Source organism: Photorhabdus akhurstii (genome assembly GCF_018448925.1).
GTDB classification, from domain to species: domain Bacteria; phylum Pseudomonadota; class Gammaproteobacteria; order Enterobacterales; family Enterobacteriaceae; genus Photorhabdus; species Photorhabdus akhurstii.
This window is the reverse complement of record NZ_RCWE01000002.1, coordinates 1-230,686: the sequence shown is the minus strand read 5'-3', so window position 1 is coordinate 230,686 and position 230,686 is coordinate 1. Positions and strand designations below refer to the sequence as shown.

The 230,686-nt window shown below is 42.0% G+C and carries 213 protein-coding genes and 7 pseudogenes (1 of these 220 cut by a window edge); 107 read left to right on the top strand and 113 right to left on the bottom strand.

Annotated elements, in window-relative coordinates:
- The 6 genes in view from EAE93_RS03680 to EAE93_RS03655 are tightly spaced (at most 42 nt apart) and all read right to left on the bottom strand, a layout consistent with a single transcriptional unit that may run on beyond the window.
- Positions 1 to 2,028, bottom strand: the beginning of a protein-coding gene (locus EAE93_RS03680) for a non-ribosomal peptide synthetase/type I polyketide synthase (RefSeq protein ID WP_214039096.1). The gene continues 9,687 nt to the left of window position 1, outside the view; 2,028 of the gene's 11,715 nt are visible here — the first part of the coding sequence; it begins with the start codon at positions 2,026 to 2,028; its stop codon lies off the left edge, out of view.
- Complete coding sequence (locus tag EAE93_RS03675; RefSeq protein ID WP_214039095.1) at positions 2,028 to 8,147, bottom strand: non-ribosomal peptide synthetase; 6,120 nt, start codon at positions 8,145 to 8,147, stop codon at positions 2,028 to 2,030. The genes EAE93_RS03680 and EAE93_RS03675 overlap by 1 nt, the downstream gene beginning before the upstream one ends.
- Positions 8,148 to 8,189: 42 nt before the next feature.
- A complete protein-coding gene (locus tag EAE93_RS03670; RefSeq protein ID WP_228999271.1) occupies positions 8,190 to 10,037 on the bottom strand; it encodes an ABC transporter ATP-binding protein in 1,848 nt (615 codons plus the stop codon).
- Positions 9,937 to 11,736 carry an ABC transporter ATP-binding protein gene (locus EAE93_RS03665; protein WP_250150867.1) on the bottom strand — a complete coding sequence of 600 codons (1,800 nt, stop codon included), beginning with the start codon at positions 11,734 to 11,736 and terminating at the stop codon, positions 9,937 to 9,939. Before EAE93_RS03665 ends, EAE93_RS03670 begins: the two co-directional genes overlap by 101 nt.
- The gene (locus tag EAE93_RS03660) at positions 11,729 to 12,976 is read right to left on the bottom strand and encodes an MFS transporter (protein ID WP_040152513.1); all 1,248 of its coding nucleotides are present in this window, start codon (positions 12,974 to 12,976) and stop codon (positions 11,729 to 11,731) included. The genes EAE93_RS03665 and EAE93_RS03660 overlap by 8 nt, the downstream gene beginning before the upstream one ends.
- Positions 12,973 to 14,979, bottom strand: coding sequence for a TonB-dependent receptor (locus tag EAE93_RS03655; protein ID WP_214039094.1), 2,007 nt, complete (start codon positions 14,977 to 14,979; stop codon positions 12,973 to 12,975). The genes EAE93_RS03660 and EAE93_RS03655 overlap by 4 nt, the downstream gene beginning before the upstream one ends.
- A gap of 297 nt (positions 14,980 to 15,276) precedes the next feature.
- Here EAE93_RS03655 and EAE93_RS03650 point away from each other — a divergent pair, with 297 nt between their 5' ends.
- On the top strand, positions 15,277 to 16,254 hold the full coding sequence (locus EAE93_RS03650) for a helix-turn-helix transcriptional regulator (RefSeq protein ID WP_036776099.1): 978 nt from the start codon (positions 15,277 to 15,279) through the stop codon (positions 16,252 to 16,254).
- 79 nt (positions 16,255 to 16,333) lie between these two features.
- On the opposite strand, the gene EAE93_RS03645 is transcribed toward EAE93_RS03650, so the two are convergent.
- Positions 16,334 to 18,187, bottom strand: coding sequence for a polyurethane esterase (locus tag EAE93_RS03645; protein WP_214039093.1), 1,854 nt, complete (start codon positions 18,185 to 18,187; stop codon positions 16,334 to 16,336).
- A gap of 1,013 nt (positions 18,188 to 19,200) precedes the next feature.
- Between EAE93_RS03645 and bla the strand changes: the two genes are divergently transcribed.
- Positions 19,201 to 20,085, top strand: coding sequence for a class A beta-lactamase (bla, locus tag EAE93_RS03640; protein WP_214039092.1), 885 nt, complete (start codon positions 19,201 to 19,203; stop codon positions 20,083 to 20,085).
- Between the two features lie 149 nt (positions 20,086 to 20,234).
- Here bla and EAE93_RS03635 read toward each other — a convergent pair whose 3' ends face one another.
- Complete coding sequence (locus tag EAE93_RS03635; protein WP_110086921.1) at positions 20,235 to 20,525, bottom strand: type II toxin-antitoxin system RelE/ParE family toxin; 291 nt, start codon at positions 20,523 to 20,525, stop codon at positions 20,235 to 20,237.
- Positions 20,513 to 20,686: a transcriptional regulator gene (locus EAE93_RS03630; protein ID WP_088776108.1), complete on the bottom strand. Its 174-nt coding sequence runs from the start codon at positions 20,684 to 20,686 to the stop codon at positions 20,513 to 20,515. The genes EAE93_RS03635 and EAE93_RS03630 overlap by 13 nt, the downstream gene beginning before the upstream one ends.
- Positions 20,687 to 20,970: 284 nt before the next feature.
- Between EAE93_RS03630 and EAE93_RS03625 the strand changes: the two genes are divergently transcribed.
- The 5 genes from EAE93_RS03625 to EAE93_RS03605 all read left to right on the top strand — a co-directional run bounded on the left by EAE93_RS03625 (position 20,971) and on the right by EAE93_RS03605 (position 25,800).
- Positions 20,971 to 21,225: a type II toxin-antitoxin system prevent-host-death family antitoxin gene (locus EAE93_RS03625; RefSeq protein ID WP_036776095.1), complete on the top strand. Its 255-nt coding sequence runs from the start codon at positions 20,971 to 20,973 to the stop codon at positions 21,223 to 21,225.
- Positions 21,225 to 21,641, top strand: a complete 417-nt coding sequence (locus tag EAE93_RS03620; protein WP_214039183.1) for a type II toxin-antitoxin system VapC family toxin — start codon at positions 21,225 to 21,227, stop codon at positions 21,639 to 21,641. Before EAE93_RS03625 ends, EAE93_RS03620 begins: the two co-directional genes overlap by 1 nt.
- A 324-nt stretch (positions 21,642 to 21,965) precedes the next feature.
- Positions 21,966 to 22,973: a phage tail protein gene (locus EAE93_RS03615; protein WP_214039091.1), complete on the top strand. Its 1,008-nt coding sequence runs from the start codon at positions 21,966 to 21,968 to the stop codon at positions 22,971 to 22,973.
- Between the two features lie 169 nt (positions 22,974 to 23,142).
- Positions 23,143 to 25,428, top strand: coding sequence for an amidase (locus EAE93_RS03610; RefSeq protein WP_214039090.1), 2,286 nt, complete (start codon positions 23,143 to 23,145; stop codon positions 25,426 to 25,428).
- A gap of 33 nt (positions 25,429 to 25,461) precedes the next feature.
- Positions 25,462 to 25,800 (top strand): hypothetical protein, encoded by a 339-nt coding sequence (locus tag EAE93_RS03605; RefSeq protein ID WP_321192522.1) that lies wholly within the window; start codon positions 25,462 to 25,464, stop codon positions 25,798 to 25,800.
- A 262-nt stretch (positions 25,801 to 26,062) separates the two neighbouring features.
- Here EAE93_RS03605 and EAE93_RS03600 read toward each other — a convergent pair whose 3' ends face one another.
- Positions 26,063 to 26,317 carry a hypothetical protein gene (locus tag EAE93_RS03600; RefSeq protein WP_036806027.1) on the bottom strand — a complete coding sequence of 85 codons (255 nt, stop codon included), beginning with the start codon at positions 26,315 to 26,317 and terminating at the stop codon, positions 26,063 to 26,065.
- The gene (locus EAE93_RS03595; protein ID WP_214039089.1) at positions 26,310 to 26,738 is read right to left on the bottom strand and encodes a putative toxin-antitoxin system toxin component, PIN family; all 429 of its coding nucleotides are present in this window, start codon (positions 26,736 to 26,738) and stop codon (positions 26,310 to 26,312) included. The genes EAE93_RS03600 and EAE93_RS03595 overlap by 8 nt, the downstream gene beginning before the upstream one ends.
- 694 nt (positions 26,739 to 27,432) lie before the next feature.
- Here EAE93_RS03595 and tssB point away from each other — a divergent pair.
- The 19 genes from tssB to EAE93_RS03500 all read left to right on the top strand — a co-directional run bounded on the left by tssB (position 27,433) and on the right by EAE93_RS03500 (position 52,040).
- Positions 27,433 to 27,957 carry a type VI secretion system contractile sheath small subunit gene (gene tssB, locus EAE93_RS03590; protein ID WP_036806030.1) on the top strand — a complete coding sequence of 175 codons (525 nt, stop codon included), beginning with the start codon at positions 27,433 to 27,435 and terminating at the stop codon, positions 27,955 to 27,957.
- 7 nt (positions 27,958 to 27,964) lie between these two features.
- A complete protein-coding gene (tssC, locus tag EAE93_RS03585; protein ID WP_214039088.1) occupies positions 27,965 to 29,446 on the top strand; it encodes a type VI secretion system contractile sheath large subunit in 1,482 nt (493 codons plus the stop codon).
- Positions 29,447 to 29,502: 56 nt separating this feature from the next.
- A complete protein-coding gene (locus tag EAE93_RS03580) occupies positions 29,503 to 29,997 on the top strand; it encodes an Hcp family type VI secretion system effector (RefSeq protein WP_110086914.1) in 495 nt (164 codons plus the stop codon).
- Positions 29,998 to 30,048: 51 nt separating this feature from the next.
- The gene (gene tssE, locus EAE93_RS03575) at positions 30,049 to 30,492 is read left to right on the top strand and encodes a type VI secretion system baseplate subunit TssE (protein WP_036806036.1); all 444 of its coding nucleotides are present in this window, start codon (positions 30,049 to 30,051) and stop codon (positions 30,490 to 30,492) included.
- 4 nt (positions 30,493 to 30,496) lie between these two features.
- Complete coding sequence (gene tssF, locus EAE93_RS03570; RefSeq protein WP_214039087.1) at positions 30,497 to 32,308, top strand: type VI secretion system baseplate subunit TssF; 1,812 nt, start codon at positions 30,497 to 30,499, stop codon at positions 32,306 to 32,308.
- Complete coding sequence (gene tssG, locus EAE93_RS03565; protein WP_214039086.1) at positions 32,299 to 33,273, top strand: type VI secretion system baseplate subunit TssG; 975 nt, start codon at positions 32,299 to 32,301, stop codon at positions 33,271 to 33,273. The genes tssF and tssG overlap by 10 nt, the downstream gene beginning before the upstream one ends.
- A 24-nt stretch (positions 33,274 to 33,297) precedes the next feature.
- On the top strand, positions 33,298 to 35,304 hold the full coding sequence (locus EAE93_RS03560) for a type VI secretion system Vgr family protein (RefSeq protein ID WP_214039085.1): 2,007 nt from the start codon (positions 33,298 to 33,300) through the stop codon (positions 35,302 to 35,304).
- A gap of 34 nt (positions 35,305 to 35,338) precedes the next feature.
- Positions 35,339 to 35,935 carry a DUF6931 family protein gene (locus tag EAE93_RS03555; RefSeq protein ID WP_214039084.1) on the top strand — a complete coding sequence of 199 codons (597 nt, stop codon included), beginning with the start codon at positions 35,339 to 35,341 and terminating at the stop codon, positions 35,933 to 35,935.
- Positions 35,935 to 36,234, top strand: a complete 300-nt coding sequence (locus EAE93_RS03550; protein WP_173362525.1) for a PAAR domain-containing protein — start codon at positions 35,935 to 35,937, stop codon at positions 36,232 to 36,234. Before EAE93_RS03555 ends, EAE93_RS03550 begins: the two co-directional genes overlap by 1 nt.
- A 16-nt stretch (positions 36,235 to 36,250) precedes the next feature.
- Positions 36,251 to 37,330: a type VI secretion system protein TssA gene (tssA, locus tag EAE93_RS03545; protein ID WP_214039083.1), complete on the top strand. Its 1,080-nt coding sequence runs from the start codon at positions 36,251 to 36,253 to the stop codon at positions 37,328 to 37,330.
- A 16-nt stretch (positions 37,331 to 37,346) separates the two neighbouring features.
- Positions 37,347 to 38,015, top strand: a complete 669-nt coding sequence (locus EAE93_RS03540; protein WP_214039082.1) for a type VI secretion lipoprotein TssJ — start codon at positions 37,347 to 37,349, stop codon at positions 38,013 to 38,015.
- Between the two features lie 3 nt (positions 38,016 to 38,018).
- Positions 38,019 to 39,416, top strand: a complete 1,398-nt coding sequence (tssK, locus tag EAE93_RS03535; protein ID WP_214039081.1) for a type VI secretion system baseplate subunit TssK — start codon at positions 38,019 to 38,021, stop codon at positions 39,414 to 39,416.
- The gene (locus tag EAE93_RS03530; RefSeq protein WP_235319355.1) at positions 39,413 to 40,036 is read left to right on the top strand and encodes a DotU family type IV/VI secretion system protein; all 624 of its coding nucleotides are present in this window, start codon (positions 39,413 to 39,415) and stop codon (positions 40,034 to 40,036) included. The genes tssK and EAE93_RS03530 overlap by 4 nt, the downstream gene beginning before the upstream one ends.
- Before the next feature lie 15 nt (positions 40,037 to 40,051).
- Complete coding sequence (locus EAE93_RS03525) at positions 40,052 to 43,570, top strand: type VI secretion protein IcmF/TssM N-terminal domain-containing protein (RefSeq protein ID WP_214039080.1); 3,519 nt, start codon at positions 40,052 to 40,054, stop codon at positions 43,568 to 43,570.
- Complete coding sequence (tssH, locus tag EAE93_RS03520) at positions 43,563 to 46,145, top strand: type VI secretion system ATPase TssH (protein ID WP_214039079.1); 2,583 nt, start codon at positions 43,563 to 43,565, stop codon at positions 46,143 to 46,145. The genes EAE93_RS03525 and tssH overlap by 8 nt, the downstream gene beginning before the upstream one ends.
- A 77-nt stretch (positions 46,146 to 46,222) precedes the next feature.
- Positions 46,223 to 47,464, top strand: coding sequence for a hypothetical protein (locus EAE93_RS03515; RefSeq protein ID WP_250150865.1), 1,242 nt, complete (start codon positions 46,223 to 46,225; stop codon positions 47,462 to 47,464).
- A gap of 16 nt (positions 47,465 to 47,480) precedes the next feature.
- Positions 47,481 to 48,107, top strand: coding sequence for a response regulator (locus EAE93_RS03510; protein WP_065391896.1), 627 nt, complete (start codon positions 47,481 to 47,483; stop codon positions 48,105 to 48,107).
- Positions 48,108 to 48,110: 3 nt separating this feature from the next.
- Positions 48,111 to 51,722 carry a transporter substrate-binding domain-containing protein gene (locus EAE93_RS03505; RefSeq protein WP_214039077.1) on the top strand — a complete coding sequence of 1,204 codons (3,612 nt, stop codon included), beginning with the start codon at positions 48,111 to 48,113 and terminating at the stop codon, positions 51,720 to 51,722.
- Positions 51,723 to 51,851: 129 nt separating this feature from the next.
- Entirely contained in the window at positions 51,852 to 52,040 is a 189-nt protein-coding gene (locus EAE93_RS03500) for a hypothetical protein (RefSeq protein WP_036806074.1), read from the top strand.
- Between the two features lies 1 nt (position 52,041).
- Here EAE93_RS03500 and EAE93_RS24310 read toward each other — a convergent pair.
- Positions 52,042 to 52,134, bottom strand: a pseudogene (locus EAE93_RS24310) (CcdB family protein); the annotation flags it as partial.
- Position 52,135: 1 nt separating this feature from the next.
- Positions 52,136 to 52,375: a type II toxin-antitoxin system CcdA family antitoxin gene (locus EAE93_RS03495; protein ID WP_040150771.1), complete on the bottom strand. Its 240-nt coding sequence runs from the start codon at positions 52,373 to 52,375 to the stop codon at positions 52,136 to 52,138.
- A gap of 247 nt (positions 52,376 to 52,622) precedes the next feature.
- Here EAE93_RS03495 and EAE93_RS03490 point away from each other — a divergent pair, with 247 nt between their 5' ends.
- Positions 52,623 to 53,036: an Exc2 family lipoprotein gene (locus EAE93_RS03490; protein WP_052105690.1), complete on the top strand. Its 414-nt coding sequence runs from the start codon at positions 52,623 to 52,625 to the stop codon at positions 53,034 to 53,036.
- 130 nt (positions 53,037 to 53,166) lie between these two features.
- On the opposite strand, the gene EAE93_RS03485 is transcribed toward EAE93_RS03490, so the two are convergent.
- The gene (locus EAE93_RS03485; RefSeq protein ID WP_036806082.1) at positions 53,167 to 53,460 is read right to left on the bottom strand and encodes a hypothetical protein; all 294 of its coding nucleotides are present in this window, start codon (positions 53,458 to 53,460) and stop codon (positions 53,167 to 53,169) included.
- Positions 53,461 to 53,630: 170 nt separating this feature from the next.
- On the opposite strand from EAE93_RS03485, the gene EAE93_RS03480 reads away from it, so the two are divergent.
- Positions 53,631 to 53,885 carry a type II toxin-antitoxin system Phd/YefM family antitoxin gene (locus tag EAE93_RS03480; RefSeq protein ID WP_036806085.1) on the top strand — a complete coding sequence of 85 codons (255 nt, stop codon included), beginning with the start codon at positions 53,631 to 53,633 and terminating at the stop codon, positions 53,883 to 53,885.
- Positions 53,882 to 54,136, top strand: coding sequence for a Txe/YoeB family addiction module toxin (locus tag EAE93_RS03475; RefSeq protein WP_036806088.1), 255 nt, complete (start codon positions 53,882 to 53,884; stop codon positions 54,134 to 54,136). The genes EAE93_RS03480 and EAE93_RS03475 overlap by 4 nt, the downstream gene beginning before the upstream one ends.
- A 141-nt stretch (positions 54,137 to 54,277) precedes the next feature.
- Here EAE93_RS03475 and EAE93_RS03470 read toward each other — a convergent pair whose 3' ends face one another.
- The 3 genes from EAE93_RS03470 to xylA form a co-directional block, all read right to left on the bottom strand.
- On the bottom strand, positions 54,278 to 54,652 hold the full coding sequence (locus tag EAE93_RS03470; RefSeq protein WP_250150864.1) for a VOC family protein: 375 nt from the start codon (positions 54,650 to 54,652) through the stop codon (positions 54,278 to 54,280).
- A gap of 220 nt (positions 54,653 to 54,872) precedes the next feature.
- A complete protein-coding gene (locus EAE93_RS03465) occupies positions 54,873 to 55,421 on the bottom strand; it encodes a hypothetical protein (protein ID WP_250150863.1) in 549 nt (182 codons plus the stop codon).
- Between the two features lie 429 nt (positions 55,422 to 55,850).
- Entirely contained in the window at positions 55,851 to 57,170 is a 1,320-nt protein-coding gene (gene xylA, locus EAE93_RS03460) for a xylose isomerase (protein ID WP_214039076.1), read from the bottom strand.
- Between the two features lie 321 nt (positions 57,171 to 57,491).
- Between xylA and EAE93_RS03455 the strand changes: the two genes are divergently transcribed.
- Positions 57,492 to 58,676 carry a XylR family transcriptional regulator gene (locus EAE93_RS03455; protein WP_214039075.1) on the top strand — a complete coding sequence of 395 codons (1,185 nt, stop codon included), beginning with the start codon at positions 57,492 to 57,494 and terminating at the stop codon, positions 58,674 to 58,676.
- A gap of 54 nt (positions 58,677 to 58,730) precedes the next feature.
- On the opposite strand, the gene EAE93_RS03450 is transcribed toward EAE93_RS03455, so the two are convergent.
- Both EAE93_RS03450 and EAE93_RS03445 read right to left on the bottom strand, forming a co-directional pair.
- Positions 58,731 to 60,173, bottom strand: coding sequence for a 6-phospho-beta-glucosidase (locus EAE93_RS03450; protein WP_110086864.1), 1,443 nt, complete (start codon positions 60,171 to 60,173; stop codon positions 58,731 to 58,733).
- 26 nt (positions 60,174 to 60,199) lie between these two features.
- Positions 60,200 to 61,513, bottom strand: a complete 1,314-nt coding sequence (locus tag EAE93_RS03445) for a glycoside hydrolase family 30 protein (protein WP_214039074.1) — start codon at positions 61,511 to 61,513, stop codon at positions 60,200 to 60,202.
- A gap of 288 nt (positions 61,514 to 61,801) precedes the next feature.
- On the opposite strand from EAE93_RS03445, the gene EAE93_RS03440 reads away from it, so the two are divergent.
- Both EAE93_RS03440 and EAE93_RS03435 read left to right on the top strand, forming a co-directional pair.
- A complete protein-coding gene (locus EAE93_RS03440; protein WP_110086862.1) occupies positions 61,802 to 62,710 on the top strand; it encodes a PhzF family phenazine biosynthesis protein in 909 nt (302 codons plus the stop codon).
- A 159-nt stretch (positions 62,711 to 62,869) separates the two neighbouring features.
- Entirely contained in the window at positions 62,870 to 63,166 is a 297-nt protein-coding gene (locus tag EAE93_RS03435) for an antitoxin of toxin-antitoxin stability system (RefSeq protein ID WP_250150862.1), read from the top strand.
- 141 nt (positions 63,167 to 63,307) lie between these two features.
- Here the strand turns inward: EAE93_RS03435 and EAE93_RS03430 are convergent, their stop codons facing one another.
- Positions 63,308 to 63,769: a helix-turn-helix domain-containing protein gene (locus tag EAE93_RS03430; RefSeq protein WP_214039073.1), complete on the bottom strand. Its 462-nt coding sequence runs from the start codon at positions 63,767 to 63,769 to the stop codon at positions 63,308 to 63,310.
- Between the two features lie 143 nt (positions 63,770 to 63,912).
- Here EAE93_RS03430 and EAE93_RS03425 point away from each other — a divergent pair, with 143 nt between their 5' ends.
- Complete coding sequence (locus EAE93_RS03425; RefSeq protein ID WP_214039072.1) at positions 63,913 to 64,821, top strand: LysR family transcriptional regulator; 909 nt, start codon at positions 63,913 to 63,915, stop codon at positions 64,819 to 64,821.
- A 57-nt stretch (positions 64,822 to 64,878) separates the two neighbouring features.
- Here the strand turns inward: EAE93_RS03425 and nemA are convergent, their stop codons facing one another.
- Positions 64,879 to 65,991 (bottom strand): alkene reductase, encoded by a 1,113-nt coding sequence (gene nemA / locus EAE93_RS03420; RefSeq protein WP_040150818.1) that lies wholly within the window; start codon positions 65,989 to 65,991, stop codon positions 64,879 to 64,881.
- A gap of 540 nt (positions 65,992 to 66,531) precedes the next feature.
- Positions 66,532 to 67,380, bottom strand: a complete 849-nt coding sequence (locus EAE93_RS03415; protein ID WP_250150861.1) for an alpha/beta hydrolase — start codon at positions 67,378 to 67,380, stop codon at positions 66,532 to 66,534.
- A gap of 166 nt (positions 67,381 to 67,546) precedes the next feature.
- On the opposite strand from EAE93_RS03415, the gene EAE93_RS03410 reads away from it, so the two are divergent.
- The 9 genes from EAE93_RS03410 (at position 67,547) to EAE93_RS03370 (ending at position 78,665) form a co-directional block, all read left to right on the top strand.
- Positions 67,547 to 67,792 (top strand): type II toxin-antitoxin system Phd/YefM family antitoxin, encoded by a 246-nt coding sequence (locus EAE93_RS03410; protein WP_036806127.1) that lies wholly within the window; start codon positions 67,547 to 67,549, stop codon positions 67,790 to 67,792.
- 228 nt (positions 67,793 to 68,020) lie between these two features.
- Positions 68,021 to 68,929 (top strand): glycoside hydrolase family 18 protein, encoded by a 909-nt coding sequence (locus EAE93_RS03405; protein WP_214039071.1) that lies wholly within the window; start codon positions 68,021 to 68,023, stop codon positions 68,927 to 68,929.
- 191 nt (positions 68,930 to 69,120) lie between these two features.
- Entirely contained in the window at positions 69,121 to 72,567 is a 3,447-nt protein-coding gene (locus EAE93_RS03400) for a molybdopterin-dependent oxidoreductase (RefSeq protein ID WP_214039070.1), read from the top strand.
- A 631-nt stretch (positions 72,568 to 73,198) separates the two neighbouring features.
- Positions 73,199 to 73,834: a hypothetical protein gene (locus tag EAE93_RS03395; RefSeq protein ID WP_036806133.1), complete on the top strand. Its 636-nt coding sequence runs from the start codon at positions 73,199 to 73,201 to the stop codon at positions 73,832 to 73,834.
- 101 nt (positions 73,835 to 73,935) lie between these two features.
- A complete protein-coding gene (locus EAE93_RS03390; protein WP_036806136.1) occupies positions 73,936 to 74,277 on the top strand; it encodes a hypothetical protein in 342 nt (113 codons plus the stop codon).
- A 224-nt stretch (positions 74,278 to 74,501) separates the two neighbouring features.
- Complete coding sequence (aptA, locus tag EAE93_RS03385) at positions 74,502 to 75,833, top strand: omega-aminotransferase AptA (protein ID WP_214039069.1); 1,332 nt, start codon at positions 74,502 to 74,504, stop codon at positions 75,831 to 75,833.
- Between the two features lie 189 nt (positions 75,834 to 76,022).
- A complete protein-coding gene (locus EAE93_RS03380) occupies positions 76,023 to 76,475 on the top strand; it encodes a cytidine deaminase (RefSeq protein ID WP_214039068.1) in 453 nt (150 codons plus the stop codon).
- A 122-nt stretch (positions 76,476 to 76,597) separates the two neighbouring features.
- The gene (locus EAE93_RS03375) at positions 76,598 to 77,791 is read left to right on the top strand and encodes a DmpA family aminopeptidase (RefSeq protein ID WP_214039067.1); all 1,194 of its coding nucleotides are present in this window, start codon (positions 76,598 to 76,600) and stop codon (positions 77,789 to 77,791) included.
- A 19-nt stretch (positions 77,792 to 77,810) separates the two neighbouring features.
- Positions 77,811 to 78,665, top strand: a complete 855-nt coding sequence (locus EAE93_RS03370) for a DUF4184 family protein (RefSeq protein ID WP_250150860.1) — start codon at positions 77,811 to 77,813, stop codon at positions 78,663 to 78,665.
- A 182-nt stretch (positions 78,666 to 78,847) separates the two neighbouring features.
- Here the strand turns inward: EAE93_RS03370 and EAE93_RS03365 are convergent, their stop codons facing one another.
- The 6 genes from EAE93_RS03365 to EAE93_RS03340 form a co-directional block, all read right to left on the bottom strand.
- On the bottom strand, positions 78,848 to 79,108 hold the full coding sequence (locus EAE93_RS03365) for a hypothetical protein (protein WP_214039066.1): 261 nt from the start codon (positions 79,106 to 79,108) through the stop codon (positions 78,848 to 78,850).
- Between the two features lie 606 nt (positions 79,109 to 79,714).
- Positions 79,715 to 79,972, bottom strand: a complete 258-nt coding sequence (locus EAE93_RS03360) for an LCI fold-containing protein (protein WP_214039065.1) — start codon at positions 79,970 to 79,972, stop codon at positions 79,715 to 79,717.
- Between the two features lie 841 nt (positions 79,973 to 80,813).
- Positions 80,814 to 81,356, bottom strand: coding sequence for an MltR family transcriptional regulator (locus EAE93_RS03355; protein WP_036806153.1), 543 nt, complete (start codon positions 81,354 to 81,356; stop codon positions 80,814 to 80,816).
- Positions 81,357 to 81,446: 90 nt separating this feature from the next.
- Positions 81,447 to 82,610, bottom strand: coding sequence for a mannitol-1-phosphate 5-dehydrogenase (locus EAE93_RS03350; protein ID WP_036806156.1), 1,164 nt, complete (start codon positions 82,608 to 82,610; stop codon positions 81,447 to 81,449).
- Positions 82,607 to 84,580 carry a PTS mannitol transporter subunit IICBA gene (locus tag EAE93_RS03345; RefSeq protein WP_110087318.1) on the bottom strand — a complete coding sequence of 658 codons (1,974 nt, stop codon included), beginning with the start codon at positions 84,578 to 84,580 and terminating at the stop codon, positions 82,607 to 82,609. Before EAE93_RS03345 ends, EAE93_RS03350 begins: the two co-directional genes overlap by 4 nt.
- Positions 84,581 to 85,085: 505 nt before the next feature.
- The gene (locus EAE93_RS03340) at positions 85,086 to 86,105 is read right to left on the bottom strand and encodes an alpha/beta hydrolase (protein WP_046394423.1); all 1,020 of its coding nucleotides are present in this window, start codon (positions 86,103 to 86,105) and stop codon (positions 85,086 to 85,088) included.
- A 160-nt stretch (positions 86,106 to 86,265) separates the two neighbouring features.
- Between EAE93_RS03340 and EAE93_RS03335 the strand changes: the two genes are divergently transcribed.
- Positions 86,266 to 86,688 carry a MarR family winged helix-turn-helix transcriptional regulator gene (locus EAE93_RS03335; protein WP_036806164.1) on the top strand — a complete coding sequence of 141 codons (423 nt, stop codon included), beginning with the start codon at positions 86,266 to 86,268 and terminating at the stop codon, positions 86,686 to 86,688.
- Positions 86,689 to 86,798: 110 nt separating this feature from the next.
- Complete coding sequence (locus EAE93_RS03330) at positions 86,799 to 86,945, top strand: hypothetical protein (protein ID WP_214039064.1); 147 nt, start codon at positions 86,799 to 86,801, stop codon at positions 86,943 to 86,945.
- Between the two features lie 34 nt (positions 86,946 to 86,979).
- Here EAE93_RS03330 and EAE93_RS03325 read toward each other — a convergent pair whose 3' ends face one another.
- The 4 genes from EAE93_RS03325 to EAE93_RS03310 all read right to left on the bottom strand — a co-directional run bounded on the left by EAE93_RS03325 (position 86,980) and on the right by EAE93_RS03310 (position 88,782).
- Entirely contained in the window at positions 86,980 to 87,201 is a 222-nt protein-coding gene (locus tag EAE93_RS03325; RefSeq protein WP_036780625.1) for a type II toxin-antitoxin system Phd/YefM family antitoxin, read from the bottom strand.
- Positions 87,202 to 87,622: 421 nt separating this feature from the next.
- Complete coding sequence (locus EAE93_RS03320) at positions 87,623 to 87,916, bottom strand: type II toxin-antitoxin system RelE/ParE family toxin (RefSeq protein WP_040150717.1); 294 nt, start codon at positions 87,914 to 87,916, stop codon at positions 87,623 to 87,625.
- Positions 87,909 to 88,151, bottom strand: a complete 243-nt coding sequence (locus EAE93_RS03315; protein ID WP_011146500.1) for a type II toxin-antitoxin system ParD family antitoxin — start codon at positions 88,149 to 88,151, stop codon at positions 87,909 to 87,911. Before EAE93_RS03315 ends, EAE93_RS03320 begins: the two co-directional genes overlap by 8 nt.
- 190 nt (positions 88,152 to 88,341) lie before the next feature.
- Positions 88,342 to 88,782, bottom strand: a complete 441-nt coding sequence (locus EAE93_RS03310) for a cupin domain-containing protein (RefSeq protein ID WP_214039063.1) — start codon at positions 88,780 to 88,782, stop codon at positions 88,342 to 88,344.
- Positions 88,783 to 89,063: 281 nt separating this feature from the next.
- Between EAE93_RS03310 and EAE93_RS03305 the strand changes: the two genes are divergently transcribed.
- Positions 89,064 to 89,645: a beta-class carbonic anhydrase gene (locus EAE93_RS03305; protein WP_036806181.1), complete on the top strand. Its 582-nt coding sequence runs from the start codon at positions 89,064 to 89,066 to the stop codon at positions 89,643 to 89,645.
- Positions 89,646 to 89,820: 175 nt separating this feature from the next.
- Here EAE93_RS03305 and EAE93_RS03300 read toward each other — a convergent pair whose 3' ends face one another.
- The 4 genes from EAE93_RS03300 to EAE93_RS03285 all read right to left on the bottom strand — a co-directional run bounded on the left by EAE93_RS03300 (position 89,821) and on the right by EAE93_RS03285 (position 95,186).
- A complete protein-coding gene (locus EAE93_RS03300; RefSeq protein ID WP_214039062.1) occupies positions 89,821 to 91,422 on the bottom strand; it encodes an APC family permease in 1,602 nt (533 codons plus the stop codon).
- 60 nt (positions 91,423 to 91,482) lie between these two features.
- On the bottom strand, positions 91,483 to 93,066 hold the full coding sequence (locus EAE93_RS03295; protein ID WP_214039061.1) for an aldehyde dehydrogenase (NADP(+)): 1,584 nt from the start codon (positions 93,064 to 93,066) through the stop codon (positions 91,483 to 91,485).
- A gap of 41 nt (positions 93,067 to 93,107) precedes the next feature.
- Positions 93,108 to 94,028: a dihydrodipicolinate synthase family protein gene (locus EAE93_RS03290; protein WP_214039060.1), complete on the bottom strand. Its 921-nt coding sequence runs from the start codon at positions 94,026 to 94,028 to the stop codon at positions 93,108 to 93,110.
- A 321-nt stretch (positions 94,029 to 94,349) separates the two neighbouring features.
- On the bottom strand, positions 94,350 to 95,186 hold the full coding sequence (locus tag EAE93_RS03285) for an AraC family transcriptional regulator (RefSeq protein WP_214039059.1): 837 nt from the start codon (positions 95,184 to 95,186) through the stop codon (positions 94,350 to 94,352).
- A gap of 403 nt (positions 95,187 to 95,589) precedes the next feature.
- On the opposite strand from EAE93_RS03285, the gene EAE93_RS03280 reads away from it, so the two are divergent.
- From EAE93_RS03280 to attM, 8 genes are all read left to right on the top strand, one after another.
- Positions 95,590 to 96,540, top strand: coding sequence for a 4-hydroxyproline epimerase (locus EAE93_RS03280; protein WP_214039058.1), 951 nt, complete (start codon positions 95,590 to 95,592; stop codon positions 96,538 to 96,540).
- Positions 96,537 to 97,664, top strand: coding sequence for an NAD(P)/FAD-dependent oxidoreductase (locus EAE93_RS03275; protein ID WP_040150707.1), 1,128 nt, complete (start codon positions 96,537 to 96,539; stop codon positions 97,662 to 97,664). Before EAE93_RS03280 ends, EAE93_RS03275 begins: the two co-directional genes overlap by 4 nt.
- Positions 97,661 to 97,915, top strand: coding sequence for a (2Fe-2S)-binding protein (locus EAE93_RS03270; protein ID WP_105399295.1), 255 nt, complete (start codon positions 97,661 to 97,663; stop codon positions 97,913 to 97,915). The genes EAE93_RS03275 and EAE93_RS03270 overlap by 4 nt, the downstream gene beginning before the upstream one ends.
- Positions 97,916 to 97,917: 2 nt before the next feature.
- Positions 97,918 to 99,234: an FAD-dependent oxidoreductase gene (locus EAE93_RS03265; RefSeq protein WP_214039057.1), complete on the top strand. Its 1,317-nt coding sequence runs from the start codon at positions 97,918 to 97,920 to the stop codon at positions 99,232 to 99,234.
- Between the two features lie 95 nt (positions 99,235 to 99,329).
- On the top strand, positions 99,330 to 100,301 hold the full coding sequence (locus tag EAE93_RS03260; protein WP_110091917.1) for a P1 family peptidase: 972 nt from the start codon (positions 99,330 to 99,332) through the stop codon (positions 100,299 to 100,301).
- A gap of 14 nt (positions 100,302 to 100,315) precedes the next feature.
- A complete protein-coding gene (locus tag EAE93_RS25005; RefSeq protein ID WP_265183071.1) occupies positions 100,316 to 100,438 on the top strand; it encodes a hypothetical protein in 123 nt (40 codons plus the stop codon).
- A 69-nt stretch (positions 100,439 to 100,507) separates the two neighbouring features.
- Positions 100,508 to 101,236, top strand: a complete 729-nt coding sequence (locus tag EAE93_RS03255) for a hypothetical protein (protein ID WP_036806198.1) — start codon at positions 100,508 to 100,510, stop codon at positions 101,234 to 101,236.
- A 259-nt stretch (positions 101,237 to 101,495) separates the two neighbouring features.
- Entirely contained in the window at positions 101,496 to 102,287 is a 792-nt protein-coding gene (gene attM / locus EAE93_RS03250) for an AttM family quorum-quenching N-acyl homoserine lactonase (protein ID WP_200883247.1), read from the top strand.
- A 112-nt stretch (positions 102,288 to 102,399) separates the two neighbouring features.
- Here the strand turns inward: attM and EAE93_RS03245 are convergent, their stop codons facing one another.
- Positions 102,400 to 103,371, bottom strand: coding sequence for a class I SAM-dependent methyltransferase (locus EAE93_RS03245; RefSeq protein ID WP_250150859.1), 972 nt, complete (start codon positions 103,369 to 103,371; stop codon positions 102,400 to 102,402).
- 640 nt (positions 103,372 to 104,011) lie between these two features.
- Here EAE93_RS03245 and EAE93_RS03240 point away from each other — a divergent pair.
- On the top strand, positions 104,012 to 105,250 hold the full coding sequence (locus EAE93_RS03240; protein ID WP_040150696.1) for a stiblene epoxidase: 1,239 nt from the start codon (positions 104,012 to 104,014) through the stop codon (positions 105,248 to 105,250).
- Between the two features lie 148 nt (positions 105,251 to 105,398).
- On the opposite strand, the gene EAE93_RS03235 is transcribed toward EAE93_RS03240, so the two are convergent.
- Entirely contained in the window at positions 105,399 to 107,102 is a 1,704-nt protein-coding gene (locus EAE93_RS03235) for a glycosyl hydrolase family 18 protein (protein WP_040150693.1), read from the bottom strand.
- 402 nt (positions 107,103 to 107,504) lie between these two features.
- Between EAE93_RS03235 and stlA the strand changes: the two genes are divergently transcribed.
- The 5 genes from stlA to EAE93_RS03210 all read left to right on the top strand — a co-directional run bounded on the left by stlA (position 107,505) and on the right by EAE93_RS03210 (position 112,472).
- Entirely contained in the window at positions 107,505 to 109,103 is a 1,599-nt protein-coding gene (gene stlA, locus EAE93_RS03230) for a phenylalanine ammonia-lyase StlA (RefSeq protein WP_214039056.1), read from the top strand.
- Positions 109,104 to 109,201: 98 nt separating this feature from the next.
- Complete coding sequence (gene ydfG / locus EAE93_RS03225) at positions 109,202 to 109,951, top strand: bifunctional NADP-dependent 3-hydroxy acid dehydrogenase/3-hydroxypropionate dehydrogenase YdfG (protein WP_036806211.1); 750 nt, start codon at positions 109,202 to 109,204, stop codon at positions 109,949 to 109,951.
- A 124-nt stretch (positions 109,952 to 110,075) separates the two neighbouring features.
- The gene (locus EAE93_RS03220; RefSeq protein WP_036775704.1) at positions 110,076 to 110,438 is read left to right on the top strand and encodes a DUF1283 family protein; all 363 of its coding nucleotides are present in this window, start codon (positions 110,076 to 110,078) and stop codon (positions 110,436 to 110,438) included.
- A 22-nt stretch (positions 110,439 to 110,460) separates the two neighbouring features.
- The gene (locus EAE93_RS03215) at positions 110,461 to 110,733 is read left to right on the top strand and encodes a DUF1161 domain-containing protein (protein WP_036775719.1); all 273 of its coding nucleotides are present in this window, start codon (positions 110,461 to 110,463) and stop codon (positions 110,731 to 110,733) included.
- A gap of 341 nt (positions 110,734 to 111,074) precedes the next feature.
- Complete coding sequence (locus EAE93_RS03210) at positions 111,075 to 112,472, top strand: metallophosphoesterase (protein ID WP_214039055.1); 1,398 nt, start codon at positions 111,075 to 111,077, stop codon at positions 112,470 to 112,472.
- A gap of 102 nt (positions 112,473 to 112,574) precedes the next feature.
- On the opposite strand, the pseudogene EAE93_RS03205 reads toward EAE93_RS03210, so the two are convergent.
- Positions 112,575 to 112,871: pseudogene (locus tag EAE93_RS03205) on the bottom strand (transposase); the annotation flags it as partial.
- Between the two features lie 372 nt (positions 112,872 to 113,243).
- On the opposite strand from EAE93_RS03205, the gene EAE93_RS03200 reads away from it, so the two are divergent.
- Positions 113,244 to 113,636: a hypothetical protein gene (locus EAE93_RS03200; protein WP_040150683.1), complete on the top strand. Its 393-nt coding sequence runs from the start codon at positions 113,244 to 113,246 to the stop codon at positions 113,634 to 113,636.
- A 507-nt stretch (positions 113,637 to 114,143) separates the two neighbouring features.
- On the opposite strand, the gene bioD is transcribed toward EAE93_RS03200, so the two are convergent.
- The 3 genes from bioD to EAE93_RS03185 form a co-directional block, all read right to left on the bottom strand.
- Positions 114,144 to 114,851, bottom strand: coding sequence for a dethiobiotin synthase (gene bioD / locus EAE93_RS03195; protein ID WP_214039054.1), 708 nt, complete (start codon positions 114,849 to 114,851; stop codon positions 114,144 to 114,146).
- A 173-nt stretch (positions 114,852 to 115,024) separates the two neighbouring features.
- Positions 115,025 to 116,236 carry a sugar metabolism global transcriptional regulator Mlc gene (gene mlc, locus EAE93_RS03190; RefSeq protein WP_214039053.1) on the bottom strand — a complete coding sequence of 404 codons (1,212 nt, stop codon included), beginning with the start codon at positions 116,234 to 116,236 and terminating at the stop codon, positions 115,025 to 115,027.
- A 130-nt stretch (positions 116,237 to 116,366) separates the two neighbouring features.
- Positions 116,367 to 117,281 (bottom strand): LysR family transcriptional regulator, encoded by a 915-nt coding sequence (locus tag EAE93_RS03185; RefSeq protein ID WP_214039052.1) that lies wholly within the window; start codon positions 117,279 to 117,281, stop codon positions 116,367 to 116,369.
- A gap of 144 nt (positions 117,282 to 117,425) precedes the next feature.
- On the opposite strand from EAE93_RS03185, the gene EAE93_RS03180 reads away from it, so the two are divergent.
- The gene (locus EAE93_RS03180) at positions 117,426 to 118,667 is read left to right on the top strand and encodes an MFS transporter (protein WP_258165490.1); all 1,242 of its coding nucleotides are present in this window, start codon (positions 117,426 to 117,428) and stop codon (positions 118,665 to 118,667) included.
- A gap of 125 nt (positions 118,668 to 118,792) precedes the next feature.
- Here EAE93_RS03180 and EAE93_RS03175 read toward each other — a convergent pair whose 3' ends face one another.
- Positions 118,793 to 119,329 (bottom strand): hypothetical protein, encoded by a 537-nt coding sequence (locus EAE93_RS03175; protein ID WP_040150675.1) that lies wholly within the window; start codon positions 119,327 to 119,329, stop codon positions 118,793 to 118,795.
- 462 nt (positions 119,330 to 119,791) lie between these two features.
- Here EAE93_RS03175 and EAE93_RS03170 point away from each other — a divergent pair, with 462 nt between their 5' ends.
- Complete coding sequence (locus tag EAE93_RS03170; protein ID WP_214039051.1) at positions 119,792 to 120,025, top strand: antitoxin MazE family protein; 234 nt, start codon at positions 119,792 to 119,794, stop codon at positions 120,023 to 120,025.
- A 180-nt stretch (positions 120,026 to 120,205) separates the two neighbouring features.
- Here EAE93_RS03170 and EAE93_RS03165 read toward each other — a convergent pair whose 3' ends face one another.
- The 6 genes from EAE93_RS03165 to EAE93_RS25725 form a co-directional block, all read right to left on the bottom strand.
- On the bottom strand, positions 120,206 to 125,083 hold the full coding sequence (locus tag EAE93_RS03165; protein ID WP_214039050.1) for an RHS repeat domain-containing protein: 4,878 nt from the start codon (positions 125,081 to 125,083) through the stop codon (positions 120,206 to 120,208).
- Positions 125,084 to 125,225: 142 nt separating this feature from the next.
- Positions 125,226 to 126,233, bottom strand: coding sequence for a hypothetical protein (locus EAE93_RS03160; RefSeq protein WP_214039049.1), 1,008 nt, complete (start codon positions 126,231 to 126,233; stop codon positions 125,226 to 125,228).
- 21 nt (positions 126,234 to 126,254) lie between these two features.
- Entirely contained in the window at positions 126,255 to 126,815 is a 561-nt protein-coding gene (locus EAE93_RS03155) for a hypothetical protein (protein ID WP_110086780.1), read from the bottom strand.
- 92 nt (positions 126,816 to 126,907) lie between these two features.
- The gene (locus EAE93_RS03150; protein ID WP_110086779.1) at positions 126,908 to 127,153 is read right to left on the bottom strand and encodes an acyl carrier protein; all 246 of its coding nucleotides are present in this window, start codon (positions 127,151 to 127,153) and stop codon (positions 126,908 to 126,910) included.
- Positions 127,154 to 127,165: 12 nt separating this feature from the next.
- Entirely contained in the window at positions 127,166 to 127,942 is a 777-nt protein-coding gene (locus EAE93_RS03145; protein WP_214039048.1) for a hypothetical protein, read from the bottom strand.
- Between the two features lie 5 nt (positions 127,943 to 127,947).
- The gene (locus EAE93_RS25725; RefSeq protein WP_250150858.1) at positions 127,948 to 129,201 is read right to left on the bottom strand and encodes a beta-ketoacyl-[acyl-carrier-protein] synthase family protein; all 1,254 of its coding nucleotides are present in this window, start codon (positions 129,199 to 129,201) and stop codon (positions 127,948 to 127,950) included.
- Positions 129,202 to 129,931: 730 nt separating this feature from the next.
- Between EAE93_RS25725 and EAE93_RS25000 the strand changes: the two genes are divergently transcribed.
- Positions 129,932 to 130,558: an RES family NAD+ phosphorylase gene (locus EAE93_RS25000; protein ID WP_040150661.1), complete on the top strand. Its 627-nt coding sequence runs from the start codon at positions 129,932 to 129,934 to the stop codon at positions 130,556 to 130,558.
- A 57-nt stretch (positions 130,559 to 130,615) separates the two neighbouring features.
- Here the strand turns inward: EAE93_RS25000 and EAE93_RS03130 are convergent, their stop codons facing one another.
- The 5 genes from EAE93_RS03130 to EAE93_RS03110 all read right to left on the bottom strand — a co-directional run bounded on the left by EAE93_RS03130 (position 130,616) and on the right by EAE93_RS03110 (position 134,975).
- Positions 130,616 to 131,305 carry a hypothetical protein gene (locus EAE93_RS03130; RefSeq protein WP_036806258.1) on the bottom strand — a complete coding sequence of 230 codons (690 nt, stop codon included), beginning with the start codon at positions 131,303 to 131,305 and terminating at the stop codon, positions 130,616 to 130,618.
- A gap of 352 nt (positions 131,306 to 131,657) precedes the next feature.
- Positions 131,658 to 133,037, bottom strand: coding sequence for an ATP-binding cassette domain-containing protein (locus EAE93_RS03125; protein WP_036806261.1), 1,380 nt, complete (start codon positions 133,035 to 133,037; stop codon positions 131,658 to 131,660).
- Positions 133,028 to 133,906, bottom strand: coding sequence for an SAM-dependent methyltransferase (locus tag EAE93_RS03120; protein ID WP_036806264.1), 879 nt, complete (start codon positions 133,904 to 133,906; stop codon positions 133,028 to 133,030). The genes EAE93_RS03125 and EAE93_RS03120 overlap by 10 nt, the downstream gene beginning before the upstream one ends.
- Entirely contained in the window at positions 133,906 to 134,778 is an 873-nt protein-coding gene (locus EAE93_RS03115) for an aKG-HExxH-type peptide beta-hydroxylase (protein ID WP_052105696.1), read from the bottom strand. Before EAE93_RS03115 ends, EAE93_RS03120 begins: the two co-directional genes overlap by 1 nt.
- A gap of 59 nt (positions 134,779 to 134,837) precedes the next feature.
- Complete coding sequence (locus EAE93_RS03110; RefSeq protein ID WP_011146464.1) at positions 134,838 to 134,975, bottom strand: hypothetical protein; 138 nt, start codon at positions 134,973 to 134,975, stop codon at positions 134,838 to 134,840.
- A gap of 353 nt (positions 134,976 to 135,328) precedes the next feature.
- Here EAE93_RS03110 and EAE93_RS03105 point away from each other — a divergent pair, with 353 nt between their 5' ends.
- Entirely contained in the window at positions 135,329 to 136,939 is a 1,611-nt protein-coding gene (locus tag EAE93_RS03105) for an ABC transporter substrate-binding protein (protein ID WP_214039045.1), read from the top strand.
- 156 nt (positions 136,940 to 137,095) lie between these two features.
- Here EAE93_RS03105 and hcaD read toward each other — a convergent pair whose 3' ends face one another.
- The 6 genes from hcaD to hcaE are packed head-to-tail and all read right to left on the bottom strand — an operon-like array spanning position 137,096 to position 142,269.
- Positions 137,096 to 138,265: a phenylpropionate dioxygenase ferredoxin reductase subunit gene (hcaD, locus tag EAE93_RS03100; protein ID WP_214039044.1), complete on the bottom strand. Its 1,170-nt coding sequence runs from the start codon at positions 138,263 to 138,265 to the stop codon at positions 137,096 to 137,098.
- A gap of 1 nt (position 138,266) precedes the next feature.
- Complete coding sequence (locus tag EAE93_RS03095) at positions 138,267 to 139,220, bottom strand: 3-carboxyethylcatechol 2,3-dioxygenase (protein WP_214039043.1); 954 nt, start codon at positions 139,218 to 139,220, stop codon at positions 138,267 to 138,269.
- Positions 139,210 to 140,052: a 3-phenylpropionate-dihydrodiol/cinnamic acid-dihydrodiol dehydrogenase gene (gene hcaB, locus EAE93_RS03090; RefSeq protein WP_214039042.1), complete on the bottom strand. Its 843-nt coding sequence runs from the start codon at positions 140,050 to 140,052 to the stop codon at positions 139,210 to 139,212. Before hcaB ends, EAE93_RS03095 begins: the two co-directional genes overlap by 11 nt.
- A complete protein-coding gene (hcaC, locus tag EAE93_RS03085; protein WP_036806280.1) occupies positions 140,052 to 140,369 on the bottom strand; it encodes a 3-phenylpropionate/cinnamic acid dioxygenase ferredoxin subunit in 318 nt (105 codons plus the stop codon). The genes hcaB and hcaC overlap by 1 nt, the downstream gene beginning before the upstream one ends.
- On the bottom strand, positions 140,369 to 140,911 hold the full coding sequence (hcaF, locus tag EAE93_RS03080; protein ID WP_036806283.1) for a 3-phenylpropionate/cinnamic acid dioxygenase subunit beta: 543 nt from the start codon (positions 140,909 to 140,911) through the stop codon (positions 140,369 to 140,371). Before hcaF ends, hcaC begins: the two co-directional genes overlap by 1 nt.
- Complete coding sequence (gene hcaE, locus EAE93_RS03075) at positions 140,908 to 142,269, bottom strand: 3-phenylpropionate/cinnamic acid dioxygenase subunit alpha (RefSeq protein WP_036806286.1); 1,362 nt, start codon at positions 142,267 to 142,269, stop codon at positions 140,908 to 140,910. The genes hcaF and hcaE overlap by 4 nt, the downstream gene beginning before the upstream one ends.
- 136 nt (positions 142,270 to 142,405) lie before the next feature.
- On the opposite strand from hcaE, the gene hcaR reads away from it, so the two are divergent.
- The 3 genes from hcaR to EAE93_RS03060 all read left to right on the top strand — a co-directional run bounded on the left by hcaR (position 142,406) and on the right by EAE93_RS03060 (position 145,158).
- On the top strand, positions 142,406 to 143,284 hold the full coding sequence (gene hcaR, locus EAE93_RS03070; RefSeq protein WP_214039041.1) for a DNA-binding transcriptional regulator HcaR: 879 nt from the start codon (positions 142,406 to 142,408) through the stop codon (positions 143,282 to 143,284).
- A gap of 119 nt (positions 143,285 to 143,403) precedes the next feature.
- Positions 143,404 to 144,306, top strand: coding sequence for an alpha/beta fold hydrolase (locus EAE93_RS03065; protein WP_250150857.1), 903 nt, complete (start codon positions 143,404 to 143,406; stop codon positions 144,304 to 144,306).
- A gap of 69 nt (positions 144,307 to 144,375) precedes the next feature.
- A complete protein-coding gene (locus tag EAE93_RS03060) occupies positions 144,376 to 145,158 on the top strand; it encodes a fumarylacetoacetate hydrolase family protein (RefSeq protein ID WP_036806292.1) in 783 nt (260 codons plus the stop codon).
- A gap of 234 nt (positions 145,159 to 145,392) precedes the next feature.
- On the opposite strand, the gene EAE93_RS25475 is transcribed toward EAE93_RS03060, so the two are convergent.
- A complete protein-coding gene (locus EAE93_RS25475) occupies positions 145,393 to 145,638 on the bottom strand; it encodes a pseudouridine-5'-phosphate glycosidase (RefSeq protein ID WP_265340069.1) in 246 nt (81 codons plus the stop codon).
- A gap of 318 nt (positions 145,639 to 145,956) precedes the next feature.
- Positions 145,957 to 146,153 (bottom strand): annotated as a pseudogene (locus EAE93_RS25470) (DMT family transporter); the annotation flags it as partial.
- Between the two features lie 469 nt (positions 146,154 to 146,622).
- Here EAE93_RS25470 and EAE93_RS03040 point away from each other — a divergent pair.
- Together EAE93_RS03040 and uspE are read left to right on the top strand one after the other, a co-directional pair.
- The gene (locus EAE93_RS03040) at positions 146,623 to 147,378 is read left to right on the top strand and encodes an FNR family transcription factor (protein WP_036775662.1); all 756 of its coding nucleotides are present in this window, start codon (positions 146,623 to 146,625) and stop codon (positions 147,376 to 147,378) included.
- Positions 147,379 to 147,513: 135 nt separating this feature from the next.
- A complete protein-coding gene (gene uspE / locus EAE93_RS03035) occupies positions 147,514 to 148,458 on the top strand; it encodes a universal stress protein UspE (RefSeq protein ID WP_214039040.1) in 945 nt (314 codons plus the stop codon).
- 71 nt (positions 148,459 to 148,529) lie between these two features.
- Here the strand turns inward: uspE and EAE93_RS03030 are convergent, their stop codons facing one another.
- From EAE93_RS03030 to EAE93_RS03000, 7 genes are all read right to left on the bottom strand, one after another.
- Positions 148,530 to 149,495 carry an urease accessory protein UreD gene (locus EAE93_RS03030; protein ID WP_040150562.1) on the bottom strand — a complete coding sequence of 322 codons (966 nt, stop codon included), beginning with the start codon at positions 149,493 to 149,495 and terminating at the stop codon, positions 148,530 to 148,532.
- Entirely contained in the window at positions 149,492 to 150,127 is a 636-nt protein-coding gene (gene ureG / locus EAE93_RS03025) for an urease accessory protein UreG (protein WP_011146430.1), read from the bottom strand. Before ureG ends, EAE93_RS03030 begins: the two co-directional genes overlap by 4 nt.
- Positions 150,128 to 150,179: 52 nt before the next feature.
- Positions 150,180 to 150,866, bottom strand: a complete 687-nt coding sequence (locus EAE93_RS03020; protein WP_214039039.1) for an urease accessory protein UreF — start codon at positions 150,864 to 150,866, stop codon at positions 150,180 to 150,182.
- Entirely contained in the window at positions 150,863 to 151,459 is a 597-nt protein-coding gene (locus EAE93_RS03015; protein WP_036775655.1) for an urease accessory protein UreE, read from the bottom strand. Before EAE93_RS03015 ends, EAE93_RS03020 begins: the two co-directional genes overlap by 4 nt.
- Before the next feature lie 75 nt (positions 151,460 to 151,534).
- Entirely contained in the window at positions 151,535 to 153,250 is a 1,716-nt protein-coding gene (locus tag EAE93_RS03010) for an urease subunit alpha (protein WP_214039038.1), read from the bottom strand.
- Between the two features lie 67 nt (positions 153,251 to 153,317).
- On the bottom strand, positions 153,318 to 153,707 hold the full coding sequence (locus tag EAE93_RS03005) for an urease subunit beta (protein WP_036775652.1): 390 nt from the start codon (positions 153,705 to 153,707) through the stop codon (positions 153,318 to 153,320).
- 91 nt (positions 153,708 to 153,798) lie between these two features.
- Positions 153,799 to 154,101 (bottom strand): urease subunit gamma, encoded by a 303-nt coding sequence (locus EAE93_RS03000; RefSeq protein WP_011146425.1) that lies wholly within the window; start codon positions 154,099 to 154,101, stop codon positions 153,799 to 153,801.
- 391 nt (positions 154,102 to 154,492) lie between these two features.
- On the opposite strand from EAE93_RS03000, the gene EAE93_RS02995 reads away from it, so the two are divergent.
- The 3 genes from EAE93_RS02995 to EAE93_RS02985 all read left to right on the top strand — a co-directional run bounded on the left by EAE93_RS02995 (position 154,493) and on the right by EAE93_RS02985 (position 156,206).
- On the top strand, positions 154,493 to 155,518 hold the full coding sequence (locus EAE93_RS02995; protein WP_036806308.1) for a HoxN/HupN/NixA family nickel/cobalt transporter: 1,026 nt from the start codon (positions 154,493 to 154,495) through the stop codon (positions 155,516 to 155,518).
- 113 nt (positions 155,519 to 155,631) lie between these two features.
- On the top strand, positions 155,632 to 155,922 hold the full coding sequence (locus EAE93_RS02990; RefSeq protein ID WP_036806311.1) for a CopG family ribbon-helix-helix protein: 291 nt from the start codon (positions 155,632 to 155,634) through the stop codon (positions 155,920 to 155,922).
- Positions 155,910 to 156,206 carry a type II toxin-antitoxin system RelE/ParE family toxin gene (locus tag EAE93_RS02985; protein ID WP_011146423.1) on the top strand — a complete coding sequence of 99 codons (297 nt, stop codon included), beginning with the start codon at positions 155,910 to 155,912 and terminating at the stop codon, positions 156,204 to 156,206. Before EAE93_RS02990 ends, EAE93_RS02985 begins: the two co-directional genes overlap by 13 nt.
- A 127-nt stretch (positions 156,207 to 156,333) precedes the next feature.
- Here the strand turns inward: EAE93_RS02985 and pntB are convergent, their stop codons facing one another.
- Positions 156,334 to 157,722 carry a Re/Si-specific NAD(P)(+) transhydrogenase subunit beta gene (gene pntB / locus EAE93_RS02980; protein ID WP_040150553.1) on the bottom strand — a complete coding sequence of 463 codons (1,389 nt, stop codon included), beginning with the start codon at positions 157,720 to 157,722 and terminating at the stop codon, positions 156,334 to 156,336.
- A gap of 10 nt (positions 157,723 to 157,732) precedes the next feature.
- The gene (pntA, locus tag EAE93_RS02975; RefSeq protein WP_036806317.1) at positions 157,733 to 159,262 is read right to left on the bottom strand and encodes a Re/Si-specific NAD(P)(+) transhydrogenase subunit alpha; all 1,530 of its coding nucleotides are present in this window, start codon (positions 159,260 to 159,262) and stop codon (positions 157,733 to 157,735) included.
- Positions 159,263 to 159,679: 417 nt separating this feature from the next.
- Here pntA and ydgH point away from each other — a divergent pair, with 417 nt between their 5' ends.
- Positions 159,680 to 160,633, top strand: a complete 954-nt coding sequence (ydgH, locus tag EAE93_RS02970; protein ID WP_214039037.1) for a DUF1471 family protein YdgH — start codon at positions 159,680 to 159,682, stop codon at positions 160,631 to 160,633.
- Positions 160,634 to 160,717: 84 nt separating this feature from the next.
- On the opposite strand, the gene stlE is transcribed toward ydgH, so the two are convergent.
- The 3 genes from stlE to stlC form a co-directional block, all read right to left on the bottom strand.
- On the bottom strand, positions 160,718 to 160,960 hold the full coding sequence (gene stlE / locus EAE93_RS02965; RefSeq protein ID WP_036775642.1) for a stilbene biosynthesis acyl carrier protein StlE: 243 nt from the start codon (positions 160,958 to 160,960) through the stop codon (positions 160,718 to 160,720).
- Positions 160,961 to 161,039: 79 nt separating this feature from the next.
- Positions 161,040 to 162,188, bottom strand: a complete 1,149-nt coding sequence (gene stlD / locus EAE93_RS02960) for a beta-ketosynthase StlD (RefSeq protein WP_036775639.1) — start codon at positions 162,186 to 162,188, stop codon at positions 161,040 to 161,042.
- Positions 162,189 to 163,136 (bottom strand): stilbene biosynthesis aromatase StlC, encoded by a 948-nt coding sequence (gene stlC / locus EAE93_RS02955; RefSeq protein WP_110087428.1) that lies wholly within the window; start codon positions 163,134 to 163,136, stop codon positions 162,189 to 162,191.
- Between the two features lie 944 nt (positions 163,137 to 164,080).
- Here stlC and EAE93_RS02950 point away from each other — a divergent pair.
- Complete coding sequence (locus tag EAE93_RS02950) at positions 164,081 to 165,472, top strand: amino acid permease (protein ID WP_036775635.1); 1,392 nt, start codon at positions 164,081 to 164,083, stop codon at positions 165,470 to 165,472.
- Between the two features lie 376 nt (positions 165,473 to 165,848).
- On the opposite strand, the gene EAE93_RS02945 is transcribed toward EAE93_RS02950, so the two are convergent.
- Positions 165,849 to 166,691, bottom strand: coding sequence for an alpha/beta fold hydrolase (locus EAE93_RS02945; protein WP_036806322.1), 843 nt, complete (start codon positions 166,689 to 166,691; stop codon positions 165,849 to 165,851).
- A 593-nt stretch (positions 166,692 to 167,284) separates the two neighbouring features.
- On the opposite strand from EAE93_RS02945, the gene EAE93_RS02940 reads away from it, so the two are divergent.
- From EAE93_RS02940 to tssD, 7 genes are all read left to right on the top strand, one after another.
- Positions 167,285 to 167,815, top strand: coding sequence for a fimbrial protein (locus EAE93_RS02940; RefSeq protein WP_036806324.1), 531 nt, complete (start codon positions 167,285 to 167,287; stop codon positions 167,813 to 167,815).
- 114 nt (positions 167,816 to 167,929) lie between these two features.
- Positions 167,930 to 168,604 (top strand): fimbrial biogenesis chaperone, encoded by a 675-nt coding sequence (locus EAE93_RS02935; RefSeq protein ID WP_036806327.1) that lies wholly within the window; start codon positions 167,930 to 167,932, stop codon positions 168,602 to 168,604.
- Positions 168,605 to 168,641: 37 nt separating this feature from the next.
- On the top strand, positions 168,642 to 171,182 hold the full coding sequence (locus EAE93_RS02930; RefSeq protein ID WP_214039036.1) for a fimbria/pilus outer membrane usher protein: 2,541 nt from the start codon (positions 168,642 to 168,644) through the stop codon (positions 171,180 to 171,182).
- Positions 171,183 to 171,201: 19 nt separating this feature from the next.
- Positions 171,202 to 172,194, top strand: coding sequence for a fimbrial protein (locus EAE93_RS02925; protein ID WP_040150538.1), 993 nt, complete (start codon positions 171,202 to 171,204; stop codon positions 172,192 to 172,194).
- A 365-nt stretch (positions 172,195 to 172,559) separates the two neighbouring features.
- Positions 172,560 to 172,922, top strand: coding sequence for a tlde1 domain-containing protein (locus EAE93_RS02920; protein WP_214039035.1), 363 nt, complete (start codon positions 172,560 to 172,562; stop codon positions 172,920 to 172,922).
- On the top strand, positions 172,919 to 173,446 hold the full coding sequence (locus tag EAE93_RS02915; RefSeq protein ID WP_036775622.1) for a hypothetical protein: 528 nt from the start codon (positions 172,919 to 172,921) through the stop codon (positions 173,444 to 173,446). The genes EAE93_RS02920 and EAE93_RS02915 overlap by 4 nt, the downstream gene beginning before the upstream one ends.
- A 2-nt stretch (positions 173,447 to 173,448) precedes the next feature.
- On the top strand, positions 173,449 to 173,934 hold the full coding sequence (gene tssD / locus EAE93_RS02910) for a type VI secretion system tube protein TssD (protein WP_214039034.1): 486 nt from the start codon (positions 173,449 to 173,451) through the stop codon (positions 173,932 to 173,934).
- A gap of 221 nt (positions 173,935 to 174,155) precedes the next feature.
- On the opposite strand, the gene EAE93_RS02905 is transcribed toward tssD, so the two are convergent.
- Positions 174,156 to 174,878 (bottom strand): hypothetical protein, encoded by a 723-nt coding sequence (locus tag EAE93_RS02905; protein ID WP_036806343.1) that lies wholly within the window; start codon positions 174,876 to 174,878, stop codon positions 174,156 to 174,158.
- 17 nt (positions 174,879 to 174,895) lie between these two features.
- Positions 174,896 to 175,246 (bottom strand): hypothetical protein, encoded by a 351-nt coding sequence (locus EAE93_RS02900; RefSeq protein ID WP_036775615.1) that lies wholly within the window; start codon positions 175,244 to 175,246, stop codon positions 174,896 to 174,898.
- 403 nt (positions 175,247 to 175,649) lie between these two features.
- Here EAE93_RS02900 and EAE93_RS24295 point away from each other — a divergent pair.
- A pseudogene (locus EAE93_RS24295) lies at positions 175,650 to 175,733 on the top strand (type VI secretion system tube protein Hcp); the annotation flags it as partial.
- A 94-nt stretch (positions 175,734 to 175,827) separates the two neighbouring features.
- On the opposite strand, the gene EAE93_RS02895 reads toward EAE93_RS24295, so the two are convergent.
- Positions 175,828 to 176,550: a hypothetical protein gene (locus tag EAE93_RS02895; RefSeq protein WP_214039033.1), complete on the bottom strand. Its 723-nt coding sequence runs from the start codon at positions 176,548 to 176,550 to the stop codon at positions 175,828 to 175,830.
- A gap of 11 nt (positions 176,551 to 176,561) precedes the next feature.
- Positions 176,562 to 176,912 carry a hypothetical protein gene (locus EAE93_RS02890; RefSeq protein ID WP_214039032.1) on the bottom strand — a complete coding sequence of 117 codons (351 nt, stop codon included), beginning with the start codon at positions 176,910 to 176,912 and terminating at the stop codon, positions 176,562 to 176,564.
- A 620-nt stretch (positions 176,913 to 177,532) separates the two neighbouring features.
- Here EAE93_RS02890 and EAE93_RS02885 point away from each other — a divergent pair.
- Positions 177,533 to 178,066: a hypothetical protein gene (locus EAE93_RS02885; protein WP_214039031.1), complete on the top strand. Its 534-nt coding sequence runs from the start codon at positions 177,533 to 177,535 to the stop codon at positions 178,064 to 178,066.
- A gap of 228 nt (positions 178,067 to 178,294) precedes the next feature.
- Here EAE93_RS02885 and hrpA read toward each other — a convergent pair.
- Positions 178,295 to 182,041, bottom strand: a pseudogene (gene hrpA, locus EAE93_RS02880) (ATP-dependent RNA helicase HrpA); the annotation flags it as partial.
- A gap of 285 nt (positions 182,042 to 182,326) precedes the next feature.
- Between hrpA and EAE93_RS02875 the strand changes: the two are divergent.
- Positions 182,327 to 182,929 (top strand): FMN-dependent NADH-azoreductase, encoded by a 603-nt coding sequence (locus EAE93_RS02875; RefSeq protein ID WP_214039029.1) that lies wholly within the window; start codon positions 182,327 to 182,329, stop codon positions 182,927 to 182,929.
- Positions 182,930 to 183,005: 76 nt separating this feature from the next.
- Here EAE93_RS02875 and EAE93_RS02870 read toward each other — a convergent pair whose 3' ends face one another.
- The 3 genes from EAE93_RS02870 to EAE93_RS02860 are packed head-to-tail and all read right to left on the bottom strand — an operon-like array spanning position 183,006 to position 186,167.
- Complete coding sequence (locus EAE93_RS02870) at positions 183,006 to 183,332, bottom strand: YdbL family probable chaperone protein (RefSeq protein WP_214039028.1); 327 nt, start codon at positions 183,330 to 183,332, stop codon at positions 183,006 to 183,008.
- 13 nt (positions 183,333 to 183,345) lie between these two features.
- A complete protein-coding gene (locus tag EAE93_RS02865) occupies positions 183,346 to 183,543 on the bottom strand; it encodes a YnbE family lipoprotein (protein ID WP_036775603.1) in 198 nt (65 codons plus the stop codon).
- Positions 183,540 to 186,167 (bottom strand): YdbH family protein, encoded by a 2,628-nt coding sequence (locus EAE93_RS02860; RefSeq protein ID WP_214039027.1) that lies wholly within the window; start codon positions 186,165 to 186,167, stop codon positions 183,540 to 183,542. The genes EAE93_RS02865 and EAE93_RS02860 overlap by 4 nt, the downstream gene beginning before the upstream one ends.
- A gap of 241 nt (positions 186,168 to 186,408) precedes the next feature.
- Between EAE93_RS02860 and EAE93_RS02855 the strand changes: the two genes are divergently transcribed.
- The 3 genes from EAE93_RS02855 (at position 186,409) to EAE93_RS02845 (ending at position 188,798) form a co-directional block, all read left to right on the top strand.
- Positions 186,409 to 187,413, top strand: a complete 1,005-nt coding sequence (locus EAE93_RS02855; protein ID WP_036806359.1) for a 2-hydroxyacid dehydrogenase — start codon at positions 186,409 to 186,411, stop codon at positions 187,411 to 187,413.
- Between the two features lie 21 nt (positions 187,414 to 187,434).
- Positions 187,435 to 187,851 carry a heat shock protein HslJ gene (gene hslJ, locus EAE93_RS02850; RefSeq protein ID WP_036806361.1) on the top strand — a complete coding sequence of 139 codons (417 nt, stop codon included), beginning with the start codon at positions 187,435 to 187,437 and terminating at the stop codon, positions 187,849 to 187,851.
- 326 nt (positions 187,852 to 188,177) lie between these two features.
- Positions 188,178 to 188,798, top strand: a complete 621-nt coding sequence (locus EAE93_RS02845) for a hypothetical protein (protein ID WP_036775596.1) — start codon at positions 188,178 to 188,180, stop codon at positions 188,796 to 188,798.
- Positions 188,799 to 188,866: 68 nt separating this feature from the next.
- Here EAE93_RS02845 and EAE93_RS02840 read toward each other — a convergent pair whose 3' ends face one another.
- The 4 genes from EAE93_RS02840 to EAE93_RS02825 form a co-directional block, all read right to left on the bottom strand.
- Entirely contained in the window at positions 188,867 to 189,508 is a 642-nt protein-coding gene (locus tag EAE93_RS02840; RefSeq protein ID WP_036775594.1) for a hypothetical protein, read from the bottom strand.
- Positions 189,509 to 189,696: 188 nt separating this feature from the next.
- Positions 189,697 to 190,128, bottom strand: coding sequence for a YcgN family cysteine cluster protein (locus EAE93_RS02835; RefSeq protein WP_036775592.1), 432 nt, complete (start codon positions 190,126 to 190,128; stop codon positions 189,697 to 189,699).
- Between the two features lie 24 nt (positions 190,129 to 190,152).
- Positions 190,153 to 190,809 carry a fumarylacetoacetate hydrolase family protein gene (locus EAE93_RS02830; protein ID WP_110087514.1) on the bottom strand — a complete coding sequence of 219 codons (657 nt, stop codon included), beginning with the start codon at positions 190,807 to 190,809 and terminating at the stop codon, positions 190,153 to 190,155.
- 264 nt (positions 190,810 to 191,073) lie between these two features.
- Positions 191,074 to 191,346, bottom strand: coding sequence for a YcgL domain-containing protein (locus EAE93_RS02825; protein WP_036775587.1), 273 nt, complete (start codon positions 191,344 to 191,346; stop codon positions 191,074 to 191,076).
- Positions 191,347 to 191,486: 140 nt separating this feature from the next.
- Here EAE93_RS02825 and minC point away from each other — a divergent pair, with 140 nt between their 5' ends.
- From minC to minE, 3 genes are read left to right on the top strand one after another with little or no spacing between them, the layout of a single operon-like run.
- On the top strand, positions 191,487 to 192,170 hold the full coding sequence (gene minC, locus EAE93_RS02820; RefSeq protein WP_036806368.1) for a septum site-determining protein MinC: 684 nt from the start codon (positions 191,487 to 191,489) through the stop codon (positions 192,168 to 192,170).
- Between the two features lie 23 nt (positions 192,171 to 192,193).
- The gene (gene minD, locus EAE93_RS02815) at positions 192,194 to 193,006 is read left to right on the top strand and encodes a septum site-determining protein MinD (RefSeq protein WP_036806371.1); all 813 of its coding nucleotides are present in this window, start codon (positions 192,194 to 192,196) and stop codon (positions 193,004 to 193,006) included.
- A gap of 3 nt (positions 193,007 to 193,009) precedes the next feature.
- Positions 193,010 to 193,279: a cell division topological specificity factor MinE gene (minE, locus tag EAE93_RS02810; RefSeq protein WP_036806374.1), complete on the top strand. Its 270-nt coding sequence runs from the start codon at positions 193,010 to 193,012 to the stop codon at positions 193,277 to 193,279.
- 143 nt (positions 193,280 to 193,422) lie between these two features.
- Here the strand turns inward: minE and rnd are convergent, their stop codons facing one another.
- Together rnd and fadD are read right to left on the bottom strand one after the other, a co-directional pair.
- Positions 193,423 to 194,550, bottom strand: a complete 1,128-nt coding sequence (gene rnd / locus EAE93_RS02805; protein ID WP_214039026.1) for a ribonuclease D — start codon at positions 194,548 to 194,550, stop codon at positions 193,423 to 193,425.
- A gap of 90 nt (positions 194,551 to 194,640) precedes the next feature.
- On the bottom strand, positions 194,641 to 196,329 hold the full coding sequence (fadD, locus tag EAE93_RS02800; RefSeq protein ID WP_214039025.1) for a long-chain-fatty-acid--CoA ligase FadD: 1,689 nt from the start codon (positions 196,327 to 196,329) through the stop codon (positions 194,641 to 194,643).
- A gap of 353 nt (positions 196,330 to 196,682) precedes the next feature.
- Between fadD and EAE93_RS02795 the strand changes: the two genes are divergently transcribed.
- Positions 196,683 to 197,216: a GNAT family N-acetyltransferase gene (locus tag EAE93_RS02795; protein ID WP_214039024.1), complete on the top strand. Its 534-nt coding sequence runs from the start codon at positions 196,683 to 196,685 to the stop codon at positions 197,214 to 197,216.
- 97 nt (positions 197,217 to 197,313) lie between these two features.
- On the opposite strand, the gene EAE93_RS02790 is transcribed toward EAE93_RS02795, so the two are convergent.
- The 5 genes from EAE93_RS02790 to EAE93_RS02770 form a co-directional block, all read right to left on the bottom strand.
- A complete protein-coding gene (locus tag EAE93_RS02790; RefSeq protein ID WP_040150520.1) occupies positions 197,314 to 197,895 on the bottom strand; it encodes a Slp family lipoprotein in 582 nt (193 codons plus the stop codon).
- 95 nt (positions 197,896 to 197,990) lie between these two features.
- Entirely contained in the window at positions 197,991 to 198,686 is a 696-nt protein-coding gene (tsaB, locus tag EAE93_RS02785) for a tRNA (adenosine(37)-N6)-threonylcarbamoyltransferase complex dimerization subunit type 1 TsaB (protein WP_214039023.1), read from the bottom strand.
- Positions 198,687 to 198,916: 230 nt separating this feature from the next.
- Positions 198,917 to 199,234, bottom strand: a complete 318-nt coding sequence (locus EAE93_RS02780; RefSeq protein ID WP_214039022.1) for a helix-turn-helix domain-containing protein — start codon at positions 199,232 to 199,234, stop codon at positions 198,917 to 198,919.
- Complete coding sequence (locus EAE93_RS02775; protein WP_235319362.1) at positions 199,227 to 199,412, bottom strand: type II toxin-antitoxin system RelE/ParE family toxin; 186 nt, start codon at positions 199,410 to 199,412, stop codon at positions 199,227 to 199,229. Before EAE93_RS02775 ends, EAE93_RS02780 begins: the two co-directional genes overlap by 8 nt.
- Positions 199,413 to 199,414: 2 nt before the next feature.
- Complete coding sequence (locus tag EAE93_RS02770; RefSeq protein WP_214039021.1) at positions 199,415 to 201,346, bottom strand: ATP-dependent DNA helicase; 1,932 nt, start codon at positions 201,344 to 201,346, stop codon at positions 199,415 to 199,417.
- A gap of 100 nt (positions 201,347 to 201,446) precedes the next feature.
- Between EAE93_RS02770 and EAE93_RS02765 the strand changes: the two genes are divergently transcribed.
- The 5 genes from EAE93_RS02765 (at position 201,447) to EAE93_RS02750 (ending at position 204,263) form a co-directional block, all read left to right on the top strand.
- Positions 201,447 to 201,791, top strand: coding sequence for a RidA family protein (locus EAE93_RS02765; protein ID WP_040150513.1), 345 nt, complete (start codon positions 201,447 to 201,449; stop codon positions 201,789 to 201,791).
- A gap of 363 nt (positions 201,792 to 202,154) precedes the next feature.
- Entirely contained in the window at positions 202,155 to 202,487 is a 333-nt protein-coding gene (locus tag EAE93_RS02760; protein ID WP_214039020.1) for a helix-turn-helix transcriptional regulator, read from the top strand.
- A complete protein-coding gene (locus tag EAE93_RS25270; RefSeq protein ID WP_332008073.1) occupies positions 202,477 to 202,950 on the top strand; it encodes a HipA N-terminal domain-containing protein in 474 nt (157 codons plus the stop codon). The genes EAE93_RS02760 and EAE93_RS25270 overlap by 11 nt, the downstream gene beginning before the upstream one ends.
- Positions 202,863 to 203,660 carry a HipA domain-containing protein gene (locus EAE93_RS02755; RefSeq protein WP_332008256.1) on the top strand — a complete coding sequence of 266 codons (798 nt, stop codon included), beginning with the start codon at positions 202,863 to 202,865 and terminating at the stop codon, positions 203,658 to 203,660. Before EAE93_RS25270 ends, EAE93_RS02755 begins: the two co-directional genes overlap by 88 nt.
- A gap of 366 nt (positions 203,661 to 204,026) precedes the next feature.
- The gene (locus EAE93_RS02750) at positions 204,027 to 204,263 is read left to right on the top strand and encodes a hypothetical protein (protein WP_036775565.1); all 237 of its coding nucleotides are present in this window, start codon (positions 204,027 to 204,029) and stop codon (positions 204,261 to 204,263) included.
- Between the two features lie 240 nt (positions 204,264 to 204,503).
- Here the strand turns inward: EAE93_RS02750 and mdtI are convergent, their stop codons facing one another.
- The 3 genes from mdtI to zwf form a co-directional block, all read right to left on the bottom strand.
- Entirely contained in the window at positions 204,504 to 204,836 is a 333-nt protein-coding gene (mdtI, locus tag EAE93_RS02745; protein WP_036806393.1) for a multidrug/spermidine efflux SMR transporter subunit MdtI, read from the bottom strand.
- 1 nt (position 204,837) lies between these two features.
- Positions 204,838 to 205,254, bottom strand: coding sequence for a multidrug/spermidine efflux SMR transporter subunit MdtJ (gene mdtJ / locus EAE93_RS02740; RefSeq protein WP_036806396.1), 417 nt, complete (start codon positions 205,252 to 205,254; stop codon positions 204,838 to 204,840).
- Between the two features lie 496 nt (positions 205,255 to 205,750).
- Positions 205,751 to 207,226 (bottom strand): glucose-6-phosphate dehydrogenase, encoded by a 1,476-nt coding sequence (gene zwf, locus EAE93_RS02735; protein WP_036775560.1) that lies wholly within the window; start codon positions 207,224 to 207,226, stop codon positions 205,751 to 205,753.
- Positions 207,227 to 207,569: 343 nt separating this feature from the next.
- Between zwf and EAE93_RS02730 the strand changes: the two genes are divergently transcribed.
- From EAE93_RS02730 to pyk, 4 genes are all read left to right on the top strand, one after another.
- The gene (locus tag EAE93_RS02730; protein WP_036775559.1) at positions 207,570 to 208,430 is read left to right on the top strand and encodes a MurR/RpiR family transcriptional regulator; all 861 of its coding nucleotides are present in this window, start codon (positions 207,570 to 207,572) and stop codon (positions 208,428 to 208,430) included.
- Positions 208,431 to 208,897: 467 nt separating this feature from the next.
- Entirely contained in the window at positions 208,898 to 209,800 is a 903-nt protein-coding gene (locus EAE93_RS02725) for a tail fiber protein (RefSeq protein ID WP_036806399.1), read from the top strand.
- A 269-nt stretch (positions 209,801 to 210,069) separates the two neighbouring features.
- Positions 210,070 to 211,083, top strand: a complete 1,014-nt coding sequence (locus EAE93_RS02720) for a tail fiber protein (protein ID WP_105398265.1) — start codon at positions 210,070 to 210,072, stop codon at positions 211,081 to 211,083.
- A 559-nt stretch (positions 211,084 to 211,642) separates the two neighbouring features.
- A complete protein-coding gene (gene pyk, locus EAE93_RS02715; RefSeq protein WP_036806405.1) occupies positions 211,643 to 213,085 on the top strand; it encodes a pyruvate kinase in 1,443 nt (480 codons plus the stop codon).
- A 281-nt stretch (positions 213,086 to 213,366) separates the two neighbouring features.
- On the opposite strand, the gene lpxM is transcribed toward pyk, so the two are convergent.
- The 3 genes from lpxM to znuA form a co-directional block, all read right to left on the bottom strand.
- Positions 213,367 to 214,335: a lauroyl-Kdo(2)-lipid IV(A) myristoyltransferase gene (gene lpxM, locus EAE93_RS02710; RefSeq protein WP_036775552.1), complete on the bottom strand. Its 969-nt coding sequence runs from the start codon at positions 214,333 to 214,335 to the stop codon at positions 213,367 to 213,369.
- Positions 214,336 to 214,492: 157 nt separating this feature from the next.
- Entirely contained in the window at positions 214,493 to 215,800 is a 1,308-nt protein-coding gene (gene mepM, locus EAE93_RS02705) for a murein DD-endopeptidase MepM (protein ID WP_040150506.1), read from the bottom strand.
- A 20-nt stretch (positions 215,801 to 215,820) separates the two neighbouring features.
- A complete protein-coding gene (gene znuA, locus EAE93_RS02700; RefSeq protein ID WP_105398261.1) occupies positions 215,821 to 216,768 on the bottom strand; it encodes a zinc ABC transporter substrate-binding protein ZnuA in 948 nt (315 codons plus the stop codon).
- Positions 216,769 to 216,844: 76 nt separating this feature from the next.
- On the opposite strand from znuA, the gene znuC reads away from it, so the two are divergent.
- Together znuC and znuB are read left to right on the top strand one after the other, a co-directional pair.
- Positions 216,845 to 217,603 (top strand): zinc ABC transporter ATP-binding protein ZnuC, encoded by a 759-nt coding sequence (znuC, locus tag EAE93_RS02695; RefSeq protein WP_036775548.1) that lies wholly within the window; start codon positions 216,845 to 216,847, stop codon positions 217,601 to 217,603.
- On the top strand, positions 217,600 to 218,385 hold the full coding sequence (gene znuB / locus EAE93_RS02690; protein ID WP_040150504.1) for a zinc ABC transporter permease subunit ZnuB: 786 nt from the start codon (positions 217,600 to 217,602) through the stop codon (positions 218,383 to 218,385). The genes znuC and znuB overlap by 4 nt, the downstream gene beginning before the upstream one ends.
- Before the next feature lie 90 nt (positions 218,386 to 218,475).
- On the opposite strand, the gene ruvB is transcribed toward znuB, so the two are convergent.
- The 6 genes from ruvB to aspS all read right to left on the bottom strand — a co-directional run bounded on the left by ruvB (position 218,476) and on the right by aspS (position 223,813).
- Entirely contained in the window at positions 218,476 to 219,483 is a 1,008-nt protein-coding gene (gene ruvB / locus EAE93_RS02685) for a Holliday junction branch migration DNA helicase RuvB (protein ID WP_040150502.1), read from the bottom strand.
- A 16-nt stretch (positions 219,484 to 219,499) separates the two neighbouring features.
- On the bottom strand, positions 219,500 to 220,117 hold the full coding sequence (gene ruvA / locus EAE93_RS02680; RefSeq protein WP_036775544.1) for a Holliday junction branch migration protein RuvA: 618 nt from the start codon (positions 220,115 to 220,117) through the stop codon (positions 219,500 to 219,502).
- Positions 220,118 to 220,197: 80 nt separating this feature from the next.
- Entirely contained in the window at positions 220,198 to 220,719 is a 522-nt protein-coding gene (gene ruvC / locus EAE93_RS02675; protein WP_036806423.1) for a crossover junction endodeoxyribonuclease RuvC, read from the bottom strand.
- A gap of 111 nt (positions 220,720 to 220,830) precedes the next feature.
- Positions 220,831 to 221,574, bottom strand: coding sequence for a YebC/PmpR family DNA-binding transcriptional regulator (locus EAE93_RS02670; RefSeq protein WP_162120258.1), 744 nt, complete (start codon positions 221,572 to 221,574; stop codon positions 220,831 to 220,833).
- Between the two features lie 29 nt (positions 221,575 to 221,603).
- The gene (gene nudB, locus EAE93_RS02665) at positions 221,604 to 222,041 is read right to left on the bottom strand and encodes a dihydroneopterin triphosphate diphosphatase (protein ID WP_214039019.1); all 438 of its coding nucleotides are present in this window, start codon (positions 222,039 to 222,041) and stop codon (positions 221,604 to 221,606) included.
- Positions 222,041 to 223,813, bottom strand: a complete 1,773-nt coding sequence (gene aspS, locus EAE93_RS02660; protein WP_036806431.1) for an aspartate--tRNA ligase — start codon at positions 223,811 to 223,813, stop codon at positions 222,041 to 222,043. The genes nudB and aspS overlap by 1 nt, the downstream gene beginning before the upstream one ends.
- Before the next feature lie 231 nt (positions 223,814 to 224,044).
- Between aspS and EAE93_RS02655 the strand changes: the two genes are divergently transcribed.
- Positions 224,045 to 224,440 carry an MAPEG family protein gene (locus EAE93_RS02655; protein ID WP_110090642.1) on the top strand — a complete coding sequence of 132 codons (396 nt, stop codon included), beginning with the start codon at positions 224,045 to 224,047 and terminating at the stop codon, positions 224,438 to 224,440.
- Between the two features lie 130 nt (positions 224,441 to 224,570).
- Here the strand turns inward: EAE93_RS02655 and EAE93_RS02650 are convergent, their stop codons facing one another.
- Together EAE93_RS02650 and EAE93_RS02645 are read right to left on the bottom strand one after the other, a co-directional pair.
- Positions 224,571 to 224,852 (bottom strand): type II toxin-antitoxin system RelE family toxin, encoded by a 282-nt coding sequence (locus tag EAE93_RS02650; RefSeq protein ID WP_110090641.1) that lies wholly within the window; start codon positions 224,850 to 224,852, stop codon positions 224,571 to 224,573.
- Entirely contained in the window at positions 224,842 to 225,093 is a 252-nt protein-coding gene (locus tag EAE93_RS02645) for a type II toxin-antitoxin system Phd/YefM family antitoxin (protein WP_036775536.1), read from the bottom strand. The genes EAE93_RS02650 and EAE93_RS02645 overlap by 11 nt, the downstream gene beginning before the upstream one ends.
- Before the next feature lie 278 nt (positions 225,094 to 225,371).
- Here EAE93_RS02645 and cmoA point away from each other — a divergent pair, with 278 nt between their 5' ends.
- Together cmoA and cmoB are read left to right on the top strand one after the other, a co-directional pair.
- Positions 225,372 to 226,130 carry a carboxy-S-adenosyl-L-methionine synthase CmoA gene (gene cmoA / locus EAE93_RS02640; RefSeq protein WP_040150576.1) on the top strand — a complete coding sequence of 253 codons (759 nt, stop codon included), beginning with the start codon at positions 225,372 to 225,374 and terminating at the stop codon, positions 226,128 to 226,130.
- The gene (cmoB, locus tag EAE93_RS02635; protein ID WP_040150496.1) at positions 226,127 to 227,098 is read left to right on the top strand and encodes a tRNA 5-methoxyuridine(34)/uridine 5-oxyacetic acid(34) synthase CmoB; all 972 of its coding nucleotides are present in this window, start codon (positions 226,127 to 226,129) and stop codon (positions 227,096 to 227,098) included. Before cmoA ends, cmoB begins: the two co-directional genes overlap by 4 nt.
- Positions 227,099 to 227,138: 40 nt before the next feature.
- Here the strand turns inward: cmoB and cutC are convergent, their stop codons facing one another.
- Positions 227,139 to 227,885 (bottom strand): copper homeostasis protein CutC, encoded by a 747-nt coding sequence (gene cutC / locus EAE93_RS02630; protein ID WP_036806442.1) that lies wholly within the window; start codon positions 227,883 to 227,885, stop codon positions 227,139 to 227,141.
- A 167-nt stretch (positions 227,886 to 228,052) separates the two neighbouring features.
- Positions 228,053 to 228,181: pseudogene (locus tag EAE93_RS02625) on the bottom strand (VOC family protein); the annotation flags it as partial.
- Between the two features lie 53 nt (positions 228,182 to 228,234).
- On the opposite strand from EAE93_RS02625, the gene EAE93_RS02620 reads away from it, so the two are divergent.
- Positions 228,235 to 228,570 (top strand): hypothetical protein, encoded by a 336-nt coding sequence (locus EAE93_RS02620; protein ID WP_036806445.1) that lies wholly within the window; start codon positions 228,235 to 228,237, stop codon positions 228,568 to 228,570.
- Positions 228,571 to 228,885, top strand: a complete 315-nt coding sequence (locus EAE93_RS02615) for a helix-turn-helix domain-containing protein (protein ID WP_036806448.1) — start codon at positions 228,571 to 228,573, stop codon at positions 228,883 to 228,885.
- 15 nt (positions 228,886 to 228,900) lie between these two features.
- On the opposite strand, the gene EAE93_RS02610 is transcribed toward EAE93_RS02615, so the two are convergent.
- The 3 genes and pseudogenes from EAE93_RS02610 to EAE93_RS02600 all read right to left on the bottom strand — a co-directional run.
- Positions 228,901 to 229,464 (bottom strand): VOC family protein, encoded by a 564-nt coding sequence (locus tag EAE93_RS02610; protein WP_214039018.1) that lies wholly within the window; start codon positions 229,462 to 229,464, stop codon positions 228,901 to 228,903.
- A gap of 181 nt (positions 229,465 to 229,645) precedes the next feature.
- A complete protein-coding gene (locus EAE93_RS02605) occupies positions 229,646 to 230,425 on the bottom strand; it encodes a DUF4123 domain-containing protein (protein ID WP_036806454.1) in 780 nt (259 codons plus the stop codon).
- Positions 230,422 to 230,686 (bottom strand): annotated as a pseudogene (locus EAE93_RS02600) (type VI secretion system tip protein VgrG); the annotation flags it as partial. The pseudogene EAE93_RS02600 and the gene EAE93_RS02605, both read right to left, overlap by 4 nt.

Genomic DNA, 230,686 nt, shown 5'->3' with positions numbered 1-230,686 from the left:
CGGAAGCACATCTTCTTCATTGGCAAAAACCGCCAACATCGCCCCCCCTTGGGAGCAACTTTGCATCAGTTTGCCTCGTACCGCTACTAACGGCATCACCTGTTCAGGTGTGAAAATCCCAGCAACAACGGCAGCGGCAAACTCGCCAACCGAGTGCCCCAGAACATAATCCGGCTTCAATCCAAAAGCCAGCCAATGTGCCGCCAGTGCAATTTGATGCGCCACAATTGCCGGTTGTGCGTATTCGGTAGTGGCTAATGCGGCATCATGTTCTCCGAACATGACTGCTTTTAATGGCAGTGCCAACTCTGATGCACAGGCTGCGCAGCAACGATCCAACATAGCGGAAAAAACAGGAGAACTGGCATACATGGCTTTCCCCATTCCAGACCATTGACAACCCTGACCACTAAATTGCCAAAGTTGCTTACCTTCGCTATTGACTTGGCCACTGAAAATATTTTGTGTTGGATTTTTGTTGGCAAAAGCGGATAAATTTTCAGCACCTTGTGGCGTTAGCGTCAACGCTAAACGCCAGGGTAATGAGAGATCACGCCCCTGTAACGCGGTCCAGGCCAGATCTGCATGATGCTCTGGTGCATCATTGAGGGCAGTCGCATAACGTTGTGCCAATTGACGTAATGAAGATTCAGAAACAGCAGAGAGCAATAAAGGCGAGGTCTGCGCATGATAGGTGCGATGACGACGTAATTCTTCCGGCAATGATTGCACTACAACATGACAGTTGGTACCGCCAATACCGAACGAAGAGACGCCTGCGGTTCGCAATGTTTGTGTCCAGTCCTGTCCTTGCGTTGCCAACCTGAACGGACTTTGTTCCAACCGTAACGCCGGGTTGGGTTGCTGAACATTGATCGTCGGTGGAATATAGCCATGCCAAACAGACAGGACTGCTTTAATTAGGCTGGCAATACCAGCAGCCGTATCAAGATGGCCCATATTGCTTTTCACTGAGCCAAGATAACAAGGCGGCACCGCTACACTACGGTCAGAAAATACGCTACGCAACGCGTCAACTTCTATCGGATCGCCAAGCGGTGTGCCTGTACCATGTGCCTCAATCATGCCAACATCATCAATGCTGACATCAGCCAGTTGGAGAGCTTCGGTAATAACGCTGCGCTGACCGTTAACCGAAGGGGCAGTAAAGCCAACTTTCTCATTGCCATCATTATTAATTGCACTGCCACGCAACACAGCCATGATGGGATCGCCATCGCGCAGCGCGTCACTCAAGCGTTTCAATGTGACCACGCCAACACCGTTGCCACCATAGGTACCATTTGCCTGACTATCAAAGGGGCGGCAATGTCCATCAGGCGAGAAGATCATTCCCGGCTGATACAAGTAACCACTTTCTTGAGGGAAAGAAACCGCCACACCACCAGCTAACGCCATATCACACTCACCGGCACGCAGGTTTTCACAAGCCATATGCACGGCAACCAGTGAACTTGAACATGCTGTTTGTACCGTCAGTGCCGGACCTTTCAGGTTTAATTTATAAGCGGTACGTGTCGCAAGATAATCTTTATCGTTGCTGATTAACGCTTGAAGTCCTTTAACTTTGCCGACATCGGTCATGGAAAATTGTGACCATGAAGGCCAAGTACTGACCCGGCTACTACCAAAAACACCGGTTTTCAGAGGTACATGACGGGGCGCATAACCGGCATGTTCAAGGGCATGCCAGGCGGTCTGGAGAAAAAGACGCTGTTGAGGATCAAGCATCTCCGCTTCCTGACGTGAATAACCAAACAGAGAGGCGTCAAATTGTTCCGCCTTCTCTAATATCGCTGCCCGATTGACAAGATTTTCACTCTCAATGACTTCAGGAGGAATACCTGCATCTAATAATGTTTGACGGGCGAGTGGCACAGTACACTCAACTCCGTGTTGCAGGTTATACCAGAAAGCATCGCTATCTGGCGCCTGCGGAAAGCGGCAGGCAAGGCCAATCACTGCGATAGGATCGCAATTATCGTAGTGAGGCGTTAAATCAGTCATTATGCAGCTCCTTTATGACGTTTTTCCCGTTGTTGCAGACGCTTTTGTTGTTGACGCTGACGAGGAGTGATCGACAAGCGATTTCCATCGTGAGAATCCTTCCGGCAGCGTAAACTGAGCGTCTCTGGTGTTGGATAAGCAAATAAATCAGTCACGGCAAGATGATGAAAACCCGCATGTTGTAATCTGCTATGCAATTGAATGAGTTGTAGCGAGCTGGCTCCTGCCTCAAAAAAGTTTTGTTGTACGTTAATAGGATGATTTGTTATGGATAAAAATAGATGTTGAATTTCGCTGCATATTTGTGGGTCATATCCCTCTGAACGCAGTGATGGCGCAATAGCAACAGAACTATTGTCAACCATCACGGATTGTCGGCGCGGCATCAGTTGTTCCATTACTGCATGCCAACTTTCTGGCTGTGCTGCAAGGGTGCGTAATAGCGTCATGTAGCTATTGAACATGTTTTGCAACTGACACGGTTCAAATAATTCTTCAACAGCATCCCAATTCAGACAAAGTTCATTGTCAGATTCATAAACCTGATGATCCAACCAGATTTGTGGTGTTTGGGAAATACCCCAAACGGGTTTCATCCACGATGAATGCGACAGGAATTGCCCTTGATGTGTTCCTAATGCACTGGTGAAAACGACCGGCATAATGGCGGCATCAGGGCCGCGGCTCTGCGCCAGTTCACGCATCACTCTGATTGCTGAAATGTGACGATGATCCAAATCTTGCCAGAGCTGTTGTTGCAATCCACGGGCGCTTGATAACCAATTTTTCTCCGGGCGCCATGCCAGTAATGACAGCGAAGTGAAATCACCCAGAATGTGATTAATATCTTCATGCCAATGCGGACGATCGAAAAGGGTAAGGTTGAGCGTTAGCTCCGGTTTAGTACTGAACGCAGACAAGACCGCTGCATAAGCCGCAATTAATAACGCGGAAGGAGTTATCTGATAAGGAGCAGCATGTTGTTTTAACTGACTCCATTCATGTGCAGACAATCGATCGCTATAGCGCACAAAACGGGGGGATTGAACACTTTCTGGGGCAATACGCAGAGGCAATTGTGGCGCCAGTGGTAATGTTTTCACTTGCTCCTGCCAATATTGCAGCGAACTCTGATGTGTTGGCGCCTGTTGCTGACGTAGTACACAATCCCGGAATGTCACTTTCAATGGTAGCAATTCGTGTTGTTCGTCAAGATAGAGCTGTTCTAATTCAGCCAGCAATATCTGCATGCTCAACCCGTCTAATAGCAGATTATCCAGACTGACAAATAGCCGGGAGACCATCCCATCGTCTTGCGCAAGTTGGAAATCGAACACCGGCCAGTTACCGGCATCTAATACCTGATGTGAAAGCTGTTCACGTAATGTATCTGCCTGCGTAATGTCGGTAAATTGATGCTGTTTGACAGAAAACTGCGGAACATTTTTTAATACCTGTTGCTGACCATTGACAACCACGGTTCTGAGCATTGGATGACGCTGGATCAGACGATTTAACACCCGATTTAAACGTTGAACATCTAACTGTTCTATCCGGTATTCAATAAAGAAATGTGCCCCAACACCACTTAAAGCGAAACCCGGATGGCGTCCGACCAAATAAGCCTGTTGAACTTCCGTGAGTGGGAAAGGCTGGTATTCATTTTGCTCTTTCGGCAGAGCGCACTCTGGTGATGAAATTTCAGCCAAAGGAACCAATGTAGCCGCAAACGTAGCCAATTGTGGGTTACGGAAAAGATGGCCCAGTTCACCCTTGAAGCCTTGTTGTGTCAGTTCACCAACCAAACGTGTAGCCAGAAGACTGTCTCCACCAAGTTGGAAAAAGTCACTGTCACGACCCAGTTGCTCTGTATTGAGCAAACATTGCCAAATGCCAGCAACGGTTTGTTCCACCGCATTCAACAAAGCCATTTCATTCTGGCGTGGTGCGGTCTCGGTTTTTGTCGCGGACTGTAGTTCTTGCGACAACGCTTTACGATCAATTTTGCCGTTAGGTGTCAGCGGCAGGCGAGGAATGATATGCAAACGCTGTGGGATCATATATCCCGGCAGATGTTGTGCCAGCACCGATTTAATCTTTTCACGATCGGGAATGGTGACACTGTAACTTGATTGCATCAATAACACACTAAGGTTGCCGATGGTAATTGGCGTTTCGGCCTGTAATGGCAATAAAGATAACCACTGTGACGCAGAGCGTAATTGAATACCTTGAGGTGAAAGCAACTCAGTCGTAATCAGGGAGAGAGACGATGCTTGTCGCAACTCCATTGCCAATATCAACGCGCCAGGTTGAGCAAGCGGTAGCAATTCCTTGACGCAACGTGCGGGATCTTCTTCCCGATGTAGTACGTTATTTAGCAGAATAATATCAGCCTGATGTTGCAGCGACTCAGGAACTTGTTCAGGCCAACTTTGTTTAGACCAACCTTGTACTTTAGACCAACATTGTACTGATGCATGAGCATAACCGCTCAACCGTGTTTGCGCCTGATTGACCAGTGCCTGAGAACGTTCAAAGCCGAGATAACAGAGGTGCTGATCAGTAATATGCTCCGCCAACCACTGCGCACAGAGACCGCTACGAGCATCAAACTCCATCAAAGTCACGGGGCGTTGTAATCGCAGAGAAAGGGCAGTGATTACCTGTTGCAATCCGACCAACCATTGCCGGGTTTCTGGCAACACAAACAACTGTTGTTCCGGTGCGAATTGTGGATCATCAAGCAATGTTACCGCTGACTGTTGCCCGGTAAGAATACTACGTAGCATAGAATGCCAGCGTTCAGGGATATCTGCTTCATTATTAATAGAGGATAATAATCCGGCCTGATATACATGCGGTGTAGATTCAGTCAGTACTTTACATTGGCAAAGATATGCCAACATACGGCCAAACCAATCATGGTATTCCGGTTGGGGCTGATAGCGCTGCAAGCAATCTGTCAGTGATAATGGTGAAGTAAAGGTAATACCGTGACGAGAGAGATGTTCCAGCAGAAACATTGCAACTTGAGGTTCACTGCTATCCGCAGTTATTGCATGCACCGCGGGGAACAGATCACGGTAGCCAGCGGGTAACTGCGGCGCACGATTTACCCGTTGGCATAAAGAATCGCCTTCCAATTCAAGGAACGCCACCAGCGATTTCTCTTTTTCGCCACTAGCGAGCGCCACTCCTTTGCTGATTCCGGTTACCTGATTAAGGGCAGCATCAATTTCTCCCAACTCAATGCGATAACCACCAATTTTTACCTGACTATCACGACGTCCCAGAAATTCAAGCCAGCCTTCAGGATGGTAACAACCCAGATCACCGGTGCGGTACCAACGTTCCCCTTGATCGACAACAAATTGCGCAGAAGTGCGTTCTTCATCATTAAAGTAGCCTAATGCAACACCTGCGCCACCAATCCAAAGCTCACCGACAACCCAATCAGGGCAATCACGGCCATCTGCACCTACCACACGATAACGCTGGTTAGCCAAGGGATAGCCATACGGAATAGAGCGCCACTGTGCTGCAACTTCTCTGACGATATATTCGTTTGACCAAATAGCCGCTTCTGTAGCACCGCCCATTGCACTCAACACACCATCAGGATTGAATGCCCGGTAACGTTCAGGCAGTGATAAACCAATCCAGTCCCCGGACAACATCACGGTACGAAGTACTTTCGGTGCATCCACTTCCATCCCTTCACAATAGGTCAGTAACATGTCGAACAGTGCCGGTACGCTGTTCCATATCGTTACGTTGTAACGAGAGATCAACATTTCCCAGGTTGATGGATCACGACGCTGTGCTTCATTAATTAATACCAACGCGCCTCCCGCCGTGAGAATACCGAAAATGTCATAAACGGAGAGGTCGAAATGTAGGGCGGAGAGTGCCAATAATCGGTCGCTACTTTGAACCTGATGGCGGCGATTAATATCCAGACAGGTATTGAGTGCGCTTTGGTGGCTGATAACCACCCCTTTTGGCATACCGGTTGAGCCAGAGGTATAGATAATATAAGCCGGATCAGTCACCGCACGCTTAGCCATATTTGCCAAAGGCGGCCATCGCTCATCCTGATGCCAGGAAACACAGTGTACATCTTGTGACCATTCATTATGCTGTTGCTCAGGAGCAATGATAACGACACGAATTCCAGCACTTTCGCAAATAGCACGACGTCGGTTTACTGGCTGATCAACCGGGACCGGTACATAAACGCCGCCGACATAAAGTATCGCCAATACCGCGACAATTTGTCCGACGCCTTTTTCCATGCTAATGGCAACCCGATCTCCCGGTATAACCGACATTTTTTGCAACACGGCAGCCAACCGGCGAGCGGCCAAACTCAATTCACCATAACTAATTTCCTTATTATTAGTCACCAAAGCAACAATATTAGGTGTACGTTCTGCCTGTAAGAACACACCTTCATGCAGCAGGGCGTTCGGCAAAGGTTCAGTTGTGTCATTGATCTGATGCCGAAGCTGGTATTGCGATTCAGGCATCAGATCCGGTAATTCTTCACTCCACTGGGTGGCGTTTTCCGTTAGGTTCTCAATGAATCCCTGATAGGCGGTAAACAAGGTATCCATTAACCCATCCGGGAAGAGTTCGTCGTTACTATCCCACTGAATATTCAGTGTATTTTCATGTTCAAATGCAACGAAATCCAACCATACCTGAGGAGTTTGTGATATTCCCCAACTTGGTTTTCCCAGAACATCACGGGTATTTTCGCCATATAAAGGTCGGCCTAAATTGCTGGTAAACACAATTGGCGCACCATGTGGATGGCTGCCGCGTTTTTTAAGTTCACGTAAAACTTCTACACCAGACCAATGGCGGTGTTCGTAGGCTTCGGCAAATGTTGCCTGCGCGTCTTGAGCCAGTTGGCAGAATGGCAAATTATCAGCGGGAATATCTAACAGCAGAATATTAGTAAAGTCGGCCAGCAGGCTATCAACCGCGGCGTGCAATGGCGCTCTATCAAACAACGTCAGGTTAAACAACAGACGGGGGGCATGATTCCAGCGACATAATAAACCGGCAAATGCGGTCGCCAACGCCATCGTTGGCGTAACACCATTTTGTTGAGCAAGTTGTTTAAAACGTTGCCAATGTTCAGGAGCCAAACGGAAACATCTGCGCTGAATGCGAACATTTTTTATTAGCGAAGGTTCCTTAGCCAGCGGAAGCTGCGGGGCGGGGGGAAGGGTATCTAACCGGTTACGCCAGAATACCTCTGCTTCTTGTCGAGCCTGCGCAAATTGCGCCTGATATTGCGCCAAGTAGCTGCAAAAATCGTAGTCAGAAGGGATAGCCGGCAGGTTACGTTTGACAATTAATGCCGCCAGTTCAGTAAAGAACAGGCTAAAACTGGCGGCATCCATGATCAGCAAATCAATGTTAGCGTGCAACCGATGCTGATTCTCACCAAACAGACTGAGTTGAATATCGAACGTTTCCCCTTGTTCAACCTGTAATACGCGATGGCTTAGTTGTTCACGTATATTGTTCAGCGCTTGTTGCTGTTCGTCCGCTGTCAAGTTTCGCAGATCATGGACTGTTAATTTTTTCCAATAAGCGTCGGTCATACCTTGCTGGCGACCATCTGGCAAAAACCGTACTCGTAACATTGGATGCCGCTGAATCAACTCATGAATTGCCGCTTCCAGTCGTTCAGGTTCCAGCCCGATACCGTCAAATTCTTGATATAAGTGGCAACCTACTCCTCCCAACGTCTGTTCCGGCGATCGCCCAACAAAATAAGCATGTTGTACTGCGGTCAGTGGGAACGGACGCGCATCTGCAATCAGTGGTTGCGCCGCATCAGGCTTAGGTGCTGTGTGAGTAACAGGCGCATGACGTTGCAGAAGTTGGCTCCAGGCATACAGTGTGGGTTTTTGATAAAGTTCACGAAGAGTGACGCGATATCCCTGACGTCTCAACTGGTTTAACAATGCCATCATTTGCATTGAGTCCAGTCCTTTGCGAATTAAATCATCGTTATCATCCACCAGTGTATTTTTTTGAGTAAACAGGCCAGATATGATCTGACGCAGTGAATCTGGAGAGACAAGATCCGTGTGCATGAAGATATCCTATAAATAATGACGGTTACGAAACGGTGGGGGTTACACCTTATTTGGCTTATTTGGGTGTAGATGCCAATGCTCTTCTGAGCCGAGATGGTTTTTCCAAAGAGATTGATAAAGTGAACAACGTCCTAACAATTCATCGTGAGTTCCACTATCACAAAGGGTTCCATGATCCATCACCAATATTTGGTCAGCGCGGGTTATCGTGCTTAGCCGATGAGCGATAACAAAGACCGTTTTATTCCGGGTAAGAGAATCAAACGCCTGTTGTATCAACTGTTCGTTTTCGGGATCGAGAGAAGCCGTCGCTTCGTCGAGGAATAAAACCGGAGATTGCTTTAAGATGGCGCGGGCAATGGCAAGACGTTGACGCTCGCCACCAGACAACGTACCGCCATCCACGCCTAGCGGTGTATCGTACCCTTGTGGCAATGCCATAATCGTATCGTGAATATTGGCAAGGCGAGCAGCTTGCTCCAGTTCTAACTGGGTTGCATTGGGATCACCCAACCGGAGATTATTAGCGACGGTATCCTGAAATAGTGCGGTTTCCTGAAATACCATAGTCACGGTGTCATACAGTGCCTGAGTTTGGTAATGATGGATATCATTTCCACCGAGACGGATTTCCCCCTTATCCAGTTGATAGAAAGAGAGCAATAGATAAGCCAATGTAGATTTCCCACTGCCACTGGGACCAACAATGGCGGTCATACTGCCTTGCGGCGCATAAAACGACACATTTTGGATAGCGGGTTGATTCGTACCTGGATAGCTAAATGAGATGTTATTCACTTCAACATCATATTTGTCTGGCGCGGTTAATGGCCCGGAAGCTTGCGTGGCAACAGCTTCTATTTCTGCAATATGGGTTTCGCCTACTTGCGTTAAGGCCGTGATATTGAGTAGGGGGATAATCCCACGTAGGGGGGTAATGGTGGCAAACAACAGCAGAATCGTGATAAGCATTTCCGAGAGTGTTAATGCTTCTGGTGAATTAAAGCGCAGGGCGCCAGCCAGAATGCCAACGACCACGCTGGTATCAATGATGATGTAAAACAGGCTCAGTAGCGGAATACTTCTGAATACTCCACGGCGGAACGCGACCCGTAATTGGTCGATTTCGCGATCAAAACGCTGTTCTACCGTCGTGGTCGCTGCCGCGGCACGAATAAAGGACATACCTTGGGCGTACTCAACGATAGCTTCGGATACATCAGCCATCATAACGGCACGCAAGCGCAATATTTCATTCAGTTTTTTACGGATAGCCCCTAGGATGAACATCCCAACCATCAGCACCAATAATGCACTGCCGCCAACCACCCAATCGAACCAGAATAAAGCCAGGTAGATAAGGGTCAGCATCATCACCTGACAGGCGATTTGCGGTGTGGTATAGGCTGACTGATTTTCCTGCCATTGCACATCTTCAGATAATGTCAGCGCTATCTTTCCGGCACTTAGCCCTCGAATCGTGGCGACAGACATACTGACAAGGCGTTGTAGCAGAGCGCGACGAATTTCTATGCCTAAACCATAGGCGGCAATGGTGAGTTTACGTAATGCGCGAGCCATAAAAGTAAATCGCAGCAACAGCAGAATAACCAGTAACCCCAAAGTGATAAGTGGCAGCATTGCGTTGTCGCTTTCCCCCAAATGGGTGATGGCCCAGGCAGCAATAGCAAGTTGAGCCATAATCGCAACGGTATCAAACTGTTTATATAACAACCCCTTGAACCAAACTCTTTGCAGTTTTGGTGATAGATGTTGCTGGAGACGATTAAATAACCCCATGATAATTTGCTCCTGTCCCGTTTTTTTCTCCCCGCCAAGCTGCCCACTGTCTGGCGTATGCACCTTGCTGTGCGACCAGTTCCTCATGGGTGCCTTGTTCGATAATCTGTCCTTTATCTAAAACCAGTATTCGATCAAGATGACGGATAGTCGGTAGGCGATGAGCAATGACAATCACTGTCTTATTGCGGCATAAGGCATTGAGCGCCTGTTGCATCTCTTTTTCACATTCTGGATCGGCATAGGCTGTCGCTTCGTCCAATACAAGAATTGGTGCGTTTTTCAGAATAGCGGCAGCAACGGCAATACGCTGTTTTTCACCTACCGATAAACTCACACCGCCGTTCAGTACGGTGTCGTAGCCTTGTGGTAATTGCTGAATAAATTGATGGGCTTGCGCTGCGATAGCAACCGCTTCAACTTCTGCCTGTGAAGCATCAGGACGGGCTAACCGTATGTTATTAGCCACTGTATCGTTGAACAGAAACACACGCTGGAAAACAAAAGAGATATTATTGCGTAGCGTCGGTTCATCCATATTACGAATATCAACACCGCCAATCGTCACCTGACCGTGTTGAGGGTCCCAAAGACGTGCGATAAGACTCGCGACAGTAGATTTACCCGAGCCACTGGCGCCAACTAAGGCTAATGAACTTCCCGCCGGGATAGAAAATGAAATGTTATTCAATGCATTTTCCTGTTCATCCTGGTAGGAGAAACTGACATTGTGCAGAGCGACACTGCAATCCTTCGGTGTTTGACTTTGGGTACAAGGCGCCAGCTCAGGTTGATTCATTAACCAACGATAACGTGTGATTAACGCCTCTTGCTGTTGCAAACGTGTCATCACAGCAAACATGGATGAGGCAATATTGCCGAATGCCATTGCCGCCAGAATAAAAAAAGTGAATTCGAATAAAGTGATCTCTTGTTGATTTAATAACCAGACCGCCAAAGGGAGGACAAACAACAGGTTAGCACTGGATAACACGAAAAACCGGCTGGATTTGACCTGTACTTTCTCAACCCAGACATCAATAATCCGTGTCAGAGCGGTGAAAGCCTCCTCAGCGCGTTGCAACGCAACCTTGCCGCCTGAATAGGTTTTAACCACCGGAATCGCATTAATAACTTCACCCATTGTTGAAGCAATACGGTTTTGGGCGGCATAAAAACGCTGAGTTGTCGTTTGCACCTTCATCTGGATATAGACGAATAACAGGCAGGCCCCCAAAGTTGGCGCGAATGCCGCTAAAGCTAACCGCCAATCAATGGCGAGCATGACGCTTAATGCGATCAATGGCCCAAACAAGGTAGCTGACATCTCTGGAATGATATGGGCAATACCATCTTCAAGTTGCTCGACGTCATCTAGCATCATCTTTTTTATTTCAGTGCTGTCAGTCAGCATGAAAAAACCCAAAGGCACAGACTTCAACTTGCTGCTGATATTGCGGCGAACATCAGCCTGTACATCAGCGGCAATCAAATGAGCAAAAAACGTTGAACCACTAAAGGTCAACATAGCGGCAAACGTGAATCCCAATAACATGACGCCATAATTCAATAGCGTGTCATATTGCCCATCATAGATAGACTGGGTGATAAGCCCGGCAACTGCCGCCGGTAACATTTGCAGACCGGCGGAAAGAATAGCAAGTGCGATAGCGACGTAACTCAGCGTGCGGTATGGGCGCATCATACACCATAACTCTTTAACAACGTCGGCATCAGCCGCACGTTGCTCCGGTGAATTCTGAACAGAAGAATCATGGCTATGCATGCACATTCTCCCTTTGGAAATCATGGAATTTACGCAATGTCCAGAACAGGGCAGTGAAGGTGAAAATAAGTGCTAGCATGAAAAGGGTAGCGTAACTTGCTTTAGTCACTATCAATCCCCCCAACATGGAACAGATAATTGCAACGCCCATATCCGTGGATTGCATCAACGCAAAATCCACACCAGACTGAGCACCTGCTGCAAGCGACATCATCTGGGTATACAGCGCAACAAATTTGGCGGCAGTGATCAACGTGATGAAGACATATGCGGCTGAAAGCAGGGATAACGGCGCTTCTGGTTGCTTGGCAAGCCAGAAAATGCAGGCTAATACGATAGATTCAAGCAGCATGATAGCCAGTAATGTCTGGACAGCGCCGAATTTACGTACGATGACACCACCAAGCAGCACACCAGATAATCCAGCTAATGCACCACCACTGGCCGCGATGATACCGAGTTGAGTTAAATCCACACCGCGATCGATCAAAAAGGGCGACAGCATACCGAGTGAAAGGCGCGTACCGATCATACACAACAATATCAAAACCAGTGCTTGTCTAACCGGCGCCCGGCGGAGGGCATTTTTGAGAGAAGGAGCAGCAACCGGGGCTTTTAAAACCGTCTGCGCTTTTTCTACCTGTGTTTCCCGTAAAAATAGGGCAGGCAATGACATCAATAGAATCACTATGGCTAACACTCCGGCGCCAATGTGCCAACCATACAGTGAAACAAGGTATAGAAACAGACCACTGCCAATGATGGAGCCCAAATAACCGCCGCCAACTTGCATAACATTACACCAAGGGCGGTGCTTTGGTGGTAACCGGTCAATAGCGTGACCATCGGTGGTGGTATCCACCACAGTCAGGCAAATTGTGATCAGAAACAGACCGACAATAATCAACGGCATATGTTCGGCGGGTCTTGCCAGTGACATTGAACAAAAAAGCAATGTAATTAGCAGATTACCGCAGATCATGATACGGCGGGGGTTTGTATCCCCCGAACCAGATTTACGATAGCGCTCTATAATAGGCGCCCAAAGGAATTTGAACGCCCAAGGCAACATCAGCAAGTAGAGCAAGCCGATTTTATCTGGGGTTACACCGTGGCTGCGTAAAAACGCCGGCATACTTTGTAACGTTAACATGCCGATAGTACTTTGGAGGGTGTAAACCCCCGCCAAAGTCAACAGTAGTAACGATATATGACGGGGATGGGAGATATTATGCGTCATAATGAGACACTCACATCCAGCCCAACATTCAAGCCTTTATTGATCATACTGAGTGTATTTGGCCCCACGGTGAAACTGGAGACGCGATACTTTTTATCACCTAGATTTTCGCCATAGAGTTTTACGCTAACCCCATGCGCCATCTCTAAACTGAATGAAGCGTCGTAAAGGGTGTATCCCCCCTGTTCAAGGGTATTCGCCTCATTAAAGTAGCTTTTAGAATAGTAACGGGCGCCGGCATTTAAATAGAGGTTACCAGGTAACAACGTTTGATCAATCAAGTAGTCAAAACTTGCATTAAGCATGACATCTGGCGCATAAGGCAGACGTTTATTGTCATAACTTATGCCATTCTCTGTATCGGTCGCATCAGTGAAGTTTGATTTGCCCGCACTTCCCCCAAGAGAAAATTTCAGCCCTTTCATTGGCTTAATTTGGCTGCTCAACTCAATGCCTTTGCTCTCTGCTTTACCCACATTGCGTATAAACTGCGCGCCGATCGGACCAACATAAATTTGTTTATCTTTCGAACGAATGTAGTAAACAGCGCTGTCTAATGTCACTGCGTTATCAAAGAACGAGGTATGCCAACCAAGCTCATAATTATCTGAGGTTTCAGTATTGTAGGGTTTTCTATCATTGGCGGAGGAGACAATGTTATTGAATCCACCGGGTTTGTACCCTTTAGTAGCGGAGATATAGAAACGAGTATCTGGCGTCAATTGCCAACCTAATGCGGCCTTAGGTGTGAACTCATTGCTGGAAACCTGGTTATCAAAAGCTTCGAGCGCCATCATGCCAGAACGGCCTGCATAATCTATCTGCGATTTTTCATGAGACAAACGACCGCCCAAGGTCAAATCCCACTGAGAAGCAAAGGGCAATTTCACTTCACCAAACAGTGCCAGCGATTTTGCTTTTATTGTGTTAGCCGCATCGCCATAGTAACCGGGATAACCACTGGTATGATGTTTATTCTTTTCATCTGAAAACCAGCCGCCGAGAACGCTGGTAATCCCATTTGAGAAATTGGAGTTCAAACGCAGCTCTTGCGTGGCGGCATGGTGTTTCTCTTTCCATTTACCCCCGATGAAATCACGGTAAATATCGCGATCCTGATAAGAAGTCACGCTGGTTAATACACTGTCGCCAAAATCATATTCAGCCTTGAATGCATAACTGTTAACTCGCCGGGTTAAATCCGGGATAGGGCCATCATATTCTTTCCGACGGAATTGTTCGTCATTCAAATAGAGTTCTTCATGGGAATCGAGATCTTCATGAGCGAAGCTAAGTTCAGCACTGAACGAGGAATCTTCCGGCGCAAATGTCAGTTGCCCTCGACCGAGCCAAGTTTTGCTGGAATCAACATTTTTATTACCGCTATTAGGCGCATCAATTTGTCCAGGCTCTTTTACCCAACGCAAGCTGGTACTGCCATAAAGGATATCTTCAATAAGCGGAGTTGATCCGCTGAAAGAACCGCCTTGTTTCAGCTTAGAGTAATTACCAGAAAGGTTTAGCCAGGGGCCTTCTTGCGGCGAACGGGTGACGATATTGATAACACCCGCTTGCGCATTTCCGCCATATAAAGTCCCTTGCGGACCGCGTAATAATTCCACACGCTCCACGTTGATTAATTCTTGTGTTAAGAACTGGTGATCCTGAGGAACGCCATCGACATAAATTCGAACAGAAGGAGAATAGAAATCTGGCGAACTAATACCTCGAATGGTTGTTGCTGAATAAGTTCGGTTCCCCCGTGAACGAATTTGTAAGCCGGGAAAAGCACGCTCAAGATCTTGCACTTGAGTGATACCGGCCTGAACAAGTTCTTCACCCGTTCTAACCAGAACGCTACCATCCACTTTATTTAACGCTTCTTCTCGTTTATTAGCCGTTACAATCAAAGAATCCTCTGTCGCGCCAGGCGAATGTTCTGCCCATACAACAGGCGAAATTAAACAACATAAAACAGACGCCTTAGCGTATTTTTTTTTCATATAAATAACTCGTTATGCACTGTTTAAGATCATGTTTTACAAAAATTAAACATGGTAAAACAAAAAACATAACGGGAGACTATCGATAATATTCCATCAGGGCTAACGGAATAGGGACAAAAGTAGCGCATTACGCACTATTGATAATGATTATCATTAATGATAAAGTGAGTGACATTCACAATATGCATATATATATAAAATAAAAATATAATGTCTTTAATATGCAAAACGCACTGTTTTAAGTGAGAAAACACTTTTTAACCGGTATCCGATGCTAATTTTACAGGGGATCTCATGAAGACGATCTATAGCAAGAAATTAGGAGTTTTCACGGCTGACCATTGCAATTGCATGCATTCGCATGCGGAGAAAAATAATACAAATACTCCCTTATTGATTGAGGAATTATCTGACGGAATTCATATAAACCGAATTCGCTTTGAGCTCGACAAGGATGTCACAGAATATTGTGAAGGGCCGCCAACGGTATCAATTGCGTTTATTTTAAACGGGAGAGGGAAAATGGCGATTGAAAATGGTGATGTTTTAGATATCAGTTCGGGAATGATGATATTTTTCCATTCACCTAAAATGACGCGTGGCATGAACTTCTTTGGTTGCGGCTCATGGCATATTCTCGATATTCGTTTCTCATTGAACGAAATTGAAGCTCAGGAATTACCCCCTTTCACCCAATTAGCGGCAGGTTTTGAGAAGAACGCCAGCTACAGTGATGCATTGATGATGGCATGTCCCATTTACCCACCATTTATGCAGATAGTGAATCAAATAGAAGAGTGCCAATTAAGTGGCAATGTAAGAAAGGTTTATTTAAAAGCAAAAGCGTTAGAGATACTCGCTTGTGTAGCATCTCAGGTTTATGACTGCCAGTATAATGTGATCAGCGGGTCGCAACGCCGTGCTGTTTATAATGCAATAAAAATAATTAACAGTGATTATCATTCCCCTTGGACGATAAAATCATTATCAAGAGCAGTTGGCTTGAATGAACGGAAATTAAAAGAGGGATTTCGTGCGGTTGTTTTTCGTACTTTCCATCAATATCTGGAGAATGTCCGTATGACAACCGCAGAAGATTTACTAAAAAAAGGAATGAGTGTCATTGATGTTTCTACCGCAGTAGGTTATTCCAGCCCAAGTCACTTTTCTAAACGCTTCCGGCAACATTATTTGATCAATCCTAAAGCATGGCAGGCGAAATATGCCGTTGGTCACACCTTATTAACAGAAAATATCGTAGCCGGGAATTAGCTATTCAATTGACTCCTAAACCAAGATGGCCATTTTAACATGGCCACTTTACAGGTAGGGATATCGCATAATTTATATGTTACGCCAGTATTATATTATCCACCAACAAACTGTCCATGCTGACGCCAACCAAAGTGACTGAGTTTTGGCCGAAGGTAAATACCAGATCATTGTCCACCATAGAGACATGATCCAGATAATTACTTTTATCACTACTGCCTTCGGTACCCAAAAACACGAGTTTATCAGTCTTATTGTAGCCATAGATGATATCTTGCCCAAAATCACCGTTGAACAAGAAGGTATTGTTATTACCCTGACTTTTCATGACATCGTTACCTTCACCACCGACAAAAACATTATTATTGCCGAAGCCGATCAACGTATCATCACCATCCAGACCAAACAGCCAACTACCGGAAGTTTTAGACGTCAGTGTATCATTCCCATCATTGCCTGTTACTGAATTGGCGTATTTCGTCTTCAATCCGCTGTTGGAATACAAACCATCGGCCCTGACTTGAGAATCCACCTGTTTAGTCAAAAACAGCCAGGTACTTTCTTTACTTCTTATAGTGGAAATATCAGTAGCAACTGTGATACCACCTTGTGCATCACGCACATACAATGTACCTGCCTGGTCATAGGCTATTTCTGCATTTTTTAGTGACTTCTGTAAGTCAAAAGTATTATGGCCTTTCCCCCCGGCAATCATGTTAAATCCGCCGTCATCGCGGAATATATCATTGCCATCGCGTCCTTCCAGATAATCGTTTCCTTTACCACCTTTAATCAGGTCGTTGCCGTCGGTACCAATAATAAAAGTACTGCCAGTGTGTTTTTCAGCATTCCGGTTTAAATCCTGTACCCAAGTATTTTCACGGGTGACATTGGAAAGGTTGCTGACAACAATAGTCGAATCTTTATGTGTTAGGTCGTAGAACGTTGAATCCATAATACGTTGCATGCCGCTCTGGTAAAATGGCGTCACATGCGAAACCCAAGTTGACAGATTAGCAATAGAGAAGGGCAGTACATTCCACCAGTCTGATGCATAGTGATCGTTAAAATTAACAATATTATTTGTAGCCGAATCTCTTGGTACATCGTGAACGCCCGCAGAGTTCGCATCAACACTGGTGCCGTTGAGCACGCGGAATACAGGATCATTTTCATATCCTACATTCAGCACCTTGTTACCTTTCTCATACTGTGATGGCGAAGCGAAAGTGATATAGTTCGACTGGGAGTAGAATCCCCCCCATTTCGTATCGCTAGACTCCGCCATACTATTCACAGCTAACCCACCCAAACTATGGCCGCTGACCACAACGTCATTGCCCGTCAAACCGTGAGCTTTGGCATAATTGGCTACATGGTCCAGCAGCCGGCCAAAAGCGTTTGGCGCATAGTCATTCGAATAGTCTTTCTTACCTAAAGCCACCAGCACATTATTCATAATGTCGCCCAGTGTATCGGTAATAACTGACTCTCGAGGACCACTCGTACCGCGAAACGCAATGCCAATAGAAATCAAATTACCATCAGCATCATATTTTCCCATTACCTCTGCCTGAGCAGTGGAATGACTTGCTTTTTCGCCAAAAAAAGTACCGCGGGCATCAGTTCTACCCTGATAGCCTAACTCATCAGCACTGATAGTAAACCATCCTGATTCATTGAGTTTATCTTGTGCCTGTTTTTCCGCGTCTGGATTCCAAGGCAATTTAGGCGTGATGCCCTGCGATGTCGTGCTGCCGAGAATTGCGGTCAGCAACGTTAATGGCATCCCTAAACCAAAACCATAATTGTAATACCCCTCAGCAAATCCGCTACCCAGATTATGATAAGCATATCCGGAGATAGTTTTTGCGTCGGAAAACAACTCTTTGGAAGTAGCGCTATCAAAGTCTTTGTACTGAAAAACACCCATGATGCATATCCTTGTTAAGTTAAAATAAGGTTAAAAAAGTGTTCTAAAAATATTAACCAGCTAGGTAAGTATAGATTGATGTAGATCATTTAAAGAGTAATTGTCTAAAAATTTATAAATTAGTGAGCCATAATGAAAATTTAATATTTTTACAAATCTTTAATTGAATAAATTAAGTTTATATGCTAAACGATCTCGCGGGTGAGAATAAACATACTAAATATATCTATATCATTGTTGATAGTTTTTAAAAGTAACTAAATTAATAGATAGTTATAGTTCACAATATTATAAAGGGAGATCGGTTAATTCCATTTAATACATATAAAATAAATATGGATATTTAAATTAAATGAAAAAATTTATCGCTGACTCACTTAATTGGTTAGAAAAATAAAATTAAAACCCATTCAAATTAATGCATAATACTGACATTCATTTCTTATTGATTAGAATAGTTGTTATTACTCTTTCAATATAATTTTTTTAATAATCAATTCACAAATACAATACATTGATTTTTTATTTAAAAACAAACTTTAAAATAAGATTATAATTGTATTATGTTAATAGTTATATTTATTAAATTGCAATGATAAATCTGTATTTATATTTTTAATACTTACTATTTTAAATTAGTTTTATTCGATAAATTTTTAATTTTATATCCATACAACAATTAAATTAAAAACACTTAAAAATCAATAAAATATCACCATTTCATTAGCGTAAAATCACAGCCATAAGTAATGTGGATCATTTATAATAAGTTATTGGATTTAATTTTTTACACAGGGTATAAAATGAATTAAAAATAACAAAAATAATTCTAAATCTTCTAATTACAATTACCACAGCATTAAATGAAATATTATTTCACATTATATCTCAGATTAAACACAATGCTTATCATGATAAAAACCCCCATAATAAAATATTATTAAAAATAGTGCGACATTACTTTTTTCTCTCTATAATGCGTTTTTTTATTATCCATATTACGGGATCCAAATATGAAACACTCTCCGTTGCGGCGTTCGTTATTATTAGCCGGTATCACATTTCCATTGATCAACTTTGCTTTTCCAGCATGGTCTAGCGCCACTCCCTCATCCCTGCATAAACAACTTGCCGAACTGGAAAATAGTACAAAAGGTCGTTTAGGTGTGATGCTGATTAATACTGCCAACGGTCAGGAAATTCAATACCGAGGGGATGAACGTTTTCCTTTTTGTAGCACTTTCAAGCTGATACTTGCTGCGGCGGTGTTGCACAAAAGCATGTCCCAGCCAGAATTATTAGCGAAACATATTCATTATCGTGAGTCTGACTTACTCTCTTATGCTCCTATTACGCACAAGAATTTAAATCAAGGGATGAGCGTTGCACAATTATGTGCGGCAACAGTGCAATACAGCGATAACACCGCAGCAAATCTATTGATTAAAGAATTGGGGGGATTAGAGGCAGTAAATCGCTTCACTCAAGGTATAGGTGATCCTGCATTTCGACTCGATCGCAGGGAACCTGATTTGAACAGCGCCATTCCCGGTGACCTCAGAGATACCACAACACCCGCGGCAATGGCGGCCAGCGTGAAGCAAATCGTGCTTGGAGAGGTACTTGGAGCATCACAACGTGAACAGTTAATCGTCTGGCTTAAAGGAAATACCACCGGAAATGCCAGTATTCGCGCTGGTACCCCAGCCGACTGGGTAGTGGGTGATAAAACCGGAGGTGGTGATTATGGCACCACTAACGATGTCGCGGTACTTTGGCCGCCAAAGGGGGCGCCTGTGGTTCTGGCAGTTTACTTTACCCAACCTCAGCAAGATGCCGAATCACGCCGTGATGTACTTGCTGCGGCTACGCGGTTGGTGATGGCGCATTTAACCTAATTTTTCCTGGGATGCTAAGAGGGTGAATGACTAAAGTTTACACCCCTTAGCATTATGTAGTAACGTGCCTGCATAATACCGGAGTACACCATGTCAATCACAACCTTATCGAGTAGTGGGTGATAAAACCGGTAGTGGTGATCATTATTTTAATATCCAGCCTCTTTTTGATGTCGTACAGCAAAAATTGTGGCTGTTTCACCCTCAATCCGGTACATGGCGATATAGCCGCTACTTCCAAAATCAATAAGCCACTCCCGGAATGCCGGATCCATCTCGTCAACAGGGCGTCCTGCTTCAGGTTGACGTGCCAGCATTTTCACGCCAGCACGTATTGTTTTAATGGCTCTACGAGCAGTGTCTTTGTCTTTTTTGGCAAGAAAACCATAGAGCCGCTGTATATCAGCAAGGGTAAACGGAGACCAAATCAAACGTGGCATTCAGGTAACTCCGCATCTTCTCCTGCTTCGAGCTTAGCTAACCAATCATCCGCTTCTTCAAGCGTTAGGTGTAGTCCATTCTCTTGATACTCTTCCCAGGCACGCAATGCATCCTGTTTGAAAGATTCACGTTTTTCTTCACGCTCTACATAGGTTGCCATTTTTTTCCACCTAAATATTAAAAGGTAATACCTTTTAATACTCTATCATGAAATCTCCGCCTTGCTACCAAGTAAAGAAAACCTTCGTTTTTCACTTGATTGATGCAACCTCAACAAGATACCGAATCACACAACGATGTACTTGCTTCGGCTACGCGGTTGGTGATGGCGCATTTAACCTAATTTTTCCTGGGATGCTAAGAGGGTGAATGACTAAAATTTGCACCCCTTAGCAATATGTAGTAACGTACCTACATAAATTAGCTATTATATCGAGGTGCACCATGTCAATCACAACCTTATCGAGTCGGCAGCTCAATCAGGATGTCAGCGGGGCAAAAAAAGCAGCTAAAAGCGGTCCAGTGTTCATCACAGATCGTGGCAAACCGGCACATGTCCTGCTAACCATTGAGGAATACCAACGAATCACCAAGCAAAGTAGAAACATCGCTGATGCTTTAGCAATGCCCGGTGTTGAAGATATTGAATTCAATCCACCACGTGTCGTTATCAATAGCCGTCCAGCCAATTTCTCATGATGTATATTCTTGATACTAATATTGTCTCCGAACTTCGGAAAGTTCGAACGGGTAAAGCTAATGCCGGTGTGGCTGCATGGACTGAAAGTGTTGATGCAACGAAGCTTTTCCTGTCAGCCATTACTATTATGGAGCTGGAAACCGGCATCTTACAGATTGAACGACGAGACATAACCCAAGGGGCATTATTGCGCTCATGGTTCAACCACCATGTAATACCGGAATTTACTGGTCGGATCTTGCCAGTAGATACGGCTGTAGCTCAGCGGTGTGCCCGGTTGCATGTCCCTGATCCATGCTCAGAGCGTGATGCACTAATCGCCGCCACCGCGCTGGTTCATGGTATGACTGTCATCACACGAAATGTGATTGATTTTGAATTGACCGGTGTACCAATATTAAATCCCTGGGTTTAAGGATGATGAAATATTTAAATATGCATGTTTATATTAAGTAGAAAATAAACATGGATATTAATGTATTTATTAAAAATCAAATCAAATAAGAACATTTTCATATTTTATAGATTAATTTTCAATAAAATATAAAGGGAATAATTCACCACTTATTAATCAATTTATTATCCACTTATACAAAAATAATTAACCCTGTAAGCTATAAAAACAACCCATTATTATTTTCTTGAACTAGACTATGATTGTCGTCAATAGATAGAGTTATCTATACGATAATATAACATATTAATTACGTAATAAAATTATTTTATTCAAGAGGGGAATATGAGCAATAAAAATGATTTTAAAGCTTTTTCTATTAGTAATAATGCTAATGTAGTGAGTCAAGAAAAATATGAGGAAAATCAAAGCTTACAAGTGGGATTTCCACCAGACAATATATCTACTCACGTATTGAATAAGGCATTACGCCAATCATCAACAATAGCCGCTGTTATCGCTAACTTTATTGCGACACAATCTGATGATGATGTTCTGGATGATGGTGATATAGCTAAACTCACCGCCAAATTAAATCAAGCGTTAAAACAAAAAGTCACAGCAGAAATTCCCAATGCCTCATTAACACAAAAAGGCGTTGTTCAACTGACCAATGAAATTGGCAATAATGACACATTGGCAGTGACACAAAAGCTAGTGCAGGAAATCATCAACTCATTGCGTGGGAATATTGATGGTAAAGTCTCCAATAGCCGGAAAATAAATGGTAAAACATTGACTGAGGATATTAATCTGAATGCAAGTGATGTAGGGGCATATACTCGAACAGAGGTATACACCCGATCAGAAGTATATACACGCGCAGAGGTAGATAGACTGATTAAAACAACTAATGAAATTCCTGTTGGTGCTCCTATTCCCTGGCCGTTGCCCCATCCACCTATCGGCTATTTCACTTGTAATGGTTCCGCTTTTAATAAATTACAGTATCCAAAGTTAGCAGAAGCTTATCCTGATGGCAGATTACCCGATTTAAGAGGCGAATTTATTCGCGGTTGGGATGATGGGCGCGGTGTGGATGCTAAGCGTGTAATTTTAACATCTCAAGAGGATGCCATTCAAAAAATTACGGGAACATTTACAACGATCAGAGCTGTTGTTATTAACGCCGCTGGAGCATTTTCACTTGGCGATAGTACACATAGAGGCAATACACTTGATGGGGGGGACTACGGAAGAGTGGTCAATTTCGATTCATCACTTGTCGCACGTGCAGCAACAGAAACACGACCACGCAATATCGCATTTAACTACATCGTAAAGGCGGAATAATAATGACACAAGAAAATATCTTAGATTCAAAAACGCTGTATTAGGGATCTAATGGAATAATCCCCAATTTTATCAAGTTTGCTTTTCCGAATGGCGTAATGACTTATCTATCTTCATATTTAAGTTCTAATTTAACCACATTCAGTTCACCCATTATTGGAGATTAATTATGGACTTAGAAAGCATAACTGCCGTTCGGTCAGGTCGATCTATTACATGTAATGCATGGTTGTTCTGGTTAAGGAAGTTCACCGGGAACATACCCAACAGCGTGCTAGTAGTGATGGGCTCATTATTCATGAGCGCGGTATTTATGCCAACGACTGATGCATCCAACACACGGATTTTTTCGTTGCAAGAAGCAACCATCAAACAGATGCAGCAAGCGATGGAGGCTGGTGCGTTGTCGAGTGTCGAATTGACGACAATGTACCTGAACCGAGTATATGCCTACGATCTCAATGGCATAAAACTGAACTCCATTCCTGTCTTAAATCCAAGAGCGCTTGAGGAGGCTGCGGAGACAGACCGTCTGCGGTCTGAAGGCATAATACTCGGGCCTCTTCACGGAATCCCTTACACTGTTAAGGATAGCTATATGGTTGCTGGTCTCACCGTAGCTGCGGGTTCGCCCGCCTTCAAAAAGCTGATGGCAAAAGATGATGCTTTCACGGTTAAAAAGATTCGGGAGTCTGGTGGGGTTCTCATCGGAAAGACCAACATGCCTCCGATGGCAGTCGGCGGCATGCAGCGAGGTGTTTATGGTCGTTCGGAAAGTCCCTACAACGCCGACTATCTCACGGCCGCATGGTCTTCCGGTTCATCGAACGGTTCGGCTACTGCGACGGCCGCAAATTTCGCGGCTTTCGGGATGGGGGAGGAAACCATATCGTCTGGCCGTTCACCTGCTTCTAATAATGCTCTGGCGGCCTATACTCCTTCACGTGGATTGATCTCAACCCGAGGCAATTGGCCTCTGTACCCTATACGTGATGTGGTTGTCCCGCATACACGTACTGTTGAGGATATGCTTCGAGTCCTGGATGTGGTAGTGGTTGATGATCCAATCACAGAAGGAGACCTCTGGCGTCATCAGAAAGTTGTCAAACTCCCTGCCGTGACTTCAGTACGCCCTAAAACCTATCTTGAACTCAGGGACCCAAATTCGCTGAAAGGACGAAGAGTTGGTGTTCCAAAGATGTACATTGGCAAAGATTTTGGCGGCAGTGATCCCGTTCGCGTCAGGCCGTCTATCATTGAACTTTGGGATAAGGCTGCTGCCGACCTTCGTACGCTTGGCGCTGAGGTGATTGAAATCGATTTCCCACTCCAGAATAATTATGAGGGAGACCGTGTAGGTACCAGAACAATGGAAGAGCGCGGACTTATTCCGCTCAACTGGGTGGAATTGGAGTTTAACTACATAAATTCCTATGCGGCCGAAGAGTTCCTCAAGAGCGTAGGAGACCCGAATTTCCCTTCTTGGACTAAGATTGACCCGGCGACAGTATTTCCGACCCCGCCAGCATCCGTCGATGCGTGTCGCGGATTTAATCGAGATTCAGATTATAAATTGCTCATCGACACAATCAAAGCTGGAGTCCAGCCCATCGAGAAACTACCGGGTTTTGCGGCTATGCTCCGCGGCCTCGAAGAAACGCGAAAGATAGACCTTGAGAACTGGATGAAGGTGGAGAAACTTGATCTCATTGTTTTTCCCGCAAACGGCAACATCGGTAAGGCTAACGCAGATGTCAATGATGTCTCGTACGAAGAAGCATTGCAGAACGGTAACCTTTACTCGAACACCAACTATGTTCTCCGTCACTTGGGCATCCCGAGTGTTTCAGTGAGCATGGGGACCATGAAGGACACGGGTATTCCTGTTAACTTAACATTCATTGGCCCAGCTTACAGCGACAACGATCTGCTTCGGTATGCATACGCTTATGAATTCGCTACCAATAACAGAACCCTAGCAACCCGGGTTTCCCCATTGGCCGACGAAATACTGTACTACTCAGACGGGAAAACAGTACCACCGGTGCAACGTACAGATAAACTGCCCCCGATGTTAGTATTGAATGCATCTCTTGCCGGTACTACGCTTACAATTTCTGGTACGGCGAAGGACACAAGTAAAATTGCAACAACGCGTGTTTATGTTAATGGGATAAAGATACCATTTGATGGCGATTTGATTAACTGGCAGGCGAAAGTTGACACCAAAAAATACTACAACATCACAGCATTAGCCGCAGAAGCACTTTTCGTGGTTGTTATTTCTAAAGACGAATATGGTAATACGGCCGCGGCAACCAAAAGTATCAAATTGCCGGTAAGCGAGAGTAAAGCGACAATACAGATCGACAACGGGACTACGCCATCATCTGCACGTCCGCCAGCAATCATACCTGCGTGTATACCTGGCGGCGCCCCACAACATATTGGTTAAACAGGCGGACACCTATACCCTATGGATTTCAAGATGGATCGCGACGGCAAGGGAGTGATTAGTAATAATGCTAATGTGGTAAGTCAAGAAAAATATGAAACAGATAAGAGTTTACAGGAAGGATTTCCACCAGAAAATATCTCTACTCATATATTAAATAAGGCATTACGCCAATCATCAACAATAGCCTCTGTGGTAGCTAATTTTATCGCGACACAATCTGGCGATGATGTTTTAGATGATGGTGATATAGCTAAACTTACCGCCAAATTAAATCAAGCGTTAAAACAAAAAGTCACCGCAGAAATTCCCAATGCCTCAACTTATTGCGTGGGAATCTTGATGGTAAAGTCTCCAATAGCCGTAAAATAAATGGTAAAGCGTTGACTGAGGATATTAATCTGAATGCGAGTGATGTAGGGGTTAGTTATGAATAATATCATCGTTCATCATGACACGTGGCTCTAGCAAAATCATTTTCACGGATAATAAAAGCTCATCAGGTAAGATGAGCTTTTATTGCTTTCTAGACACGCTCGAAGTTTGGATTGAGCATCGTCATCATTTTTGGAAAACCAGATGGACAAGAATACAGTTCCTATGCTCTGAAAAAGTAACTTTCCAGTTCAGTATGTTATCGATGAACAAGTTCATCATCAGTGCGAGGCGCTTCTCCACCTGTCCGGAATAGAATATCCCGGAATGCTTTTATATCAGCAGCTTTGGCACGGTCTGAAAAAAATTGCTCAGTTTCCAGAGCAGAAATTTTTTCCGCAACTGCGATAGCAATAAACTGGTTAACGCTGGTACGATCACGCTTTGCCACTCTGGTGACTTCCTCTCTTAGAGATTTCGGTAATCGCAATGGATAGGTTGATGTTTCACTCATTTCTCACTCTCCTAATGGCAATGGCCGGTGTCAGAACCTCAATATTGAACATTCCAGGTACAGTACCATAGTCGCGTAAATTAAAGGTTACAATGGCATTGGCTCTGCCATTAACCGCTGCTTCCAATACCATTTCATCATTGGGATCACGGAGCATTGGTCGCCATAAATAATGCGTCTTGACCGGCTCAATCAATGCTGCAAGCCCATCAACGAAAACATGAGCCTGCTTCTGAGTTAGGCCCGCCGCAGTCCAATGTATGGGCATAGTACACTTTGCCTCATACTCAAAAAATAGCGGGACACTGGCCAGCGACACAATCTTGTTATCTAAGGCTGCTCCTAACAGAGCAGCAGATGCACCACTTGGGCTACGCATGGCAGCTACGATGACATCAGTATCTAAAACGAATCTATTCATGCTCTGAAATATATGTCACATCACATACGATGTCAAATTTTCAAAAAGAATAAGTAAAAGAAGACCCTCGTTTTGTTAACCATCTCATATAATCCCTGAAAATCAAAGAGTTTGCTTAAAGTTAATGGTTAATATAAATCAGGTTGATATTTCATTAGCGACAAACTTAATTAGCCTAAAAAGACACAAAATCAAATATTAATAAAGCGCTGTTTCTTAATCAGCGCTTTGATGCAATAAAAACTCAAAAAGTATTTTATTTCCATAAAAAAGTTAACCACAGATTAAATCAAACTCTAATTCCATCTATATTTATATTTTTCTGACTCGTCAGATTTCGATTATTAAAAACAACGATATGAAAAATAAGACAAGTATGAAAATACATTTTCACCACAATGTGCTTTATCTATTTTTCACAGCAAATACAATCAATTACAAAATAATGTGAAATTACAGATATTATATTTCACCCTGATACTATTGCATTAAGTTAATATCCGTGAGAATTTATTCCACGCCGAAATACGGTGGGTTTTGAATATCATTAAATGTGTCACAGCATATTAGCTTGCTATCAATAGCGTTAATTGATCTCTTCATCTATTTCTCATCTTATTCGGCTATTTAATCAGGTTTGGTGCGGTTTAATATAAGTTTGCACTTCCTGTCATATATAAAGGTAAAAGGTGCCATGAATACTCAACGTAAGCTTGATAAAGTCAGACCGCCCCGAGTTCAGATTACTTATGATGTTGAATTAGGTGGCGCGGTCGAGAAAAAAGAATTGCCTTTAGTTATTGGTGTTATTGGGCAATTCGCTGAGCAATCTATTCCGATGCGTGAACGTCGTTTCATGCATGTTGATAAAGATAATTTTAATGCGGTGATGGAAGGTTTGTCGCCTTCATTGGAATTACAAGTTGAAAGCGCGCTGCCGGGTCAGAGCGGATTTATGAATGTCGATTTGCAATTTAAATCAATGGCTGACTTTACCCCAGAGAATTTGGCGAAACAGATAGAACCGCTTCGTCATTTATTAGAGGTACGCAGCAAACTCAGCGATTTGAAAGGCCGTGCATTGAGCAATGAAAAATTGCGTGACCGTCTGGCGGAAATTCTAGCTGAACATGCGGATAAATTACCGCAGGTAAATGAAGAAGCAGATGACGTCACCCCGGAAAATAGCAATATCCCGGAAAATAACAATGCACAGTGAGGGCAGTATGGAACAGAGCGTTGTTGAACAACAAGAATTGAAAACGACGGAAACAAATGGTGATTTTCTTGATCAGATTATTGATAACACGCAAGCCATTCGTCGAGAAGCAGATCGTGATCGGGTAAAAAGCCAGCTCGACCAGTTTTTGGCCGAAGTCACCTCCGGTTCACTGGTGGTTTCCGGCGATTTGGTAAACAGCATTGACGAACGTATCGCAGCGATTGATGCGCTGATGTCCGCTCAACTGAGTCTGGTATTACACCACCCGAAATTTCAGCGTTTGGAATCCTCTTGGGTGGGACTTAAAGGATTACTTGACCAAAGCGAAACGGATAATACCCAAATCCGCATGTTGAACGCGACGAAAACCGATTTAATTAAAGATTTTAAATCGGCATCGGATTTCGATCAGTCAATGCTGTTTAAAAATGTGTATGAATATGAATACGGTACCTTTGGTGGTGAACCTTATTCAGCATTTGTCGGTGATTTTGACTTTGATAACAGCCCGGAAGATCTCTATTTGCTAGAACAGATTTCTCATGTGGCCGCCGCAGCCCATGCGCCGTTTATCAGTTCAGTCAACGCGGGCATGTTGGGGCTGAATGATTTTGGTGAACTACCACGTCCACGTGATTTATCCAAACTGCTTGCAACATCCGATTACCTGCGTTGGAAACGCTTCCGGGAATCTGATGACTCCCGTTATGTCGGCTTGACTTTACCACGAGTGATTGGTCGTTTGCCTTATGGAGCAAAAACCATCCCGGTTGAGCAATTCTGCTTCGAAGAGCAGGTGAAGGAAGGGGATAGCAGCAGTTATCTGTGGATTAACGCCGCCTATGCACTGGCAGGTCGTATGGTGTCGGCATTTGAACAGTATGGTTGGTGTGCGGCGATCCGTGGTGTAGAAGGGGGAGGATTGGTCGAAGCATTGCCTGCGTATCATTATGTCTCTGTGTCCGGTGAAAATGTGCTGCAATGCCCGACTGAGGTGGCTATTTCTGATCGCCGTGAAAAAGAGTTAGCAGAATTAGGGTTCATTCCTCTGGTTTATTATAAAGGGACTGACTACGCCGCATTTTTCTCGGTACAGTCACCGAATAAACCAAGGAAATATAATTCTGACCTGGCAAACGCTAACGCAAAATTATCAACCCAATTGCAATATATCATGACAACATCTCGTTTCGCCCATTATCTGAAAATGATTGTACGTGACAAAGTGGGCAGTTTTATGTCTCGCGGAGAATGTCAATCTTATCTGCAAAATTGGATCAACCAATATATTGTTGGCTCTGATACCGTTGGCGCAGAAATTAAAGCGAGTCACCCATTACGTGAGGCAAGAGTTGATGTCGTTGAAGTCCCCGGCTCACCGGGAACATATCGGGCTGTAGCCTATTTAAGGCCGCATTTCCAATTAGAAGGATTAAGTATGTCTTTACGGTTGGTTGCTGATTTACCGCCGTCATCGGTTGCCTGATTTTTCTATTTATTAATATTTATCCTATTTATTACAACTAACTGGAGTAGTTAATTATGAGTTCTTCAATTTTTTTACAAATTGATGGTATTACAGGTGAGAGTACCGACAGCAAACATAAAGAGTGGATTGAGCTGAGTCATGTCAATTTTGGCGCGTTCAACCATGCACGTATCGCAGACAGCGGTAAACGTAAAATTACCGTTGGTGCATCGGATTTCCGTACCATTGACTGTGTGAAAGTGCTGGATTCCAGTTCAATTGGTTTGCTGTCCGCTGTGGCGCAAGGTACCGCAATTAAGAAAGTGAAATTGGAAATTTGCACGCTTTTCAAAGGCGAAATGCATCCTTATGCAGAAGTAGAAATGGACGAATGTATTATCTCTGACATTCATGAAACATGTTCACGTGGTGGTGAATTCCCACAAGAACAGATTTCTATCGCCTATTCCAAAATTAAGTGGACATTTACGCCACTCAAAGAAGATGGAACGGTAGGAAAGAAGGTGGGGCCGGAAGGTTGGGATCTTATCGAGAACAAAAAACAGTAACAATTATCGTTTACTGCCGGCCTTTGGCCGGCAGTTTATAACCGGAAAAATATGATGATTCGACCTTCACTTCTCCATCTCTTAAAAGATGATTATCCACAAGATGAAAAACGGGGTGTCACATTGGTTTGGTCACGTCAGGAAGTTGTACAAAGTCTAATTTCTGATTTGAATATGTTATTTTCATCAAGACCGATTTCTGAAATTTCCCCCTTATTTGGTGAGTTACCGAAATCAGTTTTAAATTATGGCGTTTCCGATGTCATTAATGTAGATATTTCCGATGATGAACGTATTGATGCACTGAGTAATAATATTTACCAGGCTATTTCTTGGTTCGAACCGCGCTTGAAAAATGTCGTTATTACATTACAAAAAAACACGCCAGAAAATATAACTTTCTGGGTGAGTGGAATTTTCTTCAACGAACAAGTGGTGTTTTCTATCTCATGGAACAGTACCGCGTATACCTATTCAATTTCATGGGATAAATAACAACATGATGTTATTACCACAAAAAATACTGACTTATTACAACCGGGAATTAAGTTATTTAAGACAATATGGCGCTGCTTTCTCTCAGCGTTTTCCCAAAATTGCTAAACGTCTTGGGTTTGCGGAAGGTGTTTCAGAAGATCCGCATGTAGAACGTCTGGTGGAATCTTTTGCATTTCTGACAGCAAAAATCCATCAGCGGATTGATGAAGATATGCCGGAGCTGAGTAACGCTATGTTGGAAGTACTGGCGCCACAATTTTTACGTCAAGTACCCTCGGTATCGTTGGTGCAGTTCCAACAAGACCCATTAGCATCCGGCGTGACCGGAATGATGACGGTGGCGCGGCATACTCCATTGATTTCTCAACCGGTAGGTGATGTGACCTGTCGTTTCCGCACGGTATACCCGCTCGAGATGTTGCCATTGGATTTAACTCACGCAGCATTGATACCAGACCCTTACGATCGGGACTTTATCTTAACGCTAAATTTTACCCTGTGGCCGGGCGCCAGCTTTCAGGCGCAACATATCCGGTTGTACTTACATGGCGCACCGGTGTTAACCCATTGTTTGTATGAATTGTTGTCGGCGCAAGTTAAGCAGCTGGAATGTCGGTTAGGTGAGCGTACATTCAACCTGAATAGCCGAGATGTTCAGGTGGTGGGCTTCGATCCACAAGATAACTTATGCGCCGATGATTCATTGATAAATCCGGTTCATCACTTGTTTCGTGATTATTTTAGTTTCCCGGAAAAATTCTTATTCCTGGATATTCCGCTACCGGATGCCGGCTTAATTACCAGTTCATTAGGTGAGCTGCAATACCGTTTTCGGCTTAAAGATTGTGTCGCATCGCGTCGAATTGAACGTATGAGTGATAAAGTCAGCAACGAAACTTTCCGACTGAATTGTGTGCCGATAATTAACCTGTTTCCTCATCAGGCGGAACCGATTATTCCACTGGAAACAGAACACGAATATCTGGTTCAACCGGATGCTCGTCGTCCACAAAGTATGGAAATCTATACCATCGATCAGGTCGAGATTGTCAGCCGTCAGCAGGAACAATTAAGTTCCAAACCAGTACCGTCATTATTTGGTATTGAACATACACAGTCTGATGAACAGTTCCCGTTATTTTGGCAGGCAACTCCGCGCCCCTCACTCAGGCATAACGATCTGGGGATGAATATGTTCATCGGTTTTTCTGATAGCAGCGGCGAACATCTGAAACCTGAAACCGATGTGGTGATTTTGAGTCTGACTTGTACTAACCGTGATATACCGCGGCAGTTGAACAACGGTCATCCTGATGGGGATTTCGAATCAGAAAGCGCACTTCCGGGCGTAAAAATTCTGGGACTGATCCGTCCTCGCTTGCCGGTGCGTCCACAACCCAATAGTGCCTTGAACTGGCGGTTGGTATCGCAACTCAATTTGAACCAAATGCTACTGAGTGGTCCGCAGGGTGTTCAGTGCTTAAAAGAGACGCTAGAACTCTACAATTTGCTTGGTGATCCGGCCATATCGCGGTTGATTGCACAATTACAGCAGGTTGCTATCGCGCCGGTGAGTGCACGCCTTAATCCCACCGATCCCTATTCCTTGGCGCGTGGGCTGGAAGTGACATTGACATTTCAAGCACAAGCGGGGGAATTTGTGGATTTTTATCTGTTTTGCAGCCTGTTAGAACGTTTTATCGCCATGTACGCGCCGATTAACAGCTTCACGCAGACCGTAACGCAGCTAGAGACGGTTAATAACAGTTCTCGTCGTTGGCCGCGTCGCAGTGGGAGACTGACATGGCTTTAGAAAATAAGATACGTTTAGCTGGCGGCCGTTTTTATCAAAATGTACGTCGTCTGCTTAAACGTTGTCGCCAACTAGAAGAAACAGCAATCACCCCTGATGATGTGGTGCAATTTAGCTCTGTACTCACATTGGATGCGCCGGAAAGGGAAGTCGAGTCTCTATTGCCACCGCAAGAGGGGTACGAGCAATATCGCATGGCGGTACATCACTTTGGCCTATTAGGAACCCTTGGCGCATTACCGTTGCGCTATACCGAATGGCTGATTGACAGACGTTACCGCTATGGCGACGAATCAGCTCAAGCATTTATTGATATCTTTACTCATCGCCTGCTTAGCCTGCGTTTTCAGGCATGGCAGAAATACCGGTTGTATATCAATACAGAGTTACAAACCCATGCGGAGTTGCAAAACTATCGAGCTTTACCGGCGGTCATTTCAGCGGTTGCCGGCCAGTTAATGGCGGACACCACACAACGTTCTCATCCCGCCTGTGTCGGATTATTAGCAACACCGGTCCGCTCAATGGTGAATTTACAACACCTGTTACAGCGAGAATTTGGGATGGCGGTCAACATCCAGCCTTTTAAAGGGCGCTGGCAATATGCTGAACAGGCTCACTGTTGCTGTTTAGGTCGCAGTTTGTTAGGCGATAACCCGATGTTGGGACATGTTTATTGGGATATTCAATCAGGATTTCATGTTCAATTAGGACCGTTTGCCGCTCGGCAGCGCACCGCCTTTATGCCGGGAAATGAACAATATCGCAGACTGACACAATGGGTGTGGCAATTTGCCGGACCGATGCTCTCCTTTTCACTGGAATTATTGGTACAGCATAGTGGGCAAGGCAATGTACTAAATGGCAGCCGCCAATTGGGGTGGGATGGTTGTTTGGGCAATACCGGCGAGAACAATATTCAGCGTATCTATTTGGCTGAATGTACCGGTCCTTACGCAAGTTAAACAAAAAACGCAGGTAATAAAAAGATGCTGTTAGGGCAAAAGAATCGTTTTTTACAGGTTATCGGTAGCCTGTCAGATATTGTGGCATTGAACAAAATAGAGGGTGAAGAGCGCCTGTCGCGGCCTTATTCATTTTCTGCTCAGCTCTATTCCAACGCAGACTGGGATAAGCTGGAGTCTCATATCGGCAAGCCTTTGGCATTCCGTCTTGGTGAAGCGCCGAATCATCGCATTGTGCATGGCATATTGACCGAATTGCAGCAACAAGGTTCTAGCGACGGCCAGTTTTGTTATCAGGCACGTATTGAACCCTGGCTAAAAATGCTGACATTAACCCATAATTTGCGCGTCTATCAGCGCATCAGCGTGCCGGATATGGTATGTGATATCTTCCGTAAACGTGGGTTTAACGACGTTGAACTGGCGTTAAAAAGCCGTTATCCAAAGCTTGAATATTGTATGCAATACAAGGAATCAGATTTTGACTTTGTGACACGTCAGCTGGAACAAGCGGGGATTTTCTATTTCTTTCGCCATGAAGAGGGACGTCATGTACTGGTATTGGCGGATCACCCTTCGACGTTTATTAACGCGCCTTTAGCGGTATTGCCATATCAATCGAAGATCGGTGATCAACAGGGTTATGGGCTACGCGCCTGGCATATTCATCGCACAATGATTCCAGGTACCGCGGAAATGAATGGTTATAACGTTAAAAGTGCTGCGGCAATCAGTGCCAGCGCCAAAGCGAACAGCGGCTATTCCACCAATCCCAAGCTTTCTATCTATGATGATCGACGTCAAGAGGAGCGTAATCAACTGGAAGCACAGGCAACGCTGTGCATGGAACAGTGGGAATCACAGTCCTATTATGCACGTGCCGCTAACAATTATCCCAGTTTACAAGTGGGGCATCAGTTCACCCTGAAAGGGCACACCAGTGCCGATGGCCGTTATGCCGTGGGCCACCAGCGATTAAAAGCGGAAAGCAATCTGGAGGAAGGAGAATTACTGTTTTCGTCTCAAGTGACCTTATTCCCGGCAAATAAAGCATTTCGCCCGCGTTCTTCTGTTACGCGGCCCTACATTTCCGGCGTATTGTCTGCGCTGGTGGTGGGGCCGAAATCAGAAGAGATTCACACTGATCAACAAGGACGCATCAAAATCCAGTTTCACTGGGATAAAGAACATAAAAAAGATGATAACAGCTCCTGCTGGATACGTGTCAGCCAGTTCTGGAATGGCGCAAAGTTTGGTGCGCAATTTGTACCACGTGTGGGCAGCGAAGTATTAGTGAGTTTTATTGATGGCGACCCGGATAACCCGCTGGTGACCGGAACGGTTTATAACGGGGTAAAAATGCCGCCATTCGCGCTACCGGGACAAAAAACCCAAAGTGGTATCGCTACGCGCAGTAGTGCAAAAGGCACGGTGGAGCAAGGACATCAGTTTTGTTTCGAAGATAAGAAAGGTGAAGAGTTTATTTTGCTTCACTCACAAAAAGATATGCGCCTGAAAGTGAAAAATGATTTTTCGGCGCAAATCGATCGCAACGTGTTATGGGAAATCCAAGAAAAGCGCGATACCCAAATTAAAAAGGGCAATGACACGTTAATTCTGAGCGAAGGCAATGCCTTAACTGAGGTAAAAAAAGGCGACAAGAAACAGATCTTGGATCGCGGCAATTTCACCACCACCGTCAGCGCCGGCAGTTATGAGCTGGAGGTATCCAGAGGTAACGCCAAAATCAATGTAGGTCAACAATGCACAATTACAGCAAATCAGGGCATTGAACTGAAAGTCGGCGCCAGCAAATTATCGATTACCCCATCCGGGATTACCATCAAAGCGCCATCCGTCAAAGTAGAAGGATCAGGAAAACTGGCGTTGAAGAGCGGCGGCATGGCGGAGCTAACCGGCACCACAGTAAAAGTAGAAGGCAGTGCGATGGCACAATTAAAAGGCGGCATTGTTCAGGTGGATGCGACCGGTATTGCTATGGTGAAAGGAACTTTGACCAAGATTGGTTAATAGCAGGATCAACGAACAATAAGAGTTTGCAGTCATGGTTAAATTACGACACTGCCAGCTTTCGCCACAGGCGGAATTGGCACTACAACAACACGCGGCACATGAACAGAATCTATCGGCGCTTAATAAGGAAATGTTGTGGCAAGACGCGGTGTACTACACCATTTTTATGTTGCCTTACACGCAGGCGCTGGAGCTGGTACTGACATTTATCTCCTGCGTTTACGAACGCGATCTCATACAAGGACAACGGTCGTTATTGCAGCAGGTGCGGCGCTGGCGGGTTGATGGTGGCGATCCTTTGCGTCATCAACTGTTCGAACAGGCGCAAACAGTCGGGTTCGATAACCCAATCTCATGTCTGGTGCTTTCCGTCTTTTGGAGTGAAGGCAGCATGACCACACCGGATCTGGAAGCGGTCTATCCACAACCGTGGCAGTCACCGACGGTATTAGCCGATACGTTGTGCCTGATATTGCACCTTTATAGTGAACAGCCGGAACAACAAATGCGGTACGTTGAGCAATTTTTTCAACTGGCTCACGGACAACTGAGGCAATTGCCGCCGTCACAAGATCAGGGACGCAAAAACTATTTGTACCATGAAACTACGTTATCAGGAGAGCAATGATGCCAATGCCAGCCGCCCGTGTGGGTGATATGCATATTTGTCCAATGGTATCGCCTGCGGTACCGCCGGTGCCACATGTAGGCGGACCGATTATGCCGCCAGGTGTACCGACAGTGCTGATTGGTGGATTACCCGCGGCGACAATGGGTTCAATGTTAGTGTGCGTCGGGCCGCCGGATACAGTGGTCATGGGCAGTCCAACGGTATTGATTGGCGGACGGCCTGCGGCCAGACTCGGCGATCTGTGTGCACATGGCGGCACGATTACTACCGGTTATCCATTAGTGATTATTGCTTGAAATGGAAGTCGTCACCGTGAACTTAGCCCAGACAGATATCGCGCGTTTTTTACAGCCCATTACGGCTGACAAACCAGCAGGATGCGATATCGAATACGAACCTATTTTTGAGCAAATAAACGCCGCGCGGGAAACTGACGACGATTTTCTCCAGGACGATGCATGGGGTTATGAAACCCGTCAGGCTGATTGGATGAAGGTTTCAGCGTTGTGCCAGGAAGTACTGGAAAAACAGAGTAAAGACTTGCAGATAGCCTGCTGGTTAACCCAGGCACAAGGGGAACTGTATGGTCTGGAAGGTATTAGTGGAGGTATCACATTACTTTCTCGTCTACTGGAAACTTTTTGGCCGGTACTTTATCCGCCGCTGGATGATACAGAGGCAAACAGTGCAGATGCCCGTCTTGGACGATTGAGCTGGTTGGATAAACAATTGGTGAAACAATTGGACAATCTGACATTGACCGATGATAGCAAATTGAGTCTGGGCGTCTGGCAACGAGTGCAATATTTTGAACAACGGGTTGCCGTTAATAGTGAATTACGCAGCGCCTTGATCAGTGATGGTTATTTCGGTATCGCTGAATGTGACGGCAGTATTCGCACTACGCCAGTCGAACAATTTAACCAACTGCTGGTGCAAACTGGACTGGTCAGTAAGACGTTGGCAGAACTGCAACAGATCATGGCGAGCCTGTTGCCAGACGCCGGTAACAGCATGAGCGCCAGTACTCAGCGATTGCAAGATCTGGTGGCCTTAATCGAACGACTTCGTGAAATGGTGGCGCCAGGCTCAAGCCAGGAATCCAGCAATAGCAATGAAGCAGTAGCGGCAGGGGGAGATGCGCCAAATGGCATGAATACGACTTTTTTAACGGAAGATCGGGCGCATCATGAAATGCGCACTATCGCCATAGGACAAATGATCAATATCGCCAATTACTTTCGTCAAAATGAACCTACCAGTCCGGTGCCCTATTTAATTGAACGTGCAGCGCGTTGGGCAAATATGGGTATGGCCGAATGGCTGGAAGAAATGATGTCAGAAAACTCTTCCGCGCTACAGGAAATTATGCGCGTGATGAAAGGACCATAAATAAACAGAGAGCCAAATGAATAACATAAATTTTTATAGCGTCATTAAACGCCATTTTTTAATATTGACAGCAATTATTTTAATAAGTGGTTGCAGTCATTCTATCTCCAACGATGAAAAACGCTTGCAGGCAATTGAACAAGCCAAACCGGTTTATGCCAGCAATGCCATTCGGTTAAAAATAACCTCGGTTCCGCAACTGAATGTTTTTAATAATACGCCGAACAGTTGCACAATATTAATTGCTCAAGCGGAGAAACGTGAACAATTAGATAAATTACTGGCTAATCCGGTGTTATTACGCAATTTATTTGCCGGCACTGGTGCGACAGAGCAAATATTACAGTTGGATAATTACGTAATGATACCGGGACAATCCGTATCTTTACATATCGATAGAGCGGAACAGGCGCGTTATATCGCATTAATTGCCGGTTACTACCCAGCGCCGGATAGTACTCATACGCGAGTATTATCACTGCCGTTGCGCCTTGAGCAACACGGTTGGTGGAATAGCGCCTGGAGCGCTGAATTTGTTCCCGTGCGCATTAATCTGACGTTAGGACGTTACGCCATTACCCGCAGTGATTTCTCAGCAGGTAACACCGGAGATGAGGTAGTTTTCCCCGAACAACCCGGACAAACGACAGAATCCGGCAGTGACGAAAGTGTATTGAGGAAGTAACCCATGTTTGAACATAAACCGATGTATTGGTATTCAGGCTTGTATTTACAGCCGCAACACTTTCAGGCCCATGAATTGCAACAACAATACTGGCAAGGGCGCTATCAGTTACTGACTCAGCCTTATGCTTTTGGTGTGGTGAAACTTGCATTCAATCTGGCCGCACTAAGTGATGAAGTGCTAAGTGTTCATCACGCCGCGTTCGTTTTTCCCGATGGTTGCTACGTGGATTGTGATGTCAATGGCGTGCTCAGTGCCCGATCATTGCGGGATTGCTGGTTAGTACGCGATAAACCGCAGCGCATTTATGTTGGCTTGCGTATGTTCAGCCACAATCAGAGTAACGTCACCGGTATCACGGATGCCAACAGTGTCGGTAATACCACCAGCCGCTGGGTAACATGGCCGCAAGAACAGCGTATGCGGGATGCCTTTGGCGAGGGCCCGGAAGCGGAAGTGCAACAACTGACCTATAACTTACGTTTCTTCTTGCACGATGAGATTGCTCAGGCAGCGGGTTATACATTATTACCGGTGGGCCTACTGCATTGCACCAGTGACGGTATTGTGCTGGATAACCGTTATCTACCGCCATGTTTAACGCTCTATGCTGTGCCACAACTGGGCCAGCGCATTGATCAACTGTGTCAGGAGTTAACCGGGCGAGTCCATCAATTGGAAGAGTTGAAACGCCCGCAAACGCTGGAAGGGGAAATTTATACCCAAGAAAAAAGCACACTATTGCTGGCACTACGGACTCTGGCGCGTTATGTCGTGCAATTGCACCATTTTCAGGAAGCAAGAGATGTTCATCCCTTACAGATTTTTGGGTTATTGCGTCAACTGATCAGCGAGCTTTCCTGTTTTACCGACCGTTGCTCCTTTTTAGGCGAGTGGAACGGGCAAGAAGAGGCGCTGGAGAAATATCAGCACTTGGATCTGGCGCTAACTCTTGATAGTTGTGAACGAACAATTGCTGATTTGCTTAATGCACTGGTGCTGGAACCAAACACCGTGATCCCTCTGCAACAAGAAAGCTACGGTTATTATCATGCCGCCTTCAATAGAACTAGCATCAATGAACAACAACGGCTCTATTTGGTGCTGCGTTCTGACAGCTTTAGCCAGCGTGAGCGTGAAATTCCTGACGATCGCCTGATTAAACTGGCAGCGGCGGAACAGATCGACAACATTATTAACCGTGCTTTGCCCGGTGTGCGCCTGTACTACCAGGAAATTGCGCCACACGGTTTACCCAACCGGACAAATACCCGCTATTTCCGGGTAGAAAACCGTGGTGCGTTATGGCGGCAGGTAGAAGATAGTGAACGTGTGGCGGTGCACTGGGCAGATGCGCCAGACGATTTACAAATAGAAATCGTTATAGTGAGAGCATCATGATGCAGTTGTTGGATTGTTATATTCCGGTATTCACCTGCGTATTACGCATGATCCAGCAGCAGGTGAATCAAGCGGAAACACTGCGGCAAACCTTATTATCTGAGTTGACTCAAGCGCAGAATAGGGCGCGTTTGCAAGGTTACGGGGCGCAAGATATCGAAGAGGCAAATTTCGCCGTGGTGGTTTGGGCAGATGAAGCCATTCTGTGTGCAGGTCAGAAAGAACTGAGTATTTGGCGCCAATCATCGTTACAGGCAGAGCTTTATGATGCCGAATTGGGCGGAAATACGTTTTTTGATCGCCTTGCCGCGTTAGTACCGGATAATTATCAGGTTCGATTGGTCTATGTTTTTTGTCTGCTTGCCGGATTTTATGGTCGTTATGGCAAACGTGATAATCTGGAATTACACAATATTATCCAACAGGAGTTAGATAATCTTCCTGATACTTTGCGTGGTTATCTCTCTTTAGAAAATCACCGATTAATGAATAGATGCGATAATAAATTAGAAAATAAGCACTCCAATAATAAGTGGCGTAGAAAATTAATATTATTCATGTCATCTCTTACATTAATTTATATTTTTATTACCGTCTATTTATTAAGTATTGGCCGGTAAACTCGGAAATTAAACATGAAAAAATTATTTTATGCCATTGGCTGGCTTAGCGTGATGGTTATCCTGTTATTACTCAGTTTAACTATTGCTGTGGTATTTTTGTGGCCGACAATAGGTGGCCTGTTACTATTTTTTTGCCTATTTCTGTTGTTGTTACTGCTGCGTGGGGCAATTACATTCATACCACAAATAATGAATAAACTGCTCTGGATAAATAAATTCTGGCGGAAAGGGGATAACCGTCTGGAATATTTACTATACCAGCACTGGTGGCAAGGAGGACATTTACAAAGTTGGCGTCGATTCCGTTCACTGTTACACCGTAATGGTCCTGTTCCGCCGTGGTTTCTGGTGGTAGGAGAACGGGGCAATGGTAAACAGAAGCTGTTAACACGCTGCAATGTAGCGCCCATGACGGGGAAAAATCTACCGTCGCTGACGGAAAAGACCTTTACCTGTCGCTGGTGGTTCTTCCGTCAGGCAATGTACATGGTCGTTTCCGGCCGTTATACCGAAGGTCAATCCCTGTACCGGCAAGCTTGGTTACGTCTGATACGCTGGATAGCGCAGGGACGTAAACCGGCTGGTGTACTCGTTTGCTTGTCAGTGGAACAGTTGCTAAACAGCGACAATAGAGCGCTCTATATCGCCGCACGTCAGGTACGAGCGCAGTTGGAGCCATTACAGATACGTCTGGAACGTCGCTTACCAATCTGGTTGATCCTTACCCACAGTGAAACATTGCCGGGGTTTGACCATTGGTGCACCCAACTGTCAGTAGAACAACGTGCTGAATTGCTAGGCGATTTTATTGAGCATCACACGGTGGGTAACGTCACCGACGTGCTGGATAAGAGTATGAGCACCATTGTTAACACGTTGAAAATGATGCGTCTTAAGTTGCTTAATCAGCAACGTCAGCAACCCAATGCGGCAGTCTTAGCATTACCAGAAACCATCGCTCAACTACAACCAGCGCTAGGTTGCTACCTGAACGCACTGTTCGACCAAGACCATTATCTGGAACATGGTCTGCTGCGTGGCATGTTTTTTACCGCGGAGCATCAAACCACGGGCATTTTCAGCCACCGATTGTTGGGAGAATATCTGCCAGCCCAAGATCAACGTAGTCAAGATCAACATAGTAATAGCGTATTGCTGACAGGCTGGCGGACATTGGCCAAACGCGTATTCGTTAGCCTACTAAGTTTGATGCTGGTGTACGGTGCAGGCAATGCCTTGATGACTACCTGGCGTGGCGTTACGCAACTTGAAAATATCCATGAGGCAGACCCGCTTGAGCGGAGTTACTTGCGCTATCAACAAGTTGAGTACTGGTTGCAGGAAACCTTGCCATCTCTGCTTTTCTATCCGGTCACCCATACAATGGAACAACGGATGGCGCAGCAATACCAACAACAAGCGCCTGTTAATGCCTTCAACCCGGCATCGGTAGCAACACATTTGCTAACACGTTTCCGTAATGCGGAAGCACCACAAAAAAGACTGTTTGCTTTACATTGGGCACGTTTTATTAACATCGAACAAGCAATGGCACATGGCGCTACGCTGGAAACTTTACAGCATATGCCTGCTTATTCAGCTTCACTGTTAAGTGGTGAAAATGATCCTTTATCCACAGAACAACGGGTGGCACTCCGTCTGGCGCAATATCGCCAAGGCAACGCACAGCAAGAATTTGATCAATGGCAGGACACATTACAGGCACTACTGGCAGATGGCGGTAATTGGCAGTGGCTGTTAGCCGACGAACAACCGGCAGGAACCCATTCACTAACGCTGGCTGGTTTCTGGCCATTGACCAGCGAGGATGCCGCCACAATTAACGCTCGTATCCGTGGTGTTTATACCCAAGCCGGTGAGCAAGATATTCAGGCAACCTTGGGCGAACTGGCACAAGCTCTTAACAGATCGGAATTCTTTGCTCCTTTACAGCGTTCGTTTTATCAACAGTATCAAAATCAGCGCCAATCAGAGTGGTTAGCATTCGCTCAAGCTATGCCTCAAGCAGAAACGTTAGTACGAGGCAAGAAAAACTGGCAAACGCTGATATTAGCAACGGGTCAATATAACAGTCCCTATATCACCTTTCTGACGCAGTTAGAACGTGATTTATCCACGGTAGAGTCGACGGAGCAGCAACCTTGGTTACAGACACAACATCGTTTATGGCAACTACATGGTTACGTGCAAAAAAGTAACGTGATGCAACGGGTCTCGCTAGGAAACCTCTCTTTACGCCAGCGCATCATGTCGTGGTTTGGTATTTCACCGCAGATCTCTGTACGGCTGGATGACAACGTATTGACACGCTATCGCGTCTACCGGCAAGCAGTACAGTTAAATAGCCAACGCGAGTTGCTCAGTGATATGGAAACCGAAGTGTTGGTTAAAAATGCGTTAAACAACGAGAAAGGGGAACTGGACGATAGCGGCCTGCGTGCATTGTTCAGCCGCTTCACCTTGTGGCGCCATGAGGCTGAAAGCAAACAGAATGCCGGAGTAACCGGGGTAAATGAAACCCTATGGCGACTCTATCAGGGTGATGCTCATCTGGTACTGCGTTACGCCTTCTTAAGTGCCGCCAGCCGTTTGCAAACCCAGTGGGAAAGCAAAGTGATTTGGCCGATGGAAAAATTGAGCAGACAGGAACTGTTTGATGGCCGGGAATTGAATGCGCGTTTGTATGAATACAGCAACGCATTTGTACGGGATACCGCAGAGTATGCGCTGGATATTCGCCCCGAAGGGATTAAGCGTCAGGAAATGGAAGATGTGCTCTTTCCGTTTAACGATGATTTCATTTTCTATATTAATAACCTAATCCAACCGAATGACCTACTTTCAGCGACATCGGATATTCGTCGTCGCCTGCAAGAGAAACTCGCCTTACTGGAAAGCGAGCAACAACTGGCGACGGCACAACAGGAACCGAAGCAAGAACAGAAGCCATCGGCGGAAGTCACGATTGTCAGTCAGCCGGCGACCGCTAACCAAGGGGCAAAAGTATTGCCAGTGGGCAGTTCAGTGACGTTGAGTTGTGATGATGGCGTACAGCAGCTTAAAAGTATGAATTTCAATGACAGCATGACACTGCATTGGAGCCCCGGCACATGCGGTAAAGTACAAGTTGATGTCTATTTTCCCCGCTTTACATTAAGCAAAAGTTACGTAGGCCCCGATGGTTTGTTGCAATTTATGCACGCTTTTTCCCGCGGTGAACTGACACTGGCAGCACAAGCGTTTCCACAGCGGCGTGATGAATTAAGTGCACTGGGTATCAATAACATTACTGTGCGCTATCAAATCAGCGGAAGCAAAGCTGCTTCAACACTGTATCAACAGTGGCAGCAACATCAGCAGCAACAAACGGCGTTATTGGAACAACGCAGCCGACTGGATAGCCAGTTGTTAAATCTAAGTGAGCCAACAGTGGCAAAAGGAACTCTCTCTACTTTGCCATCACAGATCACCACCCATTGGAACGAATTAAGGAAACCTAAAAGTGAGTAATTATCTTAAACAGATCGTCAGTAAATTAACGGCAGAAGCGCGTCAGTGCCTTGATGAAGCCGCGAATCTGGCAGTACGGCGCACCCATCATGAAGTGGAAATTGAACATCTATTATTGGCTTTGTTTGAAAAACAGCTTCCGACGATAGAACAAGTGTGTCGCCACGGTGGTATTGATGCCATGACGTTGCTCAATGCCTGCCAACGGTCACTGACGCTATTACGTAGTGGTAATCATCGTCCGCCGGTACTGGCTACCAACCTCACTGAGTGGGTAGAACAGACCTGGATGTATACCAGTACTCACTGGGGTGCATCACAGATTACCGCTCAGGCACTGATTGTGGCACTGATCATGAATCCGTCACTACACCATTCGCTTACCTCAGAACTACAACAAGCGTTACAGGGTAACACCGAGGGAATAGAACAGTGGTTGCGTACACAGACACATACGGAACCACAACAAATTACGACGCCCGTCGGGGATAACACTCAATCCGCACTGGCACAATACACACATCACCTGACACAGGCAGCGCGTGATCACAAACTAGACCCGGTTTTAGGACGTGAGCGGGAGATCCGTCAATTAATTGATGTTCTGTTACGTCGTCGCCAAAACAACCCGCTGTTAACCGGTGAAGCGGGCGTCGGCAAAACTGCGCTGATTGAAGGACTTGCCCAACGAATCGTTGGGGGGCGTGTGCCGAAAGTTTTGGCACAGGCTGAATTATTTACGCTGGATCTGGGGCTGTTACAAGCGGGCGCCAGCGTAAAAGGCGAGTTTGAAAGCCGTTTGCAAAAATTATTGGATGAGGTGAAAAAGTATCCTACACCGGTGATTTTGTTTATCGATGAAGCGCATACGCTAATCGGCGCAGGCGGCCAAGCCGGACAAAACGATGCAGCTAATCTGTTGAAACCTGCGTTGGCACGAGGTGAATTACGGGCAATTGCGGCAACCACCTGGTCTGAATATAAGAAATACTTTGAAAAAGACGCGGCGTTAGCACGTCGTTTCCAAGTGATCAAAGTTGAAGAGCCTTCGTTAGAGCTGGCAATCGCCATGTTACGCGCCATGACGCCCGCAATGGAAAAACATCATGGCGTCAAAGTACTTGCAGAAGCGGTCGCGGAAGCGGTTACATTAGCCAACCGTTATATCACTGGACGTCAGTTACCGGATAAATCGGTTAGCCTGTTAGATAGCGCCTGCGCCCGCGTTGCAGTTTCACAGACGGATGAACCAGCGCCGATTGAAGATCTGCGTGCTATGTTGACAAACATTGCTACCGAACAGGAAGCATTGTTACGTGAAGGTGGTCATGAAGCCCAGCTACAGAAATTGGCGCAGCGTCAGGCTGAATTACAAGCATCACTAGCAGAAATTTTGCCGGAATATCACGCTCAACGTCAGTTGGTCAATGACATCCTCGCTTGTGAAGAGCATGACGAACGGTTGCCTGTGCTACGGGCAGAATTGCATCAACGCCACCATCAGCACGCTTATGTCTTTGATTGTGTTGATGCCGCCTGTGTCGCAGACATTGTTGCCGGCTGGACAGGGATACCCCTTGGCCGGATGGTGGAAAATGAGCGTAATGTGTTGCGTCAGTTAGAAACCCGCCTCGGCCAACGGGTCATGGGGCAAGATCATGCGCTCAACCAGATAGCGCGTCAAATTCGGATCGCTAAAGCACAACTGGCCGATCCGGTTAAACCTACCGGAGTATTTATGCTCGCAGGTCCTTCCGGTGTGGGGAAAACCGAGACCGCTTTAGCACTGGCCCATGAATTGTATGGCGGTGAACATCATCTGATCACGATTAACATGTCGGAATATCAGGAAGCCCATTCGGTTTCCGGCTTGAAAGGTTCTCCTCCGGGCTACGTCGGTTATGGACAAGGTGGTATATTGACCGAAGCAGTTCGGCGTCAACCTTACAGCGTAGTGCTACTTGATGAAGTGGAGAAGGCTCACCCCGATGTGCTGGAGTTGTTCTTTCAAGTATTCGATAAAGGCATGATGGAAGATGCCGAGGGGCAACAGATTAACTTTCGCAATACGCTGATCATCTTGACTACCAATGCGGCATCAGATTTGGTGATGCGTGCAGCAATGCATGGGGTAAAAGAGCAGGGAGAGAATCGCCCGGCTAACCTGGAAGACATTCAGGAAATTATCCGACCAGAACTGCAACGTATTTTTACGCCAGCATTTTTAGGTCGTTTGCAGGTTATCCCTTATCTGCCGGTACATGGCGAAGTTCTGCATGCCATTGTGCGCCATAAACTGAATAAAGTTGTCGTGCGCTATCGTCAATCAACTCAATGTAAATTGCACTATAGCGATACGCTGGTGGATTTTATCGCCGAAGGATGCCGGATAGCGGAGAGCGGCGCCCGTGAAATTGATAATCTGTTAACTCAGTTCGTCCTGCCGTTATTATCAGATCAATTGTTGCTCGGCGATACGCCAGTCAATGAAGATGTCTGGATGGATGTTGCCGAAGGTCAGATACAGTTACGATCAGACAAAAATAAACTATCACAACCAAATATTATCAACTAAGGGTAGTAAACGCTTATCTCTGCTATTATTATCTTACAAATGTAACATCAGTGTTACGGAATAAGATCCCGATGAGAATGAAAAAGATAGTGATCTTCTGGTTTATTTTTACATTGGTCAATTTCGCGCTGGCACTGTTAAGCCTACAGGTACGGGATGTATGGAGTCTGTCATCACTGGTGTGGTTTCCGGCAGGCTTGTTACAAGGCATATTTTGCGCCAGGGCGCCACGGTATTGGCCTGTCTGGTTAATAACGGGTGCCTTGATTGCACTGACCGCCAGTCAGTGGTATGGAAGACCGGTAAACGTATCGCTGATCTTTTCCTGTATCAATGTGATGATGCTGGTGGTAACAGCGCTGATCTGGCAGTTTTTTTACGGTGTCATGCGGGCGCCGAAACGGGCAAGGGAGATCATTAGCCTGACCGTACTCTGTTCGTTAAGTGGCATCATTGAGCGATTTACCGCAAAGTGGATACTTCATCTCTCTGGTTATCCTACCGACATATCGGTTTCATTACCGATTGTCGTAGGCTCAGTGTTGAGTTATCTGCCATTTACGCTGTTTGTTATCTCCTGTATCACCTATGAGAAAAATAGGGTTGAGAACTGGAAAATCTACGGTTTATGGCTGGCAGCCCTATTTGCCATGACAGCCTTGTTCATCAGTCCGCCACCGGAAGCCGGACAAATACACTGGCAAGGGATCGCACTGCTGTTTTCTTTTAGTTTGCCGATGCTGCTAGCATTAAGCGGTAATTTGCTGGTATTAAGCAGCTTTTTATCCCTGTGTACGGTGGAGATCATCAGTGCCACCATTTTTGGTCTTGGGCCATTCTCATCCCCGTTAACCAATCTCCAACAAAATGTTCAGATAGCGGCTTGGTACAGCACAGCATTGACCTTGCCTGCATTGTTATACTGTAGCTATTTATCTAATATAATCAATGCATTACATCAGCGTAAAGCGCGTCTTCTGTTAATGAGAGCCATGCTAGATCAAGAACAGGTTAATTGCTTTCGGTTAAGCGCCAACGGGCATCTGTACTGGCATCATAATGGCTCTGCCTGGATGCGGTGCGGAAAAGCACCTGCCTCTTGGTCGCAATTGATGGCTTGGGTACATCAGGAAGATCGGCATAAAATCGAACAGCTTAAAAATTCCGTCTCGCAAATACCGCAAACACTAAAAGTTCGGATTGCCGATGGCAAAGGTGAATTTAACCTAGTCATTATCGCCTTAATCGTCCATGTGGGAGAAGATGCCGGTTTTATTGAAGGAACGATACGTGAAATAGTAAATATAAAAAGTAAATAATCTGGAGAAATAACTCATGCCCAGACGAGTCATTATTGCCGATGATCATCCGGTATTTTTATTAGGACTACGCACGATACTGGCAACATTGCCGGAGAATTACCAAATTGTGGGGGAAGCCCATGATGTCGCCACGCTCTTCTCTCTGCTGGAAGAAAAAGAAGCGGATATGCTGATTACGGATTTCATTATGCCGGGTCATAACCAGATTGACGGTCTGAGGATGATTAGCCGGATACGGGAACAGTATCCAAATCTGCCTATTGTGGTCATCACCATGATCAGCGACCGGAAAATCATTGCTTCATTGATTGATTACAGAGTAAAAGCGATTCTGAACAAAAACAGCTTATCTCATGAGCTGGTCAAAGGGTTATACAGTACAACCGGGCGTGATAAACCCTATTTAAGTGAACAATTTCTCGAATCACCGGACGAAGAGGTTGTAAAAACGCTAACCAGCAAAGAATTGGAAGTGATTAAATTGTTGGGGCAAGGATTGAGTGTGAATGATATCGCTGCACGTTTATACCGTACTAAGCAGACTATCAGCGCACAAAAAATCAGCGCGATGAAAAAGCTCGGATTAGACAGTGAAGCAGCACTTTATAATTATTTGCATCAGATTGGGCTGGGGCTGTAAGCGATGAAGTGCCGGCGCAAAGAATGGCGATGGTTTGCCCTATTGGTATTGCTGTTACCGCTATCTGGCTGGAGTCTCAACCTGTTTGAATATCGCAACGCGCAAGAGTTGCCCGCCAATGGACTACCGGTGGAGTTTTATTCAAATATCACGCAAGAATCACAGGAATTTCTGCCTTTTCCTGTCAAAGAATATGGAATTTTTCCTCCACGCTTTCCAACATTAAAAGTCGGCATTCTCTGCTGTATCGGCGCGCCATTGGTGATCCATCGTTGGGACGGTAAGTTGGAAGGGATCTATGCGGATTATCTGCGCTTGATTGAAACCGTGCTAAAAAGGCCGGTGGAAGTACGGCTGTTTGGCAACTGGGAATCAGCGTATAAAGCATTGCAACGTGGAGATATCCAACTGTTATCGAATTCCGCCTCATCACAATCAGGAAATGGAGCAAATGATACTTACCCTATTCTGGTACAACCACTTGCTCTGATTATGCGCAAAGAACAAGTGAATATGCCATTTGCCAAAATGAATATTATAGCGGCGCCAGGTAGTGATCCGGGTGTTATCAAACAATTACGTCAACATTACCGTCGAATCGTGGTGGCGAAAAATCAGCAGCAGGGGATACAGGCCGTTGTGGATGGCGAAATGGATGCCTATCTGGATGGGCAAAGCCAGATTGCCTATTTGCTAGCTTTTCGCCCATTTACCGGATTGACTTACCGCCGGGATATTTCACTCGGGGAGCGATATGATTTTCTCGGTCACAACGGCGATGGCATGGTTGAAGCGGTAAATCTGATTCTGACATCCATTCCTCATGCTATCAGAAATAAAGTTTATGAACGTTGGATTTCTGGGCTGGCGTTGGGCAACAATAACGACGCCGCAATCTTTTCAGCTCAGGAAAAAGCCTGGATTAAAAAAAATCCCGTCGTCAATGTGGCGCTGAATCGCGCTGCACCGCCTTATTCTTTTCTGGACAAAAACGGTCAAATCACTGGGCTGGATGTGGACATTTTACGTTTACTGGGAGAAAAAAGCGGTATCACCTTTAATTTTATCCCAACAGATGGCGCAGTAGGCATTAAAAAGCTGTTGGAAAATGGCGAAGCGCAAATGACCTCCATGCTCAACACGCCCGAACGTAACCGTTGGCTCTCTTTCAGTCATCCCTATGGTACCGTGGAATGGGTGATGATCACCCGCAATGAGCGTAATGCGCCTTATGAGTTTGAACAACTTAAACACCATCGGGTGGCGATTCAACGCGGTAACGCACTTTTATCACTCTTAAAACCGTATCCAGAGATTTTCATCATCGAAGTTGACAGCGTGACACAAGGTATTGATATGGTGCTGGCCGGAGCGGCAGATGCAACTTTTGATAGCCTGATCAGTGCTGATTACCTACAAGCAAGCCGCTACGGCGCCAACATTTCTATTCAGTTCTTTAAAGGCTCATTGCAACCGGAGCAATACGCCATCATACCGGCCTATCCTCAACTGGTTGATATATTAAATAAAAGCATTGACGCACTGCCTCCAAATGAACTGCGAGTATTGCGGTTGAAGTGGTTATCTATGGCGAACGTCACGCCTTATGATGACAATAAAATCTCTCCTTGGGTGAAGCTGTGGGGAGGGGCGTTACTTGTGATTGCGTTAAGTTCAATCTTTTGGGGCAGTTATCTTGCACATCAAATCAGACGACGTAAAACCGCAGAGAGCAACTTACAAGATTTGCTGGCGTACTGGGAAACACTCTTTAATAACATGCCTACGCCAATGTTTGTCTGCGATCCTACCATGTGCATCACGGCGGCTAACCTTTATTTCCGGCATGAAATGGGCGCTGTCGGATCTGAGGTGATTGGCCGCAGTCTTTTTTCTCTATGCTTTTTAAAACCGGTCGATGAGCAAGAGATTAGTCTAATCTTTCTACGCTGCTTGGAAGGGGCGCCGGTGCATTTCTCTGATCGCAACATTGTTATTCAGGGACAGGACAAAGACGTTTATTTATGGCTCGAAAGTTATAGCAATACTGAAGGCGTTGTTCAGGGAATCATTGGTGGTTGGTTTGATGTGACCGAACGTAAATTGCTGGCGCAAGAACTACGTCAGGAGCGTGATAAGGCGGAACTCGCCAGCTTGGAGAAATCCGATTTTCTGGCCCACATGAGCCATGAGATTCGAACACCGCTGCAAGCCATTATTGGCATTCTTGATCTGGAGGTAAAAAAGCAAACTCAGCCATCCACGCCATTACATATCGCCTGGCAGGCAGCAATATCCTTGCAAGGAATCATCGGTGATGTGCTGGATTTCTCCAAGATAGAATCCGGGCGAATGGTGCTGAATCTCAAGCCGGAATCACTGCAAGCGATTCTGGAAAATTGTGTGGCAACGTTTAACCATCGAGCAAAGGAAAAAGAACTGTGTTTCACCTATCAGTTTGATTTGCCGCCTGAACATTATCATCTACTGGACGCAACACGCGTAACCCAAATCATCAATAACCTGTTGGGCAATGCCATTAAATTTACCGAACAGGGCAGTGTGCAAATCAGCGCTAGCTATCAGCCTATTCCAGAAAGTCACCAAGATGAAATTACGCTGGTGGTTGCCGATACCGGTTGCGGCATCCCGGAAACCATGTATGAAGCCGTTTTGCTGCCCTATGTACAGGTGACGCAACATAATGGCGGTAAAACTGGAACAGGGTTGGGATTACCGATTTCAGTACAGTTAGTTGAATTAATGGGCGGCAGCTTGAAAATCACTGGAGCGTTCGGTGGAGGCGCACAAGTTACCGTGGTGTTACCGCTTACGCGCAGTGTTATTGAAAAGGAAGCGATAAGCGAACAAGCCGAAAATATTGGGGTGGAACTTCATGAATCTTTGAATATTTTAGTGGTTGATGATCTCCCTGCCAATTTACAGGTGTTGTCATTACAGTTAGCGTCATCGGGCCATCGTATTGCACTTGCTGAAAGCGGCGAACAGGCCATGAATCTGGTAGAAGAGGGCTATTTCGATATCGTGCTGACAGATTGCCAGATGCCGGTGATGAACGGTTACGAACTGGCTCAGGTGCTGAGAAAGCATGAACGATTACGGCAATTACCGCCATTTATTATTCTGGGATGCACAGCGAACGCGTTTTCTACCGAACAGGCTCGTTGTTTGGAAGCCGGAATGAATGGTGTATTAACCAAACCATTGGTGCAAAGCAAATTGCTGGCAGAAATTACCCGTTACTACCGACAAGTCAATGACAAAGCAACGTTAAAATTCGATGAAATTCAAGCATTAGCTCAACAAGATGTGACGGTAGAAAGCCAATTACTTAGTGCTATACAACAAGGGATGTCAGAAGATATTGCAGAATTGCAACAACAGGAAAACCAGCAATGTCATGAAAAAGTTGTACATCACGCCCATCGTATGAAAGGCGCTTTTGCGCTGACGCAATATCAGCAAGGAATACGCGTCTGCCTGCGGATTGAAAAAAGTGAACATTGTGATGTGAAAACACTAGCCGTTTTATTAACTCGTGCGGAATATTTTCAACAGCAGATTGCGCAGAAATTGGGAGAATTACAGGGTTAAAAACCGGGTGAAACTATCCAGAAAAACCGTGAAGAGATGAGTGCAATTATACCATCATAAAAATTGAAAAAGGCGCCATTTTGACGTACATTAGCCTCATATTATTTACACCTAAGGAAGGTATTTTCCATGAACACAGTCATAGACAACAAACAGGACTGGATTAACCTCCGACTGAAAAACATCGGTTTGAACAACCAAGACTCCGAAGCTTTCTTTAATGCATTAGTTAAACCGGTTCGCTTCAACAAAAAATTAGCAGATGCTTTTGAAGAACATAATCAGCGCGTGATCAACAAACGACCAATGATTATTTAAATCTTATATTCAATATATCGATAATGTCACTCTGTACGTCAAGAAGATATGGGTAATCAGAATTGCCAATATTACGATAAACAACATACTGCATCTCAGAACACCTTGTACTTATCTGACAATAAACCGTGTTCGTTAGTGATACGATTAAGTTCCTCCATTCCTGCTTTATTCTCACGCTTCCAACGTTCAGATTCAATGGCTTTCAATTCCGAAGTTAGTGCCCTAGTCAATACTGCCGATAAGTTAAGCCCTACCTGTCTTGCTTGTTGATACAGTTCGGGTGCAACGGTCACACTCACTGTTTTCTTTAATCTGATTTGTGCTGATGGCATGTTAACCCCTGTATGAAACACGTTATTTTACACTTGTAATTATAGCAGGCTTTTTTATATATAAGAACAGCAGAGAAGCAAGCTAAAGAGGCAATTTGGGCGTTCGTATCCCAGCAACCTAGTTGTAAATCAGGCAGCTCAAGGCATGCCAGCATCTATTATTGATATGAAAACATCTTTAGGGTACGCTCTCTCGCTCGATGGAATATCCAACTGCCGATTAGAACAAAATTGCTAAGGATTTTGTATGCGCACTTTATATCTTTTACCTATTTTTTTATTTTTATCCTCTTGTTCAACAAACCTACCACCCTATGAACGGGAAGCCCGACATTATGTTTATCGTTCTAACAATGATTTTGATCCCAATTTCCAAACACATGTAAATAACTCTATTAAGTTAATGACTCCATTCTTTGAACAATTTTATAGAGAGGGAGTTAAGGATAAAATGAACAATATCAGTTCACATGAAATTGATCAAAAAATTAATTATTTTAAAAGTGATAGTTTAATTCAAGAAATCAATATGTCAGAAATATTTATTTCACCAAAAGTACATACAGAAAAAGTCAACAATAGTCAGATTTCAAATAAGAAGAAAAAAGCATTAATTGATGGAATCATCAACTCTTACGAGGCCGGTTACTATGGAAAGTAAGAGAATTAGCTATCACATATAAACACAATGAGGGGTAATTACACCATTCTGAAAAGCAAACTTGACAAAATATCAAAGGTTATTCTACTAGCCCTCATACATGGACAAGGGCTAGATGCATTGAACTATTTTAAATTGAAATGTCAAGCACGATGATGGAATCATCTTTTACATCTATATATTGTTTGAACTTAGCGGCTTCACCGCCATCAATACCATCTCTATCTTCAAATTTTTCTAGGAAATCATTAGACTTAAAATTCAGAACGTCAAATATAGTTCCCCACGTATTTCCTGAGTTGTACTGGATCTGTCCTGAATACTCATCATTTCCATTATACCCGGGCATGGTGAGATCATCCGCGCTATGACCATCATTAAAGTCAATTTGCTGTACAACATCGCCGTTATATAGTTTCGGCAACAAACCCTAATAGACGGCTATTTGCTGGCTAAATCGGTTGATTTGGAGATCTGAACAAGAGACAGGTCTGAAACCAGCCGAGGCATTGCATCGAATTGATTTCGTAACGCTTGCGTACTTATATTTGTACAGGTACAATGAAGAGTACAATGAAGCGTGGAGGATCAACGATGGACACAATAAGCTATTCAGCATTTAGAACTCACTTGGCCAGCACTTTAGATAGAGTGAACGACGATCACAAGCCAATTTTAATTACTCGCCAGAATGGCAAGCCAGCGGTTGTCCTAAGTTTGGAAGATTTTCAAGCCTACGAAGAAACAGCCTATTTAATGGCTAGCCCGAAAAATGCTGCACGTTTAAGTCAGGCAATTGCTGAAGTGGAAGCAGGAAGAATAATTGAAAAAGGGCTATTAGAAGAATGATTTTATCTTGGGCTGAAATGGCATGGGAGGACTATCTGTATTGGCAACAAACCGATAAAAAAGTCCTAAAGCGTGTTAATACACTCATCAAAGACATTAAAAGGCAACCCTTCGATGGATTAGGGGATCCGGAGCCTTTAAAACATAATTGGTCAGGTTATTGGTCTAGACGTATTAATCGAGAGCATCGTCTGATTTACAAGGTAACAGATGATGCAATCATTATCGTACAATGTCGCTATCACTATTAAGTGACTGCCTCTCAAAGGACTCCACAAACAAAGTCCTCTAGTCGTTATTTTAAGAAATCGTGATGACGACTATGCAATAAATCAAATACTCCCATTGCCGCTCACGCCCTACGCCATAAAGCGTAAAGAGAAAATATCTCTCTAATCCAAAGGACATACCCGAATAATATGACCATCGGGGTCTTCAACGAGGAAGGTACGACCAAAGACCTCAGTATGGGGTTCCTTCACAATCTTAATATCGGGTTTCTTTCTCCATTCTTCAAATAAACGATCTACATCTTCACCGGATGGCAACATAATACCGATCTCAGAGAACCTTGGGGTAGAGGCATCCGGCGTTGTTCCGCCTGACCAAATAGCAAATAGTGCTTCACCATCGACGGCAAATGCCACATAACGAGGACTCGAAAACACCGGCTCAGAATTAAAAAGTGTCTTGTAAAAGGCTGTCGAACGTTCGATATCAGATACATAAACAAGTTGAAGGTTAGGTTTAGGGGATACTGTCATCATGTCATTCTCATGTAAATCAGATTCAAATAAGAGTAAAAACAAATTGTTATATAACTCAACAAGTAACATTTGTTACTGTATTGTGTTTATCATTATAAGATGATGTTAATCATATGTATATACATACATATGTAAAGAGATGTCATAAATCTCACATATAAAAAATTCGCCCGCATTATTCGGGCGATGTTCCTTAAGTATGGTGAAAAAATCATCCACCCTATATTGAATTTCGTCTGGGTGGTTCGCTTCCCATACGTGGTTCATATGGGTGATCGATCCTTGGTACATGACTCTCTCTAGAATACCAATTTTTTGAACGTTCATTTTTTCCATCATATCGCTCTACATGAAGATATTTAAGCTCTTCAAATGGTATAACCATTTGCAGCCATTTATATCTCTCCAGAATATACTCTCCAGTAGATGGCATAAATCTAATAAATTCAATACTATCCGGATTCATAATTGACCATTTACAATGTATTAACGGCTTAGTTGAATATACTTTCAGAATAGCTGGTCTCTTATTTATTCCTATAAATGGATTGTAATTATAACCTGTTAGAATATTAACTATTTTTTGAAATGTTGACAATGGTCCAGTTGCACAACCGGCTCCCCAATCTGGCAATGGCCCATTTACTTTAGCAATATAAAATCCACGTCCAATTTGTCCCATTGGAGGCAAGAATTTCGATTGGACGCCATTAATGAGAATATTTCTGGCAGAAGACTCATTAGTTCCATGATAACCTAGAAAGTACATATTTATCCCCTTTTGCTGACTTTGTATAACTAAAAAATAAGACATTTACTATATGTCTAAAATTATTTTAAAATAAGCAACAATGTACGCAGTATAAAATAATTCTCAATTATTTCTGATTTGTCAGAATATATCTGAGATGTGCAGACTTATCTTATTATTTATAAATATCTCTTAATGTATTTAACAATTTTAATGAAAAGTTATCAGGCTCGCATCAATGCTATTTTTCGGATGGAAAATGTTGTTATCCCTATAACTATGCCAATATCTATTAACTCTTTGAATTATATAATATAAAAATTAATTTTTATTACCGAATTTAACTACTTATTCTAGTAATAACTCTGTCAATAATACCCAGAAAGACTAAAATGGTTACGCTAATTTGGTTACTCTCAATACTGGACCTGTTAGCCAATAACTAATTTAATCATAAATATAGCGATTAATAAGATTTTCCAGTAATTCCTGTTGTCCACTTCGATGCTTAGGTTCTTGAACCAACGTTTCTGCATAATGAGCCACTTCATCAAGTGCCATTTTTCCTTCAAGAATATTTCTACCTAGTTCACTACTCCAACCAGAATAACGTTGAGCGACATATTCATCTAATTTACCGTCTACTAATATTTTCACCGCACTCTTCAACGATAAAGCCATAGTATCAATGGCGCCGATATGCCCATAAAACAGATCATCAATATCAATACTTTGGCGGCGGACTTTTGCATCGAAATTTAAACCACCCGTTGTAAAACCACCGGCTTTTAAGATTTCATACATTACCAGAGAATTCTCCTCGACACTATTTGGAAATTGATCGGTATCCCAGCCAAGTTGAGCATCCCCGCGATTCGCATCAATAGAACCAAATATTCCCAACGCAATCGCTGTGGCTACTTCATGTTGAAATGAGTGCCCAGCTAATGTGGCATGGTTAGCTTCAATATTCACCTTAATTTCATCTTCTAAACCAAACTGCTTTAGGAAACCATAAACAGTCGCTACATCATAATCATATTGGTGTTTAGTCGGCTCCTGAGGTTTAGGTTCAATTAATAATGTCCCCTGAAAGCCAATTTTGTATTTGTAATCCACAACCATTTGCATAAAACGGCCGATTTGTTCCCTTTCTTGACGTAAATCTGTATTGAGCAAACTTTCATAGCCTTCACGTCCGCCCCACAGTACATAATTTTCACCACCCAGTTTTTTGGTCATTTGCATAACTTGACATACCTGTGCTGATGCATAAGCGAAAATATTGAGATCTGGATTAGTTGACGCACCGGCAGCATAGCGAGGATGCGTAAAACAGTTTGCCGTTCCCCATAATAATTTAACGCCAGTCTCTGCTTGTTTATCAGCAAGAATATCGGACATAACGCCCAAATTATAAATATATTCTTTTAAGGAACAACCTTCGGGAGCGACATCAATATCATGGAAACAATAAAAAGGAATATTTAGCTTGTAGAAAAACTCAAAAGCAACATCAGCTTTGAGCTTAGCCAGTTCTAAAGCATCATTGCCTTTTTGCCAAAAACGTTCAAATGCTCCGGCACCAAACATATCAGTACCATTCCAACAGAAATTGTGCCAATAGCAGACGGCAAAACGCAGATGATCTTTCATCTTTTTGCCTAGAATAATCTCTTCGGGATTGTAGTGACGGAAAGCTAATGGATTATTACTTTGCCTACCTTCGTAACTGATTCTATTTACTCTCTCAAAGTATCGATGCATATCAACCTCTATCTAATATACCCGTTATCTTTCAAGTTGCCTCTTTGTTGGCTGCATTCGCTCACCCCGGTCACATAGTTTGCTATGCTCCCGGGGATTCACTCCCTTGCCGTCGCGATCCATCTTGAAATCTATAGTGTATAGACATACGTGTGTGTATAAAATTCTGTTCATCAACGTCACTATTTTCAATTGTGTTATTTTATTTCTTCATTAAGATTATTGTTAATTGTGTGATTTATCTCATAATTTGGCATTAATTCAATTCTGAAAATAGAAAAATAATTATGATTAATATTGTATAAATCAATAAGGATACCAATGATGAACAGACGATACCATATAACACTATTATTTAATGCCAATAAAGCTTATGATCGTCAGGTGATAGAAGGGATAGGTGAATATTTGCAAGCATGCCAATGTAATTGGGATATTTTCATTGAAGAAGATTTCACCACAAAATTAAATAGCTTGAAAACCTTACAGAGTGATGGAATTATCGCTGATTTTGATGATATAGAAATCCAACGTACTTTCAGTCAGTTAGACATTCCTATTATTGGCGTCGGCGGATCTTATCACCAGGAAAATCACTATCCTGCGGCTCATTATATTGCGACAAATAACTTCGCTTTAATAGAAAGTGCATTTAATCATTTAAAAGATAAAGGTATTAAACGTTTTGCATTTTATGGTTTACCTCAGACAAGTGGTAAACGATGGGCAATAGAGCGTGAATACGCTTTTCGACAATTAGTTGAAAAAGAAAAATATCAAGGTGTGGTGTATCAAGGAATGGAGACGACGCCAGAAAACTGGTCTTACGCACAAAATAGATTAAAAGATTGGCTCCAAACTTTACCCCCAAATACCGGCATTATCGCGGTAACGGATGCCAGAGCTAGACATATTTTAGCCGCATGTGAACATCTCAATATTCCTATTCCCGATAAAATCTGTGTTATAGGCATAGATAATGAAGAAATAGCCCGTTTTCTTTCGCGTACCGAGCTTTCTTCCGTTGTACAAGGTACACAACAAATGGGCTATCAGGCAGCAAAATTACTTCATCAACTTCTTAGAGGTTACGTTCCTAAAAAATACCACCGCCAATTAATTCCACCTTTAAAAGTTATTGCAAGGCAATCGACAGATTTTCGGGCATTAAATGATCCCGCAGTTATTCAAGCAATGCATTATATTCGTCATAACGCCTGTAAAGGGATAAGAGTTGAACAAGTTATTGATGCTGTTGGTATGTCACGTTCTAATCTTGAAAGCCGTTTTAAAAATGAATTTGGACAAACAATTCATACTATTATTCATAATGAGAAATTAGATAAAGTAAAAAATCTTTTAATCCAAACCTCTATTTCAATTAGCGAAATTGTTACTGTTTGCGGTTACTCTTCTTTACATTATTTTTATTCCATGTTTAAACGAAACTATAATATGACACCTAAAGAGTATCGAGACAAATATCAAATCACTAAAAAGACTTAACTATTTCAAATTAATAAGCCATCCTAAAGCCAAATAGGATAGCTTTTAATTTAATTAGATATCTTCACCGTTCGTTTCTATAACTTTCTTATACCAAGAAAAACTCTTTTTCTTATAACGGGCAAAATCCCCATTGCCATCATCATCAACATTGACATAAATAAATCCATATCGTTTACGATATTCACCCGTTGAGAAAGAGACACAATCGATACATCCCCATGAAGTATAACCGAGAATATCAACACCATCGAATAAAATAGATTTTTTAATTTCAGATAGATGGGATGCTAAATATTCAATACGATAATCATCATTGATGACGCCATCTTGAGATAATTTATCAACGGAACCCAACCCATTTTCAACAATAAAAATCGGTTTTTGATAACGTTCATATAATTCAGATAAGCTATATCGAATCCCTATAGGATCAATTTGCCATTCCCATTCAGAGGATTTTAAATAGGGATTGAGCTTTCCTTTCTCAAAGAAGGAGAGGGATTGGCTATTTTTTTCTAACATTTCTATGGATGAAGAAACGATATTACTCATATAATAGCTTATTGCCAGATAATCAGCGCAACCTTCCCGTAACCAAATTAAATCACTATCTTCAATATGCAGTTCTATGTTTTTTCTTTCCCATTCTTTAATAAGATAAGATGGATAATATCCACGAAGCTGAACATCACTAAAAAGATATTTCTGGCGCATGGCTTGTTGTGCATATAAAACATCTTCTGGCTTACAGCTCTCTGGATATAATGGCGACATATGGATCATGCAGCCAATTTTAAAATTAGGATTTATTTCATGGCCTAATTTGACAACTTTCGCACTAGCAACAAATTGATGATGAATAGTTTGATACATGACTTGCTCTGGATTGTCGTGATCCTGATAAATCACACCTGAATTACAATAACCAAATAGTGGATATTGCCAATTTATTTGGTTATTAATTTCATTAAATGTAATCCAATATTTGACTCTATTTTTATATCTTTCCATAACCGTCAAACTAAAATTCATGAAAAAGTCTATTAATTTTCGGTTATACCAACCGCCATATTTTTTAACCAAATGATAAGGAATTTCAAAGTGAGATAATGTAATAATAGGTTCAATATTATATTTCAATAATTCATCAATAAGATCATCGTAAAATTTTAAGCCTGCCTCGTTAGGTTGTAATTCATCACCTAGAGGAAAAATTCTCGCCCAGGCAATTGATGTCCTAAAACATTTGAATCCCATTTCTGCAAATAGTGCAATGTCATCTTTATACTGGGAATAAAATTTCACACCTTGATGATTAGGATAAATTTTATTTTCCTCAATACCATTAGTTATGACACGATCAACGCCGTGCTCTCCTTTTGTCATAACATCAGCAATACTCACTCCTTTGCCATCCTGATTCCAATAACCTTCAACTTGGTTAGCGGCAACTGCGCCGCCCCATAAAAAACCGGTAGGGAATTTATTCTTCATAGATAACTCCAGATTGTCATGTTCTCTTAGTTAAATATAATAGAATTAATCGAATCAGGTTCCAAATAAATAGACCAAATATCATTATTATAACCAATATTTAATTTTTGCCTTTCTTTATAAGAATTGTTTATATTCACCACCAAGGAACCCGATTTATTCTCAAAAGCAACAGCATTTCCTGACATATTTCCTTCCAACTCAATATGTTGCGCATCAGGTAAAATTAAACCCGAAAAATGGCGCATGACATAATACTCTGGATTATATATCACTTCATTTATTCCTGTTGGAATACTTATCATACTATTCTGTTTCCAACCCCAACTACTTTCTCCTCCCGCATGCAGCACCATATTCCAGTAAAAATAACCATTAGCACCATTAGTTAAATAATGCCTGAAAAGTGTAAATATATAATGAGCATACTCCCAACTATTATGACCATCACCACATTCATTTTCAGTTTGATAATATTTTAATTCTGGATAACTTTGTACTGTTCTTTGAATGGCATTTTTCCCTTGCCATTGATAACCAACGCCTTTTATATATTTATAGGCGTCCATATCACGTAATACACAGTTTGCGTAATCGTCATAATCCTGCCCAATTTCTTTAGAGAATTCAGGGGCATTAATAGTACCTAACCAAATCTCAGTTTTTACATTATTTTGTTCGAATTTTGGTCCGAGATGATTTTTTATAAAATCTCTTAATTGCTCACCGCTCCATACACAAGAGGGGAATTTTTGATCCGCAGCAACTTCATTCTGGATATGAATTTGATCAATTGGAATGCCTTCTTTCTGATACTCTTCGATAAATTTTGCAAAATATAAAGCATATGCATCTTGGCTTTGAGCATCACTCTTTAATTTGCCAAAATTACAGACTTGATGAGTTTTAAGCCATACTGGAGGACTCCACGGTGAAGCAGATATTTTTAAATTTGGTTGCCTTTCCAAAGCCTCTTTTATATAAGGAATGAGTAAGCGTTTATCTCTTTTAATGGAGAAATTAGCCATACCATAATCATCTTCAATATCGTTTAAACTATACCAAGAAACCGCATAATCGCTGGCGCCAATAGGCATCCTGGCTAATGTTAATTTACACTCTCCATCCGGTGAAAATAATTTATCCAGCACTACTTTTCTATTTTCTTTATCCAGTTCTAATAAAGCCTTCATGCCAAGCTCATTAAAACAACCACCAAAGCCATCTAATCTACGACCTCGTTTATTGGTGATAATTAAATTGGCTTTTTCATCTGTTTTTATGATCGACAATCCTTCTTTCCATTGCTCTTTATTATTTGTATAGATAAATCTAACCATGTCTTATTATTTCCCGTAAAAGTATGAATTTATTGAAATTAATTAAGCACAGTTATCTTAATATTGATATTAAGTTATTTTACAAAGAATTTAACTTAATTCGTTTCTTTGAGTTTAATCACATATATTTTATCGAAATTATTCTTTTATTATAAATCACCGTATTAATAATATAGATGTTTAAATTAAAGGATAGGGTAGAAGCTGCTTTTGAGAAACCATGATAGTCCTGATATATTTTTCCAGATACACTGCTAAACCACCTTTATATCATAAAAAGGAAATTTTATGTCTCTCGCACCATTTAAGCAGGTTGATGTATTCACTTACCAGCCTTTTAAAGGAAATCCCGTTGCCGTTGTCATGGATGCCAAAGGACTCTCACCGATACAGATGCAGGCTATTGCTAACTGGACCAATCTTTCCGAAACTACTTTTGTTCTTCCCGTAGAAAACCCTCTGGCAGATTACCGTGTACGGATTTTCACCCCTGGTAGTGAACTTCCTTTTGCCGGTCATCCCACGATCGGTACCGCACATGCTCTGCTTGAAGCCGGATTAATTCAGGCGAGAGAAGGGCGTATTGTGCAAGAATGTGGAGCAGGGCTAATTACGTTAAACGTTACCGAAATGCAACCCGGTCAACAATTAATTACCTTTGAACTGCCAGAACCGACTATCACATTGCTTAGCACCGAACAGATAGATCGCCTTGAAAGCATTCTGGGTTGCCCGTTAGATCGCGCGTTAACACCGGCACTTATTGACGTGGGAGCTCGCTGGATTGTCGCTCATACTATTGTCGGTCATACTATTGTCGATCATACTGCGGGAGCAGAAGCCGTGCTGGCAGCGGAACCTGATTATGCCAAATTGTGCGAGCATGACACGCAAATGAACGTCACCGGAGTTTGTCTGTATGGTGCCTATTGCGAGGGGGCGGAAGCTGATATTGAAGTACGCTCTTTTGCCCCTTCATGTGGTGTCAATGAAGACCCAGTTTGCGGTAGTGGAAACGGCAGCGTTGCCGCATTCATGCACTACCACAAAGTAGCAATGATTGACAATAAAATCGTTCATTCATCACAAGGCAAAAAACTTGGCCGTCAGGGAAGCGTATGGCTCAGCCATTCTGACGGTAAGATTTTTGTCGGCGGTGGTGCTGTGACTTGTATTAATGGCACCATTACAATCTGAAAAAAGTTATCAGCCCTATATATAGTTCAGAAAGGGCGCTTGTTTTGTCGGAAAACAGATGTTTTCCGACAAGTGATATTGATTTCAATTCTCCCTAATTATGCTAGAAAATCACGCAAGGTAATGAGATTATACATACTTTATTAGTGCAGAATAATAATGTTGGGGAGTCAGATCATGACGAAACAAGCTGTTTTTACGATGAAATTGGAACCTGAACTACGTGCTGAATTTATGGCTGAAGCCGAAGCTGCTCACCGCCCAGCTTCACAGGTGCTACGCGAACTTATGCGCGAGTTTATTCAACGCCAACGTGAGGAACGAGAATACGAAAAATTCCTGTGTCACAAGGTAGAAGCCGGGCGAGCCTCAATGCGTGCTGGTTTGGGCCAATCTAATGATGAGGTCGAAGCCGAGTTTGCCGCACGGCGTGCCAATGTAGTGGACCAAGCGTGAAAGTTATCTGGACACCAGAAGCGAAGCAAGACCGCGCTGACGTGTGGGAGTAGGAGAGCCAGTCTGTAGCGCATATTCAAAAAATAAAGTTATATACCCTATGGATTTCAAGGTGCATCGCGACGGCAAGGGAATGAATCATTAGTAGCTCCCTAATTCCTGAGCCTGATTAGCTAGTTCCCTCATAGCCTCCATACTTTCAGCGTTACGCTGCTTTTTATATTCCATCAGATCAGCAAAACGAATACGCCTGTGCCGACCTGTTTTATGGAAAGGAAGACAACCATCTTCCAGAAGTTTAACCATATGAGGTCGCGATACATTCAATATGTTTGCAGCTTCTTGAGTTGTTAGTTCAGCATGAACAGGGACGATTTGCACTGCATTACCTGAAGCGAGTTCACCCAAGATTTGCACTAGCATAGTAAGCGCAGATGTAGGCACTTCAATTTGATGAGATTCATGGTCATCACTCATAATTGAAATCTGCTGAGTTTCAAATTTTGTTGAAAGGAACGCAGCAAATTCACGCAACCCTTTTTCGGCTATTTCACTTTCGTGTTTAGTCGGAAGATTTACATCAGAGAAAGTAGAAGTAATCATGTTTAGCACCTGTTAGTCATTTCACTTTAAAACACTAAACGAAATAAACGAAATAAACGAAATAAACGAAAAACGCAATAAACGCAATAAACGCAACGTGACTGTTTTAAGCAGCCTATCCTCAGAACATTTTAGGAGCACAAATGGAATTAAACCGAATCGGTGATATTGCGGCTTTTGTTGCTGCGGTACGGGCAGGAAGTTATACGCAAGCGGCGGGGTCTTTGGGGCTTACTCGATCCGCTATTGGTAAGAGCATTGTGCGCCTGGAGACTCGCTTAGGCGTAAGATTGCTGAACCGAACAACGCGCCGGCTTAGCCTGACAGATGAAGGACGTATTATGTTCGAACGCTGTCGTCAGATTCTTGAAGACCTCGAAGAGGTGGATAACACGATGGCGATGCGCAGGGTAAACCCAACCGGGACGCTGAAATTAACCGCACCGATCTCCTTAGGAAAGCGCCATATTCTTTCCTTGCTGGAAACTTTCCTGAAACGCTGGCCTGATCTACGGGCAGATATTGCCTTTACTGATCGTTATGTTGATTTGATCGAGGAAGGGTTCGATATCGCCATCCGCATTGGTAAACCAAAAGATGATTCTCGTATTCTTACACGTACTATCGCTACTCAGTGGATGATTACTTGTGCGTCACCGGATTATTTGGCCCGACGAGGCGTACCTGAAACACCTCAGGCGCTACATGAACATGACACTATTTTCTTCCTGAGTGCGGATAGACGCCGCATCTGGCGTTTTGAGACTGCGGACGGAACCTACGTTTTCGACGGGCCGGGACGCCTAAACATAGATAGCGCGGAAGCCATGCTCGAATCGGCGCTGGCAGGGTTCGGTATCATTCATCTGCCTAGCTATGTTGTTGGTCGGGATCTTAATAACGGTAAGCTTGTCCCCGTGTTGGAAAATTATCATGTTGAGCCTGAACCCATTCGAATCATTTATCCAAGTAAAAAACATCTTTCCCCCCGTATCCGGGGATTTATCGACCTACTGGTAGAGAACTGGGAAGATGGTATGCCTTGGGAGTAGCAGGTGAAAGCGCTTTAATGGCGGTGATCATCACCGTCATTAAAGCGCACAGTATGATTACGCGCTTAACTGCTTTAAGGTAGGATAATCGATGTACCCTTCAGGGCCATTAGCATAGAAGAATTCTGGACGTAGCTCATTCAAGGGTGCATCAATTCGCAGGCGCTCAACTAAGTCAGGATTGGCGATAAAGTTTCGCCCGAATGCCACTGCATCAATTAATCCTTTCTCAATCAGTTTCTCCGCTTTCTCGGCAGTATAAGCGCCTGCCGCAACAATAACACCGGGGTAAGCCTCGCGAATAGTTCGACGAAATGCTTCGCTGAAAGGTTCTCCTCCAGCCCAATCAGGCTCGGAAATATGCAGATAAGCCAGATTACGCTTTGCCAACTCCCGGATCAGATAAATAGCTGCTTTCTCCTCATCTTCGTAATGATCCAGACCATTGTATGGCCCCAACGGATAGATACGGATGCCAATCCGATCAGAACTCCAACTTTCAATAGCCGCATCCACCACCTCCAGTGCGAAACGCGCACGATTTTCAATACTGCCACCATATTCATCATCACGTTGATTAGCAGAAGGAGACAAAAACTGATGAATAAGGTAACCATGTGCAGCATGGATTTCCATCATGTCAAAGTTAGCTTCTTGTGCATTGATGGCTGCCTGACGGAAGTCATTGACAATTTGGTGAATTTCATCTTTCTCCAGAGCACGCGGCTTAGAGGTATTGATTCGAATCACATTGCCTTTAGCGTCTCGCACCGAAGTCCGCGCGTTAGCCGATATCGCAGAAGGTGCCACAGGGGCTAGTTGCTTCGGCTGGAGAGAAGTGTGAGACATTCGCCCCGTATGCCATAGTTGCACGTTGCTAAGACCACCAGCCTGATGAATTCCTTCATTGATTTTCTTCCAAGCGCTTATCTGTTCAGGAGTATGCAAACCGGGCGCGCCTGAATAACCTTTCGCCTGAAATGAAACCTGCGTCGCCTCAGTGATGATCAATCCGGCGCTAGCACGTTGACGATAATATTCAGCCATCATTGGCGTGGGAATATCGCCGGGTTCAGTATTCCGTAAGCGAGTAAGTGGCGCCATAAAAATACGATTGGGCGTAGTAATAGCACCTATTTTTAGTGGATTGAACAGATGGGGAACTTTCATAAATCCTCCTTTATATGAAACTACGAGATCCAAATAAGAAAACGTAATTGCATTATTTTTTTGGTGAGAAGAAGGGTAATTGGTAGGAAAGTTAGGTTCAATAGTTTTAATTTGACGCACAAATTCGGCGAATTCATAATGCATTGTTTTAATTAATTTTAATTTCAATTAGGGAGAATACGTACCTTAATATGGGAGCGATATTCCCCAAGTTACCAAGAATCAAACCTCAGCATTGACTCAATGGCATTAAGTAAAATCGGAAGAACTTAATATGAAATTAATCTGGTTTGACTGAATAATGAAGGGAAGGGGAATTAAGAGTAGATATATTGAGATAAAGTCAAAGGCTGTTTATTATGAAAAATCTAATTTGCTAATATTTTCGAAATGCCATTAATCAAGTCCTGGGAAGCAAAAGCGGCCATCATTCATATTGATATTATTGTAGAGGCGATTACCAATTGCCCTTATCCTGATGATTCCAGAGCGCCATCGGGCCAATTTTTATCAAATTGACCCGATAACAGATGATGTTTTTCAACAAAAGCGGGACTTTTTATAGAATATTTCAACAGATGGCGTCACCGCAGTCATATGTATCGCACCATGTACCATTCCCTCAATAGTTTCAAGCTGCACAGACACACCTGCATCTCTTAACTGCTGTGCATAAGATTCTCCTTCACTTCTTAACGGATCGTATTCGCAAAGCAAAATAGTTGCATCTGGCAGCCCTTCAAAATGCGTTAAATTAGAGGGCGAGATAAGTGGATTTGTTCTGTTGTTGTACTCATTGATGTATGACTGCCAAAAGAATGTCATCTTCTGTTTTGTCAATACATAGCCTTCACCATATTTATCGTATGAATCCGTTTCCATTGATGCATCTAATGCTGGATAAAATAGTAGTTGATGACAAATAGCAGGCCCTTTTTGGTTTCGCGACATCAAACAAGCTGCAACGGCGAGATTACCACCTGCGCTATCACCACCGACCGCAATTTGTTGTGTATTGATGCCAAATTCTTCTGCATGATCAGTGATATAGCATAGAGTTGTATAGAAATCCGTTAGTGGTACCGGAAAAGGATTTTCGGGGGCAAGCCGATAGTCTACCGAGAAGATAACGCAACCTGTTGATTCAGCCAGCTTACGGCAAGGGCGATCCCAAGCATCAAGACTTCCTACGCACCACCCACCGCCATGAGCATAAACCAGCGCGGATTTATCACTCATCTTTTCTTTTCCACTGGGTACATACATGCGAACAGGAATGGGGAAACCATCCTCTGCGGGGACAGTAAAGCTACTATTATATGTCGCATCGTTCCATTCACCCTGCTGTTGGATAAGAGCATGTTCGAGAACGATTCGAAGTTGTTCCAAGGAGGAATTTTCTCCTATTGCAATCTCAGGTGTAGAAGCAAGCCATTTTTCAACATTTTTATCAAGCGGCATAATAATGATTCCTCTGTAAAAAGGTGATTGCCAGTGGCAAAATTATTCGGGGCATTATTCAGTAACAAAATAGCAACTCTTTTGGAGTGTTTCTGTGACTAACATAATTCTGTCGGATATTAGCGCAAGCGTTAGTGAACTTAAAAAAAACCCTATGGCGACCGTTAACGCCGGGGCTGGATACCCTGTAGCAATCCTGAATCGTAACCAACCCGTGTTTTATTGTATTCCTGCGGAACTCTACGAACAGATACTTGATGCTTTGGACGATCAAGAGCTTATTCGACTGGTAAATGAGCGTAGAGAACAGGCATTAGTTGATGTAGATCTAGATAATTAACCTATTTTAAATGTCCTATGACACCTGAACTACCTCAATCTAGGGAGCATCGTCTCCCCGTTACTGGTTTGATAACAACAGATAAACCTTAACTAAAGAAAGATAATATGCCCGTTTCGCAGGCAATTGGCAGACTGACGAAATCATGATGAGAAAGGAGATTTCGAAATGCTCCAAAGATGCCTGCGAATTTTATGGTGTACTCATTCTAAGATAAGAGGTTTATTCATGATGTTAAAAAATATCAATCTGTTGAAGGTTGCACTTATCGTTGCCTTTGCAACAAATCAATCTCTTGCAGCAAATAATATTACATTTCTGAGCAATCCTTCACCGCAACATGTCAAGGATATCGGTAATTTTGTTGTGAAACGAACTGAAAAACCATTTTTTTCCGATGTTATATTATTCGCAGCCAACATTAATAGCAGCATCTCTAATATCCCTGTACTGTTTTACAACGATGAAATAAGTTCGATACTCAAGGAAAATATTTCCCTGGTGCGGAATTTGCAAAAAAAGGGCATTAGAGTTCAATTATCCTATCTGGGCAATCATCAAAATGCAGGTTGGTCATGTAATATGAGTAAAGCAACGGCAACGAAACTTGCCGATGAAATGGTAAATGATGTCGTTAAATACGGGCTGGATGGAATCAACATCGATGATGAATATTCAACATGCTCCGGTAATCGTCAATCCTTCTATTGGGTAGCGGATGCGATCAAAAGCCATCCAAAATTTGCCAACAAGGTACTGACCAAGGCCCTGTGGTCAGATTATATCTATTTCAAGGGACCGACCAACATAGCAAACTTACTGGATGCAGGTTACGAGATGACTTACACCAACGCCAGTGTCAATAAGCTGGCTCCGTACGTTAACTTCGGGATGAAAAAGGAAAATTTGTTATTGGGTGTCTCCCCCGGAAAAAATTCGGTATCCACAGTGCAGAATATTACCCGCTCGGTCATCAATAATGGGTATAGTGGGATGATGGTTTGGTCACCTAATACAATATTTACAATTGACCAAGCATCTCAATATTACACCCAAATCATCAAAGCAGAAGAAGGAATAAATGAAGAAGTTATCTATGTCCCAGATACAGCAAAGGCAATGCAATCCAGTCAATAACATTAATATGCATTAGTTTAAACGGATAGAAAATTCAAAAACTTTCTATCCGTGAAATCATTCACTTAATTCTCTATTACAATGAAATTAATCATTTGGTTAATTAAGAAGGAACCAGTAATACGTACTGGTATCAATCATCCGAAAAAACCACAAAGTAAACATTGTGTGAAGCTATATGAGGTTATCTTATGAAAAGTGAGTTTAAAGAAGGATTTTGTACTCTCTGTAGATCAAGATGTGGCACTATCAACGAAGTTCGTAACGATACACTGATAAAAATTCAGCAGAACCCAAAACACCCGACCGGCAACGCCATGTGCATGAAGGGTAAAGCGGCCCCAGAACTGGCTCACAGCCCTAACCGGATTCTTTATCCTCTTCGTAGGACAAATCCCAAAGGTGACGCAGATCCAGGCTGGGAAAAAATCACCTGGGATGAAGCGTTGAATTATGTTGCTGAGAAACTGGCTTTCTATAAGGCTGAGTCTGGGGCAGAATCGGTTGCTTTCTCAATCACCTCACCGAGTGGAACACCTCTTAGTGACAGCCTTGAATGGATAGATCGCTTCGTTCGAAATTTCGGCAGCCCTAACGTCTGCAATGGTACAGAGGTGTGTAACTGGCATAAAGACGAGGCACATAAGTTTACCTTTGGGTGCAGTATTCCTGTGGCTGATTACAGAAATGCTGAGCTGATCATTTTATGGGGGCACAATCCAACAAATACATGGCTTGCGCAAGCGGAAGCTATTGGAGCGGGAAGAAATGCAGGCGCCAAACTTATCGTTGTAGACCCCAGACATACGGCTCTTGCTAGAGAATCTGATAATTGGCTCAACATCAATCCTGGGACGGATGCCGCGCTAGCCCTCGGGCTAATAAATATCATCATAAACCGAAAAGGATATGATCAGGCGTTTGTAGCACGGTGGACGAACGCCTCACTGTTAGTGCGAAATGATAATGGTCTTTTCTTGAGAGAAAGAGATATAAACATTTCAGCTAAGAAAAACAGATATATTGTCTGGAATAACATAACTCAGTCTCCGCTAATGTATGATATTCACGAAAATGTGCCATGTGATGAAAATGATAATTATGCTTTATTCGGCGAATTTTCAATTAACTCAGCGGAAGATGTAAATAAAAAAATACAATGTAAATCTGCATTCCAGCTACTTATAAATGAGTGTCAACAATATACACCTGAATATGTAGAAAAAATCACAGGTATAACTAAAGAAAAACTCCTATATGCAGCAGATTTAATCATGTCTTCCAAACGCATTGCTTATCACTCCTGGACTGGTGTAGCTCAACATACCAATGCAACCCAGACTGAACGAGCAATTGCCGTGCTGTACGCCTTAACGGGATGTTTTGACACGCAGGGAAGCAACAGAATGTACAATAAACATCCAGTAAATCTTGTGAATGCCCGCAGGCTTATGCCGAAGGAACAGCAAGAAAAAGCCCTTGGCTTTAAGGAAAGACCGTTGGGGCCGCCACTAGATGGTTGGGTAACATCACAAGATCTGTATCAAGCAATTTTGCACAAACGGCCTTACTCTATTAGAGCTATGATGGCATTTGGTACCAATATGTTGTCATCTCATGCTGACACCAAGATTGGGATAGAGGCGCTAAAACAGCTTGAGTTTCATGTTCATTGTGATCTCTTTGAAACGCCCACAGCACATTATGCTGACATCTTACTCCCCGTGAATACGCCTTGGGAGAGGGAGGGACTACGTGTAGGATTTGAGATTTCAGCCGAGGCAGAGGAGCTGGTTCAGTTAAGACAAAGAATGATTTCACCTCGGGGAGAAAGCCGGTCAGATAATGAAATTGTCTTCGACTTGGCCTGTCGCTTAGGCATGAATAAGATATTTTTTAATGGCAGCGTTGAAGCGGGATGGAATTATATTCTTGAGCCCATTGGCTTGACCGTAGAGGCGTTAAGAAAAAAACCGGCAGGCATTTCAATTCCATTAATTCAACATGATCGGAAATACGCAAGCATCGATCCTGTAAAGAACACAGTTAAAGGTTTTGATACCGAAACAGGAATGGTTGAAATCTATTCTGAGAAATTGTGGCGGCATGGTTATCCACCACTACCGATATATTCTGAACCCAAAGAGAATTTAAACTCTGAGTCACATTTCCGTTATCGACTGACCTCGGTAAAAAATGGCTTCTATTGTCATAGCCAGCAGAGAAGTTTAGCCAGTCTACGTAAAAAATCACCTTACCCGAAGCTTGAGATAAACAGTCGATTAGCCGAAGAGAAAGGTATTAAAAATGAAGATTGGGTAGAGGTCATCACCCGCAACGGCAAGGCGCGTTTTAAAGCATCGTTAGATGATCATATTTCTTACGATACGATAATTGCCGAGTTTGGTTGGTGGCAAGCGTGCCCCGATTATGGGAAAGAGGGTTTTCCCGTCATAGGAAAAAACAGCAGTAACTATAATGCGCTCATTTCTGACGACTCTTGCGATCCTGTCAGCGGCGCTTCTCCGCTCCGTTCATTCCGCTGTGATATTAAACTCGCAGAAGATGTCAACCCGGAGAGAAGACCGTGGCAGGGCCGTAAAACGTTTCGTGTTATAGAAACAAAACCCGAAGCCAAAGGTGTTAAAACGGTTATTTTTGAGTCAAAAGATGGAGCAATGTTGCCTGATTATGAACCTGGCCAACACATCACAGTACAAGTTTCCATACCTGGGCAGGATGATCCTGTTATCCGGGCCTATTCCTTGACAGGAGCGGCAACACTGGAGAGTAGAAAGACTTACAGTATCTCCGTAAGGCATCAGAAAGGCACAACGTCTGGCGGGGAGACTTTTGAAGGCGTCATGTCTTCATACATTAATAGGGCATTAGTCGCAGGAGCCGAGGTGAATCTGACGCCTCCGGGAGGAAACTTTATTATTCCGCTTAATGCTAAGCAACCTGTTGTTATGTTGGCAGGAGGAATCGGTATTACGCCATTTATAAGTTATCTTGAATCTCTTCCAGCTAACGGTGAAAAGCCTGAACTCTTATTGCTGTATGCTAATCAAAACAGCAATACACATGCCTTTTCTAAAAAGCTAAAAGAGCTTGAATCAAAAATTAAGCAGTTGAAGGTAATCAACTGTTACAGTAATCCGCTGCCAGTGGATATTGAGGGTATTAATTACCAGCATCATGGATATATTACTGCGGATGCCGTTCCTGAAACGCTGATTAAACAGCAAGCTCGTTTTTATATGTGTGGCCCGGCTCCTATGATGAAAACTTTCGAAGAAGGTTTACTCACTCGAGGAGTTCCGCCTTTTGATATCTATAAAGAAATATTCCGATCGCTAACTCCGGTAAAAATTAAAGATGGGAAGAGTTTTGCAGTTAAATTCGAAAAATCTGGCGTACTTCTTGAATGGTCTCCTGACAAAGGGACACTCCTTAATTTTAGCGAAAAAATGGGTATAAAGATGGCAAGTGGATGCCGGGTTGGACAGTGTGAAAGTTGTGCTGTGAAATTAAAAAGCGGAGAAGTGCAACACTTGAATGACGTAGAACCTTCCGATCAAGGGATGTGCCTTACTTGTCAATGTATACCTATCACTGATATTTCCATTGATGCCTAAAAAAATACTAAGGTAACTCGCAGAAGCGTTCAGGGAGAAATGTACGATGGTGACATTTCTCCCTCACTCATTGTCGAGGTCACTAATGCCGTCAAAAGGATAGGGGAGTGAATGGTAGAATCATCCAAAGCGCTAATATGGAATTTATATCTAGTGAAAATTAAGTCCATAAAATAACTTGTATATATTTAATTGAATTTATTGAAAATAAATTTAAGCTTGGTTTTAGTGAGTTTTCTCATACCCAAGATAGTCAATTCAGCATTCAGCGACATTTAAATTACAGGCTCAAGTATCAGGCATAATCTTAAACGTAATCATATAGTTGATAATCTAATCTCCCATATAAACACCAGCCTCATATCTTTTAATAACAAAATATGTCAGTCTGTAATAAAATAAATAACGACATAATTAATTTATATTCATTAAGTTAAATTGGATCTTTAAATCACCTGTACTACTCTTTTCTATAGCAGCTTTTGATTTATATAAACCGCTTGTATCTTTGCAAGATAATTAATTGCTGCGACAGTTCTATATTATTATCACGGCAAACATAAATAACCACATGTTTCACTGAACATGTTATTTATATGGTTTATTCATAAACTCATAGGAGTAATAACACATGAGCCAGCTAGACATATCATCTGACGATAGTACATCTTATACCGTTAGATTCGAAAATAACTCATCTGCCGCTTGGACAGTTTATCTTTACCAAAGGATTCCTAATCAGCCATCTGAGGTTTTTTCTTTGGCTTGGCAAGCAAGTCCGTTTAAAATAGTGTCAGGTGCATTTTTTACTTTTAAATGGTCAACTGATTTTTCATTTGTTTGGGGTAGAACAGGAGTATTAACGAATGGCGTTGTCTTCGAGGCGGGTCAAGTTGTAGATGCAAATCCTAAAGACAAAAATATAATTACGTTTGATACAAGCGATAATACCCCCGCATTTAGATCAGCAACTGAGGTAGGGGAAGGTGGAATTTTAACGATAAAGCAAAATAGAAATATTCCAAATAGCCTTTATACAACAGGTATTGGGATGTCCAGACATGGTACATTTGTTCAACAAGCATTGGCAAATACAACACAGCTTTATACACCCGAACCGAAATATTATATTGCTGTGGGAATTGGTATTCAGATCGGACAGGTATTAGCTCAAACAGTAAGTCAAACGTCTGAATTGATATTTCCACCTAGTGTATATAATCTGACAGCAACTTTAACTGATGCACAAACATGGTTAATTAGTTAATTTCTACTTACAATTAAATTAATAAATTACAAATTCCGTGATTAATATTTTCATATTGTAGTTAATCACATAATCCTAATACCTTATTCATAGGTGAAATTATGTCATCAGAACACAAGAAAGAATCGGGAGTATCCGACGTTGAATCTCCTCGCCGTTGGTTCATACGTGCAAATATTGTCCTTGCTACAGGAGTTACTTACAGTATGTTAAGACCAATCTTACGGCAAAAAATAGTAAATGAATTGTATCAAGACGAATTTGAATTACATGACATAAAGGTTACTAACTCTGACATTGAGTTCACATACACACGAAAAGAAAAGGGCATGTTAGTAAAAGATGATAAGGATCATCTGCTGAATATAACCAAGGAAGCCTTGGAATTTGAGAAGAAAGAACATTACATTCAGAGTTATAAGATTACGACTCCAGCATTATAAAATAAATTTGCTCACCTTATTATAACTTCTTATAGGGCGGCATCTCCGCCCTATATTTTTCTCTATTCTACTTTACAACTGTAAATAGGTTAAAGATTAAATATAAAGAACTTAAATATTTAATTGCGTCCAACATTATTTACGTTCTAATAATATGCGTCATTATTGGAAAAAACAACAGGTTGAACTAAACTCAAATTTCATTCTTTTGGAAGGAGTTATCCATGTCTAAAACCCACTATTCTGAATCATTAAACCTAAAATCTCACTGGATGCCATTCAGTGCCAACCGAAATTTCCAACGCGATCCACGCCTTATCGTTGCTGCCGAGGGAAAATGGCTAAAAGACGATAAAGGACGCCAGATTTATGACAGTCTGTCCGGTCTTTGGACCTGTGGAGCAGGCCATACTCGGACAGAAATTCAAAAAGCTGTCGCAGCCCAATTGAGTACCCTCGATTACTCACCAGGCTTTCAGTTCGGTCATCCCTTATCGTTTCAACTGGCAGAAAAAATTGCCAATTTAACACCCGGTGATCTCAATCACGTCTTTTTCACCAGCTCAGGTTCTGAGACTTTAGACACCTCAGTCAAAATGGCGCAAGCCTACTGGCGTGTGAAAGGGCATCCCACGAAAACCAAACTGATTGGCCGTGCACGTGGTTATCATGGTGTCAATATTGCAGGTACCAGTTTGGGAGGTATTGGCGGCAACCGCAAAATGTTCGGACAGTTGATGGACGTAGATCACTTATCCCATACGCTACAGGCCAATATGGCATTTACGCCAGGTATGGCAGAAACCGGCGGCGTAGAGTTGGCCAATGAGATGCTCAAGTTGATCGAACTGCATGACGCCTCCAATATCGCGGCGGTCATTGTCGAGCCTGTGGCCGGTTCCGCCGGTGCGATTATTCCGCCCAAAGGATATCTACAACGTCTGCGTGAAATTTGTGATCAACATAATATTTTGTTGATTTTTGATGAAGTTATTACTGGCTTTGGTCGTATGGGGCGCTGGACTGGCGCTGAATATTTTGGTGTGACGCCAGATATTCTTAATTTTGCCAAACAAATTACCAATGGCGCCATTCCTCTGGGGGGCGTAGTGGCAAGCAGTGAAATTTATGAGGCATTTATGTCTCAACCACTGCCGGAACACCTTGTGGAGTTTAATCATGGTTATACTTATTCGGCACATCCGGTAGCTTGTGCCGCAGGGTTGGCAACCTTGGATCTGCTGGATAAAGACCACCTTATCCAGCGCTCTGCTGAACTTGCCCCTCATTTCGAAATGGCCCTTCACTCTCTCACAAACTGCCCAAATGTGACCGACATCCGCAACTGTGGCTTGGTGGGGGCAATTGAATTGGCTGCCCGTGACGGTGATGCCGCTGTACGTCCTTTTGATGCCAGTATGATACTTTGGAAAGCGGGTTTTTACGTACGCTTTAGCGGTGATACGCTGCAATTCGGGCCTATGTTCAATGCTGAACGAGCTGATTTGGATCGTCTTTTTGACGCTGTTGGAGAAGTATTGCATTACATCAACTAAGGAGAGGGATGAACATAAAGGGTATCAATATGCCATTATAGAAAGTCTGTGTGACAAAACAAAAAAGTGGCTTTTATAACTGATACAGAATTTAACGCTCACTTGATCGGTGAGCGTTATTGATAGTGACAAAGAGAAATAAGAATCTTCAACTTCCAAACAACAATTAGAGGTAATGAGAGAATAGTCATGGTCTCAAACAACGAAAACGTCGTTCTTAAAGAGCAAGATGTTTCCCTAATTGAAGCGGCAAAAGCGGCGATCATATCTCGATACAAACCGGATTGGCATGTCGTGGGTGCCGCGCTGCGTCTACGCTCTGGCGAAATTGTAACGGGCGTGCATCTTGAAGCAAATGTTGGTCGTATCGCAGTTTGTGCAGAAGCCATTGCGCTTGGACGCGCTGTGACGGAATACGGCTCTGCCGACATCGATACTATAGTGGCTGTTTATCACTCTCGTGACGGGGAGATTAGCATCGTGTCTCCATGTGGTATGTGTCGAGAACTGATTTCTGACTATGCGCCACAAGCAATGGCGCTTATCCAAGACGAGAAACACAACTGCGTGAAATGTCCAATCATGGACTTACTCCCGGCTAAATATCAGCGGAATATCACAATAAATTACAAACCTAAATAATATAATTACGGTAATAGTACAAAAGGGTATACCGACTAGTTAAAAATGTATCCCTTTCGTATTAGATCTTCATGTTCAGAATCTTAAACCTTCGAGTTAGTTTGGTATAACAAGGAGTAGTTATGAAAATATTAAATATTATAGTTTTATCTATATCGACAGTGATAGCTTCTAACTCTTTAGCCGATGAGATTAGAGCAAGGGATTTAGGCATTCCTTTCTCTGGAGTAACCGGGAAATATAATGCGATTACAGATGTTAGTGGTGTAGAAGTTGGCTATTCAACCATAATAAAAGGCGATGGAGAGCTAGAGGTTGGCAAAGGCCCAATAAGAACAGGCGTAACAGCTATATTGCCAAAAGGAAAGAAATTTAGCCCGGTATTTTCTAGTACATTCTCTTTAAATGGAAATGGAGATATGACCGGCAATCAATGGATCAAAGAAAGTGGTTTCCTGGAAACGCCAATATTAATAACCAATACTCATAGTGTTGGTGTTGTTAGAGATTCAACAATTAGCTGGATGTTTGATAATAATCTAACGTCACCACTAAAAGATGATCTATTTTGGTTATTACCTGTGGTTGCAGAAACGTGGGATGGAATATTAAATGATATAAACGGTATGCATGTAAAGAAAGAACATGTATATCATGCGTTGAATAGTGCAAAATCAGGAGCGATAGAAGAGGGTAATGTCGGCGGCGGAACGGGAATGAACCTTTTTAAGTTTAAGGGAGGCACAGGAACTTCATCAAGAATTCTAGATAAAAAAGATGGCGGATATACTGTTGGCGTTCTTGTTCAAGGCAACTTTGGCGATAGGGACGATTTGATTATTGCTGGGATTCCAGTTGGTAAAGAAATACAGGATCTCAAGCCGATATATCATGGAAACAAGAAAGAAATAAAGGATGCCGGTTCTATAATCGCAGTGGTGGCCACAGATGCGCCATTAGCTCCTCACCAATTAGATAAAATAGCTAAACGAGTATCTCTTGGACTGGCAAAGGTAGGCGGGGTAGCCAGAAATACCAGCGGTGAGATATTTATTGCATTTTCGACCGCAAATAGTGATGCATTCTCTAGAAAAGATATAAGAACAATAAAAATGCTGTCAAATGATAAATTAGATCCTTTGTATGAGGCCACAATAAGTGCAACAGAAGAAGCAATAATTAATGCTATGATCGCCGCAAAAAAAATGGTTGGGAGAAATGGCAATACTTCGTTTCCTATTCCTAAAGATAGAGTTAAAGAGATATTAAAAAAACATAATGTCTTAGCTCAGACTCAATCTGACACTTCAATTTAAAAGAAACGAGTTACCGAGTTTGATTAAAGGTTTTAAATCTGGAATCGAAATCGGTAACTACCATACTTCAACAACATTATCGCAGACTTTAACATTTATTTCAGGATTTTTCGCAATGCCGTGGACATTTTCACATCCAGCAGCCGTTTTTCCTTTGAAAAATCTTCCGGGGGGAAAGTTATTGAATTTGCCTGCGCTAATTATGGGTAGTTTGTCTCCTGATTTCTTTTACTCTGTTGGGTTATATGATATAGCAACCACTGCACATCACTTACCCGGATGGTTTTATACCGCATTTCCTTTATGTCTATTGATATTTTTAATTGTACGTCTTTTGTCATATCCTTTATCCGTCCTTTTCCCAATACCCTTTGCTCGTTATGAAAAACAGGGTTATAAGGACAGAATTATTTTTGTACTGTCGTTATTTCTAGGAGCTGTAACCCATATTGTCTGGGATGCATTCACACACGATAAAGGTTTTTTTGTCGAGTTAATTCCTTTACTACAATTCCGCATTTTCCATTCCATTACCAATGGTCAGGGGATAAGTATATATAAAATTCTACAGCATCTCAGTTCATTGTTAGGGTTATTGTACCTCACCATAAAGTACTGGCGATATCAGAAAACATTGAATCCTGTTATTCAAAAGAAGAACAAAAGAAAACTTTACTATTTGATTGTTATTGGATTTATCTCAGGGTTTTTGACATGCCCTGTAGCATTGTTTTTATCCTGGGAAGTATCGGGGATAAATATAAGCAGGTTTATTTTTAAGGAACTTACTCTATCTGTATCAGTTTTTTCTATTATTCTGGTATTTATTGCGTTATGGATAAGGTATTATTCTGTGAAGATTAAATCTGTTTAATCTTCATCGAAAAATAAATATTATTTTTAAGGTCAATCAACACTTTTAATTATATGATAACTAAAAGAAAAATAGGAAATATTATTATTCATGATAAAAGCAAAAACCCCATTATTTCTAACGAGGTTTGTCAATGTGTTGGAAGCATCTAACTAGATCGGTAAGATCTTATCTTTTATCTACTAACGCTCATAGTAACCAGCCCATTTACCACCATCACATTCTCTAACGTATCCTGTAAAATTCCATGTACTTCCATTATAATTAAATGATCTTAAAAAACTATTATAAGGATTAACAACCCACATAGTATTACCCACAATCAGCTTATCAGTAATATACACACCTCCACAATTATATGTCCCTCCAGCTGCCGAAGCAGCCCCAACTCCTCCAATTAATGCTGTTGCTAATACCCCAACTGTTAATAATTTCTTGAACATAAAACTCTCCTTAAATAGTTTCAGAATTTACATATTTAAACGTATCATTTACCAAAATCATATGTGATAATGTATGCAAAATCTAAATCATCACATCTATGATGTTACAATTTTAAAATTCAAAAACTGCTTATATTTTTCATCCTAGATTGGGTTAAGTTGAAAACCTAACTTCCATTTGTCATAATAGTACCAGAAATCAAAAAGGGCAAATTAAATCCATAACAATAATCTATTGATATATGGTTTCCATAAAACTATCTTGAATGCCAGTATATTTAATTTATTTTGTATAGAGTTAGTTTCACGAAATTTTTTATACTTAATTGTTTTATTCTCATTAATGAAACAAGAAAAAATCTTCTTTTATTATAATACATTAGAGAAATTGATATAGTATTACAGAATTAGGACTTGTTACAACGGATTTAATTTGTTAGTAGAAGAGGGTGATAATCCAGAATATTCATAAAATAACAATCAAATCTCTTCAATACGAGTCTATACATTATTCATGATAAAATCAAAAACCCCGTTATTTTTAACGAGGTTTGTCAATGTGTTGTAAATATGTAACTAGATCGGCAAGATCTTATCTTTTACCTACTAACGCTCATAGTAGCCAGCCCAACCGCCGTCACACGATTTAACGTGTCCTTTAAAATACCATGTGCTTCCACTATAACTAAATACATTTGCAAAACGATTAGAAGGATTAACAACCCACATAGTATTACCCACAATAAGCTTATCAGTAATATACTGGCCTCCACACTTATATGTTTTTCCAGCTGCCGATGCAGTCCCAATTCCTCCGATTAATGCTGTTGCTAATGCCCCAACTGTTAATAATTTCTTGAGCATAAAACTCTCCTTAAATAGTTTCAGAATTTACATATTTAAACATATTATTTACAAAATCATATGTGATAATGCGTGATAAATATAAATCACCACATCGATGATGTTACAATTTTAAAATTCAAAAACTGCTTATATTTTTCATCCTAGGTGGAATTAGGTTGGAAACCTAAATTCCATTTACCATAATAGTAGCAGAAATCAAAAAGGGCAAATCTAATATATAATGACAATTTATTTTCCTATAGTTTTCCATGAAACTATCTTTAATGTCAGTATATTTAACCCCTCTGGAATTTATGATCTTACTCACATATTTAATCTGGAAAGGTAACAATATAGTGGTACTTTAAATAAGGGAAAGTCGGCGCTGACAATTGAAATGGTTTATATTTTACTCACTCACGCCGAATGGATTTTCTGGTAATAATGTCAACTATCCTGACTCTGGATGTTATTAATGTGATTAACAGCAAACATTTTACTTCATTATTTTTCAGAATAATTATGGTAAAAAATTCCTTTTATAATTATTGCCTTCAAATGCTATATCTATTAACTATAATACTTCCTAATAAGTACTCTCATCGTAATTATGTGGCTACCCAATAAAAACATTCATGATTCCCCAAAAACATCATTTTTATTTTCATAATAAATTCACTTTTTATATTTTCATATGAAAAGTGAATTTAATTTAAAAGTTAATCGTCAAACATAAGCTTCAAAAAATACCAGTGTACTCATCCAGAAAAGTAGGAGAGGAGGGTGACAACATATTATTGAGACGGAGCATCTATCCTTCTGTAATGCTACGATACTGTCCACTTTGGAAAACCGGGCTTCATATCCCTATTCCAATCTCCCCTGTATCCAAAATTTCGGTCACTAATACCGTCACTGCCAGCACCAAAGAAGAACGCACCATCTGTTTATATCGGTACTTTTGTAAATCAATCAATTGCTGATCAATCACATCCTCTGGCTGGTCAAAGCGCATCATCTCAGGTAAAACCCCCATACAGTGCAACATCCTGACTGGGCCAATGATTTCATCATCCGTAAATTCATAGCGCTGCTGTTCTTGCTTTAACGTTTCATTTAAAGCCAGAAAAAGTTCGATGTCTTCATAGATTTCACGGGAAATAGCGCCAAGCGCATAAACCAATTTAAGTCTGACTGCCAGTTCGCCCAGCGGGCCATCTCCCTGGAGGAGCGGTTCAACAGCATATTTCACGGCATAATCATCTTTACGGAAAACTTTTAGCATCAACTGGTCAATAGCTCCCGTTATCAGGTGGATCACTTCCTGAATAAATGGCTTGACCTCGGTTCGCTCATTGAGCCGTTCGAGGAGCTGGTTTTCTGTTTTTTGTCTATTTTCCATGATGATTCTTCACTTCACGACGACGTTGTTCACTGTAGCCATGAAGTGAATTTTAACAGTTTCATTAAGTGTAGAAATTGATTACCGTGTTCACCGGATAAGTTCCCCTAAGCGCTGATATTCACTGCCTATACGCTCAATAATAGGAGACTGAACATCCAGTCGGCAAATATGGATAACGGCCTGTTTTATACCTTCGTCGTTAATTATCCTGCTCATTTCTACAGCCTGCGGATCAGAATCACTCCTGAAATGCAAAGCCGCAGCAATGCCTGTAATCAGGTTATCGTTCGCCAAATGATATGTCAGAGTCCCTGATAACGGCTTAATTAACCGATCCTCTGGGCTGAGTTTACGTATCGGCTGACGCCCGACGCGTTCTACATCATCCTGTAAATAGGGGTTAGCAAAGCGATTCAGTATCTTTTCTATATATTGCGCATGGTTATCAGGGGAGAAACTGTAACGCCTTATTAACACCCGACCACTTTCTTCCATTGCGCCTTTAACAATGGTACGAATCTGAGGATCATTGATTGCTGCACAAATCGTCTTATGACCGAAGAGTTGTCCCAAATAAGCCGTGATGGCATGACCAGTATTGAGGGTAAACAGTTTACGCTCCACAAACGCCATCAGGTTATCGGTCAGTTCCATGCCGTTGATAGCTGGGATTTCCCCTTTGAATTGTGTCTGGTCAACAATCCACTCACTGAATGTTTCAACGGTGACATCCAAAGGCTCATCGTTGGCGGCATCTGTTGGCGGCACAATTCTGTCTACGGCTGAATCAACAAAACCGATATGCCGTTGTACCCATTCATGATCTACCTGTGGAATAACTGCTAGTACATGCTGTTTCAACCGGCTGGTTCCGCGAACCATATTTTCACAGGCAATAATGTTCAGAGGTCGGTCATTGCCTGTTTCTTTGCGCAGCATGATGCCTTTTGCCAATGTTGTGGCGATCTTCTCCAATACCTGCGGGCCAACGGCGGTTGTCACCATGTCAGCCTGTACAATGTATTCCACTGTTTTCGGATCAGTGCTATTGATGGCATTAACTTGTCGCACGCTTTCAACGCAATGCTGTTCTTTGCCCACAATATGAACCTGATAGGACTGCTTATGTGCCAACTGGTCAACCAGCGGCTGGTTAATATCAGCAAATGTCATATCTGAATTAGCATCAGCCAGAAGTTTACCGATAAAGCCTCGACCAATATTACCGGCGCCAAAATGAATCACTTTCATGATAAACCTCTCTGCTCAAGCTGTACTTTCCCTGATAAGATTTCCAGCACTTCCTGAACACTCTGCGTTTTGCTTAGGCGCTCAATCACGCCGTCTTCATCAAGCGTGCGGGTAATGTGAGCAATGACTTCAATATGCTTATTGCTACGAGCCGCAATACCTATCACCAGACAAGCGATTTCGTCAGGCTCTTCACCAAATTGAACACCGGCCGGATACTGGCAAATCACGATGCCCGTTTTAAGCACCCGGTCTTTCGCGTCAATCGTACCGTGAGGAACGGCAATAGATTCCCCCAGATAGGTAGACGTTAACTTTTCTCTTGCCAGCATCGCATCCACATAGTCCGGTTCGACATAACCACCTTCCACCATCTTGTTGCCAGCAAAACGGATCGCTTCTTCTTTGGTCTGAGCGGTCAGATTAAGGTAAATATGGCTCTCATTCAGTGTAAATAGCAGCTCCTCCTTGTTTTCTTGGCCATAATATTCATCATTGGCAGCCGCGATAGACTGGCGCGCAATCCTGCCATCGTTTGCCGCATTCGGGTGCTTTTCTGCTATTAGACGGGTAACAAGGTCGCTATATACCTGACTGTTCAGAAAATGGGTTAGTGAGATATGAATGGCGCCCGGCGCAAAGATTTTTGCCCTATCTGTCAAATCCCGGTGCGTCACTACGATATCCACATCATCTTTCAGATCGTTTATCGCCATGTTGGTAACAGAAATGTCAGCCAATCCCGCATCATGCACTTTTTTCGCTAGTAAGCCCGCGCCCATAGCGCTTGACCCCATACCTGCGTCACAGGCAACCACAATTTTTTTCACGCGAGATAAATTTTTATTATGGCTGTCTGTCAGAGCGGCTTTCCTCTGTTTATTCGCCAAGTTGGGTGTTTTCATCTCACGTACACGCTGAGTGGCATGGCTCAAAGCATCTTCATCACCGATACGGGTTCTCTTCAACAAAATGGCTGATACCAGAAATGAGACCAATGTTGCACTACACACTGAAAGAATCACACCAATAAGAGAAGATTTCGGCGTCATCAGCAGTACAGCAAAGATAGAGCCAGGAGATGTCGGAGAAATTAGTCCAGCATGGAATACCCCCATGACGAAAACTCCTGTCATGCCACCAAGGATCAAGGCAATCAGCAAGCGAGGATTCATTAATACATACGGGAAGTAGATTTCATGAATACCACCAAGGAAATGAATGATGGCCGCACCGGAAGCAGTATGTTGGGCATTACCTCTGCCAAAGAACATGTAAGCCAGCAAAACACCTAACCCCGGCCCTGGATTTGCTTCAATCAGGAAGAAAATAGAGGCTCCCGTTTCAGTTGCCTGATGAATCCCTAGGGGAGAAAAAATACCGTGGTTGATTGCGTTGTTGAGGAACAGAATTTTTGCCGGTTCGACAACGATAGACGTCAGCGGCAGCAGATTATATGTGACTATCACATTCACACCGGCAGCCAGAACTTTTGATATCTCAGCTATTAGAGGACCAATTGCCAGATAGGCAAGTATTGCAAGGAGCATCCCGATAATGCCTGATGAAAAGTTATTCAGCAGCATTTCAAAACCACTTTTAACTTTACCTTCCACCCGGCGGTCAAAATGACGGATGGCAAAACCTCCTAATGGGCCTGCGATCATAGCTCCCATAAACATAGGAATCTCTGCGCCAGCAATGACCCCAATGGTTGTGATAGCGCCAACGGTCCCACCGCGCTCGCCACCGACCAGGCGGCCTCCTGTATAGCCTATTAGCAAGGGGAGTAGATAGGTGATCATAGGGCCGACAAGTCGCGCCAGCGTTTCATTAGGGAACCAGCCAGTCGGGATGAATAGGGCGGAGATAAGCCCCCACGCAATAAAAGCACTTAGGTTGGGCATGACCATGTTACTGAGAAAGCGCCCAAAATTCTGTACCTTTAATTTGATATTTGATGTTACCATGACAAAACCTCGTGGTACGAGAAGATAAGGTTTGGTAGACGTTATCGCCAAATAACGCCTGTTGATTGTTGAACACCTTCACTTTATCACGCCTTTTTTCAGATGCGTACCGCGGGGTTTTTTGTGATTAATATCACCAAGTTCCTCTTCTTCACCCCTTATTTATATTGCTCAGATCACATTTTACTCATGCAGAAAAATTAAATCGCTCAAACATTAACCTGAAAACAAAAATAACGTGAACTAAATCACTTTTTATTTAGTGGGCATTTTTCTTAAATAGAGAATTAGATCACAAAATATCTTTATCCAAAACGGGATATGACGCTCAGTGGAACGAAAACTCACGTTAAGGGATTTGATGAGTCTCGATCTTAGGATTTTCAATCGACCACTGGAAACTTCCTGATCATGAACATAACGCCCAGCAAGGGCGCTATGTTCTAAAAACTTTTGCAAGCGGGACTGCACCCTGTAAGCTATATGCCAACTCAGAAAGGTGCGGTTATTTCAGGTGTTTCTGTAGTGCTGCGCCAGCCTGTTCTATTGCCGTTCTGACTGTTGGCTCTTTACTCAGCGGATTAAGCAGACCAAAATCATGGATCATGCCGTTATAGCGGGTAACCGTCACTGGTACACCTGCTGCATCCAGCTTACGACCGAATGCCTCGCCCTCGTCACGCAGTACGTCTAGTTCAGCTGTCTGAATCAGTGTCTGCGGAAATCCTTTCAACTGGCCGGTGCTGGCTCGCAGCGGAGAAGCAAGAATATTGTTACGATCTGCGGCGCTGGTTGTGTAATTGTCCCAGAACCATTGCATCATATTTCTCGTGAGAAAATAGCCATTTTCATACTGGTTATAGGACACAGTATTGAAGTCTGCATTCGTAACAGGCCACAGCATTACGTTATAGCGTATTTCTGGTCCACCATACTGTTTCGCCTGCAAGGCAACGGAGGCTACCATATTACCTCCGACACTGTTGCCAACCAGGCCCAGACGGCTTCCGTCAACACCAATTTCCTTACCGTTCGCTGCCACCCATTTCGTGGCTTCATAAGCCTGACTGATGGCCACAGGAAAATGGGCTTCTGGAGACGCAGTGTAATCCACATACACGGCTACGGTGCCGGATGCCCTGACCAGATCACGGATTAAACGTTCGTGAGTCGGGAAATCACCCAGCACCCATCCACCGCCATGAAAGAACATGAACACAGGCAGCATTCCGATTGCGTTCTCCGGTTTCACGATTTTCAGCTTAATGTCCTGACCGTTAACGGTTATCGTTTTTTCAGATAGCTGTGCGGCAGACAGTTTTGCGCCTTTTTGTACATCCGACAGCACCTGGCGGGCTTCCTGCGGGGTCATCTGTTCTATCGGTCTGCCGTGACCGGAATTCAGAACATCAAGAAATGCCTGTACACCAGTCGTCGGTGCCGGGGAATTGACGGGTTGTGCTGCGGCGGTAGAAGTCATGGAGGCAAATAAGGCAGAGGTCAGGAGAGCAGATACTGGTTTCATAATAATCCTCGGTAAATTGTGTGGTTGTTGTGTTCTTCAGGGAAGGCTTACATCCCATACTCAAAATTAATATTGCACGAATAATACTTGTGCGCAATATACTTTTATTCAAATATTATTTATAATTTTTTATACTGATTCCCTGAAAGAGAACATTAAAATGAGCAAAAACAGCATATTAGGCGGACAATTGTGTTTCACCCTGTATTCGGTCACAAATGCCCTGATCCGCCAGTACAGGCCGCTCCTCAAAGAAATTGATCTGACTTATCCGCAGTTCATCGTGCTACTTGCCCTGTATGACCAGGACAATATTCTTCTCAGGGAACTGAGCGAGAAAACGTTGTTTGATTCAGGAACACTGACTCCACTTGTACAAAAACTGGAAGCCAAGAGGTTTTTAAACCGGGTTTCGGTTGCCGGTGATGAGCGGATGAAGAAAGTTGTACTGACTGAAAAGGCTATGGCGCAGAAAGAGTTGATAACAGCTCTTCCTAATCAGATCCGCTGCATCATGCGGATGAAAGATGAGGAACTAGAAATGCTCAGGCAACTTGCCAGAAATTTACTGGAAGACTTATAGGGGCCATGAACTGCCCCCGCTGACTACCCTCAGTTCTGGATGGCCTGAAAAGGAGAGGAGGGCAATAGTATTTCATTGAGCCTTAGCATTTGATCGTAAGGTGAGTTTTCATGTTGAATAAATTGAACCAGTTTGCTCCCAAGCTATATGGAGCAAACCTCCCTCGTATTTCACCGATAGGAAAGGGAGCTGAATTAGATATCAATAACCTGACTATAAGCCGTGAAGCTAATGAAAGAAGGCTCAGCGCCGACTAGTGGAAGGCAATAACTTCTTGAGCACTCACCCAAATCATCGGTCAGTCAACGCTGCCACTGTATGACCATGACGTTGCATCATGGCATCAAACTCGGCATCCAGCTTTGCATTCTGATACACCTCGAATTCCGCTTTACTGATCACTACGGCAGCGCTGCCGTCCCGACGGGTGATTTCAACAGGTTCACCATTGACTGCGGTATCCAGCACCACAGAAATATTGGCTCTGGCCTGAGTTGAGGTATAGGTTTGCATGGTTATCTCCTTAGGTAGAAGTAGGTGTACACATGCAATGTACATATAAAAAGTACATCATTCAACCTATCGTAATTATCGTAACACTAGAACAGGAAAGGGTACCAAAACCACCTAGTTCTATGTGAAGTTGTTCATCGTCTAAGTCTATTTAACATAATATACATTATGCGCACCAGTGTACAGATAAGACCAATCTGGCGGGAATTGTTGACACTGACCGCCAACGGGAATAGATGATAATTATAAGAGGAAAAATGAAGAAGAGTTTTTCGTTTCAATATAATTTGGTTCGCACAACGACGTTATGCTAAAGGGGCCGCTGCGGGATTTTATTTTCGCAGCGGCCTTTTCAACTATAACGCGTTGACATTAGGCGAACTATGATAACCAAACAAACAATCTGAAAAGAAAGCACCACTTATTCTGGAAAGTCGAGTATATCAACGTCCATCGACTGGTGAATGACACGTGAAATGAAGATGTCGTCATCCTGCAACATGTAATAGATGGAATGCTTCTTGAACTCGAAGCGGCGCATTCCTGCGCATACCCAATCACATTCCCTGCCAATCCAGGGAGATGTGGCTAGTAGCTCGAAAGTTCTTTTCAGTTCATCGTGATAACGCCTCGCCTGATTTTGACCAAACTGCTGTATCGTATAACGGGCAATATGAAATATGTCTTCATCAGCCAATTCGGAAAACTTATACATTTAAGTCCTTCGCTGCCATTACAAAAATATCATCCATGCTGTTTTTGCTGACGGGGGAATTCAGGCCAGCCAACACCATTTCACGAACATTCTGAATACGCTGCTCGCGAGCCTCCATCAGGCGCAAAGCATCGCGGACAACTTCGGATGTGTTGCCATAACGACCAGATTGGATCATATCACCAACGAACCCGTTGAAATGCTCACCAAGGGTAACACTAGTTACTCGTGCCATAAAATTCGTCTCTTCATTGTATTACTGAGTAATACAATTATAGCAAGGCATAACAATGATCACCAGCAGACTATGTTTGTACACCACCCGCTAGATACGGATGATTGATTGAAGACAGCGAGTACAGCCGCAAGGCAATCCAGGTTGTTAAAGGTCGTCTCAAGTGCATCTTGTCCTGCCTGAGTGATTTTTACTCAACGGGTTTAGAAAGAGGGATATCTTTTTGTCCCGCGTAGAAGACCACGAGAGTAGCACCCTCTTTGCCTGTGTAACCGCGATGAGTGCTGTCAACCATCTCCGGTACCACCTCTCCCGCCTTTATAAGACGTTTTTCGCCACTGGATTTTTTCTCTGCCGTTAACACCCCGTCCAGCACGTAAGCTACATTAGGTATCGGGTGCTCATGCCAGGCAAGACTGGTATTTGGAGCAATAGTAATTTTAAGAACTGAAAGCTGAGGAGTGCCTTTAGGGTATCCCTGATAAGACACGCCATCCCAAGACTTTTCAGTCTCAAGCAATTTTTCAACGTTAATACCAGCAGTATTGTTGCTATGTGCTTGAATGAAAAACGGAGCAATGAGGAAAGCAAAAGATGTAAAGGCTGATAAAGTTCGAATAGATAGCCGCATATGAGATCCTTGTGCATAGTGCATAAATTGGGTAGGTAAGCTGTGGCGAACCATACCCCACCCTAGAATTTTTTTAAAGTACAACTCTCTCCACCGAAAACATCATTACATCACAATGCCTGTTGAAACACTTAAGATTTACTTGACCAGTACAAAGGATACGAGTATATATTTTTCATAAATTTTTTTTATATATCTGTATTTTCAGCCTCATATTCATTTATCTAGATGGATACCCTAGCTTTATTAAAAAGTTAATTTTCTATATGAAGGGAGGAAGGATGAGCAGTGTTATCAGAGAAATAAGTGACGCTAATATTGCATATGCAGAAACTTTTGGCGATAAAAAAAACCTTGGTTTACCTGCTGTCAGACGATTTGCCATATTGACGTGTATGGATGCCAGGTTGGATCCAGCAAAATTTGCAGGTTTATCTGAAGGTGACGCTCATATTATTCGTAATGCAGGCGGAAGAGCCAGCGATGACGCCATTCGTTCACTTATCATTTCCTATAAACTTTTTGGCACAAAAGAGTGGTTTGTCATTCACCATACTAATTGTGGGATGGAACTTTTTACAGACAATATCATGGGCGATCTACTGGAAAGCAGCCTGGAAAGCGCAATAATGACGGAAGAGGGATTTAAAGATGTCGGCAACGGTACAGGATCATCCGAGGGAAAATATATCAAATGGCTTACCATTAGCAATCAAGTTGATAGCGTAGTTGAAGATATTCATCGTATTCGTACCCACCCTCTTGTCCCCGCAAATATCTCCATATATGGGTACATATATGATGTGAGGTCAGGAAAATTAATTGAGGTTCCTGAAGCAACAAGCATTGCAGAAGGTGCTTGATTTATGATGGAAAAGGCTATTGAAACCCAAAATCCAATAAGACTGACAAAAGCCTAAGAATACAAGAAATTAGCTCACTGTTTTTAACAACTCAGTGAGCTTTAATAGAACCATCTATCAATTCCAGAGCCAACCTTAAACGTTAACTCCCTTCTCTGCCCTTTATCCATCAGCACTAATCTTCATCCTCGGTTGGTAAAATAGCATTGGGTAAAGCACTAAAAGTTCCCCAATAAAAGGCAATTAAAGAGATCACTGCCACTGCAACGATATCCCAGGGTGCCGGAATAATGCCTTTACCGCCAAATGTGCCTAAATAAGATAGAATGATCATGGCACTGTAAAAACCGATCAGCCACAAGGAGGAAGTTATCTGTTGGCGCAGGCTCACTTTGCCTATAGGAACTTTATTTTTAAATAACAAGTAGATAAAAAACAAGACAATCTGTAATCCGAGCAACCAGGAAACGGTTTTCCAACCAGACCAGTAAACAATGAAAGCAGAAATAATAAAAGAAAGCGGGCCAATGATTGCAAACCATTTAACATAAAAAGGGCGTTTTATCTGTTTAGCATTACGACGTAAGGCAGAAGCGGTTACTGGGGCTAATGCGTAGCTCAGAATTAACGCCGCAGAAACAACACTGATAAGTTTTTCCCATGAAGGAAAAGGTAACGTCCAGAAAACAGAAAGAATAAACGTCAACCAAAGTGCAGGACGTGGTATCCCCGATTTTTCATCGACATGGGTAAACACATTAAATAATGTCCCACTTTTTGCCCAACCATAAACTACACGGGGAGTGGCATTCATATAAATATTCCCAGTACCGCTTGGAGAGATCACTGCATCACATACCACCAAAAAAGCGAGCCACCCCACACCGAGGATTAAGGCTATATCACGAAACGGCAATGAAAAATATTGCCCAATGTTATTCCAGCCACCGAAGAGTAGATCAGAAGGTATCCCGCCAAGGAAAGCTAACTGTAATAAAACATAAATAACCGTAGACAGTGAAATAGACAGAATAAGAGCAATAGGAATTGTTTTTTGAGGTTTTTCCACTTCCCCGGCGACAGAAATAATGGGCGTTAGGCCAAGATAAGCAAAGATAATACCACCCGTTGAAACCGCAGCTTCAACACCTGATATCCCAAAAGGAGAAAATCCGTGAACTTGCAGATTACTCGGATTGAAATAATTAAACAGGATAATAATGACGAGCAGCGGAACGATAAACTTGAAAATACTAATAATATTGTTAGATTTCGCAAAGGTTTTCACGCTGTTGTAATTAAGATAAAAGAAAAATGCTAATAAAATAAATTGAACCAGCCAGCCTGTCAGAGTCGGATCACCAGAACCAGGCTGACTGAGAAATGGAAACCACGCCGCCGCATATTGTCGAGCAGCGACAACTTCGATGGCTATTAAGCTGGAAAATGCAATTAAGGTGATGGAACCCATTAAATACCCCATGAGTTCACCATGAGAAAACACCGGGTAACGGATAATGCCACCTGATTTAGGCAGTGCCGCCCCCAGTTCGCAATAAACAATACCAAGTAAGAGCACGGCGATACCGCCAATCACCCAAGAAAAAATTCCTGCTGGTCCCGCAATAACAGACACATGACTGGCTGCAAATAACCAGCCAGAGCCAAAAATAGCCCCTAATCCAATAAAGGTTAAATCCGTGAGTGTTAACTGCTTCTTAAATTTACCCTGCCCTGAATCGGATTTTGGCAGCGAAGAAGCTTCGTATAGCGCCATAATTATTCGCCCTTTTCTGTTTCTTATTTGATATACGTCAACGTGGGGTAACTGCGCGTTTTACAATACTTCCCGGCTCATCACCCCATTGATTAATCGAGAAATATTTAACGGATTATGGTCTTGCAATGCAGGCGGAAGTAAGGATTTGGGATAGTTTTGGAAACATACCGGGCGTAGAAAACGCCAGATGGCCAGTGTGCCAACGGAAGTCCCTCTCACATCAGAAGTCGCTGGATAAGGCCCGCCATGAACCACGGCATCACATACTTCAACGCCTGTCGGATAGCCGTTGACAACCACCCTGCCCGCGATGCTCTGTAATCGTCGACTAAGCTCATGTGCATTTGCTAATTCATCGTATTCACCAATCAAGGTAGCGGTAAGTTGCCCCTGAAAACAGTCAATTGCGTGTAAAAGCTGATATTGGCTTTCGACTTCAATCACAATAGCAACAGGACCAAAAACCTCCTCTTGTAACAGGGCATTTTTATTCAACAACAAAGCAATATCTGCGCGATACAGCATTGCACTTGCCTGATTTTCATGATGTTCGCCAATGGCTAACTGTATCATTAAGGGTTCATCATCCAGTTGATGAATACCTTTTTGATAGTTGAGCAACGTGCCTTGGTTTAGCATTGACTGTGCCGGAAGAAGCGTGATTTCCTGCGTCAAGTGAGTAATAAATTGATCAAATTCCGGTGAACGAATACCCAAGATTATTCCTGGCTTGGTACAAAACTGACCGCTACTTAATGTGAATGAATTTACCAGTTCTTGGGCAATCTGTTTTCCCCGCTGCGCTAAGGCGTTTGACAGCACAATGACCGGGTTAATACTCGACATTTCAGCAAAAACCGGAATAGGTTGTGGTCGCTGCGCAGCCATATCGAACAGTGCACGTCCACCAGCGAGTGAACCGGTAAAACCAACGGCCTGAATAATGGGGTGTTTGACTAGATCTGCCCCCACGCTATTGCCATAAATCATATTGAATACACCTGCGGGCATTTGTGTGGCGATAATAGCGCGTTCAATGGCTTCTGCGATGATTTCGGCGGTAGCCATATGGCCGCTATGTGCTTTGAAAACAACGGTACAGCCCGCAGCTAATGCTGACGCCGTGTCACCACCCGCAGTTGAAAAAGCCAACGGGAAATTACTGGCGCCAAAAACCGCAATAGGACCTAGAGGAATATGGCACTGGCGAATATCAACTCTGGGAAGCGGTTTTCTCTCAGGTTGCGCAGTATCAATACGGGCGGCATGAATATCACCACGGCGTAACAGCGTGGCAAACAGCCTCATTTGTCCACTCGTTCTCGACCGTTCACCTTGAAGTCGAGCGGGAGGCAGAGCCGTTTCTTCTGATACAAGGGCAATGAAATCATCACCGAGAGCATCAATTTCATCGGCAATTCTAACTAAAAAAACAGCTCGTTCTTCTAACGATGTTTGGCTATAACGTGTAAATGCATCGGCGGCTGCTTGGGCGGCGAGTTCGACCTCATGTCGTGTAGCTTGATAAAACGCATAACCCATTGGTGAGTTATCCACCGCACGCCGACTGTGCAAACAGCGTTCTCCCTCTGCTTGCCTGCGACCACCAATAAACTGCCTACCTGAATGTGTTACCAACATAGTGATTCCTCCAAAGGTATCAGAAACAGTTACAGCCCAATTCAGAGACCTACATCAGGCAGTGAAGGACGATTAGCGAGGGCTTTTTCTACAATGGCGCGTACTTCTGCCAATGTCTCCCCTTCGAGTGGTAAACGCGGTGGACGGGTAATGGCACTACCACGGCCAACCATTTCTTCACACAGTTTGATGCATTGCACCAAATCAGGGCGGAAATCCAAATGCAACAGAGGCATAAACCAGCGATATAATTCCCGAGCTTCTTCATAACGTTTCTGTTTAGCCAGACGGAATAGAGTCTCTCCTTCCCGAGGAAAGGCATTCGACATACCTGAAATCCAACCTTCTGCGCCCACTGCGACTGACTCCAAAACAACGTCATCCAAACCTGCAAAAAGAATGAAGCGATCGCCTGTTTCATTGGGAATATCACTAAAAGGACGGGTATTGCCTGATGAATCTTTAAATGCAACGATATTTTCGCAATCGGCCAGAGACATCAGCATTTTCGGCGTAATATCATTTTTATACAGCAGAGGGTTGTTATATAGCATGACGGGTAAATCGGTAGAGGCAGCAATTGTACGGAAATACGCCCTATTTTCTTTCAGTGTTGGGGTATAAACCAGAGGTGGCATGATCATCACCCCATCAGCCCCTGCCTGTCGGCATTCAGAAACCATTTTGCACGCATTATCGGTTGTCAATTCTGCGATACCCGAAAGAACGGGAACTTGCCCACCAGCGACATCTACTGCGAGTTCAACGATAGTACGCTTCTCCTTCATAGACAGAGATGTGTTTTCCCCTACAGAACCATTGACGACTAAACCGGAAACCCCATCTTTAATCAGGTTTGTCATTACCTTATGTGTGACGTCCAAATTAATGGAAAAATCGGGGTTAAATTGTGTCGTCACTGCCGGGAAAACACCCTGCCAGCTAACCTTTCTTTTGCTCATAGCCTTATCCTTTGATTGTCACGGATTTATTTACTTGATATTTAAAATGTAAATTGTTTTTATTTTGTTAATAAAATGTGATTCGTTGGTTTTGGTGGAATGATGGCGATTTCACTACTGAGAAGCTTGTCACTTTTCACAGTGAACAATGACGAAATTAGCATAATAGGAATGGCAAACTTCAAGCTGAGAGACTTTGATGGGGTCGATAATTCCTAATGACAGGTAAAAAGACTGGCTTCTCAAATATATGATTAATTAACCCTATGTCGTATAACCCAATGTTGTACGAAAAAATGGAAATATTAGTAAAACAGCAAATTACTCCAGCCCTATTGACTGACGAAAATTACTGGGAGTGAGTCCAGTTGACGCCTTAAATTGCCGAGTAAAGGCACTGTGATCCGTATAACCACACTGCAAGGCAACATCTGTAATAGGTAATGCTGTAGCCAGCAATTCCGAAGCTTTTTCAATTCTGATTTTGTGGATCATCTGCCGGGGTGTCAGATGAAAGATGCGTTTACAGTAACGTTCCAATTGAGCAACCGAGAGACGTGTTAAATGAGTTAGCTCTTCGAGACGAATTGTTCGATCAAAGTTTTCACGAATATAATCATCAACGATAGCCAACTTTTGGTACACAGGGTGATTTTCCTTAACTTCCATCAAATCATGAGAAATTCCTGCCATACCAATAACTTGATTATGTTGATTATACAATGGCAATTTATATGTCATGCACCAGCCTGCTTTGCGTCCATGATAAAAGTGAAGCTCCAGTTGGTTTTGGATAATTACCCCTTGATGCAACACACGTAAATCCTGTTCGGTGTAACAACTGCCCATCTGAGCAGGAAAGACTTCGGAAGAGGTTTTACCGAGTAGCGAAGAGATCGACTTAAATCCACAGCGTGTGGCTAGCGTAAGGTTCGCAATGAGATAACGCGCTTTGATATCTTTGATAAAGAAAACCACACTGGGAATCGCATTTAACAACGGTGTAATTAAGGCAACCGCATTGAGAATATCTTGCAGGTTATTGGGTTTGTGATTAACTAATCCACTACAAAGCGCCGATAAAAACTCAACATTGCAAACATCATAACCATTTGTGCCAATGCCGTTTTTTTCATTATTCTGGTATATATTCATCATCTGCATCTCCAATCTATTACCATTAAAATAGGATTTTTGACTCGTGTTTAGCTATTTATCTTGATTAAAAAGATAAATATCAGATTCGACATATTAGCAATATTCAAAAGAGCTATTTTGTGTTCATGTGATAATTGTCACAGAAAGTTATTCCGCCTTCCTTATTTACCTATTTGATTTTATAGATCAATTTATAAATTTTTCTGGTAAAAACAGAAATAATCCTTATCAGGTTTATTTATAATTTTTCATTCCATTATCTTTATTTTATTGGAATGTCTCACTGACAATTCAGTGATTCTTTCATTGTGCTGATTTCAGCATATTGCAGTATGAAATTCATCAAGCGACAAATGAAATAGTACGCCACCATTGATTAAAAATACGTTAATCGGGTGGTTTTATGGCAGATAAACATGATTATCAGATGGTTCGCGTCATTGATTCACACACCGGAGGAGAACCTACCCGCACGGTAATCGAGGGATTTCCATCTCTTGGCAAAGGAAGCGTTGCCAAACAGCGTCAACGCTTTGAAGCCGAATTTGATCACTGGCGTAAGGCTCTCATTCTTGAACCAAAAGGGAACGATATGTTGGTAGGCGCACTTTTATGTCCGTCTACTGTACCTGACGCCGATCTGGGGGTGATCTTCTTTAATAACGCGGGGTATTTAGGTATGTGCGGCCACGGCACTATGGGCCTTATTGCTTCGCTCTATTATTTGGGCTGGTTGACCCCTAGCAAATATAAAATTGAGACCCCTGTTGGGATTGTAGAGGCAGTGCTCCATAAGGATGGAACCGTGTCTGTTTATAATGTTCCCTCTTATCGTTATCAGCAAAATGTCACCGTGAACGTACCAGGTGTGGGTGATGTTAATGGAGATGTTGCCTGGGGCGGAAATTGGTTTTTTCTGATCGGTCAGCATGACCTGCTTCTAACCCCCCACCATATCGATGAACTCACGCAATACAGTTGGGCCGTTAGGCAGGCACTGGAACAAGCAGGAATCACCGGTGAAAATGGTGAGTGTATCGATCATATTGAATTGTTCGCTCCTGATAACGATACAGATAGTCGTAATTTTGTGTTATGTCCGGGGAAAGCCTATGACCGTTCACCGTGCGGCACTGGAACAAGTGCTAAATTAGCCTGCCTGGCGGCGGATGGAAAATTGCAGCCGGGTGAGATTTGGCGCCAATCCAGCATTATCGGAAGTGTTTTTGAAGCCCAATATCAGTGGGTTGGTCAGAAAATTGCCCCAGTGATCCGGGGAACAGCGCATGTTTACGGTGATAACAAGTTAATCATTGCCAAGAGCGATCCTTTTGTCTGGGGAATCAATGTATGACCCCCTCCCAAATATCGGATGTCATTATCGTTGGTGCTGGCATCATTGGAGCCGCGTGTGCTTATCAGTTGGTACAGGATGGTTTGAGAGTCGCTGTAATTGATGATGGTGGTAAAGGGGCAACACAGGCAGGGATGGGGCATCTCGTGTGTATGGACGATAATCCTGCGGAACTGGCGCTGAGTAGTTACTCATTAGATATATGGCGAACATTCACTCCACATATGCCAGAAAATTGTGCATGGCGTAGATGCGGCACACTTTGGCTGGCGGATGCAGAGCACGAAATGGAACTGGCAGAGGAAAAAAGCGTACGCCTTACCTCCTATGGAATTGAGAATACGCCAATGACAGCGACACAAATTCATCAAGTGGAACCGATGGTGAGAAGTGGGATTGCCGGTGGTTTGTGTGTTCCTGGGGATGGAATTGTCTATGCACCGAATGTCGTACATTGGTTTCTTGCTAGCTGTAATGACAAAATTCAGTTTATTAAAGGACAGGTGCATACCTTAGAGCCTCAAACCGTTGTGCTACGTGATGGAAAGAAATATTGTGCGCCGAGGATATTGCTAGCAAATGGGCTGTGGAGTACACATCTGTTACCTGAATTACCGATTGTTCCTAAAAAAGGGCAATTGGCGATTACAGATCGTTACCCCACCAGCATCACACATCAACTGGTGGAATTAGGGTATAGCGCCAGTACACATACCTCGAATGATACGTCAATCGCTTTCAACGTTCAGGCCCGCCCTACTGGTCAGCTTTTAATTGGCTCTTCACGCCAGTTCCATAACGAACAACACACTATTGATCTCGCCCTACTCCGTTCTATGCTCCAGCGCTCACTTTATTTCTTACCTCAACTTGGTCAAATGAATATTTTACGTTGTTGGTCTGGCTTTCGTGCCGCGACTCCAGATGGCTTGCCGCTATTGGGACAACATCCTGATTACGAATGGCTATGGCTAGCTGTAGGCCATGAAGGATTAGGTGTAACCACCGCACCGGGCAGCGCCAAAATCATCTCTGCATTGATGCTGAATAGAAAAACGGAGATTGATCCACTGCCTTACCAACCTACACGCTTTACTACCATGACTCGCCAGAGGTTGCCATGACACCCAAAAAACCACCATTTACTGCTTTGTTTATTGATGGCGAACTGATCACGGTTCCTGCGGGGATTACTGTTGCGGCGGCGCTAGCTTATACCGGCGATGAACATTGTCGTACATCTGTATCACATCAACTGAGAGTGCCTTTTTGTGGTATGGGGATCTGCCAGGAATGCCGTTTGATGATTAATGGTCGCCGTCGTGTAGCGTGTCAGACAGTTTGTGAAATGGGTATGAAAGTCGAGAGGATCTGAACATGGCGACACCATCTTCTTCTACAGTATTACGTTGTGATGTACTGGTTGTTGGCGCGGGGCCAGCGGGATTGGCTACCACACAGGCTGCGATACAAGGGCAACAATCCGTTATCCTGATTGATGACAATCCCAGAGCAGGCGGACAAATTTGGCGCCAAGGGCCGTTTCATACATTGCCGCCGATGACGAAACGTTATTTATCGGTACTATCAGAAGATGCATTGATCTATTTACCGGGTTGTAAAGTGATCGCAATAGACAGCCAATGTGTGATTGTTGAAATGGCAGATAAGCACCGAATGGTTCATTACCAACGCATCATACTTTGTACCGGCGCCAAAGAAAAATTACTTCCCTTTCCCGGATGGACATTACCGGGTGTCACCGGCGCAGGCGGATTACAGGCGCTGATAAAAAGTGGTCTCCCTATGACAGGTGAGCGTGTTGTTATTGCCGGCAGCGGTCCCCTGTTACTTTCGGTTGCGGAGACAGTAAAAAAAGCGGGAGGGAACGTGGTTGGTATCATTGAACAAGCGCCTTTACACCGCCTATTTTCGTTTAGCTTGCGACTACTACGCTGGCCAGACAAGTTGTATCAAGCCATCTCTCTCATGCCACTTAAAAATTATTACCAAAACAGTATGGTGTTAGGAGTGGAAACTTCGACAGAAGGAACGTTGACTAGTGTGTATATCAGCAATAAAGGGCAAAAACGGAAATTATCCTGTACGCGTTTAGCATGCGGTTTTGGTTTAAGACCAAATACAGAATTGGCGCAATTGCTTGGTTGTTTGCTGGATGAACAGGGAAATATCCAAGTAGATGCGTGGCAACAGACAACTATACCTGGTGTATATGCAGCGGGAGAATGCACAGGTATTGGCGGCAGTGAACTTGCACTTTGTGAAGGATTTATTGCCGGGTTCGCAGCGAGTGGTAAATACGCACTGGCTGAAAAATGGCGGCGGAAACGAATAAAATGGCAACATTTTGCCACAGCGGTAGCACAAACGTTTAAATTAAACAAAGAGATCACACAAGCGCTTCCCCCCGATACCTTGATCTGTCGTTGTGAAGATGTAAGTTTAAACGAACTTGAACCATTTCAGGATTGGAACAGTGCAAAAATGGCGACGCGGTGCGGCATGGGAGCTTGTCAGGGAAAAATCTGTTCTGCCATTCTCCACGATATCAAACATTGGGCAATACCATCCCCTCGCATTCCACTATCACCTGTTAGTCTTGAAACGCTGGCAGCCGAGATCTCCCTTCAAGAAGGATACACAACAAGAGACAGGGAAGAAAATTCCCACTAAAAATCACAGCTTGTTTGGTCGCCTTTGCTATGATTCACATCGAAAATCATTAAAACCTTTAATGAATTACTTTAGAGATTAAGGTGTGAACATTTATGCATAAGACAAATGGAACCATTTTGGATGTACCGGGAGTTAAGGTTGGGCACGCCGAAGATGAGTTGCAACAAACCGGTTGTAGCATCATTATTTTTGACAACGGAGCTGTTTGTGGCGTTGATGTCAGAGGCTCTGCCCCGGGGACAAGGGAAACCGAGCTTTTAGATCCCATTAATACTGTTCAGAAAGCCAACGCGGTAGTGCTAAGTGGAGGTAGTGCTTTTGGATTAGACTCCGCCTCTGGCGTAATGCGCTATCTTGAAGAAAGAAAAAAAGGTTTTGATGTCGGTGTCACTGTCGTACCTATCGTTCCTGCCGCAATAATTTTTGATCTAAACTTTGGCGATCCTGCTATTCGCCCTGACGCTAAAATGGGCTATCTTGCCGCGCAAAACGCTTCTGTAACCCCTTTTCCATCGGGAAATACTGGCGCAGGCGCCGGGGCCACTATAGGTAAAATGGCCGGTTTTGACAAAGCCATGAAAGGCGGCCTTGGGACCGCATCGGTTCAATTACCTGGGGGGCTGACAATTGGCGCAATGGTTGTTGTGAATGCGGTCGGGGAAATCAGAGACCCTAAAAATGGTAAAACCATTGCCGGTGCATGTGATAAAAACGGTCATCTTATCGATCTCATGCCCTACATTATAAAAAATAATAAAGATAATAATTTCATTCAGGGAGTAAATACGACTATTGGCATAATTTGTTGTAACGCCAACATGAACAAAAGCCAGATGAAAAAAGTTGCCCAGATGGCTCATGATGGTTTGGCGAGAACGATATACCCTGTTCATACCATGAGTGACGGGGATACTATTTTTGCAGCGGCAACAGGTGGTGTGGACTCATCGGTAAATACAGTTGGTATTCTCGCGGCTGAGGTCATGGCCGCTGCGGTTCTAGATGCCGTAAAATCAGCTAAATCAAAATTTGGTGTTAGAGGTTATGCCGATTTAGCAGATTAAAAAAACACGGAGTTATGGCTACATTAGAAATTAACCTGGCTCCAGTGACGCGCCGAACGCCACCGGCGCTAATGGAAGCGAACGATACCTCAATCAGTAAATTGACGTTATCATCACCAAACTGGACTAATTCATAAACTACTGCTATAAAAATTAGTGTGGCTTGATATAACTTTTTTTTATTATAAACGGTTGAGGTATAAGATATGAAATATGCAATGTTGACATTAAGGCGAGATCTAGAGTCGCTAAGTTACAAAAAAAAGGTCAATCCATTCTTGTGGGAACAAGATAAAGATGTTGTTCATGAAAATCTTTCCAATCAGTTTCCTAACAACCAAAGGCGTAAAAATTATCTTAATGATCTAACCGAGTATTGCTGGTTAGTTTATCGTAAAGCCCTTTCAGCAAGTGGACCGATGCTAATTGGTCGAGTTAGCGATGTTCAGCAGGATAGATTACTTAAGCCACTCGGACTCGGCCGAGAAAAAAGTGAGAATTCATGGAACCCAAACGCCCAGGGGAATATTTTAATGGTAGATAAATGGACCGATGTGATAAATGATTGTTGGGTACTTGGTGGTATCCATAGACATGCAGATTTTCATCTAATGTCGGCCGAAGCCCCGTCTAATTTATGGAATCATGAACAGGGCTACCATATCGTCACCGCGAGAGAGATATTAGGTCTTCTCAATTTTGGGTATAAGCGTGAAAAACATGGGAAGCAAGTGATTTATAGATGTAAAAATCCTTCTTCTGCCGACAGAGCAAGCCTTCTCCCCTATAGAATCTTAATGAAAAAAGCGATGGGACAAGGACCTTCTTCAATTACAAAGCTTATTTCTGAACAAGTGACCGGCTTTAACGAGGAAATTAGAACATTCGATTATTCCAGCTTAAAATCCTTTGAAAATAATATTGCAGCGCGATGAAATTCATAATCTATAATGTCTTATCACCCTTTTGACGAATGAGTTAAAAGGGTGATGACGATCTCTGATGGATTATTCTGATCACTCTTAACCTACATAAGGTAATTTCTTCTAATCCCCCCAAAGATTAGCCCCACTGGCCTCTCCATATAGAACTTGATGTTGATAAAATCAACTGGGGACATATGTTAACATCCATTTGTTAGCATCCACGATCCGGCCTTACCTACATGAATAATCCAATCAAAAGGTTAACATTATGTCAGACATTCGCCTGTATATGCTGCAAACCGGAACCATCAAATGTAAGGTTCACAACATCAAGATGAATCAAGGCAACGGCGCCGATTATGAAATTCCGATTCCATTTTTCTTACTCACTCATCCTAACGGCCATACACTAATTGACGGAGGCAATGCAGTTGAAACTGCAACTGACCCCAAAGGCTACTGGGGAAATATCACCAAAGCCTACTGGCCGGTGATGCGTGAAGATGAAGGTTGTGTCGCTCAAATTAAAAAATTGGGTATCGATCCCGCAGATATCCGCTATGTGGTGCAATCCCATCTTCATCTCGATCACACCGGCGCAATAGGACGCTTCCCTAACGCGACACATATCGTACAGCGGCGTGAATATGAATACGCCTACACACCTGACTGGTTTTCCGCTGGCGGCTATATCCGCAAGGATTTTGACCGGCCAGGTCTGAAATGGGAATTTCTCGATGGGGAACGCAATGACATGTTTGATGTTTATGGAGATGGCACGTTAAAAACGATATTTACTCCAGGGCATTCGCCAGGACATCAATCACTACTAGTCACCCTGCCGAACAGTGGCAGCTTGCTGCTGACGATTGATGCCGCTTATACCCTCGATCACTGGGAAGAACGGGCGCTGCCGGGGTTTCTCACCTCTGCCACTGAAACCGTACGTTCGGTGCAAAAACTGCGGCATCTAGCCAAACGCACGAATGCAATTGTCGTAACAGGGCACGATCCGGATGCCTGGCCAACATTCCGTAAGGCGCCGGAATATTACGATTAACTCGAATTCATCAATACAAAATAGCCAGAAACTAGAAAGTAGACGTTTCTGGCTTGGCTCTTATTTTACGAAAGTTTAACTTACTATCCGAGAATAACTGTTATTCTTTCCCTTACCCTCTTAGCCAATCATTGACAAAAGAGCGGGCATTTTCAGATTTGAACCCAATTGAAGATATGCCGGTTGGCTTCCATAAAAGCTCAATAACACGCACTTTCTGGTTATAATCAAGGGTGTTAAACAGTTGACTTAACTGTTTATCTAAAAGCAAATCTCGATATTGAAAAAAACATTCATCATTGAATTGATCGCAACATCCGGCAAACAGCTTACTGTTGTTTTCACGATTTAACCCACAACATCTCACATGCTTAAAGCCAGACTCATAATAAAAATCGCATATCTCATCATATCTATATGCGTTGACAATAGGATTCAAAAATGCGTCTACATTAACAGCAATCTGATCAACACTATCATCTAAATGATTAGCTGTACTATCGCCATATTGATTCCGACTTAAGTTTCTGCATAGTTTATTCATTAAATCAGTATGTAAAAAATATTCTTCTACATGGATTTGTTTTGCAAAAATCTGCAAAAGCTCTCGCTGCCTCAATCGTCCATATTCTCCTATAGCATTGTATAGCCAAATAAGCGCGATACCCTCTTCATTTAATGAACGTGAAGCTGCTAAAAAGCCCTCTTGTGGACACTCCATATGATGAATAACACCGGTAGAAACAACAACATCGAATTGATTATCTCGTGTTAGCTTCTCAATCGTATTATTTTCTAACGTGACGTTATCCAATCTATGATAAGAGATCAGCTTATCGGCTACCTCTAATGCTTTATCCGTCATATCAACGCCCACAAATTGGGTATCGGGATACATACTTGCCAGCCCTACCAAACGATGCCCCGTTCCACACCCTAAATCGAGCACATATTTTCCCGTTAAATAACCCGGCTTAAATATAAGCCCTACAACCATAGCCATATCATAAATAAGATTATCCCCAACGGCAGAACTAGGATATGGATATCGGCTATACATCGCTTTGACATCCTGATTACTCATATCTATTTCTCCGAATAAAATGGAAAATAAGTGGTACTAGATTATAATTACCCATCATAGTGAGTATAGTGGTCACTCTAATAAGTCCATGAAAACGAGTAACTAAAAAAATATATCATAACGGTAAAAACATCTTAAACTCAATTAAGATGTAAATAATTCCATATTGATAATAATATTCTTATAATAGTACCCACTAGTTTAATGTGGGATTTCAACATCTCTTATATTTATAAGTCATTTAAATAGTTGAAGTTCGGAATAATCAAAACAAGGTGAATATTAATTTATTCAAATATCCCTTACTCTACATGTTTATCCATGTGCAAAAAAACAAACTAATCTTCACATCAAAATTAAATATTAATTTAATAACAAGCCAGAAACTGTAAACACAAAACAACAAATCCACCTCTGTAATTTAATCATTTAATTAAATATTATTTAACAAACAGCAATATAGCTTTTTTATCAGCTATTTTTAGAAAAAAAACAACTTACCTTGCTCTCTTTCTATGTACAGTATACTTTTATTTTAAATACTACAAAAAAATCATGGCTGTGATTAGATAACATCAGATAGATATAGTCTCACCTGATCTAACCAGAATCTCTTGTACTTATAACTGGAGAGAATATTATGCACGTTGGTATTATTGGGGCAGGAATTGGGGGTGCATGTTTAGCACATGGATTACGTAAAAATGGAATCAAAGTGACAATCTATGAACGTAATCCTATTTCATCAATCGATCTTCTTGGCTACGGAATTCATATCGATATATTGGGTCAGCAGGCAATGCAGGAGTGTCTCACGAATGAAAGCTGGCTCGCCTTTAAGCAAGCTTCAAAACCTATTGGTGGACAGTCGCGATTTTATAATGAGCGTCTGCGTCTTCTCGCTGTTCATGGCGGTATTTCTCCAATGGCAGGAAAAATTATCTCCGAACAGCGTCTGTCAACCAGCAGACTTGAACTGAAAGAAATACTAAGCAAGGGGCTTTCAGATATAACTCAATGGAACAAAACATTCGTTCGTTATGAACATATCGAAAATGGTGATATTAAAATCTTCTTTGCCGATGGCAGTCACGAAAATGTCGATGTTCTTGTTGGTGCAGACGGTAGCAATTCAAAAGTACGTAAGCAGTATCTTCCTTTTATCGAAAGATTTGATGTTGGTGTTAGTATGATAATTGGTCGTTCACGTCTTACTCCAGCTCTCGCTGCTTTACTCCCTCACAACTTCCTAGATGGAACACCCAACAGCATCGTACCTAAAAGCCCTGACTGGTTGTTCATCACTATGTGGCGTGCCCCAGTTGATATTCATGCAGAAGCTGCCTCAGCAGAAATGGATGATTTTATAGTTTGGGTTTACGTAGCAGCAAAAAATAGTTTTCCCAACAATATCACCGATCTTTCCTCTGAAGCCCTCTGCGATCTGGTCTTATCCCGTATGGTTTCATGGGACTCAAATTTGCATACTTTAATTAAGCATAGTGATATCGAAAACGTATCTCCGATACATTTACGCAGTATGCCTCATCTTCCACCCTGGAAATCCAGCACTGTCACACTACTTGGTGATGCTATTCATAACATGACGCCAATGGCAGGCTTTGGAGTTAGCACTACACTTCGAGACGCACTTTTGCTCACGCAGAAGCTTACTCGTGTAGCGTCAGGCCACGAGGAACTAGTCAAGGCAATTTCAGATTATGAGCAACAAATGCGTGCATATGCTAATGAAATCGTTGGAATTTCACTGCGCAGCGCTCAGAACGCTGTAGTACATTTTTCAATACCGCCATTAAAACAACGGCATTTGAGCATAAGAAGAAAAAATACATCTCAAGGTTATCAACACCGGCGTTAATATTCCGAGTAAATTGTCATACCTGAGCTAATTCCATATCATTACGCTAGATATACTGATTACAACAATAAGAACGAGGTGAAGATAAAAAAGAACTAAAAAGGAGCTGCCACCAGTATATATCATACTGGTGGCTTGGTTTAATTAATTATGAAATTTTTACCCAAGGATAAGCATCAGATGTTTCTGCGCCGTCTGGCACGGTACCTCTATTCCACCATTTAGCCTCCCAATTTTGATTGTTCCAACTCACTCTATCGCCGGCCTTATATGCCTTATTTGCATCCCAGACAGGGTAATCACTCCCTGTATTTGGATTAACTGGATCAACCGGTTCAACATTAATACCCTTGAAATAGAATGGTTCCATATCTATTTTTTTCGTGACTAACTCACAACCAAGACCTTCTCTGGCCGCATTGACCAATAAACCACGATCTTGATCTGCGGTCCATGTAAATATTCCCCCCAGATTCTTTTCTAATGCATATTGTGCTTTAGCTTTAACAGAGCGAGGGGTATCAAGAGAAATAAACAACTTGCTCTCCTTATTATAGAGATAATCAGCATCTGCTATTTCATCGGTATACAAGTCAAAATTATTTCTCCCTCTTTTTTCTTCCAAATCTAAATAATTATATATCGTGTCGTACCATTCTGTTGTCCCTGATTCAAATGAACCGGTTGTTGTAATCTTCGGATCTTTTTTCGGGACATAGCCAGGATCATAACTGCCAGATAATGGAGAATAACTATCAATAACCGTATTTCTGCCATTTCTCGAATAGCCGGTGTAGCCAATATTGATTGCAGATGCAGGTACGCCAAGACCCAATAAATACTCAACCGCTTTTTCTACACTATTATCACCGCCAGGATAATCACGGAGATTCGTGTGATGTAACAACCTTTCAGCCCACGGAGTACCAAAGAAATCATAGGTCATAACGTTAATACCATATAACCCAACTTGCAGTAATTCAGGTATTTTTGATTTTTCCATTTTCTCTGGCACCGCCGAACAAGCGATACTTATTTTTATATCTGAACGCCCTGCTTCTTTAAAAGCAGAAGTTAAATCTTTAATTAAACTAACATAATAATCGCCATCATCTGGCGCATACATGTTACCTTCATTTCCAGCAACGCCGGGATACTCCCAATCAATATCAATTTCAGTAAACATAGGGAAACGCTGAAATATATCAACTAGACTCGAACAGAAATAGGATTTTAGTGTTTCGTCTCTGACCATATTATAAAAGCCATTACTCATGGTCCAACCACCGACACTAAATGACATAATAAGGTCATGGCCTTGAGCTTTTGCAGCTTGTTGAACTTTAGCCAATCCACCTAATACGCCCATACTTTTAGATTGATCAAAATCCCTTGGCATTTGGATATCTTGCCAACCAGAATAAGTACAATTCTGATAAGATTGGCAATCTCCCCAAGCATCTGTGAACGTTACTTCTCCATTATTGGTGCGGGCAAATAACGGCGCTTGCTCTTTAATTTGCTGCTTTTTTTCACCCTCATCACCTAATATTCCACAGAAACCAATAACTAATTTATCATAAGCAAAAGGATTATCTAAAAGGTGCTGTAAATCTATTCCTCTACCTCGACGAATAGGATCTTGATTTCCTTGTAATCTACCGTCATATTGCGACCAATCTGTATAATAACCAAAAACTTTAGGTTTATTTTGTGTGTCATATTTATTGTAGACTGGTAATATTGTTCTTCCCGATGTGTAACTGAAATTTATTGTTTCAGTTGATGGATTGAAATTATCTATCTTATAAGACTGTTCACTAAGAGAATCTGTCTGGATTATTTTTGACATAAATCACCTCGACTAGATATCAATTTATTTTTCGATGAACACTCCAATTACTTTACTTGCGTGGTAACATAATTACATTCTAGTTTGTATTCTTAGGAAAACAAATAATTGCTATTTGTTTTATTGTTAATGGTAAACTCAAATTTATGTCAACGGAATTTATATTACCTACCATTTATTATCAGATGGCAAAAACAAATAATTGCAAATTGCAAATATATTAACCGTCATTATTACAATTATTTAATTCAATTAATTTTGTAAATTAATTTTTACGAGCCATCTATTTTAATTTTATTTTTAATTGACTATTTTTTATATTTTATATCTATACTGATTTGTATCCTTAGGGGTGTTCGTTTCTTTGAAATATTATTACCATACTTATATATGGAGATTAAAATGAAAGCTAAAGATGTTCAGCCAACCATTATTATTAATAAAAATGGCCTTATCTCTTTGGAAGATATCTATGACATTGCGATAAAACAAAAAAAAGTAGAGATATCAGCGGAGATCACTGAGCTTTTGACGCATGGTCGTGAAAAATTGGAGGAAAAATTAAATTCAGGAGAGGTTATATATGGCATCAATACAGGATTTGGGGGGAATGCCAATTTAGTTGTACCATTTGAGAAGATCTCAGAGCATCAGCAAAACCTGCTCACTTTTCTTTCTGCTGGTACTGGGGACTATATGTCCAAACCTTGTATTAAAGCGTCACAATTTACTATGTTACTTTCTGTTTGCAAAGGTTGGTCTGCAACCAGACCAATTGTCGCTCAGGCAATTGTTGATCATATTAATAATGACATTGTTCCTCTGGTTCCTCGCTATGGCTCAGTGGGTGCAAGTGGTGATTTAATTCCTTTATCTTATATTGCGCGCGCATTATGTGGTATCGGCAAAGTTTATTATATGGGCGCAGAAATTGATGCTGCGGAAGCAATTAAACGCGCAGGATTGACACCACTGTCGTTAGAAGCAAAAGAAGGGCTTGCTCTGATTAACGGCACACGGGTAATGTCAGGTATCAGTGCAATTACCGTCATTAAACTGGAAAAACTATTTAAAGCCTCAATTTCTGCTATTGCCCTTGCTGTTGAAGCATTACTTGCATCTCATGAACATTATGATGCCCGAATTCAACAAGTCAAAAATCATCCTGGTCAAAAAGCGGTGGCAAGTGCATTGCGTAATTTATTGGCAGGTTCAACTCAGGTTAATTTATTAACTGGAATTAAAGAACAAGCCAATAAAGCTTGTCGTCATCAAGAAGTTACCCGGCTAAATGATACCTTACAGGAAGTTTATTCAATTCGTTGCGCACCACAGATATTAGGTATAGTGCCAGAATCTTTAGCTACCGCTCGGAAAATATTGGAACGGGAAGTTATCTCAGCTAATGATAACCCATTAATAGATCCAGAAAATGGCGATGTTCTACACGGTGGGAATTTTATGGGGCAATATGTCGCCCGGACAATGGATGCATTAAAACTGGACATTGCTTTAATTGCCAATCATCTTCATGCCATTGTAGCGCTTATGATGGATAACCGCTTCTCACGTGGATTACCTAATTCACTTAGTCCGACACCCGGCATGTATCAAGGTTTTAAAGGGGTCCAACTTTCTCAAACCGCTTTAGTTGCTGCAATTCGCCATGATTGTGCTGCATCAGGCATTCATACCCTCGCCACAGAACAGTACAATCAAGATATTGTCAGTTTAGGTCTGCATGCCGCTCAAGATGTTTTAGAAATGGAGCAGAAATTACGCAATATTGTTGCAATGACAATTCTGGTAGTTTGTCAGGCCATTCACTTGCGTGGCAATATTAGCGAAATTGCGCCTGAAACCGCTAAATTTTACCATGCAGTACGCGAAATCAGCTCTCCTTTAATCACTGATCGGGCATTGGATGAAGATATAACCCGCATTGCGGATGCAATTATTAATGATCAACTTCCTCTGCCAGAAATCATGCTGGAAGAATAAAAAGAAAATCATTGAAATTTTTTCAATCATCTCTTGACTAAAAATACAGAACCCCATTTACTGCGGGAGAAACAGTACGAGTAAACAAGGGGTTTTGTATGATCGTTTTTGTGACAGGAGCAACTTCAGGTTTTGGTGAATCAATTGCCAGAAGATTCATTCAAAACGGTTCTAAAGTTATTGCAACTGGGCGACGTAAAGAACGGTTAGAAAAATTAAAAGCTGAACTAGGTGATAACTTTTACTTTGTTCAACTTGATGTCACTGATCGGGCAGCTATCAACCAGGTTGTAGAACAATTACCAAAATCACTCCGTCCTATCGACATTTTAGTCAATAATGCAGGTTTGGCGCTTGGATTAGAACCTGCTCATCTGGCTAACCTGGATGACTGGGAAATAATGATTGATACCAACGTCAAAGGGCTTGTCAATATGACCCATGCTCTGCTGCCCGGAATGGTGGAAAGAAATCATGGGCATATTATTAATATCGGTTCTACCGCTGCAAGTTGGCCATATTCCGGTGGAAATGTTTACGGCGCAACTAAAGCCTTCGTCAAACAGTTTAGTTTAGGCTTACGAGCCGATTTACAGGGAAAAAATATCCGTGTTACTGATATAGAACCCGGTTTAGTGGGTGGAACTGAGTTTTCTTTAATCCGTTTTAAAGGCGACAATGATAAAGTAAATAAAACCTACGATGGCACTCAGGCATTAACCGCTGAAGATGTCGCCGAGGCTGTTTTTTGGGTCGCCAATTTACCTGCCCATGTCAACATTAATACACTAGAAATGATGCCGGTTTGCCAATCATTTGCTGGACTTAGTGTACATCGGAATGAATAATCACATTCTTCTTGATAATTTGTTGAACATCTTGCTGCTATCTTATAATTTATCTATCTGATAGTTTCTTATTGTGCCATCTAAATTGGCTCCATCTCTTTCAAGAGTTCCAAGAGGATAAAAGATGAATATTTGTAATTCTTTGATATTAAAAGCTATGCCAGCTATCGCTCTGGCAATACCACTGTTATGGCAAACGCCGGCATTAGCGGCAACTTGTACTGCCGGAAGTACCTGTGTCACCGTGAATGGCAGCGGAGATTCTGTGCTCGATAAAGAAGCCGCCCGTCAAAGCAAAGAACAATGGGATGAAACCAAAAATCTTCGCACTAAGGTTAATAAACGTGCCGAGAAAGAGTTCGACAAGATCGATAAAGCCATTGATGCTCGTGATGCATGTATGAAAAGTACCAATATCAATGCTTACTGGGAACCCAATACCGAACGTTGTTTAGACAGCAATACAGGTATGCCTATCAGACCGTAATATAAAGGTAATGATAATGAAGATGAAAAAAGCACTTTTATGCAGTGCATTGCTCTTTACCCTACCCCCATTTGCCCTTGCTGCACAAGCTTCATGCGAAAGCGTGAAAGAACAAATTGCGCAGAAGATTATCAATAATGGTGTGCCGGAATCTGGCTTTAAATTGGAAATTGTTGCTAATGACCACGTTGAACAAGCCGGTAGTAAAATCGTTGGGCATTGTGAAAATAATGCCAAAAAGATTGTGTATACCCGGCAAGGAAACCAATCTCAACCTCATCCGACCGCCAAATAGACCCACATCATCTTTCTGAAGGAAAACACATACAGTTCAGAGAAAATATTACGCCAATATTTTACCATTGATGAGTAGAGGTCGAGGCTATGCGCTTCGGCCTTCTATTATCTCTCGGTGAACAGAACATTAGTGGCGTTTTCCATAACAAGTTGTTCCTGCATGATAACCCTAATATAGTTTCATATGTAAACCATTAGTTTTTTTAAAACTGACAATCCAAATAATCAACTCTAATATCATAACGTTTTGAAACATAAATATTTGCCGAATAATTATGGTGAATTAAATATCTTATTTGCTCAAAAGATCATATTAAAATTTTAAAATAGGAGACCGTTATGAGTGATCTTATCGCTAAGAAAATTCTCTCTATCATGGTGTTTTTAATAGCATTAGCTATATCAGGATGTAACGCTGTCGCAGGAAATCAGACAGAAACCGAGACTTTTAATGGTAGCGGCAGTGAGCAATATGTAAAAATTTATTTGCATAATAATACATCACATTTATTAATGGCGGAAAAAATAGACTTGCTTTGGGGAAGTTGGATTGAAAGCCCATTGTCATCAATATCCGCATATAGTCGCGATTCATTTGCCTCAAAAGGTAAGATTTTTAGTGGCACTGAAGGCAAAATTATTTATCGTTTACCCAATGGTGAGGGTAAGTTAAACATTCACTGGAGTCTTTCATATTGGGGTGCTCAGAACCACAATATCTATCTCTCCGAAGTACCCGCTAATTATAAAGTTGAGAAAACAGTTAAAAGCTCATCTTCTTCAGGTATAAAGATTGATATTTATCTCACTGAACAAAATGTCAATAGCAATTATAAAATTGCCGTGATGTCAGATCCCCAACCGTGGCGTTTAGATCCTGAAAGAGGTGATCCTAATGCCGACAAAGAACCGTGGGAAGAATTAAATAAAAAAGTAGCAAACAGTATCAATAGTATTTATGAAAGCAATCATCTTGCTTTTGGCATCGTTAATGGTGATCTTACCGAGTTTGGACGTGCTAGTACCAGAAGAAGCCTTGATAAGATATATACATCAAAAATCAAATTCCCACTATTTATGGGATTAGGAAATCATGATTATGCAAATAATGTTGATGATTGTACTTCACCAGAAAATCTTGATTTCAGCCGTAATGCCTGCGCCAGATCCGCAGTATTTGATATGGCAGAGAGAATAAGTGATTATAGTAAAGAACTGAATAATTTCTCCTATGATTATGACCATGAAGCATGGAAAGGAAGTTTATCTTATTCATGGGATTTTGGTGATATTCATTACGTTCAATTGCAAAATTATCCTACCTATAGCGTCAATTTGAACCACTATATCAGTCCAACCGTTTATATTACAAAATCCCTTGATTGGTTGGAAAGCGATCTTAAATCTGCTCAAACAAGAGGAAAGGCTGTAGTTTTAAATTTTCATGATGGGTATGACCATTTTATTACCAACAGCAGTTATGCTGAAAAAGAAAAATTTAAATCACTGATTAAAAAATACAACGTTATGGCTGTTTTCGTCGGACATTCACATGTTCTTAAAGAATACAACGCCCCCATCTTTGTAAATGCAAGAGTCTATGACAGCGGAGCACTATTTAAAGGTGATTTCTTTATCATTAATGTTAACAAAAAATGCATGCAAATATCTGCATATAATGGAATAGATGGTATTCCTAGGTTTGTTAAAAAAATGACAAGTGTTTGTGGTAAATAGAGATTAAGCCAATTATATCGGGTTGAGATCTTAGGTTAATGATAAACCTCACTTTTTCTCAAGTGAGGTTTTCTTATTGATTGCTTATATACCCAATGGATTTCAAGATGCAGTTTTTAGCACCTGAAAATGGTCGTTAATTCCAGACATCAACGAGTCCGCTATATCAGGTAGCGTTGTGGTAAAAAATTTGAATACTTTGTCTCGAAATTCATGTTTATCAGCGAAATAACGGTTATTTCGAACAGGTTCATTCATAACCTTCCATAATCGTTCTATCGGGTTTAAATTTGGGCTATATGAAGGAAGGTAATGTCACTCAATGTTGCTAACATAAGCCTACTCCTCCACAAGACGAGCTTTGTTGTCACCCGCACCATCCACAATAAGATGAATTTTTTAATATTTGCCATTTATTAACCATCCTGAATTCGATGATAGGAATATTTTTGATATTACGTCACAAATATCACCCGCTAAAACACCATTATCTCAAGAGGAGATACAAGCTCATATTGCTGCCGGCAATAAAAGAAGAAATAAAAAAAGCAAATAATCTTATTATTAGGGAGTAGCATAGGATGCTCCCCTGATAACATTGCTGATAAAAGATCACAGGAAACAATGTACTTGATTAGAAAACCGAACTCTTTAATAAATTTACCCGCTCTTAATTAATAAAACCGACAAAGAAAAAAATAACTTGCATAAAATAACTTATTTTGGTAGCTATAATTGAGAATACTAATGTCAACAATGAGGGCAAACTGAATGACTAAATTCATCCTTACGCTGTCTATTATCCTTGGTCTTACAGGGTGTGTTTCGCAGAAACAACCACTTTCTCTTGATTACATCGCAGGTAATGAAACATTTCATTTATCCAAACCTTGTATAGAACAAGCTCTTCCTGTAGGAGAAGTCGGTGATGATTTAGCTGTGAATGCTAATAACATTTTTATTAAGGTTAAAAAAGGACTGAATTGTAGTGACCGGTTCAAACTTTTTTTAGCAAGAAACTTAGGGAAAGAGTTGTTTATTTACTTTGACGGTAAGCCAGTCATAAAAACCAGACTAGTTTCTATGATTCATCCAGAAGAAGGCTTCCATCAAGCAATAGAATCGAAATCATTGTCAGATGGAATTCTTAGATCCTTGAATTAATGAAAAGCCTATGGTTGCTACTCTTGTGTTTCATTTATCCATCAAAAAAAGCAAACCATAGGCTCAACTTTAAGCGTTGTAAATGATCCTAATGTCAACCCACGGTCCCCATGTTAATGGCGGTGCCCAACCTTGCCTTATCGTCATAACAACCTCCTTCCCAATCAGACCATAATTACGAATGGTATTTATAAGATAGACTGTCACAGCATATATGCACATTTTTTTATGTATTTTTTCAGTATATATTACATCCTTGTGTGATTTATATAAGTGAATTCAAAAATTATCGCTTTTATCAGAAAAAAACCAAGATCACGGTTTATAAAAAACACAAAATAATTAGACAGAAAATTAACTAAATTCTAATTAATATAAAATTATAACTCATTATAGTAATATTTTATGTAGATTAATGAGTTATTAAATGATATATATCCAAAATGGAGGAAGGTAATGATCTCCATTTCGGATAAAATCAAGCATCTTCAATGATTACGGGTATATTTATGTATATTGGCTCTCTATACCAACTTCACTCTCACTTCCCCCAACTTGTTTAAATATAGTGGCGACATCCAAGTAGCAGGATAAATCTTTCTCTTCGGGGCGTAAAATATAAGGAATTTCACCTAACTGTGGCGCATTAATGTGACGGCGTAACCTATCCATCACTTTCGTATAGTGCGATAAACCAGGATTAATTCTGTTAGCTACCCACCCGACTAATTGCAACCCATCATTTATTATTGCCTGCGAAGTTAAAATTGAATGATTTACACAGCCTGGCTGAATACCAACAACTAAAATGACCGGGATTTTTTCCCGAATCACCCAATCAAAATAAAAAGTTTCATCATCCAGTAATACACGCCAGCCACCGTTACCTTCAATAATAACGCGATCTGATTTATTACTAAGATTATTCAATCCTTTTTTCATCTGCTCGAAATCAACCTGATTGCCTTCACAATACCTGCTTTTCCAGATAACTGGGTTAATTTCTTCATATTTAAGCGGAACGGGAGAAGAGTTTTGTAGAATTACGCCATCTCGATTACGCATACCTTCTTCTGTTTCATACCCTTCTGTGGCTATAGGTTTATACCCTACTGCCGTTGCTCCGTCACGATTAAAAACTTGTAATAATGCACGGGTAACAACTGTTTTACCTATGTTGGTATCTGTCCCCGTAACAAATAGGCGCGTTAACATAAATTCTGTTTTCCATAATGACAGATGAAATCCGGTTAATGAGCGCTTAAGTCTAGAGGATACAAAGATAAGGGAGATTGCGTTAGCTCAATGTTTTGTTTAATTGCTGCGTCAATTTAGCCAAAAAACGATATAAAGTTAATATTACAACCAGAGAACCACTATCAAGCATATTATCCCTTCATTAAATTGATCAATAATGAACCATCATATAAAGCTTTTTTAACTGATGCTACCGCAGATAATGTGCCTGAATTATTGAATTTTGTCGCAACTAACTCAATCTGTTTGCTATAAGCAGGTAAAGAGTATCGTTGAATACATTCATTAATCACCGGATACAAAACTTGCTGTGAAGCATTAAGGGGAGAACCTATCAAAATTTTTTCTGGGTTAAATAAATTAACCATAATTGCGATAATATGACCAATTTTCACCCCGATATCACGAATAATATCCATTGCCAAAGTATCGCCGTTATTAACCGCCTGACAGAATGATTCAATAGTCAGTGGTTCACAGTTCAGTAAAGAATCTGGTAGCACCGTCAACTGCTGTTTTGCTCTGGATAAAATATGGCTGATACCCGCAACCGTTTCCAAACACCCCAAATTCCCACAATAGCAGCGTTTACCATCAGGTTCAGCCTGAATATGCCCTATCTCCATTACACCGCGGTTGCCAGCATGTAATGTTTGTCCCTCAATAATCACGCCAATGCCAACATGTTCATCAATGACCATTTGGATAATATTCTGACAATTTTTTGCCGCTCCATATAATGATTCAGCTATTGTCCAGGCGGTTGTTTCATGTTGAAGAAATACCGGTAATCCCGTACGACGATGCAGATATTCGCCTATTGGTAATTCCTGAATCTGGTAATAAGGGAAACTGTGGATTAAACCCTTGGTCGGATCAACAATGGCATTTATAGTCATGCTAATTGCCGTCAGACGCTCAAGACGAGATTGATAGCGGCCGAAAAATGCATCAATCTCATCAATAATACTATCTAAAAAGGATTTTTCCTTGTTGACCGGTAATGGCAATACATCTTCAACAATTAACTTGCTGCTTAAATCACGCAGTCCCAATATTAAACTTCCCAAGTTAATGCTGACACACAGGAAATGCCAACTTTCAGAATCAAGCTTCAATCCGGTCGCCGGACGCCCTCTGAATCCTAAATCCAGAAATTCCGTTTCCATGACTAAGTGCGCATCGACCAATTCGCGGACAATCTTAGTAATACTGGCTGGAGCAAGTTGAGCTTTTTTGGATAGCTCAATACGGGAAATTGGACCATATTGATCAATTAACCGATAAACAGTACCAATATTAATCTGTTTTATCTGATCAATATGCCCTGGTTGTCCATCCATTATTTACCCTTTTACGCTCTAATTAATTCATGTTTCAAAATAATTGTTGGCTGATTATGTCGAGGTTTTAGGCAAAAAGTATGATTCTTTCAGTAAATATGTGATATTCAGCACGAAATTTAGCTGATTTCTACTTACTTTTTCCATTTAATATATTAGATATGAGTAGGTTTATCAGCCTGTCTGCCGCGGCCGATATTGGCCGATTCTTGTGATTTACCAACCAGACTTCAGAGCAAGGATGGTTATCAACTAATGGAATATACTGGACACCATCCACTTTCATGCGAGTAAAAGATTCAGTCACAACACTGACGCCTAATCCCGCAGAAACCAGCCCAAGAATGGTCATTGCTTCGCCTGCTTCCTGTGAAATCATTGGTGTCACACCTGCTTGAGCAAGTAATGTGATGATTTCATCATACAAAGCAGTCCCTACTTCGCGTTCAAAAAGCACCATCGGATAACCTGCCAACATTTCCAGCTTTATTCCCTGCGGAGCATATTGCAGCAAAGGATGTCCATCATAAACAGCAAGCATAAAAGGTTCTCGAAATAATAGCCGATACTCAAGATTATCCGGCAATTGAGTATTACGCATGATGCCGACATCGATCCGTCCAGTCAGTAATGGCGCAATCTGTTGTTTAGTATTCATCTGATGCATATGAATAGCGACTTCCGGGTAACGTTCCCGAAACTGCCGTAAACTCAGAGTAACTTTATGCATAAAAGGCGTCGTAGAAGTGAAACCGATAGACATTTCACCTAATTCTCCTTTTTGCATTCTTGCTGCTTTAGTTGCAGCAGCATCAACCTGAGCCAAGATCTGATAAGCTTCTTTCAGAAACATATTACCTGCCGGCGTCAAACTCACATTCCGGTTATCACGTTCTAACAACCGCGCATTTATACTATTTTCAAGTGATTGAATTTGTTGGCTTAACGGAGGCTGTGAAATATTAAGCCGTTCTGCCGCGCGACCAAAATGTAATTCCTCTGCCACTGCAATAAAGTAGCGTAAATGCCGTAATTCGATGGCCATAATCACCTTTGAGATCTAATACATATTATTATTAATGATTAATATATTAGACAAAATATTTTGCAATTCATATGCTTGATCTCCATAAAAATACCAGCTAGCTAATGAGTTAAGTAAGGAAATTATGTGAGTACCAGCCATAGTATCAGTGAAAATCCGACTCCTGATAATCATCTTGTCCAACATGTTCAAAACAAGAAAAGTTATATCCAGAAAGGCGATCCTCTATATGTTAAAGTTACATTGTCACTCTTTACTGTAGGATTAGCTGCATTTGCCCTACTCTATTTCATTCAACCAATCTTACCCATGTTGTCGGATGATTTTGGCGTTTCTCCCGCTACCAGTAGTTTATCTTTATCCCTTTCAACTGGCATGCTGGCATTAGGCTTATTAATCACAGGCCCTCTGTCTGATGCTATTGGCCGTAAAAATGTGATGGTAACGGCACTATTTGCCGCTGCACTTTTCACTTTACTCAGTGCATATATAACCAGTTGGCATGGAATTCTGATTGTACGCGCTCTGGTTGGTTTGTCTCTTAGTGGCGTAGCCGCCGTTGCAATGACTTATCTTAGTGAGGAAATCCACCCTAATTTTGTTGCTTTATCAATGGGACTTTATGTTAGTGGTAATTCTATTGGCGGCATGAGTGGGCGATTAATATCAGGTGTTATCACTGATTATTTCTCATGGCGGGTTTCTGTTATCGTACTAGGTTTATTAGCATTAATTGCGGCAATGATGTTTTGGCGTATGTTGCCTGAATCGCGACATTTTAGGCCAAGCTCTCTCAAGCCTAAATCTTTATTAATCAATTTGAGATTACATTTTCGTGATAAAGGATTGCCATTACTGTTTTTTGAAGCCTTTTTACTCATGGGCGGCTTTGTTACCCTATTTAATTACATAAGTTATCGTTTATTAGACTCACCCTATCACTTTAATCAATCAATTGTCGGCATGTTATCTATTGTTTATTTGGCAGGGACATACGGCGCCTCTAAAGTTGGCACATTAACCCATCAATATGGGCTTGGAAAAGTGCTGATCGCGACGATAAGTATGATGCTAATCGGTACGCTTATTACCCTATTTTCATCTGCGGTGATGATTATCATTGGGATGATAATCCTTACTTTTGGTTTCTTTGCCGCACATGCTGTTGCCAGCAGTTGGGTCGGACGTCGGGCGCGACGGGCCAAAGCACAAGCATCTTCCCTTTATCTGTTTTGTTATTACTTTGGTTCAAGTGTGGTTGGTACTTTTGGTGGTATATTTTGGCTCCAATCAGGTTGGAATGGCGTTGTTTTATTTATTGCTATTCTTCTCTTTTTGGCCCTACTTTTAGGGTTTAAACTCGCCAAACTTCCAGAGGCAAGATAATAGAAAAGAGAGAATGAGCCGCACTCACTCACCCCGGTCACATAGTTATCTATACTCCCGGGGATTCGCTCCCTTACCGTCGCGACGCATCTTGAAATCCATTGGGTATATAACCAAACCATTCACTAATTAATAATAACTTGAAAATCAGTAGAAATTAAATTTGCTAAAAAATTTGAACTCACTTTGTTTTTCACAAAAAAAGATAGATTTGGAAAGATAGAACCTTTACCACTATAACTCAATTCACCCTCTTTTATAATATAACAACAGGGTTCAATTAAATTTATGCTGTACTCTCCGGCACCAGTATCATCGGAATATATGCCAAAATTATCAAAACCGTTCTCAACATATTCCCCATTATTGAAAAACCAATCTTGAGTTGGCTTCTCCCTAGACATTTCTGCGGTAAAATTTCGTGGAGTGAAAAACTGGGCTTTAAATGTAAATGCAAGATAAAGATTTGAAATATTTGGATAACAAAATAAGTTGCGAAATTCTGAAATATTCTGGCCATTCAACCATATAAATCCTGGAGTACCAATGCGAAAATTCAAATTCTCCGCCTTCCACTTCTCTATCTTTCTATCGGGTGCCAATGGGAATTTCATCACGATACCATTTGGAGCATATTTGTTTACATAAATATTAGTCATCATTGTGCCTCATTTTTTAATTGATTTACTTGGCTCAATAGCCCCAACCTTGTTTATTATCTCTTTTTCACAGTATAATGCCATAATCTGATTACCGCTAATATTCCACGATCAAAATCACTTCATATTCATCACATTGCTAAGAAAATAACAAGATGATTAAGGAGATAGTAAAATACCGAAATTTATTTAGGATAAGCCCAAAATATTCACCTGCTGAAAAATTATTATCAACACTGATATCAATATTAAAATAATATACAGGAAGATTATTCCCATGTGGGAATAAACAGGAAATCGAGTAACGAGAATACACCGGATTAATACCTTAAAAACTTTTTGGGATTTTAACTCGATATCTCTGCCTACATTGAGAGAAAATTTACAACAATTTTTACTAACGTGTCGCATGTAACGTTTTTTTGGTTATATTATAGACATCGTTACATGTCACGAGGGTGAAGTATGAATAAGGTTGCAGATCGTGTCAGAAAACACAGACAACAGCTCAGGATGTCAGGATTAAGGCCCGTTCAAATATGGGTGCCTGATACACGCCTTCCTCATTTTAAAGAAGAGTGTCGGCGTCAAAGCCGTCTGGCTATGGCAACACAGGACAAGGAAACGGATACACTATTAGAAAACGCGATAAATGAACTAGCTGATTCAGGAGACTGGGAGTCAAGCGGGGAGACTTGATAACAGTCGCTCTACAAGGGGCTACCACTTTTCCGGGTGATGATCGAGCTTCTTCCTGAAACAAATCTTGAAAAACCGTCACAGGTCATGATTGATAAAACCATGACTCTCCCGAAAGAAAGAACTAAGGCGGCATCCATGTCGCCCCTTGGTTATTATTTCGTTCAGCCCGCAGAATCTTTATATGGTCAAACGGCCTCGCAACACATTACGGGTTTCAACAGACGATTGACTAAATAGATTTCCGGTACTATTTCGAAATGCTTGATTCACTTCAACGGCTCGAATAGATGGGTGAACATTTACCGCTTCCGGCTCCAATTGCGTAAGACGAGATAAAGTATAGGCTTCGCTTCCTTCAGAAGTGCCTGCCGACGAACTGAGTTCCCAAGTATGATGATTCACTGCATAAGCAGTACGTGCAAGGTTGATTAGCCCCGAGGTTGTTGACACAGCGCCAAAACCCACAGAGACCCATCCCAAGATATTCGCCGCATTCGCATTACTATCCGCCACAGCGGAAGCTGCTATTCCGGTAGAGAGTGCCACGGCATTCGCACTCAATGACACCGTGGATAAAGCAATATCCCAGCGTCTGCTAGAACGACTGGCAATTTCACCAAATTCAATCGGTACTGACCCGATAACACCCGTGCTGACCGCTTGAGAACCACTCCGTGCCGATTTTACCAGCGAAGAGGTAAAGGTTATTGCGCTGATGCCAAAACTTAAAACCCCCAACCCCGCACTAATCCAATTTAATATTCCGGCTGTTTTCGGATCTTTTTCCGATAATGCCGCTGACGCAATCCCTATCGAATCAGCCGCCAATCCAATGACAGTCGCAGTAACTGCAAGTGTACTGGTAGAAGCAATCGCCCCCAGAGCGCCCCCTGCGGCAATTAAACCTGCGCTAATTGCCGCGCCAGCTCCCAGTGACACAATGCCCACAATGATACCAATTGCCCCTAGCACAATGCCTAATATCCCGCCGGCACTAAGATGACCGTTCAGATCAATCCGGTTTATGGGATCGCCCTGGCAATAAGTGTAGGGATTAACCCCTCCCCGACCAAAAGGACTCCAACTGTCGGGGCTATGAAACCTCATGAGAACCGGGTTGAAAACACGATATCCGTTACCTAAGAAATACCATCCTGTTACCGGATCGATCTGCGCACCATTCAAACCCGGTAATGAAGAAATTAAACTCCTAAAGCCATAAGGGGTGTAGGATAAAGCCATCAACTCGTTTTCGTTTTGGCTGGCTACAACCGTACTATTATGGTCAGTACCATATTGATAGTAGACCGACTGGCCGTTCTTGGTACTCTGATGACCAAGCCGTTGCTTATCGCTGTTCAACCAGGTAATGGTTTCATCTCCTAATTGAACATTCGTCACTTTACCTGATGCATAATACTGACGATTCATCGTACCATTCGCTAAAACTTGTGCGGTTAATTTGTTCAACGCATCATACTGATATTGGCATACCAGATTACCCTTACTATCTTTAACCTGTACCAAGCGATTATTCTGATCGTAAATAAGCGTCTGCCCTTTTTCGTCGCGCGTCAGATTACCGTTGGCATCATAACTTAACTCTATTTGCTGTTTGTCGCTGGTAATACGAATAAGTTGAGTTGGATCAGTTTGACTGAAATGATAGTCCACTGTTTCCTTACCATCTCGATATGTATTATCAATCCGTTTAATATTTCCCCATTGGTCATAATGATAAATCTGTTGATTTAACACACGCCCGGTATGATCAACCGGAGATTGCTCCCCTTCGCATTGGTACTGGCTTAAGCGTTGATTACTATCATATTGATAACGTTCATTTTTCATAACCACCCCATCGACGGAGGTGATACGTTGACTAATTTGATTATTCTTTGTGTAGCTTAAAGTCATTACTTGTATTGAGAAGTCGCTAATTAGCGAGCGTTTTATTTCTCGATCAAAAACATCGTATTCGATTTTTGTAACTAATTGGGATAATGATGTTGCGTCTTTTGTTGTCGTTGTTATCAACCGTCCAACATTGTCATATTCAAATGTAGCGTATTGTGAGCCCTGCTCTGTTTTAACTAATCTCCCTTGTCCGTCATAACTATAAACATGATCATGAGCAAAACTATCTCTATGACGCTGAATCAAGCCGGACATCGTATAACGGTAATCGCCCGATGAAACGGGTTTATTATCCCGAGAAAGCGATTCGTGCTGTAATACACCCGATGGGAAATAACTGTAATTACTCTGGGATACTCCCTCTGACGCAGATAATAATGCCCCCGTTTTCGGGTGATAACGAAAGTTTTGTTGGCTCGTCTCTGTGGTAAATTTGGACATCACACTGCCGAGAGAGTAAAGATAATCAATGTTTTGTTTATTATGCGCAGGAGTGACAGACTGAATAGGTTTATCACCTTGAGGACCATATAAATATTCGGTTTTACGGCCACCCACCGTATCGCTGGTTACTCGCCCAAGACCATCATAAACTAATGAACCTAATTGTGTTCCATTCACGTTCAGCGCAGAAATCAATTCTTCATGGCTAAAGCTTGCATAAGCGGATTCTAATATTGTTCTGTCTGGCAACGTTTTTTTCACTATACGATCAAATACATCGTATTCAATCTGGGTAGCATAACCTTCCGCATCAGTTTCAGTCACCGTACGGCCAAATCCATCATAACGATAGGTGCGAGTGCTATATATCACACCATCAGGATACACAACTTTGATTGAGGCCGGTTGCTCAAAGCTATTTTGCTGAATATTTAACATCCCCAATCCTTTGACCCCTTGAATAATTGTCCTCGTAATCGGGTCATGGATTTCCAGTTCTATCCGACCATCGCTGTATTCAGTGCTGTAACGATTTCCCCAACCATCATATTGATAGGTTTTCGTTGTCACCAAAGGAGTAGTCAGACGAGTCAAAGGATTAGCAGATAAATCCCATAACCAATCATTTGAAATTTCTTTAATCAATTGCCCCAAAACATCATATTGTCTGGCAAGCACTTTGCGATATGTGCCTTGATAAATTCCCGATGTTCCCCAAGTACTATCATCATCTTGTTCTTCAATCGAACAAATACGCCCCTGTCCATCGTAATGGGTTTTACGCCTGACACCTTGGGAATCAATTTCTATCATCACCGGCCAAAAATCATTTTCGTCCCCACCGGGATATTGATAAACATAATTACGTTTAACTTCTTTTGTCGTGCCAGGGTCAATAATTTGACCTGTAATTCGGCCCAAAAGATCATAAGACTGATCTGTAATCACACGGTTCACATCAACTTTACGAAGCTGCCGATGTGTATAAATAGAGGTCACATTTTTCGATTCCATATGCGCGCCATCAAACCCCGTCACTGTAGAGTTTGTGGTCATCTCATTTTCGGAATATTCATATTTAAATGTTGTCACCGTTTGTTGGTTATTCATTACCGACGTTATTTTCGCTAACGATCCATGAGATTTACTCGTCGGTGAATTAACATAGCTAAAGGTTCTCACTATTTTACTATCTATGGTTTCTGAAGCTTTGCTGACATATTCCTTTATATAAGCACCTGTAAAAGTGGGCAATTTTTGATATGTGTAATTAGTCACTCTATTTGCGACACTTTGAGCGGCATCAGGCGATCCTTTTTGCGTAGCTGATTTTAAAAATCGGGAAAAACCTAATGGATCGGCAGGACAATTATTACCTTCACCCTTCACCGGATAATAAACGTATTCTTTCTGTATCCCACTGGTCTCAGTAATAAGTAGAGTATTTCCCCAATCATCGCTTTTAATATTAACCGTCTCTTCTCGTGAAGTATTGGTCTGTAAGTCTGTATAACGCGTTAATACCCGAGATGGTTGTTGTAAATTTTCTGGTTGCTCGGAGAAACTTTTTGACGGATCTTCATTATAAGTAATTTCTGTTGTAATTCTCTTATTATCTTGCGTTCTCGCTTCTTTGGTCATTAAATGGAATTTATTAAACACTCTTTCTGTTACTGAAATGACATTTTGACCATCTAAAACCCGTTCAATGGATGAATAGGTATATTTCCCTGTAACCAGATACAAATTATCCTGGCTAGAATCAAAGCTTGTCCGACCAGAAGAATAGCCCAAGAAATTATGTACTGAACTATATTCATAGGATTTGCTGATCGCGGGTTGCCCATTACCCGGTTGAATAATCAATGCCGCAGCATAAGGAATAGACTCCGAGTCCGTTACTTTATGCCCATTCTCTTTATAACTCACCAGTTCAACATAACCTGTTGGTGTACGAAAAGCACTAATAACCGGAAATATTCCTTTTAATGTCTGATAGGTCATCTTAAATCTGGCAGAATCAATAGGACCAGAAGCATCATAAGGTACAGTCACAGTAATAAGGTAATCATTACGATAATCGAATGAAATTTTGGCTGAGATATTATTATCATCTGGGTATTCAACTGATGTACAATTATTTCCAGAGTAATTGAGTTTAAGATAAGTTTTACCCGTCACACGGTATTTTATTTCGGATAATGCAAATCTTGAATTATAAATTAAATCAAATGCTTCACCATCAGGAAATTCAAGCGCCACCGTTTTTGCAATGTCACTCGATCCAATTCGTTTCAGTGTTTCTATAATGCCATTTTTGTTATAAACATAGAAGGTATTGCTATCGAGTTTATATACGCGCAAATCTTTTAACTTTTTATCTTTAAAGCTAATATCATTATTATTAGGCGGCAATGGCTTACATTTAAATTGCTCTCCATTTGCCCGGCTAAATGTGAGTGTTTTTACATCCAATGTTGTTAATGAAAATCGCCATCCAATCCCAAACCCATTATTTAACGTTGTTAATGGCGAGAATGATAGATTAAGAACCTGCTCAACATTACCGACATTATTTGGTCTTAACGTGATAATATTGATATTTGCGCTATATTGACCTGTTCTGGGATCGACACCGGTATTAATATAAGATCCAAAATTAAATGCATTGGAATATATATCGTTAACTTTCATATTAAATTTCCATTATTTTAGGTTAAATATTATTATCAACTCATTCTCATGCAATAAGAGATATATTTCAATAATATTTATCAAATTGCTGGTAAACGTATAATTGATTACCAGCAATAGTAGGTAAAGGAAGGAATTTAACTTATATTCGCGTTATTCTCAGTTCACGTCCTTCATCATTAGGTGATATCCTAAATTTATGTTGACAACCGTAATTATCAATAATAGTGATATCATGGTGTTTATTAAAATAGTCACTTGTCCATGAACATCCTGTAACATGGAGTACTTCAGCCGCAAGCTGAGTGTCTGGAACAGTCACAGTATAATCATAGTTCATAATACATCCACCCTGCATATTATCACGAGCATTTACCCTTGAACTTCCTCGTTTAAATACCCTTCCTCTTGTCAGAAACCTATTATCTGATGAGTCTTTACCAAGCTCATATACTCTATTAACAGTCCTGTCATTACCGTCAAAAACCCTCAAACGATAGGGTAGCGTCCATTTGTAAAGATTAATTGTCTGGTGATGGGTATCCGATTTTGTAGGATTTTCTTCCTCATCGAATAATATATCTATCTCCTCATGCAACTGATTGGCATTAATTTCATAAGGTGCAATAGCTTCTAATGAAATCTTACTGTCAAAAACATCATCACCAACTGACATATTAGTTGTTAGTGTACGTTTCCCCACTGTATCTTCGAATGTCATTTTTGCCATCAACTGTTCTATTCCTGTTTTACTGCTACTTACATAACGATAGATAATTTCAGGCACACTCTTAACATCCAAACTCTGTTGATGATTTTCGCTTGTACCGCAATCTCCAGCATAACTTGTAATCGGTTCATCAAAGACAGCATTATAAGTACTATTCAATAATCCGAAGTCATATTTATCTCGAACATCTGTTGTTTTCCATCCTGACGGCATTCTTAATTGATCATAGCTCAGACTATCACTTAATGCCGCCACCTGAATCGATCTTTTTTCAGCATCACTCAGCGCTACCTTTACCCAATTATTGTTCTTATATTCCTGTTTGAGTACAAAAATCTTCACCATAGATTGATGACGTCCATTAGCATAAAAACGGTTATCAGTTTTCTCAATAGTAAATGTTGTGATTTTCTTTGCCATAATATCCTCCAATCTTGTGAATTAAGCTGTAATAGAAATAATATCAAGTTCAAAGCCATAATATGGCCCCTGCAACTCAGGAATAATTCTGACGCGATAGCGTTTTGACAATTCATCTTCAAATTCCTTCAAGGCGTTCAGGATAAACTCACTGTATTTTCCTTGTGCAAAAAAGATAAATTGTGTAGTTGAAGGATTAATAGAAACATATTTACCAAGAGCATGGCGCAATGTCTTAATAAACAGTGTTCCATCTTCATTTAATTCGAACAATTTTCTGTCTGTCGTCGTTCTATCCATAAAATTTCCTTTACCTAAAAGATAAATATTTATCTCACGATAGTCACGACGCAGTATAAATTGTTTATTGATATCCAAATCGAATATTCTGGGTTTAACCGTTTTATCAAGTAAATGGTCTGGAATAACAAATTCAATCAAGAAACGACGCCCATTCACGACAATAGGCAAATGCTCTCGATCAATTGAGAAACAGCACAAATTTCCAACCCACGAAGAACCTTCTGTCTCTGTATAGGCTGAATATAAAGCAGCAATTTTACCTTTTTCTAGAATGTTCATTATAACCTCTAAATGTTAATAGTAAAAATAGGGTTAGAGTAAACGACCACCTCTCGACGAGGTGGTATAATGATGAAAATTAAAATCTCAGTTTATAAATTAGACTCTATATAATTCGTAAGTTCATTTAATGTTAAAATAGAATGATTTGAAAAAAGTTCAGCTTTAATACTAATACCATACATCTCCAATACAAAAACCTGAATTTCCACATAGTCAAGGCTATCAAATTTAAGCGAAACAAAAGAAGATTCTGGTGTTATTTCACCCTCTTCGATATCCTTCATCACTAATATTCTATTCTTTATCTTAGTAAAAATATCATTTTGTGTTGGCATTTCGCTTTCCTTTTATTTCATTTTAGAGACAATTGAAATCTTTGACACGAAAACAGGTTCTTTATCATATAAACATCGACAATGAAAAATACGAATATAGTCTTTAGGGCCATTCTTAATTATTAATGGTGGATTTAATTCAATACAGATATCCGGTGAAGATGATAATAGTGTACTATTAACAACCATTTTCTTTATTTTAATCCCTTGCCCAGTATGCAAAGTATAAGATTGATTTAGGTAATCCTGTAACTGATTAAAATGGTAGTGCTCAAAATTAAGAAATCTTGTCGAATTAATGACAAGATGAAAAGCAAGCCCATCCAGGAACCAGCCAACAGAAGTAACACTTGGGAAATAGCATCTAAAGGCAGCATACTTTTCACAAATTTCTTCTCCTGTTATTGTTAACCTTTGACAATTATCCTGAACGATCCAATCTTCAATTGACTCCACTGTATTTTCTACGCTGGTATTGCCGAACAACGTGCTTTCTTTGCCAGGGTTTTCCAATTTAAACGTTTTGTTTTTAGTATCAATTCTCAATTGATGTGGTAATGCGGTATAAACATGTTGACGGAACGACGCATCAATGTTCAATATTCCCGTTGTAAAAGCTGAAGTTAATTGAGAGAACTGTTGCCGCACATATAGCAGGCTCAACATCCCCTGCACCGGATGTTGCTGCATATTGTGTAAAGACTTACTTTTCGCTGGATAATGGATAGGATTAAAATCCCCAGAGAAATTCGACCAATGTTCAATATCTTCTATTTCAAAAATCAACATATCAGTTACCCTACCTTAGAGATAACCAACGCAGCGTTATGCCCCCCAAAACCTGAACTAATATTGAGCGCTATTTCTGGTTGAGCGGTATAGCAATGTTGATTAGGTAAATAATTAAGGTCACAATCTGGATCGGCCCGATGCAAATTCAATGTCGCCGGCAAGCAATTTTCAGTTAATGCCTTTACACATACAATAGTTTCGAAGCTGCCGGCCGCAGCAATAAGATGACCGGTATAAGATTTTGTACTTGATATGGGAACCTGATAAGCATGCTGCCCCAGCGCTGCTTTAATTGACTGGGTTTCATAAAGATCATTTAACGGTGTAGAAGTGCCATGAGCATTAATATAGTCAATATCTTCCGGCGAAATCTGTGCCTGTTCAATAGCTTTGGTTATCGCTAATATTTTAGGTTCAATATCTTCTATTGGCCGAGTTAAATTAGTGGCATCTGAATATTGAGCGTAACCTTTAATTTCCGCCAGAATCGTCGCACCACGTTCGACGGCCGAATCATAATCTTCCAGACAAACCACCGCCGCTCCTTCGGCCAATACAAACCCTGAGCGATCAAGGCTAAATGGACAACATGCGAGATTTGGGTCCGTTTGCTCTTTTGATAATGCATTCAGTACATCAATACTCCAAATATTACATTCCCGAGTAAGTGATTCAGAGGCTCCGGCAATCATACATTTCGCACGTCCTGAGCGAATAATTTCAAAGGCATCACCTATTGCCATTGTGCCCGTTGCGCAGGCGGCCGCCATAGTATTCTGATAACCACGCAGCCCATACATAATTGAACATGCCGCCGTCATGGCGCTTGGCATAGTGATGAGATTACTCATAGGATGAGCTAATTTAGCTTTCTTATATTGATAGGCATAATCTCCAGCATTATCGATAGCTCCCCAACCACTGCCAAGGATCACTCCACATTCGTATTTATCATAATATTCAACAGGTGATATGTTCACACCAAATGCTTGCGTAAGAGCTTGATAAGTCGCCTTCAACGCTGCTTTTCCGCAATCTGAAAGCGTATGAGTCAACTTTTTTGGTAATAACTGATAACGGGATGGGTTTGGTGCAAGGAAGGAAAAGAAACGTGAATTAATGAATGAGTCGGGAAATTCAATTCTGTGAAATCGATGCTGTTTCTCCATAATACTTTGCCAACATGATTCAACATCTTCACCAATCGGTGTTACCGCTCCCATACCTGTAATAACAACTCTTTGAGCTATCTGCATATTGGTTACCATTCATACATGGATTGAAAATGTCAATTTTTCTAGTTATAAAAGTAGGCTAATGAAGATATATCACCATAATCATAAATAAGTATTTTCAATATTTCTGCTTATTTGAATCGCCATTTGTGAATTATGTAAAACTAATTGATGGATTATTTTCCCCAGGTAATAAAACCGATGATAAATATCCATGAGCAAATATATTGTTATTTTAATACCATTATACTATCAATCAGCCTATAAAATAATTTTTCACATCACATTCGTCTGTAATATCATGATAAATTCTGAGGATTTATTTACCATTAACTCATTATTCTGTTTAATAAAGCATATCATTGTATAAAAAAAATAAAAATAATAGCTTTAATTATTGCGCAATTTTTTATTTCATAGCATATGAATTCAATTATTATATTAATAATACATAAGCGCAATTAGATTAAAATAAAATAATAAATATCTCATATTATTCTCGTGAATGAGTACATCAACAATGAATACATTAATATTGTCCTACCGCATATTCTCACGGCTAACTGACAGCATACAATGAGGTACATTTTTCAATCATTTTCTGTATCAAAACATATACCCTGCCCCGTTGTCTGTAATATACTGACATAACTGGATAGATACACAGCATTGCGTGTCTTCACTGTCCAGTTAATGTAATAAAACCGGAGGCAACATATGGCTGAAACAGGCAAGAATACAGGAGTGTTCAGTGGTAACAAAATCAGAGGCAAGCCCTGACTCAGTGTCAAAGCAGCAGTTAGCCACCCTCACCATCGATAAAATTACGCAAAGTATCATTATCATCTCAGTCGGCACAATTTTTTACCGACTACAAGAGGGTGAACACGGAGGCAGCGGCGTATTCTTTAACCGCGATGGAGGGCATACCCGGTACGGGTTAACGAACGGCACAATTGGTAATTTATATCTTGCCAACTCGCCAAGAACATCGATGAAGGAGGTGTTTCAACGTCTGCCAGCCATTACAGACCGGGAACTGGATGGGTACCATATGGCGACATTAGTGACAGAGAAAGAGTTACGTATTGTAGACATTACCCGGCTTGCGCCGAAAATGCACATCACCGCCCATCAGCTAACCGGCACAGACTACCGGATCACGCAGCAACTCGCGGCGAAGCTGTCACCGCACGCGGATGGACTTGCCTACATGTCCAACGTTACGCTTGAGCCATGCATCGTGCTCTGGCATGACGATCCTTCGGGTAAAGGCATGATACGCACCGAGGAACTCAAGGTGCTTAGGGAATTTGAGCATGAAGGAGAAATTGCCGAAGATATCCTGGTGAACGACCTGGATATCCCAGTAATATAACAAAAGGGGGAGCCGGTATGTGCCCGTTCCCTCTCTTTTTACTATGCTTCTATATTTCTATGCGGCATCTTGAGTGCCAAACAACTTGGCTAAACGGATTATCTGTTGAAGCTTATCATCCGAAACACCCTCTCTCAGTAAAGCAATAACCGTGAACTCTTGACCTTCTGGTAAACGGTGATCCAGTACATTACGTTTCTGCACGAAAAATCCGTACTGCATCACACCGCTAACGTGATTAAGATGAAACAAGATCTCCGTCACCCCCCTGAGCACACCTTTTTCGCCTTTACTTTCATCATCGGTGAACTGAAAAGCCGGATAAATAAACTCACCATCGTATTCCAAGGCCAGTAATTTACCGGTGTCCTTTTTCTTTTTAACTGTTACTTTACTGACACCTAGCAAACTCGCTACCTCGGCAGAATTTAACACACCACCGTTTTCACGCACGTTGTCAAAAAAGCGCGCGCGGCTACGCACACGATTGAGTAACCTCTTCTTTTCCGGCGTCAGTTCGGCAAGCGCTCGTGCTGGTATCGCCAAAAACAACATATTCATCAGAAACTGATTATCCGGCAACGCTAGCTGGCGCTTGATGTTAGCCTTACCCTTACTGCGAATACCATCAGCCAGCTCCTTAATAATATTCTCAAGGCGATCAGCCGCTACATCAGCGTCATCGTACTCATGATGAGGTGCCGTCGCGTTATTATTGACTTTAGTTTTCCTATATACAGTTTGCATAATGCACCTCAAGTTAACGATTGATGGCATAAAGAATATATATACAATCGTTAACCAATGCAAATCTTAATCAGTCTGTACACTAATTTACCGATCCTTTGTGCTCAGATTTACACCTATTTTTGTCGCTTTCTAATGGCCCTGTTATATACATGGCTAATTCCATTGGTCTTTCTCTATTAAAGGAGTTGATACTACCGTAGCTATGGGAAAACGATGTTCTTCATTACTAGTGAGCAATGAAGTGCTAAAAGGCTTCATGGTAAATTAGGATGCATAACAATTTTGACACATCGCTGCATCCGTCTAAAGTGGATCATCTTTACCTAGAAAGGTACTCCCAAAGAGTCGCTTACACGTTGTGGCGAACCTCCACAATCAGCAGAGACTCACTTAACTTATCGATAAGCTCGCTGAATACCTGACGAGATTGAATATCTAAATTAGCATCCCACTCATCTAACATCAGGATCTCTATCTTATCCACTGCCTTAACAGAGATTTCCTTAAGAAATTCCCGCAGTTCCTGCCCAGTCGACAGATTCTTTTCACTAGTTTTTTCAAAAACAAGTTCATGATGCGCCGGAAGGTAATAAGCCGACTCACCCAACTGCTCTTTGAGCCAGCAAAGAAAAGTGGACTTACCCACTCCATTTGGCCCTCTAATTGTGATTCGTCCAGACGACGGAACTGGCTTAATAATAAGTTCTTTTAAACTCGCCAAGTCTGGCAAAGTGCCATGAGTTTCACATTTCAAGCGATTCCATTGGATTCGTTCCTCCAGATTCTGCGATGTCTTTGGAGTCTCTACAGCCTGTCCTAGCCCCCTGAGCCTCGCACTTAATGCCGACCAACTCGTAGAATAGAAAATCACGATATATGCGTGCTGAAGAATAAGAACCTGGCGAGGTAAGGTTGCAACCAGAACCGTGAGAACAGAAGGATTGTCCATATTTTCCAAGAAGAGAACACTTGTCCAAACAAGTACCGGCGCCATCATTAGTAGCATGCCCAACGCTGAAGCAAGATTATTCCAGTATTGGCTACGAACGGCTGTTCCTAAAGCCAAACTCTGTCGGACCTTCAGTTCACTTTGATAAATAGACTGATTGTATTTATTGCCCAATAGGAAATTGTCCCACGCCAAAGATAAAACACGTTGAAGGGCTGTTCTGGCAGATTGAGCTTCTGTTCCCTTTGCATGAATTCTTTTTCTAAAGAAAAAAATGACGCCCGAAACAAAGGCAAGACCAACAAGGTAGGACCATGCAATCGACGTATCAAGGACAAAAGAAAGGGCAAGTACATTCAATGAAACATTTAGAACAACAGAGGCCCAATCAAAGATAAATTTGGAACTTTCATTAAAAACCAGAAACCCTTCTGAGGACACATAGGGCAAATGATAGTCTTTAAACTCTTTACTCGTTCGAATAGAAGCCCGATTCCAGAAATTAAGACGAAACCTTTCGACATATTTCTCAAGTGCAAGAAACTTAGACTTCTCAAGAAAAACAGCAGCTAAGCTAGAAGGAATATAGACGAGTGTAAGAGAAAGTATAAAAAGGACAAGATACAGAGTAAAATTCTCATTGGCGCTTACCTGTTTTGCCAGCCCCGCTATCCAATAAGTAGAGGAGGCCACAATTAACTGTTGGACAATAAGAAAAATCAAAGCAAAGGCAAATGCTTTATTAATTAAAAATTCAATAGCCGACTTTTTTACTTCCATCTTAATCTTATTTTTCTTTCAGTAGATACAAACTTCAATTGTCCACTAGAGATTCCCTTGGGAATTCCTGCATAACTGTGAAGCCAGTGCGTCTTAGGTTCGAATACGTAATTACTTAACTTAACACCGTCTGCAAGCTCAGCCTCAAAATAAAAATGGATAGCATTTGCACGTTGAGACGCCTTGCATTCGACGGAATACTCTGTGTCTGAGCTCTTATCTAATCCAAGATTAAATCGGCGAATGAGTTTTGGTTCAGAGCAAACTTCCATTCCGTCTGATTTGATAATTTTTTTTCTAATCAAATTGCAGAATAAGCGTTCAAACTCGGACACTAGTTCTGCCGGGACAGAACCAAATCGAGAAGCGTAACTACTCAATAAAAGATCAAAATCAGCGTTTAGTTCAGGCAAGTGTATAAACTGATATTTAAGACTCACTTTAGAAGGAATCAGCATTTTGATACTTGGGTGTCTAGTACAAAAATCGTGGCAGAGCTCAACAATACCTTCATCGATTCCAAAATAACCCAAGGTTTCTGTCACAAGAACATCCGGCCGATCCTTCAACTGGACATCAAAAGATTTTTTGCTAATGTACTGGATATTTTTACTTAAGCCCCTATTGAGTATTTGAGCAACAATACTACTAGCTTCCAACATGTCTATATAAGTAACCAATCCATTAGTTTTCTGAGCTAACATCTGAGTTAGAACTCCAGTCCCTCCCCCTAAATCAACTACATGAGAATCCTCTTGAACAATTCGATCGATTGCAGTTTTGAAGCAGTTCAAACGATGTTCATCAGCAAGCATTCTCGAATGGTACAAAAGTGGAAATGTTTCCATAGAGCCTTTTATTTCAACCATTATGCAAGCTTCTTCTCTCGTCCTACCATTAGATCAAGATACCCCTGACACTTCTGCATAATTGACTGGCCTCTTTCCGTGATTAAATCCCTATAGTTAGGAAGATCAGCCAAAGAATTTAATGCCTCCAGCGCCTGTGTAAGCATCTTATCCGATGGCGGATGAACGTGGCATTTTTCTGGTTCTCCGAGATAGTTTCGTCTCACCAAAAGAACTTCTACAGCTACGACGATACTATGAAAGACTTTATCGATAGGGCGCTTAATGTTGAGTATTGCTGATTTTGCAAAATTGGCTTCATTCTGGAGAAGCTTGTAGTCATGGAAGTGCAAATATCTAAGTTCGTCTATAAAAACTAAATTATGAGTAAGTTCATGGACCAATAATTCCGTGAGATCTTGTACGTGCCAGTGTTTACGGCTGTTGATCCAAATCACACCCACAGCGTTCGAGGTAGAACCGCCCCCTGAATTCTTTGAGTCTCTCAGAAATAAACTATCTATCGCCATCTGAAATACAGCGTATATCTGTGGCATCCTTAGCTTCAATTCTTCTAATGCAGCTAACAAAAACTCCAGTCGTTGCTTACGAACATCGTCTTTCAGACTATCGCCAATCAGAGATGATTGATCTCTATCATTTAACAAAGCGTCTGTTCGATAAAGCTCTACCAGCTTGTCTTCCATCTCAGGGTCCTCGACTATCTGAGTTCCTACACTCTCTAACCGCGGAACGTTGGGTTGATAGCCCTTTAAAAAATTATGAAATCCAAGCTCCAATTCTTCAGACGTTTTGGGAGCTATTTTTGATTTTAATGCACTAAGGACAGCTAGATTTCTGTAAACCTCGTTAATACCAATGAGGTGTATCATACTATACCCCCTTTGAAAAAAGAGGGGATACTGTCGAATCAAATCCCCCCTATTTATAATTAGACCAAATCATCATAAGCGATCATTCGAACATGAACGAAACAGCCTTCCTCATTTCGCATAACTTCAACATTGTCTTGTGCTTGTATGAAATCAAGTTCGTTTAGATCTTCTAAAATCTGTTCAAGAGTAGCCATATTCTTTCCCCTTTTTAACCGTAGTTAAAAATAAAAGTAGAAGTTGATCAGAGTTCTGTCAATTGAGTATTTACAAAAAATTCATGGGACGAAGCCAAGCTATAGCCGTTTAGTTACAGTTATAAACATGTGAATATGCTTGACCACTACTCATTCCTCTTGGTAGAACAAGTCATAAACAGGAAGCTCAGACTATTGAATACAACCATAGGATCTGGTCGAATATCATTCGCTTACGTCTTTGTTCCATTAAATTTAAAACTAAAATCCCATTTACAGAAGAAATAATATCGGGTATTGCTTAATTTGTTTGTAGTATCAATCTGAAAAAATGCGCTATTACTGGAGAAATCATGATGAAAAAAACAATAAAAAACATATCCTTATTCACAGGAGTTATGCTTGGAAGCTTGACATTAGCTCATGCAGCAATTATTCCACCCGGTACACAGCTGGCAACCGACCAGAATATTGTTCGTCATAATAGCTCAGAACCTGCTTCTCTTGACGTGCATAAAGTTGAAAGTGATGTTGAGTTTGATATTATAAACGACTTTTTCAGTGGATTAATCAGTATAGGAAATGATGGTAAGTTTAATCCTAATTTAGCTATCCGTTGGGAAACTAACGATAATAAAACTTGGGTGTTTCATCTAAGAGAAGGAATAAAATGGTCTGATGGTTCACCTATTACCGCTCACGATGTGGTTTTTAGCTGGAGACGTTTAATTGATCCCCAAATGGCGTCCCCGTATGGCAGTTATATTGAAAACATGTATATAGTAAATGCCAAAGATATTCTTGCCGGTAAGAAAAAAACCGATGAATTAGGTGTAAAAGCATTGGATAATTTAACGGTAGAAGTAACATTAGAGCAACCGTTATCCTATTTTTTAAATATGCTGGCACACCCAGTTATGGTTCCTATCAGCCAGAAAGCGGTTGAGAAGTATGGTGAAAAATGGACCCAACCGAATGTGTTTGTCAGTAGTGGTCCATTCAAACTCGCTGAATGGATCGTCAATGAGAAAATAATTGGCGTCAGGAATCCACAATATTGGGACAATGAACACACCGTGATTAATAAAGTCACCTATCTTAACGTCACATCAGAAACAGCGGTAGTGAACCGTTATTTAGCAGGAGAAATAGATATTACAAAGGGTATCCCATCGGTTTTATTTAACTCTTTAAAAACTAAGTTAGGCAGCCAGGTCCATATTTCTCCTAAATTAGGTGTTTACTATTACGAATTTAACACCCAAAAAGCCCCTTTTAATGATATTAGAGTCAGACAGGCATTAAATCTGGCTTTAGACAAAAACATCATAACCAATAAAGTTTTAGGGCAAGGCCAAAAGCCGGCCTATAATAACACTCCACCAAGCACAGGAGGAATGAACTTAAAACAGCCTGATTATGCATCATGGACTCTGGCAAAAAGAATTGAAAAAGCCCGGCAGTTATTGAATGAAGCAGGTTATAATAGAAATAACCCATTGAAGCTTAACCTTCTTTATAATACATCAGAGGATCATAAAAGGATTGCTATCGCAGCCACCTCAATGTGGAAGAAGAATCTGGGCATAGATGCTGTCTTACAAAATCAAGAATGGAAAACCATGTTAGACACCATGCATCAAGGTAACTTTGATTTGGTCAGACACGCATGGATAGCTGATTACGATAATCCTGCTTCGTTTTTAAATAATTATGTCACCAATAGTTCTAATAATACATCATTATATCATAACGATATTTATGATGATCTGATTAGTAAGGCCAAAGCAACAAACGACATAGAATATTTCCAGCAAGCACAAGATATTCTTACAAGAGATGTCCCGTCAATTCCTATTTATTACTATGTCAGTGCCAGATTAGTAAAACCTTATATTGGGGGATATTATATCAGCCCACTCGGTCTTATGTCATCGAAAGATCTTTATGTTATTAAACATTAATAAGACATCGTTGTAATATTAAAATAAAGATTACGGTTTTTAGCCGTAATCTTTTTCAGAGACAGTGATATCCTTAAGGGTAAATCAATAATAAAATCACTCATTGCTAATAAAATACCGTCATGCTTTATAACTATAAACCTAGCTATTCAAATACTACACCGAAACAACCGTTGAATTAGCAAGTAATTTCCGTAAATTGCGCATTTCTCTTCCCTGATTAATCGCGACAGCACCGACTAAAACTTCATTCTCTGTACCAAATAAAATGGCCTTATCTGATTGCAAATCACCCTGAACATGCCACTCTTCAGCCTGCATATTACCAACCATCTGGATGTTAATGCCCCACTGATCGGTCCAAAACCACGGAGCGCCCGGCTGCGGGGGTTCCAACCCCATCATGGCGTGTGCGGCAATAGTCGCCTGACGGTTAGCATTTTCCCAAGTTTCACGGCGCTGGAGATCACCTGTCAGTGGTTCTCTCTGGAGGCAAACATCCCCGGCAGCAAAAATATCCGGTTCAGAAGTCTGACAACGGCTATCAATGACGATACCGCCATTAGTCACCAAACCGGCATCAGCGGCAAGCTGATCCCTGAATTCGGCGCCGATGCCATAAATAATAATATCTCCGATCACCTTTTCTCCGGTGTTCAATATAAGTACTAATTCACTCCCTTGCTTTTGTGCGGAAACAATTTTGGTATCAAGGAAGAATTGCACCCCGTTTTCCTGATGACGATTCAGAAGATAATCCTGCAATAACGGTGGGGCACAACGCCCCATGATGTTATCCGCCTGTTCGATAACCGTAACATTCGCTCCCAATTCACAGGAGGTTGCCGCCAGTTCCAGGCCAATTACACCACCACCAACAATCAAAATCCGTTTGTCTTTTTTCACCGCCTGGCGTAAACGTTGCGCATCATCCAACGTCCTCAGGGTATAAACATTTTCACCCAGTTGATCGAGGAGCGGAAACCGTCTCGCTCTTGCCCCCACAGCAAGCAGGAGTTTGTCATACCTAAGCTCGCCGCCATTTTCTAAAACGACACAATGTTTTGATGGCACAATCTGGCTGACCGATTGGCCTATGCGTAGATCTATCTGGTTTTTCAGATAAAAATCTTCGGAGAACAGATATTTCGGCGCTTCCTCTGGGTTGATTAAATACTCTTTCGATAAAATTGGCCGTTCGTAAGGCGCATGATATTCCTTACCAATTAAAATAATATCGCCATCAAACTGCTGCTGCCTTAAGGTTGCGGCGGCCATCGCCCCCGCTTGTCCTGCTCCAACGATAACAAAAGTCTGATTCCGCATATTACGCTCCTATCTGAGTTACAGGTTGAGCACTGACCATTGCCATCCCTGCCAGCCACTCCTTAATAGGTTGGTAATAATGTCGCTGCGCTTTATATTCGCCATAAACAGAAAGCGCTGCAAAAGCCGCAATCCAACAACGAATTTCCTGTCCACCCTTACCACCCTGAATGGCAATCCCTCCCTCAGTTAATGAAGCAAGGCGTCGAATATCGCCACTACAAAAAATACGCAATAACTCGTCATCCCACTGTGGATTCAACGGAGCAACGACATTCTCACCACGAGCCAACGATTTTCCAACCTCAATGACTCGGTTTTGCCGTTTCTGACGCACTTCTTTTGTCGGATTTCTTCCGGCAATCAGTCCTTCCTCAACTTCCGGCGGCACTTGTCCCATCTGGGGTATCGGGGGATCATGTGATAAGCCGCCAGAACCTAGCAGCAATACCCGCTGATCTTTGGTGAATAGGAATTGACCAACCGCACGACCTAACGCAACAGCGCGGCGGCATGTCGGCAATGGTTTAGCTGCACAGTTAATAAATATTGGGATAGTGGGATAACGCTGTAAATCTTGGCAAAGCAACATCAGTGGTTGAGTAAAACCGTGATCGGCCTGCATACGCCAGGACTGGGCAACATCAATATCGGCGTTATATAAGGCGGAAATTAAATCCTGCGCTGTGTTCTCAGGAACATTGAGTGGACCTTGACCAATATCCCAATCCCCCACTGCATTCGCCCTGGCTCCAACGCAAAATGCCGGCATGAGATCATAAAAAAAACCATTAAAATGGTCAGGAGCGAAAATTACTATCAATTGTGGGTCGTAGGCTTTTATCTGTTCAGCCAGTTGCTGAAAAACCTGCCTAACATGCTTTTCTGTCGTTTCAGGTGGAGAACCAAAGTCCATTAAAGGCGTGTGTGAAGTACAAATCAATTTAATGGTCATTTGAACTCTCCTTTTTGTTCGGAGACATCACCCCCGCTGTAGCTTGGCGAATGCCACGGATACTTAACCCGGCATCAGCCGTTATCATCACTCCCGTTAAAGTGCGGTTATTGGCGCGGGAAGCCAACATGACATACGGACCGGTGAAATCTTCTGGCTGAGGTATGAATTGCAAAGGCAAAATCGCACCGAGACTTTCTAATGACAGATTATCTGTAATACATCTATCTTGCTGAGATAGTGAAGCTGCCCCACGAAGATCGCTTGGCATACCACAAGGCGCAACACCATTAACCCTGATAACTGGCGCTAATTCATAAGCTAACTGGCGGATCATGCCGACCGCGCCGTGCTTGCTGGCGGTATACAACACCCCTCCACCACCAGAAAACCATGACGAGTTTGACAATGTAAAAATCATGCTGCCTTCTGATGCGGTTAACGCCGGTAACGCGGCTTTAGCCCCTAGAATATACCCTTTCAGGTTCACACCCATCAGCTCATCAAATCCTTTATCAATCTGCTCTGGCGAGGCGTCAAGCAAGCTGATTTTATGATCCCATATCCCGGCATTACCAACAAAGCAGTCTAATTTGCCAAAGCGTCGAACAGTTTCAGCCACTGCTTGTTCATTGTCCTCAAAAGAGGCAACATCACCGTGAACAACACAAATATCGTTACCAAAACAGTGCGCTAAAGCTGTCGCTTTTTCTGCCGATAGCTCCAAAACGCCCACTTTAGCGCCTTCAGCAATAAAACGTTCTACTAAAGCCAAACCTAAACCGGAGCCACCGCCTGTTAATAAAATGACTTGATCTTTGATCCAACTCATTATTGCTCCTCCGATACAGTGATATAAATGTTTCCGTCTTTAACAACAACAGGGTAGGTCTTCAATGGATCTGTTGCAGGAAGGCAAAGCGCCCTCCCGGTTCTGAGACAAAAACTGGCCGTATGCAGTGGACACTCAACTGTCGCATTGTCTTCCAAATACCCTTCGGATATCGAGGCATTACCATGACTGCACCGGTCATCAACAGCAAAGAATTCGCCATCACAGTGAAACAGCGCAATATCCGGTGTGTATTCAACCTTACGCGCTTCTCCGTCGGGCAATTCTCCAACAGTACATACGAATAATTGGCTCATCAGAATAAGACACTCAAGTTATGGAAAGTTAAGACTGCCTGATCCAAAGTAATTTCACGTTTGCAAATCAGCCAGCTATCCGTTTTCGGATTACGGCGAACACAATCCAGCCGTTTACCAACATAAAAAGCTTCATCTCGCTCTTTTTGTGAACGGTACAGCAAATAATTGGACTGAACGTAAAATTGGTCAGGCGAATCCGTTTCAGTAATCACTAAATTTGTCAGTAAATGGCGTGTACGAGATGGGGGTTCCTCTGCCCATGCCATACCGGTTTCCAACCGGGCTATCCGGCGTTCAAGTTGAAATTTATTATCATTGAACAACCAAGTGGTTGGCGGCTGGATACTCTTACGGCGATCGCGGGTTTGAGCATTAACAATGGTGCGCATGGTATAGCTGAGATCTTCTGATAACAGCTCAAGCCAGTCACGAAATTTCCACTCATCCAGTAATGCAATTTCGTAATACAAGAACTGGCTTATTTCATAATGCAGTTCCGACGATACCCTTTTTTCCTGATTGACAATTAACTCTTTCATTTGACCAACTCCTGTTGATAAACCCGGCTTTTTTCCTCTACTTCATCCCAGGTTTCGCTGGTGAGTAAGTCAGCCCAACGCTGATACATGCCACGGGCAACGGTTTCGGAAAAAACATAATTGGTCACACCCGGAATTCCATCATCTCGCACTCTTTCTTGTCCTAATCTCATTTCCATACACAATGCGCTGTTACGGGCTTTGTAACCTCTAAGTACTTTCTGGATTTCTACCCAATTTTCTGAATCATCCTGTTCGAGAAAACCTGCCGGACCAAATGCACGGGCAGTACTGTTCTCAAAAGCGGCTTTTACTTCTGGAGAAGCGGCTTTATCTGCGATGCAGAACGCCCAAACTTCTACCTGATCAGGTCCACGCGGATGCCACACCCGCATGGTTGCGGTGCCGTTAAGCCAGGAAAGCGTCGGGAAAATATTGTTGTGACCGGCAAGACGCAGTGCTCTGACTTTTCCCAGTCGCTGCTCTGCCTCAGCATAAGTTTCACGGTAGTAACGGGCAACGGCGCCATCAACCCAAACGTTGGCATCGGGTTTTTCGGTCAAGAAAAATCCACAACCGTGACCATTCTGGGCAAATTGCACGGCATCTTTTGCCGTTTCCCAAACTGGCCGGGAAGTCTGATCAGCACCTAATGCTTTATGACTGTCGCCCTCTTTTACACTTAAAACCTGTACAGCGGAGGCATGACTGAATAGAGCATGGTATTGATCACCGGCAAACTGTTCAGCGGGTAATTTCCAGTTACAATTGATCACCCACTTTTGCACGCCGCCAATAACCTCAGTTCCTCCTTCACGGCGATCAAGCACACCATCAAGATACCAAGCCATATCGCCAAGATAATCAATCAGGGAGGGCGCAGTCGTATCCCAGTTACCAAAAATCAATCCTTTATAATTTTCCACACATGGCACTTCTTGAAGTCCCCATTGCTCTTTGCAAAGCCCATGTGGATAGGCGCACGCTTCCAACGGAACGTCGACTAATCGTCCGTCCACACCATATGACCAACCATGATAAGGGCAAGTAAACGCACGGGTATTACCACTATCCGCGTAACAAACCCGCATAGAACGATGGCGACACTGGTTTAGAAATGCTTTAACGGAACCATCTTTCTGGCGGACAACAACAACACTGTCTTCTCCCATATAAGTATTGAAAAAATCACCCGGACTGGGGATTTGGCTCTGATGAGCTAGAAACAGCCAACAACGGCCAAATATTCTTTCGAGTTCTAACTGATAGAGCTCGGGATCGATATAAATCTGAGGAGTTACACGACCGGCTCGGGCATCAATCAGGCGGTAAATATCTGAATTTTTGCTCAATGTCATATTATTCAATCCTCAAGTAAAAGAAAGGTTGACTTTTTGCCAACATGCAAAATGAATGCTATTAATAGATTAATATTTTGTGAAATACATTGTTTGTTTAAATTGAGACTTTTTTTCGATATGTGAGGAAACGGCAATGGAATTAAGACACTTACGCTATTTTATTGCGGTGGCAGAAGAATTAAACTTTACTAAAGCCGCAAAAAAATTGCATACTGCACAACCTTCATTAAGTCAACAAATAAAAGATTTAGAAGATTATATTGGTTCCACACTATTAGAGAGAAATAAACGTAGAGTCTCTCTAACCAAAGCGGGAGAAGTTTTTTTCCAACAAGCCCGACTTATTCTTGACAATGCAGAAAAAGCAAAAAAAATGGCCCGCAGAGCGGCACAAGAACAAATTGTGCTAACTATTGGATTTGTCCCATCAGCAGAAGTTAAAGTATTACCTGAAGTCATCCCAATATTTCGCCTGGCTCATCCTGGAGCAAAAGTAGAACTTATTAGTTTATTTAATCCAGGACAAGAAGATAAATTATTACAAGGTGACATTGATGTCGCTTTCATGCGTCCGCCGATAAAGAGTGATTATATTGATTTTAAAGTCATTCTTAATGAACCGCTGGTGGTTCTGATGCCCGCTAATCACAGGCTAAGATATTGTGAGAAAATTTCAGTCAACGATCTACACGGAGAAAATTTTATTACTCCCGATCCAACACAATCTGGCGTATTACAACAGATTATAGAAAATTACTTTACCGAACATAATGTCGTTCCTAATATTATTCAAACAGCTAATAATATGCTATTAATCTTAAACATGGTTAGTCTGAATTTAGGGTGTGCAATAGTACCACTCTATATTACCAGCATCATGACAGATGCGGTTATTTGTCGGCCATTATCAGGCTATTCCCCGACAATAGAGTTAATAATGGCATGGCGAAAAGACAACACCTCAGAATTATTATCGCACTTAATAGATGTTGTTGAAAATAAATACCTGTAAGAATAAAAATAAGCGTCATTGTTTTTACCTTTCAGGCTAGACATATTAAGTATTAGTGAATATTACCCGTGGTCGTTATATTAATAACGTATTAACTTAAAATAAATAAGGGAGATATCATGATGTCAACATCAGCAAACCCTCAACATAAACCTATACAACCTGAATTACGTTCGCTTTGGTCGGCCATTGCCAGTGGTGAAATCCATCTACATCATCTCAATGTAAAAGGGATAAAAACCCGTGTTCTTGAAGCAGGTAATGGACCTATTCTCATTTTCTTACATGGTATTGCAGGTCATTTAGAAGCTTATATGCGCAACATACTGCCCCATGCTGCCCATTTTCGTGTACTGGCGATCGATATGCTAGGGCATGGCTTCACGGATAAACCTGTCCGTTCCTATGAAATTATCGATTATGTGGAACACCTGCGGGATCTTATTGAGACATTAAATCTGAAAAAAATTCACCTTTCTGGCGAGTCGTTAGGTGGATGGGTTGCAGCCCGGTTTGCAGCAAAATATCCGCAATATATTCACCGTCTGGTGTTGAACACCGCCGGTGGCATGATTGCTGATCCAAATGTGATGGAACGCCTGCGCACACTGAGCTTGAATGCCGTGAAGAACCCGGATCGGGAAGCTACCCGCAAGCGTCTTGAATTCCTGATGGAAAACCCGGCTATGGTGACAGAAGACCTGGTTGAAGCCCGTTTTGCCATTTATCGTCAACCGGGTATGTTGTCCGCAATGGAAAACATTATGTGCCTGCAAGATATGGATACCCGCTTACGTAACCTCTTGACCGAAGATGAGCTGGCAAAGATCCAGGCTGAAACCCTAGTGCTATGGACCACACACGATCCGACTGCTGCGGTTTCAGTAGGTCAGCGCCTTGCCAGGCTTATCAAAAATAGTCGTTTTGTCGTGATGGAAAAATGCGGTCACTGGCCTCAATATGAAGACCCGGACACATTCAACCGACTTCATATCGATTTTTTACTCAATGGCAACAGATAATGTCTCTTTCAGACGAGTGATATTCCAGTTGGAATGTCACTTCTGTGGTTTGATTAGGAGCAACAACAGATGAATAACGTCATAAACCATCTTAGTGAGAAATTATTTCAATCGTGGCAGAATCGTCAAGCTATCGATCCTATCTCTGATGAATATCCAGAACTGACATTACACGATGCTTATCTCATCCAGCAAAAAGTTATTGTTCGCCGGTTGGAAGCAACCGGAGCACAAATTGTCGGCAAAAAAATCGGTATTACCAGCCAGGTAGTTATGGATATATTGGGCGTCGATCAACCCGATTTTGGCATTCTCACCTCAGATATGCATTACAAAAACAACGCCACTGTACCCATTGAACAATTAATCGCACCGAAAGCTGAAGGTGAAATTGGCTTTATCCTAAAACACAATCTGAGTGGACCAGGTATTACGGCGGGAGATGTACTCAGGGCAACAGATTACATCGTGCCCTGTATCGAAATTGTCGATTCCCGTATCCGTGACTGGAAAATAAAAATCACAGATACTGTTGCTGATAATGCCTCATCAGGGTTATTTGTCATTGGTAATGGTACCCGTCTGCCATCAGAAATTGATTTAGCTGCCGTTACAATAACGCTGGAGAAGAACGGCAAACTGGTTGACACCGGCATCGGCGCCGCTGCACTAGAGCATCCCGCTAACGCAGTTGCCTGGCTAGCGAATATGCTAGGAACACTGAATATGGCATTACTTCATGGAGAAATCATTCTCTCTGGCTCCCTCACCACAATGGCGCCAGTTAATCCTGGTGATCAGTTGAAAATTAACTTACTTGGCGTGGGATCTGCCAAGGTCAGTTTCGCCTGAAAAGATGGATCGAGAAACCGTTTTAAATAATGTACCTGAGAAAGCGTAATGCCAAAAACAGAGATTAATTTCCGGCTAAGATATCAACGGTATATTGGCGCTCCTGCACGCCATTTACCGCTGATTCTACACCCTCAGCACTGAATGAGATTTTTACCAGCATTATGGAAAAGTTAACACATTAGAAAATCGATAAATATGATAATCAGCACACCCAGATGATGAAAATAATGATTAAGACCAACCTCTATTTTTATAAAAAGCATGGGCTACCGCTAACTTTCCCGCAACTTCTGCGGTATTCACTAATACGGCCATATTGGCTTTCGCCGAGATGCCATCAGTTTCTCGGTCAATCGTTCTCATCAGATACTTTGTTAATGAATTACCAACAATATTATTCTTTTTAGCCTCCAATACCGCTTGTTGTATAATCATATCAATCTTTTGACTCTCAAGTGCATTGAGAATAGATCGCATCCTTTTCGCCGAAGATAAATCATTATTGCTCTCCGAACTGTAACCAGATGACATTAATCCAATATACAATGGATTACTTTGTAACGCATGTAACCGACGACCCAATGTCATATAATAATGCCATTCCGGGACACAACGTGGAATAATTGACACATCAAAACTGGAACGATCATAAACTTGCTGATTAATCGCGATAACATCCTTTTTTCGGACAATATCATCACTTATTCGTACAAATTCTCCGTTAGAAAAGTGATATAAAACAAACAGTACTCCAACAATTTTTACCAACCCAGGAGTCATATCCTGATATAGCCAATCAAGCAGTACCGCTGATAACATTTGCCCTGCAATAACAAGGACAGCGGCATTCATCGCCCCTAATTTAGGAAAAATATAACTACTGACTGCTACAAACAAAGCGTCAATATTATTGTTAAGAGAAAAAAACCACCTATATGATTCCAAAGCGAAGCACCAAAAGAACCAATCGAGACACTTAATTGCCCATTAATCGTCCTTGTCGCCGCGATAAATATGCCATTTAAAAAGGCAATTTACCTTATTATTTAACTAGTTGTATTTAGGAATAAAATCAAAAATAGGCTCTTAAATTCAAACCATGTTTTCAGACTTGTCTTATTTCTCTATAAACCTTTATATGGAGCCATAATCTGACTTGTCAGAAAAATAAAAAATAGATAGATTTTAAAAGATAATTGCTATGGAGAACGTAAAAATAGGGCTTGCCATAGGTGGATAAAGGAGAAACTCTTTACTAAACTCAAGACGCTGATATTGAATATAATCTTGCTATGGCAATGATCGAACATTAACTTTACGGTAATGTAACAATTTCTTATAGTTAATATATAAGGTAGTACATTTTCTCGAATAAATTGCAGAAAACCATTATAGCTCTTACCAGAATCATCAAGAAATGCTAAAGTTGAAGGATATGAATATTTCAAATGAGCATGCCATATGATCCAGGAAAAACGTGTTATTCGTCGAATCCAGTCTGGTGGTTGTGCGATCCACTGCCAGGATTGCAGCATTAACCAGCTATGCATTCCTTTTACCCTGAATGAGCACGAGCTTGACCAGCTTGATAATATCATTGAGCGTAAGAAACCTATCCAGAAAGGGCAAACATTATTTAAAGCAGGCGATGAGTTGAAATCTCTTTATGCTATCCGTTCTGGCACAATTAAAAGCTACACTATCACCGAAGAAGGTGATGAGCAAATTACAGGTTTCCACCTCGCAGGGGATTTAGTCGGTTTTGACGCTATTCTTAACACTAAACATCCAAGTTTTGCTCAGGCTCTGGAAACATCAATGGTCTGTGAAATTCCGTTTGAAACATTGGATGACCTGTCTGGAAAAATGCCTAATCTTCGCCAGCAGATGATGCGCCTAATGAGTGGGGAAATTAAGGGCGACCAAGAGATGATATTGCTGTTGTCTAAGAAAAACGCCGAAGAACGGCTAGCTGCATTCATTTATAATCTCTCTCGTCGTTTCGCTCAGCGTGGTTTCTCACCAAGAGAATTCCGTTTAACCATGACCCGCAGTGATATTGGTAATTACCTCGGTTTAACTGTTGAAACTATTAGTCGTCTGCTTGGGCGTTTCCAGAAAAACAATACTCTCGGTGTAAAAGGTAAATACATCACGATTGAAGACATGGATAAGTTGTCTGAATTAGTCGGAAAAAAATCTGTTTCAATTACCTGATCTTAAAACCAGATCATCTTATTTTGTTGATCTGGTTCTCCTCTGACCTGTTCGGTTTGCTTATATTGGTTTATCTTTAGTATTGAAACGTGAGTATTGAAGCGTGTTTTGTCTAGCCTCTGTGAGGATACCATTATGGCAAACTATCAAAACCTTTTAGTTGTAATTGACCCAAGTCAGGACGATCAACCGGCATTAAGACGCGCAGTTTATATAGTGCAACGCAACGGTGGCCGGATTAAAGCTTTCTTGCCCATTTATGATCTTTCTTATGAAATGACCACCTTACTCTCCCCAAAAGAAGCTAGTGCTATGCGTAAAGGGGTTACCAGCCAACGCACTGCCTGGCTTAAACAACAAGCGTACTACTATCTGGAAGCCGGTATTGATATTGAAATAAAAGTGGTATGGCATAATCGACCTTATGAAGCGATTATCCAGGAGGTCATTACAGGTAATCACGACTTACTTCTGAAAATGACGCATAAACATGACAAGCTAGGCTCCTTGATTGTTACCCCACTCGACTGGCAGTTACTCCGTAAATGCCCATGCCCAGTATGGATGGTCAAAGATCAGATATGGCCAGACCAAGGCTCCGTTGTAGTCGCAGTCAATTTGTCTAATGAAGAGTCATATCATCATGAGCTGAACCTGAAACTGGTTAAGGAAACTCAGGAACTGGCAAATCAAGTCATGAAAAACCCAGAAATTCATTTGGTCAGCGCTTATCCTGTCGCGCCACTGAATATCGCCATTGAATTACCCGATTTCGACCCAAGTGTTTATAACCATGCTCTACGTGGCCAGCATCTTATTGCCATGAAAGAATTGCGCCAAAAATTCTGTATTGATGAAAAATATACTCATATCAATGAAGGACTACCGGAGAGTGTTATTCCCAAAATGTGTGATGAGATGAATGCGGGTATTATTGTTTTTGGTATCCTTGGCAGAACTGGGCTATCCGCCGCTTTTCTGGGAAATACCGCAGAACATGTGATCGACCAGCTTAAATGTGACCTTTTGGCGATAAAACCTGATGGTTTTGAATGCCCAGTTAAAGCCGCTAAAGAGTGATAGTAATAGAGTAATAGTATGATAATCATCCATTTGGCGATAAAACCTGAAACAGATTTTCATCCCAGGTTTTATCGCCAGATAAACGGCTCAGGTAACGTAACACCAAGGATCTCCTCACGGGCTATACGCCAAAAAAGACGAATACCCGCTTTAACTTGATAAGTTTCTTTTCCCAATACCTTAAAGATTAGACCACACTGATTAGGTAAACGACTGGTACCACTCGCTATACCCGTTTCAGCATCGTACTGAGGAGTCATTCGCGCCAGAATACGATCATGGTGAACCTGAGGTGTCAGCAAGATCACGTTTCCGAACACATGGAACGGCCCCATCACCCCTACGCTGTTCAACGGTTGTTTTTTAGGCTCCAGTACATAACGCTCTGTAAACAATACCTTGCCATCAAAATCAGTTGCCGTAATACGTGATGAATAAACATCAAATTTAAACCCCTGATCAGCAAGGTGGTATTTGCGACCGGACATAATAATTTCAGAATAAATCAATGTGGCGGTCGGATGAATGGTTATCTGAGTGTCGGTAATAAACCGAGAACCACTGTGAGGTATAATCGGATCGGGCATCATTTCCAGATAGCCTCCCTGCTCTATCTGGATAGTTTGTACTTGCGCCGCGTAGTTATTCTCCATCGAATGAATCTTAGTCGCCGATTGGGTGGTGACATGACCAAACGCCTCTGGAGCGACATGAATGTCCAGCGCCAATCTATCCCCTTGCAAGATACATCCCGACGTGGAGATCATAAATACACACGGCATCTGCGGTAAAGCCTCATCCCAATACAGCGCCCGCTGCACTAAATAAGGCACCCGGCGTTTCATTTGCGCCAAAATACTACGATCACCACGCCGGGCAAATCCCAACCGCAGATAGCCACTTTTACCGACATCACCGCTTGCCATTTGAGGCGGTTCATCCTGAAATCGTGCAAGTTCCGGCGCGTTGACACCAAGATTATTCGCCCATTGACATGCATCTCCGATATTTTGCGGTGAGCTGGTGGAAGTCATTGCGTCGCCTGTAATGAATGGGTAAACAGGAAATCACGCATGATCATATTTACCAACGTTTCAACACCCTCTCCGGTTTTGCAATTGGTAAGGATATAAGGACGCTGACCACGTACAACTTGAGTGTCATGCTCCATCACCGCCAAGCTGGCGCCAACATAAGGCGCTAAATCAATTTTGTTGATCACCAGAATATCAGCCTGTACCAAACCCGGTCCGTTCTTGCGCGGGATTTTCTCCCCTTCAGCGACATCAATCACATAAATATAAAAATCTGCCAAAGCCGGACTAAAAGTGAGTGTCAGGTTATCACCACCACTTTCAATTAACACAACGTCGCTGTCAGGAAAACGCGCTTCCATCTCCTCTACCGCGGCAATATTCATACTGGGATCTTCGCGCACCGCGGTATGAGGGCAAGCACCGGTTTCCACGCCAAGTATCTTTTCTTCATCTAAAATGCCCTTCAAAGTACGTTTAACCTGTTTAGCATCCTCAGTGGTAACAATATCATTGGTGATAATCAGAGGTTTTATTCCGCGCTGGATCAAGATAGGTGTGATCACTTCAATAACGGCCGTCTTGCCTGAACCCACCGGACCGCCAATGCCAATTCGGGTAATTTTTTTCACAGGGATTTCCTCACACGATTAAGAGGTGGTTAAAAGCGATATCAGGATCAAGTTAATTACTGAACAGCCGGGTAAACGCGCTAACGTGAAGCGCTGCCAGAACATCGGTTATAGGTGCATAAGATGTCATCTGTTCAATCCCTCCCTTTTCCGCCTCATCACAAAACAGTTCGATATCTTGATTCAATGAGAACAAGATACGTTGAATTTCTATATGGGTAACACGCATCAGGCGTATAGCCGCACTAAGTATCGTCATTGCAACGCCATATTGATGCATGACGATCACTTCACGTGGAGCCGCACCCAATGCACTCATGACAACCGCCAAAGTAATCGGATAGGTACCGGCGGCAATATCGCTCTTTATTTGTGCTAACCACCATGCAATTAACGATTCACCAGTGACTTCAACTGCCATCTCCGCTAATTTTTTCCCCATCCGCGTGACCATTGTGCGACTTTCTTCATTTAATTTGCGATTAAATACCGCCCAATCATGGGTGATAGCGGCATCATGTTGCCCACTATTCAGCGCCTGACACGCGGCCACAACTGCGCGGCCATCACTACTTACCGCCTGTAACAACGCTGTGCGCGTGAACTCGCTTAACGTTGCCACGTCATACACGATTTTGCTCTGAATGGCCGATTCCAGACCGTTTGAAAAAGAAAACGCGCCAACAGGCAATACTGAATCAGCAAACTGCATGATCCTGATTAAGCGGAGAGCGTTCATTTTAGTTTAATCACATGCTGGTTCAGAAATGTATTATCGACATGAACGTGTGTCGCGGAATCCTCAGCACCACCGAATAATAAGCGAGCTTCTGAGTTGTTAAGAGAAGGCAATATCTCTTCACCTTTAACAAAGGAGTAAGGCAAGGCATGAAAACCGTGGGTTTTCATGACTGAATCCATGACCTTAGTTGAGACTGTCAGCGGAATATAAATCTGGTTGTTTTTAATCACTGACTTCCAATGCTGATTACCTAAAGCATGACCAAGTTCGAAGCTGGTTTTCATTACCGTCTCTAAATCTAATGACAGTAATGATTTCAGATGAATAACCATCACATCACGCAAGCTCATTTGAACAATAACCGCCAGTCCTTTAGCTTCGTCCCACAATAAAACGTCACCATCAGACAATACTTGATGACGGTCAAGGGAAATACCTAAATCCAATCCGTTAAGGGTAGATTTACGACAACGGCTTTTTTGCGCTTCCCATTGCGAAAGCACCAAGATATCCGGCGAGATCCCTTGCAAGCGATCTCGCCAGAAAACATCCTTTTTGGCATTACCAAGAATCTGTTCAATAACAATCATAAGATTAATCCTCTGAACGCATGGATCGGTTAATCCGGCCAGAAACATATTCTCTGACCGGCAGTAAAAAATAGATTAACTAAAGAAATAGCGCTGATTGAGCGCGACTGTCCTGACCGGTTTTACAGTGGCATATTCACCATTCACCTTGACAGAAAAGGTTTCTGCATCCACTTCAATTGCGGGCGTTTCAGCATTACGCACCATGTCTTTCTTAGAGATAGCCCGGCAGTTGCGCACCGCCATAACTTGACGTTCCAAACCAAGGCTCTCTTTTACCCCCAGTTCCATCGCCGCCTGGGATACAAAAGTAACACAGGTTTCCTGAAGGGTTTTGCCCAATGCGCCAAACATAGGACGATAAAATGTCGGCTGCGGCGTCGGCAGTGAAGCATTTGGGTCCCCCATCACCGCCCAATTAATCATACCGCCTTTAATGACCAACTTAGGTTTTACGCCAAAAAAACGTGGCTCCCACAGCACAAGATCAGCCATTTTTCCCACTTCAACCGAACCGAGCACGTGACTTATGCCCTGAGCAATGGCCGGGTTAATCGTAATTTTGGCGACGTAACGTAATACACGGAAGTTGTCGTTATGTGCTGCATCTTCCGGCAACTTGCCACGTGCCGCTTTCATGGCATGGGCAGTCTGCATCACGCGTAGCCAGTTTTCTCCCACTCGCCCCATTGCTTGAGAATCACTGGAAAACATCGACAATACGCCCATATCGTGCAACACATTCTCCGCAGCAATGGTCTCTGGACGCACACGGCTTTCCGAAAATGCCACATCAGCCGGTACTTTAGGATTAAGGTTATGGCAAACCATAATCATATCAAACAGTTCCGCCTGGCTATTGATACCGTAAGGCAGTGTGGGATTAGTCGAGCTAGGCAACACATTCATCTGGCTGGCAACTTTAATGATATCCGGTGCATGTCCGCCACCGGCGCCTTCGGTGTGGAAAGTATGAATGGTGCGACCTTCAAAAGCGTCGATGGTATCTTCAACATAACCGCCTTCATTCAGGCTATCAGTATGCACTGCGACTTGGATATCCATTTCATCCGCTACACGTAAGGCATTACGCAACGCGGAGTTAGTTGCGCCCCAGTCTTCGTGCACTTTCAACCCGGCAACGCCCGCTTTGATCTGCTCAACCAGCGGCATAGCCACCGCAGCATGGCCTTTTCCCAAAATACCTACGTTAACCGGTAAACTTTCAAAAGCACGCAACATGCGATGGATATGCCACGGACCGGCGGTGACAGTGGTGCCATTAGTGCCGTCAGTGGGGCCAACACCACCGCCAAAGAAAGTCGTCACCCCATTGGATAAAGCATGTTCAGCCTGTTGAGGAGAAATAAAGTGAATATGGGTATCAATACCAGCAGCCGTGAGGATGAGATGCTCGCCAGATATAGCATCAGTACTAACACCAACCACCATACCGGGGGTAACGCCATTCATCATGTTAGGATTACCACTTTTACCTATCCCGACAATACGTCCCCCTTTTATGCCGACATCCGCTTTAATGACGCCTTGCCGGGCATCTAAAATAGTAACGCTGGTGATGACCAAATCTAATACGTTTTCGCTGGTCATACGGTTATCCGCACCCATACCATCACGCAGCGATTTACCTCCGCCATAGACCGATTCATCACCATAGCCACGCAGATCTTTTTCAATTTCAATAAATAGATTGGTATCACCCAAGCGGATCTTATCGCCGGTCGTCGGGCCAAAAAGACCTACATATTCCTGTCGGGAAATAGTTGGCATAGTTTATTCCTTTGTTCGAAAGATTTTCCGACGTTCGTCAACTCTACCTTGAATTTATTCGATTCTACTATCCGGCATGTAACCAGGTTTTCTCCACAGGCTCATCAATAACAACCTGACTTTTACCCGCCCAACCATCGACTAAATTATTAAATCCATAAACGTTTTGTTTCCCGCCAATCGGGATTAATGACACCTCGATTTCATCACCGGGTTCAAAACGGATAGCAGTTGTTGCTGTGATATTAAGTCGTTTACCAAACGCAGCCGCACGATTAAATTGCAAAGCTTTATTTACTTCAAAAAAATGGAAATGAGATCCCACCTGAATAGGGCGATCACCTGAATTACGAACTTTTAATTGAATAACCGGACGATCTTCATTAAAGGAGATCGGGTCTTTAGCCAGAATATACCCCCCCAACGGAGTAACATCTTCTTTATTATTTTTTTCCATCGGAAAATCTCCACGTTAAGACGTGAGTCAAGACATAAGTTAATATTTTGTCTAGATAATTTTTCCTGCTATTTACAATTTGTTTCAGCAATCATTGAATGGGATCATGCACAGTGACCAAACGACTACCATCAGTAAATATTGCTTCAACCTGTACATGCGGAATAAGATCAGCGACGCCATCCATCACATCCTCTTTAGTCAGAACATGTCTGGAATCATCCATCACTTCTTCCAATGTTTTCCCCTCTCTGGCGCCTTCCAATGCAGCCGCAGTAATAATCGCAACGGCTTCAGGATAATTGAGTTTTAAACCGCGAGACTTACGCTTTAATGCGACATCAGCCAGTGTATATACCATGAGTTTTTCGATTTCCCTTGGTGTTAATTGCATAAAGCCCCCTAATCATTGGTTATTCCATACGGCCACACTGCTATGTCAATATATAACTTATATGTCAATATATAACTTAATACAATTTTTCCAACAGACTTTATTCAAAAGCTGCTGTCCCTATCCGAATATTGATTTAGATAATCTTTTAGCAAAAAATCTTTGACACAAAGACCATAATATGTCAATTAAGATCATTCTTTTCAACACAGGTTAGTCCTCTTACCTCTTATTTAAATTTATCCAAGGTAATATTACAAGCTGATTAGTATGCCCACTTGGTAAAAAAATTATAGGTCATGAAGTCAGAAAATACTTACTGTTTTTTTGGACTTCTAGCAATCACCCGTAAGACGGGTTTTACATTTACAGATTTACAGGTATTCCATATATGAATAATTTAACGGATAAAAAACGTGCTGTATCTCTTCTGGTTGTTTTGATTGCCGCCAACATACTGGCTTGGGTTTGGGCATTTATCGCTTTCCGTCATCATGCGGTTATGATGGGGGCGGCCCTGCTGGCTTACGGTTATGGACTGCGCCATGCGGTCGACGCTGATCACATCGCAGCCATTGATAACGTCACCCGTAAATTGATGCAACAGGGTAAATCACCTATTGCTGTCGGCGCATTCTTTTCTCTTGGGCATTCCACCATTGTTATTCTGGCCTGCTTCGCCATCGTCCTAACCTCTATGGCGTTTAAAGATCAAATGGGCTGGATTCATGACTATGGCGGCATTGCCGGTACCTTAGTTTCGGCCTGCTTTCTGCTAGCAATAGCACTAATTAATTTGCTGATATTAAAAAGCGTTTATCAGAAGTTTCAGGAGATCAAACGTGGCAGAAATCTGGCTAAAAGTGATTTGACTGTACTAGAAACGACGCCGGGGGGGATCATGACGCGCCTGTTTCACTCAGTCTTCCGACTGGTAAGCAAAAGCTGGCATATGTATTTGGTCGGTTTTCTGTTTGGATTGGGTTTCGACACCGCTACCGAAGTTGGGCTATTAAGCATATCTGCCGCCGGCTCTCTCAGTGGGCTTCCTCTGTGGTCGTTGATGGTATTCCCGGCGCTATTTACCAGCGGTATGGCACTCATCGACTCACTGGATAATTTTGTAATGGTGGGTGCCTATGGTTGGGCGTTTTCCCAACCGACACGCAAACTCTATTACAACATGACCATTACCGCGGCTTCCGTTGCTGTAGCACTGTTCATCGGTGGGCTGGAAGCGCTTGGGCTTATCGCTGAACAGTGGGGTTTGCATGGCGTTTTCTGGAACACTATCGGGGCATTAAATGACAATATGGGCAATGTTGGTTTTTGGGTTGTCGGGATTTTTGTTCTGTTCTGGACCTTATCAGTGATGAATTATCGCTGGCGGGGGTACGATACGCTGGAAATTAAATAACAAACGCAGAACTCTTCACATAACCGTGCGATGTATTACATCCTGAAATGTTGTTATGCTCGCTATCTAATGATAGCATTTGTGTTACTAGTGATATCATTGTGAGAAAGGTTATGCATAAACAAACGAAACAGACAATAACCCTTCGCTTAGATGAAGGGTTAAAAACACGCATTAAAGCGTTGGCTGACACGCAAGGTATTTCTGCCCATTCGCTTATGGTACGTTCAATCGAAAGTGAAATTGATACTTTGGAGGCCAGACAACAATTTTTACGTGATGCCGAAAACGCTTGGTTAGAATATGAAGCCACCGGTTTACATTTAACTGGCAGTGAACTTTGTAATTGGCTGGATGCGATTGTACGTGGCGAGGATAAGGAGCCACCTGAATGCCATCTGTAATAGTCACTCCCGCAGCAACAAGAGATATAAATCGTCTTATTGATTTCTTATATCAACGCGATACAGTTGCTGCGAAGTCGGCACTTAGTATCATTAGCAAACACATCCAAGCACTGGAATCTAACGTCTTATCTGGACGGCCAACAGAAATTTATCCACTCTTTGAGTTAATTATCCCTTTTGGTGGTACAGGCTATATATTGTTATACAGAGAACTTCCCGGAAGTAATACGCGTTACATTTTGGCTATCCGTCACCAGCGAGAAATCAACTATAAACACTAACTTAAGCATTAATAACTGGTGAATCGCAAATAAAGTAAAACAACGAATGTAATTTCTGTCTCTTAATCAAGAAATCTGACTAAGAGACAGTAAATCCATCATAGCTGTAAGTTAAAACAATAGAAAATCACAGTGCACGCAGGATTGCCTCTACGCTCGCCTTCGCATCACCGAACAACATCTGGCTATTGTCTTTAAAGAACAACGGATTTTGCACACCGGCGTAACCTGTGTTCATAGAACGTTTGAACACAACAACATTTTGTGCTTTCCAAACCTCCAGAACGGGCATACCCGCAATCGGGCTGTTGGGATCTTCCTGTGCCGCAGGGTTAACGGTGTCGTTGGCGCCAATGACCAACACAGTATCGGTATCAGAGAAATCATCATTGATTTCATCCATTTCCAAAACAACGTCGTAAGGCACTTTTGCTTCTGCCAACAGCACGTTCATATGCCCAGGCAAACGCCCCGCAACGGGATGAATACCAAAGCGAACGTTGACTCCCTTCTCCCGCAGTTTGGCTGTGATGTCATGTACCGGATATTGCGCTTGAGCAACCGCCATACCGTATCCCGGCGTGATGATAACAGAAGTTGAGTTTTTCAATAGTTCAGCCACTTCTTCCGCTGTGGTTTCGCGGTACTCGCCCATCTCCTGCTCGTCACCGGTTGAAGAACCATCAGTACCAAACCCGCCAGCAATCACACTGATAAAAGAGCGGTTCATCGCTTTACACATGATGTATGAGAGAATCGCCCCCGAAGAACCAACCAGTGCACCCGTTACAATCAACAAATCATTGCTCAACATGAAACCCGCTGCTGCTGCTGCCCAACCTGAATAGGAGTTCAGCATTGAAACCACCACTGGCATATCCGCGCCACCGATGGAAGCAACCAAATGCCAACCAAACGCCAATGCGATTGCTGTCATGAGCAATAACGTGAACACTTGCAGGCCCGTACTTTCCGTTTTCACAAAGGTAATCAACAGCACAAAAGAGATCACAAGCGCTGCAAGGTTTAATTTATGACGATTTGGCAACATCAACGGCTTAGAGGAAATTTTTCCACATAATTTACCAAATGCCACAACGGAACCGGTGAAGGTAACCGCACCAATGAAAACCCCCAAGAAAACTTCTGTTAGATGGATATTCTCCATCACGGGTTCTGCAAAACTATCGTGAGCAATAAAGCTATTAAAACCGACCAGCACGGCGGCCAAACCAACAAAACTGTGCAGAATAGCAACCAATTCCGGCATTTCAGTCATTTCAACTTTATTTGCCAGACGAATACCAATAACCGCACCGATCACCATCGCCAGAATAATCCAGACAACACTTCCGGTATCAGGTCCGAAAATCGTCGCAATCAATGCGATTGCCATTCCGGTGATACCAAAAATATTTCCGCGTTTAGAACTCTCATGACGAGATAACCCTGCCAGGCTGAAAATAAATAAAACGGCGGCAACAATATATGCTGCTGTAACGACTCCACTCGACATTAGTTACCCCTTAGTCCTTACGAAACATTTTCAGCATACGTTGAGTGACAGTGAAGCCACCGAAGATATTAATGCTGGCAATAAGAACAGCAATAAATGAGAAGAAACTTACCCATCCACCATCACCAATTTGTAATAACGCCCCAACGACAATAATCCCCGAAATGGCATTAGTTACCGACATTAACGGTGTGTGCAAAGCATGGCTGACATTCCAAACCACGTAATAACCCACCACACAAGCTAACGCGAAAACAGTAAAGTGGGATAAGAATTCTTTTGGCGCAGCATTGGCTAACCAACCGAATAAGATAACAGCCAATGCCAATAAACCATATTTCAACCAAGGTGAAACGGGTTTCGCCGCTGGCTTTTCTGCTTTAATCGAGGCTGGTTTTGCCTGCGGCTGAGCTGAAACTTGAATCGGTGGTGCAGGCCAGGTAATTTCTCCCTCTTTGACGACTGTCACGCCACGAATGACAACATCGTCAAAATCAATATTGATTTCGCCATTTTTCTCTTTACACAATAATTTGAGCAAATTAACCAAGTTAGTACCGTAGAGCTGAGAAGATTGTGTTGGCAAACGGCTGGGCAAATCTGTGTAACCAATAATTTTCACACCATTTGCAGTAACAACCAATTTATCTGCTTGCGTTAATTCGCAGTTGCCGCCTGTCTGAGCCGCCAGATCAACAATCACACTACCCGGCTTCATGGATTCAACCATCTCTTTGGTGATAAGACGTGGAGCGGGTTTCCCTGGAATTAACGCGGTTGTTACAATGATATCAACTTCTTTTGCCTGTTCGGCAAAAAGCGCCATCTCCGCTTTAATGAAGGCTTCGGACATCACTTTTGCATATCCGTCACCACTACCGGCCTCTTCTTCAAAATTCAGCTCAAGAAACTCCGCCCCCATGCTCTGAATTTGTTCTTTAACTTCAGGACGAGTATCAAACGCACGAACAATCGCGCCTAAACTGCCTGCGGCCCCGACAGCAGCCAAACCAGCAACACCGGCGCCAATAATCATCACCTTGGCTGGCGGGACTTTTCCTGCCGCAGTAATCTGACCAGTAAAGAAACGGCCAAATTCGTGAGCGGCTTCGACTATTGCGCGATAACCGGCAATATTTGCCATAGAACTCAACGCATCCAACGATTGCGCTCTGGAAATACGCGGTACTGAATCCATCGCCAACACCGTGACTTTACGGTCTGATAGCTTCTGCATTAACTCAGGGTTTTGCGCTGGCCAGACAAAACTAACCAACGTACTCCCTTCCTTCATTAATGCAATTTCGTCATCCTCAGGAGCATTAACCTTTAAAATAATATCTGAACGCCAAATATTATGACGATCAGTAATTTCAGCACCTACTTGTTGGTAAGCACCATCTTCAAAACTGGCTAAACGCCCAGCTCCACTCTCAACAACGACATTAAATCCCAATTTCAGCAGGTGTTCCACAGTGTTCGGTGTGGCTGCAACACGTGCTTCATTGACAAGTCGCTCCTTCGGTACACCAATACGCATAATGTTCCCTTCCTAAAGCCTAAGATTAATGATGATTATTGCTTGCTACAGTTAACTTAGCGACTAAATTAACTTGATTACTGCCATCAGTAAAATCTATCAACAAATATTTTAATAACCAACTGAAAATATTATCGGTGATCGACCGCTAATGGGTAAAAAATAACTAAGTAGTATTATAATAAGTAGTACTATAAATAGTATTACCGGCGCGAATCGCACTTTTAACTGGCTCACTCCCTATGTTGCTAAAAACTTATGGCGCCCTATTCTATAAACTTGCATTCATTCATACTGATAGCATAAATTCGTGGGACATTAGCTATTATTACATGTAATAATTATCGGCTATGTGATACACAACCATGTTCAGCAAGTTACAACTATTATTTAATGCGCAAGGTGGAAGGATTTTTTATGAAGCTGAAAACAACGATGATTGCAGCAGCGGTATTCTCATTAACGGGTATTACCACTGCTCAAGCAGCTCAGGAGTTGTCCCCGGAGAAAGCAGCGGAGCTGAAACCGTTTAAACGTATTACGGTTACAGGCCCTTTTAATGCTATTTATGAAGCTGCCGATGCGGTTTCTCGTCGTGCAGACAAAATGGGTGCAGATGGATTTTATATCCAAAGCCTTGACGATCTGAATAATAGTGGCAATCTGCGCGTCGTAGCTGATCTGTATCACAAAGATGCAGAGAAAATTGATAATTCACCTAAATATCGTGAGTTTCGCGGCATCAAAGAATTACCCAAAACAGAAGCTGTAACGCTGGAGCCATTCGATACGGTCACTATTAGCGGCTTTTATGACACTGAACCTGATTTGAAGGAAACCATTGCAAAAGAAGCCAAGAAAAAAGGCGCAGCGGCTTTCTTTATTGTTCGTCAGGTTTCAATCAATGATGGCGGTAATCAGACGGTTACCGCTTATGTTTATAAAGATGATGCGCCAAAACGCCAAATTCAGGCTGATGAAGCGGTTATCCCGGCAGATTCCGATTCTGGACGCACTGCATTGGCTGCTGGTGGCGAATCGGCTAAGAAAGTAGAAATTCCTGGTTTAGCCTCTTCAACTTCAACCAGTAATTCTGTTGGTCGCTTCTTTGAAACCCAGTATTCTAAAGGTGAGCGTTACACTGTCACCCTTCCTAACGGTACGAAAATCCAAGAATTAAATAAAATCAGCGCGGCTCAGATGGTATCTTTTGATTCCATCACCTTTTCAGGCTATTACAACAGCATGCCTGATGTTTCCTATGAAGTCGCTAAACGCGCCGCGGCTAAAGGCGCTAAGTACTATCATATTACCCGTGAATGGCAATCCAGTGGTGGAACCTCCACGATCAGCGCAGATCTGTTCAAATAACCCTATTGAACCAAAAACAAAAAAAGGCACACATGATAATCATATGTGCTTTTTTTATTCATAAAGATAATAAAGTTCTTCAAATTAGTTAGCGGATTCCAACTTCGAATCGATACAATCAATCGCGTTCTGTATCGTCACTATTTTTTCCGCTTCTTCATCATCAATAGTTATTCCGAAGTGCTCTTCCAGAGCCATAATCAATTCAACATTATCTAACGAGTCGGCACCTAATTCCTCGAATGTTTGTGTATTAAGAATCTGGGTTTCAGGTATTCCAAGTTGTTCTGCAACAACACTTTTGACACGATTCTCTAAATTTTCCACGCTGTATTTTCCTAGATGTACCCATTACGAGGGGAAACAGGTTGTTTCCCCATTCTTCATTAACACTAAGATTAAATATTTACACAACAGTCAGGTGCATGAATGCCCCTGTGAATCTGGCACTTTCAGGGATAAAACATAACAGACGCTGATCTTTCTTCAATTTACCCGACTTCATAAGCTCATCCAACATGATATAAATAGAAGCCGATCCGGTATTTCCTTTCATTGTTAAGTTAGTAAACCAACGCTCTTGTTCAATACCAAAATTAATATCTTCAAGACCCTTGGCAAATTTCATGCGGAAATATTCAGATGAGTAATGAGGCAAGAACCAATCAATAGATTCTGCCGATAAATTACGATCAGCAACTATCCGTCTCAATGGTTCGGTAAGTGTGAATTTAACAACCCTCTCATTTAAATATCTAACATCTTGTTTGATGCAGAAAACAGAATAGGCAAGCCAATCAGCCTGACTCATTTGAGCCCAACCTTTCAAACTGCCATCTGCTAACTTTTCTCCACCTGAGTACATACATGTCTCTTGCTCATTAGCAAAAGAGTAAATATCTATCCAATCAATTCGTAATGAAACACCATCAGGTCGAGGTTTGTTTTCAAGTAAAGCAGCGCCGGCACCGTCAGAAAGCATCCAACGTAGAAAATCTTTTTCAAAAGCGATTTCAGGGCGTCGTTCCAGTTCTGCAACCCGAGCTTCGTTTTCACTCTGGAAATTGCGGGCATGCAATACAGTGGAAGGTACTTCCGACGTTGTTGAAACCGCATTACTTGTCGTTCCCGAGAGAACGGACAAATAAGCATATTTCATCGCTGTGATACCCGCAGCACAAGCACTGGAAGTTGAGATAACTTCACATGGTTTATTTTTGAGCTCTCCATGAACCATGAGACCATGACCCGGTATAATTTGATCAGGAGTACCACTGCTTGCTGCCAGAATTTGCATATCGTCTAAAGAGAAGTGTTCATCAACCAAACCTTTTACTGCTTCAGCCGCTAGTTGAGCAGATGTATAAGTTGCCTCACCTGTCTCCGGATCCAGTGCATAATGGCGATATTTGATACCATTATTGCGAAGGACTATATGACGAGATCTTGATGGACGACCGCCAACAAAACCAAGAACAGATTCCATTGTATTATTATCTATTGGGTTTCCCGGCATAAACGCGGAAACTTTAGTGATATAAACGTTGTTACTCATTTACTTATTTATCTCCTTATCATCATAGCGGGCAGAACCTGAAGGTTGTTCATAGTATTTCTGTAATTCATTAAGACGTTCTTTTAGTAATGGGGCAAGCAAACGGCGCACAACCACTGAAATAGGAAAAACAACTAGTACCATCAATATCAAATAGGTTACAAACAACGCTAATAAAGAGCGTCTTACCCATATCCCTCGTTTGCCTACACGGCAAATCAGCCCGGACCAAAATCTAAACCCTCGATGCGCCGCACGTTCACCAAAAATAAAAGCTTGGTCGACAACCGCCGCACCCATACCTTTCAACATTGGAGCATCAACTTTCTCTTTATCCGTTTTGAGCGCTGCCAATAATGCATCACCAAAACGTGGAGCATCTTTAACATCTTCCTCCGATACGCCCGCCCGCGGTAAGCTAGGAAATGGCTGTCTTTTTCCTGTCATTAGCCATATTGGGGTTGTGAATACTGTTGCAAAAAAGTTTGCTTTATCAACAAAAACCACGTTATCGCGCAAATACGCTCCACTTTCATGCAACAATTTTTTGACAGTTTCCTGAGCTATCAACCACATGTTTCGGCAAGCAATAACTGTCACCACCGGTCGGCCATTAAGTACACGCTTTCCTTCTTTACTCTTAAGAAATGCTGTTATCGGAGGAGCCGGCGATAAATACCAAACCTGGTAGCCTAATATGACTAAATCAAAAGGTTCTTCGTCTTCCAGATTCAAAGGCGCTAGCTCAGGCGGATGCAACTGCACTGTTTCTGGGAAAACATCAACAAATTTGGAAAATTTCCAGGGAAACGCAAATTCTGGAATCGGTTTCAGAACAACTTCACGGATGTATATCTCATCAGACTCTTGCAGGGGTGAGATTAAACTTTTTACCACCTCGATCAATTGACCACTTTGGGAATATGACACTACAAGAACACGTTTCATATGTTCTAACCTTTATGAATATTTAATACTGAGCCATTCATAGGCACCTAAAAGATAAGAATTTGAATGACAGCTGTCCTCTAACCATCTGAGAATATTTTTTGGCATATGTACATATAATCATTCCTGAAAATTAAAAACATATACAAGAAAAACAAGTTAATAAATGGCAGAGTAATATTTTCACAAACAATATAAATCAAAGCAGTCGTTGTCAACATGATTTTTTTATTTTTATATAAGATTAGTTTTATATCACATTGTGGAAATTTAATTAGTTACTGATAGAAAAGTCAATGAAAAATATATTAACCTGAATATAAAATTAACAAAATCAATTAAATTTCAATAAATACTTAAATTAAATCAATAAATTAAAAAACACTCTAAATGTTTTAATTTAATGAAATATTTATAACATTATGAAATTACATACTCAATAGATTAATTTAACAAATTGACATGAAAACAAAAGATGATTATTACTTAGCAATAATATTGCATGACAAAATAAAAATTAGAGATGAAATTTTCCACAATCATTTTATTAAATTTTGAGATCGATCGAAAAAATTAAAATAAAAATTACTTAATTAGTAATAACACCATAGTACTTCATATTTATCACCTATTTACCTCAATACGACAAACAGCATTATAAAAATAACTCATATAAGCTTATAAAAATAAATTGCATCTCACTACACTTAATCATCACCAAACTCACCATCAAACAATGCATAAATTTTATAGTTATTTGCATAGAAAACCATTGCATCCAGCTCATACCCTTCGTAGAATCCCCCTCTATTTCTAGGTTCAATCTGTCTATCTTTCCGTTCTATACAGCTTGGAAGCAACGAAAACCAGATACCCAGCTCATCTTTATGATCGGGTAATGAACTGGCTAATAATGCAGTTTATGTCACATTAGGAACATATCTTTGGAAAAGAAACTAGGTCTCACAGCTCTTACTGCTCTGGTACTCAGCTCTATGGTTGGTGCTGGTGTTTTCAGCTTACCGCAGAATATGGCTGAAATCGCCAGCCCGGCAGCGTTAATGATTGGTTGGGGAATAACAGGTGTCGGCATCCTGTTCCTGGCTACCGCACTGTTATTACTCTCTCGTCTTCGTCCGGATCTTGATGGAGGGATTTTCACTTATGCCAAAGAGGGCTTCGGTGAACTAATAGGCTTCTGTTCTGCCTGGGGATATTGGTTATGCGCAGTCGTTGCCAATGTTTCTTATCTGGTTATCGTTTTTGCCGCCCTAAGTTTCTTTACTGACAAAGAGGGCATCGTCATCTTTGGTGATGGCAATACTTGGCAGTCCCTATTGGGAGAATCTATCCTACTCTGGTTCGTCCATTGGTTGGTACTCCGCGGCGTTCAAACCGCAGCCGGAATCAACAAATTGGCGACAATGGCAAAATTGCTGCCTTTAGGTGCTTTTATCATACTTGCCGCCATAGCCTTCAAAATGGATATCTTTAACCTCGACTTTAAAGGCATTGATCTAGGCGTTCCTGTCTGGCAACAAGTAAAAGACACCATGTTGATTACTCTTTGGGTCTTTATTGGTATTGAAGGTGCTGTTGTCGTTTCAGCCAGGGCGAAAAAACGGACAGACGTGGGTATTGCAACCATGCTGGCTGTCGTTGCAGCATTAGCAATATATATCTTGGTCACCCTACTCTCCCTTGGATTAGTACCACGATCTGAGTTAGCAGAAATACGCAACCCATCAATGGCAAACCTGATGGTGGGACTCGTTGGTTCCGCAGGCGAAATCATTATTGCCGCTGGATTGATTATCTCCGTCTGTGGTGCTTATCTGAGTTGGACGATCATGGCGGCAGAAGTGCCATTTATCGCTTCCCAACACGGCTCTTTTCCAAAAGTATTTAGCCAGCAAAACCGCAATAATGCACCGTCATCTTCATTGTGGTTCACTAATGGCGCGGTACAATTCTCTCTCGTTTTGATCTGGTTAAGTGGAAGCAATTACAATTCATTACTGGCAATTGCATCAGAGATGATTTTAGTGCCCTATTTCCTGGTGGGAGCATTTCTTTTAAAAGTCGCTTTTGATCGTAGCAATAAAGGACTATTACTCATTGCTGTCGGAGCCTGTATTTATGGCATATGGCTACTTTATGCATCCGGTTTAATGAATTTGTTATTGTCTGTTGTTCTCTATGCACCAGGTCTTATAGTTTTTCTGTATGTACGCCATCAAAACCCGCAGAAAAACAGCTTACATCTGGCTGAAAAGCTCACTATTGCCGTATTGCTGATAACAGCAATCCCTGCCACTGGATTACTGCTCAAGTAGTCTCGTCAGATTCAGGCCATTACTTTCCTGTGATGGCTTTCTGGATTTTCATATAGCAGTTTGTCTGGTTTTTTGTTGTTCTTTCATATTTCTGTTGGTGTTGTGTTTAAAAGTATGTTGTAACTAATATTGTTAATACAACTTGATTGGTATGGTTTTTTAATCAATTTTGTCGACACAAGGTGTCGAAGAACAAAGCCAAGATGATTTTCAAAGCACCGATGTTGGTGGAGTATTCCAGCTCATCACCGGCATAAGGTGTAAAACTTGAGGCAGGATGTCTATTTTGCCTATTGGCATCATCCCTGATTGGGGCATTCACACCGCAACAAATTCGGTACGAATGCCCTGATAAGGACCAGATATTGTCCTTAAATTATTTCAGTTTGTCGGCCCAATCTGCAATTGCATCAGCTGCTTCAAGCGGCTTCTCCGCAGGTAGTGCATGGCTGGCCCCTTCAATCACTGAGACAGTAACGCGGTTCCCGAACTCGTTTTTCGCTTCCATCCGAGACGTTTCAGGTCTAAATGGATCGGAACTCGCCTGCAAATCGAGGATCGGCGCCGTCCCGCCCGCCCACCAATCCTTGCGATTGGTCAGCTTACGCGCCGAGGACTGACTTTTTATGACATCAGCATGCCAGCCCTCAAGCCAAGACGTCGGGTCATTGCCTTCCGCGAAGAAGGCAAGTCTAAGTTTCGCCAGCCGCTCTTCACGAGTGGATGTCGGATTACTAATCACCGTGATCGCATCCGAGAGCTCCGAGGGCCAAGATTTCGCTGCCCCTGCCAAAAGTACTATGCCACGCGTCATCTTAGGATAATCCGCGGCAATCGTTTTAGCGATCCAGTGGCCATAAGCGTGCCCTACTATGATTGCCTTACCTCCTTCCGCCGCAACCACGGCCGCAAAATCATCAGCAAAGTCGTGGAAGGTCACGTTTTCCATCGGACCGGTTGACCTTGAGATTCCGCGTGGTTCCGGCAAGGCAACGCGATAGCCACGCATCGCCAGCCGATCCGCGAGTGGCGCGAACTCCGCCGTTCCTCGCCCAGTTGAAGCAAGAATCATGAGCAATGGCCCCTCTCCACGTACCGAATATTCGATCGATGCCACACCATTTGTGGCGATTTTTCGCTCTACTTGCATAGCCGAAGCAGGACGCGCGACTGCAAGAACAATGGACAAAAGGCCCAATACAAAGACGAACTGTTTCATTTTTCCTTCCTTACAGTGTTAATTGCGTTGAGGATTTATACCTAAACTGAAATAGGTATTACCACAAACAATAAAATAGAAAGATCATATGAGAAAACTATAGAGTAATTTTTTCCAGATTACTTATCTCTATCAGAATAAACATGCTCAAAGAGAAAATGACATCAAGAGGTAATAACATCAAAATAATAGAACAAAAAAATAAATTCTTAAGCGTGATAAATTAATTGTGATTTATATCACAATTAATTTTATAACCAATTATTAACTAAAAGATATTCTCATTAATTAGCATAATGATTTATTACTTACAATAAATCACATTAATATTAAAAAATAATCCTGTTTAAGAAACAAAAACAGATAAAAATCTTAAATACAACACATTATCCAGTCATTCTTTGGATTTTTCCTAATTAATCGCTATGATCACCCGGCTTTATCCCAAAAAAGACACAGTTTGAGTTATCGTCGTTGTCATTGGGCAAAAGTCATAAATATTTACACGCTGTATTGATGTTTATACAGTTCCCATTAAATCAGTATTTCTATTTCCCTGACGCCATGCTCGGCAGGGTTAGGATCTATTTAAAATGAAAGCTAAACTGATTATTTCATCCTTACTTGCATCTTCTGTATTTATTTCTGTAGCAAATGCAGCCGACGGAAAAATCAACTTTACAGGTAATATCATCGCAAATGCCTGTAAAATCGATACTGACTCTGCAAATCAAAACGTAAACATGGGAACAATTGGCTCAAATGCATTTAGTGGTGTAGATAGTACCGCATCAACAACACCCTTTAGCATTAAAATGAGTGACTGCCCACCAGAATATACTCATGCACAAGTTAAATTTGACGGGCAAATAGACAGTAGAAATAACAATCTTCTGGCCTTATCCAATGATAAAGGCCAGGCAGTCGCCGATGGTGTTGCTATTGGTATCTATGAAGAAGATAACTCAACGCTGATTCCTTTGGCAAAAGCTTCCAAATCTCAATCTTTTACTGATCAAAAAACAGCAGAACTGAAGTTCATTGCAAAATATGTTGCTACAGCTCAAACCATTAGCCCAGGCTCCGGTGATGCAGTCGCCAATTTTACGATTGTTTATAACTAAGACAGGCTAAATTTGGAACAGAACTTCATTCACGTTTTGCTTCTAATAAAGCAGTACAGGGCATGGATGCCCACAAAATAACGCATAAAAACACGATAAAACGGAGATATTACCGTGCAGTATCAACGCCTATTCACAATAATTTTTCTATATATTATCAGTGTAAATTTCGCTATCGCCGGTGTCGTCATTGGTGGAACCCGTGTTATTTACATGAGTGACAAAAAAGAAGCGTCTATTTCGATAAATAACCCAGAAAAAGATGCCCCTTACCTGATTCAATCTTGGGTCCAAGATGAAAATGATAATATGAAGACCCCTTTTATCGTTACTCCCCCCATCTTTAAACTCGCAGCAGGCCATGAAAATATCCTGCGTATTGTAAAAACAGCAAGTAATCTGCCTCAAGATCGGGAATCGCTTTTTTGGTTAAATGTAAAGTCTATTCCTACTTCTGTAAAATCAGATCAGAATCAATTACAAATAACAGTTAAGTCAAAGTTTAAATTGTTTTACCGCCCTGTAAATTTGGCAGAAAAGTCAAGTACCGCATACAAAGAACTCAAATTCCGTACGGAAAACAACTCATTGATCGCAGAAAATCCTACCCCTTACTTCATTTCATTCTCTTACCTTAAAGTAGATCAACATGAAATAAAACCTGCGGGCATGATTAAACCCTTTAGCCAACTAAGCTGGCCTCTGCCGGCAAAGAACATAAAGCAGGTAAATTGGAAAGCAATTAATGATTTTGGTGGCGTTACTGCCGAGGAAAAAACAACCATTTAATAAAACCGTTACATTAATTTATACCAGAAAGTTAATTATGGGAAAGTGCTCACAGCATAAGATTAATAAGCAACCATATGATATTGAACATTCATGGCTCTTATTATTGCCATTTATAGCTATGGGCGTATTTTTTTACCCTGCTAAAACTTATTCTGAAGATTATTTCAACATTCATGCACTAGAGATAGGTACTGATTCTGGTTCACCTGAAGATATTGATCTCTCTATTTTCACACAAGATGACTATCCGCCCGGTATTTACTGGGTAGATATTTACCTTAATAGAGACAAAATAGATACCAGGAACGTAACCTTTGTCACGATAAATAACAAATTACTGCCCAAGCTGACAATTAAGCAATTACAGGATATGGGAGTAAAAATTGATACATTTCCAGAGCTGTTCAGTTTGCCACCAGAAACAGAGTTGTCTGATTTAAGTCAATATATTCCATCAGCAAGCACTCTCTTCAATTTTAGTCAACAAAGACTGGATATCAGTATTCCACAAGCAATGTTAAACAATCAGGCAAGAGGTTATGTTTCTCCTGAATTATGGCAGCAAGGATTAACTTCATTACTAATTAACTATAATTATAGTGGTTCAAATACCTGGCAAGATAACCCATCTGGCTCTACGCAGACCCATTATCTGAATCTTCGAACGGGCGCTAATTGGCAAGCATGGCGTCTACGCAATTATTCTACCTATACCAGTCGTGACAAGAATTGGAAAAGTATTAACACCTATTTACAACGGGATATTCACGCACTAAAAGGGCAATTAACCCTAGGTGATAGCTTTACCCCCTCCTATATTTTTGAAGGTTTCCAATTCCGGGGCTTACAATTAGCTTCTGATGACAATATGTTACCAGACAGCTTACAAGGCTTCGCCCCCAGTGTTCGAGGAATTGCCCAAAGTAACGCTCAGGTTACGATCAAACAAAACGGCTATATCATTTATCAAACTTATGTTTCACCGGGTCCATTTGTCATTAATGACCTTTTCCCAACCACAACAAGTGGAGATTTGGAAGTTATTATCAAGGAAGCCGATGGTCAGGAATACCGATCTACTCAATCCTTTTCAACTATACCGATTATGTTACGAGAAGGAGGACTCCAATATTCGATAACACTGGGCCAATATCAATCATCAAATAATCGTGGGCAAGAACCCAACTTTGCCCAAGGTGCATTAGTCTATGGTTTCTCGAATAACATCACTGCCTATGGCGGTACGATTTTTTCAAAAGATTATCAATCTATTGCTTTAGGATCAGGTTATAACCTTGGTATATTGGGTTCTCTCTCTTTTGACATCACTCATGCTAACACCGATTTACCATCCAATATAAGTACCAAAGGACAATCCTACCGTTTTCAATATGCAAAAGATCTTTCATTAACAGGAACTAATTTTACTCTGGCAGGTTATCGCTATTCAACACGTGGTTTTTACGATTTCAAAGAAGCCAATGATATAGATGACTCTAATAAAAGTGACTGGCGTTACCGTACCAATAAAAGAAGTAAATTACAACTGCATATTAATCAATCCTTGGGAGATTTTGGTAGTTTATATTTGTCCGCTCTTCAACAAAATTACTGGCAACAACCTGGCTATGAACGTAATATCAACGCAGGTTATAGCACCAATTATAATAATATTAATTACAGTCTAAATTATACCTATAGCCAACTTCCAGATACGAATAAAAATGAACAACTTTTTTCATTTAGCATACAGATTCCATTAGATCGCTGGCTAAAGAATAGCTGGACCAGTTACAATTTTAACACCAATAAAAACAAGGATATTTCCCACCAAGTCGGTTTAAGTGGTACCGCGCTGGAAGACAATAATTTAATCTATAGTTTACAGCAGAGTTACACAAATCACGGCACTGGCGCTGGCGGTCATATCCATGCGGAATATAAAGGAGCTTATGGTCAACTTAGTACCGGTTATAGTTATGATCGTCATTCTCACCAACTGAATTATGGCCTTCAAGGAGGAATTGTTGCTCACCCATACGGTATTACTCTTTCACAACATTTGGGAGATACATTAGCATTAGTCCGGGCTGATGGCGCTCAAGGAATAAAGATCCAAAATAATGTTGGTATTGCCACCGATTGGAATGGTTATGCAGTTATTCCTTATGTCAGCAGTTACCGGAAAAATCGGATTGCCCTAGATACTCATTCGTTAGCAGATAATGTCGATATCGACGTTAATGCCCAAACCGTTATTCCTACTCGGGGAGCATTAGTTCTGGCGGATTTTAAAACCCGGATAGGCCATAGAGCTCTAATCAATCTCTATTACCAAGAAAATCTTATTCCTTTTGGCGCGGTTGTCACATTAGAAAAACTCCGTGATATTGATGAAATAAATAGCGCGATTGTTAGTCATGAAGGGCAAGTTTACCTCACCGGTTTACCCGATAGTGGACGATTATTAGTTAAATGGGGTTATAAAGATATTCAGGAATGTGTCGTTAATTACAAATTACCAGAAAAAAGCCCTTTATCCGGTATTTACATAATAGAAGAGCACTGTAAATAACAACCTACAGGAAAATGCTATGTTTAATATTTACAATAAACTTAAGTATTTGTTCATTATCATCAATTTATTAATTGGTTTAATCGTTAGTTCTTATAGTCTTGCTGCTAACTGCCAATTTGAGAAAGGATTTAAGCCAGAAATCACTCATCTCTCTTTTGGAACCTTATATGTCCCAAGAGATCAACCTATTGGCACAACGATTTACGAATATCGTGCAGATGAATTAGCCAACAAAAACAATATTTTCTATTGCGATACAAACGTTAATACATCATGGGGATATACATCCTATAAAAGCGCAGATTATAACAAGGATGCTATTTACGAGTCCGGTGTTCCCGGTGTTGGCATCAGAATAAATACCTGGGGTCCCGGCTATGGTATCGACTGGTTACCACGTATTGCTAATAACCCTGTAAGCTGCGACAATTCTGGTCGTTGGTATTGTGGTCAGACATGGGGTTATCTGACAATTCAGCTAATAAAAATAGCGCCAACAACAGGCTCTGGTTTTGTCAAAAATGAACAATTAATTCAAGCACGAGTAAATAACCACATCGTGCATACTTACCGTTTGGGAAATACCCGAATTATTACTAAAAGCTGTTCATTGAAGGATAGCAATATCACTGTTCCTATGGGCGATATTAAAAAAATCGATTTTTCTGGTATTAGCAGTACCGCAGGAGGGAAAGATTTTGAGGTTATTTTAGATTGTGATGATGATGTTCAGATTCAATTAATGCTTGACGGAAAGAGAGCAAAAAACAACTTATATCATGTATGGGCGCTTGATCAAAATGATAATCACACAACTGCTTCCGGTGTGGGTATGCAAATTCTTTACAACAACCAACCTGTCATTATCCACTCACAAATAAATATTGGTAATAGTTATTCAGGTGGGAAGTTATCTATCCCTTTACACGCCCGCTATTTTCAGACCGATCGCAATATTACTCCTGGGCAGGCAAATGTAACGGCAACAATGACATTAACTTATCAGTAATAAATTTATCTGCATCAGTTATAGAAATTTTATTTCTTGGCTGATGCCCTGTTATTTTATTATTTTTATCTTAAAGGTTTTTGGGGAAACTCAGAATATTACTCTCACTAATTAACATGTTATGCGTTAATATAGTCGCATCGTTTACGAGTCAGTTCCATTTCTCCTATTGAATTCAGTGGAACATTTAATCTTGTTGATAAACTTTCAAAATAATCATGCTGAATAACCAGATAATAAGGTCAAAATTTATTAATTTCATAAATTAATTTACAAAAAATTTCTTTTTTTTACAAAATTATGCTTTTAAAAATGTTTATTAAGTTTAAAGTTAAATTCCTTAATATTTACTAATGGAAATAAGTATGACTTGGCAATACTCACAAAGCACTGGTGTGCTTACACATAACGGCTCTTTTATTGCAAAGGGCTATAGCGGTCATGGAACCGGAATAAACAACCCATCTATGGAACAGGTTGAAGGCGAAGGACCAATTCCCCGTGGTTATTACAGAATCAACGGTTACTCTAACTCAATAACCAAGGTTACCGTGATATTAGACCCTATTATGGGAACTAACACGTTTGGACGCTCTCTCTTCAGAATACATGGTGACAGACGGGATGGCACATATCGGCAGGCATCACATGGTTGCATCATTATAAATGGCTCTAATCTCAGAAAAGAGATAGCCAACTCTAGCGATACAATTCTGGTGGTCGAATGAAAAAACTAGTTTTACTTTTAATACTGACATCATCTAGCTCACTGGCCGTGGATCGTCATATTACAGCTAAAAATCCATATCCAAATTTAACACCAGAGCAGTTGAGCCTACAAATAAAACAGCAAGGTGCAAGAGCAGTAATTAAAAATATGCCAGAAGGAGACAACGGAGAATGGGATTATATAACAGATCACATTGCAAGTGGAGATATAGCATGGCTCAAAGTAGCGCCTTTGCTTGCAAAAGGAAGTGATGCCCATTCATCAGAAACGCTATCAACAGCATTAGCAACTGCATTACCGAAAAACGTAAACGGAGTATTATCTATTCTTGATGATTCCAATATTTCAATTAGCACTGATTCTGTCTGTTCTCTACCTTTTTATCAAGGAACAGAAGCAGAATTAAATCAGTATGTCGTTGATAGTATTCGTGCACTGTATAAAAGTAAAAGTGGTGAAAAATGCTTACAAAAGCTTATTTCTACCACAGGTAATTCAAAATCGTTTTCTGAAGGAGATTAATCATGGCTATTCCTCTATATATGTACATAAAAGACGACGGCGGAGCAGATATTAAAGGTTCCGCTGATGTCTATGGTAGAGAAGGCAGTATTGAGATTTTAGGTCTTCATCATAGCGTCAGTATCGCCACTGATGATAATACAGGAAAATTAACTGGAACGAGGAAACATATTCCATTTATGATTGAGAAAGAAATTGATTCGTCATCCCCATACCTTTATAAAGCATTAACCACAGGACAAACATTAAAATCAGCAGAGCTTAAATGGTATAAAATAAATGAGCATGGGCAAGAGAAAGAGTATTTCAATACTTTCATGGAAAATGTAAAGGTGGTTAATATTGTTCCTGTTATGTTAGATATAAAAGATTCATCAAAAGATAAATTCAATCATATGGAAATCGTTGAACTTCGCTATGAAAAAATCACCTGGAAGCACAATGATGGAAATATAATCCATTCTGATAGCTGGAATGAAAAAATCTGAATAAGACCATAGAATAATTATTCTATTAATGACGACAATTTAATGGTTATGTATTATCACTATTAGTATGATAATACCCATTTCCTCTATTGCCCTCTAATTATGGAATATTTAAGCAAACATAATAGACGATGAAGTGAACCTCTAATTGTTAAGCATTCAATTTTCAGGGTTCATTTCAGTCTTAAACGGCCAGATATAAAAAAACGCGAGAGGCAAGTTTATGAATGAGAATCTTTACTAATGATGTTAACTATATGGTGGCAAGATTCGGGCGATAAAGGTCTTGGGTCCCACTTAGATAACTCACTAACAGGCAAGTCTAAAGCACTCCAGGGAATAATACCATTAACCCCTATACCATATGGAGTCAATACATCTATGAACTGTTTTTTAATAACGTCGTAAATACGGACATCACCCAACTTAATAATACCAGAAGCCCACAAAGCACCACCTGCCAAGCTCTGAATATTGTCGCAAATAATATGTCCATGTTTTAATAACAAGATGTTATAAACCGAACGAGCCAAACCAGATCTCCGAAAATCTTCTGATACTTCAATAGCTCTTATCTGCTTGCCAGTTTTGGTTATCCCTTTATCGACAAAGTTAAAGTCATTATATGCAATTCTGCCAATTAAAGTGTCCTCTGACTCCTCATGCATATCAAGAGAAAGCAATTCATTAATAATCCGCTCAGAGCTATACCCACATTCTCTTAAGTGTTCGGCATATTCAGAGTAGAAATTAGCGGTCGAACAACCCATATAAACTATTTCTGAATAGTAATGATATTCACTCCCGACAAGGGCGTATTCTATAATTTTCAACAAATCATCTTCCAATGATAGATGATGAAATTCGTCTATAATATTCTCTGAAACACAACTTGGCTTTCTGCTCAAGTCCTTTGAATATGAACTAATAAGGTTAGGAGCCATCGCTATCCCTGTAAGATTTAATGGACAGTCGTTAGTTTGAAATTATCAATAAAGTTTTTAACAACGGATTCAATATGTTTCATGATGGCATCAATATTGCCATTGTATTCTGGATATTGCTTCTCAGGAGAAACAAGATATTTCACTCTTTCCCTTCTGACAACTAATTCGGCAAATGGGACCACATAGAAATTATCACTCTTATTATCATCTTTAAGAGTTACTATGAATAACTGCCTATTAACATCTTGTCGTTCACTGAGACGGAGAACAAAAAAGAGTTTATTTGTATTATTATCTTTAAAAGAGTCAATAACTTCTGTTGAGTGGCTAATAGTCTGTATAGATCTGGTGTGTTCAGTCCTCATATAGCCTCCTAACATTATGAAATTCAAGTGAATAGATGATTAGCAGTTATCAAATTTATGTCACTTAACATGACATAAATTTATATCACATAACGTGATAATAGTTGGATTGCCCCCCTAGTTCAACAAATTTAACAACCAAAGTTGTGTTTTACTGCTCTGTGATGTACCAAAATGTTTCAGATTTTAAGCTATACTTACCTTGAGGTTAGGTTAGGAATTCTGATTTCTAAAATGTCTGTGCGGTAGTGCCCCAATCGTATAATTATCCAAAATTAACGTGAAGGTTTAGGTTCGGGTAAGTCAAATACGTCACAGATAAATTTGTGACCAGGCGTGGAAACCCGATTAGCTGGATGACGCAACAGTAGATGATCACATTAGTAAATAACTGACTACACTGGTTGGGCTTCGCTACGAAAAAATCACCTGGAAGCACAATGATGGAAATATAATCCATTTTGATAGCTGGAATGAAAAAATCTGAATAAGACCATAAAATAATTATTCTATTAATGACGACAATTTAATGACTATGTACTATCCTATCACTATTGGTAAGATAATACCTATTGGCAAGTTTATAAATGAGGATCTTTACTAATGATGTTAACTATATGGTGGCAGCAATCATGAGATATCGAGTTCGGTTCCCATCGAGAAAGCTCACTCATAGATAGATGCGTGGCGCTCCAAGGTTTAACACCATTAATCCCAATTCCACCTTCTGTTAGCACATCGACAAATTCATGTCGTATGGTGTCATATACCCTAACATCAGCTAGTGTTATTATTCCACTCGCCCACAAAGTACCGCCAGCAACACTTTGAATGTTATCGCAAATAATATAATCGTGCTTTAAAACTAATCTTCTATATATTGAGCGTCCCAGACCTGCTGCCTGATAATCTGACGAAATAAACGCCCCCTTTATCTGCTTACCCGTCTTTTTTATACCACAGTCATAGAAAATAAAATCATTGTATGCAATGCGACCTATTAACTCATCCTCATCAGGATTGTGCATATCAAGATCTATTAGATGCTGGATGATTTCACCTTCGCTGTAGCCGGAATCAAGCATCTCAAGAGACTGAGACCTATAATAATCATCAGTGAAACATCCTAATCGAATGATCCCTATGTAGTAATGATACTCACTACCACTCAAGAGGTACTCAGTCACCTCTAATAAATCACCACCTTTTGATAAGTGGTAAAAATTTCCTACAATCTCTTCTTTTATACAGTCAGGTTTTCTACTTAAATCTTTGGTGTATGAATCGTTCAGGTCAGGGGCCATCTTTATCTCAGCTACACATTAGCAACAGGACTATATTTCTGAATAAAATCACAAACAGTTTTTTCAATACTGGTATTTATTGAAGGCAATCTATCTTTCAGTTCAGGATATTGATATACCGGATTTACAAGGTATCTTACTTTGTCTTTACACACTGTAAGTTCAGCATATGGGATCACTCGGAACTTGCTTGAATTGTCTGCATTTTCAACAGTAACGATAAACAGTTGACACTTAATATCAACCCTACAGCTTAAGCGTCTAACAGAGAACATCCTTTGTGATGGTTCATCAAAAAAAGAATTGATAACTTCTGTTGAGTGGCTAATAGTCTGTATAGATCTGGTGTGTTCAGTCCTCATATAGCCTCCTAACATTATGAAATTCAAGTGAATAGATGATTAGCCGTTATCAAGTTTATGCCACTTAACATGAATAAATTTATATCACATAACGTGATAATAGTTGGATTGCCCCCCTAGTTCAACAAATTTAACAACCAGAAGCCATCCCTAACTTGAGGTTAGAGCAGGTAGTTAGGAATTCTGATTTCTAAAATGTCTGTACGGCAGTGCCCCAATCGTAGTCATGATCTCATCCAATTTCAGAGACCTAAGTCGCTTTTATGACAGTTAACAGAAAGCCCCGATCAATAAAGATACATCCATATTGGTCACCGAATCTAACGGAAGTGCCTGGAACGAACTTAAAATAGGTTAAATTTAGGATGACAGGCCAGCCAATCACTGGTCCTCCGGCTTTTATGAATACTATAATTATCCAAAATTAACGTGAAGGTTTAGGTTCGGGTAAGTCAAATACGTCACAGATAAATTTGTGACCAGACGTGGAAACCCAATTAGCTGGATGACGCAATTACATAAAATTTGGAACCCACTCGCATATTAGGCAATTAGAAAGAATAGTGACAAAGTAATATTGGTATAACAAACCACTACTCAAACAGCAACAGTGTTAAAGAATGACCAAGTATCATAGTCTCAAGAACAAAATCATTGGTGGAATCGGTAAGATTAGCAGTTATGACATTGAATTCACTTTTAACGGCAAAAAACCACAAACCTTTCGGTTGGTATTCTTTCCATTAACTGACGATGTTGTCGGAGCCGAAAGAATTGCTAAAGTGTACGATATTAATCCCAAAATTTTATTTGCTGTGTCTATTATCTTTTTCGATCAAGCTTATGAATTAATCCCTACGGACGAATTAAATGGTAGGACTCCATTTGATAAAATAGATAAAACTGTTCATTACAATAGAAATGAAAATAACTACCTTTTTAATGTTTTAATATCATACATTCTGGATTATATTGAAGAATCTAAAGTTCATTACTTGTACTTTAGTGGTTACAGTGATTCTCATAAAAGAACCTATGAAAGACTTTTACAAAAGGTACAATCAAGATTAATATTAGAGTATGAAGATTTAGGAGGAGGCGATTATGTTGTTAAAACGTGCTACAGCAACCAAGAAGAAGGCAACTCAGGCTGACTACGTTCGTAACCGCAAAAATAAAACCGCTATGGTTAATGCTTTCATTGAGGCTAACAAAGCCAAACATACGGAAAGTCCCTGCTAACCAGCTCATTCGTTTCAGTCTAAGTAAAAAGCCACCTTTAGAATAGGTGGCTCTCAGTTTGACGATTTAACTGACCTATAAAAACTGTATCGCAAATGTAAAACTTGGGACGCAGTTTAGAATATGACCTTCTTCTTTGATCAGGAAGCAATTTGCTCCATTGTTTGCAAAATTCTCTTATCCGAGACCGGATATGGCGTACCCAGTTGCTGAGCAAACAAGCTGATCCGCAGTTCTTCAATCATCCAACGAATCTCTTGTACCTCAGGCAACTGCTTTTGTTGCAGTGATAATTTTGCCAGCCATTGCTGCCACTGTTGCTGGACATTTTCGACACGCCCCATTTGTGCTCTATCTCTGTGCGGATCAATCGCTAATTTTTCAAGACGGCGCTCAATACCTTGTAGATAACGCAGGACATCCGGCAAACGTTTCCAACCATTAACGGTGACAAATCCTTTGAAAACCAGACCAGAAAGCTGCTCTTTGATATCCGATAACGCCAGGGCTAGTGAAATATCAATTCTCCCCTTAAGGCGTTTGTTAATAGCAAAAATAGTGGTGAGTATCTGTTCTACCTGTTTAGCTATTTCCACGACAGTATCGTTCAACTCAGCCCGAACTTTGTCCTGTAGCTGAATAAAATCCTGCTCATTCCAAGCTGGTCCACCATTCACTGCCATTAATTTATCCACACCACAGGAGATACAATCATCAATCAGATCCAGTACCTTGCCATAGGGATTAAAATAGAGTCCCAGTTTGGATTTATTCGGCAATTTCTCATGTAAGTATTTAATTGGCGAAGGAATATTGAGCAATAACAGACGGCGAGTACCTTCCCACATGGCAATCTGTTGCTCTAATTCAGTTTCAAACAATTTGATACCGATACTCTCTTTTTCATCCACCAGCGCAGGAAATGCTTTAACAGAGTAACCACCGCGTTTTTGCTCATATCGTCCCGGTAATTCACCAAAACTCCAGATATGCAGCCCACTCTGTTCAATTCCATCATCAGCAACAGAGGAAAGTGTCTCCTGAACTTTCTCTTTCAAGCGTAATTTCAGTGCAGATAAATCTTTACCCTCAGCGATAGTTCGATTCTTCTCTCCTACCACTCGAAATGTCATTTTGAGGTGATCGGGTACTTGCTCTAACTGCCAATCATCACGTGACACCGTAACGCCAGTTATCCGCCGTAACTCCCTTTCAAGACTATCTAACAAAGTGGATTGAGGTTGAGATACTCGCTCCATAAATGCCTGAGCATAGTTTGGCGCAGGGACAAAATTACGACGAACCGGTTTTGGCAGTGATTTAATCAGCGCAACCACTAAATCATAGCGAATACCTGGGATCTGCCAATCAAATCCTTCATCCTTAACCTGATTCAGCACCGGCAGCGGAATATGAACGGTCACGCCATCAGCTTGTGTGCCCGGTTCAAACTGGTAGCTAAGCCGTAATTTCAGTGCATCTTGATACCAGTAATTGGGGTAATCCAACGCACTGACTTTATCGGCATCACCTTTGATCAACATATTTTTTTCAAAGTTGAGCAGGTCAGGTTGCTCTTTACCTGTTTTCATCCACCAGCGATCAAAGTGGCGGGCAGAAACTACATTCTGAGGTATCCGTTGATCATAGAAGCTAAATAGAGTTTCATCATCCACCAAAATGTCACGACGACGGGATTTATGTTCCAACTCCTCAATTTCCTCGCGTAATTTCAGATTCGCTCGGAAAAATGCATGTCGAGTTTGCCAGTCGCCTTCCACCAGCGCATGGCGGATAAACAACTCACGGCAGAGCATTGGATCAATTTTGCTGTAATTAACCTGACGACTAGCCACAATTGGCAAACCATATAAAGTGACTTTTTCCTTAGCCATTACCGCGCCCTGAGATTTTTGCCAGTGCGGTTCGCTATAATGATACTTCACCAGATGTGCGGCTAATGGTTCAACCCATTCAGGTTCTATCCGCGCAGCAATACGTCCCCACAAGCGGCTAGTTTCAACCAATTCCGCGGCCATTGACCATTTAGGCGGCTTCTTGAATAAACCAGAACCAGGAAAAATAGCAAAACGAGCATTACGCGCACCGGTATATTCCTGTTTGTCTGTATCTTTTTGGCCAATATGGGATAACAGCCCAGAAAGTAACGCAGTATGAATACTGCGGTAATCTGCATCCTGGCTATTTATCGACAAACCAATTTCTTTCACAACTTGTCGTAACTGAGCGTATATATCCTGCCACTCTCTGACTCTCAGGTAGTTAAGATAATCTTGACGGCAAAGCTTGCGAAATTGCGAAGAAGAAAGTTCCTTTTGCTGTTCTTTCAAAAAATCCCATAATTTCAGAAATGCAATAAAATCGGAGTCTTTATCAGCAAATCGACGGTGTTTCTCATCAGAAGCCTGTTGTTTCTCTAGCGGCCGCTCCCTTGGGTCCTGAATAGACAGCGCAGAAGTGATGACCATCACTTCACGCACACAACCATGATGACGAGCCTCCAATACCATACGCGCCAACCGGGGATCAACCGGGAGTTGAGCAAGCTGTCGTCCGATTAATGTAAGACGGTAATTACTCTTAGCCATTGCGCCTTGATTAATGGTGCTCTGATCAATAGCCCCAAGTTCTTCCAGAAGCCGAACGCCATCCTGAATATTACGTTTATCAGGCGGTTGCACAAATGGAAATGCGCTGACATCCCCAAGACCAATTGCCGTCATTTGTAGAATGACCGATGCCAAGTTAGTACGCAGGATTTCTGGATCAGTAAACTCCGGCCGAGAAAGGAAATCCTCTTCTGAATACAGCCGTATACAGATCCCATCGGATACACGTCCGCAACGCCCTTTCCGCTGATTAGCCGACGCCTGTGATATTGGCTCAATCGGCAATCTCTGTACTTTCGTCCGATAACTGTAACGGCTGATACGTGCATATCCGGTATCAATCACATATTTAATTCCCGGTACAGTCAACGAAGTTTCTGCCACGTTAGTTGCCAGCACAATTCTCCGCCCCGTATGTGACTGGAAAATCCGGTTCTGATCACTGTTAGAAAGACGCGCAAATAGCGGCAGTACTTCGGTATGACGCAGATTCAGTTTATTCAGCGCATCGGCTGTATCACGAATCTCCCTCTCACCACTCATAAAGATCAGGATATCCCCAGGCCCTTCCCGGTTGAGTTCATCAACAGCATCAATAATTGCCTCAAGCTGATCCCGCTCGCCATCATTATCTTCCCCCATCACCGGACGATACCGCACTTCTACCGGATAGGTTCGACCAGAAACTTCAATAATTGGCGCATGATTAAAATGACGGGAAAAACGCTCAGGATCGATAGTCGCCGAGGTAATAATCACTTTCAAATCAGGACGTTTTGGCAGCAACTGACGCAAATAACCCAGAATAAAATCAATATTCAGACTACGCTCATGCGCCTCATCGATAATGAGCGTGTCATATTGTTTAAGCAACCTGTCATTTTGCAATTCCGCCAGCAAAATACCATCGGTCATCAGCTTAACCAACGTGTTATCGCCCACATGATCACTAAACCGGACTTTATAACCGACAGCAGAACCCACCGAGGTTTCCAATTCTTCCGCCAGACGATTGGCAACCGCGCGAGCAGCCAATCGACGGGGTTGAGTATGGCCGATCAGACCTTTTATTCCCCGACCTAGTTCAAGACAAATTTTCGGGATTTGGGTTGTTTTACCCGAACCGGTTTCACCCGCAATAATAACAACTTGATGGTCACGAATAGCTTTGTAGATATCATCTTTCTTCTGGCTGACGGGCAAGTTTTCTGGATATTTGATCGTTGGACAAGCAGCCTGACGGTTAATGATTTTCTGAGACTCTTTCACTTATATTGATCCTTGTAACTTCTTAACTTTACTGATTAGCCAGCTTTTATTGATGATGCGGTTCTTATTGACGACATAGTAACACATCTTATTTATTGGCAATAATTTCGGCGGATATTTCCCCATCACGCTATATCAACGCAGGTAAAAGTTTTTCAATAAATTTGAATGCTAAGCTCTAAATATTGCTCTATTACCAGAAGATAATAACTCATAGAATCACTATATCGTGATTAACAAGTGAATTACCAAGAGTTAATTTAAGGAATAAAAATGAGTAAAGTTCTGGTTCTTAAATCCAGCATTATGGCGCAGCATTCACATACTAACCAAATGGCAGATTTCTTCATTGAAAAGTGGCAAACCAATCATGCTGATGACAGCATTACGATACGTGATCTGGCCGCACAACCCATTCCTATTCTGGATAATGAACTGGTTCATGCATTACGTCCGAGTGGCAATGAAATGACTGCTCGCCAAAAAGAGGTATTAGCATTATCTGACGAACTGATTGCGGAATTACAGGATAATGACATTATTGTTATCACTGCGCCGATGTACAACTTCCACATTCCAACCCAACTGAAAAACTATTTTGACCTGATAGCCCGTGCTGGCGTGACTTTCCGTTATACCGAAAATGGCCCTGAAGGTCTGTTAAAAGACAAACGGGTAATTATCTTGACCAGCCGTGGCGGCATCCATAAAGACGGCCCCAGTGATCTGTTAGTGCCTTATTTGCGTCTGTTCCTGAATTTCATTGGTCTCACTGATGTAGAGTTTGTTTTTGCCGAAGGTGTAGGGTTAAGTCTTGATGCAGCAAATCAAGCGCAACAAACTGCCCGTGAAGTTTTAGCAGCAATAGCTTCCTGACAGCCACGTTTTTGTTCATAATTCATACATTATCTATATTTATATTGCTGCTTTTTGCGCGTCATTCGACGCGCTTTTATTTCTTCAACCATTTACCATTAATACCAAGCACATATTCACCAGGTTCAGCTCTGTTCACCAGTTTTTCGCCAGTAAGTTTAGCCACTTGTTCTGTAGAAATATTATTGCCAGCCGCAATTTGTGCGTATTTTTCCTTACGGGCCCGATTAATCTCTGCCACTAAAGCCTGTGCCTGACTATCTGCTTTTACTATAGCCAGATAACCACTGAACGTTTCACCCACCAGCCCTTCCTGCTTTGCTTCATTCAGGGTCATTCCTCCCACAAAAGGGCTGAACAATACACTTGCCAATAACAATATTCCCGTACCTGTTATCTTCATAATGCTAACCCCCCTAGAATAAACCCGTGTTATTCTTGAGCATCTCTTCAACTTGCCTGTCTACTTTTATCTGAATTTCATGCTCAATTTTGACATTCATATTAATATTAATGGGCTTCTCAGGTGTTGCCACTTCAAGGCGTATACAACCTGACAATATTAAAGATCCCATTGATAGTAAGAACAGCTTTGTTCTGGTTCGTTTTGTCATTTATCACTCCCATTTAATACAGATATATTCTGCTGTAACCAATCTTCAAGATTGTTGCCAAACCGTAAGCTACGCCATAAATGAAAGATATTCTCTTCATGATGGTAATTCAGCTTGACTTGCCGTTTTTTATCCCTTAATGAATTAACACCTTGAATTTCAGCATTAAGTGTCAAAACCCCTAAATTATTAAGACTGACTTGCGCCCGTAAGCGACTGATTTCTAAATAGCGTAACCAATCCATAGCGGCACCGGCGGAAATATTATCTTTGTTAATGGAATCTACCGTATCTTTATCCAGACGTAAGGTCATATGGTCGATATTGGTAATCCGACCTTGCTGAACTATCCAGCGTTCATTGTTAATAAACAACGGCAATTTTCCGCTGATTTTGCCGGACATCGCAAATTGTTTAACTTTCAACACAGTAAAAAGGCGACTTAGCTCCAATTTATCAAGCGTCAAAATAGCCGGATGATGCTGAGGAAATCTTAATTTATCTAGGTTAATACGCCCATCCAACATACCTACATTTACATTAGTCAATTCCAGCGGCTTTTGTTCCGATGGCGGATAAAATCCCTGTAAATCCGCCGTTAAATTATGCATTTCAAACAGATTATTAATTGTTTTCACTCGTAGCTGAACCGGCGATTTAACACCAAATTGCCAGATACTATCTTTCAGCCGCCACGGTAAGACAAAATTAAGGCCGCTGATTTCACCATCTTTAAGCCACATGCTGCCATTTTTTACCACCCAGTGACCACCCGCAACAAAACCTTGCCCTTGTGTGGCAGAAAAAGCGGCCTGTGCATAAAGATCACCTGAGCGCAAGTTTATCCCTAAATCTTTAGGTACCAACGGCTGAAATGCAAGTAAGGATTGAGTAGGCCAACGCGCTTCACCACGCAATCTTGCTCCATCCCAACGACTGTAAAAAGGGATCGGGCCAATATTTCTTGATGAAAGATCACCATTAACAATAAAGTTGTTCGGGCTTTTCCCTGTCAATTTTGCTGTCAGTTCAGTGGGGGGCAGAAAGCCACCGGACCGAAACGATATTTTCTTCGTTGCCAGTCGTAACTCACCCTTAAAGGTGGGAGATTTCTCTGAACGTTGCCATTCCAATGGCTTTGTTAACTGTAGACGCGGCGTATCTACCTGAATCATACCGTGTTTAATAACATTAAAGCCGGTAACCATTTCGTTGACGCTAATCAATGTGTCACGCCAGCGACCTTTTCCAGCGATATCCCATTTAGCCTGTAGTGACGGCAAATCGCCATCTCCCCAATAGTTCCAACGCCAATAGCCTTTATCCGGCATAAAATTCTCGGCATGACCATCAAGATGCAAACGGAATTTTCCCCAATCACGGTGTTGTGCATTAACAATCGCCTGTAACCGGCCAGTAAAACCTTCACGTGTCAGATAAGTTCCCGCTAACGGTGATCGAGCATCTTTAACAATAAACTTATCGGACAAACGCCCCCAAGTCCGAAACAACGAACCTGACTGGAAAGTCATTCTCGGATTAACCAGCGGACCACTAATTACCGCAGGCAATGACATAGCCATAATCATATCCTGCACATTAATCTGACCTGTTAATTGAAAAGGAAGTTGCATATTTAACGAGTTTATCCGGCCCGGTTTTATCGTTAACACTATATTCGCTTTACCACGTTTCCCCTGCGTGACCAAATTTATACGGCCACTAATCAGCAGGTTATCCAATCCTTGTTGCCAATGAGCAATCTTAATATTCACTCCACCCGCAAGAGGTTGTCCCGCACTCGTCCACCGCCATTTACCATCAGTAATATCAAACTGGTCTTGGTTAAACTGCCAAGGTAATTCAGCCAAAGGTACTACCGTCCCCTCTTCTCTGATAATAAATTTGCCGGATTTCCCTTGCCAACCTAACTTGATATTTAGCGGGTGCATATATTGACTGGCAATAATTTTACCTTTTACTTCACCATGAGGAGGTAGTTTGTCCACATTAAGTGGTAAAGTCACTTCACCATTAAGGCTGATTTCCTGTTCTGGTAATTTAATTGCCAGTTGGTCAATAAATAACGATTCCTTACCATAAATATGCGCTGACAATTTAACATTCTTTCCCTGATAACTCAGTTTTTGCCCCTGAGGAGAGGAATTGAATTTTAGCTTTCCGGCAAAATCTTGCCAGGGATGAAAAGAAAGATTATCCACAGACAAACTTCCTTGTGGAATAAGAGCTAAAATATCAGCAACAGACAATGGAGCAAGGCCCTGAGTAGATTCGGGCAACTGATTTAGGCAATGGATATCTCCATTAATATCTGCGGCATTTAATTGCCAATGATAACTGTTATCTATCTCTGAATATGGGTAACTAACAGATAATCGCGATACACGAATGAGCCTGCAATCTTTCATCTGCAATGAAATATCAGCCAGTTGCAAAGCCCCATTTTTCCATTCTGGTTGTTTCAATGAAACCGTCATACCTGGAGGTAACCAATGACTGGTGACTTTAGGCAACCAATGAGGAATAGAAAACCATCCCGCCGCCATCAGCAATACCAGCAACATCAGTATGGTAATGAATATCTTTAACCCTTTGGTTATCAAGTTCTTTCCTCTCCTTATTAAGTCTTAGATCGGTTACTTCTATTGTTATTCCATAATTTAGCAGACAAACCTTAAACTAAGATATTGATTATTAAGCAAATTGTGTTGAACATATAGGGGAACAACAAGCAATACACTTATAGAGTTAATTAATTTATTGGTTTATTTAACCCTTTACGTCAGCAATAATTTAAGCCCAAAACAATTTATTAGCTACTTAAATTATAGCGGAGATAATCCCATGAAATTAGTCGTTTACAGTACCAAACAGTATGACTATAAACATCTGGAGCAGGTCAATAAAAAGCTCGGATTTGGTTATGATTTCGAGTTTTTCGACTTCCCTCTCAGTTCAAAAACTGCCAAAAACGCTATTGGTGCAGATGCTGTTTGTATTTTCGTCAACGATAATGCTGACCGTGAAGTGCTTGAAGAATTGGCTGAAATGAATATAAAAATCCTCGCATTACGTTGTGCAGGTTTTAATAATGTTGATCTGGATGCGGCTGAAGAATTGGGTATTCAGGTTGTACGGGTTCCAGCCTATTCTCCTGAAGCTGTTGCTGAACATGCCGTCGGATTAATGTTGTGCTTAAACCGCCGTATTCACCGAGCTTATCAACGTACCCGTGACGCCAATTTCTCTCTTGAAGGCTTAATTGGTTTCAATATGCACAACCGTACAGTAGGAATTATCGGAACCGGGAAGATTGGTATTGCTACCTTACGTATTCTTAACGGATTTGGTATGCGTCTGTTAGCTCATGATCCCTACCCCAATCAAACTGTTTTGGAGCTCGGTGCTAAATATGTCGATCTGGATACGCTGTATGCACAATCCGATGTCATATCCCTTCATTGCCCGTTAACACCAGAAAACCATCATCTGCTGAATGAAGTTGCTTTCAGCAAAATGAAAAACGGCGTAATGATCATCAATACCAGCCGAGGGGCTCTGATTGATTCCGCGGCTGCCATTAATGCATTAAAACAACAAAAGATTGGCGCTCTGGGTATGGATGTTTACGAGAATGAACGCGATCTCTTCTTTGAGGACAAATCTAATGACGTAATTCAGGATGATATTTTTCGTCGCTTGTCTTCATGTCATAACGTGCTGTTTACCGGTCATCAGGCATTTCTGACAGAAGAAGCCTTAACCAGTATCAGTGAAATTACGCTGGGAAATATCCAGCAATTACTCAACGGGAAAAATTGCCCGAATATTGTTAGTAAGTACCCTTAAAATAATATATAGGAGATAAACATGAAAAAAATATTACCTTTGGCAACAGCAACTTTATTGTTAGCCACATTCCAAGCTTCAGCGACAGAAAACGTGTCAGTTAATGATTTACAACATCACAAATTTGTCCTGGTGAGCGTTAACGGAGAAGGCGCGCAAAATCAAGATGGTCGCGTACCAACTATTGAGTTCGGTGAAAAAATGCATATTTCTGGTTCCATGTGTAATCTCTTTATGGGTCAAGGCAAACTGAAAAATGGTGTACTGACCGTTAAAAACTTAGCCAGCACTCAGATGCTTTGTTCTGATGATAAATTAAATCAATGGGATTACCTGATTGGTAAAGTATTAGCCGATGGCGTTAAAGTGAAGTTGAAAGGTCAAAAACTGACACTCTCTCACTCCGATAATACATTAGTTTATAAACTGAAAAATTAAGTTCAGTAATTAAAAACTCATTTATAAAGTTAGCATTAAACATTTAACAGAGTGAAATTCCTTGAATGGACTCAAGATTAAACTCTGTTTGTCTAAGTGTTTTATGTTTTATTTAGGTGCCGAAAAATACTTTTCGGCACCTATAGATATAATATCTAAGAATAAATTTATCACTGACATTGATCTTTTAAATATTATAGGAGAAAAAAATCGACAAAAATAGATAATGTAATTTACTTTTAACTTATTCCTTCCAATTTAAATAAAGAGTTATACGCTTTTAAATTTAATAGATAGTTTACTAACTAAATAAAAGGAAATAATTTATGTCTAATATTACATCGACAGATATTCAATTTATCGACCTCATGAACGAAATGCGTCAACACGCAAAGCATATGTTAAATGACTCTAAAACTGAACAATTTGTGCCATCGACACCTGAACTCCAAGCATATGCAAATATACTTGGGGAACAATATGAAAGTGTAGATATTACCGAAAATAAGGAAATAGATGGTATTATTAATCAATTGAAAGATTCAGTGAAATCTGGTGCTAATTCAACAACAAACGTTTCCAAGGCAAGTGTAACTGATAGCACACAGAAATATCAGGAAGCAATTGCCGCTGATCCAGACAACGCAGACCAAGACTGGATCGATAACATGAATAAATCTCGTCAAAGAACCAAAGATGAGAACAACAGACAAATTGATACAAGTTACGATAAAGCCATTCAATTTGGGTTACAATTTCCTAACGCCAGAGCAGCAATCCAAAGTTTTATGGAAAAAACTAATGCATTCTTCTCCAGTTTGTTTGGCAGGCTTTCAAATTTTATACTTGATGCAGCCAGGCAACTCTCTGAATGGATAAGCAGAGCATGGGAATCAATTAAATCGTTCTATGATAAAATTAATGCTTGGGTTTCCGGCGCTTTGTAATTAACTAATAATGGTTCGAATTAGCTCGAACCATTATATTCACCTCAGATACAACTTGGAAAAATTAATTACTTATTAGGCAACTTGATTCTGGAAATAATCGCCAGTCTATCCATATAATATTCCGCATTACCCCATAACCAACTCTGCTCTTTACTGACATCATCTTCAGCTAAAATACTTCTTAACTCACAGGTCATAACATCATAACCGTAAACATAAAGCCCAAACTGTAACGCCTCATACATTCTGGCTTGCCAAAAAGAGGTGCCTTCTATTATTTGACTTATATTTGAAGCGACAACATCATAGGTTTTAATCAGATAGTGGAAAAAGATTTTAGCAGCCAAATCACTTAATGCTGCTTTATGCTGCGGTTTCCTCGTTCGCCACACAAGTATCTGCGAAGCGGGACGACAGTTAAGCACTAGGTCACTTATTACAATCACTTTATTGTAATAAACCACTTCTTTTGTTTCATCACTAAGTAACGCTAATTCAAAGTAAGGTTCATCTATATCATCCAAATCTAACCGGTTATCAACCCTGATTAACCGGTAACCTGGAGGAAAAATGAGTTCATCCACATCATGCACAATATTAGTACCAGAGGAATCAAGAGCATCATACAGAACACGATTGAACTCTAACTCACTCAATTGGATGAAATCATTGGTAATCTTTTCTATGTTTCCCACATGTATTGGCATACTTTATGCCTCCTATAATAGACCACAGGTTCAATTACCTAATGGTAATAGTATAGACGCAATTATATACAATCAACCTTTAGTTTATTCTTGGCGGATACACCCATTGGATAGCTTAACTCAGGAACAAGCCCCAACGAGGGAAACACAGAAAATAATTTGTTAAATTATAGTTAGTTAGATCATTATTAAGGTTTATTAATAATATGATCTTCCCACTCTACAACATCAATTTCCCGTACAGCGATATGCCTAACTGAAATTCTTTCGCTATGCATTGCTGATTTGGAACCTTTAATCAGAGGATGCCACGGTAACAATGACTTCCCTTCTTCAAGCAAACGATATGCACAAGTCTTCGGCAACCATTCGAAAGTCGGCAAATTATAACGGGTTAACTTGATACAATCCGGCTCATATCTGAAACGCTCTTCGTAATTTTTGCATTGGCACGTTTTTATATTGAGCTGATTGCAAGCAACATTAGTAAAATAAATTTCATCGGTATCATCATCCATCAATTTATGTAGGCAACACTGCCCACAACCATCACATAATGATTCCCATTCTTCATCCGTCATCTGATCTAGAGTTTTTACCTGCCAGAAAGGCTGAGACATAACTTCTACTATTCCTTATATTATTCAAATCACCCTGGTAGTGAGTGAATTGTCATTCAAAGTAACCTTTAACACATCACCGGCTTCCAGTGCTCCAACACCTTCCGGTGTGCCAGTGAGAATCACATCCCCCGGCCGCAAAGTGAAAAAGTGCGACATATGGCTGATCAGGGGAACGATTGGTGTCAGCATATCACTGCTATCACCGTTCTGCCGTAGCTCATCATTGACTGTCAGTGAAAACTGGACATTCTGTGGATCACCAAAATGGCTTATTCGAATAAACCCAGATATCGGACAAGAGCCATCAAACGCCTTACTTTTTTCCCACGGTTGACCTGCTTTCTTGAATTTAGATTGCAAATCACGCAAGGTGAGATCCAACGCAACAGCAAAGCCGGCGATCGCGGCGCTAACTCGCTCTTCATTTGCCTGTTTCAATGGTGTACCAATCAATACAGCTAGTTCAACTTCATGGTGAACGGCGCCAAAATCCTTTGGAATTGCAATTGGCTGATGTATATCACACAGCGCAGTTTCTGGCTTAATAAAAACGACTGGCTCTTCCGCTGGCTGAGCTCCCATCTCTTTAATATGTTTAGCGTAATTACTACCAACGCAAACTACTTTATTGACAGGAAGATCCAGTAATGCCCCCTGCCAGTCTCTGTGTTGATACATATTCGTTCCTCACTCTGGTTTATTAGGCAACACACCCATAATTATAGCACTTATTGCCATATCTCATCGGCCACCACGCCAAGACTCATCGCAAAATAAGGAGCACAGGAAACGGAAAGAGGTTACCGCTATTCAAAGGAAATTTTTCCTCTAAAATACAAACCTGATTGTTGTCCTTTAAAAGCACGGCTCACTGTGAATATTCTGGTGGTTAATAAAACCGCGATGACGATTAACTTTGCTCATCAAGCTTTTGGATTCTTCTTATTTTTCCATCTGGTTCAGATGTGCATTCATTAAGTTTTCAACCGGAGGTGGGATTTGCAGGTAAAAACCTTGCTCAATTAACGATATTTTTACCTTTTCTATATCAGCGCCTGCCAGTTTCTTTCTGTCTGCCAGAGAGATCATCATTGTATATTGAGGCTGACCAAAACTTTTCAGTAGCTCTTCGGGGACGCGAGAGAAATTATCTCTTTTTTCAACATAAAGGTATGTTTGCTCTCTTTTCGGGCTTCTGTAGATCACACAAATCATTATAATAAACTCTTTTAAATTCAGGTCACAACTTGCTTGAATAATTCAGTAATTATAACATGTTTATTGTATTTCAAAATATCGTATCCCAGAGGTTGTTCTGGGGTGATCTCAAATTTGCTGAATCTGAGTCAGGATAGATGTCACAGTCGCCAATTGAGCTAAAAGGCAGTAATTTTACGCTTTCGGTTGTTCATTTACACAGTGACCAACCAGAAATCATTCTACAGGCCCTACAGGAAAAAGTGGAACAAGCACCGGATTTCCTGAAAAACGCGCCTGTTGTCATTAACATCTCCGCTCTGCCGGCAGACGCTGATCTGAAAGCGCTGCATCACGCTATTGATTCAGCAGGATTCCGTATTGTCGGAATGAGTGGTTGTCGTGATGAGCAACAACGCAGAGCGGTAATACAAGCATCCTTACCACTACTAAGCGAAGGCAAAAAACAAAAAGCCTCAGCAAAGGAAAATAAACCGGCAGAACCTGAGATTAAAAAAACTCGCGTAATTAATTTACCAGTTCGCTCAGGTCAAAGGATTTATGCCCAAGGCAGTGATCTTATTGTCACCAGTAATGTAAGCGCTGGCGCCGAGTTGATTGCCGACGGCAATATTCACATCTACGGCATGATGCGTGGTCGGGCGTTAGCCGGTGCATCCGGTGATCAGGAGTGTCTGGTTTTTTGCACCCATTTAAATGCAGAACTTATCTCTATCGCAGGGCAATATTGGCTCGGCGATAAAATCCCGACTGAATTAGCAGGAAAAGCCGCAAAACTTAGCCTGGTAAATAATGAATTAACTATTGAACCTTTAATCTAGCCCTTTTAATAAGGAATCACTTCATGGCACGCATTATTGTTGTTACATCAGGTAAAGGTGGCGTTGGCAAAACCACTTCAAGCGCGGCCATTGCTACCGGCCTTGCTCAAAGAGGTAAAAAGACCGTCGTTATCGATTTTGATATCGGCCTGCGTAACCTCGATCTAATTATGGGATGTGAACGCCGCGTAGTTTATGACTTCGTGAACGTAATCCAAGGTGACGTCTCGCTTAATCAGGCATTAATTAAAGACAAACGTACCGAGAACCTTTATATCTTGCCTGCATCACAAACCCGCGATAAAGACGCTCTCACTCCTGAAGGCGTTGAGAAGGTTTTAGTTGATCTGGACAAACAAGGTTTCGATTTTATTATCTGCGACTCCCCGGCAGGGATTGAAAGTGGCGCGTTGATAGCACTCTATTTTGCTGACGAAGCGATCATCACAACAAATCCTGAGGTCTCTTCCGTACGTGATTCGGACCGTATCCTGGGTATTCTGGCTTCTAAATCTCGACGAGCTGAACGGGGTGAAGATCCCATTAAAGAACATCTGCTATTAACTCGCTATAACCCAGGCCGGGTGAGTCGTGGTGATATGCTAAGTATGGAAGATGTTCTGGAAATTTTATGCATTCCTTTAATCGGTGTTATTCCAGAAGATCAATCTGTACTGCGTTCATCTAACCAAGGGGAGCCGGTTATTTTGGATACAGAATCCGACGCAGGAAAAGCGTATACAGATACTGTTGAACGTTTATTAGGAGAAGAGCGTCCTTTCCGTTTCATTGAAGAAGAGAAAAAAGGCTTCTTAAAACGCCTATTTGGGGGGTAAAACATGGCCTTGCTAGATTTCTTTCTGTCGAGAAAAAAGACGACAGCAAATATCGCTAAAGAGCGGTTGCAAATTATCGTGGCAGAGCGCCGCCGTGGTGATGCTGAGCCTGCTTATCTGCCTGATATGAAACGAGATATCTTGGCGGTAATCTGTAAGTACATACAGGTAGATCCAGATATGCTCTCTGTGCAATTCGAACAGAAAGGTGATGATATTTCCGTGCTGGAACTTAATATAACATTACCTGAGACAGAAGAAGCTCAAAAATAACACAGAAAGGCAGCTGTTTTATCACTACCGCCATCAAAGTAACCAAGCTCATTATATTATATGGCAGTCTGAGGTGGGGTACCCCTAACGGGAACCCCTTTCTCGCGCTTTAGCCTAGCATCAAGCTAATGCTCTGATATGGATTAATCAGGATAGTTCGCCAGAATCTCTGCAACAGGTTCAGCCAGCAACTCTCCCCGCCATCCACTAAGCAGCTCAGGCTTGCCATTTAATTGTTTCAATTTCCAATGAACACTGAGTAATTGATTAATCTGACGACGAGATGCCAATAATTCAGAATTAAATCTATGCTGCTCACTTACCTGATGGATTAGCGCTTTAATATCCTTAAACGCTTTACGATAACCAGGTTGATCAATCAGGTTCGTCACTGGCGGCGGGCATTCGCTTTCAGGGATATTTCCACTTTCAGCGACCATTGCCAATAGACGACGGCCATGACAACGAATCTCCTGCCCACTTAGCCCTAACGCATCCAACTCTGCCAAAGAAGTTGGCATATAACGTGCTACCTGCCACAGGTTTTCTTCACGAATGACGAAGTTCACGGCTAAATCGCGTTCTCTGGCCTGATTCAAACGCCATGCAGCCAGTTTTTTCAAACACGCAAGCTGTTGGGGGCGTAATTGACAGAGGTTGCCTATCTGTTTATAAGCAGATTCTGGTTCTAATATCTCTTTGCGGCGTCGGCTGATAAGCTGACACTCACCCGTCGCAGCCTCCATATATCCGGCCTGCGCTGTCGCAGTCATCAGGATATCCGCCAAAGGCAACAGATAATAAACATCCGCTGCCGCATATTCGCACTGTTTTTCACTTAACGGGCGAGCAAGCCAATCAGTTCGGGATTCGCTTTTATCCAGCTCGACATGAATATACTCAGCCACCAGCGCGGCAAAGCCACATGAAAGCGGGTGCCCAATAAAAGCCGCCAGAACCTGAGTATCAATCATCGGCTCCGGCAAGCATTGAAAAGTATTCAGAAAAACTTCCAAATCTTCACTGCCGGCATGCAACAACTTCAATATTTGAGGATGAGTAATTAACTCACGAAAAGGTTGCCAGTTGGTGATATTAAGTGGATCAATCAGAGAAAGTTGTTCGCCATCATACAGTTGTATCAAACCTAATTGTGGATAATACGTCCGTGTGCGTACAAATTCAGTATCCAATGCTACTTTTGAGTATTTTTTTGCCCTTTCGCAAACTTGCTGCAACTGAGCATCTGTGGTGATCAACTGATAATTCAAAACATAGTTCTCTTAGCCATTCATGGAATAAGCACGACAACGCCGGCTGATACCGGCGTTGTCGTGCTTATCAATATTATGAAGAGGATCTCAGGCTATAGCTACATTCCTGACCTTTTCCTCTTCATCACGCAGTTCCCTGCGAAGAATTTTACCTACATTAGACTTAGGCAATTCATCCCGGAACTCAATGATCTTCGGTACTTTATACCCTGTTAGATAACGACGGCAATGGGTTCTAAGCTCATCCTCGGTCAAACTAGGATCTATCCGAACCACAAACACTTTGACAGTTTCACCGGAACTTTCGCTTGATACACCTATTGCTGCTGACTCTAGCACTTTAGGGTGAGCTGATACAACATCTTCAACTTCATTAGGATACACATTGAAACCAGAAACCAAAATCATATCTTTTTTACGATCTACGATACGAATGGAACCCTGTTCATTAACATTCGCAATATCACCCGTTGCTACCCAACCATCTTTCAACACTTCTTCTGTTGCATCAGGGCGATTCCAATAACCAACCATCACCTGTGGTCCACGTATCCACAATTCCCCCTGCTGGCCCATCTCTACCTCATTACCATCATCATCCACAAGTTTGATTTCCGTTGAAGAGACCGGGAAACCAATACTGCCAGTATAATGTTTCGAGTTATAAGGATTACAGGAAACCAAAGGTGAACATTCTGTCAGACCATAACCTTCAAGCAGATTGGTGCCTGTCACTTTTGCCCATTTCTCAGCAACTGCTTTCTGTACCGGCATACCACCACCAACAACCAGACGCAGCGTAGAAAAATCAAGCTTCTTAAATTCTTCATTATTCAACCAGGCGTTAAACAACGTATTCACCCCGGTGACAGAAGTGAACGGATAACGACCTAATTCTTTAGCCGTACCCGTAATATCACGCGGGTTAGTGATCAGAAGATTACACCCACCCAAGTAAATAAGTAACAAGCAATTCACCATTAACGCAAATATGTGATAGAGAGGCAACGCCGTAACAATCAGCTCTTGGCCTGCACGTAATAATGGAGAATAAACCGCTTTTGCCTGTTCAAGATTTGCCAATATATTACGGTGAGTCAGCATAGCTCCCTTAGCTACGCCGGTAGTGCCGCCGGTATATTGCAGAAAGGCCAAATCATTACCGTTAATCTCCGGTTTTACATATTGCATGCGATAACCCCTCTGTATCGCACAACGGAATGAAATGGCATCAGGCAAATTATACTTCGGCACCAACCGCTTAATGTATTTCACCGCAAAATCGACCAACGTACCTTTAGGACGAGATAGTTGGTCGCCCATACGCGTCAAAATAACATGCTTAACTTTAGTATTAAAAACGATCTTTTCCAATGTATGGGCAAAATTGGAGACGATCACAATAGCGGAAGTGCCGCTATCATTAAGCTGATGTTCAAGCTCACGCGGCGTATACAGCGGGTTTACATTTACAACAATCATACCTGCACGCAGAACACCAAACAGTGCAACGGGATATTGCAGCAGGTTTGGCATCATCAGAGCAACGCGATCTCCTTTACTTAATCCCAAACCATTTTGCAAATATGCTGCAAATGCCCGACTACGCTCTTCCAACTTACGGAAGGTCATAATCTCACCCATATTGATAAATGCAGGTTGATCTGCATAGTGCGCTACGGCATTTTCAAACATCTCAACCAATGATGCATAACGATCCGGGTCAATTTCCGCAGGAACATCCGCCGGATAGTGTTTTAGCCAGACTTTCTCCAAGGTAGTACTCCTGAAATTTTAATTGCTATGTTATCACTCGCCTAATAAATAACGCACGCCTTGATTTAACAAATTATTAACTCAGCGTACCAGTTTAAAAAAGAAACATTGTTCAGGTTGAGATACACATCACTAATTTCATGTTAATCCTTATACATAAAAACAAAGAGAATGGTGTCGTCTGTAAATTATTTTTAATTATCAGTATATTATTGCTCTAGTTAATATTTAACTTAGTAGCTATTGGTTATACATTGACCTACTTATTTTTTGCTTAAGATAGCATTTTTGAAATAGCATTTATTGCTTTCGTCTATTCCAATACGCTATTAGAAATATAATGGTAATAAAAAATGATTATAAATAACATTACAGTCAGAAGGGCAACCTATGAAGATAGTGCAACTATCAGCAATATAGAGCGCCAAGCAGCTTCTCTTTTTCCAGAAAAACTCTTACCAAAAGCACTCGGTGACCAAACCCTATCCACGTATGAAATTGAATCAGGTATTCAGGAACAGCAACTTTGGGTTGCTGAAAGTGATCAAAAGCTGGTTGGATTTGCGCTAATCCGCCGTTTAAATCAATTGATGCTGCTAGCCGAGATTGATGTATTGCCAAAATATAATGGCCAAGGTATTGCCAGTACCCTGCTTAGCCTAATCATTGAGCAATTAGCACAGAACAAGGAAACCGCTCTTTATCTCACCACTTTTCGTGATTTTATGCCAAGCCGTAAATTATATGACAAATTCGGTTTTGTCATACTACAACCGGATGATATTCCTGATGAACTACGAAAAATTCTGGCAAAAGAGATGGCTGCGAGTTTGGGTGCAAGAATTGCAATGAAATTAACGATCAATCCAAAGATAAATAGGAAATAATAGATAAATTACCGCCACATATTATTGCGGCGGCTCAAACTGGAAATAAAGTTACAATGTCACAAAGTCTATATCGACAATCCCGATTAAGATAACTCTATCTGGTCAAAATAGTCTCAACAGGTGCGGGGTCGGGGTAATACCAATTCCATCCCCAACCTGAATAATATGGATAGCCATAATAATTCCAAGGCCCCGGGCCATAAGGCATCAATACTCGCTGAACAACTTTCCAGCGTTGATAGCCCATCGCATTAATCACAACATAATCGTAATCCGCACAACCAATTTTTCCCTTTTTTAATCCCACTATCGGACCTACGATAGTGACGTAATTTCCTTTAAAATCGTCAGGCTCAAGGAAATCATTAACATAAGCATAGATACGGCCAAGGGAAGGCTCATGCAGCTCTGGACTGGCATCCGATGCTAATGGCAATGATGATATTTCCAGACGAGTACGGTGATTTTCATTCACTACACCAAGTACCTTGCCGCCGAATCGTCCTTCCTGACCGATAAACAGCTCAGGCGTACTCTTAACAGAAAGTAGATCTTGAACAGGTGTTGGTGACGTTCCTTTTACTGAATCAGGAACGGTAATACAGCCTGTAAGCATTACAGCAACTAACAAAATTAGCGCTTTAATACTCGTCCGGTAGTTTATTACTCTTAACATAACCACCTTCTCCTGAAAATTGTCCCAATCATTATGTTTAAAATAACTCTATCTATTTGATACTCTCTTTTACTACAAGTTTCATCAATCGATACTTAACGACCTGGTAATTTTTTCCAAGTAACTTCATTACGCAAGTATACCGGTTCAGCATGTTCTACGGCCGTCATCTCACCGTTTTTCCACATCTGTATCGCCAGAGGCAACATATCTTCAGCATGAGGTAATGTGATTCTGCTATCAGTTAGCGCTAAATGACTTGCCATCAACTGAGGATAAGCCTGCCAGCCAGTACCAGCAACTACCCAATCACCATTCAATGAAGCCATGAATGCCTGCACCTGCTCCGGCCTCAACACAGCTTCTGTTTCACTCCCTTGCCATTCACCTTGCTGATTACGGATATATTTCCCCCAGTAAACTTCCCCCATCCGAGCATCAATGGCGGTTAATACCTGAGTTGCACCTAGCAGACGAAAAACACCTTGAGCCATTGCATTGAGCGTTGACACACCAATCACCGGCAGTTCAGCTCCAAGAGCCAAGCCCTGAGCAATACCGACACCAATACGTACACCGGTAAAACTACCCGGCCCACGGCCAAAAGCTAAAGCATCAAGCTGCTGTAAACTCATCCCGGCTTCTGCCAGAACAGATTGAACCATAGGTAAAATACGTTGCGTGTGTTCACGTGGAGAAATTTCAAACTGTGCCAAAACGGCACCATCATTCCAAAGAGCAACAGAACAGGCTTCCGTTGCAGTATCAATAGCCAGAATTCGTACAGGCATGCCTTAAGCACCTCGGCAAGAAATATAATCCAAAATAAGGCGCTATTTTATCATAACCCTGTCGATTTTACCCAGTTGGCAGCCATATGAAGGCCATTACCCTTTGCCATATGTACACAGGGTAATTGTGTCTTTATGAATTATCAGATAGAAAAGAAATTCAGTTTACCTGTACTCCATCGCTTCCTAACGTGATTTGCTATTACAATATGGAGCGATTCTTAATCATGTCACGCGATAGCCTGAATTCCGTTCTTCTTAACTATCGTAAGCAACCTCAGGGCTGGACCTCCGGGGTTTTTTGTTCCACGCTCCCAGTCTGATATAAGATTTTTGCTCACATTCAAATATCGGGCAAAAACAGGCTGTGACAAATGCTCCCGCTCACGAAGAGAACGTATTTCCTCTGGAGAGAGCGATTCTATGGGAGTCAAACAGGCGGCATCAAACTCACGCATGGTTTGCTTATTGACAGCCCCTATTTCGCTTAGTGCCTCCATCGTTTCGTGAATTGCAGCAAACGCATCACTACGATATTTTTTAACCATATTTAGTCACCTCCGAAAAATGACCTTCTTTAATTAGCCTGGCTAATTGTTCATCTGATAACCCTAGAACGTGGGACGCCATCTTCTTAAACTGTATCTCTTCGTCATATTCAATATTAGATCTGTCACTTTTAGCAAACTCATAAACAAAAAAAGCACGCTCTGCGGTCTGGTACAAAATTACCGTGCGAAACCAGAAATATTAGGAGATTGCCGAGTTTGCAGGAAAGCGACCGCTTTCGTTAAATCTCGGGTTCGTGGTGAAGGTGGCAAACTATTCAAAAACACTTCACCATATGGACGCATCACTAAACGATTATCACAAATGACAACAACGCCATAATCATCAATATCACGAATAAGCCGCCCGACACCTTGTTTTAAGCTAATAACCGCGTCCGGCAACTGAACTTCATTAAATGCATCACCGCCTCTCAGTTGGCAATCTTCAATACGGGCTTTTAGCAAGGGATCATCCGGCGCCGTAAAGGGCAATTTATCGATAATGACACAGGAAAGCGCCTCGCCGCGCACATCGACACCTTCCCAAAAACTGCTGGTTGCCACCAATAAAGCGTTGCCGGCGGCAATAAATTGCGAAAGTAGCTGACCTTTGCTGGTTTCACCCTGAACTAAAACCGGCAATGTCATGTTGGCACGGAACTCTTCAGCCAGACTGCGCATCATCTGGTGTGAAGTACATAAAAAGAAACATCGACCTTTATTGGTTTCAATGAGTGGTTTGAGCATCTCTGCCAACCATTTTGCGCTACCAGGCTGATTTGGCGATGGTAGATGACGGGGAACGCAAAGTAGTGTCTGACTTTGATAATCAAATGGACTTGGCAGTAATAACGTTTTCGCCTCTTTTAAACCTAGCCGTTCAGTAAAGTAGGAAAGTTGCTCATTAACAGAGAGTGTAGCTGAGGTGAACACCCAACAACCTGATTGCTCATTAATTATTTCACTAAATTTGTCGGCAACAGACAGCGGTGTGAGTGCTAAAAGAAAATGGCGACCATAACTTTCAAACCAATAGCTATAACCGGGGATAGTCACCTCTTTCAAGCGCTTAAGGCGGTTACGATAAATTGTTGCCCTCTCAAATGCCGCATCCAACATAACTGAACGCCCTAAAGATAATTTCATCACGTCATAACAAAGCTCAAGCGCATCATCAAGCAATACTAATGCTCGCTGGACTTGCGGATTTTGCAATAGTTCCCGCAAATTACCCCGATAACCGTTCTCTCCTAACGACAGCCGGAAATCTTGAGTGCTTTGACTCAGACGATCTGCGCTCTTTTGTAATTGAACTTGATCCCGAACTTCCGTGCGATACGCCATAATGATGTCTCTGGAGAGATCCATCAGTTGGCGACTACTTAATTGCTGACCAAAATATTGACTGGCGATATCAGGGATTTGATGTGCCTCATCAAATATTTTGACTTCTGCTTGCGGGATCAACTCGCCAAATCCCGTTTCTTTCACGACCATATCCGCCATAAACAGATGATGGTTAACAACAATAACATCCGCCTCCATTGCCCGGCGACGAGCTTTGAGAACAAAGCATTCCTGATAACGCGGACAATCACTACCCAGGCAGTTATCGTTCGTACTGGTGACCAACGGCCAAACCTGGCTATCTTCCGCCACTTGGTGACAAGTACTGATATCACCCTCTTCAGTTTGTGAAGACCAGCCTCTTAGCCGAACAATATCTGCCAGAATTTCTGCTTCCAATTGCCCGCCCCCAAAAGAGTGCTGTTCCAACCGTTCCAAGCACAGATAATTTGCACGGCCTTTCAACAACGCCAATTTACCGGTGAAATTAATCGCTTCAGCGACGGTCGGTAAATCACGATTATAGAGCTGATCCTGTAATGCCTTAGAACCTGTGGAAATGATAACTTTCTGCCCAGAACGCAACGCGGGTGCTAAATAGGCAAATGTCTTACCAGTTCCCGTACCTGCTTCTACGACCAATTGTTGATGGTTTTTAATCGCACACTCAATAGCCACTGCCATTTCTCTTTGAGCATCACGAGGTTTAAAGCCTGTTATTGCTTTAGCAAGGGCGCCATTTTTCGCAAAATCGTCTGACACAAATCGTCTCTTTCAATAGAATGGATGGAGATTATGCCAATAGTATGTTCTGATCACCACCCAAAATCAGGCAGATAGTCATTCACAGAAAGGAGTATCCATGACAATTGAACGCATTGATCCACAGGATCGCTGGTCTGAAGCAGTAGTTTACAATAAAACTATTTACTACACCGCCGTACCGGAAAATCTGGATGGTGATATTACTGAGCAAACAGCAAATACGTTAGCCGCTATTGATATCATGTTACAGCGTCTCGGTTCTGATAAAAGCAAAATTATCGACGCCACTATTTTTCTAGCTGATGGAAAAGAGTTTGCTGGCATGAATGCTGCCTGGGATGCATGGGTTGTAGCAGGAAATGCGCCAGTACGCTGCACCGTTGAAGCTAAACTAATGAACCCCAAATATAAAGTCGAAATAAAAATTATCGCAGGTATTTAATATTAATTTTGGGATATTCTCTATCGCCTCCATTTATATTTTAATTATATGGAGGTTATTCAGAATATCCCAATAGATGTTACTAATGTAAATAAGATATAACTTTCTCCATTAATTTAGTTACAATAACATTTTAAAATAAAATATTAATCGACATTTTCATTAACTATATTATTCATTGTTCTAAATGGAATGTTATAAACTCAACAACTCTAACCTTCCTCTTATGCCTTGAACTATAAGATGTGACCATTATAATGCTCATCTAATATTGACATTCTCATTTTGACAAACCATGATGATGACCATTATAGTGTTCATTAAGGCCATCAATGACCACTATAATGGTCAACAGGAGGAAGTATGTTAAAACATAGAGCCTATTCAAAATTCTCCCAAGAGGCAGTTATGTTACTCGGAGAACAAATCAAGTTAGGTAGAAAACAACGCCATTGGTCAGAAAAGAATTTGGCAGAACGTGCTGGTATATCCAGAACCACGCTACAAAAAATTGAAAATGGGGATATGGGTTGCTCCATAGGATTAGCATTTGAGCTGGCCAACCTTGTAGGTATCAACTTGTTTGACAATGATAAATTTCCTATCTCAACACGTATAGAACAAACAAGAGGTAAATTAGTTTTATTACCACGGCGTATTCAGGAAGAAAAAAGAGAGGTATACGATGATTTCTAACAACAAAGAAGCTTATGTCTGGATATGGTTACCAGAACAAACTGAACCAGTGGTGGCTGGCCGCCTGGAAGAATTTAACGGCCGTATTCTATTTAACTATGGTAAAAGTTACCTTGAAAGATTCAATAGCCAGCCACCATCTATCTCGATTTATGAACCAGAATTACCATTAAAATCTGGTATCATATCCCCACAGAGTGATCTGACAATACCTGGCTGTATCCGCGACGCTTCACCTGATGCGTGGGGTCGCAGAGTTATAATCAACAAAAAATTAGGATTAAAAGGAGCAGATACAGAAACTACTATATTAAATGAAATAACTTACCTTCTTGAATCAGGATCTGACCGTATAGGTGCTTTAGATTTTCAGCTATCTCCATCGGAATATACACCACGATCTATAAAGAATGTCAGCTTAGAAGAATTAGTTCAATTGGCGGAGCACGGCCCAAGGCACTAATTGAAGATAAAGGAAAAAAATATGTCGCTAAATTTTCTTCAAGTAGTGATCTTTACAGTGTGGTTAAAGCAGAGTTTATTGCTATGAGACTTGCGAAGCTAGTTGGTATTGATGTTGCACCAGTAAAATTAGCAACATCTGCAAATAAAAATGTACTATTAATTGAGAGATTTGATCGAGAATATACCCAAAATAGTTGGTTACGAAAATCAATGGTCTCTGCTCTAACTCTATTTAGTTTGGATGATATGATGGCCAGATATGCTAGTTATGAAAATTTTGCCGAGATTATACGATATCGTTTCACTAATCCTCAGAAAACATTAGAAGAATTATTTTCACGATTAGTTTTTAATATACTGTGCGGTAATACAGATGATCACGCTCGAAATCATGCTGCATTTTGGGATGGAAAAAATTTAAGTTTAACTCCGGCTTATGATATATGCCCTCAAGGTAGATCGGGTAATGAAGCATCTCAAGCAATGTTAATAGTCGGAAATAAAAATCTCAGCCAATTACAAACCTGTTTAGAAACTGCACATAACTTTAATATCTCAGAGAAAAAAGCAAAAGAAATCTTTAATAGACAAATATTAATCATCCAAGATAATTGGAATAATATCTGTGAAGAAGCTGAGTTAAGTGAAATAGATAAAAAATTGTTCTGGCATAGACAATTTTTAAATCCATTCTCCATAATTTTTTGAGAACTTTAAAATCTGTACATAAACTTATTATAAACCCATCTTATGGGCCAAAATACCTATTCTATTTCAGCAATGGCCCTTAATAATTCATTTTAGAAATATATGTTATGTTTGAGCCGATGATAATACTCTGATGATCAATGTAAATAAAATAGTTTCCAATATTGCTTATCACAAATAGCGTTAATTTCATCTGGTAGAGTTAACTCACCAAATGGATTTTCTATTATTTACCTTTTCAATGTTGAATTATACTTATACGTCGTCCATACTTTCTAATAAGCACATCAATGTCGGGCCACTGTTGAGTGAATATAAACATGGCCTAATCTTCAATAACTTTTATCACTTGGTATGGAGCATTCTATGGATGTTTGTTCAGGTTGTCATGAGCCCCTTCATGATTCCGTTGTTGCGGAAGTAGAAGGCAAGATCTATAAAAGTTGCCCATCTTGTTCCACCGCAATGGGTCAACATGTTTTTTATCGTTATAAAGACTTTGACATGAAGGAAATGGGGAATGGCCGCTATATTGTTCAGTCTTGTTGTCCTGGTTGTTGTGTGAAAGATGGCCATAAACCAGACGTCTGTTTTAGCTGTTAAAAGTCACTTTTATTCATATCTGCTGGTTATTATGCAAAATAGTTGCTAGTTGCATGCCAGCAGATAATATAAGAAATAAACAATAAAATTCGTTATTTAAAAACCAAAGCGGGAGGAGTTATACAGTATTTAATCAAAATACCTGAACAGAGAAAAAAATAGTTATAAGCGCATCAGGAGCGACAAAATTAAAACAATCTCTGTGAATCATACTCCCCCCAGATTGGGTTACTCCACGACTTAAGCCATCTTGATCATCACCATGCCCAACAGCAACAAGGCAATTCCACCCCAACCTTTACAATTCAAACGCTGATTAAACATAATCCAGCCAGCAGCAACTGTCGCAATGATACCGAAAGCGCCCCATAAGGCATAAGCAATGGAAAGCTCAATTCCCTTCACTGCCTGAGCAAGCGCACTGAACGCCCCAAGGACAACAATAATCGAGAGAATCCCCATCCAAGGACGTCTAAAACCATTAGAAAGTTTCAGTAAAATATTCGCTAAAATATCCAACGCTACGGCAAGGAATAAGAACGCCGCATGCCACCATTCAAATTGTTGCAACATGTTATGCCTCCTTTATTTTACTGTTTTTAGTTGTTGCGACACTGACAGCCTTATTTGCCATCTGTTTCACTACCTCTGCCGATTTTTTAACTGCCGCTTTTCTAGTGCCGGATTTAATCAACATAATTCCTGTTATCAGCAGAGCCAAACCACCTACTTTCATCAATGACAGTGATTCATCAAACCACATGACACTAAAAACAGTAATAAATAAAATGCCAACCCCTTCCCACAAAGCGTACGCAACGCCTAATGCAACTTTTTTCACCGCCATTGCCAGCAAAATATAGGATGTGGCGATCATGATGTACATAACAGCCATGCCAACTACACCACCGGAAACGCTGGCATGTTTCATCGATAAGGTACCGATAACTTCGGTAACAATTGCCATTGCAAGGAATAACCAATAAATCATTTTCTTTCTCCTGACCACGTAAATACGCACGTCAAGACGCAAGCTAATAAATGATCTAACCCATCTATGCATGAGATGAGAAATAATAACCTGACGTTTTGACGAAATAGAAATACCGGTTAAGAACCGGTTAACAGGAGTCAGACGCTATAATGCACCACACCAGTAATGCTCACTGGATAAAATGGCAGAAAGGAAAAGCACGTGGGTGGAACTTTGAAACTTGACGCTTTTGGCGCTGTTCATGATATCTCATTCTTTCATCGCACCGATATTCCGCGCGATATACGAAGAATCCTCATAAATAATGTTAGTGTTCCTATTACTTCTACCATACGAAATAATAGAAAGCAACCACTCAATTTTACTTACTTTTTATCTGATAAACAGAGTTGAATCAAAAAACAGAATTGATATCAACATAAGCTGATACCTTGTTGATAACAACCCAAGCCGCTTACAGCGCGGCTTGAGCTTCAACAGAAAGGTTTGTCAATTACTCAAACTCATTCCACGAACGACCATCGCGGGTGATCATAGCAACAGAAGCAACCGGCCCCCATGTTCCCGCCTGATAAGGCTTAGGCGCATCATTATCCGCCGCCCATGCATTCATAATAGAATCAACCCATTTCCAAGCTTCTTCCACCTCATCACGACGAACGAATAGCGCCTGAATACCCCGCATAGCTTCCAGCAACAATCTCTCATAAGCATCTGCCAATGGAATATGGTTAAACGTTTCAGAGAAACTCAGATCCAGCTTAGTAGTTTGTAAACGATGCTTGTGCTCCAGCCCCGGGGCTTTGTTCAGAACTTCGATATCAATACCTTCATCCGGTTGCAGACGAATCGTCAGTTTGTTCTGTGGTAGTTGCTGATAAGATTCAGAGAACAAATTCAATGCGGGCTTTTTGAAGTAAACCACCACCTCAGAACATTTCGTTGGCAGACGTTTACCCGTTCTCAGATAGAAAGGCACCCCGGCCCAACGCCAGTCATCAATATCGACACGGATAGAAACAAAAGTTTCCGTCCGACTGGACTTGTTCGCTCCCTCTTCCTCCAGATACCCCGGTACCTTGTGCCCTTGAACAAAACCGGCAGTGTATTGACCACGTACTGTTTTCTCCCGCACATTCGTGTGATCAATACGACGCAGAGAACGCAATACTTTTACTTTTTCATCACGAATACGGTCTGTCGTCAGATCTGCCGGAGGAGACATAGCAATCATGGTCAATATTTGCAACAGGTGATTCTGAATCATATCGCGCATTTGCCCAGCTTGGTCAAAATAACCCCAACGGCCTTCAATACCGACCTCTTCAGCTACCGTAATTTGTACATGATCAATTGTCCGGTGATCCCAGTTATTCACAAATAGGGAATTGGCAAACCGCAGTGCTAATAGATTCAATACGGTTTCTTTACCCAGATAATGATCGATACGATAAACCTGACGCTCATTGAAATATTTTGCTACTTCATCATTAATGGCTTTAGATGATTCAAGATCAGTCCCTAAAGGTTTTTCCATCACAACCCGGTTTGGCTCTTTATTTAACCCGGCAAGGCCCAATCCGTGACAAACCGAACCAAAAGTGCTTGGCGGCATGGCAAAATAGTGAATTGCTGGCTGGTGCCCTTGATTAAGAATCGCTTTCAATTTGGCAAAATCTTCCTTTTGATTAACATCCAGATTGCAGAACGCCAAACGTTCACTCAATGTCTTCCATAACTCTGGATCTAATTTTTCCGGCAAGAACGTATTTAAAGCTTCTTCAACAACCTTGGTATACGCCTTTTTATCCCAATCAGCCCGGCCAACACCGATAATTCGGGTTTTTGGGTGGATATAACCCGCTTTCTCAAGCTGGTAAAGGGAAGGCAATAATTTCCGGCGAGCCAAATCCCCTTTAGCGCCAAAAATGACTAAATCACAAGCCTGAGCTGTAGAAGTAACCGCCATATGTATCTCCTCATTGCGGGATATTGTAATTTTGTTACAGCATTAACCAATAATGTACTCTTTTGACTATGGCGCGTAAACAGCGATAACGAATAACCACAACCAGATGTTAACAATATGTTTTACCCATGATAAAAATGTGATAGTTTTATGTAACTTTACAACGTTTATGAAAGATAATTACCAATGTGAAAGTTAGACACTTGTCATACTTTTATGAAAAACATTAAATTATTGTGACTTCCTACTGCCAGCTTCAATTTGCTAATAGTATATTTTCATAAAAATTTATATAGATTTCTCATCTGAATGAAATCGTCAAAACCACAGGTAACTGCGTTTTATGAATACACTGGAACGAGTCCAAAATAGTATCGAATTCTTGAGTAAATCAGAAAAAAAAGTGGCGCAGATAATCCTGGCTTCACCACAAACTGCAATTCATGCCAGTATCGCAACGCTGGCAAAAATGGCGGAAGTCAGTGAACCCACAGTAAACCGTTTTTGCCGCCGTCTGGATACCAAAGGTTTTCCCGATTTCAAACTCCATCTAGCCCAAAGTCTTGCCAATGGCACGCCTTACGTAAATCGCAATGTTGAAGAGAGCGATACAGTTAGTGCCTACACCAATAAAATATTTGAATCGGTAATGGCAACTCTGGATACCGTCAAAAACAATTTGGATATCACAGCCATTAACCGAGCTGTCGATTTACTGACTCAAGCCCGAAAAATCTCATTTTTTGGCCTAGGGGCTTCTGCGGCCGTCGCCCATGATGCAATGAATAAATTTTTCCGGTTCAACATTCCCGTTATCTATTTTGATGACATTGTGATGCAACGAATGAGCTGTATTAACAGTGCCGAAGGTGATGTCGTCGTACTCATTTCCCATACCGGCAGAACTAAAAGCCTGGTGGAAGCAGCACAACTTGCGCGAGAAAATGATGCGACAGTTATCGCAATTACCTCCCAAGATTCTCCCCTCGCCCACGAAGCAACGCTCGCCATTCTTCTGGACGTCCCGGAAGATACAGATATTTATATGCCAATGGTCTCAAGAATCGCTCAATTAACCGTTATTGATGTTTTAGCTACGGGTTTTACCCTGCGCCGTGGTTCAAAATTCAGAGATAATTTGAAAAGAGTCAAAAAGGCGCTACGAAATTCACGCTTTGATAAAATTGACTTTCCCCCGACCTGAAAATAATCCTCTCGCTATTGGCTGACTCACAACAATTGTGTAGTCAGCGCTCGTTTATAGCTTATTGAGCGTCGGTAAATAGTCTGCATTAGCCGAGATAAGCGAGAAATTACAGAATTATAGCAAGAAAATCCTATTTCATTGAATCAATTCAATAAAATAATAATAAAAATGTAAAAATTAAATTATAAATCATTATAAAAAATTACCGAAATAAATAGCAAGCAAGAAGATAAAAACAACTTTCAAATGTTGAATATAAATAATTTAGATATTTACCCCTGTCAACAGTTTCTGATTTTTAATTTCCACCAATTATACAAAAACTATTATCCCCCTAAGTCATAAGAACACTTCATTATGCTTTTTCCGGGCTAAACTATTGTTGACATAATTGTAGGAAATGACTTTCACAATAATTTAATATATTGATTATAAAATCATATTATTTAATCTGAGGAAAATATATGAATCCCAAGAGTGATTTTAAAGCTTTTTCTATTGGTAACAATGCTAATGTAGTCAGTCAAGAAGCCTATGAAGAAAGCCGAAGTTTGAAAACTGGGTTCCCCCCAAGTGATATCACTATTCATGTGCTAAACAAAGTATTACGTCAATCATCAACTATATCCTCTGTCATCGCTAATTTTATCGCGACCCAATCTGGCAATGATATTCTGGATGATGGCGATATAGCTAAACTTATTGCTCAATTAAATAGAGCGTTAGAACAAAAAATTACAACAACAGTGCCAAGTGCCTCATTAACACAACAAGGCGTTATTCAACTCACAGACAACACAGGCAACAGTAATACCCTTGCGGCAACGCAAAAGCTTGTCTCTGATGTCAATCAGAATGCGAATAACCGGCTGGCAAAAGACCAAAACGGCGCAGACATTCCTGATAAAGATGCTTTTGTGAGAAACCTCAGTTTGTTTGAAAAACTGATCCCGGTAGGGGTGCCACTCCCCTGGCCGACTGCCACCCCACCAGAAGGATGGGCACAATGTAACGGCGCTTCTTTTGATAAAACAAAATATCCGAAATTAGCGCAAGCCTATCCTAATGGAGTATTACCCGATTTACGTGGTGAATTTATTCGTGGTTGGGATAGTTGGCGTGGTATTGACAACGGACGTAGTATATTGAGTTTTCAATATGATGCGTTCAAAAGGCATAATCATAGTATTTCTACCACTAACAGCGATCAAACCTCTCTTCAATATCCAGACCCCGTGCGTGGCGGTATGCATGGCGATCCTAATGATCGAGGCGGCTTAGGGGAATATAAATCTATTGGGATGAATGGTGATAATGAAACACGTCCTAGGAATGTGGCGTTTAATTATATTATAAGGACGGCCTAATGAATAAAATTGCACGGGACAAAAATAATATAGCCATCAGCATATTTTCAGATGATGAATATAAATAATTTAGATATTCACCCGATCATACAATTTCGGAATTTTATTTCTGCCCATTATACAAAAACAGTTACCACTCTAAGTCATAAGAATATTTTATCATATTTTTTTCAAGCTAAACTATTATTGACATATATTGTATGGAATGACTTTTATAATAATTCAACATATTGATTACAAAATCAAATTATTTAATTCCAGGAGAGAACATGAGTAAAAAAAATGATTTCAAAGCCTTTTCCATTAGTAGTAATGCTAATGTAATTAGCCAAGAAAGATATGAGCAAGATCAGGGTTTGAAGACTGGGTTTCCACCAGAAAATATTACTACTCATTTGCTAAATAAGGTATTACGTCAGTCATCAACCATATCCTCTGTTATCGCTGATTTTATCGCGACTCAATCTGGTAATGATGTTTTAGATGATGGAGATATAGCTAAACTCACTACCCAATTAAATAGAGCATTAGAACAAAAAATCACAACAAAAGTACCAAGCGCCTCATTGACACAACAAGGTGTTATTCAACTCACAGACCAAACAGGCGACAGTAATACCCTTGCGGCAACGCAGAAGCTTGTTTCTGATGTCAATCAAAATGCAAATAACCGTCTGGAAAAAAACCAAAACGGCGCAGACATTCCTGATAAAAATACGTTTGTGAAGAATCTTGGCTTAATAGAAACCATTATTAATACCCAATATCCTGTAGGAATTGTGATTTGGTTCGCTCAAAATAAAAACCCCAATGTGCTATTTCCGGGTACTACATGGGAATATATTGGTGAAAATAAAACCATTCGATTAGCTAGCGCCAATGGCTCCGATATTTTATCAACCGGCGGCAATGATTTGATAAGCCTGACAGCGGCACAAATGCCAGCACATAATCATACATTTTTTGGGACAACGAGCACATTTGATTATGGCACCAAAACCACCAATATCGCCGGAGAGCATTATCATGATAGTGGGTGGGGTGAAACTACTGGTGGGCGTTATGGTCATTTCGACGGTTCTAAGAACAATCAGGGATCAAAATCTACAGATTGGAACAATGCCAAATTTAACACTAGCACTAATGGTGCCCACTCTCATACGGTACCAATAGGGTCACATGACCATACAGTTTCAGGTAATACCGGAAATTCTGGTGCCAATGCCGCGATTTCAATTACTAATTCATATGTTAAGTTAATGGGATGGTATCGAAAAGCATAAGACCCCTGCCTCCCCCAGACTGCTCACAAACCTTACACAAATAAATAACTGTCTCTTGATCATAAGTCTGACTTAAGAGACAGTTCCATCCCATCATTATCAAGAAAAATTTATTATTTACATAGTTTACAGCATCCCTATTCTGGATGTTTTTCTCCTCCAGTCCCCAAGTATTGCCAGATTCCAGTAAGCCTAAATCACTACACCTTTCATTATCAAAATCTTTAGAGACATTAGATTATTGATAAATCGGGAACAAATCGTGATAGGATAGAAATACGGCAATAAATATCCGTTAAAAAAGGGTTAGCTGATTCGCTAGGGCATAGCGATTGTGTAAAACGTTCCCCCTGTCGTTCCCCTATAGCTGACACTGGTCAATAGGCACTACAGTGAAAAGTATCATGATAAGTTGATATGGGTCACAAAAGTAATCTATAAACAGCCTTGATAGTTGGATTGCCGAAGAGTTTTTTTACTCGTTTTATAGGATAATTAATAGATTATTGATTATTTTTATATAACCAATACCAATACTCACAGGTCAACGGAGTAACACATGTCCAGACGGCTCAGAAGAACTAAGATTGTTACTACACTTGGTCCGGCTACCGACCGCGATAATAATCTTGAAAAGATTATTGCTGCGGGTGCAAACGTAGTCCGCCTCAACTTTTCCCACGGTACCGCCGAAGATCATCTCCAGAGAGCCAGCAAAGTCCGCGAGATCGCAGCCCGCCTGGGGTGCCATGTCGCTATTCTTGGCGATCTTCAAGGGCCTAAAATCCGCGTATCAACGTTTAAAGAGGGCAAAATTTTCCTGAATGTCGGAGATAAATTTCTGCTTGATGCCAATCTTGGTAAAGGCGAAGGCGATAAGGAGAAAGTCGGTATCGATTACAAAGGATTGCCCACGGATGTTGTACCGGGTGATACTTTGTTGCTGGATGATGGGCGTGTTCAACTCAAGGTATTAGAAGTTCAAGGAATGAAAGTCTTCACGGAAGTCACTGTAGGCGGCCCGCTATCTAACAATAAGGGCATTAATAAACTGGGCGGTGGATTATCTGCGGAAGCCCTAACCGAAAAAGACAAAGAAGATATTATTACGGCGGCCAGAATCGGCGTTGATTACCTAGCCGTCTCTTTCCCCCGCACCGGAGAAGATCTTAATTATGCTCGCCGACTGGCGCGAGACGCGGGCTGTGAAACGCAGATCGTGGCGAAAGTTGAACGCGCAGAAGCCGTTAGCAGTGATAAAACCATTGATGAAATCATTCTGGCTTCTGATGTCGTCATGGTTGCTCGTGGTGACCTTGGTGTAGAAATCGGTGATCCAGAGTTGGTTGGCGTTCAGAAAAAATTAATTCGCCGTGCCCGTCAGCTAAATCGTGTAGTGATTACCGCGACTCAGATGATGGAATCTATGATCACCAACCCAATGCCTACTCGTGCAGAAGTGATGGATGTGGCAAACGCCGTTCTCGACGGTACTGACGCCGTAATGCTCTCCGCTGAAACCGCTGCGGGCCAATACCCTGCCGAAACGGTTGCCGCAATGGCGCGAGTCTGTCTCGGAGCAGAAAAAATGCCCGGCCTCAATGTATCAAAACATCGGTTAGACACCACTTTTGACAGTATCGAAGAAGCCATTGCGATGTCTACCATGTATGCGGCAAACCATCTAAATGGGGTTAAAGCCATTATTGCCATGACTGAATCAGGCCGCACCACTCGTATCATGTCTCGCATCAGTTCTGGTCTCCCCATATTCTCTATGTCCCGTCATGAGAAAACCTTAAACCAAACAGCGCTTTACCGTGGCGTTACACCGGTTTATTGCAGCAGTCATACTGACGGCATTACAGCGGCCAATGAAGCGGTTAATCGTCTGCGCGATAAAGGTTATCTGGTTTCCGGTGATCTTGTTCTGGTTACTCAGGGTGATCAGATGGGGACAATTGGCAGCACTAACACCTGCCGTATTCTTGAAGTGGAATAACACGTTACAACACTTTAGCGCCAAATTCTCGGGGAATTAGGTTAGATAGAGAATGCTGGCGCATCCCATTTAATCCAACAGTAATTTAGTAACTCGACGGTAAAACAGACTTTTACCGTCTTTTATAACATTTCATGTAATCCTAATTGCTTATAGTAATGAATCATAGTAATAAATGACTCGTCACAAAACCCCCTAATCGTTGGATGCCATGTCCAATATTAGGGGGACAAGACAAACTTTCAAGCCGTGATAATAACTCTACATCTTTGTAACGAAAATCACAGGTCTTCTCTCCCATATGGCCCAATATCACCGGCTTTCCGAGTCTTAAGTAATTTAAGTATCCAGGTATATTGTTCAGGATTCGGTCGTACCAATTGCTCCAACTCTTCATTCATCCGGCGAGCAATAAAAGCGTCATCTTTGCCATCAATATCATCCATCGGTGGACGAATATAAATATCAAGTTGATGGGTACGGTAATTATAAACCGGAAACAACGGCACAATAGCAGCACGACAAACCTTCATCAATCGCCCAATTGCCGGCAATGTCGCTTTATAAGTTGCGAAAAAATCAACAAATTCACTGTGCTCCTCACCATGATCTTGATCAGGCAGATAATATCCCCAGAAACCCTGGCGAACAGTAGCAACAAATGGTTTAATTCCAGCATCACGAGAATGTAAACGGCCACCAAAGTGATGGCGAACTTTATTCCACAGATAATCTGCAACCGGGTTTTTCTGGTGATGGAACATGGCTGATATTTTCTGTCCACCCTCAGACAGTAATATAGCTGGAATATCCACCGCCCAACCATGAGGCACCATGAAAATAACGTTTTTCCCCTGCGCTTTCAGTTGAAGAATAACTTCTTCCCCATGCCACTGCGTCCGGCTTAATGTTGATTTTGTACCACGTAAACAAAGTTCAGCCAACATAACAAAAGGTTGAGGTGCGGTAGAAAACATCTCATCAATCAATGCTTCACGCTGTTGCTCCGTCAGTTCCGGCATACAGTAACACAGATTTATTCTTGCTCTACGACGTGCCCCTTTCGCTAACTTACCCGCCAACCAGCCTATTTTAGCCAGCAGAGGATCACGCACTCTAACCGGCAGGTAAGCCAGCCCGGCCAACGCACCAATGCCCAGCCATAACCCCCAGTAACGAGGATGCAGGTAAGATTTATGAAATGTCGGCACATAACCAACTTTACTGTCTGTATCTGTTTCTTTATACATGAGCTAACTCTTTTAAAACAAAAAGATCATTGTTCATTTCACATGTACAGGGGGCTATATCAACGATATCAACACACCTTTTTCTGAACATAAATAAAACGACAGCGGATGATAGCAATCATCCGCTTTAAAGTCTGTTACTAATGAACAATTAAACTCAATCTAACAGAAGCTGAGGCGTGACCTCTTTTACCGTTGCCAGGAATTCCGAGCGTTCTTTACCACTCAAACCACCAGAGCGCGGCAATTTCGCCGTTAATGGGTTTACCGCCTGCTGATTGATCCAGAATTCATAATGCAAATGTGGACCCGTAGAACGACCGGTGCTACCAGACAACGCAATACGATCACCCCGTTTTACCTTCTGCCCTGGTTTCACCAACAGCTTTCTCAGGTGCATATAACGCGTGGTATATTGGCGACCATGACGAATGGCAATAAAGTTACCTGCTGCTCCATTATATTTAGAAACAATCACCTCACCGTCACCCACCGCCAAAATAGGCGTTCCCACTGGCATAGCAAAATCCACCCCTTTATGTGGTGCAACCCGACCAGTGACTGGATTCACACGCCGAGGATTAAATTGGGAAGATACCCGAAATTGCTTAGTAGTTGGAAAACGCAAAAATCCGCGCTCCAGACCGGAACCTTGACGATCATAAAAACGCCCATCTTCCGCCCGGATAGCATAATAATCTTTACCACCACTATTTAGGCGAACACCAAGTAATTGGCTCTGTTCACTGCGACCATCCAATATTTCACGGGACAGCAATACAGAAAAACGATCACCTTCATGTAATTTACGCAAATCAATTTGCCATTGCAGTGCCTTGGTGACTTCACGAGCTTCACTGCTGGTTAAGCCGGCATTTAAAGCACTGCTGGTAAAGTTACTATCAACAACGCCAACAACGACGCTGTTTTTCCACTCCCCTTTCTGAAACTCTTTTGTTTCTTTAAACAGATCGCCTTCACGGGTATAAATGCGCGTTTCACGGCGGGAAACACCCCAAGTCAGAGTTTGCAAGTCACCCGCTTCATTGACTGTCCATGACAATGGCTGGCCAATGTTCAGCCCCCGTAACACTTTATGCTGACTCGCGAGTAACGCGACATCAGAAGAGTCGATGCCAAATTGGGTCAGAATATTACTGAGGGTGTCACCATCGGAGACAATATATTCATGCGGAGTTTGAGCCGTGACCTCTGAGCTCGTCTCTTCATCAGGAATACCTTCGTCCGGTAGCTGTTCACTGCTATCTGCAATAATCTCATCGCTATCTACAGAAGGATTAATGGCAATGCTGCCGACTGTTGTTTCTTCTTGTTCATGATGATAAGCAATAGGTTGCCACATAGTGACAACCAATGTTGCTACAGTCAGCGAACCCAACATAATTTTATGCGGTCGCGGTAACTCCTTATACACCAGAACGATAGTTTTAACTATCTGTTGCACTCATTGAGTTCCTTATTACTTTAATTCAGGCAACCCATGTACTGTTCCGACAACTGAGTTATAAATTTCATATAGCTGTCTTTATCCAATACGATGCGGCTTCCTAACGGGTCCAAGGCGCCCATACGCACTCCCGTATCCTTCGCCACAGCATTAATAACGGTCGGCCTGAATTGTGGCTCAGCAAAAATACAAATTGCTTTCTGCTCAACCAATTGTGTTCGTATATGATGTAATTTTTGTGCGCCAGGTTGTATTTCAGGATTAATCGTAAAATGTCCTAATGGAGTCAATCCATAATGCTGCTCGAAATAGCCATAAGCATCGTGAAAAACGAAATACCCCTTACCACGCGCCAGCTTAAGAATATTAGCAATATTTTTGTCAGTTTGCGCAAGTTGAGCATTGAATTTACGTAGGTTTACGTCCAGCGCCGCTTTTTTCTGCGGATAACGCACTTTTAATTGGTCATGAATCCCCTGTGCAACCTGTTTTGCTATTTCTGGTGATAACCAGATGTGCATATTATATTCACCATGAGAATGATGTTCATGACCTTCTTCATGTTTATGCCGATCCGGCTCGGATAAATCTTCATCATTTTTCAGCAATAATGGCTTAATCGTTGGCAATTGTGCTAAAGCTAACTGTTTATTTTGTGAAACTTTGGCTAACGGTTTAGACAAAAAGATTTCCATCTCAGGTCCAACCCACACAACTAAATCTGCCTGGTTAATTCTCTTAAGATCAGACGGTTTCAACGCATAATCATGCGGTGATGCCCCATCAGGCAACAGTACCTGCGTATCAGTTACACCATCAGTTATTGCCGCAGCAATAAAACCTAACGGACGGATTGATGTCACAACATCAGCATTAGCCGATTGTATCGTCCCTGACATGAAAACAGCAGTAATCGCGGCCTTACAGAGAAACTTGTGCGCTAGTTTATATGATTTGTGCAACATAATGTAAATATCTCGTGGACAGAAGCAAGAATTGTTATATTATAACATCTCAATGTTCACGCAAGATATATTTAGCATGTCAACACTCATCACTTTAAAAAATGTTGCTGTTACCTTCGACAATCGTCAGGTATTAAACAATATCTCTCTTAATTTACAACGAGGGAATATTCTGACTTTGCTAGGTCCCAATGGTGCCGGTAAATCAACTTTAGTTCGTGTTGTTTTGGGGCTTGTCGAACCATCATCCGGCACAATTGAACACACCGCCGGATTGAGAACCGGCTATGTTCCACAGAAGTTGCATCTTGATCCCACTCTGCCATTAACAGTCAAACGCTTTATGATGCTAAAACCCGGCGTAAAATCTGCCGATATATTGCCAGCACTAGAGCGAGTGAACGCTGCTCATCTATTGCAGCAACCCATGCAAAAATTATCCGGCGGGGAAAACCAACGGGTTTTATTAGCCAGAGCGCTATTAAATCATCCGCAATTATTAGTCCTTGATGAACCAACACAAGGGGTCGATGTTAATGGTCAGTTGGCACTTTATGATCTAATCAATCAAATTAGAACCGAATTGCATTGTGCTGTATTGATGGTATCCCATGATTTACATCTGGTTATGGCGAAAACAGACGAAGTTTTATGCCTTAATCAACATATTTGCTGTTCCGGCACACCTGAAGTTGTTTCAACTCATCCTGAATTTATCGCTATGTTTGGTCATCATGGCGCTGAACAATTGGCAGTATATCGCCACCAACATAATCACCACCATGATTTGAAAGGGAAAATTATCTTGGAAAATAACAGGGAATGCCACTCATGATTGAATTACTATTCCCCGGTTGGTTGGCCGGCGTATTATTGTCTATTGCTGCCGGACCATTAGGTTCATTTGTTGTCTGGCGCAGAATGTCCTATTTTGGCGATACTCTGGCTCATGCTTCATTACTGGGCGTTGCTTTCGGATTATTGCTAAATATTAGCCCTTTTTACGCGATTATCGCTGTCACTTTGATACTGGCAATGATGCTGGTTTGGTTGGAGAAACGCCCTCAACTGGCAATCGATACTTTGTTGGGGATTATGGCTCACAGCGCACTATCATTAGGGCTGGTCGTTGTCAGTTTGATGTCTAATGTGCGAGTTGATTTGATGGCTTATCTGTTTGGTGATTTGTTGTCAGTCACCTATGAAGACATTTGGTTGATTGCCATCGGCGTCACCCTTGTCGCCACACTTCTGTTCTGGCAATGGAACGCTCTGCTTTCTGTCACCGTCAGTCAAGAAATGGCGTTTGTGGATGGCATTAAAATACAGCGGTTAAGAGTACTGTTAATGCTGGTAACAGCGTTGACAATCGGCCTGGCAATGAAATTTGTCGGTGCGCTGATTATCACCTCCCTGCTCATTATCCCGGCAGCCACTGCTCGCCGTTTTGCCCGTACACCAGAGCAAATGGCCGGTATTGCCATTGCGGTTGGTATGCTTGCTGTCACCGGCGGATTAGCGTTCTCCGCCGTTTACGACACACCAGCAGGGCCATCTGTCGTGCTATGCGCTGCGGTGATGTTTATTATCAGTCTGATCAGTAAAGCAAAAAATTGATCCACTGAGTGGGTATAACCCAGTCATGGAGAGCGGGATAGGTTTCCCTTGCTGGAGTACCCATCCCGATTTTTCAGGCAATTAAACAGCTCATTCCTGATCTCTGACCACACCAAAATGGCGATAAGCATGTTCGGTAGCAATTCGTCCACGGGAAGTACGTTGAATAAAACCCTGTTGGATCAGAAAGGGTTCCAACACATCCTCAATCGTTTCCCGCTCTTCACCAATGGCAGCGGCAAGGTTATCTACCCCTACCGGCCCACCCATAAATTTATCAATGATGGCAACCAGTAACTTACGATCCAGATAATCAAAACCGGCAGCATCTACGCTCAACATATCCAGCGCTCTGGCGGCAATATCGCCATCAATCGCGCCATTCCCTTTCACTTGAGCAAAATCACGCACCCGGCGCAGTAAACGGTTTGTAATCCGCGGCGTCCCACGAGAACGCATGGCAATCTGCCGGGCGCCATCGTCAGTGATCTCGACCCCCATAAAACGAGCACTGCGAGAAACGATACTTTGCAAATCGTCCACATTATAGAATTCAAGGCGCTGCACGATACCGAACCGATCACGCAGTGGCGAAGTCAAAGAACCTGCGCGAGTGGTAGCCCCAATCAGGGTAAAAGGAGGCAAATCAATTTTGATCGAACGGGCTGCCGGTCCCTCGCCAATCATAATATCCAGTTGATAATCTTCCATTGCCGGATAGAGAATTTCTTCCACCACTGGCGACAAGCGGTGAATTTCATCGATAAACAACACATCATGCGGTTCAAGATTGGTCAACATTGCCGCCAGATCGCCCGCCTTTTCTAAAACTGGGCCAGAAGTTGTACGGAGATTAACCCCCATCTCATTGGCAACAATATTCGCCAGCGTTGTTTTCCCCAACCCCGGCGGACCAAAAATCAGCAGGTGGTCAAGGGCATCACCACGCAATCTGGCAGCCTGAATAAAAATCTCCATCTGCTCACAGACTTGCGGCTGCCCAACATATTCAGACAACAATTTAGGTCTGATTGCGCGATCAATGGCTTCATCGTCTTGTAAAACTTCCGCGGAAACCAGACGGTCAGCTTCAATCATGGCTTACTCCTGTAACTTAAAGAGCGGCGCGAAGTGCTTCGCGGATAAGTGTTTCACAATCAGCGCCCGATTTAGCGACTTTACTTATCATGCGGCTGGCCTCTTGTGGCTTGTAACCCAGAGAGACTAATGCCGCCGCGGCTTCTGCTTCGCTATCCGCATCAGAATTTGTCTGTTCGGCCGTTGTCGGCAAATTAATATCACTGCTCTGATTGAAGAGATCGCCATTAAGCCCTTTAAAGCGATCTTTCATTTCAACCACCAGCCGTTCAGCAGTTTTCTTGCCCACACCCGGCAGTTTAACCAAAGAAGCAATCGCCTCTTGTTCAATGGCGGAAACAAATTGCTGCGCAGACATGCCCGAAAGAATAGCCAACGCCAATTTAGGCCCTACGCCATTCACTTTAATTAATTCACGGAATAGCGCCCGCTCCTGCTTATCATTAAAACCATAAAGTAATTGTGCGTCTTCACGTACAACAAAGTGAGTAAACAGAACGGCTTCCTGTCCGGCATCAGGCAATTCATAAAAACAGGTCATTGGCATATGGACTTCATAACCAACGCCATTCGTTTCCAGTAAAACCAAGGGTGGTTGTTTTTCCAGCACAATTCCTCTGAGACGCCCTATCACTCGTTTACCCCCTAAAAAAATAAAACTGATTGTTCTACTTATGGTTATAACATAAAAAAAGCTGGATGCATATCCAGCCGTTATCTTAAACGTCCACGAGCCAAGATTAATCTGGGATCGCCAACCCGCAAAAGATTCTGATTAAAGTGACAATGGGTTATCGCAATGGCCAATGCATCTGCCGCATCGGATTGCGGGTTAGCAGATAATTTCAGCACAGAACGTACCATGTGCTGAACCTGACTTTTTTCAGCCGCCCCAGTTCCGACAACCGTTTGTTTGACCTGTCGAGCCGCATATTCAAAAACCGGTACAGATTGATTAACGGCGGCAAGAATCGCAACGCCTCGCGCTTGTCCTAATTTCAGCGCTGAATCGGCGTTTTTTGCCATAAAGACCTGCTCGATGGCAAAAGCATCCGGTTGAAATTGCGTAATAATTTCAAGGATACCTGCATAAATACGCTGTAACCGGCTAGGCAGATCATCAACTTTTGTTCGGATACAACCACTGCCAAGGTAGCTCAAATGACGCCCCTGCTGACGGATCACGCCATAGCCAGTGACGCGGGAACCGGGGTCGATACCTAAGATAATCGCCATATTCTGTTTATTCGCCTTTAATTATCACCTTTAATATAAGGAGATAAAAACGTTAGAGAAAGTGCCCTGTACCACAGCACACTTTCTCTACGCTATACAACCCAATCGAAATTACAGCAAAGCAGCAACTTCATCAGAGATTTCACCGTTATGGTAAACCTCTTGTACGTCGTCTGAATCTTCCAACATATCAATCAAGCGCAATAACTTAGGTGCGGTTTCCGCATCCAACTCCGCTTTAGTGGAAGGGATCATTGAAACTTCTGCTGATTCAGCCACAAAACCCGCTGCATCCAACGCATCTTTCACGTCACCAAACGTTTCTGGCGTAGTGTAAACATCAATCGCGCCATCATCATAAGTTTCCACATCATCAGCGCCGGCTTCCAACGCCGCTTCCATAACCGCATCTTCATCCAGTCCCGGCGCGTAAGAAATCACCCCTTTCTTGGTGAACAAATAAGCAACCGAGCCGTCAGTGCCCAGATTACCACCGGTTTTAGTGAAAGCATGACGAACGTCAGAAACGGTACGGTTGCGGTTATCACTCAAGCACTCAACCATCACCGCTGTTCCCCCCGGGCCATAACCTTCATAAATGATGGTTTCCATGTTATCCGCTTCATCGTTGCCGACACCACGGGCGATAGCACGGTTCAAAGTATCGCGGGTCATGTTGTTGGACAGTGCTTTATCAATCGCGGCACGCAGACGTGGGTTAGATGCCGGATCTCCACCACCCAGACGGGCTGCCGTTACCAGCTCCCGGATAATTTTGGTGAAAATCTTACCGCGTTTCGCATCCTGCGCAGCTTTGCGGTGCTTGGTGTTGGCCCATTTACTATGACCTGCCATAAGGTTCTCCGATAAAACGTCTAATAAACTTATTCAATAACAAACTCTTCAATCGCCTGCCGATTGCTCCACGACTTAGTGAGCTTTACTGCTTTATCCGCATCCAGCCACTGATAAGCCTGATGTTCAGTCAACAGGCATTCTCGCTCTTCCGGCAATGCCAGACAGAACCAGTACTCTTTATTACGGGTGACTCCTGGAGCATAACGATGGCGTAAGTGGGTAAAAATCTCAAAATAGAGAGAACGTCGGCAATCTACCAATTCAAGATTTTCACCTATGATATCAATACCGATTTCTTCTCGCACTTCGCGCAACGCTGTCTCCCACGGCGTTTCGTCTCCATCAAGGCTGCCAGTCACAGACTGCCAAAAGCCAGGATCGTCCCGCCGCTGTAACATCAGCACCCGTCGGCTGGAAAAAGAATAAATAACCACCAGCACAGACTCAGGGCGCTTATAAACCATTACTCACTCTCTTTTCTGGCAACAACAGAGATTGATAACTCTTCGAGTGCCGCCGAATTAGCATAACTTGGCGCTTCCGTCATTAAACAAGCAGCGGCGGTGGTTTTAGGGAATGCGATAACATCACGAATATTATCCGTTCCTGTCAGCAACATCACCAAACGGTCAAGACCAAATGCCAAACCTGCATGGGGAGGCGTACCAAATTTCAACGCATCCAGCAAGAAGCCAAACTTCTCCTGCTGTTCCTGCTCATTAATACCCAGAATACGGAACACCGCCTGTTGCATTTCATTACGGTGAATACGCACCGAGCCGCCACCGACTTCGTAGCCATTAATCACCATATCGTAAGCATTGGCAATGGCCGAAACCGGATCTCGCTCTAACTCCTCCGCTGACATATTACACGGTGAAGTAAACGGATGATGCATAGCGGTCAGACCACCCTCCCCATCATCTTCGAACATTGGGAAGTCGATAACCCACAATGGCCGCCAGCTATCCAATTTTGTCAGGTTCAGATCGCGCCCTAATTTCAGACGCAACGCTCCTAAGGCATCAGTGACCACTTTCACACTACCGGCGCCGAAGAACAAAATATCGCCATCTTGTGCATCAGTACGGGAAAGCAGACCTTCAATCACCTCTGCATTCAGGAACTTGGCTATCGGACTTTGCACCCCTTCCAGACCGGCGGCACGTGCATTGACTTTTATCCACGCCAGCCCTTTTGCGCCATAAATCCCAACGAATTTGCCATATTCATCAATCTGCTTACGGCTCAGTTCAGCACCACCCGGTACTCGAATTACGGCTACACGGCCTTTACTGTCATTCGCCGGTTCAGCAAAAACACTGAATTCTACCTCTTTAACCAGATCAGCAACATCAACCAACTCTAATGGGTTACGCAGATCAGGTTTATCAGAACCGAAACGACGCATCACTTCGGCAAACGTCATCACCGGGAAATGCCCCAGATCAACACCTTCAATTTCAAGCCACAATTCGCGGATCATCATTTCCATCATTTCCCTTACCTGCTCAGCAGTCATAAAGGAAGTTTCCACGTCGATCTGGGTAAATTCGGGCTGGCGATCCGCTCGCAAGTCTTCATCACGGAAGCATTTAACAATTTGATAATAACGGTCAAAACCGGACATCATCAGCAATTGTTTAAATAACTGCGGGGATTGAGGCAAGGCATAAAATTTGCCTTTATGAACACGACTTGGCACCAAATAATCACGGGCGCCTTCGGGGGTTGCTTTAGTCAACATTGGCGTTTCAATATCCAGGAAACCCTGATTATCCATGAAACGACGAACAAAACTGGTGATTTTAGCGCGTGTTTTCAGGCGATTTGCCATTTCAGGCCGACGCAGATCAATATAGCGATATTTCAGGCGTTGCTCTTCGCTGTTCGTCTGATTGCTATCCAAAGGCAGAGGTTCGGAACGGTTGATGATATTTAAACTTTCCGCAAAAACCTCTATTTCACCGGTAGCCATATCTTTGTTGATTTGACTGTCAGGACGAGCGCGTACAGTACCGGTGATTTGAATGCAGAATTCATTACGCAGTTCAGCAGCCTGAGAAAATGCGGCTTGCTGATCCGGGTCAAAAAATACCTGAACGATCCCTTCACGATCACGCATATCAATAAAAATCAAGCCACCCAGATCACGGCGGCGGTTTACCCAACCACAAAGAGTCACCTTCTGGCCTTCATGGGTCAGGTTCAACTGCCCACAATAATCAGTACGCATACAATATCCTTTTACTCGGCTGTTGTGCTGTTGCTGCGGAAAAAAGGCCGTCATTATAATAGAAATTCTACTCAGAGATAAGGGCAGGCAATATCCCAATGCAACACCATTGCTTGATGTCTGATAATCAGGCAATTTATTTTCAATTCCCATCTATTTATAGCGACAGTTTTATTTTTGGGGTTTATCATAACTTAATTGGCCAATTTCGGTTAGGCAATGGAGTTAAAAATGGTTAGCTCGCTTTATGTTGTGTTGGGCGCACTATTATTGATTAAGCTGTCTTTTGATGTGGTTAAGTTAAGAACACAATATCGTGTCTCATATGGAGATGGTGGTTTTTACGAACTACAAACAGCAATCCGCATCCACGGCAATGCGGTAGAATATATCCCCATCTCTATGTTATTGCTGGTCATGATGGAGATGAACGGCTCAAATGTCTGGATGATACATGTCTGTGGTTTGATTCTGCTCACCGGCAGAGTCCTGCATTATTATGGCCTGCGCCACCGTGAGCTCCACTGGCGGCGTTCAGGCATGGTAGCAACCTATCTTTCCATCTTATTAATGGTGATGACGAATATTTACTACCTGCCTTGGGAACAAATATTTTCTCTCTACTAACGAAACGAATAGTACTGGCACTAAAATAACAGGCAGCAAACTCGGCTGCCTATTATTCTAACCATAGCTGTTCCCCATGTAAGGAAGACTTTCCGACGTTGATATGCAACGCAAACAAGTGTTGGTTTTTTTACCTCTCATTGGCGAGGGTATAAACCGCATCTCCGGCCCGTTTACCAATAGCAATTACCAGCAAGATAATCTTATTGTCATTCACTTCATAAACTAAGCGGTAGCCAGAAGACCGCAATTTAATTTTGTATCGGTTCGCTCGCCCTCTTAATCTTGCTGACTGCACATGAGGGTTTTCTAAGCGTTCAGCCAATTTTTTCTTTAGCTGCTCCTTAATTGGATGACCTAACTTCTTCCACTCTTTTAAGGCCCGCTTTTCAAATTCCAGGCTATAGATCATCTAGGTTCACACTAACAAATTCAGCATCTTCTAAACGTTCATCTGCAATTTTGTTTAGTGCGGCATCCTCTGCTAACTCCTGATAGTAGGCGAATAATTCGGGAGGCACACAATAAAACGCAGGTTCATTTCGATTCAGGATTGCGACCGCCTCACCTTCCCCCTGCAAATATGTCCCCATTGGGTTACGTTTCAAATCGGTAATACTTGCCGCTAAATTTGTTAAGATTTGATATGCCATACACCACCTCACTCTTTTACGTAAACAAACAATAGGTCATTTAAAGGTGCTTTTCAATGCATCTTTACTTTTTTATATAAAACCCAAAACTCCCTTAATGCTGACTGACTCATGAAATCAAGGATTGATCGCGCCATGATATGATTTTTATACCACACTTAACTTCCTCAAATATTTCCATTATTCACTACTTTTAAGTACAGAGAAAATTGGTTCAAGGTCAAGCTGTACATCTGTTAGAATGCCACCCTCTATTTTTTCTGATAATTAATGCTGTTATGTCAAATCAAGATCCTTACCATCAAAGGGATAGCCTGTTTGCCGCTCCCATCGCCAATCTGGGAGACTGGCGTTTCGATGAACGGGTAGCCGAAGTTTTCCCTGATATGATCCAACGCTCCGTGCCAGGTTATTCAAATATTGTTTCCATGATTGGTATGCTGGCCGGTCGTTTTGTGACATCAAACAGTCAAATTTACGACCTGGGTTGTTCCCTAGGCGCATCAACCCTGGCAATGCGCCGCAATATTGCCGCTGAAAACTGCAAAATTATCGCCGTTGATAATTCCCCGGCAATGGTGAAACGCTGTCGTCGTCATATCGACGCTTTCCGAGCACAAACACCGGTTGAAGTCATTGAGGCCGATATTCTTGATATTGATATTCAAAATGCTTCGATGGTCGTGTTGAATTTCACTTTACAATTCCTCAACCCGCAAGATCGACAAGGTTTACTTAACCGGATTTATCAGGGATTACGTCCCGGTGGTGTTTTAGTTTTATCAGAGAAATTCAGCCTTGAAGATCAACAAATCGGTGAGTTGCTGTTTGATATGCACCACGATTTCAAGCGTGCTAACGGATATAGCGAGCTGGAAATCAGCCAAAAACGCAGCATGCTTGAAAATGTAATGCTGACCGACTCTGTAGAAACCCACAAATCCCGTCTCCATCAATCCGGTTTTAACCATGTTGAAGTCTGGTTTCAATGTTTCAACTTTGGTTCACTACTGGCGATAAAAGGAGACGATAAATGATCGATTTCGGTAATTTTTATCAACTTATTGCTAACAATAACCTCCAACATTGGCTTAATTGCCTCCCGGCTCAATTGCATGAATGGCAAAAAGAGGCTCTGCACGGCAGTTTTAAATCATGGGTAAAAACCCTGGAAAACCTACCCGCAATTTCACCGACCCAATTAGATTTGAAAAATGGCGTAATCGCAGAACGTGATCCTCCCCTATCCGCAGGTGAAGAAATTTGCCTCACCAATATATTGCGAGTATTCATGCCGTGGCGCAAAGGTCCATTCTCTCTTTACGGTGTAAATATTGACACTGAATGGCGTTCAGACTGGAAATGGGATCGGGTACTGCCTCATATTTCCCCACTAGCTGGCAGGACAATTCTTGATGTTGGTTGCGGCAGCGGCTATCACCTATGGCGGATGGTGGGTGAAGGGGCTGAACTTGCCGTTGGTATCGATCCAACTCAGCTCTTCCTCTGCCAGTTTGAAGCTGTCAGAAAATTACTTGGCAATGATCAACGCGCCCATCTCTTACCTCTGGGCATTGAACAATTACCGGCACTGGCTGCTTTCGATACCGTCTTTTCAATGGGCGTTCTCTATCACCGCCGCTCTCCTCTTGACCATCTCTGGCAATTGAAAAACCAATTGGTGGCCGATGGTGAACTGGTATTAGAAAGCCTGGTTGTTGAAGGAGATGAACATACCTGTTTAATCCCTGGTGAACGTTATGCTCAAATGCGCAACGTCTATTTCATTCCTTCGGCAAAAATGTTGAAAATCTGGTTGGAGAAGTGCGGTTTTGTCGATGTGAAAATTGCCGATCAAGCGATAACAACCACAGAAGAGCAACGTCGTACAGCCTGGATGAGAACTGAATCGTTATCTGATTTTCTTGATCCTACTGATAGCAGTAAAACCATTGAGGGTTATCCCGCCCCTCTGCGGGCGATACTGATCGCCCGTAAGCCCTGATTTTGCGAACTGGCCCAAAATTGGGCCAGTTCATAATAGGCTATTCAAATAAAGTCAGACTCAGCATCCCTTTCATCACCTCCACCACACCACCATCAACACAATAATGTGAAAACTCATCCACCTCATTGTCGGCGCTCATCGTCACCCCCGCTTTGCGGTAAGTCATGGTAGAAGGCATAATCCGGCTTGCCGAACTGTGAACTTCCGTTAATCCGATATCAATAAATTTATGAATATTACTCATACGAACACCCGCACCTGCCATAATAATTGGCCCCTGACTGGCTTGATGCAGCTCTTTCAACAAGGGTAATCCCAATTCGGCATTCTGTTGCTGACCGGAAGTCAATATTCGCTTAACACCAAGCTGAGTGAGTTGATCCAGTGCCACATAAGGATTAAAACACATATCAAATGCACGGTGAAAAGTGACGGCCATATCGCCAGACAGCACCATCAATTGTTGCATGCGGGGCAAATCGATATGCCCTTCTTCATCTAACACACCAAAAACCACGCCCATAAATCCCATATCACGGATCTGAGCAACATCATTTTTCATCACCTCAAAATCTGAGTGACTGTAGCAAAAATCACCACCTCTTGGACGTACAATGGGATGTACAGGAATAGTTAATTGCTCAATAGCCTGCTTCAACGTACCAAGACTCGGTGTTAATCCCCCTTCCGCCGGACTGGCGCATAACTCTATCCGGTCAGCACCAGCCTGTTGTGCGATTAATGCGCAACCTACGCTAAAACAACAAATTTCTAACTTTGTCATCAGAAGTTCCTTGGACACCTAGTCATTAACGAGCAATCAATGAATCTAAGCGATTCAGTAATTCAACTCACTAACTATGACATCTAATTATTGCCGATGATTTGTAGGAAATCACAAGGTCAGAACTTTTATCTGGATCACAAGGATGAAAAAGTTAATTTTGCCGACTAGTGCTCATTTTTAACAATTTCACGCAATGTAAATGGGTGAAATTTGACGGTGATCTCACCATCAGTGACAGCTAAAGTAGGATTAGGCAACCACTTTTTTTTCCCTTTGGGTTGACTCTGTTTAACTATCCCCAACTTGGGTGTATATTATACTCAAGTTGGGAACAGATGGATAAGTGATGGAAGCTGTTTTTATTGAACTACCACCTTTTGAACGTTACCGCCATAACTACCTGAATGATGAGGAGTTCCGAACCTTCCAAAATATACTGCTGAAAAATCCAACAGCAGGAGACGTAATCCAACATACCGGCGGATTACGTAAAGTGCGTTTTACTGATTCCAGAAGGAAAAAGGGAAAACGGAGCGGTATTCGGGTGATTTACTATTGGTGGACATCTAAATCGCAATTCATACTTTTCACTATCTACGATAAAGATGAGATGTCAGACTTAACTAAAGAACAATGCGAATCCTTGCGTAAGATGTTAGAAATGAGAAAAAAAGGAGCATAAATGAACCGTGATCTATTTTCAGAACTCAATGAAGGAATGAAAGCTTGGGAAGAGGGTAATGAAGGCAAACTCACATTGAAAACGTATAAGAGGAGGTTAAAAAATGATATCTCCATCAATCCAGATGAGTTGAAATCCATACGGAGTAAACTGAATATTTCTCAAGCTGTTTTTGCCCAGTACCTGCACACCGGTGAGACGACATACCAAAACTGGGAACAAGGGCGGGCTAAACCGAATAAACAGGCTGTGTTACTGATTAAAATGGTGGAGCGCCACCCGCAGGCACTAGAGTTTCTTGCCAGCCTCACATAACGACATCACTTTAACTTATGTAGCCAGGCATTCACTTTTAACAATTTCACGCAATGTAAATGGGTGAAATTTGACGGTGATCTCACCATCAGTGACAGCTAAAGTAGGATTAGGCAACCGCTCTTGTTCCCCTTTGGGCTGACTCTCTTTGACAGAAAAACCTGTCGGCAAAGGTTGCGGTAATAATGCTTTTGCCGCTGCTGATAAGATCTCAGGCGCCACCGGCAGCACCAGTTCCACATGTTCCCATCCCTGATGCAAGTAAGTTTTCTTGCCAGGATAAGGCAGCTCAACACAATCGATTTGCCAATTAAGCACCGTGATGGTGTGTTCTAAATCAAACAAGCAGATTGGACGTCCATTAATGATACTTTCTGACATCAAACTGCCACATTGCAAAAAACCTTTACGCCAGCGCTCGGCTACAGAGATATCGTGGCAACGTAAGGAGATATGATCTGCTTGATATTGCTCAACATTCAAATTAAGCCGCTGTTTGAACCGCGCCAATTTTTGCTCAAATATTGCCAGATCAGCCACTAAATCCTGTAATGCAACAATAGAAGAAAAATGTGTCATATTATCCCAGTTAAGATGCTATAAATTGGCGCCAAACAGCCCAAGAGTTTTAAAGGCTTGCCGCCGTTTCAAGCCTCAAATAATACCCTCGATTTGTAACAAAATGAAATTTGATGGTGCCAACACAACCACTCTTTCAATAATCTCCATAAATTCGCAAGATGTTATTATCCATCATACACTATCCAGCGGCCGTATATTGTTCATCGAGCGTCTGTAAATAATCTGCACTGGTTAGGTGACTAATATCATCTCCACTTTCCAAACGCGATTTCAGCCAATCAATAATCCGTTCCTGCAATTTCCCTTCTGGCTCATTTAGTTTTTCAGCTAATTCACCGTGGTTTTCCCACATATCACTACTGATCACAAATGCTTTCCCTTTCAAGGCGTAGTCGGAATGATGCCAGGCATGCGATAAATGATCGCCCAGAATAAAGGGCGATTCACTGCCGCCTTGACCACAATTTTCAGGCCGATAATAAATCTGTGGTTCGGGTATATCGATCATCAACTCACTCACCGGTGTCAAAAATGCCGACCAATCGCTGACGATCATTGCGGGTAATAACTGACCGAGAATACGCGGGTCCATACTGCGCAAAATCACTTGCCTCTCCCGCAATATCACTTGCTGGCGTGAACGCCAATGATTAAGCTGTTGCGTCCATAAATCCTCACTGCGATAAGCCCATCCCCAACTGTTATCGCTCAGAGTTTGGCTATCAAGCAGATGACCGATTACTGACAGGCAACCTGACTTGGGCTGAACCAACCAGGGACCTTGCGCCAATATGTGGTCCATCGGTGTACCGCTATACAAAGGAAAAGCCTGCTCTACCCAGTCGTTGCGATAAAAGAGCGCCACCGGGTTAGGTTCTGCCAGTGAATTCAGCATAAAGAAAACTGGCGGCTTATTAGGCGTAGTCAGCCATTGTTGCCAGTTTATGGAAATGTTCATTCATCCTCCTGGTTATTAATAGTTAGATTAACTTCTCTCTGAGCTTGCAAAGCACAAACCAGTTTGACTGGAGATTTCACATCAGGCAGTGGTTCTATACCCTCTGGTAGTTGTAAAGATAAACCACGCCCGGTACCGGCTGAACCTTGCCCGACCAGCAAATTGGGGGAAGTCAGAATACCGCCGGGAGTTAACCGGATAAAATGGCCGCCGACTTTTAAGGTAATCTCTGACGTCGCCTCCAACACCATCTTACCGCCG

What these genes read in the sequence shown, in the direction of transcription:
- stlC (WP_110087428.1), bottom strand. Translation starts at nt 163,136, where the DNA reads ATGAAACGTGTTCTTGTAGTGTCATATTCCCAAAGTGGTCAATTGATC.
- EAE93_RS03610 (WP_214039090.1), top strand. Translation starts at nt 23,143, where the DNA reads ATGGACTTAGAAAGCATAACTGCCGTTCGGTCAGGTCGATCTATTACA.
- EAE93_RS03625 (WP_036776095.1), top strand. Translation starts at nt 20,971, where the DNA reads ATGTCAATCACAACCTTATCGAGTCGGCAGCTCAATCAGGATGTCAGC.
- EAE93_RS03675 (WP_214039095.1), bottom strand. Translation starts at nt 8,147, where the DNA reads ATGCACACGGATCTTGTCTCTCCAGATTCACTGCGTCAGATCATATCT.
- EAE93_RS03315 (WP_011146500.1), bottom strand. Translation starts at nt 88,151, where the DNA reads ATGGCACGAGTAACTAGTGTTACCCTTGGTGAGCATTTCAACGGGTTC.
- uspE (WP_214039040.1), top strand. Translation starts at nt 147,514, where the DNA reads ATGGCAAACTATCAAAACCTTTTAGTTGTAATTGACCCAAGTCAGGAC.
- EAE93_RS03285 (WP_214039059.1), bottom strand. Translation starts at nt 95,186, where the DNA reads ATGATGAATATATACCAGAATAATGAAAAAAACGGCATTGGCACAAAT.
- hcaD (WP_214039044.1), bottom strand. Translation starts at nt 138,265, where the DNA reads ATGCGGAATCAGACTTTTGTTATCGTTGGAGCAGGACAAGCGGGGGCG.
- EAE93_RS03530 (WP_235319355.1), top strand. Translation starts at nt 39,413, where the DNA reads ATGATGCAGTTGTTGGATTGTTATATTCCGGTATTCACCTGCGTATTA.
- EAE93_RS03405 (WP_214039071.1), top strand. Translation starts at nt 68,021, where the DNA reads ATGATGTTAAAAAATATCAATCTGTTGAAGGTTGCACTTATCGTTGCC.
- EAE93_RS03550 (WP_173362525.1), top strand. Translation starts at nt 35,935, where the DNA reads ATGCCAATGCCAGCCGCCCGTGTGGGTGATATGCATATTTGTCCAATG.
- stlA (WP_214039056.1), top strand. Translation starts at nt 107,505, where the DNA reads ATGAAAGCTAAAGATGTTCAGCCAACCATTATTATTAATAAAAATGGC.
- hcaE (WP_036806286.1), bottom strand. Translation starts at nt 142,269, where the DNA reads ATGACATTGAGCAAAAATTCAGATATTTACCGCCTGATTGATGCCCGA.
- hcaC (WP_036806280.1), bottom strand. Translation starts at nt 140,369, where the DNA reads ATGAGCCAATTATTCGTATGTACTGTTGGAGAATTGCCCGACGGAGAA.
- stlD (WP_036775639.1), bottom strand. Translation starts at nt 162,188, where the DNA reads ATGAGTAACAACGTTTATATCACTAAAGTTTCCGCGTTTATGCCGGGA.
- EAE93_RS03665 (WP_250150867.1), bottom strand. Translation starts at nt 11,736, where the DNA reads ATGCATAGCCATGATTCTTCTGTTCAGAATTCACCGGAGCAACGTGCG.
- EAE93_RS03280 (WP_214039058.1), top strand. Translation starts at nt 95,590, where the DNA reads ATGGCAGATAAACATGATTATCAGATGGTTCGCGTCATTGATTCACAC.
- EAE93_RS02940 (WP_036806324.1), top strand. Translation starts at nt 167,285, where the DNA reads ATGAAAGCTAAACTGATTATTTCATCCTTACTTGCATCTTCTGTATTT.
- EAE93_RS25005 (WP_265183071.1), top strand. Translation starts at nt 100,316, where the DNA reads ATGGCTACATTAGAAATTAACCTGGCTCCAGTGACGCGCCGAACGCCA.
- EAE93_RS02930 (WP_214039036.1), top strand. Translation starts at nt 168,642, where the DNA reads ATGGGAAAGTGCTCACAGCATAAGATTAATAAGCAACCATATGATATT.
- znuB (WP_040150504.1), top strand. Translation starts at nt 217,600, where the DNA reads ATGATTGAATTACTATTCCCCGGTTGGTTGGCCGGCGTATTATTGTCT.
- EAE93_RS02670 (WP_162120258.1), bottom strand. Translation starts at nt 221,574, where the DNA reads ATGGCAGGTCATAGTAAATGGGCCAACACCAAGCACCGCAAAGCTGCG.
- EAE93_RS02990 (WP_036806311.1), top strand. Translation starts at nt 155,632, where the DNA reads ATGCATAAACAAACGAAACAGACAATAACCCTTCGCTTAGATGAAGGG.
- EAE93_RS03650 (WP_036776099.1), top strand. Translation starts at nt 15,277, where the DNA reads ATGAAGACGATCTATAGCAAGAAATTAGGAGTTTTCACGGCTGACCAT.
- EAE93_RS02875 (WP_214039029.1), top strand. Translation starts at nt 182,327, where the DNA reads ATGAGTAAAGTTCTGGTTCTTAAATCCAGCATTATGGCGCAGCATTCA.
- EAE93_RS03270 (WP_105399295.1), top strand. Translation starts at nt 97,661, where the DNA reads ATGACACCCAAAAAACCACCATTTACTGCTTTGTTTATTGATGGCGAA.
- xylA (WP_214039076.1), bottom strand. Translation starts at nt 57,170, where the DNA reads ATGCATCGATACTTTGAGAGAGTAAATAGAATCAGTTACGAAGGTAGG.
- aptA (WP_214039069.1), top strand. Translation starts at nt 74,502, where the DNA reads ATGTCTAAAACCCACTATTCTGAATCATTAAACCTAAAATCTCACTGG.
- EAE93_RS02620 (WP_036806445.1), top strand. Translation starts at nt 228,235, where the DNA reads ATGGAAGCTGTTTTTATTGAACTACCACCTTTTGAACGTTACCGCCAT.
- minE (WP_036806374.1), top strand. Translation starts at nt 193,010, where the DNA reads ATGGCCTTGCTAGATTTCTTTCTGTCGAGAAAAAAGACGACAGCAAAT.
- znuC (WP_036775548.1), top strand. Translation starts at nt 216,845, where the DNA reads ATGTCAACACTCATCACTTTAAAAAATGTTGCTGTTACCTTCGACAAT.
- EAE93_RS03340 (WP_046394423.1), bottom strand. Translation starts at nt 86,105, where the DNA reads ATGAAACCAGTATCTGCTCTCCTGACCTCTGCCTTATTTGCCTCCATG.
- EAE93_RS03380 (WP_214039068.1), top strand. Translation starts at nt 76,023, where the DNA reads ATGGTCTCAAACAACGAAAACGTCGTTCTTAAAGAGCAAGATGTTTCC.
- EAE93_RS02825 (WP_036775587.1), bottom strand. Translation starts at nt 191,346, where the DNA reads ATGATTTGTGTGATCTACAGAAGCCCGAAAAGAGAGCAAACATACCTT.
- EAE93_RS02655 (WP_110090642.1), top strand. Translation starts at nt 224,045, where the DNA reads ATGGTTAGCTCGCTTTATGTTGTGTTGGGCGCACTATTATTGATTAAG.
- EAE93_RS03490 (WP_052105690.1), top strand. Translation starts at nt 52,623, where the DNA reads ATGCGCACTTTATATCTTTTACCTATTTTTTTATTTTTATCCTCTTGT.
- nudB (WP_214039019.1), bottom strand. Translation starts at nt 222,041, where the DNA reads ATGGTTTATAAGCGCCCTGAGTCTGTGCTGGTGGTTATTTATTCTTTT.
- hslJ (WP_036806361.1), top strand. Translation starts at nt 187,435, where the DNA reads ATGAAAAAAATATTACCTTTGGCAACAGCAACTTTATTGTTAGCCACA.
- EAE93_RS02840 (WP_036775594.1), bottom strand. Translation starts at nt 189,508, where the DNA reads ATGCCAATACATGTGGGAAACATAGAAAAGATTACCAATGATTTCATC.
- EAE93_RS03470 (WP_250150864.1), bottom strand. Translation starts at nt 54,652, where the DNA reads ATGATGACAGTATCCCCTAAACCTAACCTTCAACTTGTTTATGTATCT.
- EAE93_RS03320 (WP_040150717.1), bottom strand. Translation starts at nt 87,916, where the DNA reads ATGTATAAGTTTTCCGAATTGGCTGATGAAGACATATTTCATATTGCC.
- EAE93_RS02895 (WP_214039033.1), bottom strand. Translation starts at nt 176,550, where the DNA reads ATGGCCCCTGACCTGAACGATTCATACACCAAAGATTTAAGTAGAAAA.
- EAE93_RS03040 (WP_036775662.1), top strand. Translation starts at nt 146,623, where the DNA reads ATGATCCAGGAAAAACGTGTTATTCGTCGAATCCAGTCTGGTGGTTGT.
- EAE93_RS02835 (WP_036775592.1), bottom strand. Translation starts at nt 190,128, where the DNA reads ATGTCTCAGCCTTTCTGGCAGGTAAAAACTCTAGATCAGATGACGGAT.
- EAE93_RS02610 (WP_214039018.1), bottom strand. Translation starts at nt 229,464, where the DNA reads ATGACACATTTTTCTTCTATTGTTGCATTACAGGATTTAGTGGCTGAT.
- EAE93_RS03210 (WP_214039055.1), top strand. Translation starts at nt 111,075, where the DNA reads ATGAGTGATCTTATCGCTAAGAAAATTCTCTCTATCATGGTGTTTTTA.
- EAE93_RS03500 (WP_036806074.1), top strand. Translation starts at nt 51,852, where the DNA reads ATGAACACAGTCATAGACAACAAACAGGACTGGATTAACCTCCGACTG.
- EAE93_RS03480 (WP_036806085.1), top strand. Translation starts at nt 53,631, where the DNA reads ATGGACACAATAAGCTATTCAGCATTTAGAACTCACTTGGCCAGCACT.
- EAE93_RS03235 (WP_040150693.1), bottom strand. Translation starts at nt 107,102, where the DNA reads ATGTCAAAAATAATCCAGACAGATTCTCTTAGTGAACAGTCTTATAAG.
- EAE93_RS02845 (WP_036775596.1), top strand. Translation starts at nt 188,178, where the DNA reads ATGTCTAATATTACATCGACAGATATTCAATTTATCGACCTCATGAAC.
- EAE93_RS02905 (WP_036806343.1), bottom strand. Translation starts at nt 174,878, where the DNA reads ATGGCTCCTAACCTTATTAGTTCATATTCAAAGGACTTGAGCAGAAAG.
- EAE93_RS03145 (WP_214039048.1), bottom strand. Translation starts at nt 127,942, where the DNA reads ATGTTGATTTTTGAAATAGAAGATATTGAACATTGGTCGAATTTCTCT.
- EAE93_RS03065 (WP_250150857.1), top strand. Translation starts at nt 143,404, where the DNA reads ATGATGTCAACATCAGCAAACCCTCAACATAAACCTATACAACCTGAA.
- EAE93_RS03000 (WP_011146425.1), bottom strand. Translation starts at nt 154,101, where the DNA reads ATGCAATTAACACCAAGGGAAATCGAAAAACTCATGGTATATACACTG.
- EAE93_RS03175 (WP_040150675.1), bottom strand. Translation starts at nt 119,329, where the DNA reads ATGATGACTAATATTTATGTAAACAAATATGCTCCAAATGGTATCGTG.
- pyk (WP_036806405.1), top strand. Translation starts at nt 211,643, where the DNA reads ATGTCCAGACGGCTCAGAAGAACTAAGATTGTTACTACACTTGGTCCG.
- EAE93_RS03245 (WP_250150859.1), bottom strand. Translation starts at nt 103,371, where the DNA reads ATGAGTAATCAGGATGTCAAAGCGATGTATAGCCGATATCCATATCCT.
- EAE93_RS03450 (WP_110086864.1), bottom strand. Translation starts at nt 60,173, where the DNA reads ATGAAGAATAAATTCCCTACCGGTTTTTTATGGGGCGGCGCAGTTGCC.
- EAE93_RS02925 (WP_040150538.1), top strand. Translation starts at nt 171,202, where the DNA reads ATGTTTAATATTTACAATAAACTTAAGTATTTGTTCATTATCATCAAT.
- EAE93_RS03435 (WP_250150862.1), top strand. Translation starts at nt 62,870, where the DNA reads ATGTTGGGGAGTCAGATCATGACGAAACAAGCTGTTTTTACGATGAAA.
- bioD (WP_214039054.1), bottom strand. Translation starts at nt 114,851, where the DNA reads ATGTTAACGCGCCTATTTGTTACGGGGACAGATACCAACATAGGTAAA.
- EAE93_RS03160 (WP_214039049.1), bottom strand. Translation starts at nt 126,233, where the DNA reads ATGGCAAAGAAAATCACAACATTTACTATTGAGAAAACTGATAACCGT.
- EAE93_RS03105 (WP_214039045.1), top strand. Translation starts at nt 135,329, where the DNA reads ATGATGAAAAAAACAATAAAAAACATATCCTTATTCACAGGAGTTATG.
- tssF (WP_214039087.1), top strand. Translation starts at nt 30,497, where the DNA reads ATGATGTTATTACCACAAAAAATACTGACTTATTACAACCGGGAATTA.
- EAE93_RS03275 (WP_040150707.1), top strand. Translation starts at nt 96,537, where the DNA reads ATGACCCCCTCCCAAATATCGGATGTCATTATCGTTGGTGCTGGCATC.
- EAE93_RS03095 (WP_214039043.1), bottom strand. Translation starts at nt 139,220, where the DNA reads ATGACCATTAAATTGATTTGTACTTCACACACGCCTTTAATGGACTTT.
- EAE93_RS03645 (WP_214039093.1), bottom strand. Translation starts at nt 18,187, where the DNA reads ATGGGTGTTTTTCAGTACAAAGACTTTGATAGCGCTACTTCCAAAGAG.
- EAE93_RS03440 (WP_110086862.1), top strand. Translation starts at nt 61,802, where the DNA reads ATGTCTCTCGCACCATTTAAGCAGGTTGATGTATTCACTTACCAGCCT.
- EAE93_RS03215 (WP_036775719.1), top strand. Translation starts at nt 110,461, where the DNA reads ATGAAAAAAGCACTTTTATGCAGTGCATTGCTCTTTACCCTACCCCCA.
- minD (WP_036806371.1), top strand. Translation starts at nt 192,194, where the DNA reads ATGGCACGCATTATTGTTGTTACATCAGGTAAAGGTGGCGTTGGCAAA.
- EAE93_RS03115 (WP_052105696.1), bottom strand. Translation starts at nt 134,778, where the DNA reads ATGATACACCTCATTGGTATTAACGAGGTTTACAGAAATCTAGCTGTC.
- EAE93_RS03425 (WP_214039072.1), top strand. Translation starts at nt 63,913, where the DNA reads ATGGAATTAAACCGAATCGGTGATATTGCGGCTTTTGTTGCTGCGGTA.
- EAE93_RS02795 (WP_214039024.1), top strand. Translation starts at nt 196,683, where the DNA reads ATGATTATAAATAACATTACAGTCAGAAGGGCAACCTATGAAGATAGT.
- EAE93_RS03505 (WP_214039077.1), top strand. Translation starts at nt 48,111, where the DNA reads ATGAAGTGCCGGCGCAAAGAATGGCGATGGTTTGCCCTATTGGTATTG.
- EAE93_RS02650 (WP_110090641.1), bottom strand. Translation starts at nt 224,852, where the DNA reads ATGATCTATAGCCTGGAATTTGAAAAGCGGGCCTTAAAAGAGTGGAAG.
- EAE93_RS03615 (WP_214039091.1), top strand. Translation starts at nt 21,966, where the DNA reads ATGAGCAATAAAAATGATTTTAAAGCTTTTTCTATTAGTAATAATGCT.
- EAE93_RS03325 (WP_036780625.1), bottom strand. Translation starts at nt 87,201, where the DNA reads ATGCAAACCTATACCTCAACTCAGGCCAGAGCCAATATTTCTGTGGTG.
- pntB (WP_040150553.1), bottom strand. Translation starts at nt 157,722, where the DNA reads ATGTCGAGTGGAGTCGTTACAGCAGCATATATTGTTGCCGCCGTTTTA.
- tssK (WP_214039081.1), top strand. Translation starts at nt 38,019, where the DNA reads ATGTTTGAACATAAACCGATGTATTGGTATTCAGGCTTGTATTTACAG.
- hcaR (WP_214039041.1), top strand. Translation starts at nt 142,406, where the DNA reads ATGGAATTAAGACACTTACGCTATTTTATTGCGGTGGCAGAAGAATTA.
- EAE93_RS03360 (WP_214039065.1), bottom strand. Translation starts at nt 79,972, where the DNA reads ATGCTCAAGAAATTATTAACAGTTGGGGCATTAGCAACAGCATTAATC.
- EAE93_RS03600 (WP_036806027.1), bottom strand. Translation starts at nt 26,317, where the DNA reads ATGAGTGAAACATCAACCTATCCATTGCGATTACCGAAATCTCTAAGA.
- EAE93_RS03030 (WP_040150562.1), bottom strand. Translation starts at nt 149,495, where the DNA reads ATGACTTCCACCAGCTCACCGCAAAATATCGGAGATGCATGTCAATGG.
- EAE93_RS03580 (WP_110086914.1), top strand. Translation starts at nt 29,503, where the DNA reads ATGAGTTCTTCAATTTTTTTACAAATTGATGGTATTACAGGTGAGAGT.
- EAE93_RS03475 (WP_036806088.1), top strand. Translation starts at nt 53,882, where the DNA reads ATGATTTTATCTTGGGCTGAAATGGCATGGGAGGACTATCTGTATTGG.
- EAE93_RS03655 (WP_214039094.1), bottom strand. Translation starts at nt 14,979, where the DNA reads ATGAAAAAAAAATACGCTAAGGCGTCTGTTTTATGTTGTTTAATTTCG.
- EAE93_RS02645 (WP_036775536.1), bottom strand. Translation starts at nt 225,093, where the DNA reads ATGGCATATCAAATCTTAACAAATTTAGCGGCAAGTATTACCGATTTG.
- ruvB (WP_040150502.1), bottom strand. Translation starts at nt 219,483, where the DNA reads ATGATTGAAGCTGACCGTCTGGTTTCCGCGGAAGTTTTACAAGACGAT.
- EAE93_RS03260 (WP_110091917.1), top strand. Translation starts at nt 99,330, where the DNA reads ATGCATAAGACAAATGGAACCATTTTGGATGTACCGGGAGTTAAGGTT.
- EAE93_RS03455 (WP_214039075.1), top strand. Translation starts at nt 57,492, where the DNA reads ATGATGAACAGACGATACCATATAACACTATTATTTAATGCCAATAAA.
- EAE93_RS03120 (WP_036806264.1), bottom strand. Translation starts at nt 133,906, where the DNA reads ATGGTTGAAATAAAAGGCTCTATGGAAACATTTCCACTTTTGTACCAT.
- EAE93_RS03305 (WP_036806181.1), top strand. Translation starts at nt 89,064, where the DNA reads ATGAGCAGTGTTATCAGAGAAATAAGTGACGCTAATATTGCATATGCA.
- EAE93_RS03525 (WP_214039080.1), top strand. Translation starts at nt 40,052, where the DNA reads ATGAAAAAATTATTTTATGCCATTGGCTGGCTTAGCGTGATGGTTATC.
- EAE93_RS02900 (WP_036775615.1), bottom strand. Translation starts at nt 175,246, where the DNA reads ATGAGGACTGAACACACCAGATCTATACAGACTATTAGCCACTCAACA.
- EAE93_RS03330 (WP_214039064.1), top strand. Translation starts at nt 86,799, where the DNA reads ATGTTGAATAAATTGAACCAGTTTGCTCCCAAGCTATATGGAGCAAAC.
- pntA (WP_036806317.1), bottom strand. Translation starts at nt 159,262, where the DNA reads ATGCGTATTGGTGTACCGAAGGAGCGACTTGTCAATGAAGCACGTGTT.
- EAE93_RS03220 (WP_036775704.1), top strand. Translation starts at nt 110,076, where the DNA reads ATGAATATTTGTAATTCTTTGATATTAAAAGCTATGCCAGCTATCGCT.
- EAE93_RS03255 (WP_036806198.1), top strand. Translation starts at nt 100,508, where the DNA reads ATGAAATATGCAATGTTGACATTAAGGCGAGATCTAGAGTCGCTAAGT.
- EAE93_RS25270 (WP_332008073.1), top strand. Translation starts at nt 202,477, where the DNA reads ATGATTTCTAACAACAAAGAAGCTTATGTCTGGATATGGTTACCAGAA.
- EAE93_RS03350 (WP_036806156.1), bottom strand. Translation starts at nt 82,610, where the DNA reads ATGAAAGTGATTCATTTTGGCGCCGGTAATATTGGTCGAGGCTTTATC.
- EAE93_RS03295 (WP_214039061.1), bottom strand. Translation starts at nt 93,066, where the DNA reads ATGTTGGTAACACATTCAGGTAGGCAGTTTATTGGTGGTCGCAGGCAA.
- mdtI (WP_036806393.1), bottom strand. Translation starts at nt 204,836, where the DNA reads ATGTTGCAACAATTTGAATGGTGGCATGCGGCGTTCTTATTCCTTGCC.
- EAE93_RS03605 (WP_321192522.1), top strand. Translation starts at nt 25,462, where the DNA reads ATGGATCGCGACGGCAAGGGAGTGATTAGTAATAATGCTAATGTGGTA.
- EAE93_RS02750 (WP_036775565.1), top strand. Translation starts at nt 204,027, where the DNA reads ATGGATGTTTGTTCAGGTTGTCATGAGCCCCTTCATGATTCCGTTGTT.
- EAE93_RS03125 (WP_036806261.1), bottom strand. Translation starts at nt 133,037, where the DNA reads ATGGAAGTAAAAAAGTCGGCTATTGAATTTTTAATTAATAAAGCATTT.
- EAE93_RS02890 (WP_214039032.1), bottom strand. Translation starts at nt 176,912, where the DNA reads ATGAGGACTGAACACACCAGATCTATACAGACTATTAGCCACTCAACA.
- EAE93_RS02945 (WP_036806322.1), bottom strand. Translation starts at nt 166,691, where the DNA reads ATGAAACAGTTCGTCTTTGTATTGGGCCTTTTGTCCATTGTTCTTGCA.
- attM (WP_200883247.1), top strand. Translation starts at nt 101,496, where the DNA reads ATGTCAGACATTCGCCTGTATATGCTGCAAACCGGAACCATCAAATGT.
- EAE93_RS03395 (WP_036806133.1), top strand. Translation starts at nt 73,199, where the DNA reads ATGAGCCAGCTAGACATATCATCTGACGATAGTACATCTTATACCGTT.
- EAE93_RS03555 (WP_214039084.1), top strand. Translation starts at nt 35,339, where the DNA reads ATGGTTAAATTACGACACTGCCAGCTTTCGCCACAGGCGGAATTGGCA.
- EAE93_RS03150 (WP_110086779.1), bottom strand. Translation starts at nt 127,153, where the DNA reads ATGCCAACACAAAATGATATTTTTACTAAGATAAAGAATAGAATATTA.
- lpxM (WP_036775552.1), bottom strand. Translation starts at nt 214,335, where the DNA reads ATGTATAAAGAAACAGATACAGACAGTAAAGTTGGTTATGTGCCGACA.
- zwf (WP_036775560.1), bottom strand. Translation starts at nt 207,226, where the DNA reads ATGGCGGTTACTTCTACAGCTCAGGCTTGTGATTTAGTCATTTTTGGC.
- EAE93_RS03200 (WP_040150683.1), top strand. Translation starts at nt 113,244, where the DNA reads ATGACTAAATTCATCCTTACGCTGTCTATTATCCTTGGTCTTACAGGG.
- EAE93_RS03510 (WP_065391896.1), top strand. Translation starts at nt 47,481, where the DNA reads ATGCCCAGACGAGTCATTATTGCCGATGATCATCCGGTATTTTTATTA.
- EAE93_RS03355 (WP_036806153.1), bottom strand. Translation starts at nt 81,356, where the DNA reads ATGGAAAATAGACAAAAAACAGAAAACCAGCTCCTCGAACGGCTCAAT.
- ruvC (WP_036806423.1), bottom strand. Translation starts at nt 220,719, where the DNA reads ATGGCGATTATCTTAGGTATCGACCCCGGTTCCCGCGTCACTGGCTAT.
- tssB (WP_036806030.1), top strand. Translation starts at nt 27,433, where the DNA reads ATGAATACTCAACGTAAGCTTGATAAAGTCAGACCGCCCCGAGTTCAG.
- EAE93_RS03670 (WP_228999271.1), bottom strand. Translation starts at nt 10,037, where the DNA reads ATGAGGAACTGGTCGCACAGCAAGGTGCATACGCCAGACAGTGGGCAG.
- tssD (WP_214039034.1), top strand. Translation starts at nt 173,449, where the DNA reads ATGGCTATTCCTCTATATATGTACATAAAAGACGACGGCGGAGCAGAT.
- EAE93_RS03620 (WP_214039183.1), top strand. Translation starts at nt 21,225, where the DNA reads ATGTATATTCTTGATACTAATATTGTCTCCGAACTTCGGAAAGTTCGA.
- EAE93_RS03060 (WP_036806292.1), top strand. Translation starts at nt 144,376, where the DNA reads ATGAATAACGTCATAAACCATCTTAGTGAGAAATTATTTCAATCGTGG.
- ydgH (WP_214039037.1), top strand. Translation starts at nt 159,680, where the DNA reads ATGAAGCTGAAAACAACGATGATTGCAGCAGCGGTATTCTCATTAACG.
- EAE93_RS03660 (WP_040152513.1), bottom strand. Translation starts at nt 12,976, where the DNA reads ATGACGCATAATATCTCCCATCCCCGTCATATATCGTTACTACTGTTG.
- EAE93_RS03010 (WP_214039038.1), bottom strand. Translation starts at nt 153,250, where the DNA reads ATGCCAACTATTTCCCGACAGGAATATGTAGGTCTTTTTGGCCCGACG.
- EAE93_RS03170 (WP_214039051.1), top strand. Translation starts at nt 119,792, where the DNA reads ATGAATAAGGTTGCAGATCGTGTCAGAAAACACAGACAACAGCTCAGG.
- EAE93_RS02915 (WP_036775622.1), top strand. Translation starts at nt 172,919, where the DNA reads ATGAAAAAACTAGTTTTACTTTTAATACTGACATCATCTAGCTCACTG.
- EAE93_RS03015 (WP_036775655.1), bottom strand. Translation starts at nt 151,459, where the DNA reads ATGATTGTTATTGAACAGATTCTTGGTAATGCCAAAAAGGATGTTTTC.
- EAE93_RS03375 (WP_214039067.1), top strand. Translation starts at nt 76,598, where the DNA reads ATGAAAATATTAAATATTATAGTTTTATCTATATCGACAGTGATAGCT.
- EAE93_RS03310 (WP_214039063.1), bottom strand. Translation starts at nt 88,782, where the DNA reads ATGCGGCTATCTATTCGAACTTTATCAGCCTTTACATCTTTTGCTTTC.
- EAE93_RS03110 (WP_011146464.1), bottom strand. Translation starts at nt 134,975, where the DNA reads ATGGCTACTCTTGAACAGATTTTAGAAGATCTAAACGAACTTGATTTC.
- tssG (WP_214039086.1), top strand. Translation starts at nt 32,299, where the DNA reads ATGGCTTTAGAAAATAAGATACGTTTAGCTGGCGGCCGTTTTTATCAA.
- EAE93_RS03300 (WP_214039062.1), bottom strand. Translation starts at nt 91,422, where the DNA reads ATGGCGCTATACGAAGCTTCTTCGCTGCCAAAATCCGATTCAGGGCAG.
- EAE93_RS02985 (WP_011146423.1), top strand. Translation starts at nt 155,910, where the DNA reads ATGCCATCTGTAATAGTCACTCCCGCAGCAACAAGAGATATAAATCGT.
- EAE93_RS03240 (WP_040150696.1), top strand. Translation starts at nt 104,012, where the DNA reads ATGCACGTTGGTATTATTGGGGCAGGAATTGGGGGTGCATGTTTAGCA.
- EAE93_RS03185 (WP_214039052.1), bottom strand. Translation starts at nt 117,281, where the DNA reads ATGGCCATCGAATTACGGCATTTACGCTACTTTATTGCAGTGGCAGAG.
- EAE93_RS25725 (WP_250150858.1), bottom strand. Translation starts at nt 129,201, where the DNA reads ATGCAGATAGCTCAAAGAGTTGTTATTACAGGTATGGGAGCGGTAACA.
- EAE93_RS03445 (WP_214039074.1), bottom strand. Translation starts at nt 61,513, where the DNA reads ATGGTTAGATTTATCTATACAAATAATAAAGAGCAATGGAAAGAAGGA.
- mdtJ (WP_036806396.1), bottom strand. Translation starts at nt 205,254, where the DNA reads ATGATTTATTGGTTATTCCTTGCAATGGCAATTGTTACCGAAGTTATC.
- EAE93_RS02865 (WP_036775603.1), bottom strand. Translation starts at nt 183,543, where the DNA reads ATGACAAAACGAACCAGAACAAAGCTGTTCTTACTATCAATGGGATCT.
- znuA (WP_105398261.1), bottom strand. Translation starts at nt 216,768, where the DNA reads ATGTTGCACAAATCATATAAACTAGCGCACAAGTTTCTCTGTAAGGCC.
- EAE93_RS03540 (WP_214039082.1), top strand. Translation starts at nt 37,347, where the DNA reads ATGAATAACATAAATTTTTATAGCGTCATTAAACGCCATTTTTTAATA.
- EAE93_RS03560 (WP_214039085.1), top strand. Translation starts at nt 33,298, where the DNA reads ATGCTGTTAGGGCAAAAGAATCGTTTTTTACAGGTTATCGGTAGCCTG.
- EAE93_RS02855 (WP_036806359.1), top strand. Translation starts at nt 186,409, where the DNA reads ATGAAATTAGTCGTTTACAGTACCAAACAGTATGACTATAAACATCTG.
- nemA (WP_040150818.1), bottom strand. Translation starts at nt 65,991, where the DNA reads ATGAAAGTTCCCCATCTGTTCAATCCACTAAAAATAGGTGCTATTACT.
- aspS (WP_036806431.1), bottom strand. Translation starts at nt 223,813, where the DNA reads ATGCGTACTGATTATTGTGGGCAGTTGAACCTGACCCATGAAGGCCAG.
- EAE93_RS02730 (WP_036775559.1), top strand. Translation starts at nt 207,570, where the DNA reads ATGAATACACTGGAACGAGTCCAAAATAGTATCGAATTCTTGAGTAAA.
- EAE93_RS02790 (WP_040150520.1), bottom strand. Translation starts at nt 197,895, where the DNA reads ATGTTAAGAGTAATAAACTACCGGACGAGTATTAAAGCGCTAATTTTG.
- tsaB (WP_214039023.1), bottom strand. Translation starts at nt 198,686, where the DNA reads ATGCCTGTACGAATTCTGGCTATTGATACTGCAACGGAAGCCTGTTCT.
- EAE93_RS03335 (WP_036806164.1), top strand. Translation starts at nt 86,266, where the DNA reads ATGAGCAAAAACAGCATATTAGGCGGACAATTGTGTTTCACCCTGTAT.
- EAE93_RS03130 (WP_036806258.1), bottom strand. Translation starts at nt 131,305, where the DNA reads ATGCAAACTGTATATAGGAAAACTAAAGTCAATAATAACGCGACGGCA.
- EAE93_RS02830 (WP_110087514.1), bottom strand. Translation starts at nt 190,809, where the DNA reads ATGTATCAACACAGAGACTGGCAGGGGGCATTACTGGATCTTCCTGTC.
- EAE93_RS02765 (WP_040150513.1), top strand. Translation starts at nt 201,447, where the DNA reads ATGACAATTGAACGCATTGATCCACAGGATCGCTGGTCTGAAGCAGTA.
- EAE93_RS03265 (WP_214039057.1), top strand. Translation starts at nt 97,918, where the DNA reads ATGGCGACACCATCTTCTTCTACAGTATTACGTTGTGATGTACTGGTT.
- EAE93_RS02885 (WP_214039031.1), top strand. Translation starts at nt 177,533, where the DNA reads ATGACCAAGTATCATAGTCTCAAGAACAAAATCATTGGTGGAATCGGT.
- hcaF (WP_036806283.1), bottom strand. Translation starts at nt 140,911, where the DNA reads ATGAAAGAGTTAATTGTCAATCAGGAAAAAAGGGTATCGTCGGAACTG.
- EAE93_RS03020 (WP_214039039.1), bottom strand. Translation starts at nt 150,866, where the DNA reads ATGAACGCTCTCCGCTTAATCAGGATCATGCAGTTTGCTGATTCAGTA.
- cmoB (WP_040150496.1), top strand. Translation starts at nt 226,127, where the DNA reads ATGATCGATTTCGGTAATTTTTATCAACTTATTGCTAACAATAACCTC.
- EAE93_RS03365 (WP_214039066.1), bottom strand. Translation starts at nt 79,108, where the DNA reads ATGTTCAAGAAATTATTAACAGTTGGGGTATTAGCAACAGCATTAATT.
- EAE93_RS03390 (WP_036806136.1), top strand. Translation starts at nt 73,936, where the DNA reads ATGTCATCAGAACACAAGAAAGAATCGGGAGTATCCGACGTTGAATCT.
- EAE93_RS03630 (WP_088776108.1), bottom strand. Translation starts at nt 20,686, where the DNA reads ATGGCAACCTATGTAGAGCGTGAAGAAAAACGTGAATCTTTCAAACAG.
- ydfG (WP_036806211.1), top strand. Translation starts at nt 109,202, where the DNA reads ATGATCGTTTTTGTGACAGGAGCAACTTCAGGTTTTGGTGAATCAATT.
- minC (WP_036806368.1), top strand. Translation starts at nt 191,487, where the DNA reads ATGTCACAGTCGCCAATTGAGCTAAAAGGCAGTAATTTTACGCTTTCG.
- cmoA (WP_040150576.1), top strand. Translation starts at nt 225,372, where the DNA reads ATGTCAAATCAAGATCCTTACCATCAAAGGGATAGCCTGTTTGCCGCT.
- EAE93_RS03165 (WP_214039050.1), bottom strand. Translation starts at nt 125,083, where the DNA reads ATGAAAGTTAACGATATATATTCCAATGCATTTAATTTTGGATCTTAT.
- EAE93_RS02870 (WP_214039028.1), bottom strand. Translation starts at nt 183,332, where the DNA reads ATGAAGATAACAGGTACGGGAATATTGTTATTGGCAAGTGTATTGTTC.
- hcaB (WP_214039042.1), bottom strand. Translation starts at nt 140,052, where the DNA reads ATGAGTTGGATCAAAGATCAAGTCATTTTATTAACAGGCGGTGGCTCC.
- cutC (WP_036806442.1), bottom strand. Translation starts at nt 227,885, where the DNA reads ATGACAAAGTTAGAAATTTGTTGTTTTAGCGTAGGTTGCGCATTAATC.
- EAE93_RS03155 (WP_110086780.1), bottom strand. Translation starts at nt 126,815, where the DNA reads ATGAACATTCTAGAAAAAGGTAAAATTGCTGCTTTATATTCAGCCTAT.
- EAE93_RS03400 (WP_214039070.1), top strand. Translation starts at nt 69,121, where the DNA reads ATGAAAAGTGAGTTTAAAGAAGGATTTTGTACTCTCTGTAGATCAAGA.
- EAE93_RS02725 (WP_036806399.1), top strand. Translation starts at nt 208,898, where the DNA reads ATGAATCCCAAGAGTGATTTTAAAGCTTTTTCTATTGGTAACAATGCT.
- EAE93_RS02920 (WP_214039035.1), top strand. Translation starts at nt 172,560, where the DNA reads ATGACTTGGCAATACTCACAAAGCACTGGTGTGCTTACACATAACGGC.
- EAE93_RS03515 (WP_250150865.1), top strand. Translation starts at nt 46,223, where the DNA reads ATGAAAAAGATAGTGATCTTCTGGTTTATTTTTACATTGGTCAATTTC.
- bla (WP_214039092.1), top strand. Translation starts at nt 19,201, where the DNA reads ATGAAACACTCTCCGTTGCGGCGTTCGTTATTATTAGCCGGTATCACA.
- EAE93_RS03635 (WP_110086921.1), bottom strand. Translation starts at nt 20,525, where the DNA reads ATGCCACGTTTGATTTGGTCTCCGTTTACCCTTGCTGATATACAGCGG.
- EAE93_RS03595 (WP_214039089.1), bottom strand. Translation starts at nt 26,738, where the DNA reads ATGAATAGATTCGTTTTAGATACTGATGTCATCGTAGCTGCCATGCGT.
- EAE93_RS03005 (WP_036775652.1), bottom strand. Translation starts at nt 153,707, where the DNA reads ATGGAAAAAAATAATAAAGAAGATGTTACTCCGTTGGGGGGGTATATT.
- EAE93_RS03495 (WP_040150771.1), bottom strand. Translation starts at nt 52,375, where the DNA reads ATGCCATCAGCACAAATCAGATTAAAGAAAACAGTGAGTGTGACCGTT.
- EAE93_RS03345 (WP_110087318.1), bottom strand. Translation starts at nt 84,580, where the DNA reads ATGGTAACATCAAATATCAAATTAAAGGTACAGAATTTTGGGCGCTTT.
- mlc (WP_214039053.1), bottom strand. Translation starts at nt 116,236, where the DNA reads ATGGATGGACAACCAGGGCATATTGATCAGATAAAACAGATTAATATT.
- EAE93_RS25475 (WP_265340069.1), bottom strand. Translation starts at nt 145,638, where the DNA reads ATGCGATCTATTCTCAATGCACTTGAGAGTCAAAAGATTGATATGATT.
- EAE93_RS03430 (WP_214039073.1), bottom strand. Translation starts at nt 63,769, where the DNA reads ATGATTACTTCTACTTTCTCTGATGTAAATCTTCCGACTAAACACGAA.
- EAE93_RS02605 (WP_036806454.1), bottom strand. Translation starts at nt 230,425, where the DNA reads ATGAACATTTCCATAAACTGGCAACAATGGCTGACTACGCCTAATAAG.
- EAE93_RS02615 (WP_036806448.1), top strand. Translation starts at nt 228,571, where the DNA reads ATGAACCGTGATCTATTTTCAGAACTCAATGAAGGAATGAAAGCTTGG.
- EAE93_RS03290 (WP_214039060.1), bottom strand. Translation starts at nt 94,028, where the DNA reads ATGAGCAAAAGAAAGGTTAGCTGGCAGGGTGTTTTCCCGGCAGTGACG.
- EAE93_RS02780 (WP_214039022.1), bottom strand. Translation starts at nt 199,234, where the DNA reads ATGGTTAAAAAATATCGTAGTGATGCGTTTGCTGCAATTCACGAAACG.
- EAE93_RS02720 (WP_105398265.1), top strand. Translation starts at nt 210,070, where the DNA reads ATGAGTAAAAAAAATGATTTCAAAGCCTTTTCCATTAGTAGTAATGCT.
- EAE93_RS02760 (WP_214039020.1), top strand. Translation starts at nt 202,155, where the DNA reads ATGTTAAAACATAGAGCCTATTCAAAATTCTCCCAAGAGGCAGTTATG.
- EAE93_RS02995 (WP_036806308.1), top strand. Translation starts at nt 154,493, where the DNA reads ATGAATAATTTAACGGATAAAAAACGTGCTGTATCTCTTCTGGTTGTT.
- EAE93_RS03465 (WP_250150863.1), bottom strand. Translation starts at nt 55,421, where the DNA reads ATGTACTTTCTAGGTTATCATGGAACTAATGAGTCTTCTGCCAGAAAT.
- tssE (WP_036806036.1), top strand. Translation starts at nt 30,049, where the DNA reads ATGATGATTCGACCTTCACTTCTCCATCTCTTAAAAGATGATTATCCA.
- tssC (WP_214039088.1), top strand. Translation starts at nt 27,965, where the DNA reads ATGGAACAGAGCGTTGTTGAACAACAAGAATTGAAAACGACGGAAACA.